Raw genomic sequence first — 162,120 nt, 5'->3', positions numbered from 1 at the left:
AACAACCCCACGCGTATTCAAAACGCTGTAGTACAGCTCAAACTCTACCGGGTGCGGAGTCATGCGAACGCGGTCATTTTCAGACTTACGCAGTTCGATGTACGCGTCGATAGCGTCGTCAGTGAACACGCCACCACGGGTCAGGAACTCGCGGTCTTCGTTCAGGCAGTTCAGCGCTTCTTCCAGTGAACCCGCCACTTTTGGAATCTCAGCCTCTTCTTCCGGCGGCAGGTCATACAGGTTTTTGTCCATCGCATCACCAGGGTGGATCTTGTTGATGATGCCGTCGAGGCCAGCCATCAGCAGTGCGGTGAATGCCAGGTACGGGTTAGCAGCCGGGTCCGGGAAGCGCGCTTCGATACGACGAGCTTTCGGGCTGGCAACAACCGGGATACGGATTGAAGCAGAACGGTTACGGGCAGAGTAAGCCAGCATTACCGGTGCTTCGTAGCCTGGGACCAGACGCTTATAAGAGTTGGTGGTCGGGTTAGCCAGGGCGTTGATGGCTTTAGCGTGCTTGATGATACCGCCGATGTAGAACAGAGCAGTTTCAGACAGGCCGCCGTATTTGTCGCCAGAGAACAGGTTCACGCCGCCTTTAGACAGGGACATGTGGCAGTGCATACCTGAACCGTTGTCACCAAACATTGGCTTCGGCATGAAGGTTGCGGTTTTGCCGTAAGCGTGAGCAACGTTGTGAACAACATATTTGTAGATCTGAATTTCGTCAGCTTTTTTGGTCATGGTGTTGAAGCGGGTAGCCACTTCGTTCTGACCAGCAGTTGCTACTTCGTGGTGATGCGCTTCAACCACCAGACCCATCTGCTCCATGGTCAGACACATGGCAGAACGGATGTCCTGAGCTGAGTCAACCGGAGGAACCGGGAAGTAACCACCTTTGATACCCGGACGGTGACCTTTGTTACCGCCTTCGTATTCTTTACCGGTGTTCCATGCTGCTTCGATATCGTCGATAGCAACGTGTGAACCAGAAGTAGAAGAACCGAAACGGATGTCATCGAACAGGAAGAATTCCGGCTCAGGTCCAAACAGAACGGTATCAGCGATGCCAGAAGAGCGCAGGAAATCTTCAGCGCGCTTAGCAATAGAACGCGGGTCGCGATCGTAGCCCTGCATGGTGCCTGGCTCAAGGATGTCACAACGGATGATCAGCGTCGGGTCTTCGAAGAACGGATCCAGAACGGCAGTGGTTGCGTCCGGCATCAGCACCATGTCTGATTCGTTAATGCCTTTCCAGCCACCGATGGAGGAGCCATCGAACATTTTGCCTTCTTCGAAGAAGTCAGCGTTAACCTGGTGAGCAGGGATAGTAACGTGCTGTTCTTTACCTTTGGTATCGGTAAAACGCAGGTCAACAAACTTAACTTCGTGCTCGTTCATCATCGAGAGAACGTGTTCAGCGGACATACTCAACTCTCCTGGAAATTGTCATTGTCGTCGTGGTGAGAGAACTTCGTTGCCTGGAATGTGCCATGGCTTCTGACATCTCCTAACCAAAGATCTCGGCAAGCTCTTCAACCGTTGTGCAACTGTCGTTTTCGCTTGAAAATACTAAAGCGAATTCTGTGCCAACTTTTTTATTACAGGTAAAATCGTGCTGTGGTGCGCCCTTTAGTGAGTCGGCGGCTGCACCAGGATGGATTTGGTGCACTAAAACGGTGCTTTGCTGGCGAGTTTAAGCACCGTAATGGTGCAAAATGCCATCGCAGTGCAGATTAATGCACCGCAATTGGTGCTAAAAACCAGCACTTCAAGAAACTTTAGGCGAAATCTGTGATCATGTTCAGTCTTCCGCTTAATCCGTGTACAATACCGCGTTATTTCTATAATGCCTGAGGCAAAGCTGTGACCGAAAATTTGCGTAACATCGCCATCATCGCGCACGTCGACCATGGTAAGACCACCCTGGTTGATAAACTGCTGCAACAGTCCGGTACTTTCGACGCCCGTACCGAAGCGACTGAGCGTGTGATGGACTCCAACGATTTGGAGAAAGAGCGTGGAATTACCATCCTCGCAAAAAACACCGCCATCAAATGGAATGATTACCGTATCAACATCGTTGATACCCCGGGACACGCCGACTTCGGTGGTGAAGTTGAGCGCGTAATGTCCATGGTGGACTCGGTGCTGCTGGTTGTTGATGCGATGGATGGCCCGATGCCGCAAACTCGCTTCGTAACCAAAAAAGCATTCGCCCACGGCCTGAAGCCGATTGTTGTTATTAACAAAATCGACCGTCCTGGCGCACGTCCGGATTGGGTGGTGGATCAGGTATTTGACCTGTTCGTTAACCTTGATGCGACTGACGAACAGCTGGACTTCCCGATCATTTATGCTTCAGCGCTGAATGGTATCGCGGGTCTGGACCACAACGACATGGCTGACGACATGACCCCGCTGTATCAGGCGATCGTTGACCGTGTTTCTCCGCCGCAGGTTGAAGTTGAAGCGCCGCTGCAGATGCAGATCTCTCAGCTGGACTACAACAACTACCTGGGTGTTATCGGTATCGGCCGCATCAAACGCGGTAAAGTGAAGCCGAACCAGCAGGTTACGATCATCGATAGCGAAGGCAAAACCCGCAACGGTAAAGTCGGTAAAGTGCTGGGCCACCTCGGTCTGGAACGTATCGAAAGCGACCTTGCTGAAGCTGGCGATATCATCGCGATCACCGGTCTGGGTGAGCTGAACATTTCTGACACCATTTGTGATCCGCAGAATGTTGAAGCGCTGCCTGCTCTGAGCGTGGATGAGCCGACTGTGACCATGTTCTTTAACGTAAACACCTCACCGTTCTGCGGTAAAGAAGGTAAATACGTGACTTCGCGCCAGATTCTGGAGCGTCTGAACAAAGAGCTGGTACACAACGTGGCACTGCGTGTTGAAGAAACTGCTGATGCTGATGCATTCCGCGTTTCTGGTCGTGGTGAGCTGCACCTGTCAGTTCTGATCGAAAACATGCGTCGTGAAGGTTACGAACTGGCGGTATCCCGTCCGAAAGTTATCTTCCGTGAGCACGAAGGCCGTAAGCAGGAGCCGTTCGAGAACGTGACCCTGGACATCGAAGAAACCCACCAGGGTTCTGTGATGATGGCGATGGGTGAGCGTAAAGGCGACATGAAAAACATGGACCCGGATGGTAAAGGCCGTGTGCGTCTTGACTACGTGATCCCAAGCCGTGGTCTGATCGGCTTCCGTAACGAATTCATGACCATGACTTCAGGTACCGGTCTGCTGTACTCCACCTTCAGCCACTACGACGACGTTCGTCCGGGTGAAGTGGGCCAGCGCCAGAACGGCGTACTGATCTCCAACGGTCAGGGTAAAGCGGTAGCCTTCGCCCTGTTCGGTCTGCAGGATCGCGGTAAGCTGTTCCTGGGTCACGGTGCGGAAGTTTATGAAGGTCAGATCATCGGTATTCACAGCCGTTCTAATGACCTGACTGTAAACTGCCTGACCGGTAAAAAACTGACCAACATGCGTGCGTCAGGTACTGATGAAGCAACCACTCTGGTTCCGCCGGTCAAGATGACGCTGGAGCAGGCTATCGAGTTCATCGATGACGACGAACTGGTAGAAGTGACGCCGGTGTCAGTACGTATTCGTAAACGTCACCTGACCGAGAACGACCGTAAGCGTGCGTCTCGCGGCAGCAAAGACTAAGCGAAACGAACAGAAGAAGCCCCGCAATGCGGGGCTTTTTTTTGCCTGGATATCGGGCAATTGTCTGATAACGCGTGAGGCCATTTCTTAATGTAAGCCGCATCCGGCCTGCAAAGTGGAAGGGTGCGCCCGCTTCCAGATCGCGGATTTCACCGCCGTCCCGCCTGTTCAGTCCCCCTATTTGCCGCTAGAGTGAATGATCCAGGGAATATAAGGAGGCGTCATGCTCTACATCTTTGATTTAGGCAATGTGATTGTTGATATTGATTTCAACCGTGTGCTCGGTGTCTGGAGTGACCTGGGACGCGTTCCGCTGGCAATGCTACAAAGCCGCTTTCGGATGGATGAAGCTTTTGAACAACACGAACGGGGTGAGATCAGCGATCAGCATTTCGCCGCCCGGTTGTGCGACCAGCTGGATATTGCGCTCAGTTATGAACAATTCACCACCGGCTGGCAGGCGGTGTTTATTGACGTGCGCCCGGATACGCTGGCGGTGATGAATAAACTGCGTGCGAATGGGCATCGTGTGGTGATCCTCTCCAATACCAACCGGCTACATTATGAGTTCTGGCCGACGCAATATCCCGAGGTAAAACAGGCTGCCGACACTCTCTATATGTCGCAGGATGTCGGTATGCGCAAACCGGAAGCTCGCATCTATCATCATGTGCTGGAGAACGAAGGTTTCACAGCAGATCAGGCAGTGTTCTTCGATGATAACCATGCCAATATTGAGGCCGCGCGCGCGCTCGGCATTGATAGCGTGCTGGTTACCGACAGCAAGACCGTGCCCGCCTGGTTTGCAGGCCGTCTCTGAGTGATGTGGTTGCGACATCTGCGCCACTCCTCACACGCATTTTTCCTGTGGCTAAAACTGCTGTGGCGGCGCATTGATGAAGACAACATGACGACGCAGGCGGGCAATCTTGCCTACGTCTCTTTGCTGGCGCTGGTGCCTCTGGTGGCGGTGGTGTTTGCGTTATTTGCCGCTTTTCCGGTGTTCTCCGACATCAGCGAGCAGCTGAAAAACTTCATCTTCACCAACTTCGTGCCAGCGGCGGGCAACACCATCCAGCGCTATCTGGAACAGTTCGTCGCCAACGTGAATAAAATGACTGCGGTAGGAGCGGTAAGCCTGATCGTCACGGCGTTGCTATTGATGCATTCGGTCGACAGCGCCCTGAACGTCATCTGGCGCAGTGATAAAAAGCGGCCTGTGGTGTACTCGTTTGCCGTCTACTGGATGATTCTGACCCTTGGGCCGCTACTGGCGGGGGCCAGTCTGGCCATCAGCTCGTATCTGCTGTCGTTGCGCTGGGTGAACGTCTCGGGCGTCAACAGCCTGATAGAGCAGGTGCTGCGTATCTTCCCTTTACTCCTCTCGATTCTCGCCTTCTGGCTGTTGTACAGCATTGTGCCGACGCGCCGTGTCCCTGGACGCGATGCGCTGGTCGGTGCGGTGGTGGCTGGCCTGCTGTTTGAGCTGGGCAAAAAAGGCTTTGCGCTCTATGTTACGATGTTTCCCTCGTATCAGTTAATTTACGGGGTGCTGGCGGTAATCCCTATTCTGTTTCTATGGGTTTACTGGACCTGGTGTATTGTGTTGTTAGGTGCAGAAATCACCGTCACGCTGGATGACTATCGTCAGTTAAAACAGCGGGAACGAGAAAAAGAACGAGAGGAAACATGATTGCTTTGATTCAACGCGTCAGTCGCGCCAGTGTCAGCGTCGACAGCGCGATTGTGGGAGAGATTGGTGCCGGTTTGCTGGTGTTGCTGGGTGTTGAAAAGGGAGACGATGAAAAAAAAGCACAGCGATTGTGCGAGCGCGTTCTGGGTTACCGCATCTTCGGTGACGAGAACGACAAAATGAATCTCAATGTGCAGCAGGCGGGCGGCAGCGTGCTGGTGGTTTCACAATTTACGCTGGCCGCTGACACGCAAAAAGGCATGCGCCCCTCCTTCTCGGGTGGTGCTGAACCGGCGGAAGCCGAGCGCCTCTATGACTATTTCAGTGCGTGCTGCCGTGAGCAGGGCGTGACAACCGCTAATGGCCGCTTTGCTGCCGATATGCAGGTAGCGCTGGTTAACGATGGTCCGGTGACCTTTTGGTTGCAGGTGTGAGATTTTCAGCCGAGCGGCAAGGGATCAGCCACGTAAGCTCCGAACGAGAGAATCACTTTATGTATCATCTTCGCGTACCGCAAACCGCTGAAGAACTGGATATGTACTACCAGTTCCGCTGGGAAATGTTACGTAAACCGTTGCGCCAGCCGCAGGGTTCCGAACGGGATGCCTGGGATGCGCTGGCTCATCATCAGATGGTGGTGGATGAGCAGGGCAAGCCAGTGGCGGTCGGGCGGTTGTATATCAATGCTGAAAATGAAGCGGCTATCCGCTTCCTCGCTGTGCATCCGTCGGTGCAGGGTAAAGGCCTGGGAACGCTGGTGGCGATGACGCTGGAGTCAGTGGCGCGTCAGGAAGGGGCAAAACGCGTGACCTGTAGCGCACGCGAGGATGCCGTCGAATTCTTCGCCAAGCTCGGTTTCGTTAATCAGGGGGAAATTACGGCACCGCAAACCACGCCGGTACGCCATTTCCTGATGATCAAACCGGTGGTGACGCTGGATGATATTCTGCATCGTGCCGACTGGTGTGGGCAATTGCAGCAGGCCTGGTATGAGCATATCCCGCTGAGTGAAAAAATGGGGGTGCGTATCCTGCAATATACCGGACAGAAGTTTGCCACCACCATGCCGGAAACCGGTAACCAGAACCCGCACCACACCTTGTTTGCCGGTAGTCTGTTCTCGCTGGCCACGCTCACTGGCTGGGGATTGATCTGGTTGCTGCTGCGCGAACGACATCTGGGCGGCACCATCATTCTTGCCGATGCGCACATTCGTTATAGCAAACCGATCAGTGGACGTCCGGGCGCGATTGCTGATCTTGGCTCACTCAGTGGCGATCTCGATCGTCTGGCGCGTGGACGTAAAGCGCGGGTGCAGATGGAAGTTGAGCTGTTTGGTGATGAGGAGCTGGGTGCGGTGTTTGAAGGGGTATATATCGTGTTACCCGCCGATCCCCAGGGACCGCTGGAAGAGGGTGGTTCCGGCGCGCGTATTGATTAGTGAAGTCAGGGTAACGGCACGATCGCCGTTACCCCTCGAGTTACGGCTGAACCTGCCCGCCATGCATGGCCTGTTGCACTGACTGGGTATCGGTCGTCACCGACAGAGTACCGTTGACACTCGGGCGTAATGGCGACGTCGCACTCAGTGAACCGTTCACTTGCAGCAGTAAATTACTATTGCCATTCAACGACAGCGCTGGCCAGCCCCAGTTTTCCAGGACATTGGCCGGAACCGCCTGGCCCTTCAGATGCAATGTTAACGGACGCTGCGCCTGCTGGCCGACGGTAGCCGTGCCCTCCAGTAAGCCACTGCCGTTAAAGGCGCTCATCTCGCTGACCTGAATTTGCTGATCGTCCGCGTTAAAGCTAATCGATGGATGGCGTAAATCGGTGCGGTTAAAGGTGGCCTCGGCGGCGTTGAAACTGGCTTTGCCCGCCCAGATGCCCCATTGCTGCTGACGTGCCAGCAACAGGTTTTCGCCGCTGCCGTCGAGCGCCGTCATCTGGAACGGAAACGCCGGATTAATATCAATAATCAGGTTACGGTTGGCCGTTACGCGCTTCAGCAGCACGCTATCAAGCCAGGCCGGTAAACTCTGCTGCCAGCGATCGCGCCAGTTTTGCGGCAGGGTATATTCCAGTCCGGCCACCGCCAGTTCATCCAGGGTCAGGCGTTTATCGTTACGCGTCCAGTTACCGCTGGCACGTATCACACCATTGGCCCAGCGTGAACTGAACTGAGTCAGCGCAATGCCCTGCGGTGAAAAGTTGGCATTGACGATGGGATCATTCAGCTCAAAGGTACCGTTAATAAAGTTTCCGGCATTCATCGCCAGCGAGCCATCATCGCTCTGCCAGTCATTACCGCGCCAGGTCAGGTTTTTCAGGGTTAAATCGAGGTCAGTTACCGCCCAGTCTGGCCCCTGCAAGCGCGCGTCGGTCATATCGAGGCGATTAATCGTCACCGATGGCACATCGCTGATAGGGTTGAGGAAATCGAGCAGGTCTTTATGGGTTTGCAGGCGGATATCATTGAGGCGCAGTTGGTTAATTTTCCAGTTGCCCTGCGCATCGCGCTCAGCATCACCGGTCATTGAGCCGCGTGCCAGATCGGCACCGATATTACTCAGCACCAGGCGGCGCTGTGCCACATTCCCCTGCAACAGCACATTATTACCGCGTACGCCGTCCAGCGTCATTTCACCGGCACTCATCTGGAATTGTGCGTCGCTGCCGAGCATATCGCTGGCCGTTGGTTTCCACGGCACAACGCCACCGTTTACCTTGCGGGCAAACATTGGCAGGGCACTGCGTGGGCTGTCGATACGCATATTATTGAGTTGCAGGCGATCGGCTTGCACCGGCAACGCGTTATCCGGGGTCAGGTTCGCCAGGTTAACTTCACCATCACGCAATTCAATGCTACTAAAGTGTAGAGGATCGCTAAACTGCACCAGCGCCAGACCGAGATCGACGTGGCTGGCGACCAGCACCGCAGGCTGACCGTCGTGACCAAAGCTAAAGTCATCAAGGATGATGTGCGAAGGCGCAGAGAAGTTATGTTCGATTTTGCTGAGGGAAAGATGCCAGTCGGTTTTGTCGCTCACCCAACGGCTAAACCAGCCTGCACCCCACTGTGTTTGCAGCAACACATACAGGATGACAAAGGCCAGCAGAATTAGCAGCAGTAAGGTAAGGAAAAACTTTCCAAGAAATTTCATCGCATCCATCCCGATCTTTTATCCGGTAAGATGCTGTTATGCCTGAATTACCGTTGCAGCTCAACAGCCTGGATGTAAAAGCGGATAAATATCAGGCAGGCATCAGCCTGCCCGGAAGATTACTTTTCCTGTGGGAAGATAAGGTTAAGCACGATAGCGGTGATACCGCCAGCAGCAATACCCGAGGAAAGCAGGGTTTTCAGCCAGTCCGGTGCGAACTGCAGAATCAATGGCTGCTGCGAAACGCCCAGACCTACCGCCAGTGACAGCGCGATAATCATAATGGCGCGACGGTTCAGCGGTTCGCGGGAAACGATGCGCACACCTGATGCGGCAATCGTACCAAACATCACAATGGTCGCGCCGCCCAGTACCGGTTCAGGGATGTGTTGCACAAAGCCGCTGACCGCCGGGAACAGACCAAGCACAATCAACATCAGTGCGACCACAAAGCCAACATAACGGCTGGCAACACCAGTCAGCTGAATCACGCCATTGTTCTGGCCGAAGCAGGAGTTTGGAAACGTATTGAACAATGCCGATACAAAAGAGTTGAGGCCATTCGCCAGTACGCCGCCTTTCAGACGCTTCATGTACAGCGGGCCGCTCACCGGCTGTTCAGAAACATCGGAGGTGGCGGTGATATCGCCGATGGTTTCCAGTGAGGTCACCATAAATACCAGCATCAACGGAATCAGCAGATTCCAGTCGAAACCGAGTCCGTAGTAAAGCGGAGACGGCACCGAAACCAGCGCCTGATTGGCTGGCGTGGTATTTTCCGGCAGCATACCCAGTGCCCACGCCAGCAGGTAGCCTACCGCCATGGCAATCACCAGTGAAGCGACTCGCAGATACGGATTACGCTGGCGATTCAACAGAATAATCACCAACAGCACCACGCCTGCCAGCAACAGGTTTTTTGGTGCGCCGAAGCTATGGTCGTTCATCGCCGCAAAGCCACCGCCGATAGAGGTTAACCCCACCTGAATCAGCGACAGGCCGATGATCATCACCACAATGCCCGATACCAGTGGCGTAATAATGCGACGCGCCAGATGCAGCACGCGCGACAGTACCATCTCGGTACAGGAGGCCACCATCAGGGTACCGAACAGCGCGGCCATCATGGTGGGCACATCGGCTCCGCCATTTTTCAGCGCCATGCCACCCATAATCAGCGGGGTAACAAAGTTAAAACTGGTGCCCTGAATCGACAGCAGGCCCGATCCGACCGGTCCCCAGGTTTTGATTTGCAGCACTGACGCCACGCCAGAGGCGAACAGCGACATGCTGATAATGTGCTGCGTATCCTGCGCGGGCAAACCCAGCGCCTGGCAAATCAGCAAGGCAGGGGTAATCACCGCGACAAACATCGCCAGCAGATGCTGACAGGCAGCAAACAGCGTTTGCGGCAACGGTGGGCGGTCTTCAAGACGATAAATCAGTTCACTTTTTGCCGCGGTTGCGACACTGGCAGGCTGGCGGGATTCAGCGGTATTGACGGACATGGTGGACGTTCTCAATCACAACAAAGGGGCGATTTTAAACTGATGCAGAATGAAAGCAAACGTTTGCAATGCCCCTTTTCACTTCCCGATCGTCAGAGGGTAAATACCGTGCGGCAGCGGCTGTCATCTTCACGCCATGCGTCGTGCACTTCACTCAACGGGCGCATCTGGAATGGAATGGAGAAATCGCTCTGCGCGGCTGCGGCCAGCAACTCGCCGATACAGGCCACCAGTTCTGAGTCGGACACGCTGCCAAGGCCGCTCCCCATCAGAGTCAGCCCTGATGAACGCAGTAATTTGCTATGCAGTGGGATCTCCTGGCCGCTCAACGAGCCAATCTGCACAAAACGCACCACCTTCTCACCACCGGCAACGGCCGCCTGCATGATATCAAGTGCGCTCTGTCCCCACAGATAATCCAGCACCACATCAATGCCCTCTGCCATCAGTGCTGGCAATGCTGCTGGTAATGAATCCAGCGTCAGGGTGATATCCGCTCCCTGGGCGCGCAGCTGTTCCAGCACTTCACGGTTGCGTCCGGTGGCGATGATTTTTCCGGCTCCCAAATGACGAGCAATACGCACCGCCAGCCCGCCTGAGGTTCCTGTCGCCCCGTTGATCAGCACCGTCTCGCCCTGAGCAAGCTGCGCCCGACGCGTTAAGGCTGCCCAGGAAGACATACCCGGGTTGGCGAGAGCTGCGGCCAGCACCGGATCCAGGGTCCCCGGTAGCGGGATGATACTTCCGGCTGGCACCTGCGTTCTTTCTGCCATGCTGCCCCAGGGGGCATTAAACGCGAGAAAATAGACCGGGTCACCATTGCTGAGGTAACCGGTACCATCAATACCGGTGATAAAGGGATACTGCATGGCTGAGCTGTAGTGAGTTCCTGCGGCACGCGATTTGGCCAGCTGGCTGATCGCGGCGGCTTTGACTGTCACCACAACCTGGTTTTCATCAGCCTGAGGTTCAGGAAAATCACCGTATACCGGCAGTTCACCCGCCGCAGAAACAATGGCTGCTTTCATGTTTTCACCTTCAGTTAATCGGAATATATGTGTATTATGCACACATTATATCTGCTTCGGGATGACGTCAATGGAAAGTGTGCAAAATACACATAATAGTGCAGCCTTCGATGATCTGCATAATGCGCTGCTGACAATTGTTGGCACCTTCAATCGCCCGCAACGCGATGAATTATTAATAAAAGAATCCAATATTCAGTTGGATAGGGCGTTGTTCCCGTTACTGGTTCAGATTGGTCGCTTCGGTCCGATTGGTGTGGTGGAACTGGCTGATCGGGTTGGCCGTGACTACACCACGGTAAGCCGTCAGGTGGCGAAGCTTGAGGAGATCGGACTGGCACAGCGGCAGAAAAGCGCAAAAGACAAGCGTGTGAATGAAGCGGCCATCACGGCAGCAGGGAAAGCGATGACCGATAAAATCGATGCGGCGCGTGCGAAAATTTACGGTGATGTGTTTCAGGCATGGCAGGACGATGAACGTGCTGAACTGGCGCGATTGTTGAGCAAGTTCGTTGCCGATTTCACCACGCTGGACCGTGGCAAAAATGCGGGTTAAGCGTTGCTGTAGCGCTCGGTTTCCGGCAGCCAGCGTTCAATCAGTGCCTGAGCCTGCTCAGGATAATGCTGGTGGATATGACGTGCTACGCGCTGAACTTCGGGGATCATGCTTTGATCGCGCAGTAAGTCGGCCACTTTAAATTCGGCATTACCGGTTTGCCGTGTGCCGAGCAGTTCGCCGGGGCCGCGAATCTCCAGGTCATGCTGGGCGATCACGAAACCATCGTTGCTGTCACGCAGCACCTGCAAACGCTTCTGTGCCGTTTTGCTAAGCGGTGCTTTGTACAGCAGCACGCAATGGGAGGCGACAGCACCACGCCCGACACGTCCGCGTAGCTGGTGCAGCTGTGCCAGACCGAGGCGTTCCGGGTTTTCGATAATCATCAGGCTGGCATTAGGGACATCCACCCCAACTTCAATCACCGTTGTGGCCACCAGCAACTGGATCTCATTGGCTTTGAACGCCTGCATCACGGCCTGCTTCTCAGCCGGTTTCATGCGGCCATGAACCAGACCAACCTGCAAGCCTGGCAGCGCGACTTTCAGCTCCTGCCAGGTGGCTTCAGCAGCCTGCGCTTCCAGCAGATCGGACTCTTCAATCAGCGTACAAACCCAATACGCCTGTCGGCCTTCATGGCAGGCGCTCTGAACGCGTTCGATGATCTCACTACGACGGCTGTCCGGAATGGCAACAGTGGTGACCGGCGTACGGCCTGGTGGCAGTTCGTCAATCGTTGACGTGTCGAGATCGGCATAGGCTGTCATTGCGAGGGTGCGCGGAATGGGGGTGGCGGTCATGATCAACTGGTGCGGATGAAAACCCTGCTCCTCGCCTTTTTCCCACAGCGCCAGACGCTGGTGGACGCCAAAGCGGTGCTGTTCATCAATGATCACCAACGCCATGCCGCTGAACTGGACCTGCTCCTGAAACAGCGCATGTGTACCAACCACCATGGCTACCTGGCCGCTGGCAATCGCCTCCTGCTGCGCCTGTCGCGCCTTGCCTTTTTGCTTGCCCGCCAGCCAGCCCACTTCAATACCCAGTGGCGCAAACCACTGGCGGAAGTTATTGGCGTGTTGCTCAGCCAGCAACTCGGTGGGTGCCATCAGCGCCACCTGCTTGCCATAAGCGATCACATTCAGCGCTGCCAGTGCTGCGACCAGGGTTTTACCCGATCCAACATCGCCCTGTACCAGACGCATCATCGGGAAGTCGTGGGCCAGATCGCGTTCAATTTCTGCCACCACCCTCTGCTGCGCACCGGTTGGGGAGAAGGGAAGCGCGGCAAGCAGCTTGTTCACCAGTTGATGATTGGCGGGTAGCGGCAGCGCGTGATGACGTTGCGCGCCAGCGCGCACCGCCAGCATGCTGAGGTTATGCGCCAGCAATTCTTCCAAAATCAGACGACGTTGTGCAGGATGACGCCCCGTTTCCAGCTCGCTCAGACGCAAATCCGGCGGTGGGCGATGTAGCGTGCGCAAGGCATCTGGCAGGCTGATGAGTCCACCGCTGAGTTCCGGCGGCAGTAACTCGGCAATGGGGCAGCTTTCCAGCAACGTTAACGCCTGGTCGGTCAGATTGCGCAGTGTCGCCTGGCGAATGCCTTCGGTGGTGGGATAAACCGGCGTCAGGGTTTCCTGCAATTCCACGCCGCTGTGTTCACCCTGGATGCGATATTCGGGATGGATAATTTCCGCGCCGCGCTGACCCCGTTTGATCTCACCATAAGCCGTGACGCGGCGGCCCGGTGCCAGGCTATTTTTCATCCCGGCGTTGAAATTGAAGAAGCGCATGGTCAGCACGCCGCTGCCATCACTGATTTGGCACACCAGCATACGACGACGGCCAAAGGTGATCTCGCTGTGCAGCACTTCACCTTCCACCGTGGCCCAGATGCCCGGCAGCAGGTCATTAATGCGGTAGAGTTGGGTACGATCTTCGTAACGCAGAGGCAGGTGTAGCAACAGATCCTGGATGGTAAACAGGCCAATTTTGGCCAGTTTCGCCGCCTGGCTGGCGCCGACGCCGGTCAGGGTACTGAGCGGGATGGCATCCAGCAGACGGCCTTTCATTTTTTACCCGTCGCTTGCATGGTCGCCCACCACTCTGCATCGGCTTCGACTTCGCCTGCATCGTTGATATGCGGATAGGGCAATCTTTTTTGCTTTGCCACGCGCGCCAACACCGGATAGCCACCTTCAAACAGCAAACGCTGCTGTTCCTCTTCATCCAGCAAACTATAAGTACGCTGGTACATCCCAGCATTTTGCCGTTGACGCTGTGCTTCATACAGAATCAACGCTGAAGCCACCGATACGTTTAGCGACTGCACCATGCCGACCATCGGGATAATGATGTCCTGATCGGCCAGCGCCAGGGCTTCTGTGGTGATACCGGTTTTTTCCTGACCCATCAGAATACAGGTAGGTAGCGTGTAATCGATCTCGCGAAAATCTACCGCTTTGGCGGACAGATTGGTCGCCAGCACCTGCATTTTTTGTTCTTTAAGATGAGATACCGCTTCGGCGATGTTGCGGTGAGTTTTCACCTTCACCCAGCTGTTGCTGCCTGCGGAAGCTGACACCATGGTACGCATACGCACGCTGGGCCAGACCGCATGCACTTCATGGATACCCACGGCATCGGCGGTACGGATCACCGCCGAGACGTTGTGTGGCTTATGCACCTGTTCCATGCAGACGGTGAGATCGTGCTGGCGCAGGGCCAGCATCTCGCGAATACGAGCAAAACGTTGAGCGTTCATGCACTAATTACGGTTTCGGTGAACTTTAATCACATCCGGCATTACGCGGATTTTACGCATAATGTTAGCCAGATGGACGCGATCCTGCGCGGTCAGGCGGATAAAGGCGCTATACACGCGACCGTCTCGTTCTTCGGTATTGAGGCTTTGAATGTTGGAACCGGCAGTGTTGATCGCCGCAGTCAGGTTAGCCAGCGCGCCTTGATGGTTGAACATATCCACCTTAATTTCGGCGACAAATTCCTGGTCGGTCACTTTATCCCATTCAACCGGCATGAATTTCTCCGGTTCTTTCTGGTAACCGCGAATATTACGGCAGGATTCGTGATGCACCACCAGTCCTTTACCCGGACTGACGTGTGCGACGATCGGATCGCCAGGAATCGGGCGGCAGCATTTCGCGAAGGTGATCAGCACGCCGTCAGCGCCTTTAATCGGCAGCTTCTTACGTTTACTGTTGCTGACCGGTTCGGCACCCGATTGCAGCAGATTTTTCGCCACAACGACGCTCATGGCGTTACCGAGGCCAATTTCCGCCAGCAAATCATCGAAGCTGGTCAGCTTCATACGCTCCAGTTCCTGCTGAATATTCTCCGCAGGAATTTCGGCCAGTTTGCGGCTGCCCCCCAGCGCGTGGCTGAGCAGGCGGCGACCCAGGTTGACTGAATCCTCACGCTTGAGGTTTTTCAGCAACTGACGAATCTTGGCACGGGCTTTGGAGCTGACGACAAAATTGAGCCAGGCCGCATTAGGGCGAGCGCCTGGCGCAGTAATGATTTCGACAGTTTGGCCGCTGGTCAGCGCTTGTGACAGCGGGTATGGCTGACGGTCAACACGTGCGCCGACGCAGGCATGGCCGATATCGGTATGCACGGCATAGGCAAAGTCGACCGGTGTCGCACCTGCCGGCAATTCGACAATGCGACCTTCGGGCGTAAATACATAGATCTCATCCGGGAAGAGATCCGATTTCACGCTTTCAATAAATTCGAAGGAGCTTCCCGCGCTCTGTTGCAGCTCCAGCAAGCTTTGCAGCCAGCGCTGAGCACGCACCTGCGCGGTGGTGCCACTTTCACCGGCCTGTTTATAGGCCCAGTGTGCAGCAACCCCCATTTCCGCCATCTGATCCATATCTTCCGTACGGATTTGTACCTCAACCGGCACGCCGTGCGGGCCAATCATTGAAGTATGTAACGATTGATAGCCGTTAGCCTTGGGGATTGCGATGTAATCTTTGACGCGTCCAGGACGCGGTTTGTACAGACTGTGCATCTGACCGAGCACGCGATAACAGGTATCTAAATCTTTCACGATAACGCGGAAGGCGTAAATATCCATGATCGAGTGAAATCGCTGCTCTTTTAGGTGCATTTTGCGGTAAATCGAATAGAGATGTTTCTCACGACCACTGACGCGACAGGGAATTCCCGCCTCCTGCAGACGGCCATCGATTTCAGAAAGGATCTTCTGAATCATCTCTTTACGGTTACCACGCGCCGCTTTAACCACCTCTTTGATGACCCGATAGCGGTTCGGGTGCAACGCTTCAAAACCCAACTCCTCCAGCTCAGTTTTCAGATGATGAATACCGAGACGGTGAGCCAGTGGGCTATAAATTTCGAGGGTTTCCCGGGCAATACGACGGCGTTTATCCGGTCGCAGTGCGCCGAGCGTGCGCATATTGTGGGTGCGGTCAGCCAGTTTGATCAGAATGACGCGGATATCCTGCACCATTGCCATGATCATTTTGCGGAAGTTTTCAGCCTGGGCTTCTTTCTTGTCGCGGAACTTCAGCTTATCGAGTTTTGATACGCCTTCCACCAGCTCGGCAACGCTTTTGCCAAACAGCTGTTCCATATCCTGGTAAGTGGCGGGGGTATCTTCGATAACATCGTGCAGTAATGCCGCCATCAGCGTTTCGTGGTCGAGTTTCATCTCGGCCAGAATGCAGGCAACGGCAACAGGATGGGTGATATAAGGCTCACCGCTGGAACGAGTTTGTCCCTCGTGAGCATCACGTGCGACAAGATAAGCTTGCCTGAGGCGCTTGATCTGCTCCTCGGGCAAGTATTTTTCAATCAGTTGATTGAGGCTTTCAAACAGATACAAGGTTGACCTGCAGAGTGCTGTTAACGACGACCTTCAGCGATAGCGGTAACGGCTTGTAACTCAGCGGCTTCCTGCTCTTGCTGTTCCTGACGATCACGGACATCCAGAATCTGGTTAGTGATCAGGCCTTCTTCGATTTCGCGCAGGGCGATAACGGTGGATTTATCGTTCTCTTCCGGAACAAGCGGATCTTTGCCGCCTACCTGCATCTGACGTGCACGACGTGCAGCGACCAACACCAGGTCAAAACGGTTACCAATTTTCTCTACTGCGTCCTGAACGGTTACGCGTGCCATAGGTGTGCTACTCCACAGATGAAGAAATGACTGGGCATAATACTGAAAGTGAATTCAGACTGCCAATAGTTTGCTGATTAAAGCATCATGTCGCGATTTCTGGCGACTCATACGCAGACGTTCTGCGCGAATAATGGTTTTCAGATCGGACAGCGCCAGATCGAAATCATCATTCACAATTAAATAATCGTATTCGGCATAGTGGCTCATTTCAGCCACGGCCTGTGCCATACGGCGGGCAATAACCTCTTCGCTATCCTGGCCGCGGCCACGCAGGCGGCGATCCAGTTCCTCAGTCGAGGGGGGCAACACAAAAATGCTGCGTGCAGCAGGCATTTTCTTGCGGATTTGCTGTGCACCCTGCCAGTCGATATCGAGAAACACGTCAACACCGGTTGCCAGCACTCGCTCAATGGCGGCGCGTGAGGTGCCGTAATAGTTGCCAAATACTTCCGCATGCTCAAGGAAGGCATCCTCGGCAATCATGGCTTCAAATTCCGGTTTCGATACGAAAAAGTAATGTTCACCATGAGCTTCACCGGGACGCACGCCACGGGTGGTATGGGAAACAGACACTTGCGTATCGTACAACGGCTGTGTCTTTAACAGCGCCTGAATCAGGCTGGATTTACCCGCACCGCTGGGGGCGGAAACAATATAGAGCGTGCCTTGAGCCATGGTTATCTTGAATTGAGTAAAGAGCGGAGTCGATTTCCTGCACAGTATACACGGCTTACGCCTGCCACGCAGCGTTTGCCGCTGCGTCTGGCGCATTTCTTTTTTTGTGAGACGGCACCAGGACTATTGTTCATCGCTGTAAGCGGATAAAAAAACGGCGGAATGTCACCTCCATAATTCGTTTTCAGCGCTGGCAGGCAAACGCGCCATGCTCTCCAATGGCGAAAAAAGGAGAGCAAAAATGAAAGGATACAGCGTCTGGCTGTTGTGGCTATTCAGCGCGGGATTGTCGGCTCAGGCGGTTTGCCCCGGCTGGTCGCCGGTGCGTGCCGGGCAGGAGATGTCCCGGTTACAAACCCAATTGCGCCACTGGGATGATGCGTATTACCGGCAGGGACAAAATCTGGTCAGTGATGCCGATTACGACAGTTTGCAGCAACGATTACAGAGCTGGCAGCACTGTTTCACATCCTCTCAGGACGCTTATGTTGCCCACCCCACAACGGATGGCAGTACGCAGCATCAGGTGGCGCACACCGGCTTACGCAAACTGCGTGACAAGCGAGCCGTTGTTGACTGGATGCAGGGTAAGTCCGATCTGTGGGTGCAACCGAAGGTTGATGGTGTGGCTATCACCCTGGTTTATCGGCAGGGACAGTTGGTATCGATGGTGAGCCGGGGAGATGGCTGGCGAGGTGAAGACTGGCATGAGAAGGCCACACAGATTCCGGCCATTCCTCAACACATCAACACAACGCAGGAGGAGGTGGTGCTGCAGGGGGAATTGTTCCTGCAAATGAACGATCATCAACAGGCGCGTGACGGTGGCAGGAATGCCCGTGCGCAGGTTGCGGGCGCGATGATGCGTCGCGAAACAAGCCCGCTACTGGCTCAGCTGGATGTTTTTGTCTGGGCCTGGCCGGATGGCCCGGCAACCATGGAGGAACGGCTGACGCAATTATCGCGCTGGGGATTTGGTCTGTCGCAGCGCTGGAGCGAACCTGTCCATGATGAGGACGATGTCGAAAGCTGGCGTGATCGCTGGTTTCACGGGGCGTTGCCGTTCGTGACGGATGGTATTGTGATCCACCAGTCACCTGGCCGCAGGGGGCGAGACTGGCAACCTGGGATGGGGGACTGGTCTGCGGCGTGGAAGTATCAACCCGCAGAGGTCAGCAGTGAAGTCCGCTCCGTGGAGTTCAATGTCGGACGTACCGGGAAAATCGCGGTAGTGCTAAACCTTATCCCGGTACAGCTGGATGATAAAACCGTACGCCGGGTCAATCTCGGGTCGCTGCGACGCTGGCGTGAGCTGGATGTGATTGCAGGAGATCAGGTCACACTGACTCTCGCCGGGTTGGGTATTCCACGTATCGAACGGGTGATATGGCGCGTGGCGCAGCGTGAGTATCCGCCAGCGCCGCAAAGTGGGGAGTTTAACGAACTTACATGTCTGACATTCAATACATCCTGCCGTGCGCAATTCCTTTCGCGTCTGAGCTGGCTCGGCGAGAAATCTGTATTGAATATTCATGGTGTACATCGCAGCAGCTGGCAACGTCTGATGGACAGCGGAACTATCACGCATCTGTTTTCCTGGCTGGAACTCACGCCAGAACAAATCTCGCAGGTGGCGGGGATTTCAGCGGCACGCGCACAGCAAATCTGGCACCGCTTTAATCTGACGCGACATCAACCTCTGCGCAGATGGGTGATTGCATTGGGTTTACCGATACCCCGTGCGGCATTGCAGGCCATGCCCGACAGTCAGTGGCAGCAGTTACAGGCGCGAACGGCTGAGAGCTGGCAACAATTACCAGGTATAGGCAGCACTCTGGCACAGCGGCTGGTGGCGATGCTGCAGGATCAACACCTGCAGCAACTCATTACTTTCCTGCAGCAACAGGACATCCCCGCAGGTGCGTCAATGATCGGGGTGGGGGTAGTTGAAAATGGGCAAGCCGAGACGGAAACGCAGCGCCAGCAGGCGAGCGATAAAACCAAACAGCAGGGTGATGATCACCACCACCTCATTCGCCAGTGAGGTTTTCAGCAGCAGGATATAGAGCCAACCAGAAGCGAACGCGATACCGGCATACAGCTCTTTCTGGAACACCAGCGGAATGCGGTTGCAGAACATATCGCGCAGTACGCCGCCAAATACTCCGGTAATCACCGCGCTGATGGCGGCAATTACCGCGGCATGGCCGCCGTCCAGCGCCACCTGAGCACCAATGATGGAAAAGACTACCAGGCCCAGGGCATCCAGTACCAGAAAAGCTTTACGCAGGTGATTCATCAGCGGGGCCACCACCGTCGTCACCACGGCAGCAGCGGCCACAATCATGATGTATTCGGGATGCTTGACCCAACCCAGCGGATAATGGCCGAGCAGGATATCGCGTACTGAACCGCCACCGATGGCTGTGACGGAGGCGATAATTATGACACCAAACAGGTCCATTTTTCGCCTGCCCGCCGCCAGCGCGCCGGTCATCGCTTCGGCGGTGATACCAATAATGTAGAGAACGGTTAACAGCATAGAGCACTCCAGATGATTGGCGGCAAGGCTAAAGATTTCCCAGAGTGTAGACCACTGAGATTTTCTAAAACAGCCTCATCGGATTAGCTTATTTGATAATGGTAGCGTGATTGGGCTTATTTTTTGCGGTTAGATGAGTGGTGGTTTCATATTCGCATTATAAAAAATGATGCGAGTTTCGAACTCTGAAGCAGGGGGAATGGTGATTGTCGGCCTTTGCCTGAGTGGTTATGAGGAAAAGTGGTGGCAGAGAGAAAAGAAAAAAGCGTGCTGGCTAGCAGCACGCGAACGCATCTTCTCAGATGCCCAGAGCCCACCATACAGACTTGTTTTTATTATCCGTTTCTTGCTCGCACATCGGCGAAGCTTTTCAGGCTAAAACGGTACTCTGGCTGAAACCAGGAGCGGCCGTAGTAGCAGTAGACCAGCATGCGGATTGAAACCATCGCGAGGTAGCCCCAGATGGCGCACAGCACAGAGGGTGTCAGCCAGACGGTGAACAGCGTCACGCCCAAACCCACCAGCACCGATGATGTTTCCGTAAACGCAATCCGTGTGAATTGTTTTTCCCGTTGTAATATGGCGCGATAATGTTGCCCCTGGGGAATAATGATAAAAATTACCGAGATCATTTCCAGCATAACTGCCAACTCTGGTTGGTTCATCATGCGGCTAAAAATATCACTACCAATAAACAGTACGGCGAAAATTAACAATCCGAATAATACATTGCCCCAATATAATACGGAGAGATCGCTTTCGCTTAAATTCTGGTTTCTGATGGCTGAGTTACCAAATCCACGATCGGATAACGTATCAATAACCAATAAACAAGCGATAGCGATCGCAAGTAAATTTAATTCATTTGCCTGTAGTATTTGTGCCAGAAGGGACAGTTGTAATACACCAATACCGACAATTTTAATTGATGACAATATTGACCACTTGGTTGGGCCGGTCAGGCTTCTTTCTCGTATCGTCATAATCTGCTCGTTATGGTACATGTACCAGTGCAAATTGAGGGTCGCCCGGGCAGCAAGGCCAGAGCACAGATTTCATCAATGCAGCGAATCCTGGCGCAATCCTGAAATGCCTTTCAGCGATTGCCATGTAATGATGCATTCAATTAAATGATGTTCTGAACTTAAAAAGATGCCCCTGGTGTGTAATTGTTTTTGTGTCAGGGCAGTATCGCCTCCGGTCAGGAGGAAATCCGCCAGATCACAATAAAATCCTTTTTCATTATTATATTCTCCAACCAGAATCCGTCTGGCTATCTCAACGAATTCTTTTTCTGACAATAAAGGATAGGTTGAGCGGTCCATGTTATTACCCTGCTGTTGTTATTATTAAGTGCTGCTGTGTGTAAGGGAGTTATACCGTGTTTTATTTAAATTAACACCATAAGAAAACTCCTATAAATGAGACTCAGGAATAAATGGTTTCAGACTTTGCATCAGTATATATAAGCGCAGCGATGTATTATTTATTAGTCTTTTTTGTCATTGCTCTGACCGACTAAAAGCATCAATTTGCTCTGCTCAAAAAAACGATGAAAAATCAGCGAGGCTGGGCCAGGTCGCTGGCTTCCACACCAGGAATTTTCCTGGTATGGAACCGTTAGCCAGACTGGTGATTAGCAGGGAAGGCAGCCATAAAAAGTACGGAACTATTAAACGCTTTGCTGTAAAAAAATTGTTTAATCGTGCCGATTACGACCAACTTAAACCTAAGTGGGTGATCGTTTATAATTTATTGATTCTAATGGGTTAATAAGTGAAGTAGGTTACCCAGATCACGTTTAACCCAGGTCACATCCTGTGCAAACTTCTCATCAGACATCAGTGGCTGGCGATAAACCACCATCACCACCTCGGCACCCTGTTCATTAGCAATCACCCGCATAGGCATATAGATCTCTTTACCGATGCCGGTATCAATCCAGTGATCCATCACGCCAAAGGGGTTATACGGTGTAAAACGAATCTTCACCGTGCCTTCCGGTCCTTTGGCTTTCCAGACATTCCCTTCCTGCGTTAGCGTGCTGCTACTTAGCCCGCTCGCCCATTTTGCGAAAAACTCAGGTTTCCAGATGGTTTCATATAAATCTAACCAGTTACGTGGAATGGTCAGAGTCACAGTCTGAGATGGCAGCATGGGACCTCCTGTTGAGCGAACAAAGAGGCATTAAAGCATGTGAAAACCGGGCTGGAAACGGCCCGGTTCTGGAAGTGTGGTGCAGAAGGTGTTTCCGGAAAAAGCGCAGCGGTTAAATGAACTTGCCGCGTCCTTCTATATTCAGCACTTCAGCCTGGCCGTCAGCATGGCGCAACACAAAGCGGTCGGACTGCGCAACCACGGCGCAGCTATGGTTGGGGAAGATGCGTAATAGCGTGCCGGGTGACGGAGCCTGTTGGCCGAATTGCAGGAATCCATGTTCCTCCGACAGTTTCACCACCTCAAACTGGTTACCCTGTTCATCAACCGCGATACCGAAGCCGCTGGCATTGGTGCCATGCGGGCCTTTATCTGAACTGAGCATCTTGGACCCGGCATCAATAATGGCGTAATGCGGGTTTACCGCCACAACACGGGTGACCACGCTTAATGCCAGTGCATCCGGTGAACACAACCCTAAACGCCATGCCGTCAGATCGAGCAGCGCATAGTTTCCCGGACGGATTTCAGCCGTCCCTGGCGCCACCGGGGCTGCCAGAGCCGTAGGTGTAGAGCCGACGGAGACAGGACAGGGAGCAAACCCCGCAGCAATCAGACGTTGCTGAACATCACGCATCAGCGCGATTTCCTCCAGGGCGACCTCACCGATGGCAGCCGGATGACCGGCACCGTAGGCGTGGCCAGCGTGGGAAACCAGTCCGGCGAACGGCAGATGCGCATCGGTGATGGCTGCGGCCAGTGTCAGAGCGGCATCACTATGAGGATCAACCCCCACGCGATGCAATCCAACATCCACTTTGATGGCGATAGCCAGATCAGCAGACGGCTGCTGCTGGTGCGCCGCAGCAATTGCCGCCACGCCACTCAGGCTATCGGCAATGCAGATAATCCGTGCCTGATTCTCCGCCGCGACCTGCAGCAACTCTGTCAGGGTCTCGGCGTACACAATCGGGTAGGCCAGCAGCAGGTCACGCTCTCCGCCTAAAATAAAAGCCACCCCTTCGCTCGGTTTGGAAACCGTAATACCGCGAGCGCCAAGAGCGCGTTGTTGCCGGGCGATCCAGACACTTTTATGGGTTTTGATATGAGGCCGTAGCGCAACACCAGCCGCCTCGGCTTTTTGTTGCATCTGCTGGAGATTCTTTAGCAGTCGCGCTGCATCAATTTCCAGAAAGGGGGTAAGTCTGTCAGCAATAAGAGGCCGCAACCAGCCAGCCTCAGCATCGTGTTCCATCATGATTGTCCGCAGGTTAATCCACTGAGCGGACCATCATTCATCATCGCGCGGCAGAATGCCAGTCATGCGCTTAACTGTGTGGTGCAGTCTCGCTGTTCTGGAACCCGCCACCCAGCTCTTCTATCAACACCACCGCCAGATTGATCTGCTGAGCTTTCAGCGCAGCCAGCTTCTGGTCAGATTCGATTAACTGATTCTGAATGGTCAGCACGTCAAGATAAGGACGCAGGCCCGCCGCATATTCACGATTCAGGTCGTCCCAGGAACTGTGAATCAGCTGATCGGCGCTTTCCTGCTGGGCCAACTGGTCCTGAATGGACTGCAACTGGGTGATGGTATCGCTGACATTACCCAGTGAGCTGATCAACAACTTGTTGTACTGCGCGACAGCCAGATCCCAGTTGGCGTTGCTTTCAGCTAAATCAGCGCGGCGTTTACCGGCATCGAAAATCGGCAGTGACAGGCTGGGTCCGACATTAAAGAAGCGACTCGGTGCACCGAACAAGGCATCGCCCAGCAGCGAACGTGTCCCGGCTTCCGCCACCAGGTTGATGTTGGGATAGAACTCGGTTTTGGTCGCGGCAATGTCTTTCGCCGATGCTTCTACACGCCAGCGTGCAGCCACCACATCCGGGCGTCGGCCCAGCAAATCCGCGGGAATGCTACCCGGCAACAGGGCCGCAGTCGGGACATTCAGTTTAGCTGGTTTCAGGTTATGCCAGTAATCCGGACCTTTGCCGATCAGGATGGAAAGCTGTATGCCCGCATCAGTCACGTTCTGCTGCGCTTCAGTCAGGGTTGCTTCGGCGGTTTTTTGCTGTGACAGCGCCTGCTTGTATTGATAGTCCGACGTCAGTCCGGCAGCAACATATTGCCGCTGGATTTTAGCAATGCCGTTGGCACGATCGGCGGCCTGTTTTGCCAGGTCGGCATTGGTCCAGGCCAGATTGAGGTTGTTCCAGGCGCGCGTTACGTTAGCGGCCAGAGTTAGCTGACTGGCCTGACGATCCAGCTCGCTGGCGCGAGCCTGACCAAGTGCAGCTTCAGCGGCATCTTTCTTCCCGCCCCATAAATCAAAGGTGTAGCTCAGGCCAACATTGGCAGTGCGCAGTGTGCTATAGCTTTTGCCCTGCAGCAGTGGGTCGTCCACTTTTGCGATGCGTGAACGGGTGATACCGGCATTGAGGTCAACATCCGGATAACGTTCTGCGTTGGCGGCAATAACCTGCGCATTGGCTTTATCAGCCTGGGCGTTTACCACCTGCAAGTCCGGGCTGGAGGCCATCGCATCACCAATCAGGTGATTAAGCTGAGGATCGCCAAAGCTCTGCCACCACTGCGTTTTCGGCCAGTTGGCAGCGCTAAGATGCGCATTTTTCAATGTGTCTTGTGCCTGTAAGCTATTGGCATCAAGCATGTGGTTGCTGGTATGTAAGCCATGAGGATTAGCACAACCTGCCAGCAGCGCGCTGGCAACAGCAATTGCGAGCATTGCTCGCCGCGGTGAAGAAAAAAACAGAGTCATATGTTTGGTCAGGAAGAGGAAATGGTGACCATTACAAAAGGCTGTGCAAAATTTGACAAACCTGTTTTTCGTTAAGAATGGTTGTTAAATGTTTTTGGCAGGTAAATCAGCAGGCCGCAGCCTGCTGCATTCGATCAGACGTAGAGCGATGCTTCACCCGGTGGGCGGGTTTTGAAACGGCGATGCAGCCAGAGATATTGCTCCGGCGCACGCAGAATTTCGCGCTCGATCACTTTATTCATGTAGGCAGCGGCGGCGGACTCATCGTCATGCGGATAGTTTTCCAGTTCCGGCTGGATGATCAGCTGGTAGCCATTTTTCTGCGGATTACGAATCAGCACGATAGTTAGCATCGCCGGACGAGCCAAGCGCGACAGCACAAAGGTACCGTTAGTGGTGGCGGCTTTCTCTACAGCGAACAGAGGAGCAAACACGCTCCCCTTCGGACCGTAATCCTGATCCGGTGCGAACCATACCGCTTCGCCTTGTTTCAGCGCCTGCACCATGCCGCGCAGATCGCGACGATCAATCATGGCTTTATTAGAACGCATGCGGCCTTTGGTTTGCGCCCATTCCATTGCCTGATTGTTGTGTTTGCGGTACATCGCCATCATTGGCTGACACAACCCGGTGATGCGACCTCCCAGCTCCAGCGACATGAAATGCACGCCAATAACCATCACGCCACGTTTATGGTTCTGTGCCGTATGCAGGTTAGCCATGCCACTGACCTGGAACAACTGACGCACCCGGCGGTCGGACCAAAACCAGGCAATGCCGGTTTCCGCCAGCGCCATGCCCAGCGAGGCAAAGTTGCCCGCAATCATCAGCTCTTTTTCTTCTTCGCTGATGCGTGGGAAGCACAATTCAATGTTGCGACGGGTAATGCGCTCGCGGCGTTTCAGGAAGCGTCGTGACAGCTTGCCCGCGGTAGCGCCAAGACGAATCAGTATCGGATAAGGAAGCTGCACCAGCAGCCACAACACACCCAGCCCAAACCAGGTAAACCAGTAGCGTGGGTGGAGGAGTTTAGAGCAGAATTGCCCGGTTTTTTTCATAGCGCCTTCATGTGATAAGTGAATGTATCGCACAAAGAAGCAGGTCCATGAGTTCCCAAGGGCGGTACAGCAGTCTTACTTTTGACCGGAAGATTAGCAAATAGTGCCCCCAAAGAAACCTAAAGTCTGCAATCCAGATGATTGATCGGATTCATAGAACAGGGGATTTTCACGAATAATTCAGGTGAGGATATAAAAATTTATCTTAATTTACAGTGTATTATGCTTTATTCGGGTGATTCTTAGCGTAAGCGAAGCGGAGAAAAAATGTACCATAAGGACATGGATGGGTACGTATCTTTACGTATTATTTACGTTGCGCGATGAAAAAAAATCGACTAGCGAATAGAAACACGGCTGATTTCGCACAAAGGCCAGACAAAGCGTGGGGCGATGAGCACAGAAATGCGCGTTAGTGGATGGTATTCTTGAGTCCGGTCTACTATGAGGGATTATAGGAAATGAAAAAGGGTATGTTGATAGCTATGCTGCTGGTGCTTTCAGGCACGGGCCAGGCGGCGGAGAAAGTATTTACCGGGCCTGACTGTTCGAGGGATACGGATGCAAGAATAGTGGGCGGTATTACTGATAGCCTTAATGAAAAATCCGGAACATCGTTGACACTAAATAAATATTTTAAAGAACTTATTGGTAAGGGTGTCACCAGAAAAATCATCCGTCTCTCATCCGAAAAAATAAGTAAAGAAGAAGCTGAACGATTGATGTATCGACGGGCGAAAAGAGACGGTTTCTCATCAACTGATATTGAAAAAAGCGGCATGAAGGTTCAGTACCTGAAGATGGATTTATACAGACAATATTATCTTATTGAATCCAGTAAAGGGTTTAAGGCAATCGCTGAATATTACTCAGCGGTGGCCAAGGGTAATTGGCCTGAAGATGATAAAGAAGCTCAAGCCTGTGGGGTGGATTTGGAAAAAATATATGTAATTTCTGATACCATTGAAGGTCATACATATGACTTTTCTTCCCGATAAAGAATAAAAGGGGCGATGCCCCTTTTATTTGCTAAAGGTGTAGTATTTTTTTGATTCTGCGTAATGCCTGTTCCCGATGCTCCTTGCCATTATGACCACCGTTTACCCTATACGTTATAGTGTCAAAGTCATCCAGGTCAGCATAACTGTTTAACCCCTTCGAATCCCAAAATTCACAAGCGGTTCTGACTGCCAGTGAATAATCACTGGCAACCCTCTCAGGATATTCAACCAGATTTTCATCTAATTTTCGGCTTAATTTCTGGTAATTATCGCGTCCGGTCAGATGTAGTAACCCTCTGCCGATATACTTCGGACCATCGCCGGGATAGTGGTTGCCCACCCGCTGTCCGGCTCGTGTATCAGGTTCATATTCTTTACCGCCGCGTGCGGGGTACTCCGTCATAGCGGTAAAGTCAGCTGTTTCTACGCAGGATTGCGCCAAAAAATGCGCTACACGAAGTTTTGTTGTGATGCTATAAGCTGGAAACCAGCAGTTCATCGCCGGAGCAAGTCCCTGAATATTGGCGTTCTGGGCGTCCCGCTTTTGCAGGTTGCTCCTGTAGGGCTGAGCGATTCTGTGAAGCAATTCCGGGGTAATCTGGATGTTCATGTGCGTGAATCTCCTTTTCAGATCTCGCGGTTTTCCTTGATGTTCCAGCCCGTAGAGGTCTGCGGGCCTTTCCCGCCGTTGGCAGCCTGCTCCCAATAGGCATAATTGATTTTTGCTGCCTGAAAGCCGTAGCGCATAGCTATACCGTCTGGTCCCTGACTGCCGCTGAAATTAATATCGGTCATCAGCACATCCTCCAGCGTGATCAGGCAATATTCCATCTGCGTTCCACCTGCTTTACAGCTGACGACTTCCACTTTGCTGATATGTTTGCCACTGGCGCAATATTTCAATAGCGGAGGTGTGGCGCGATCAATGTAGGCCACCACGCTGAGATCTTTAAAACTCACTTTTCCAGTCCCTCCGCCTCCTCCGGTATGCATATTGCCAGGTTGGGATGCTCCCCAGGTAAAATACAGAATATCGGTCCAGCCCTGATGATCTGCATCCTGAGATTCGCCGCTGATACCATCGACGCGCATAAATAAGCTTGATGCCATGCTTAAACTCCTTTTTATTAATAAACGCGTTGAGACTAAATATGATGGACAGGTGAATATAAAAGTCACCTTCGGCCTGTGATGGTATTTCAGGTGTCAGACTCCAGCAAGGGTTATGAGATTGCTGATTTCCTTGATATTTGTCTGAATATGATGTGCGGTAAAATATTCGATTACTATCTGCGGAGCCTTGTTTCTGTGTTGTCAGGGTTTTTTCGTTAATTTTAATAATTAATTTTATTTTTTTTGGTTCATGAGTTTGTCATGAATTTATCAGTCGGGTATCACTTCTGGTTGAATGAAACATATGTCTGGTGTTGATTTTTTATTTTTCCTGGCAGGTAAGGTTACTCGTTTCATTTAAAATAAAAAACCCACTAAAAAGTGGGTTTGAGTTATCAATACTCTGTAATTTCTTATTCGATATTCTGAATCTGCTCACGCATCTGTTCGATCAACACTTTCAGCTCAATCGCGGACGCCGTGATATCAGCGTTAATTGATTTTGATGCCAGCGTATTCGATTCGCGGTTGAACTCCTGCATCATAAAATCGAGGCGACGGCCGACCGCTTCCTTCTTCTTCAGGATGTTGAACGTTTCTTTTACGTGTGCATCGAGGCGATCCAGTTCTTCAGCCACATCAATGCGCTGTGCCATCATCACCAGTTCCTGCTCCAGACGATTGTTTTCCAGCTGGACTTCGGCTTCTTCCAATTTGGTGACCAGACGCTCGCGCTGCCACTTCAGTACTTCCGGCATTTGCGTCCGCACTTTGCTAACTTCATGGCTTACGCCATCAAGACGTTGTTCGATCAACGTTTTCAGCGCAGCGCCTTCTGTTTCACGTGCGGTGATAAAGTCATCCAGCGCACCGTCCAGTGCCGCCAGCAGTTCAGCGTTGATGGCGTCGAGATCCTGCTCTTTGGCGGACATCACGCCCGGCCAGCGCAGGATATCCAGCGGATTGATTGCACCTTCATCACTCTGCAATTTGACCCAGTTAGCCGCCTGAACCAGCTGTTTTGCCAGCGATTCGTTCAGAATCAGTTCGCCTTGTGAACCTGGATCAGCATCGAAACGCAGGTTGCACTCGATCTTGCCGCGCGTCAGCCGATTGCGGATGCGCTCGCGAATCACTGGCTCCAGGCTACGGAACTGCTCCGGCAGGCGGATGTAGGTTTCAAGGTAGCGCTGGTTAACGGAACGTAGCTCCCAGGCGGCGCTGCCCCAGTGGCCTTTGGCTTCGCGACGTGCATAAGCGGTCATACTACGGATCATAAGCGATACTCGTGTGAAGAAAATTTAGTGAATTATAGCGAGGTACGCTTTGGCATGACAGGTAAAAGCCTGCAATACAGGCGCTAAGCACTGGCCTTTTCGTACCAGAGACCTATGATAGCGACGGGCATTCAGTTCAGGGAAATCTGTATGGCAACAAAATTTATCACATCTTTTGCATTGGCATTGCTGCTGGCAGGCTGCCAGACGCATCCCACCACAATAACGCAATCGGCACCGACCAGTACGCCAATGCCGGTTTGTGCCGGTGGTGACATGATGATGCAGACCACATTGTGGTTCGGCATGAGTAAGCCACAGGGGGGGACGGTGAGTGAGCAGGAGTGGCAACACTTTGTCGATAGTGATGTGACGCCGCGTTTCAAAGATGGGCTCTCAGTCTATAACGCGAAAGGGCAGTGGCTGGGGGAGAATGGCAAGCTGGCGCGTGAAAACAGCAAAGCGCTGATGCTGATTCATACGCCAGATCGCGCCAGCTCAGACAACATCAACGCATTGCGCGATATCTACAAAAAACGCTTCAGTCAGGAATCGGTGATGCGTGTTGATGGCCTGGTTTGCGTTGGCTTCTAAGAAAATGGCGACTCAGGGTCGCCATTATTTATCAGATAAACAATCCGGCAAAGGCCGCCGAAAGCAAACTGACCAGCGTTGAACCGTATACCAGTTTCCAGCCAAACCGCGATACAACATTACCCTGCGCTTCGTTCAGCCCTTTAATCGCACCGGCAACGATGCCGATTGAGGCGAAGTTGGCGAACGACACCAGGAACACCGACAAAATCCCCAGACCGCGTGGCGTCATCTCTGCAGCTACTTTCTTCAACTCGACCATAGCCACAAATTCATTCGCCACCAATTTGGTCGCCATGATGCTGGCTGCCTGCAAGGCATCGGCCGATGGAATGCCGATCAACCAGGCAAACGGATAAAACACATAACCGAGTAACTGCTGGAAGCTGTAGCCAAATACGACGGCGAACAGCGCGTTCACGGCAGCAATCAGGGCAATAAAGCCAATCAGCATCGCCAGAATAATCATCGCCACTTTGAAACCGGCGAGAATGTATTCGCCCAACATTTCAAAAAAGCTCTGATCTTCATGCAGCTTATCCAGCGCGATATGTTCTTCGTCCTGTGCTCGCATCGGATTGATGATCGACAGGATAATAAAAGTGCTGAACATATTCAGCAGCAGCGCGGCAACCACATATTTCGCTTCAATCATCGTCATATACGCGCCAACGATGGAGAGCGACACGGTAGACATTGCCGTTGCTGCCATGGTGTAGAGGCGGGGTGCGGAAATATCACCCAGGATGCCTTTATAGGCGATGAAGTTTTCTGACTGACCAAGAATCAATGTGCTGACGGCATTGAAAGATTCCAGCTTGCCCATGCCGTTGACCTTCGACAGCAGGGTGCCCACCAGGCGAATTAGCAGCGGCAGAATGCGCCAGTGTTGCAGAATGCCGATCAGCGCAGAAATAAACACAATCGGGCAAAGTACGCCGAGGAAAATAAATGCGAGGCCCTGTTTGCTCATGCCACCAAACACGAAATCGCTGCCCTGTGCGGCGAACGTCAGCAGGGTTTCGAAGAAGCCACCGACGGAGCTAACCACCGCCAGGCCACTGGCGGAGTGCAGGAAAAACCAGCCCAGCGCTGCTTCCACCAGCAGCAATTGAATAATAAAACGCGGACGAATTTGTTTGCGGTCATGACTGACCAGCAGCGCGAGGGCAAAGATCACCACCAGCGCCAGCAGGAAATGGAGTATCGCTGTCATCATTTATCTTTTTTTAAGAGGGAAAGCGCGCATTTAGCCACAGTGCGGGCAGAATTTCATCTGTGATTGTGCCGCCGCAGGACAGGACAGCCGCGGAGGAAGTCCGTATAATGCGCAGCCAAACCTAAGTAAGCCGGAGAGAAACCATGCGTCCAGCAGGCCGACACGTCAACCAGGTGCGTCCCGTCACCCTCACTCGTCACTACACCAAACATGCCGAAGGCTCGGTTCTCGTTGAGTTCGGCGAAACCAAAGTGCTGTGCACTGCCACCGTTGACGAAGGCGTACCGCGTTTCCTCAAAGGTCAGGGGCAGGGCTGGGTAACAGCCGAATACGGTATGCTGCCGCGTTCTACTCACAGCCGTATGGCGCGTGAAGCGGCCAAAGGTAAGCAGGGTGGTCGCACGCTGGAGATTCAGCGTCTGATCGCCCGCTCACTGCGTGCTGCAGTGGATTTGCAGGCGCTGGGCGAATACACCATCACGCTGGATTGTGACGTGATTCAGGCTGACGGTGGCACGCGCACCGCGTCCATTACCGGTGCCTGTGTGGCATTGGCTGATGCGCTGAATAAGCTGGTGGCCGATGGCAAACTGAAAGCCAGCCCGTTAAAAGGCATGGTTGCCGCCATTTCTGTTGGCATCGTTGAAGGCGAAGCCCGTTGCGATCTTGAGTACGTGGAAGACTCCGCCGCTGAGACCGATATGAACGTGGTGATGCTGGAAGATGGCCGCATGATTGAAGTGCAGGGCACCGCAGAAGGCGAGCCATTCAGTCATGAAGAGTTGCTGGAGTTGCTGGCGCTGGCGCGCGGCGGGATTGAGCAGCTGATTCAGACGCAGAAAGCGGCGTTAGCAGATTGATGTAACAGGCGACCACAGAGTCGCCTTTTCTTTATTTGAGGAGTGAGAAATGAAAGCCTGGCAGCGTCAGTTTATTGAGTTCGCCCTGAACAAAGGGGTATTGAAGTTTGGTGAGTTCACCCTGAAATCGGGGCGCAAAAGTCCTTATTTCTTCAATGCCGGTCTGTTTAATACCGGGCGCGATTTGGCGTTATTAGGCCGTTTTTACGCTCAGGCGCTGGTGGACGGTGGGGTTGATTTTGACCTGCTGTTTGGCCCGGCCTACAAAGGCATCCCGATTGCCACGACCACGGCCGTCGCGCTGGCCGATCACCATGACCGCGATGTGCCTTACTGCTTTAACCGCAAAGAGGCGAAAGATCACGGCGAAGGTGGTTTGTTGGTTGGTAGCCCGTTGCAGGGGAAAGTGATGCTGGTGGATGACGTTATCACCGCCGGTACCGCGATTCGTGAATCCATGGATATCATCAATGCTCACAACGCCACCCTGGCTGGCGTGCTGATTTCCCTTGATCGCCAGGAGCGAGGCCGCAGCGATATCTCCGCGATTCAGGAAGTGGAACGCGATTATGGCTGTAAGGTGACGGCGATTATTACTCTGGCCGAGTTAATTGATTATCTGGAAGAGAAACCGGAGATGGCGGACCACCTGGCGAAGGTGCGTGCGTATCGTAAAGAGTATGGGATTTAATGACTAACGGCGCGATTTATCGCGCCGTTACAATATAAGCCCGGTTATACCAGTTGCGCCGCCAGCAACGGCCAGCGGATATCAAAATCCGCCGTGGGACGATAGCGAAATTCAGAGCGAACATAGCGCGACAGCAACCCTTCGCAAAAGGCCAGTAGCTGGCTGGCAAGCAGGGTTTCATCGGTCTGGAAGCCCTCGCCATCACGCATCTTCTTCTCTTTCATCACCTGACGCAGCTGCACTTCAATACGTTCGAACAGCTGATTGATGCGCCCCTGCAGGCGATCCTGTTCGAACATCAGCGCATGGCCCGTCAGAATACGCGTCAGCCCTGGATTACGCTCACCAAATCCCAGAATCAGTTGCACGATTAAACGCAGGCGTGCTTCTGTTTCTTTTTCATCTTTCAGGATCAGATTGATGCGCGTAATCAGGCTGTCTTCAATAAACTCGATCAGGCTGTCAAACATACGCGTTTTGCTGGGAAAGTGACGATAAAGCGCCGCTTCAGAAACGCCTACATTCGCCGCCAGTTTCGCGGTGGTGATACGCTGGCTGCCATCGCTTGACTCCAGCATTTGCGCCAGTGCCTGCAAAATTTCTTCGCGTCGGTTCCGTTTCGCGACCTTTTTTTCTGCCATGACCTTCAAGACCCCTGAAATTCACCAAAAACAGGCAACACTCACACTTCTGCCCGGTGTCCAGTGCACACAGAGCGGAAAAGAAAAAGGGCAGAGGCGTGAGCGAAAAGCGCGTGTTACTGACGGCCAGAGTGACCGAAGCCGCCCGCGCCACGCACGCTGGCGTCAAAATCTTCCACCAGATTGAATTCAGCCTGAACCACGGGCACGAATACCAGCTGGGCCAGACGGTCGCCCGGCTGGAGAGTGAAGCTTTCCTGACCACGGTTCCATACCGAAACCATCAGTTGCCCCTGGTAATCTGAGTCGATCAGACCGACCAGGTTACCCAGCACGATGCCATGCTTATGACCGAGGCCGGAGCGCGGCAGAATCACTGCGGCAAGGCTGGGATCGCCAATATGGATGGCGAGGCCGGTTGGCACCAGCACGGTGCTGCCTGGGGTGATTTCCAGCGCTTCATCCAGACAGGCGCGTAAATCCAGTCCGGCTGAACCCGAGGTTGCATAAGTTGGCAGTGGAAACTCGGTTCCCACACGCGCATCAAGAATCTTAACGTCGATTTTTTTCATCATAACGGCTGACAATCTCGTCTAATAATTGTTGGCCAAGGAGCGTCTTATCACTGAGCGGTAAGACTTTCTCTCCTTCCTGCCAAAAAAGGTGAAGAGCATTGGTGTCGCTATTGAACCCCTGGCCCGCTTTTGCCACATCGTTGGCGCAAATCAGGTCGAGATTTTTTCGTACCCGTTTTTGCCGCGCGTATTCTTCCACATTACGGGTTTCGGCGGCAAACCCGACGACATAAGGTCGCCCTGTTTTGAGTGCTGCCACACCGGCCACGATGTCGGGGTTCTTCACCAGTTGCAGCGTGACGTTATCATCGCCACCCTGTTTTTTGATTTTCTCCGCGGCAATATTTGCCGCCCGGTAGTCTGCCACGGCTGCGCTGGCAATGAAAATATGTTGTTGGCTGATTTGCGCCATCACCGCCGCTTCCATCTCCTGAGCGGTGGTGACATCAACACGTTGCACCCATGCCGGCGTCGGCAGCGTAACCGGTCCGGCCACCAGCGTCACTTTCGCGCCACGTTTTGCCGCTGCGGCAGCAATGGCAAAACCCATTTTGCCCGAGCTGTGATTGGTGATGTAGCGTACCGGATCCAGCGCCTCACGGGTCGGGCCGGCGGTGATCATAATGTTGAGATGTTGCAGATCGTTGACGGGCGACGCCCATTCCAGCGCATGTGCCACAATGGCCAACGGGTCGAGCATGCGACCAGGGCCGATATCGCCACAAGCCTGGCTGCCGCTGTCTGGCCCCCAAATCAGTACGCCACGCGCATGCAGACGTTGCAGATTCTCCTGAGTCACGGCAGCGCGATACATTTGCTGGTTCATGGCGGGTACCACCGCGATGGGGGCCGCCGTCGCCAGACAGGTGGTGGTGACCAGGTCATTAGCCATGCCTGCGGTAACGCGGGCAATCAGATCGGCGGTGGCGGGGGCCAGCACAATCAGGTCTGCCCATTTTGCCAGCTCGATATGGCCCATCGCGGCCTCAGCCGCCGGGTCGAGCAGATCGTCAAACACCGGATAACCGGACACCGCTTGCAGGCTGAGTGGCGTGATAAAGGCTTTGGCCGCCTCCGTCATCATCACACGCACATCGGCACCGCGATCGCGCAAGCGTCGCACCAATTCCGGCGCTTTATAAGCGGCGATGCCGCCACTGACCCCCAGCAGAATTTTCTTTCCAGCTAATCCCGTCATTTTAATCGCCTCAACTCAAAGCAGGTTGCCGTGGCCCGGCACGACAGATGCAGCAACTTTACCACAAAATCGCCAGGTCCCCTTTTCCACTGCCTGCGGCCTTTGCGAGGCGGCTCTGAAAACGTCTTTAACTCTCTGGTTTTCATTGTGCCAGGCAAGCAGGATAGTCGCTATGCAGGGGAGAGGAGGTGAAAATGGAACTGGCACCACGAGAGAAGCTGGCGTTACATGGGGCTGAAGCATTAGATGATGAGGAACTGCTGGCGATTTTTTTGCGTACCGGTTCATGTGGCGTCAGCGTGATGCTGCTGGCGCGGCAGATGCTGAATGAATTTGGCTCTTTGTACGGCATAATGAGTGCCAGCAAAGAGGAGATAGCAGGTGTTAAGGGTGTTGGTATGGCCAAGATGGCGCAGCTTCAGGCAGTGGCTGAGACGGCCAGGCGTTTTTTTGCCAGCCAGCTGGCGCGTGAAAATGTGATGGATAATCCTCAGGTCACGCATCACTATCTGCAAAGTGTGCTGGCACATCAGGAACGAGAAATCTTTATGGTACTTTTTCTCGATAATCAGCACCGTGTATTGCAGGCGCAGAAAATGTTTTCCGGTTCGATAAGCAGCGTTGAAGTCCATCCTCGCGAAATTGTACGTGAGGCGCTAAAACTCAACGCGGCTGCGGTGATTCTGGCGCATAATCACCCCTCAGGTTCTGCCGAACCCAGCCGGGCTGACCGTGAAATTACCGAAAGAATCACCAGAGCGTGTTCGTTGCTGAATATCCGATTGCTTGATCATCTGGTGATCGGTCACGGCGAGTTTATCTCTTTTGCTGAGCGTGGCTGGCTGTAATTTTGGGCGCTAAACTTGAAGAAACGGTGTGTTTTTACCCGATCCAGAGGGATCTTTATTTGTTCGGGACTTGAGCACCAGCGCTGACCGGCGTATACTACGCCACCTTTGAGAATCTCGGGTTTGGCGTTTGGGCCAGCTTAGCGGGTTCACATGGAACTCGCCTGGGCGGGCTAAGGCCTGACGAGGCGGCCAAAACCTATGTTTTTAAAGCTCGAGCTGATTTGATTTTTGGAGAATAGACATGTCACGAGTCTGCCAGGTAACTGGAAAGCGTCCGGTGACCGGTAACAACCGTTCCCACGCATTGAACGCGACGAAACGCCGTTTCCTGCCGAACCTGCACTCACACCGTTTCTGGGTTGAGAGCGAGAAGCGCTTCGTTACTCTGCGTGTATCTGCTAAAGGTATGCGTGTTATTGATAAGAAGGGCATCGATACGGTTCTGGCCGAAATCCGCGCCCGTGGTGAGAAGTACTAAGGAACTGAATCATGGCTAAAGGTATTCGTGAGAAGATCAAGCTGGTTTCCTCTGCTGGTACAGGTCACTTCTATACCACCACGAAGAACAAACGTACTAAACCTGAGAAACTGGAACTGAAAAAGTTCGATCCGGTTGTACGTCAGCACGTGATCTACAAAGAAGCTAAAATTAAGTAATTTTAGTGTTCTGCGAAAAACCCGGCTTCGGCCGGGTTTTTTGTTTCTGCGGTTCGTTGAGGAGATGAGATGCCTGAATTACCAGAGGTAGAAACCAGCCGACGCGGTATCGAGCCCCACATGGTGGGCGAAACCATTCTGCACGCCGTCGTACGCAATTCCCGTCTGCGCTGGCCGGTTTCCAGTGAAATCCATGCGCTGAGCGACCAGCCGGTTCTGAGCGTGCAGCGTCGCGCGAAATATCTGCTGCTGGAGTTGCCCACAGGCTGGATCATCATTCACCTCGGCATGTCCGGTAGCCTGCGTATGTTGCCTGGCGAAATGCCCGCAGCGAAACATGACCACGTTGATTTGGTGATGAGCAACGGCAAAGTGCTGCGCTACACCGATCCACGCCGTTTTGGTGCCTGGCTGTGGAGTAACGACTTAGCGGGCAGCAGTGTACTAGCGCATCTCGGTCCTGAACCGCTGAGCGATGATTTTGATGGCGACTATCTGTTTGAAAAATCGCGCGGCAAACGCACGGTGATTAAGCAGTGGCTGATGGATAACAAAGTAGTGGTGGGCGTCGGTAATATTTACGCCAGCGAATCGTTGTTCACTGCCGGGATCATTCCCGATCGTCCGGCCATGAGTCTGAGCAAAGAAGAAGCCATGCTGCTGGCAAATACCATTAAGGCTGTGCTGCTGCGTTCGATTGAACAGGGCGGCACCACGCTGCGTGATTTTCTGCAAACCGACGGTAAGCCCGGTTATTTTGCTCAGGAATTACAGGTATATGGTCGGGCTGGCGAGCCATGCCGTGTCTGTGGCACGCCAATCGTCAGTGGGAAGCATGGGCAACGCAGCACCTTCTGGTGTCCGCGCTGCCAGCATTAAGGCTGCGCCAGCTTGCTGAGCAGCGCCTGATGGACCACGGCAGGCAGAAATGCCTGCACATCCCCCTGGTGACGCGCCACTTCTTTGACCAGCGAAGAAGAGACAAACGAGAACCCTTCCGACGGCATCAAAAACACGCTTTCGAGGGTGGGGAGCAGATGGCGATTCATTTGCGCCAGCTGTAGCTCATATTCGAAATCAGACACCGCTCGCAGACCACGTACCAGCACGTTAGCCTGCTGCGCTTTGGCAAAGTTTGCCATCAGGTCGCTGAAACCAATCACCTCAACATTACCCAGATGAGCCGTGACCTGGCGTGCCATATCAACACGCTCATCAAGGCTGAACAGCGGTTTTTTACTCGGGCTGGCGGCAATCGCGACCACGATGTGGTCAAACATCTGTGCTGCGCGCGTGACAATATCCATATGGCCGAGAGTAAAGGGATCGAAAGTGCCGGGGTAAATCGCTTTGGTGCTCATACGCGGCCTTGTGTTGAGGTGTGATGCAGCGCCCAGAGCGCCGAATATTTGTTGAAGGTGTACTGTGCGTTGACCACCGCCAGAATCCAGCCTTGTTTACCATCAAGGAAACCTGCACGCAGCAGCAGGGTTTTCAGGAAGGCGCCCAATGTATGGCTAAAGATGGAGAACAGCCCGCACCGTTTACCACGCTGAAAACGCTCCTGCGCCCAGGCTTCGGCATAATTCAGCTGCTTACGCTGGAACGCCACCAAATCGCGGCAGGTGAGATGCTGTAAATCACCCGGCAGGACGACCACGGGTGCGCCCTGGGTTTCCAGCGACTCATGCACCAGATTGTCGTTGTAGCTCAGATGGCGTGGATAGAGACGCATCACGCGATCCGGATACCAGCCGCTATGGCGCATAAAACGCCCAAGAAACAGGTTGCTGCGGCTCAGGCTATAAACGGTGTTTGCCGGAGGTTGTTGCAGAACCTGCTCGATAGCACTGCGCAGCGGCGCGGTGACACGCTCATCGGCATCGATCATCAGAATCATATCGCCGCTGGCTTTCGCCTGTGCACGCTGACGTTGTTTGCCAAACCCGGCCCAGGCTTCGGCCTGATAAACCTGCGCACCGTGCTGGCGGGCGACGTCTGGGGTCGCATCATGGCTACCGGAATCCAGCACAATGATCTCATCCGCCCAGCTAACGGAGGCCAATGCCTCCGGCAGCAATGCAGCTTCATTTTTAGCGATCATTACCACGGAGAGGCGTTGGCGTTGCGACATTAGTGGGCTCGCGGCGGTAAATGGGGTTCGAGTAACTGTAGCAGACGCTGTAATGCGCCCTGGTTTTGGTGCAGCACTTCCACCGCGTGGCGGCCATAATAACGGCGGTAGTCATCATCCTGTAGCAGGTTGGCGACCTCTTTCTCCAGCGACACGACATCAGTAACCGTAATCAGCCCCTCGGCCTGTTGCAGCCTGGCGCAGATATCTTTGAAGTTCCAGATGTGCGGACCCATCAGGACCGGAATAGCGTGAGCAGCGGGTTCGAGTGGATTATGCCCGCCACGTTCCACCAGGCTGCCGCCAACAAAGGCCAGATCGGCAATGCCATACAACAGCATCAGTTCACCCATGGTATCGCCAATCACCACCTGGGTAGCGCTGGATGGGATTTCGCCGCTGCTGCGCAACGTAAAGCTGAAACCGCGTTTTTGCGTCAGTTCACAGGCATCTTTAAAACGTTCCGGATGACGTGGCACCAGAATCAGTAGCAAATCAGGGAACTGCGCCAGCAGACGGCGATGTGCATCAAGCACAATCGCTTCTTCACCATCGTGGGTGCTGGTGGCGATCCACACCGGACGACGCGGTGCCCACTGACGACGCAGTGTGACAGCTTTGGCAGCCAGTTCTGGTGTGACGGAAATATCAAACTTTAGGCTACCGGTCACCGCGAGATGCGAGCGCTTCAACCCAAGGCTGAGAAAACGGTCACCATCTTCTTCATTCTGCGCAGCAATCAGCGTGATACTTTGCAGCAGGTCGCGCATAAAGCCACCCAGCTTCTTGTAGCCTTTGGCGGAACGTTCGGACAGACGTGCGTTGGCAATCACCAGCGGAATCTGGCGCTGATGCAGAATACGAATAATGTTCGGCCACAGCTCGGTTTCCATGATGATCACCAGCCGTGGGTTGATCGTATCAAGGAAGCGATTGATGGCACCCGGCAGGTCGTACGGCAGGTAGACGTGATGCACGTCTTTACCAAATGCCGATTGTGCGCGCTCTGAACCCGTCGGGGTCATGGTGGTGACGGTGATCGGCAGGGTCGGATAGCGGTGACGCAGCGCACGCACCAGCGGAACGGCGGCGAGGGTTTCTCCCACCGAGACGGAATGCAGCACAATACCGTTCGGCTCGACCTTGCCACTGCAATAGCCATAGCGTTCCGCCCAGCGCTTACGATAGGCCGGGGCTTTTCGACCGCGCAGCCACAGGCGCAGCCAGATAAAAGGCTGGATCAGATAGAGCAGGGCTGTGTATAGAGTCGTCATAGTTATCGTTACGACAGGTTCGCGTCAAAAAGCATAAGAAATCAAGATGGCGGCATGTTATCAGAAACCGGGTGCCTGCTCATACCACTTCATCAAACCGGCTGTAACACTTGCTGATAAAGCGAGGTCAACGCCTGTGCCAGACGTTTTGGACCATAAGGTTCAATTCTGCGGCGTGCGGCCTCACCCAGCGCGGAATTCTGCGAAAGGGAAGGTATCGCCAGCACCGCCTCATTTAATGCCTTGATATCCAAAGCATCACAGACGAAGCCTTCCTGACCTGCTTGGATAAATTCGGCACCACCGCAGCCGGTGCTGGTAATCACCGCCAGGCCACAGGCCATCGCTTCCAGCACCACATTCGGAAAAGGGTCATAGAGCGTTGGCAACAACAGCGCATCGGCGGCATGGTAAAACGGCTGCACATCCTGCTGCACACCAACAAAACGCAAACGATCGAGACAGTTCAGCTGATTCGCCAGCTGTTGATACCGCGTCAGCTGTTTGTCCTGGCCGACCACAATCAGGTAGCGATCGCTACGTGCGACAGCCTCAATCGCTGCCTTTAACCCTTTGCGTTCAAAACCGGAGCCGACGTAAATCATCACCGTGGCATCTTGCGGCAGATTCAGCTGCTGGCGTGATGCGTGACGTTGCGCTTCGGTCGCGGGCTGAAAGCGCTGGCTATCAATCGCGTTGTGAATGACATGAATCTTGCGGGCATCCAGCGTGAAGCAACGCAAAATGTCCTGCTTCACCATCTCCGAGTTACAAATCACCGCCTTTAGCGACGGTGCATTGAACATCTCACTTTCCGCCTGTAACACATAACGATGATAGGGGCTTAACGTGGCGCTCAGCCGCTGCCAGCCTGAGACGATGCGCGCCCGCTGCTCCAGCCAGACACGGTGTACGCCATCCCCGGCGCGAAAGATATCGCATCCGGCAATGCGCTCATGGCTTTGCACAATATCAAACTTTTCCCGCTCCCAGCAGGCTCGTGCCGCCCGGGCAAAGCCCCGCTCGCGTGAAATCCGCCCGAATTTTGCCGGATTACAAATATGCAGATGCCATGCCGGATTGGGCGTACCTTGCCAGCTGCGGGTGATGATATTCAGATCGAGTTGTTCACTGTCGAGGGCTTCCAGCGCGCGTGAGATAAAACGCTCGGCACCGCCATCCGGACGATACTTCTGGCGGACAATCGCCAGGCGTAACTTAGTCATGCAAAAAGCTCCTTGCGGCGGCGACGACATCAGCAACCGGGATCGCCGACAAATAGCGCTGGTCGGTTTTGGTATTGATCGAGTCAGGGTCAGGCAGGGGGCCATAATCACCGGCCCAGATGACGCGATTGTTATTACCCCAGGGACGCCAGAACTGCAATTTCGTCGGACCAAACAGCGCCAGGCAGGGCGTCTGTAGCGCCGCAGCCATATGCATTGGCGCAGAATCGACGCCAATAAACAGCCGGGCACCCGCGATTAACGCAGCCAGCTGAGGTAAAGAGAACTGGCCAGCCAGCGACACGATGTTGTCGTTCTGACACAGCGACTGAATACGTTCAATCATCGCCAGCTCTTTTTTATCCGGTGCAGCGGTTAGCACGATGGTGTGGCCGTCAGCAGCCAGCGTGTCGACCATCTGAGCGACTTTCTCATCATCCCAGCATTTGAATTCCCAGCGAGAAGTGGGCTGTACCACCACATAAGACGCGCTGACCTGATGCTGAGCCAGCATCTGCTGCACTTTTTGCTGGTCGGCGGCGCTGAAATGCATCGAGGCTGTAGCGCCTGCGGAATTGATGCCGAGCGGAGCCAGCGCCGACATATTCTGTTCTACGGTGTGTAATGTGCCGTGGTCGGCGGTGCTGACCAGCTGGTTATGGCACCAGCGCCAGAATGCATTATCGCGTTTGTTAAAGGCGAAACCGATGCGTACCGGAGCGCCGGAAAAAGCGGTGATGATGGCACTGCGCCACTGATCGGCGAGATTGATCACCAGGTCATAATGACAGGTCCGTACCGCTGAAATCAGCGCCATCTCATGGCGTAACTTCTGCCATCCGCCCTCTTTTTTCCAGTTACGATCGATAATATGCAGCTGACGTATGGCGGGGTGCGCTTCCAGCATCGGGCGCGTTTCTTTGTAGAGCAGAACGTCGATGTTGGCCTGCGGATAACGCTGCCGGAGAGCATTAATCGCAGGGGTGGTCAGCAGCATATCACCATGATGGCGCAGCTTAATTAGCAGAATGTTTTGGGGTGCAAAGTGGTCTGGAATCGGGCTTGCCATACTCAAATGATCTCAGAATTCAGTGAGCTGATTGTAGGGCAAACCCCCCAGGGGTGAAAGTCAGGCGCGGCGCTTATTTCTCTCGCCAGCGATAAATACGGCTCAGCCACAACAACAGTTGATACCATTGTTTTATGCCGCGCGCATTGCGCAACATCCGTTTGTGCGTTTGGGTGGCGAAGAGGTCATGAATAATTGCCTGACGTGCACTCGCTTCTGGCTCGCGCCTGATGCTATGGCAGACGCTCAGTGCTTCATGGGTGATCTGATAATGAAACGCCGGGTAGATTCTCACCTTATGCTGGTAACGCGCATTGATCTCCTCCAGCATCCTGGCAATTTTCAGGTAGTGACGTTGATAAGCCACATTGCGTTCACCGGTACGTTTACGATTGCTGATTGAGGCATCGTGCATGTAATAGCGGTACAACACCTGGTCGGTGTAGCGCACCCGCTGGGCGTTCAGCATAAATTCGGTGGTCCAGGGAATGTCCTGATGATGCAGGCCAGGTTCAAAAGTAAGCTGTTGTTGTTCGATTATTGCGCGGCGATAGATACCCAACCACACCACATGCAAATAACGATGGGTGTTCAGCGCCTTGCTGAGCCACTCCGGGCCGCTGAGTACCCCGGTGCTGGTCAGGCGGTCAAGCGGAATCAGTGGTTTGGTTTTCTGGCTGGTCTGAAAAAAACGTACGGCGTTACATTGGGCAGCATCAAGATTATCCTGTTCCGCCATCTCCACTAATGTCTGATACATCGTCGGATCCATGGTGTCATCAGCATCGGGAAAGGTGACATATTTACCGCGTGCAATAGCCAGCCCGGCATTACGGGCGCGTGATACGCCACCATTAGGTTGATGAATCACGCTGATATGCGGGTGCTGCTGTGCATAAGTCTCTGCACGCTCCCCGGAACCATCAGTCGAACCATCGTTGACAATAATGATCTCCAGACTGGTCAGAGTCTGGGCCAGCAGCGATTGTATAAACGTTTCCAGCATCTCACCGGCGTTATACATCGGGGTGATGATGGAAAGGACAGGGTTGTTTAGCGACATTGTTCGGTATTGTTTTAATGAATTATTAACGAAATCCTGACATTAATTATTACCAGGCAATTCAGAACTTATTGCACATTAATGGTCAAAAAGAGTTGGTCCCGAGGGTTTTCAGCATTTTGCGATCATTTCAGGGCCAATTTTCCGGGCGAAAGCAAGTTAACTCTGGGCAGTAACATGAAGAATATTTTAGTTATCAGGCGTGACAACATTGGCGACATGGTGTGCACAACGCCATTGCTGGAGGGTCTGAAGCAGGCCTTTCCCGACGCTAAACTGACCTTGCTGGTGAATAAAATCGCCGAGGATGTGGTGGACCATAATCCCAACGTTGACCGGTTATTTGTGTATAAAAAGGCGAAACATCGCGGCAAAAACGAAACGACGCTGGGCGTATACTGGCAACGCGTCAAAATCATGCTCGCCTTGCGTAAAACCCGTTTCGACGCCACGATCCTGGCAAACCCGGTGCCCTGCAAATACAGCCTGCGGCTGGCTAAAATGGCCGGTGCGCACAATATTATCGGTGCCGCCCAGGCGGATGCCGTGCTGGATCATCCTTTCCAGAAACAGGACTTTCATGGTACTCACCAGGTGGAACACACCTATTCCTACCTTTCCGCGTTAACCCAGGACGCGCCTGAAGTGCCACAGGTGAACCTTTATCTTTCTGATGCGGAACGCGCACAGGCAAGCGCGCGGGTGGCGCAATTGCTGCCTGGTGCGGGCAAAACCTACGGCGTGCACATCAGCAGTCGTAGCCCGAAACGACGCTGGCCTGTCGCTGCCTACGCAACCTTTATTCGTCAGTTGCTGGAAGATGAGCAGGCACGCGTGCTGCTGTTCTGGTCCCCGCAGGGGGCGCTGGATCCCAACGATAAAGGTGATGCTGCACGGGCTGATGAGCTGATGCAAATGGTGGATTCCCCGCGACTGGCACGTTATGCCACGGCTTCGATTCGTGAATTGATCGCTGGGTTTGATGGTTGTGAGCAAATTTTATGCAGCGATGGCGGCCAGATGCACATCGCGGCTGGATTGCATAAAAAGCAGGTGGTGTTTTTTGGCGATACCAACGCACAAATCTGGCATCCGTGGTCGGGTGAGTATGAAATCATGCAGACCGCTTCGGGCGAATGCAGTGATATCTCGCCGGAAACGGTCTGGCAGGCCTGGCAGCGCCTCGCGCTGCGTTAACGGGCGGCTAGATCGACATACTGACGGCTGATGGCCGTCACGTCGTACAGGCTGAGTGCCTGTTCATTAATTGCCGGTAAATGGTCGTAAACCTCGACCATTTTACTGGCCAGTGCCTGAGCATCGATCGGCGTCAGCATATCCGCCATCCCCGCTTTCACCAGAATCTCTTCCGGGCCACCCGGGCAGCGCGTACTGATCACCGGTGTGCCGCAAATCAGCGATTCAACAATCACGTTGCCAAAGCCTTCGCTGTCAGAACTCATCACCATCAGACGCGCATGTTTGATGTACGGGAAAGGGTTGGACTGAAAACCAAGGAACAGTACGCGATCGGCGATATTCAGTTTCTGCGCCAGTTGTTTGGCGGCGGCAATACGTTCTTCCGTACCGGTGCCCAGCAGCACCAGTTTTGCCCGGTCAGCAAGGCCTGATTGGGCAAAGGCTTCCAGCAGACGGTCCTGACGTTTTTGCGGGTGAATACGCGCTACGTTGATCAGATAGTCAGTACCTGCCAGATCACAGGGTTCATCCGCGCGCTGGCGCAGTGCCTGTAAATCGAAGGGGTTGTTAATCACTGCGGTTTTTGCGGTGCGTACCCCCATCACATCCACCAGGTCGTCCAGCACGGCCTGGGAAACGGCGGTGATATTGCGGCCATGGTAAATGCTCGCCATCTTCTGTTTTTTGAACCAGTAATTCAGCCCCTTACGATGGCCGAGATAGGTTGATGACAACACACCATGAATGCAGAACCATAAACGTGAACGATCGATGGCCTGGCTACGCGCCACAATGCGGTCGGTTTTATGCAGGTTGGAGATGATCAGGTCATATTTGCCGTTTTGCGCTTCATCCTGGCGTAAAACGTCATCCAGTTTTCTGGCGCGGCGTGACAACTCAGTCAGCTTACGCCACGGGGCTTTGCTGTGCTGGGTGACGACGCGGTACTCGACACCTTCCGGCAGGGCATAGGCGCAGGTTTCAGCCAGCGAGTAGAGGGTGACATGATGCCCCATTTTATGAATCGATTCGCTAAGGGTCAGCACCACTTTCTCTGCGCCGCCGCCCGGTAAACCATCAATAATCATTAAAATGCGCATGTCACATCCAGACTGAATTGCTAAGTGAAGCGCCCTTTATACCGTTTAGGACGGCAGGGCGCTATCGCTGGTGATAATTAATCCCAGCTCAGTATCACTTTGCCTGAGTGGCCGGAACGCATCTCATCAAAGCCCTGCTGGAAGTCGTCAATAGGGAAACGATGAGTGATGATGGGTGTCAGATCGAGGCCGGATTGGATCAGTGCTGCCATTTTGTACCAGGTTTCAAACATCTCACGACCGTAGATCCCTTTGATAAACAGCCCCTTGAAAATCACCAGGTTCCAGTCAATCGCCATCTCCCCCGGCGGGATACCGAGCAGCGCGATACGGCCACCGTGGTTCATTACGTCCAGCAGACTGCGAAAGGCAGGTGGTGCGCCAGACATCTCCAGCCCGACATCGAAGCCTTCGGTCATCCCCAGTGAGGCCATCACTTCATGCAGATTCTCCTGTGCCACATTTACTGCGCGCGTCACGCCCATGTTACGCGCCAGGCCGAGGCGATATTCGTTGATGTCGGTGATCACCACATTGCGTGCGCCGACATGCTTACACACGGCGGCAGCCATGATGCCTATCGGACCCGCACCGGAAATCAGCACATCTTCGCCCACCAGATCAAACGACAGTGCGGTATGCACCGCATTGCCGAAGGGATCGAAAATGGCCGCCAGCTCGTCGGAGATGTTGTCCGGGATTTTAAAGGCATTGAAGGCCGGAATGACCAGATACTCGGCGAAGCATCCCTGACGATTAACACCCACGCCGACGGTATTGCGGCACAGATGGGTGCGTCCGGCACGGCAGTTACGGCAGTGACCGCAGGTGATATGACCTTCGCCCGAGACGCGGTCGCCGATGGAGAAACCTTTCACTTCCTGCCCGATGGCCACCACTTCGCCAACGTATTCGTGGCCTGTGATCATCGGTACCGGGATGGTTTTCCGTGACCAGTCATCCCAGTTGTAGATATGGATATCGGTACCGCAAATCGCGGTTTTGCGGATTTTTATCAGCAGGTCGTTATGGCCAGGTTCCGGAATCGGCGCATCGGTCACCATCCAGATGCCTTCTTCCGCTTTTAATTTCGCGAGTGCTTTCATTCCCGGCTCCTCAGGCGATCACGCCCAGCTGCTGACCAATACGGGTAAAGGCCGCTACCGCATGCTCCAGCTGTGCCTGGGTATGGCCGGCAGAAATCTGGGTACGAATACGTGCCTGGCCTTTGGGTACGACCGGATAGAAGAAGCCAGTCACGTAAATGCCTTCGCGTTGCAACAGGCTGGCAAACTCCTGTGCCACCTTCGCATCGCCAAGCATCACCGGAATGATGGCGTGATCGGCACCCGCCAGGGTAAACCCGGCGGCGGTCATTTGTTCGCGGAAATAGCGCGCGTTTTCCCACAGACGCTGGCGCAGGCCATCGCCTTCACTCAGCATTTCCAGCACCCGCAGCGAAGCTGCCACTATCGCCGGGGCCAATGAGTTAGAGAACAGATAAGGGCGTGAACGCTGACGCAGCCACTCCACCACCTCTTGTTTCGCGGCGACATAACCGCCTGATGCGCCGCCCAGTGCTTTGCCCAAGGTGCCGGTCAGAATGTCGATGCGATCCATCACGTGGCAATACTCATGGGTGCCACGCCCACAGGCACCGACAAAACCGACGGCGTGTGAATCATCGACCATTACCAGCGCATCAAACTCATCCGCCAGGTCGCAAATCCCCTGCAGGTTGGCAATCACGCCATCCATTGAAAACACGCCATCGGTGGCGATCAGGATATGGCGTGCGCCCTTGTCCCGCGCTTCCTGCAGGCGTGCACGTAATTCGTTCATATCATTGTTGGCATAGCGATAACGCTGCGCTTTGCACAGGCGAACGCCATCAATGATCGACGCGTGATTGAGCGCATCGGAGATGATGGCATCTTCCGCGCCGAGCAGCGTCTCAAACAGGCCACCGTTGGCATCAAAACAGGAGGAGAACAGGATGGCGTCTTCCATACCAAGGAAATCGGCCAGTTTGCGTTCCAGCTGCTGGTGGATATCCTGGGTACCACAGATAAAGCGCACTGAGGCCATGCCGAAACCGTGGGAATCCATCCCTTCTTTAGCCGCCTGAACCAGCGTCGGATGGTTCGCCAGACCAAGATAGTTATTGGCGCAAAAATTGATGACCGTCTGACCCTGAGCAACGCTGATTTCCGCCTGCTGTGGCGAGGTAATGGTTCGTTCCTGTTTGAACAATCCTTCCTGGCGTGTTGTCTCAAGTTGCTGCTGGATTTGCGAATAGAATTGATCGGACATGATTCTGCTCCTCAGATAGCAAAACTTTGGCACATATTACTGATCGAAAAGCGGTTTAACGACGTTTCAGCCAATGAAATCTCCGTTTTGCAGCATAGTTCACGCTGCGGGTGGGAAATATGCCGGGCTTACGGAGTCATCTGGCTGTCTGGTGCGGGCTGAAATGTTATGATGATAGATATCCGTGGGTGAAACCTCCTGTTTCCCCCAACTGTTTAAAGGCAAAGCACATGATTATCGTAACGGGTGGCGCTGGCATGATTGGCAGCAACATCGTCAAGGCGTTGAACGATCGCGGTCATACCGACATTCTGGTAGTGGATAATCTGAAGGATGGCACCAAGTTCGTGAATCTGGCGGATCTGGACATCTCTGATTACATGGATAAAGAGGAATTCCTCAGCTACATCATGTCCGGTGAAGATCTGGGGCCGATCGAAGCGGTATTCCATGAAGGTGCCTGCTCGTCCACCACCGAGTGGGATGGCAAATACATGATGGATAACAACTATCAGTATTCCAAAGATCTGCTGCACTTCTGCCTCGATCGTGAAATTCCGTTCCTGTATGCCTCTTCCGCAGCCACCTACGGCGGCCGCAATGACAACTTCATCGAAGAACGTCAGTACGAGCAGCCACTGAATGTTTATGGCTACTCCAAAATGTTGTTCGACCATTATGTGCGCCAGATTCTGCCGGAAGCGGACTCACCGGTATGTGGTTTCCGTTACTTTAACGTCTACGGTCCACGTGAAGGCCATAAAGGCAGCATGGCGAGCGTGGCTTTCCATCTCAACACGCAAATCAGCAATGGCGAAAACCCTAAGCTGTTTGAAGGCAGTGACGATTTCCGTCGCGACTTTATCCACGTTGATGACGTTGCCGCCGTGAATCTGTGGTGCTGGGAAAACGGTATCTCCGGCATTTACAACTGCGGTACCGGTCGTGCGGAATCTTTCCAGGAAGTGGCTGATGCGGTGCTGAAATTCCATCAGCAAGGTGAGATTGAATACATCCCGTTCCCGGACAAGCTGAAAGGCCGTTACCAGGCATATACCCAGGCGGATCTGACTAAACTGCGTGCCGCAGGTTATGACAAACCGTTCAAAACCGTGGCCGTTGGTGTTGCGGAATATATGGCCTGGCTGAACCGTAACGCATAAGGAAATCGGCAGCAGCGATGAAAATTCTGGTTATTGGCCCGTCCTGGGTCGGCGATATGATGATGTCGCAAAGTCTCTATCGCACGCTCAAGGCTGAGCACCCTGAGGCTGTTATTGATGTCATGGCACCCGCCTGGTGCCGTCCGCTGCTGTCACGTATGCCGGAAGTGAATCAGGCACTGGCGATGCCGCTCGGTCATGGCGCACTGGCGCTGGGTGAGCGTCGCCGTCTGGGCAAAACCTTGCAGGCCAGCGGTTACGATCGCGCCTATGTGCTGCCGAACTCCTTCAAATCGGCGCTGGTACCGTTTTTTGCCGGTATTAAACGCCGTATTGGCTGGCGTGGGGAGATGCGCTACGGTGTGCTGAATGATGTGCGTGTGCTGGATAAAGCCGCGTTTCCGCTGATGGTTGAGCGCTACGTGGCGCTTGGCTACGATAAACCCGTTGCTGCGGCGCAGCAGTTGCCGCAACCCTTGTTGTGGCCGCAGCTCCGGGTGGAGGAAGAAGAGAAGCACATGACGGCTGCACAGTTTGCGCTCTCTGCCGACCGTCCAGCGATTGGCTTCTGCCCGGGTGCGGAGTTCGGTCCGGCAAAACGCTGGCCGCATTATCATTATGCCGCGCTGGCAGAACAGCTGATCGGTGAAGGTTATCAGGTGGTGCTGTTTGGTTCGGCCAAAGATCGCGAGACTGGCGATACCATTATTCAGACTCTGCCCGAGGTGGCACGTACGCACTGTAAAAACCTGGCGGGTGAAACGCAGCTGGAGCAGGCGGTCATTCTGCTGGCGAACTGTGCTGCGGTGGTCAGCAATGACTCCGGTCTGATGCATATTGCGGCCGCACTTAACCGCCCGCTGGTGGCATTGTATGGCCCCAGCAGCCCCGATTTCACCCCGCCACTGTCGCATCAGGCTCGCGTTATTCGCCTGATCACTGGTTATCACAAAGTCCGCAAAGGCGATGCCGAACAGGGCTATCATCAAAGCCTGATCGACATTCAGCCCACGCGCGTGCATCAGGAATTAAGCGCTTTGCTCAACGCGGCGCAGGAGTAAACATGCACGTCCTGATTGTTAAAACTTCTTCTATGGGCGATGTCCTGCACTCACTGCCTGCGTTGACCGATGCAATGCAGGCGATTCCTGGCATTCGTTTTGATTGGGTTGTGGAAGAAAATTTTGCCCAAATCCCGGCGTGGCATCCGGCAGTAGATAAAGTGCTGCCAGTGGGGATTCGTCGCTGGCGTAAGCATTGGTTCGGTAGCCAGCAACGCGAAGAACGCGTGTTGTTTAAGCGTGAGTTACAGGCGCGCGAGTATGACGTGGTGATTGACGCACAGGGGCTGATTAAAAGCGCTGCGCTGGTCACCCGTCTGGCTAAAGGGGTGAAACACGGGCAGGATAGCCGCAGTGCTCGTGAACCCTTTGCCAGTTGGTGGTACGACAAACGCCATGAAATCAACAAGCAGCAACATGCGGTAGAACGTACGCGTGAATTGTTCGCGAAAAGCCTCGGCTATGAAAAACCTGCTACTCAGGGGGATTATGCAATTGCAGGGCATTTTCTCACGGAGCTTCCGGCAGATGCTGGGCAGTATCTGGTGTTTTTGCATGCAACAACGCGTGACAACAAACATTGGCCGGAAACTCACTGGCGTGAGCTGATTGAATTAGTGCAGCCAACCGGGCTACGCGTGAAGTTACCCTGGGGGGCTGAGCATGAACATCAACGCGCTCTGCGCCTTGCTGAAGGCTTTGACCATGTTGAGGTGCTGCCGCGCCTGACGCTGGAACAGGTTGCCCGTCAACTGGCTGGTGCGCGTGCTGTAGTGTCAGTGGACACGGGATTGAGCCACCTGACGGCAGCGCTGGATCGTCCAAATATTACGTTGTACGGTCCGACAGATCCGGGGCTGATTGGTGGATATGGGAAAAATCAGTTTAGTTTGAAAGCTGAGGATAATAATTTGTCTTCCGTTTCATCTGCTGTGGTATATGCCAGACTAAGCGAACTTCTCCAGTCATAAGTCAGTCAGCATCAATTCCAGCTCATTAATTTTTTATGGGCTGGAATCTATTTAACGGATCTTCAACTTAAGAATAAGATATTTTTTCTTTATGCTTAATCTGACGCTTGAGCTAAGGAAGAATTTCGAGGCTGATGTTTGACGCAGAATATCGTACATCGCATTCTGCGATGCTTCTGATAACTGTTTTTTATGTTTATATAATAACTGAACCACATGAATAGCGGTCAGATGACGCCAGTGACTGCCAAATTCAGCATCCATCATTAATAATGCTTGCGCCTTTAACTCAAGTTTCTCTGCCGATAATGCACTGGAAAGACTATGAGATTGCTTAATGTAAATATAAAAAGCTCGCTGGCAGAAATAGACATTGGCTGCTTTTTTCAATATCTCAGGAATTAGCGCGATATCTTCATAACAAAAAAAATCCGGGAAACATGAATTCCTGAATAAAGACTTATTGACTATTTTTCCGATAAAATGACCCTGGAATTTCTTGTGAATAAGAAATTCTTCAATGGCATTATCCTGGGTGATCTTCTTCGGGACTTTCCATTGCCAGTTGTCGAGCAGTGGAATCTCACCTTTGATTTCATAAAGGGGAGAAATAAGAATGTCTATGTCGTTGTTCTCGAGGAAATCTATTATGTTAGCTAGCGATTTTTCATAAACCAGATCATCACCATCGACCATGGTAATGTATTCACCCTGGCATTTATCAATGGCAAAGTTTCTGACTTTTCCGATATTTTTAAATTCTGTGCGATAATAAAACGTGTTCTCATTTTTATCCGAAAATTCACGCAGAATATTGCTGGTTCCATCGACTGAAGCATCATCAATAAGTATCAACTCACAAGAAGATACTTTGTTGCCAACCGCCAGAAGTATACTTTCCAGAGTTTTCTTAATATGCCCTTCCAGATTATGGGCTGTGACAACAATTGATAAAACCTTACTGTTCATAAAACATACCAGAACCTGTCGATGTTTATTACTTCTTCGAATTCGTAACTGAACTGAAGATGCCGTCATTCCATGAACATCTCTGAGCGATTTCTTTTTCCTCGTCGAAGTATAGCTAATATCATCGAGCCTGGAAAAAAAATTCGTATGATTCAGAGAACAATCTTACCCGTGAGATTGTTTCATTAGTTGAATTTCTGGGCGAAATTTTCTGAGAATTCGTTCAACCTGCTCTGTAACTCTCTCAGGTTTAATGACATCCATGAGATGGGCCAGATGATCCTGTGATTTCTGACGACCAATATAAATCATATGATGCAACTCTGGGTTTTGTAAGGCACCAGTAGCATAAGGGTTAGCGGTGACGAATAACCCCAGAGTTGGTGTTTTTACAGCCACGGCAATGTGCAGGGGGCCGGTATCTCCTGTCACCAACAGATCAAAATCATTAATCAGTGCGCACAATTCGGGCAGGGAAGTATCACCGACCCGATTAACTATACGATCATGATATTGTTCAGGGATCAGATTGAGAAAAGCTTCTGCTCTTCCTTTATCTCCTGGACCACCAATCAACACAAAAGATAAATGCGGAGAATGATCAAGTAGCTGTAGAGTCATGGCTGCAAAATTTTCGGGTGCCCAACAGCGTTCCGGCGTAGAAGCCCCAAGCTGCAAACCCACCGTAGGTGAAGGGAAAACCTTTTTTTCCGCGATCCGGAAGGGGAGCTTCATTTCTATATCAGTTATGTCACAGCCCAGAGCCTGAACTAATTGCAGTTTACGTTCAATAATATGGCCTTTGAATGCAATGATATAATCAATCAGCCATTTGTCACGCAGTGGCACATTATCCTTATAGTTATCCTTGATAATGTACTTTGCACCAGCCATGATCGCGGACAAATAATCATAAGGCTCATGCGAATGTAGCAATAATGCCAGCTCGGCCTTGGGGTGGGATTTTAATTGCTTCAGCAAGCCGGGGATGGTGATGGCTTTATTATTCCAGAATACCAGGTTATCCCAGTCATCACCCTCCTGGAGAAACTCAGCGAATTTCTGATGGGCGATAAGTGTAATGATTGCATCAGGATAACGATTGCGAACAGCGCGAATCGCCGGAGTGTTAAAAAGAAAGTCGCCGAGTGCGGTGGTCGAGAAAATTAAAATGTGCGCAGGACGCAATGCTGAAAAATCGACGGATGTTTCAACCTGATGGCGTTTCACGAAATTGTGAATAACAATAGCCTTATCTAACAGCTTGGTTTTCCAGATCTTACGCATTGACTGACTCGTTTTTCATGCACTGATTATAATGAAACTTATTTGACCGGTTGATCTGGGTTAAGTTTCATTGCCGGCGATGCTGTTTGGGTATCGTTTAACCGCATTGACGATGCAATGCGGTCAGAAGAAAATTCTCCATTATCTGCGCGGCAATGGGAAGCCGCTCAGAACAAATTTGTCAGATTCCGGATAAAGGGACTTTGCTGAATGCTCTCTGCGAGCAGAGATACTGCCCGACTCTGTGGCACGGGTGGCAGCGGTTTGCTGGCCTTACAGACACCAGGTGCACGGAAATGAGGTACAGGAGTGGGCTGCGGTTTAGCTGGCCCGGACCCCTGATGTAACGGCTCATTCAGCAACTGGCTGGGACGCACCAGCGTGATATCCGCAGGCAATGTTGGCAGCATTTGCTGCAATACCCGCACGGTATTGGGATGAGGATGCCCGATGGCAATGGCATAGCCATCGCGCTGCGCCAGTTTCACCGCGCGGTTAAATTGTTCGCGAATCGCTGCATCATTCTGGCTGTCATCGAGAAAAACCCTACGCTTCAGTACTTTAACATGCGTTCCTTCAGCGGCCGGGATTGACTGGCTGTTGCCGATAGTCATGCTGTCGAGAAAGTAGAAATTGTACTGATTCAGTACCTGCATCACCTTCTGCATCCCCGGCAGGCTGGATGTCATTTTGCTGCCCATGTGGTTATTCAGCCCCACCGCATACGGCACTTTGCCAACCGCATCGTGGATAATGCGTGCAATTTCCGCACTGGACATCTCTGGCGTGAGCGTATCTTTCTCCAATGGCTGCTTGCTGAGAGGAGCCATTGGCAGATGGATAAGGACTTCATGACCACTCTGATGCGCTTTGGTCGCCATTTGTCGGGCAAAGGTGGCGTTTGGTAAGACGGCAACCGAGATGGCTGCGGGCATCTGCAACACTTTGTTCTCTTCAACCGGGCGATAGCCGAAGTCGTCAATCACAATGGAAAGTTTGCCCGCATGGGCGGAAAGTGACAAAAACAGGCCACACAACGCAGCCGGGAGTTTATGAGGTTGAAACAAAGCTTATCTTCCTAACCACGGTAGTGGGTTGACGGCTTGTCCCTGACGCCGGATTTCAAAATAGAGCGAAGGCGTGCCGCGGCCGCCGCTGGTACCCACCAAAGCGATAGGCTGTCCTGCCTTCACCTGGGCACCGACACTCACCAGCGCACTTTGGTTGTAGCCGTAAAGACTCATATCGCCTTTACCGTGTTCCAGTACCACAACCAGACCGTAGCCCTGCAGCCAGTCGGCCATCAGTACGCGTCCATCGGCGATGGCTTTCACTTCGGTTCCTTCTGGTGCGTCAATCACCAGACCTTTCCAGCGCAGTTCGCCTTGCATGGTTTCCCCAAAGCGATGCTCAACACGCCCGTGGACTGGCCAGACGGCCTGACCTCCGGGCCGACCCAGACCCCCGGTACGGGCCATCAGCTCACGCTCACTTTGCGTTGGCTGATAACTCGATCCTTTGGCTTTGGCCTGTGCCTGACGCTGACGTACTTTCTCCGCTTCACGCGCTTCACGCTCGGCTCTCTCTCGGGCCTCACGCTCCGCCTTGGCGATTTTGTCCTGCAGACGGCTCTCGTTTTCGCGCATTTCTACGAGGTCAGCCTGGTCTTTTTCCAGCGCACTTTCCAGTGCCGTCAGGGTTTTCTTGCGGGCAACGCTTGCAGATTCAAGTTTGGTTTGCTGCGTTTGCTGCTGTGCTAACAGACTTTTTTGCTGCTGCTGTTTGTCCTGCAACGACTGACGCTGTTCCGCGAGCTGTTGCTGCGTCTGTTTCAGGTCATCGATGTTCTTCTGACGTGCAGCATTAAGATAGCCAAAATAGGCCAGAATACGTTCGCTGCGTTGTGCCTCTTCGCCGCCCAGTAGCAGCTGTAAACCGTTGTGCTGACCCTGACGAAAGGCGGCATCAAGCTGCTGGGCCAGTAATTTTTCCTGCTGTGCCTGCTGTTTTTCCAGACGGACAATGGAGGCGTTGAGTTGGGCAATATCGTTGTCGAGGGCGCTGAGGCTATTGCGGGTTTCGCGCAGCTGGCGGCTAGCCTGAGCAATAACCTTCTCCTGGCTTTGCAGCTGGTCCAGCAGCTTACTGCGCTGCAATTTTTGCGCTTTCACGCTTTTCTCTTTTTCGGCGATATTTTGCTGTATGGATTTCAGCTGCGTTTTGCTGTCATCATCACTGTGGGCAATGGGCGGCAATAGCAGAGCGCCCGCGCAGAGCAGGCTGAGGGAGAATGTGGACCAGCGTGTTAACAACGGATGCGCTGGGCCGTTGTGACAGGTCCTTGTTGGTAAAACAATCGCTTTTCCCTTCATAGTCGCTAATTATTCCACGATGAACAGCCGCTTACCAGTTTCCCGGGCCGGGTTTTGCTTTTCCAAACATGTCTTCCCCAGCTTACAGGCAGAAACTTTGTCTTAATTTTGCGATTAGAACACTTTTTTTGGAAAATGACGCACAAATCGTAACTCTGACCCCTTAGCGACTGTACATGCTAGGTGGCGCAGGTATACTCAGAACCCTTGTTTTAGCTTATTAGCCCGGTCTGGAGTCGTTACCCCTCATGCAAGAAATTATGCAGTTTGCAAGCAATCACCCCATCCTCAGTCTGGCATGGGTTGTCTTACTCGTTCTGGTGATTGTAACCACCGTTAAAGGAATGTTCTCGAAGGTAAAAACCATCAGTCGCGGTGAAGCAACCCGCCTGATTAACAAAGAGGACGCGGTGGTGGTAGACGTTCGTTCGCGTGACGACTATCGCAAAGGACACATTTCTGGGGCGCTGAATGTAGCGGCGGCAGACATCAAAAAAGGTAGCTTTGGCGAACTGGAAAAGCATAAGTCTCAGCCCATAATTGTGGTATGTGCCACCGGGCAGAGCGCTGGCGAACCAGCAGCACAGCTGAGTGCCGCTGGGTTCACGCAGGTTTCGGTTCTGAAAGATGGCGTGAGCGGCTGGAGCGGTGAAAACCTGCCGCTGGTGCGCGGTAAATAATTCGCAAAGGTAACTGCATGGCTAATGTCGAGATTTACACCAAAACGACCTGTCCTTATTGCCACCGGGCGAAGGCGCTGCTTAATCAGAAAGGTGTGACGTTTCAGGAGATCCCTATTGATGGGGACGCGGTGAAACGTGAAGAGATGATTCAGCGTAGCGGCAGAACGACCGTTCCACAGATATTTATCGATGCGCAGCATATTGGCGGCTGCGATGATCTCTTTGCGCTGGATGGGCGCCAGGGACTTGATCCCTTATTACAGGCATAACTTAACGGCCACACAATTCTAACTAACAGGATTTAGTAACATGTCAGAACATAGCACCAACGAAATGCAGTTCCAGATTCAACGTGTTTACACCAAAGACGTCTCTTTCGAAGCGCCGAACGCGCCGCAGGTTTTCCAGAAAGAGTGGGAACCGGAAGTGAAGCTGGATCTGGACACCGCGTCCTCTCAACTGGCCGATGAAGTCTATGAAGTGGTGCTGCGTGTTACCGTAACGGCCAGCGTCGGTGAAGAAACCGCGTTCCTGTGTGAAGTTCAGCAGGCCGGTATTTTCACTATCAGCGGTATCGAAGGCACTCAGATGGCACATTGCCTTGGTGCGTACTGCCCGAACATCCTGTTCCCGTATGCGCGCGAATGCATTACCAGCCTGGTGTCTCGCGGTACTTTCCCGCAGCTTAACCTGGCACCGGTCAACTTTGATGCGCTGTTCATGAACTATCTGCAACAGCAGCAGGGTGAAGGCGACGCGCCACATCAGGATGCCTGATGACTACACTCAACGCTTCGATTAGCGTCATCGGTGCCGGCTCGTACGGCACCGCATTGGCCATCACGCTGGCCCGCAATGGTCACCCGGTTTTACTCTGGGGCCACAACCCGCAAAGCGTAGCGCAACTCCAGTCTGACCGCTGCAACACCGCTTTTCTGCCCGATGTTCCTTTTCCCGATAACCTCGTTCCTGAAACCGATTTAGCACAGGTGGTCAATGCCAGCCGTGATCTGCTGGTGGTGGTTCCGAGCCATGTGTTCGGTGATGTCCTGCTGCAGCTGAAGCCGCATTTACGTAGCGATTCGCGTATCGTTTGGGCGACGAAAGGTCTGGAAAAAGAAACCGGGCGATTGCTGCAGGATGTGGCACGTGAAATCCTCGGCGATACCATCCCGTTAGCCGTGATCTCTGGGCCAACTTTCGCTAAAGAGCTGGCTGCGGGTATGCCAACGGCGATTGCGCTGGCGTCAACGGATGCGCAGTTTGCTGACGATCTCCAGCAGAAGCTGCACTGTGGGAAAAGTTTCCGTGTGTATAACAACCCGGACTTTATTGGCGTGCAGCTGGGTGGTGCGGTGAAAAACGTGATTGCGATCGGCGCCGGAATCTCTGATGGCATCGGTTTTGGCGCGAATGCGCGCACCGCACTGATTACCCGTGGTCTGGCTGAAATGAGCCGTCTCGGCGCAGCGTTGGGGGCTGATCCTACCACCTTTATGGGGATGGCAGGCCTGGGCGATCTGGTGCTGACGTGTACCGATAATCAGTCTCGTAATCGTCGTTTTGGCATGATGCTGGGTCAGGGCGAGAACGTAGATGAGGCGCAACGCATTATCGGACAAGTTGTAGAAGGTTACAGAAACACCAAAGAAGTCAGAGCGTTAGCTTCCCGCGTTGGTGTGGAAATGCCAATAACCGAGCAAATTTATCAGGTATTATATTGCGAAAAATCAGCGCGAGAGGCAGCATTGAGCTTACTCGGCCGTGCAAGGAAGGACGAAAACAGCCAAAGCTGAAGCAGGATGCCCAGCGTCATCACCTGGAGCGCCCCATCAGGCGCTTTTTTTATCGGGAGAACACAGCAATGTCGTCTGAAGAGTTAGAACTGGTCTGGAACAATATTAAAGCGGAAGCCAGGGCACTGGCCGACTGCGAGCCGATGCTGGCCAGTTTCTTCCATGCGACATTGCTTAAGCACGAGAACCTGGGCAGCGCACTTAGCTACATGCTGGCAAACAAATTGGCTAACCCGATTATGCCTGCCATCGCTATTCGCGAAATCGTTGAAGAAGCCTATCGTGAAGACCCTTCGATGATCGTTTCTGCTGCCTATGATATTCAGGCGGTGCGTCAGCGTGACCCAGCCGTTGATAAATATTCTACGCCTCTGCTGTATCTGAAAGGTTTCCATGCCCTACAGGCGTATCGTATTGGTCACTGGCTGTGGAAGGAAGGTCGCCGTGCGCTGGCGGTTTACCTGCAAAACGAAATCTCGGTCTCATTTGCTGTAGATATTCACCCGGCTGCAAACATTGGTCATGGCATCATGCTCGACCATGCCACCGGCATCGTGATCGGCGAAACGGCCATCGTAGAAAATGATGTTTCCATCCTGCAAAACGTCACCCTGGGCGGTACCGGTAAAACCAGTGGCGATCGTCATCCGAAGATTCGTGAAGGGGTGATGATTGGCGCGGGTTCAAAAATACTTGGCAATATCGAAGTGGGGCGCGGTGCCAAAATTGGTGCCGGTTCCGTGGTTCTTCAGCCGGTACCACCACATACCACGGCAGCAGGCGTACCGGCACGCATTGTCGGTAAACCTGCCAGCGATAAACCCTCAATGGACATGGATCAGCACTTTAATGGTACCGTTCCAGGTTTTGAGTTCGGTGACGGCATCTAGCTCTTGATCAGCGCGCCAGCATAATCAAGCTGGCGCCACGCTTCATATACTACGACTGAAACCGCATTCGACAGGTTCATACTGCGACTTTCGGGCATCATCGGAATACGAATTTTTTGCTCGGGTGGCAGCGCGTTAAGAATCTCTGCGGGTAGCCCCCGACTTTCCGGACCAAACACCAGATAATCGCCAGCCTGATAACGCACGGCACTATGCGCCGGGGTGCCTTTGGTGGTGAGTGCAAACAACCGCTGGGGCGCTTCAGCCGCAATAAATGCCGCATAGTTAGCGTGATGCCTGATGGCGGTGAATTCGTGGTAATCCAGCCCGGCACGTCGCAGCCGCTTATCATCCCAGGCAAAACCCAGAGGTTCAATCAGGTGCAACTGAAAGCCAGTATTGGCGCAGAGACGGATGATATTGCCGGTATTAGGCGGAATTTCAGGTTCAAATAAAACGATATTTAGCATAAGGCCCCCGGAAACGAGGGCCGAAGCATAACAAATTATTGGCGGGCGGAGTACAACGGCAGCCAGAGGGTCAGGCGCAGGCCGCCGAGCGGGCTGTCATCAGCTTTCACCCAACCGCGATGTTGCTGAACTGCCGTTTCGACAATCGCCAGCCCCAGGCCGGTGCCGCCTGATTCGCGATCGCGTGCCTCATCGGTACGATAGAACGGGCGGAAAATCTGCTCACGATCTTCCGGGCTGACGCCGGGACCATCATCATCCACATGTACGGTAATGCCCTCGATATCCACCGAGAAGCTAACGCTGATATGCGTATGCGAATAACGCAGCGCATTGCGTACGATGTTTTCCAGCGCACTCTCCAGCGCGTGTGGGTTGCCATATAACGGCCACGGACCCGGTGGATAAGGAACGTCCATACGTTTACCCATCTGCTCTGCTTCGAATTTGGCATCTTCCAGTACACCATTCCACAGATGGTTGGCCTTCATCGCTTCGCTGACCAGCGCATTTTTATGCTGGGTGCGTGACAGTACCAGCAAGTCGTTGATCATTCCGTCCAGTCGCTGGGCTTCCGTTTCAATACGTTCCAGTTCTTTGCCTTCACCCTGACGACGACGCAGTAGAGCGGTGGCTAACTGTAAACGGGTGAGGGGAGTGCGTAACTCATGGCTGATATCTGACAGCAGGCGTTGTTGTGCCGTCATCATGCGTTCGAGTGCGCTCACCATTTGGTTGAAACTTGAGCCAGCGGCGAGGAACTCTTGTGGTCCTGATTCCAGTTCCGGATGCTGCCGCAAATTGCCGCTCGCTACCTCATCGGCGGCATGTTTAAGCTTACGTGCCGGACGTGCCAGGCTCCATGCCAGCCACAGTAACAGCGGGGAGCTGATCAGCATGGTGACGATGAGTAATAGCAACGGGCGGTCAAACAGCAGATTGACGAAATCCAGTTGCGAGCTGGTGGCGGGGCGGATCAGATAAAGCTGGTAGTTATCTTCGCCATCGCGTACGGCAAAGGGGCCAACCATTTCTACCCGACCATATTTTTTCTTCTGCGGGTGATCGGCATTGTCGGACTGACCAATAAAGTTGCGGATAACCTGCATTTCGTTGTGCTGGGCGCCAATGACGCGCCCCTCACTGGTCACCAGCAATAGTCGCTGGCCTGGCGGAGCCCATTTCTCAATGGCGCGAAATAACCGACGCCACCACATCAAATCGTTGGGTGGGTCTTGCGCCAGTTCGGCTTCAACATGCTGCTCGATCATGATGCCCTGCCGCTGTTCACTTTCCAGCAACGAGGTCATCTGTCGAGAATCGAGTTTTGGCACCATCAACACCAGCATCAACACCAACGCCAGGGTAAGCCAGAAGATGGCGAAGATGCGGGTGGTCAAACTTCCAATCATGATGCCGAAACCATCAGGTAGCCACGTCCGCGCAGAGTTTTAAACCACGGATGACCATCACGACGTTCCGGTAATTTACGACGCAGGTTAGAGATATGCATATCGATGGCGCGGTCAAACGGCGTCAGACGCTTACCCAGCACTTCCTGGCTGAGATGTTCGCGTGATACCACCTGGCCAAGATGCTGTGCCAGCAGATAAAGCAGGGTGAATTCCGTGCCGGTCAGGTCCAGCGTTTCATTATCGAAGCTGGCTTCCTGGCGACCTGGGTTAAGTCGTAAACAATCGACTTCCAGCGTGGGTGAACTGTTGTCGTGCTGCTGCTGTTGCTCGCTCCAGTTGGAACGACGCAGAATGGCGCGAATACGCGCAACCAGCTCGCGATCGTTAAAAGGTTTAGGTAGATAGTCATCCGCGCCCAATTCAAGACCAAGGACGCGATCCAGTTCGCTGCCGCGTGCAGTCAACATGATCACCGGTGTCTGGTGTTGCTGACGTAACTCTTTCAGTGTGTCAATGCCGTTCTTTTTCGGCATCATGACATCCAGCAGTAACAGGTCTACGGTGTTGTCCAGTAGGTTGAGTGCCTGCTCGCCATCGCTGGCGACAATCACTTCAAAACCTTCCATCTCAAGCAGTTCTTTAAGCAGCGAAGTCAATTCGCGGTCATCATCAACCAACAGGATCTTATTCATTTTTTATTGCCCTCCGCAGGCAAAATACCGTGTTCCCATATCGTCAATCCAACGCTTTACGTAGTTTTACACCCCCTGACGGATGTTTGCAGCTGCCGCCGTACACTAGTCCTCGTTGAATCGCAAAACGGAACGAACTGGGAGTAAACGATGCGCAACTTAACCGCCGTCGTCATTGCCTCAGCGATGGTTCTCAGTCACGCCAGCGCAGGAGCAGCAGACACGACGACGATTGACGAGATGCATCATAACGGCGGATTGACGACAGGCAGTATGACGCAAAATCCGCAAAGCCACATGTTTGATGGCATTGAACTTACTGAGCAACAGCGGCAACAAATGCGAGACCTGATGCAACAAGCGCGACTCGAACGTCCCGCCGTCAGCGTTCAGGATATAGAAACTATGCATGACCTGGTCATTGCAGACAAATTTAACGAATCAGCCATCCGCCTGCAGGCAGAAAAAATTGCTCAGGCGCAAGTCGAACAAAACGTTGTGATGGCTCGGGTTCGTAATCAGATGTACCACCTGCTAACGCCTGCACAGCAAGCGACATTGCAGAAGAATTATGAGCGGCGCCTCAATGAAATGCGCAGGCTCTCAGAATTGCAGCCATCATCACCGCTGCAAGCAGTGAGTAGTACCAGCAGTAACCAGTAACATAGTATCCCTGTTTTCCTTGCCATAGACACCATCCCTGTCTTCCCCGCCATGACGGCGGGGTTTTTTTTGTCAAAAAATCACAAAAAAAATCAGCTGATGAGCTTTAGCCATCCACCCATGCGGGCTGGGCAGAAGCAACCGGAAAAGGGTTTTGCAGTGGATACTTCTGCGTGCAGGTACCATGCTTTACCTGTTGGAATCTTGATCTGTAACGTTGCAAAGTGGTGTGAATCTTACGGAGTGTACGAAATTCGAAAGTTTTTGCATAAAAACATAAGGACAATGCTTTCAGATAGCAGACAATTCTCTCTTTCCCATGCGCATTGATGACAAAAAGGAAGGATATGCCAATAAATATACCTAAATCACATTCTCCCTGGCCTACACAATCTACCCAGTCATCATCTTCAGTAGAGTTATTGGCCAAAAATCAGGTGGAAAAACTGGCTGAAGTTATAGATTTATGTAAAAAAGATAATATAGGGATAGTGCCAAATCATCTCGTTAAACTACAACGTTTGTCTCATGAGAAGAATACTATAATCGGTATTCGTCCGGTTGATATGATGGCAACGGATCTCATCGCAAGTGGATATCCGACAAAAGGATTCCACATAAAGGGAAAAAGTGCTGACTGGGGCCCGCAAACATCTTTTATCTGTGTTAAGCAGGAGCTAAGCAAGCTTGCCGATCGGCCAGATAAACAAGAGGGATTTAATAAGGAAGTGCAAGATTGCATGAGCAAAGGTTATGCTAATAAAGTTGTATTGGAAATAACAAAGGCGAGGCTGGATTTACTCGTCGAGAATAATTATATCAAAAATATAAAATATGGTGTAAACCGTCAACCTCTTGAGTTAGAGGCCTGTACGCCAAAAGGCGTCATGCATAAGTTTGAGTTGGTACCCGGATCAGATAAAGGATCCTGGCAGGTTATCTACAATGGCGAACCCGTTGAAGTTTTAGCCCCGGCTGGGTCGGGTCAAAAACCTCTTACCGCCGATTACGACCTTTTTATGATCGCACCGGCATTTGAGGATTATGGTGTTGAAGATAAATTATCTGTGCATGATGTGTCTCATCATATATTTAAAGAGAGAATGGATAGTTATACAACGCCTCATGAAAAACTACCTGGTAACTTAAAAAGTTCATATTTAAGTGAAGTTGAATTTTATGCGAAGGTAGATAAGAGTGTTGGTAATGTGTCGGTGCGCATTCGCAATATGATATCCAGTATTAATGAATGTCTGGTTGGCAACGGTGAACCGGTTGTGCATCATAGCACAGACACCTGTAATCCTTGGACAGATATTGAAGCAAACTTCCCAGCGGTCTTTACGCTGCCTAAATCCTTTGGCGATTTTGGCGAAATATGTGTGGTCAGGAATGTGGAAGAATTAAAATCTTTCGCGCAAAAGGCTAAAGACGAAGGTTATTATGTGCCATTAAATCCAGTTTGGGACAAAGAAATAACCGATATTCGGTCTTCGCGATTTATGGATGCGAAAAATTTCGCTATCCGGCATTGGAAACACAGATAACCATTAAGCCTCAGGCTATTAGCCAGATCTTTCCTGTCATCACGTCTGTTCAACCGCACGATACGAAAAATGGCGACTTTTATTGTCGCTGCAACACCATCCAGGCAGCGTTTACCTGCTAATGATAAACTTGAGCCATTCTGAGATTAAACGGGCGCACCATTGAACGTTGCCCGAAGAGGCCAAGGCATGGAACACTCCTACGCAAAGCTGGTGAGCCGTGCAGCGTTGTCTGCCACGGTGCTGGCATCGTTGTTGTTAATTGTTAAAATTTTTGCCTGGTGGTACACCGGTTCGGTCAGTGTGCTGGCGGGGTTGGTGGATTCACTGGTGGATATCGCTGCTTCGCTGACCAATTTGCTGGTGGTACGGTACGCCTTACAGCCTGCGGATGCCGACCATACTTTTGGCCATGGTAAGGCTGAATCCCTGGCGGCACTGGCGCAAAGTATGTTTATTTCCGGATCGGCGTTATTCCTGTTTCTTACCGGTATTCAGCATCTTGCCTCTCCCGAAATCCTGCGAGCTCCACTGGTCGGTATTGTGGTCACGGTGATTGCACTCTGTTCAACGCTGGTGCTGGTCACTTTTCAGCGCTGGGTGGTGCGGCACACCCGTAGCCAGGCGATTCGCGCTGATATGCTGCACTACCAATCCGATGTCATTATGAACGGTGCTATTCTCATAGCGCTCGGCTTAAGCAGCTATGGTTTTTCCCGGGCCGATGCATTATTCGCCTTAGGGATTGGCGTTTATATTCTGTATAACGCGCTGCGTATGGGGTATGAAGCGGTACAGTCACTGCTGGACCGTGCTTTACCGGAAGAGGAACGCCAGGCGATTATTGATTTGATCGCCAACTGGCCGGGCGTACGTGGTGCGCATGACTTACGTACCCGACAGTCTGGCCCGACGCGCTTTATTCAGTTGCATCTGGAAATGGACGACCATCTGCCGCTGGTGCAGGCACATAAGGTGGCCGATCAAATTGAACAGGCATTGCGTAGCAAGTTTCCTGGCTCCGACGTCATCATCCATCAGGATCCCTGCTCAGTTGTACCGGAAAATCAACAGGGTTTTTTCCAGTTTTAATAGTTTTAAATCATCGTGTTGCGGGATAAAAATGACGGAACGCTAACAACTCTGTAAAAAAATAGCGAAAACTTGTCTGACCTGAATCAATTCAGCAATCAGCCTTTGATATACTATCTCTCAACTATAAGGCCGTGCGATCGCGAGCTGGTCTCCGCAGGGGCACTGGCGGGAATAATCCTTAGTTTTGAACAATCCAGAGGTTGTCATGATCAAAAAAATCGGAGTACTGACCAGCGGCGGCGACGCCCCAGGCATGAACGCAGCCATTCGCGGAGTTGTACGTTCCGCGCTGAGTGAAGGACTTGAAGTTTTTGGCATCTACGACGGCTATCTGGGGCTCTATGAAGACCGTATGGTCAATCTCGATCGCTACAGCGTTTCGGATATGATCAATCGTGGCGGTACTTTCCTGGGTTCTGCTCGTTTCCCGGAATTCCGTAACGAAGAAGTTCGTCAGGTTGCCATCGAAAATATGAAAAAGCGCGGCATCGATGCGCTGGTGGTGATTGGTGGTGACGGCTCTTACATGGGTGCTAAACGCCTGACGGAAATGGGTTTCCCGTGCATTGGCTTACCGGGCACCATCGACAACGATGTCGCCGGTACTGACTACACCATCGGTTATTTCACCGCGCTTGAAACGGTAGTGGAGGCGATTGACCGCTTGCGTGACACTTCTTCTTCACATCAGCGTATTTCCATCGTTGAAGTGATGGGCCGCTACTGCGGCGATCTGACACTGGCGGCAGCAATTGCTGGTGGCTGTGAATTTATCGTGCTGCCGGAAATTCCTTATACCCGTGAAGAACTGGTCGCTGAAATCAAAGCCGGTATCGCCAAAGGTAAAAAACACGCCATCGTGGCTATCACTGAGCACATCTGTGATATCGACGATCTGGCGCATTACATTGAAGCTGAAACCAAACGCGAAACCCGTGCCACGGTTCTGGGCCACATTCAGCGTGGTGGTGCGCCTTGTGCTTATGACCGCATCCTGGCTTCACGTATGGGTGCGTACTCCATTGAACTGCTGCTGCAGGGTTACGGTGGACGTTGCGTAGGTATTCAGAACGAGAAGATGGTGCACCACGACATTATCGATGCCATCGAAAATATGAAACGTCCGTTCAAACGCGACTGGCTGGATACCGCGAAAAAACTCTACTAAATCTGCAAAATCAAGGCGCGTCAGGGAACGCGCCTTTTTTGTGCCTGCTCATATTCTCTCCAGTTATAACAGCTTATTTTTAATTCTTTAATCTGTGGATTAGTTTGTGTCAGTCTTGTTCTATAACGACTTCGGAGAGCAAGCAATGAACAAGTGGACTATTGGTGTCACCCTGTTACTGGCTTCAACCAGTGTTTTGGCAAAGGATATTCAGCTGTTAAACGTGTCTTACGATCCGACGCGTGAACTTTACGAGCAGTACAACAAAGCGTTCAGCGCCCATTACAAGCAGGAAACCGGTGATAACGTGGTGATCCGCCAGTCGCACGGTGGTTCAGGTAAGCAGGCTACCTCGGTGATCAATGGCATCCGTGCGGATGTGGTGACGCTGGCGTTGCAGTCTGACGTTGATGCCATCGCTGAGCGTGGTCGTATTGATAAAAACTGGATCAAACGTCTGCCTGATAACTCCGCGCCTTACACCTCGACCATTGTATTCCTCGTGCGTAAAGGCAATCCGAAGGGCATCCACGACTGGGCTGATCTGATTAAACCGGGTGTATCGGTGATTACGCCAAATCCGAAGACATCAGGCGGTGCGCGCTGGAACTATCTGGCTGCCTGGGGCTGGGCCCTGGATCAAAATCACGGCGATCAGGCCAAAGCAGAAGCATACGTCAAAGCGCTGTTTAAGAATGTTGAAGTGCAGGATTCTGGTGCGCGTGGCGCTACCAACACCTTTGTTGAACGCGGTATTGGTGATGTGCTGATTGCCTGGGAAAACGAAGCGTATCTGGCGGTCAACAAACTGGGTAAAGACAAATTTGAAATCATCACACCGAGCGAATCGATCCTTGCCGAGCCGACGGTGGCAGTGGTTGATAAAGTGGTCGATGAACGTGGCACCCGTAAAGTGGCAGAGGATTACCTGAAGTACCTCTACTCCCCGGAAGGACAGACCATCGCCGCGGAAAATTTCTATCGCCCGCGTGATGAAGCGGTGGCGAAGAAATTTGCCAGCACCTTTGCACCGGTAAAACTGTTCACTATCGATAGCAAATTTGGCGGCTGGGAGCAGGCGCAGAAAACCCACTTTGCCGATGGCGGCACTTACGATCAGGTTATGAAACCGTAATCGTTCTGCCAGTAAAGTATCACGGCCAGCCTTTGCTGGCCGTTTTGCTTTGGCGCGCGGCAAAAGTCCGTGACATTCATCATCTGCCAGGCGAGGATGCTGGCAGATGATGAACCGAGGGACCACGCTATGCAGGGCAGCCGTCGTACCCTGAATCTGATTACCTTGTTGCTTGCACTGTTGATTATCGGCTTAGTCCTGGCTGCGGTGCACTTCCAGAAAAACTCCAATGCCTTGTGGCAAATTATCAGCGAGAAATGCCTGCCTGGTATGACGCAACGCGGTGATCCTGCTCCCTGCCAGCAGGTGGATGTGGCAAAAGGCTACGTTACGCTGAAAGATCTCAACGGTCCGTTGCAGTATTTGCTGATGCCCATCGAAAAAATCACCGGTATGGAAAGCCCGATTCTGCTGAATCCGGCAACACCGAATTTGTTTGCGGATGCCTGGCAGGAGCGGAGTTTACTGGCGCAGCGCCGTGGTAAACCGATTGCCGACAGTGCGCTATCGCTGGCGATTAACTCACAATATGCTCGTTCACAAAATCAGCTGCATATTCATATTTCCTGTCTGCGGCCGGATGTGCGTCAGCGGCTGGATGCATTGGCTCCGCTACTCAGCGAGCAATGGCAAAGTGAAACGCTGCAAAAACATCGTTATCAGATACGCACCCTGACAGAGGCGCAGCTGGCGCAGCAAAGCGTTTTTATTCGTCTGGCATTAGAAGTCCCTGACGCACGTAGCGAGATGGGGAAATACGGCATGGCGCTGGCAGCGTTGCCGGATGGTCGCCTGGCGCTGATGGCGATTGAACGCAACTGGGTCAAACTGGAAAGTGGTTCGGCAGAAGAATTGCAGGATCATCGTTGCCAGATTCTGCAATAAAAAAGGCGGCTGTTAAGCCGCCTCGTCATGCATCAGAACGATTACGCGTTTTTCGCTGCGGCGGCAGCTTTCACAATCACCGCAAAGGCATCAGCTTTCAGTGACGCACCACCAACCAGCGCACCATCGATGTCAGGCTGAGTGAACAGTTCTGCGGCGTTTTTGTCATTAACAGAACCGCCGTACTGGATGATGACCTGGGCAGCCACTGCGGCATCTTTCTTCGCGATATGATCACGAATGAATTTATGCACGGCCTGAGCCTGCGCAGGCGTTGCTGATTTACCAGTACCAATCGCCCATACCGGTTCGTAGGCAATGACGACACCCTGGAAGGCTTCTGCGCCCTGAGTTTCCAGCACTGCGTCGATCTGACGTGCGCAGACTTCTTCAGTTTTGCCCGCTTCGTTTTCTGATTCGGTTTCACCAATACAAAGAACCGGTACCAGGCCAGCAGCTTTCAGCACAGCGAATTTCTTCGCGATAAATTCGTCGCTTTCTTTGTGATAAGTACGACGCTCAGAGTGACCGATGATGATGTATTTGGCGCCGATATCTTTCAGCATGTCAGCTGAAGTTTCGCCGGTGAAAGCGCCAGACAGATTGACGTCGACGTTCTGAGCACCCAGTGCAATGTGGCTACCGGAAATGGCATGTTTTGCCTGAGCAAGATAGAGTGCCGGCGGAGCAATCGCCACACCGCAGCCTTCAACACCAGACAGTTCTTTGCGCAAACCTGCGATCAGCTCGTCAGTCATATGCTTGCTGCCGTTCAGTTTCCAGTTACCCATAACCAGTGGATGTCGCATTCTTTCCTCCGCATAACGCGATTCATGAAATAGCACTGCTCTAAGGCAGCGATGTCTGCCAGACAGTATAGAGATCAAATATGTCGCTGGCTTTGCTTTTCGTCATTTTTGCCGGGGGTGATCAGGGTGTGGCAAGCGCCAGTTTGATCGGCTCTACAGCAAAGGTCAGGCCCTTATCACCGTTGTCCGCGACCACAAAACGCAGCGCCCCTTCATTACGGGAAAAATAGCGTGAACCTTTACCTGCGCTGAGCAGGGAATCGAGCTTTTTACGTCCGTCTTCAGGCGATAACCCGGGGGAGAAAAAGCGCAGCAGGGCGGTCATGTAAGCCATGGCCTTTTCCTGGGCATTCTTCTCATCCGGCCCTGGCACCGGCAGCCAGGTTACCTGTAGCGTTTTGATTTTACCGGTGCCTTGCTCCAGCGCCGTAGAGGCATACAGGGTTTCGCTGATTTTGCTGGCAGCCCGCGTCAGGTTGCTTTTATCGTCCTGATTATCGATGGAACGATATTCCATCAACGGCAGGTCAGGATTGGCGGCATTGTACTTTTCACGAAACTGCGCAATAGTCATATCAAAGGTGGGCGCACCAGGCAGTAAATAAGGGGCCGCAGGCAGATGGTCGCTGCGATCCTGCGGGGGTGCGTCTTCCGCCCAGACGGGAAATGTCAGTGCGAGGCTGAGTAGCAACGCGCCTGGCAGATTCTTCATTGCTTCGGTCCTAACCAATAACGTAGCCAACGATTAGAACGGTTTTTACCAGCGAAAGTCAAAACCCCGGCCTGGAAAAAACTCACATTATGCCGCCCATCAGTTACCAGTAATGTTCGCTGCTCATATGCCCGGGTTTGCGTTTGAAATGCTTGCGCATGCCGCGGTTATCTTTCAGCAATTGCTGGGTATCGCGCACCATTTGTGGGTTGCCGCACAACATGATGTGGCTGGTATCCGCATCCATCGGCAACCCTACTGCCTGTTCCAGTGCGCCGCTTTCAATCAGTGCAGGGACACGACCATGCAGTGAGCCAGACATCTCTTCACGGCTGATCACGGTCTGGATATGCAGCTTCCCCTGATAACGCTGCTGTAATTGCTGCATCAGTGGCAGGAAGCTGAGATCGGCGGCATAGCGCGCGGCATGGACCAGCACGATATTCTCGAAACGCTCCAGCCCTGCGCCCTGTTGCAGAATAGACAAATACGGGCCAATGGCGGTGCCAGTGGCCAGCATCCACAGTGTCTGGCAATCAGGAATCTCGTCCAGCACAAAAAAGCCTGACGCTTCTTTCGTCACCATCACCTGATCGCCCGGACGCAGCGCCTGTAACCTCGGGCTAAGCTTACCTTCTGGTACCGTGACCAGATAGAACTCGAGCAGCGCGTCATGTGGTGCATTGACGTAGGAATAAGCACGCTGCACGCGTTCACCGTCGATTTCCAGCGCCAGCTTGGCAAATTGTCCGGCGATAAAGGGATCGATGGGTGCCTGCACGCGCAGGCTGAACAGGGCATCGGTCCAGTTTTTGACTTCTTTCACTTCGGCATTGACCCACTCAGCCATGTTCACTCCTTATTGTTGATTTTTCAGACATGTCACTATCTTCGTCAGCCGCCGGGAAGATTTCCAGTCCCTGGCTGGGTAAATGGCTCTCAGCGACAAATGCAGCGCACTTAGCTTCAACTGTAGCGGGTGCTTTACAGGCTGGTGTCACAGCTTGACGAAGTCAGGCTAATTGCTTTGGTCTCCCCCCTCGCTTTGTCATCGAATCCTGATATTTTTGCCGCCATTCATAACAGGCAGCCTTTTTTACTGCTGTCTTTACTTTATTTCTCAGACAGACATTTTGTTCCATGTTGATATCTAAAACGGAAAATCGCCGCTTACTGTTGATGTTGATCGTGCTGGTGGCCGTCGGGCAGATGGCGCAAACCATCTATGTACCCGCGATGGCGGCCATGGCTGATGCTTTTAATGTGCACAGCGGGGCTATACAGCAGGTCATGGCAGGCTATCTGATCACTTACGGCGGATCACAGCTGATCTATGGCCCACTCTCCGATAGCATCGGGCGGCGGCCGGTGATCCTTGCTGGAATGACGATCTTTGCCTGCGGTGCCCTGATCGCGCTATTTGCTCCTTCGCTGCACATTCTGATATTAGGTAGTGCTGTCCAGGGGCTGGGTACGGGCGTGGCTGGGGTGATGGCCCGAACCATGCCGCGCGATCTTCACCAGGGGACGGCGTTGCGTCAGGCCAATAGCCTGTTAAATATGGGCATTCTGGTTAGCCCGTTGCTGGCGCCGGTTATCGGAGCCTTACTGACACAGCTGTTTGGCTGGCATGCCTGTTTTGCCTTTTTGCTGCTGCTGTGTCTTGGCGTGACAGCGGCAATGGCGCGCTGGTTGCCAGAAACCAGACCCGCCGAAACAGCGGCGACGCCCTTTCTGCGGCGCTATGCCACCTTACTCAGCGATGGCCACTTTGTCCGTTATTTGCTACTGCTGATTGGCGCGCTGGCGGGCATTGCGGTATTTGAAGCCAGCTGTGGCGTGCTGCTGGGTGGCGTGCTGGGACTGGATGGTTTGACGGTCAGCATCCTGTTTATCCTGCCGATTCCGGCCGCCTTTTTCGGTGCCTGGTTTGCCGGACGCGAACAAAAATCCTGGCACACGTTGATGTGGTACGGCGTGAACAGCTGCCTGCTGGCGGGATTGATGATGTGGGTACCGGCGTGGTTTGGTGTGATGAATATCTGGACGCTTCTGGTGCCTGCGGCGCTGTTTTTCTTCGGTGCGGGGATGTTGTTTCCGCTGGCGACGTCCGGTGCGATGGAGCCCTACGCGTGGCTGGCAGGTAGCGCCGGAGCGCTGATTGGCGGCTTACAGAATCTGGGTTCTGGCCTGGTGGCGTGGCTTTCGGCGATGATGCCGCAGCGTGATCAGTTCAGCCTCGGCATGTTGATGTTTGCCACCGCGCTAGTGATGCTGCTGTGCTGGTGGCCGCTCTCACGCCATCCCGAGAGCGGCAGGCAGACGGTTACAGGATAAACGGGTGCAGTGCCGCATCTTTACGATCCAGATAGTGGATCGACTGAATGCGGCGAATGGTGCGCGATTTACCGCGAATCAGCAGCGTTTCGCTGGTCGCGATATTCCCTTTACGCGTGATGCCTTTAAGTAAGTCGCCGGTGGTGATGCCAGTGGCAGCAAAAATTACGTTATCGTTGCGCGCCATCTGCTCCAGCGTCAGCACCTTACCTGCTTCAATCCCCATTTCGGCACAGCGTTGTAATTCCTGTTCGCCAAGGCGGCGATTTTCTTCGCTGTCACCTTTCACCTGGTGACGCGGCAGCAGGCGTGCCTGCATGTCGCCATCCAGCGCGCGAATCACCGCCGCAGAGACCACCCCTTCCGGCGCACCGCCAATTCCGTACAGCACATCCACTTCACTGTCGGGCATGCAGGTGAGAATGGATGCCGCGACATCACCATCCGGAAAGGTAAAGACCCGCACACCGAGTTGTTGTAGTTGCGCAATCACCGCATCGTGACGCGGCTTTGCCAGAATGGACACCGTCAGCTGGCTGAGTGATTTGCCCAAGGCTGTCGCGATGTTTGTCAGGTTGGTTTCCAGTGGCAGATTGAGGTCGATAGCGCCATGCGCGCCTGGACCAACAATCAATTTTTCCATGTACATATCAGGTGCGTGCAGGAAACTGCCTTTATCGCCCACCGCCAACACCGCCAGCGCATTGGCCTGGCCTAACGCAGTCATGCGCGTGCCTTCAATCGGATCAACGGCGATATCGACCGCATCGCCCTGGCCGGTCCCCACCTTTTCACCAATGTAGAGCATCGGCGCTTCGTCGATTTCTCCTTCACCGATCACGATCTGACCATTGATATTGATGGTGTTCAGCATAATACGCATGGCGTTGACGGCAGCGCCGTCGGCAGCATTCTTGTCGCCGCGTCCTAACCAGTGATAGCCCGCCAGCGCGGCGGCTTCGGTAACGCGGGAAAATTCAATCGCGAGTTCTCGTTTCATGGTCTGCACCTGACAAAAAACAGGCGGGCAGTGTAGCACAGCGGGGTAAAGCGGCGGGAAAAACCCGCGGCAGGATGCCGCGGGTTGCAGAGGGATTACTCGTCGTGTTCTTCCCAGGCCTGAGCGCGAGCGACAGCTTTTTTCCAGCCCGCATAGCGGACGTTACGCTCGGTGGTTTCAATGCTTGGGCGGAATTCGCGTTCAATTACCGCTTTGGAGCGGACCTCTTCCAGATCATTCCAGAAACCGACAGCCAGGCCGGCCAGATATGCTGCACCCAGCGCGGTGACTTCGCGCACTTCCGGGCGTTCAACACGGGTGCCCAGAATGTCGGACTGGAACTGCATCAGGAAGTTGTTAGCCACGGCACCACCATCCACACGCAGAGATTGCAGGCGGGTGTTGGCATCATTTTGCATCGCTTCCAGCACATCACGCGTCTGGAAGGCAATCGACTCCAGCGTGGCGCGAATCAGATGGTTGCCGTTAACACCACGCGTCAGGCCAAAGATCGCACCACGTGCATACGGGTCCCAATACGGGGCACCGAGGCCGGTGAAGGCGGGCACCATATACACGCCGTTGCTGTCTTTCACTTTCTGCGCGAAGTATTCAGAGTCAGCAGCATCGCTGAACAGCTTCATCTCGTCACGCAGCCACTGAATGGCCGCACCACCGATGAACACCGCACCTTCCAGTGCATAGTTCACCTCACCACGTGGGCCGCAGGCGATGGTGGTCAGCAGACCATGAGTGGAGGTCACAGCTTCGGTACCGGTGTTCATCAGCATAAAGCAGCCAGTACCATAGGTGTTTTTCGCCATACCCGGCTGCACACACAGCTGGCCATAAAGCGCTGCCTGCTGGTCACCAGCAATCCCGGCAATCGGAATACGCGTACCGCCTTTACCACCAATGTTGGTCTGGCCGTAGATTTCAGACGAACCTTTCACTTCCGGCAACATTTCACGCGGAATGTCGAGGATTTCGAGCATACGCTCATCCCACTTCAGCTCGTGAATGTTATACATCATGGTACGTGAGGCGTTGGTGTGGTCGGTGATATGCACACGGCCCTGGGTCATTTTCCAAACCAGCCAGGTATCCACGGTGCCGAACAGCAGCTCGCCACGTTTGGCACGTTCGCGCGCACCTTCGACGTTATCGAGGATCCACTTCACTTTGGTGCCGGAGAAGTACGGGTTAATCACCAGACCGGTGGTGTGCTGGATATACTCTTCGAGGCCTTCTTTCTTCAGCTTGTTACAGTAATCCGCAGTACGCGGGTCCTGCCAGACGATGGCGTTATAAACCGGGTTGCCAGTCTCTTTATCCCAGACGATGGCGGTTTCACGCTGGTTAGTGATACCAATCGCGGCGATTTCGTCAGAACGGATGTTGGCATGGGCCAGCACTTCAACCAGCGTCGAACTTTGTGACGCCCAAATGTCCATTGGGTCATGTTCAACCCAGCCCGCTTTCGGGTAGATCTGGGTGAATTCACGCTGCGAGACAGCGACGATATTGGCGTCATGGTCCAGAATCACAGCACGAGAACTGGTTGTGCCCTGGTCGAGCGCGACGATGTATTTTTTATCTGTCGTAGTCATATGATTTTCCTGATGATCTAAAAGTGAAACTTACGCTTTACGCTGCTCAGCGCGCGCGACCTGATTTTCTGTCTTGCTGGTTACTGCGACGTTAACTGGCAGGTGACGGCCAATCAGTGCGCGGTAACCGAAAGCTCCGAGGCAGGCACCAACCAGCGGGCCAAAAATCGGAACCAGGAAGTAAGGGATATCTTTGCCACCGGTGAAGGCGACGTTGCCCCAGCCTGCCAGCCATGCGAACACCTTCGGACCGAAGTCACGAGCCGGGTTCAGGGCGAAGCCAGTCAGCGGACCCATAGAGCCACCGATCACCGCCACCAGCAGACCAATCAACAGCGGTGCCAGCGGACCACGCGGCACACCGTTGCCATCATCGGTCAGCGCCATGATGAGAGACATCAATACCGCCGTAATCACCATTTCAACCAGGAATGCCTGACCTACACTGATATGGGGATTCGGATAGGTAGAGAAGATACCTGCCAGCTGGAGGCTATCCACGCTGCCGCGTACCATCTGATGACTTTGTTCGAAATCGAAGAACAAATTGTAGTAAAGGCCGTAGACCAGCGCCGCCGCACAGAACGCACCTGCAACCTGCGCCACAATGTAAGGCAGCACTTTACGACCTTCAAAGTTGGCAAACAGGCAAAGCGCCACGGTTACCGCCGGATTGAGATGAGCGCCTGAAACGCCAGCACTCAGATAAACCGCCATGGAGACAGCTAAACCCCAGATAATACAAATTTCCCATTGGCCGAAGCTGGCTCCGGCAAGTTTCAGTGCAGCAACACAGCCCGCGCCGAAAAAGATAATCAAACCGGTACCAAGAAACTCGGCGATGCACTGACCTGTTAGTGTGTTCGTTGTCTGGCTCATAATGGCATTCCTGAAGCGAGGTTAAATTTTATCAGTTGTTGTTCTCAATCCGTTGAGTCACCCAGCGCTCTTGTAGGGCTGCTGTAAATTTATCGTTAACGAGCATAAACGAGAAATAGCGAAATTGAATTCTGTGTGGTCTGTCATAAAAATGCGCGTTTTCGCGTCTTTTGCGTTTTTTTAAGCGCTATTGCCCCCGGTTGTGAATCAGAAATTTCTCGCCAATATGGATAAATACGCTCAATGGGACGTAATTTTTTAGGCATTGACTGAAAAGTGTTACAGACTCCCTTTGCAGGCCTTGCGCCGCTGGACTTGCCGGGGCGCGCTACATACAATCGGGACATCGTTGCTGGCCGCGTCATGGACGGGCGCGCGTTGCGTCGGGTCGGCACCATCAACGCCTTGCAAGATTTAGGAGAGGTCAGAAAGATGTCATTTGAAGTGTTCGAAAAACTGGAAGCGAAAGTACAGCAGGCGATTGATACCATCACCCTGCTGCAGATGGAAATCGAAGAGCTGAAAGAGCAGAACAATACGCTGAAGAATGAAGTTCAGCAGTCTTCCGGTAACCAGGATGCGCTGGTGCGTGAAAACCAACAGCTGAAAGAAGAACAGCATGTGTGGCAGGATCGGCTGCGCGCCCTGCTGGGAAAAATGGAAGAAGTCTAAGCGTACTTTGAACGCTGACAACAACGGGTGCCGCGGCACCCGTTTTCGTCTCTGGGATTACTCGATATCGAGTGCGTCTTCCGACAGGATGATCCCGGTATTGTCAGCGTAGAGATGGTCGCCGGAAAAGAAGGTCACGCCACCAAAATTGACGCGCACATCGCTCTCACCAATCCCTTCCCCGGCAGCACCGGCTGGAATGGCTGCAATCGCCTGAATGCCAAGCTCCAGCTCCTCCAGTTCGTCAACCTGACGTACCGATCCGTACACCACAATGCCTTCCCACTCGTTTTGCACCGCCAGACGTGCCAGCTGCGCATCCACCAGTGCACGGCGCACAGAACCACCGCCATCAACCAGTAAAACACGACCCCGGCCATTTTCTTCCAGCAGGTCGTAAAGCAGGCCGTTGTCTTCAAAACATTTCACTGTGGTTATCTGACCACCGAATGAGGTGCGTCCACCAAAGTTCGAAAAAAGCGGTTCAACAACATTCACTTCTTCATGGTAGATGTCGCAGAGTTCAGATGTATCGTATTTCATAGGGATGTCGTCTGTTTGCCACAGGAGCGGTAAGTATATCGCTATCTGGCAAGTGTTGGCAAAATCATCACCCTATAAAAAAAGCGCTGCATCAATATCCTGCGCAAAAAAATGCCCGGCACAGTGGCCGGGCATTGTTGTTGTGGCAGTGGCTTACAGGATAAAGCGGCTGAGGTCTTCGTCGGCCACCAACTGATCCAGATGCTTGCCGACATACTCCGCGTCGATGATGATCGATTCACCATCAAGATCGCTGGCGGCGTAGGAGATATCTTCCATCAGACGTTCCAGCACCGTATGCAAACGACGTGCACCGATATTCTCAGTGGTTTCGTTCACCTGCCATGCCGCTTCGGCAATGCGGCGAATACCGTCTTCAGTGAAATCAACGTTCACGCCTTCGGTTGCCATCAGCGCCTTGTACTGCACGGTGACAGAGGCATTTGGCTCAGTCAGGATGCGCTCAAAGTCGTTCACAGTCAGCGCCTGAAGTTCCACACGAATCGGCAGACGACCCTGCAATTCCGGAATCAGGTCCGACGGGCTGGCGACCTGGAACGCACCGGAAGCGATAAACAGGATGTGATCGGTTTTCACCATGCCGTGTTTGGTGGAGACGGTACAACCTTCCACCAGCGGCAGCAGGTCGCGCTGTACGCCTTCACGCGAGACATCCGGGCCGGATGACTGGCCGCGTTTACAGATTTTGTCGATCTCATCGATAAACACGATGCCATGTTGTTCAACCGCTTCGATGGCGTCCTGCTTCAGTTCTTCCGGGTTCACCAGCTTGGCGGCTTCTTCTTCAATCAGCAGCTTCATGGCGTCTTTGATTTTCAGCTTGCGCGGCTTCTGCTTCTGTCCACCCAGATTCTGGAACATAGACTGCAGCTGGCTGGTCATCTCTTCCATGCCCGGCGGGGCCATGATTTCCACGCCCATCGGTGCGGCAGCCAGATCGATTTCGATCTCTTTGTCGTCCAGCTGACCTTCACGCAGTTTTTTGCGGAAAGACTGGCGAGCGGCAGAAGGCTCGGCGGTATGCTCTGGCTGGCCCCAGTTATTTTTTGCTGGCGGGATGAGTGCATCGAGAATGCGGTCTTCTGCCATCTCTTCAGCACGGTATTTATTTTTCTCAATCGCCTGAATACGCACCATTTTCACGGCAGCGTCGGTCAGATCGCGAATGATGGAGTCCACTTCTTTGCCGACGTAACCGACTTCGGTGAATTTGGTGGCTTCCACTTTGATGAACGGCGCATGCGCCAGTTTTGCCAGACGACGGGCAATCTCGGTTTTACCGACACCGGTCGGACCGATCATCAGGATGTTTTTCGGGGTGACTTCATGGCGCAGCTCTTCGTCAAGCTGCATGCGACGCCAGCGGTTACGCAGCGCAATGGCCACAGCACGTTTCGCACCATCCTGGCCAATGATAAAGCGATTCAGTTCGCTGACAATCTCGCGGGGAGTCATCTCAGACATGATTCAGATCCTTACGCCTTAGAGGGTAATTCTTCAAAGTTAACATTATGGTTGGTGTAGATGCAGATATCGCCAGCGATATTCAGCGCTTTAGCCACGATATCTTTCGCACCTAAATCAGTATTTTCCAGCAGGGCGCGTGCCGCTGCCTGGGCGTAAGGTCCACCCGAACCGATAGCAATCAGATCGTTTTCCGGCTGGATAACGTCACCGTTGCCGCTGATGATCAGTGAAGCGGATTCGTCCGCCACCGCCAGCAGGGCTTCGAGGCGACGTAGCATACGATCGGTACGCCAGTCTTTAGCCAGCTCGACGGCAGCTTTCACCAAATGCCCCTGGTGCATTTCCAGCTTGCGCTCGAACAGTTCGAAGAGGGTGAAGGCATCTGCAGTGCCGCCAGCGAAACCGGCGATGACTTTGTCGTTATAAAGACGACGCACTTTTTTAACGTTGCCTTTCATTACGGTATTGCCGAGAGTAGCCTGGCCATCACCGCCAATCACTACCTGGCCGTTGCGTCGTACACTTACTATTGTTGTCACGGGCAGACCCCTTGTTGCAGTAGAAAAGGACTCCGCGCACCTGGCGCGGAGTATCATGCAAACTGATATGGGGTAGTAATCAGGAGTTTCAACCCCGATTCACCCGTCATATTACGGGGCTCGGGGGAACTCAGATTATTCAGGGGATAGCGAGGGGAATACAGCTTCCGTGGCCGGAACTGTGCAGGCGTTTCACCGTGCTGTCAGCGCTGCTGCGATCCTTGAAGGGGCCAATGACTACACGATTCCAGCCGCCACCGGTGGTAATTCGGCTTTCAAAGCCTTCGAAGGCAAGTGCCGCTCGTGCGGACTCCGCCTGGTCAGTTCCCTTAAACGAACCACACTGCACCATCCAGCGCTGCGACGATGCCTTCTCTACTGGCTTCGCTTTCACGGTTTCCTGTGGCCGGGTCTGCTGCTCAGGCTCACGCGTAATGGGAGCTGGCTGCTGCTGTGGCTGACGGGTGACCGGTTGCTGTTGCATCTGCTGATGTTGTGGCTGCTGTTGCTGGACCTGCTGTTGGCGCTGCACCTGCTGTTGTTGCACCTGCTGCTGGCGCTGCAATTGTTGCTGCTGACGTTGCAGGGTTTGCTGGCGCTGTGCCGGAGTTTGTTCATTCCACGGCACTTCATTCAGCTGAGTAGGCTGCTGGCGCATATCCGCCTGCATCTGTTCCAGTAGCTGGCGTTGCTCATCGGTCAGCTGCGTTTGCGACTGAATGCCGCCACCGGCAGAAGGTTCCGTGGGTGTGGGCACGGTCAGCTGGCGGTTTTCCAGTTCTTTGATGTACTTCCAGCGCTCTTCCGGTTTCGGCGGCAGCCCATTACCCGCCGCTTTGTGATCCGGCATCACTGGCGTCTCTTCTTTCTTATGATGGGAGATGAACCATAAGCCACCGGCAAAGGTGACCAGTACGGCCGCAGCCAGTACGATCATCAGTTTGGAGGTGCCAGAACCGCCTTTGCTTTTCTTGCTGCGGCCTGTGCTTTTTTTGCGACGCGTCCCTGTTGAACGCCCGCGGCCTACGTAATCTCTTTGTGCCACTCTCGTTCTGATACCCTTCAAAAAAATGCGGGCCTGTAAATATGCTGTTAATAGCCCGGCAAGGAATTCGCCATGTTACTCAAGGGCCGGAAGTTTGACCAGCGGAGTCTGCCTTCAGAATCCGCTGAAAATGCGGTGTAAAGGTGGTCATTTTTCACGTTTTGCAGCGGGGGCCGTGCTTCCACGCACGCGTAGTTCCGCATCCAGCAGGCGTGAACCGTTATTGACGCGTTTCCCCTGCAACTCATCCAGCAGCAGTAGCATCGCCTCTCGACCGATATCAAACCGTGGCTGGGCGACGGTGGTCAGCGGCGGATCGTAATATTGCGCCAGTTCGATGTCGTCGAAACCTACCACCGAAAGATCCTGTGGAATCCGCATACCCAGTTTGCGTGCCTGATTCATGGCACCCAGCGCCATCAGGTCGCTATGACAAAACAGCGCTTTCGGTGGATTGGGCAGGCTCATTAGTTGCTTTAACGCGTTGGCTCCGGCTTCGAAGGTGAAATCGCCATGCACAATCAGCGTGGGATCGACCGGCAGGCTGCTACGGCGCAGCGCCTGAATGTAGCCCTGCAAACGATACTGGCACAGCGGGATATGTTCGGGGCCGGTAATACAGGCGATCTGACGGTGACCGAGTTGCAGCAAATGGTTCACCGCTTCAAATGCGGCAGTCAGGTTATCGATGTGTACTGTGGGTAACGCCATCTCCGGCGCGAATTCATTCCCCATCACCATCGGTGGCAGGTTGCGCTGATCCTCTACACCGGCCTCAAAGGGCAGCTGTGAACCGAGCAACACCATGCCGTCGATCTGGCGTGTCAGCATCAGATTGAGAAAGGTTTTTTCCTGCTGATTCTGATGCGCGCAATCGCCAATCAACACCAGATAACCTTCCTGGGCGGCAGTCACTTCTATGCCGCGGATGATTTCGCTGAAAAAAGGGTCACAGATGTCGGGCACAATCACCAGAATGGTTTGCGTCTCGCCACGTTTGGCATTACGTGCCAGGCCGTGTGGTGAGTAACCGACGGCAATCACTGCCTGTTCCACTTTCTGCCGGGTGGCAGCCGAGACTTTTTCCGGATTCATCAGCGCACGAGAAACCGTGGCAGTCGAAACACCGGCTTTCTCTGCCACATCTTTCATCGTGGCGGCGGATGAGGATTGCTTCTGGTCCAACGTTTTACTCCTGACGCAGTTCGGCGCATTGAAAGTCTGTCGAAAGCCGGGCATCTACCGGGTCGGGCACTATTGTTAACCGAACCCCGGTTGGTGTTGTTACTTAATTTGCATAAAAATTGTGACTTGTGCGACTTTTTTCGATCCGGCTCGCAGATGTGGTGCACGTTAGCTCTCGGTCGGGTCGATATCCAGCGTCCATTTGACCTTACGTGCAGCGGGTAGTGTGGTAACCAGAGGTAGCGAGCTGCTCAGCAATTGTTGCAGACGTTTACGTGATGGATGTTGCAGCAGCAGCTGCCAACGCCAGCGTCCGCTGCGCTTGGGTTGCAGCGCCGGAACAGGCCCCATCAGCCATAGCGCCTGATCTTTCAGCGGACTGGCTTCCAGTAAGTTTCTTAACTGGCTGAGAAATTCGGCTGCCTGCTGATTATCCATATCTTCCGCGCGAAACAGCGCGTGACTGGTCCAGGGCGGCAGATGGACCGACTGACGCTCCAGCAACGCCTGCTCGGCAAACGCGAAATAACCGCGATGCAACAGGGTTTGCAGTAGCGGATGCTCGGGATGGTGCGTCTGCAACAACACTTCGCCTTGTTTGCCCGCACGGCCCGCACGGCCGGCGACCTGAGTATAGAGCTGGGCGAAACGCTCGGCGGCACGGAAATCAGCCGAAAACAGCGCGCCATCGACATCTAATAATGAAACCAATGTGACATCGGGGAAATGGTGACCTTTTGCCAGCATCTGTGTTCCCACCAGAATGCGCGCTCCGCCGCGATGCACATCCGCCAGATGCTGCTCCAGCGCGCCTTTACGGCTGGTGGTATCGCGGTCGATACGTGAGACCGGCACCCCGGGGAAGAGGGTGCCGAGCTGTTGCTCCAGTTGCTCCGTGCCGACACCGACCGGCATCAGGTGGGTAGAACCACACTGCGGACACTGATGGGGCAAGGGGCGCTGGCTATCGCAATGATGGCAGCGTAGCTGACGGTGATGCTGATGCAGGGTGTAATAACGATCGCAGCGCTGGCACTCGGCCAGCCAGCCGCAGTCATGGCACATCAGGGCTGGCGAAAAACCGCGTCGGTTAAGGAACAGCAGTACCTGATTATTCGCCTGTAAATGCTGACGCATCTTGCCCAGCAGCGCGGGTGCCAGGCCGCCTTTCAACTGCTGCCCCTTGAGATCGATTAATTGCTGTAGCGCCGGTTTGGCGTTACCGGCGCGTTTGGTGAGATTGAGCTGGCGATATTTGCCATTGCGCACATTGTGCAGCGTTTCCAGTGCCGGAGTGGCGGAACCCATGACAATCGGAATATCTTCCTCATGGGCGCGAAACACCGCCAGATCGCGCGCCTGATAACGCCAGCCTTCCTGCTGTTTGTAGGAGCTGTCGTGTTCTTCATCAATAATGATCACCCCGGGACGCGCCAGCGGGGTAAACAGCGCCGAACGGGTACCAATCACAATCGCGGTTTCGCCACTGCGTGCGCGCAGCCAGACGGCGAGGCGCTCGCTGTCATTGAGCGCCGAGTGCAGCACATCTATCGGTGCATGGAAGCGTTCACGAAAGCGGGCAATGGTTTGTGGCGTCAGACCGATTTCCGGCACCAGTACCAGCGCCTGTTTTCCTCGCGCCAGCACATTTTCCAGCACGCTGAGATAGACCTCGGTTTTGCCCGAACCGGTGATACCGGCCAGCAGCCAGGCGGCGTAGCGATCGTCTTCGCTGCGAATGGCACCCACCGCCATCGCCTGATCGGTATTAAGGCGTAGTCTCTCACCTTTAACGGCGAAAGTGTCGCGCCAGTCATGTACCTGCGCAGCGTGTTCACGCAAATCACACAAGCCTTTGGCGCGTAACGCCTGCAAAGCGGCATCGGTGAGATCATGGTCGCTGACCTGATGACGATAAAGTGGCTGTTGCCGCAATGCGGCCAGCGCCTGCTGCTGCTTGCGCGCGCGCTTCAGGCTCTCTAACGCCACTTCGCGCCCGGCATCATTAATTACCCATTGCCATAGCGGTGCTTCCTGGGCGGGTTTGCCCTGACGCAACAATACCGGTATGGCATGGTTCAGCACTTCACCCAGCGGTGAATGATAATACTGAGCCGCCCACTGTAAAATGCGCCATAGCGCGGGAGAATAAAGGCTGCTGCTATCGAGTATCTCATCGATCTGCTTCAGCTGTGCCAGCGGCAAATCGCTGGTTTCACGCACGCCGACGACGATGCCCACCATTTTGCGGTTACCAAACGGCACGCTGACGCGCACGCCTGTGACCGGCTGCGGCGCATCGGCAGGCAGCAGATAGTCAAACAGGCGAGGAAGCGGGACGGGCAGGGCAACCTGAACAACGGGCATGACAATCTCTATCCGGTTCTGTAATAAGGAGAAGTAGTGTACACGCTGGCGCGGCAAGCGGATATCTTGCCAAAAGCGGTCATTTTCTGTATACTGCGCGCCGCCTTTGATGAGAAACGCTCGTCAAAGCATACACATATTGTTCAACCGCGTGTGGTGCTGTGCAGGTTTAACCTGGCACGGAGAGCGACACGGCCTTTTATGAGGTTCTCCCATGAAACAAGGTATTCACCCGAAATACGAAGCAGTGACCATCACTTGCTCTTGCGGTAACGTGATCCACACTCGCTCTACCATGAGCCACGACCTGAACCTGGACGTGTGCGGCAACTGCCACCCGTTCTACACTGGTAAGCAGCGTGTTGTTGACACCGGTGGCCGTGTTGATCGCTTCAACAAGCGTTTCAGCCTGCCGACCAGCAAGAAATAAGATTATTTGTCGTCGGCTCTTACGAGAGTCGGCTACAAGAAAAAACCCAGCTTCGGCTGGGTTTTTTTGTTTCTGGCTTCAGTATTCCCAGGTATCGGGATTGATGCCCATCTCACGCATGATCTTCTTCGCTTCTTCCGGGATCTCATCACTACGTTCTTTACGCAGATCAACGTCGTCCGGCAGAGGCTGACCGGTGAAAGCATGCAGGAAGGCTTCGCACAGCAGCTCACTGTTAGTGGCATGACGCAGGTTGTTCACCTGACGGCGGGTACGCTCGTCCGTTAAAATCTTCAGCACTTTCAGCGGAATAGAAACCGTAATCTTTTTGACCTGCTCGCTCTTCTTACCGTGCTCAGCGTAAGGGCTGATATATTCGCCGTTCCATTCAGCCATGGGTTACCTTAATCAATAAAAGTGGAAAGTGGGGAAATCCGTTGATTATGCCCGATTTTTTGGTGCCTGACCCCTGAAAATGCAGGTTTTATGCTTAAACATCACTTTCCTGAAGAAAGCGCGTTTTGAACACCAGGCGATGACGCGTAATTTTAGCGGGTATTGATGCTTTGCTCAATCTATACGCAAAGACATTTAGATGTCCAGATGTATTGACGTCCATTCTTGGAATGCTATCCTGTGGCCTCTTCTTTTTACTCTTCAGGAACAGTAAGCACCATGACGCGTAAACAGGCAACCATCGCAGTGCGCAGCGGTTTGAATGATGACGAGCAATATGGCTGCGTTGTCCCACCGATTCACCTCTCCAGCACCTATAACTTTCTCGACTTCAATGAGCCTCGCGCGCACGACTACTCTCGTCGCGGTAACCCTACGCGTGATGTGGTGCAGCGTGCGCTGGCCGAGCTGGAAGGTGGCGCAGGCGCGGTATTAACCAATACCGGCATGTCCGCGATTCATCTGGTGACCACGGTGTTCCTGAAGCCGGGCGATTTGCTGGTGGCTCCGCATGACTGCTACGGCGGCAGCTATCGTCTGTTCGACAGCCTGAGCAAACGCGGCGCGTACCGGGTGAAATTTGTCGATCAGGGTGATAAAGCGGCATTGCAGGCTGCACTGGCGGAGAAGCCGAAACTGGTACTGGTCGAAAGCCCGAGCAATCCTTTATTACGCGTGGTGGATATTGCCGCGATTTGCCAGGTCGCGCGTGAGGCTGGTGCTATCAGTGTGGTGGATAACACCTTCCTCAGCCCAGCGCTGCAAAACCCTCTGGCGTTGGGCGCTGATCTGGTGCTGCACTCCTGCACCAAATACCTCAATGGTCACTCCGATGTGGTAGCGGGTGTGGTCATTGCGAAAGATCCGGCACTGGTGACCGAGCTGGCCTGGTGGGCCAATAATATCGGCGTGACCGGTGCCGCTTTTGATAGTTACCTGCTGCTGCGTGGCCTGCGTACCCTGGCACCGCGTATGGCGGCGGCACAGCGTAATGCACTGGCGATTGTTGATTACCTAAAGCAACAACCGCTGGTAAAAAAACTGTATCATCCCTCCCTGCCGGAAAATGCCGGTCACGAGTATGCGGTACGTCAACAGCGCGGTTTTGGTGCCATGTTAAGTTTCGAGCTGGACGCCGACGAAAACCGGTTGCGCCGTTTTCTGAAAGCGTTACAGCTGTTTACGCTGGCTGAGTCGCTGGGCGGTGTTGAAAGCCTGATTTCGCATACCGCCACCATGACGCATGCCGGCATGTCTGCCGAAGCGCGCGCAGCAGCGGGAATTTCTGAAACGTTGCTCCGCATTTCTGTCGGAATTGAAGATCACGAAGATTTAATCGCCGATCTGGATAATGCATTCAGGATCGCAGCCGAGGGGTAACCATGACGATTTCAGCAGGCGCGGGAACGCCGACCAGTAAGCAGTTGCACAAATTTGGTGGCAGTAGCCTGGCCGATGCGCGTTGCTATCAGCGCGTAGCCACTATTATGGCGGATTACAGCCAGCCGGGCGATATGATGGTGGTCTCTGCCGCAGGCAGTACCACTAACCAGCTGATTAGCTGGCTCAAGCTGAGCCAAAGTGATCGGTTGTCTGCGCATCAGGTGCAACAGGCGTTACGGCGTTACCACAGTGAGCTGATCGCTGCGCTGCTGCCTGCTGAAACCGCAGAAACCCTCACCACCACCTTTATCCGCGATCTGGAAAAACTGGCAGCGCTGCTGGATGGCACCATTACCGATGCGGTTTACGCCGAAGTGGTCGGGCATGGCGAAATCTGGTCGGCGCGGCTGATGGCGGCGGTGCTGAGCCAGCGTGATATTGAAGCGGTCTGGCTCGATGCACGCGATTTCCTGCGCGCCGAACGCGCTGCTCAGCCACAGGTTGATGAAGGAAAATCCTGGCCACTGTTGCAGGCGCTGTTGACGCAGCATCCGCATAAGCGTCTGGTGGTGACCGGATTTATCAGCCGTAACGAGGCGGGTGAAACCGTTTTGCTGGGCCGTAACGGTTCGGACTATTCGGCCACACAGATTGGCGCGCTGGCCGGTGTCGGGCGCGTGACCATCTGGAGTGACGTTGCCGGGGTTTACAGTGCAGATCCGCGCAAAGTTTCCGATGCCTGTCTGCTGCCGTTACTGCGTCTGGATGAAGCCAGCGAGCTGGCTCGTCTTGCGGCGCCGGTGCTGCATACTCGCACTCTGCAACCGGTGTCGAACAGCGATATCGACCTGCAACTACGCTGCAGTTATCAGCCGGAACAGGGGTCTACGCGTATTGAGCGCGTACTGGCTTCGGGCACCGGGGCGCGTATTGTCACCAGCCACGATGATGTCTGCCTGATTGAGATTCAAATCCCTGACAACCACGACTTCGCCATTCTGAACAAAGAGATTGACCTGCTGCTCAAGCGCGCGCAGTTGCGGCCGCTGGCAATGGGAACGCACCCGGATCGCCAGCTTTTGCAGCTGTGCTACACCTCAGAAGTCGTGAATAGCGCCTTTAACCTGTTGCAGGACGCCGCATTGCCGGGTCATCTGCAACTGCGTGATGGTTTAGCACTGGTGGCGTTGGTGGGGGCGGGTGTGACGCGCAACCCATTACACAGCCACCGTTTCTGGCAGCAAATTAAAGACCAGCCGGTCGAGTTTGTCTGGCAGTCAGATGAACATATCAGCATCGTGGCGGTGCTGCGTGTCGGTCCGACCCAGCATTTGATTCAGGGGCTGCATCAGTCACTGTTTCGTGCAGAAAAGCGTATTGGCCTGATGCTGTTCGGTAAAGGCAACATCGGTTCACGCTGGCTGGAGCTGTTTGCACGCGAGCAGGAGATATTGTCGGCGCGCACCGGGTTTGAGTTCGTGCTGGCAGGTGTGGCAGACAGCCGCCGTAGCCTGCTGAGCTATGACGGGCTTGAGGCGAGTCGGGCACTGGCGTTCTTTGATGATGAAGCCGAGGAGCGCGATGAAGAGTCGCTGTTCCTGTGGATGCGTGCGCACCCGTTTGATGATTTGGTGGTGCTGGATGTCACCGCCAGCGAGCCGCTGGCGCAGCAGTATCTGGATTTCGCCAGCCACGGTTTTCACGTTATCAGCGCCAACAAGGTTGCCGGTGCATCGAATAGCCAGAGCTGGCGACAGATCCGCGATGCCTTTGCCAAAACCGGTCGCCATTGGTTATATAACGCCACCGTGGGTGCGGGTCTGCCGGTAAACCATACGGTGCGTGATTTGCGTGAGAGTGGGGATGCGATTCTGGCCATCAGCGGTATTTTCTCGGGCACGCTCTCCTGGCTGTTCCTGCAATTTGATGGCACCGTGCCCTTCACCGAATTGGTGGATCAGGCGTGGCAGCAGGGGCTGACGGAGCCCGATCCGCGCGTTGACCTTTCGGGCCTGGACGTGATGCGCAAGCTGGTGATTCTGGCGCGTGAAGCGGGTTACAACATCGAGCCGGATCAGGTACGGGTGGAGTCGCTGGTGCCCGCCAGCTGTGAAGGAGAATCGATCGATCACTTCTTTGAGAACGCGGACGAACTGAATGATCAGATGCTCCAGCGTCTGGAAGCGGCACAGGAGATGGGGCTGGTACTGCGTTATGTGGCGCGCTTCGATGCCAATGGCAAAGCACGTGTAGGGGTTGAGGCGGTGCGCCCTGAGCATCCGCTGGCGGCGCTGCTGCCGTGTGACAACGTGTTTGCTATCGAAAGCCGCTGGTATCGCGACAACCCGCTGGTGATTCGTGGACCAGGTGCCGGACGTGACGTCACCGCCGGGGCCATTCAGTCGGATATCAACCGCCTCGCGCAACTGCTGTAATTTGCCTTCCTCCAGCAGACGACTCCCTGTCGTCTGCTTTATTCATTTTCCCCGCTTCGATCATGAAACTCTTTCATGTTGGTTGAATTTTTGTCACGCCTGTTTATTAATTTTCAGTTGACGCTACGCTGCGGATCGTTCATTTTGTGCATCTGGACGTCTAAACGTATGGATGTTCGCAGACCGCAAATAATCGATGTGTGAAGATGAGGTAACAGGATGAGTTTCTTTCATGCCAATCAGCGCGAAGCGCTGAATCAAAGCCTGGCTGAGTTGAACGGGCAAATTAATGTCTCCTTTGAGTTTTTCCCGCCCGGGACCCCCGAAATGGAAGAAACCCTGTGGAACTCTATCGATCGCCTCAGCAGCCTGAAGCCGAAATTTGTCTCGGTCACCTATGGCGCGAATTCCGGCGAGCGTGACCGTACCCATAGCATCATCAAAGGCATTAAAGAGCGTACCGGCCTGGAAGCAGCTCCACATCTGACCTGCATTGATGCGACCCGCGATGAACTGCGCACTATCGCTCGCGATTACTGGGATAGTGGCATTCGTCATATTGTGGCGCTGCGTGGCGATTTACCGCCGGGTGCGGGCAAGCCGGAGATGTACGGTTCTGACCTGGTTGAGCTGCTGAAAGAAGTGGGCGATTTTGATATCTCCGTGGCGGCTTACCCGGAAGTCCACCCGGAAGCCAAAAGCGCGCAGGCAGACCTGATCAACCTGAAGCGTAAGATTGATGCCGGTGCTAACCGCGCCATTACCCAGTTCTTCTTTGATGTCGAAAGCTACCTGCGCTTCCGCGATCGTTGTGTGGCGACCGGTATTGATGTGGAAATCGTGCCGGGTATTCTGCCGGTGTCTAACTTCAAACAGTTGCAGCGCTTTGCCACCATGACCAACGTACGTGTTCCCGGCTGGATGAATGCAATGTTTGCTGGTCTGGATGATGATCCGGAAACCCGCAAGATGGTGGGGGCCAATATCGCGATGGATATGGTGAAGATTCTGTCGCGGGAAGGGGTGAAAGATTTTCACTTCTATACGCTGAACCGTGCCGAAATGAGTTACGCGATTTGTCATACGCTGGGTGTGCGTCCGGGTATTGCGGTCTGATATAACATATTGTATGAAAGAAAGGGCTACGGCCCTTTTTTATATGGATAAAATCCGTTATCCACCTTTTATCATTGATGCCGGACTGATGAAAAATCAGGTGAATACTTATTTTATTAAGATAATCACCCTGCGCCTCACGTAATTACTCTTCAGAAACATTCTTAATCTCTCATTAAAAATAAGCCATAAAATTCATCTGACATAATTCATTTGATGATTAATTTATGATTTCATTTTTATCCCCCTTCATTGTTGAAAATTGAACACTTATTGTACATGGTGGTTAATTAAAAATCAGGAGGAGATAGCCTGGAAATAAATGGCGATAGCTGTGTTAATTATAAATTATTAAAAATAAATGATAATTGTTAGTGAGGAATTAATTTTGAATTTGACAAGAATTCCAACTTGCACTTGCGTACCAAACCTACACCTTAACGATATTGATCATACTAAAAGCCGGTCAATATTTATTAAAAACATCAATCAGAGGAAAAACACGTCAATCACGATAGAGTCAAATATAAAAATAACTAAACAGAGAAATAAAACCCCGCCTCAGACCCCCAAAGAACACCGGATGCAGCAATTTCCAGGTTATTTCCTTATATCTAGTGGCAAAGAGCTGTATCACATAGTTAACGGCGGAATGCATATTGCTGATTTACAGACCGCAAAAACCATGAATAACCTCATCCAGGAAGGAAAACATCTTCAGGATTTTCCAGTTGAAAATAAAGCGATTTCTGATGAGATTAATAAAATAAAAGATCTCTTAATGCAGGTCGCTGACGATGAGCTGCGCACGTTGACCCAACCTCTCTCGTTACAGATAACTAACAACAATGTCAGCCTGAATACATCACAGGAGATGTCTGAAAAACAATGGCTGGAGCAGCATGACAAACCGGGGAATTACCTGGTGTTAAACGGTAATAATGATGAAACCTATGTCTCTTTTATCGCTCAGCGGGTTAAAAATAGTGCATATCTGAAAATTATCACCAGTGGTTTTGGTGGGCATGGCACAACTGATCGCCATACTATCTCTACTAATCAAACTGAAGCGGACAGGTTCAAAGATATTCTGATGAGCAATGGCGTTGCTGAGGAAAAAATACTCGTTGATCCCTGGTCCACTAATAGTGGTCAGAATGCCATCAACGTGGCGGGGATTCTGAATGATCAAATTCAGGCTGAAGATAAAGTGACAATTATTATCGCCGGAACACCGGCAGCGGTTTTTCGTCAGACTTATACGTATGCAAAGCAACTGGATATCGCAGCAGATAGTTATCAAATCGAGTCATTCCCCTTTAGCGAAAAAGGTGCATATATCACCCTACCTGATAAATTGGCTATTTTACGCGAGTTCTCGACCACACTGCATTATCTTATGAATACCGATTATTTGCCTGCTGATGCACAGCTCTATCCTGACTCGTTCTTTGATAGCGCGGTAGATACTATCCAGACAATGGCAAAAGGATTAAAGAAAAAAGATACAGAGGTGATTGAAAAGTATCAAAGCGTCATTGATGCCATGGAGTCCATATCTGCGGAGATGATTTCTCGCCTGAAAAACAATAATCACACCACGGAAGATAAAAATAATATCAGGATGGTAGACCAGTTTTTTCGTGGGTTGTTTAACCCGCTGGAGATGACGTTTGCAAGGGGGAGTGTATAAAAATTAACGCGTTGAAATAAAAACGATATTCAAATGTCATGCGCGGCGAGCGTTTTGCAACACTTGCCGCGCATTTTTTGTCCTCAACAGGACATGAGGACTTAACCGGTATTACGCATTCCCGCCGCAACACCCGCGATGGTGACCATCAGCGCCTGTTCCACGCGCGCATCCGGTTCATCACCGCGCTCTTCCTGCGCGCGTGAACGGTGCAGCAGTTCCGCCTGCAGCACGTTAAGCGGGTCAGTGTAGACGTTACGCAAGGCGATGGATTCAGCAATCCACGGTTGATCTGCCATCAGATGCGCATCGTTAGCGATAGTCAGCACCGCTTTGATATCCGCATCCAGCTGGTCGCGCAGTTGCTGGCCCAGCGGCCACAGGGATTTGTCGACCAGGCGCTGATCGTAGTATTCCGCCAGCCACAGGTCGGCTTTCGAGAACACCATCTCCAGCATGCCGAGACGGGTAGAGAAGAATGGCCAGTCGCGGCACATCGTCTCCAGCTGATCCTGGTGGCCTTGTTCCATCGCTTTCTGAATCGCGGCACCTGCACCCAGCCAGGCGGGCAGCATCAAACGGTTCTGCGTCCAGGCAAAAATCCATGGGATGGCACGCAGTGATTCCACACCACCGCTGGCACGGCGTTTCGCCGGACGTGAGCCGAGCGGCAGTTTACCCAGTTCCTGCTCCGGCGTAGCTGAGCGGAAATAGGGTACGAAATCAGGATTCTCACGCACATAGCCACGGTACATCGCACAGGAGTGGGCTGACAGACCATCCATGATGTCGCACCATTCGCTTTTCGGCTCCGGTGGCGGCATCAGGTTGGCTTCGAGAATCGCCCCGGTGTACAACGACAGGCTGGCAATTGTCACTTCCGGCAGGCCGTATTTGAAGCGAATCATCTCACCCTGCTCGGTGACGCGCAGGCCGCCTTTCAGGCTACCCGGTGGCTGTGACAGCAACGCTGCGTGCGCCGGTGCACCGCCACGCCCGATGGAGCCGCCACGTCCGTGGAACAGCGTCAGGGCGATACCGGCTTTCTCGCAGGTCTTGATCAGGGCATCCTGCGCCTGGTACTGCGCCCAGCTGGCAGCCATCACGCCGGCATCCTTCGCCGAGTCAGAGTAGCCAATCATCACCATCTGCTTGCCCTGAATAAAGCCGCGATACCAGTCGATGCTCAGTAGCTGGCTCATCACGTCATCAGCGTTATTCAGGTCATCAAGGGTTTCGAACAGCGGGGCCACCGGCATCGCGTAAGAAATCCCGGCTTCTTTCAGCAGCAGATGCACTGCCAGCACGTCCGACGGGGTTTTCGCCATCGAAATCACGTAAGCGGCAATTGAGCCTTGTGGCACTTCGGCAGCGACCTTGCAGGTATCCAGCACTTCGCGGGTGTTATCGCTTGGCTGCCACTGGCGTGGCAGCAGGGGACGTTTTGAATTCAGTTCGCGGATCAGGAATGCCTGCTTATCGGCTTCTGACCAGCTTTCATAATCACCGAGGCCGAGATAGCGCGTCACCTCAGCAATGGCTTCCGTATGACGGGTGCTCTCCTGACGCAGGTCGATACGTACCAACGGCACACCAAAACATTTCACGCGGCGCAGCGTATCCAGCAGCTGTCCATTGGCAATGATGCCCATGTCGCACTGTTGCAGTGACTGATAGATGGCATACAGCGGCTGCCACAGTTGATCGTTGGAAACCAGTAAATCGGCCGGACGCGGCAGTCGCTCGCCCTTCAGACGGCGCTCCAGATAGGCTTGTGTGGACATCAGCTGGCTGCGGATGCGCTTCAGAATAACGCGGTACGGCTCCAGCGCTTCCGGGTCGCCACACAGTTCACGCACTTCGTCACTGCATTCGGACATCGACAGCTCAGAAATCAGCACGCCGACATCGCGCAGGAACAGGTCGGCGGCTTTCCAGCGGCCCAGTTGCATCGCCTGGCGCGTGATGCTGGCGGTGACGTTCGGATTGCCATCGCGGTCGCCGCCCATCCAGGAGGTAAATTGCACCGGGACAAAATCCACCGGCAGCTGCATACCAAAGGTTTCTTCCACCTGCTCATTCAGCTCACGCAGAAACGCCGGTACGCCTTCCCACAGGCTATTTTCCACCACGGCAAAGCCCCATTTGGCTTCATCGACCGGGGTCGGACGGTATTTACGGATTTCGTCAGTGTGCCAGGCCTGAGCAACCAGCTGGCGCAGACGGCGCATCACCTGGTTGTACTCATACTCGGTGATATCACTGTGGTCGAGTTGTTGCAGGCAGCTGTTCACTTCAACCAGTTTATGGATCAGTGTACGGCGGGTAATTTCGGTCGGGTGCGCAGTGAGTACCAGCTCCAGCGAGAGTGATTCAATGGCGGCACGGATATCGCTTTCGTTGAGGTCTTTCTGTTGTTTCAGGCGATCAAAGGTGGTTTTCAGTAGCTCAGGGTGATTAGCACCCTCGCCGCTGCGGGCAATGGTCTGATACTGTTCAGCCACGTTGGTTAGATTCAGGAACTGACTAAATGCGCGAGCCACTGGCAAGAGCTCGTCATTGGAGAGGTTTTGCAGTGTGGACAGCAGTTCCTTACGATGAGTGTCATTTCCTGCACGAGATGACTTAGAGAGCTTGCGGATGGTCTCCACCCGATCGAGGATGTTCTCTCCCAGTGCATCCTTTATCGTATCCCCGAGCAGTTTGCCGAGCATACTGACATTACTTCGCATTGCGGAATATTGTTCGTTCATGTGACCCTGACACCCTTATCGTCTTTTTAATCTATATACCCAACGGGCATAACTTCGTCTTTTATCTAGCCACGTATCGCTCTGTTCGTCAATTGCCTTAAACTGACGAAATTTCGCTGCTAAATGATGGAAATTCAAAGAATTTAACGAGAGTGAAGCGAGATAAGTTATTCTTATTATCAAATCCCGAACATTGACGGGGCATTTTGCTGATTAAACAGTGAAATGCCCCGCCGATTGTTCATCAGTGACAAAAATGATGCACAACCTGCGTGATAAGCGCATGGGTCGGTTTAATAAATGCCGTATCAATAAATTCATCCGGCTGATGAGCCTGGTTGATGGAACCTGGGCCTAACACCAGGGTTGGGCACAATTGCTGAATAAACGGCGCTTCGGTGCAATAGTTCACCACTTCGGTTGGTGTGCCCAGCAATTTCTCCACCACTTTCACCAGCTCATGATCCACCGGACATTCATAACCCGGAATCGGCGGATGCAGCTCACCCACGGTCAGACGGCCTGGCCAGCGTTCGCTCACCGGGGCCAGCGCTTCATTCAGCAGACCATCCAGATCGCTCAGGGTCAGGCCCGGCAGCGGACGAATATCCATATGCAGTTCACAGCAGGCGCAAATGCGGTTGGCGGCATCGCCACCATGAATATGACCGAAGTTCATGGTTGGGTAGGGGATGGCAAAACCATCATGGTTATAACGCGTTTTCAGCGTATTACGCAGCTGCATCAGCTGGGTGATGGATTCATGCATCAATTCAATCGCGTTCACACCGCGTGATGGGTCACTGGAGTGGCCCGATTGCCCCTGAATACGAATCACATTCGAGAGATGACCTTTGTGCGCGCGCACCGGCTTCAGTGACGTCGGTTCGCCGATGATGGCGCAATCCGGACGCAGCTGGGTGGATTCAGCAAAATACTTCGCGCCTGCCATGGTGGTTTCTTCATCGGCGGTCGCAAGAATGTAGAGCGGTTTGCTCAGTTTGGTCACGTCAACGTCACGCAGTGCATCCAGAATAAAGGCAAAGAAGCCTTTCATGTCTGCGGTGCCTAAACCGTACAACTTGTTGTCGTGCTCAGTCAGGGTAAAAGGATCACGCGTCCAGCGGCCATCATCGAACGGAACGGTATCGGTGTGACCCGCCAGTAACAAGCCACCCGCGCCCGATCCCGTCTTCGCCAGCAGGTTAAATTTATGCCGCGTACCCGGTACCGGTTGCACCTCGGTACTGAAACCAAGATCGCGAAACCAGCCTGCCAGCAAATTGATTAAAGTTTCATTGCTCTGATCGAGTGCGGCGTCAGTGGCACTGATCGACGGTGTGGCAATCAGCTGGCGGTAGAGTTCGATAAAAGGTGGTAATTTTGTCTTCACTGTTGACGGTCCTTGGGTTAGGATGTATCAATATTCATGCATTAATAGTGAATAAAAATACATTAACGTCGTCTGCATGTGAACAGTAAATTTTCTGCAAACGGCATCGTGGGCAACGGGGCAAGGCCGCGACCCGGAACGTGTGACTGTAATAAGGTATACAGCCTGATGTTGAATACGCTGATCGTTGGTGCCAGTGGTTATGCTGGCGTAGAGCTTGCCACCTACCTGAATCGCCATCCGCATATGAACATAACCGCTTTAGCGGTTTCAGCGCAAAGCCCGGATGCCGGAAAATTACTGTCCGATCTGCATCCTCAGCTGAAAGGGATTATCGACCTGCCGTTGCAGCCGCTGAGTGATGCGGCTGAATGGGCGGATAAAGTCGATGTGGTTTTCCTCGCCACGGCGCATGAAGTCAGCCACGATCTGGCACCGGAATTCCTGAAAGCGGGTTGCGTGGTTTTCGATCTCTCCGGTGCGTTCCGCGTTAACGACGATGCTTTCTATACCCAATATTACGGTTTCACCCATCAGCACGGCGACTGGCTGGATAAAGCGGTTTACGGCCTGGCTGAATGGCAGCACGAAAAAATTAAAGAAGCACAGCTGGTGGCGGTGCCGGGCTGCTATCCGACCGCCTCACAGCTGGCGCTGAAACCATTGGTGGAAGCAGGCCTGCTCAATGAAGCGCAGTGGCCAGTGATCAATGCCACCAGTGGCGTGAGCGGTGCCGGACGCAAAGCCAGTGTCACCACCAGCTTCTGCGAAGTCAGCCTGCAACCGTATGGCATCTTCAATCATCGTCATCATCCGGAAATTGTTGCCCACCTTGGCACGCCGGTGATCTTTACGCCGCATCTGGGCAATTTCCCGCGCGGCATTCTCGCCACCATTACCTGCCGCCTGAAGCCTGGCGTGAGTGAACAGGATGTGGCGGAAGCCTTCCACAACGCCTACCATGACAAACCGCTGGTGCGTCTCTATAAGAAAGGTGTTCCGGCGTTGAAAGGCGTGGTCGGCCTGCCATTCTGCGATATCGGTTTTGCCGTGCAGGGTGAGCACCTGATTGTGGTTGCCGCTGAAGACAACCTGCTGAAAGGTGCCTCTTCCCAGGCGGTGCAGTGTCTGAATATCCGTTTCGGCTTCCCCGAAACGCTGTCTCTGATTTAACGGGCGAGTAAGTAAACCATGACCAATCCTCTGATTATTAAACTGGGTGGCGTCCTGCTGGACAGCGAAGAAGCGCTGGCCCGTCTGTTTGATGCACTGCTGGCGTACCGCACCGAATATCAGCGTCCGCTGATCATCGTGCATGGCGGCGGCTGCCTGGTGGATGAGCTGATGAAGAAGCTCGCACTACCGGTGAAAAAGAAGAACGGTTTGCGCGTGACGCCAGCCGATCAGATTGACATTATTACCGGTGCCCTGGCAGGCACGGCCAACAAAACTCTGCTGGCCTGGGCGAAGAAATATGGCATCAATGCAGTAGGTTTATGCCTGGGTGATGCTGGCCTGGTCAATGTTGCGCAGTTCGACGAAGAACTGGGCCATGTGGGTAACGCGACGCCAGGTAACCCGATGCTGGTCAATACGCTGCTGGGCGCAGGCTATATGCCGGTGATCAGCTCCATCGGTATCACCGACGCGGGTGAACTGATGAACGTCAACGCGGACCAGGCGGCGACCGCGCTGGCAGCAACCATTGGTGCGGATCTGGTACTGTTGTCTGACGTCAGCGGCATTCTGGATGGCAAAGGTCAGCGCATTGCGGAAATGACCGCAGCAAAAGCCGAGCAGCTGATTGCTCAGGGCATCATTACCGATGGCATGATCGTTAAAGTTAACGCTGCGCTGGATGCGGCACGTACCCTGGGTCGCCCGGTGGATATTGCCAGCTGGCGTCATGCTGAACAGCTGCCAACCCTTTTCAACGGCGTGTCGATTGGCACCCGGATTCTCGCTTAACGATACTGATTCAAGGATTACGAAATGCAAACGCAAGGCATTAAAAAAATTGTTCTGGCTTACTCCGGCGGCCTTGATACGTCTGCCATCATTCCATGGCTGAAAGAGAACTACGGCGGCTGTGAAGTGGTAGCCTTCGTGGCGAATATCGGTCAGGACCCTGCCGATCTGGATGGCGTTGAGAAGAAAGCACTGCAATCAGGTGCCTCTGAGTGCCACGTGGTTGACCTGCGTGAAGAGTTCATCAGTGAATATGTTTACCCGGTACTGCAGACCGGTGCGCTGTACGAAGGCACCTACCTGCTGGGTACTTCCATGGCGCGTCCGATTATCGCTAAAGCACAGGTTGAGCTGGCGCTGAAAGTGGGTGCCGATGCCCTGTGCCACGGCGCGACCGGTAAAGGTAACGACCAGGTGCGTTTTGAGACCACCTATACCGCGCTGGCACCGCAGCTGAAAGTGGTGGCTCCATGGCGTGAATGGAACCTGCGTTCACGTGAAGCGCTGCTCGACTACCTGAAAGAGCGCAACATCCCGACCACCGCGTCGCTGGAAAAAATCTACAGCCGTGACGAGAACGCATGGCACATCTCCACCGAAGGTGGCGTGCTGGAAAGCCCGTGGAACGCACCGAACAAAGATTGCTGGGTGTGGACCGTCGATCCGCTGGAAGCGCCGGATCAGCCGGAAAACGTCACTGTGACCGTAGAAAAAGGTCGCGTGGTGGCGGTGAATGGCGAGAAGCTCAGCCCGTTCGCCTGTCTGGAAAAACTGAATGTGCTGGGTGCGAAGCACGGCGTAGGCCGTATCGACATCGTGGAAAACCGTCTGGTGGGGATCAAATCCCGTGGTTGCTATGAAACCCCAGGGGGCACCATCATGGTCAACGCCCTGCGTGCGGTTGAGCAGCTGGTTCTGGATCGTGACAGCTTCAAATGGCGTGAGCAGCTGGGTCAGGAAATGTCATACGTGGTGTATGACGGTCGCTGGTTTGCGCCGCTGCGCCAGTCTATTCAGGCAGCTGCCGAGTCGCTGGCGGAGCTGGTTAACGGCGAAGTGGTACTGCAGCTGTACAAAGGCCAGGCTACCGCGATTCAGAAGAAATCCGCTAACAGCCTGTACTCAGAAGAGTTTGCGACCTTCGGCGAAGACGAAGTGTACGATCACCGTCACGCGGGCGGCTTTATCCGTCTGTTCTCGCTCTCTTCACGCATCCGTGCGCTGAACGAGCAGAAAAAGTAATTCCGCGCGAACGACACATTCACAAGGGCGGCTTCGGGCCGCCCTTTGTTTAACAGCATTCAGGAGTATTCAGATGGCACTTTGGGGTGGACGCTTTACCCAGGCAGCAGACCAACGGTTCAAACAATTCAATGACTCGCTGCGTTTCGACTATCGCCTGGCGGAGCAGGACATCATCGGTTCTGTCGCCTGGTCAAAAGCGCTGGTCACGGTCAATGTCCTGAGCAGCGACGAACAGCAGCAGCTGGAGGCGGCGTTACAGGCGCTGCTGGCCGAAGTGCGCGCCAATCCGCAGCAGATTCTGCAAAGCGATGCCGAAGATATCCACAGCTGGGTGGAAGGCAAACTGATTGATAAAGTCGGGGCGCTGGGTAAAAAGCTGCACACTGGCCGTAGTCGTAATGACCAGGTCGCGACTGATTTGAAACTGTGGTGCAAAGAGCAGGTTGCGGTGCTGCTGGACGCAACGCGTGAGCTGCAAAAAGCGCTGGTGGTAACGGCAGAGGCGAATCAGGACGCGGTGATGCCGGGCTATACCCACCTGCAACGCGCTCAGCCAGTAACTTTTGCCCACTGGTGCCTTGCCTATGTTGAAATGCTGGCGCGTGATGAAAGTCGTTTACAGGACACCCTGAAGCGTCTTGACGTCAGCCCGCTGGGCTGCGGGGCACTGGCCGGTACTGCTTACGAAATCGATCGTCAGCAGCTGGCAGGTTGGTTAGGTTTTGCTTCTGCCACCCGCAACAGCCTCGATACCGTTTCTGACCGCGACCACGTGCTGGAGCTGCTGTCTGATGCATCCATCGGTATGGTGCATTTGTCGCGCTTTGCTGAAGACATGATTTTCTTCAACACCGGCGAAGCGGGTTTTGTGGAGCTGTCGGACAAAGTGACTTCCGGTTCTTCACTGATGCCGCAGAAGAAAAACCCGGATGCGCTGGAACTGATTCGCGGCAAATGTGGCCGTGTGCAGGGCGCGCTGACTGGCATGATGATGACGCTGAAAGGCCTGCCGCTGGCCTACAACAAAGATATGCAGGAAGACAAAGAAGGCCTGTTCGATGCGCTCGACACCTGGCTGGACTGCCTGCATATGTCGGTGCTGGTGCTGGACGGTATTCAGGTAAAACGTCCGCGTTGCCAGGAAGCGGCGGAGCAGGGCTATGCGAACTCCACCGAGCTGGCGGATTATCTGGTCGCTAAAGGCGTGCCCTTCCGTGAAGCGCACCATATCGTTGGCGAAGCGGTGGTAGAAGCGATTAAACAGGGCGTGGCGCTGGAAGCGTTAAGCCTGGCGCAACTGAAGCAGTTTAGTGCGGTGATTGAAGAGGATGTTTATCCGATTCTGTCGCTGCAATCCTGCCTGGATAAGCGTAACGCGCGTGGTGGCGTGGCACCACAGCAGGTGGCGCTGGCGATTCAGGAAGCGCAGCAACGCCTGAGCTAAGGCAAAAAAAAAGCGGGCTATGGATAGCCCGCCAACCTCTAGCTTCGGAATTTCATTATTTTATTGGCACATCATCAAAGAGCAGGCACTCCGGCCAACTCAGTGATTTATCTGACTGATTGCAGGTGTTGCTCCGTCTTCTCAGCCTTTTTTCATCATTGCTTCAGATGGCACGTATTATTCCTGTCAGTGGCTTGATAGGGCTAATCGTTCATTGCTATTCTATCTATCGCCACGGGCTATCGTGGTTCGGAGGATATCAATGAACATTCGTGATCTGGAGTATCTGGTTTCGCTTGCGGAGCACCGTCACTTCCGCCGTGCAGCGGATGCCTGCCATGTCAGCCAGCCTACGCTGAGCGGACAAATTCGTAAGCTGGAAGATGAACTGGGCGTCATGCTGCTGGAGCGCACCAGCCGTAAGGTATTGTTTACCCAGGCTGGGCTGTTGCTGGTGGATCAGGCGCGCACCGTGCTGCGTGAAGTAAAGGTGCTGAAGGAGATGGCCAGCCAGCAGGGCGAAACTATGTCCGGGCCGTTGCACATTGGGCTTATCCCCACCACCGGGCCTTATCTGTTGCCGCAAATCATCCCGATGCTGCATCAGACTTTTCCCAAGCTTGAAATGTATCTGCACGAAGCGCAGACGCAGCAGCTATTGTCACAACTCGATAGCGGCAAACTCGACTGTGCAATTCTGGCGCTGGTAAAAGAAAGCGAAGCCTTTATCGAGGTGCCGCTGTTTGACGAGCCGATGAAACTGGCGATCTACGAGGATCACCCGTGGCACGATCGCGATCGTGTACCCATGTCGGATCTGGCCGGTGAAAAGCTGCTGATGCTGGAAGATGGTCACTGCTTGCGCGATCAGGCGATGGGTTTCTGCTTTGAAGCAGGCGCTGATGAAGACACCCATTTCCGTGCTACCAGCCTGGAAACGCTGCGCAATATGGTCGCTGCCGGAAGTGGCATCACGTTATTGCCTGCACTGGCGGTGCCGAACGAGCGCGTGCGTGATGGCGTATGTTATCTGCCGTGTTATAAGCCAGTGCCGCAGCGCACCATCGCGCTGGTCTATCGTCCCGGCTCGCCTCTGCGCAGCCGCTATGAGCAGCTGGCAGAAGCGATCAAAGCCCACATGCAGAGCTATCTCGATAACACGTTAAAACAGGCGGTTTAAGCCATTTAACGCGGCAACGCGATAGGCTTCGGCCATCGTGGGATAGTTAAAGGTGGTATTCACGAAGTATTCAATCGTGTTACCGCCATTTTTCTGCTCCATGATGGCCTGGCCGATATGAATGATTTCCGCCGCACGTTCACCAAAGCAATGAATGCCGAGAATTTCTTTGGTTTCACGGTGGAACAGGATCTTCAGGCTACCGACATTCATCCCGACAATCTGCGCACGCGCCAGGTGTTTGAACTGCGCACGTCCCACCTCATATGGCACTTTCATGGCGGTCAGCTGCTGTTCTGTTTTCCCAACTGAACTGATTTCCGGAATGGTGTAAATCCCGGTGGGGATATCTTCGATCAGATGTGCGGTGGCTTCGCCTTTGATAATGGCCTGAGCAGCGATGCGCCCCTGATCATAGGCAGCTGAAGCCAGGCTCGGATAACCGATCACGTCACCGACCGCATAAATATGCGGCTGTGCCGTCTGGTACATGCTGTTGACCTTTAGCAGACCACGACCATCTGCCTCCAGACCGACATTTTCCAGCGCCAGTGAATCGGTATTACCGGTACGGCCGTTGGCGTACAGCAGGCAATCTGCTTTCACCTTCTTACCGGATTTGAGGTGAATGATGACGCCATCGTCCACGCCTTCAATCTTCTCAAACTCTTCGTTGTGACGAATCACCACGCCGCTGTTCCAGAAGTGATAAGACAGCGAATCCGACATCTCCTGGTCGAGAAACGCCAGCAGACGATCGCGGGTGTTGATCAGGTCAACCTTCACGTTCAAGCCACGGAAAATGGAGGCATATTCACAGCCGATCACCCCGGCACCATAGATAATGACGTGGCCCGGTTCATGGTGCAGATTGAGGATCGAATCGGAGTCATAAATACGTGGATGGGTGAAATCGACATCATTCGGATGATAAGGGCGCGATCCGCAGGCAATGACAAATTTTTCTGCGGTTAAGCGTTCGCGGGTGCCATCCGGTTGTTCCACTTCGATGGTGTTGGCATCAACAAAATGCGCATCGCCCTGATAGAGCTCACACCGGTTACGCTCGTAAAAACCCTGCCGCATCGAAGTTTGCTGGCTGATGACGTTTTCGGTGTGGTTAAGGATATCTGCAAAGGAGGAGCGCAGAAGTCGGGTGTGGTCACTATAAAGGGGATTTTGATTGAACTCGATAATACGGCTGACAGCATGACGCAACGCTTTGGAAGGGATGGTGCCCCAGTGAGTACAACCGCCGCCGATGTTATGGTAGCGTTCGATCACTGCGATGCGCGCTCCCTGCTTCACCAGCCCCATGGCCGCACCTTCACCGCCCGGACCGGAGCCAATCACAATGGCATCGTAATCGTAAGACTTTTGCATACCAGTACGTCCTATGTTTCTATACATTTTTACAACGAGATTCTAACATCTCGCCGCGCACTTCTGAATTCTAACAGCGATTTTTGCCTGATTTTGACAAAGCGTGAGGTTCACAGGCGTTCACAAACTTTGCGGCACTGGCGGCGGCAAAGTTTGTTATAGTGCCTGCCTGATTACTCACAGGGCAGAGAGAATGGGCGTCAGAGCGCAACAAAAAGAACGTACAAGGCGTTCTTTGATTGAAGCCGCCTTCAGTCAGTTAAGTGCAGAACGGAGTTTCGCCAGCCTGAGCCTGAGAGAGGTCGCTCGCGAAGCTGGCATTGCGCCCACCTCGTTTTACCGTCATTTCCGGGATGTGGATGAACTGGGTCTTACCATGGTTGACGAAAGTGGCCTGATGTTGCGTCAGCTGATGCGTCAGGCACGCCAGCGTATTGCCAAGGGCGGCAGCATTATTAAGACCTCCGTCGCAACTTTTATGGAATTTATCGGGAACAATCCCAACGCTTTTCGTCTCTTACTACGCGAGCGTTCCGGAACCTCTGCTGCGTTTCGTGCTGCAGTTGCGCGTGAAATTCAACACTTCATTGCCGAACTGGCGGATTACCTGGAGCTGGAGAACCGCATGCCGCGCAGCTTTACCGAAGCGCAGGCGGAAGCGATGGTCACCATCGTGTTCAGTGCCGGTGCGGAAGCGCTGGATGTGGATATTGAGCAACGCCGCAAGCTGGAAGACCGTCTGGTGCTGCAGCTGCGTATGATTGCCAAAGGTGCGTATTACTGGTATCGCCGGGAGCAGGAGCGCCTGTCGGTAACACTGGAAAAACCCGAAGAGTAATGTGATAAGGATAATGAAATGATTGAGCAAAACCCCCGCGATAAAGGAACGCTTTTACTGGCTTTTATCACCGGTTTAGCCATCAACGGCTCCTTTTCGGTGCTGTTCAGTGCGTTTGTGCCGTTTTCGATTTTCCCGCTGATCGCCCTGGGCCTGGCGGCCTGGTGTCTGCATCAGCGTTACCTGAACCGCAATATGCCGGAAGGTATGCCATCGCTGGCCGCAGCGTTTTTTCTGCTGGGGATTCTGGTCTACAGCGCACTGGTTCGCGCCGAGTATCCTGACATCGGCTCCAACTTTATTCCTACCATCCTGATGGTAGCGCTGGTGTTCTGGATTGCGACACGCTTTAAGCGACCGAAGAACAAGAATTAAAAAAACGGGACCCTGAGGGTCCCGTTTTTTATTCAGGCTTTGCGCGTCAGCAACACACCACACTCCATATGATGGGTGTAGGGGAACTGATCGAACAACGCCAGCCGTGCAACCTCATGGGTTTCCGCCAGCGTGGCGAGATTGTCGCACAGCGTCTGCGGGTTGCAGGAGATATAAAGGATGCGTGGGTAGGCTTGCACCATCCGGACTGTTTCGGCGTCCAGCCCACTCCGCGGTGGATCGACAAAAATGGTCTCACACTGATAACTTTGCAGGTCGATACCTTCCAGGCGGTTAAAGCTGCGCACGCCGTTCATGGCCTGGGTAAACTCTTCCGCCGCCATGCGGATGATCTGCACGTTATCAATTTGATTGGCAGCAATGTTGTACTGCGCTGCCGCCACGGAAGGTTTGGCAATTTCGGTGGCTAATACGCGACGGAAATTCCGTGCCAGCGCCAGTGAAAAGTTACCATTACCGCAATACAGCTCCAGCAGATCGCCGCGCGCGTTTTGTGTCACATCCAGCGCCCACTCCAGCATCTGAATATTCATCGCCGCATTGGGCTGGGTGAAGCTGTTCTCTACCTGACGATAAATCAATTCTTTGCCCGCGACCGGCAGGCGCTCATCAATGTAATCACGATCGAGACAGATTTTGGTTTTGGTGGCGCGACCAATCAGCTGCACATCAAACCCTGCGGCGCGCAGATCATCGCGCAACGCCGTCGCCGCCTGCTGCCAGTCCGCTTCCAGCTTACGGTGATAGAGTAGGGAAATGACGATTTGGTTGCTCAGTGTTGACAGATAATCGATCTGGAACAATTTATGGCGCAGGACGCGGTTATCACGGGCAGCATCGATCATTTTTGGCATCAGCTGGTTGATCAATTCACTGGCGGCGGGGAATTGATCAACCCGGATGCGTTGTTTGGTCTGCTGATCAAAGATGATGTGGTACAGATCGTCACCATCGTGCCAGATGCGGAATTCGGCACGCATGCGGTAGTGACTGACCGGTGAACGAAACACCTCCACCTCTGGCGCAGCAAATGGTGTCATCATCGCCTGCAAACGGCTGACTTTTTCCGCCAGTTGCGCGTCGTATTGTTCAATCGGGAGTTGTTCGGGTGTCATCTTTAATCCTGGTAATAAGCCTGCTTGCCGGGCGATTGTAGGCATTCACCTGCTGATGTCCAGCCCTGCGCGAAAGAAGATGGCTGGAAGTCTGGATTTCTGGCCTTCTTATCCGTAGACTGCGGCAGCCGGCCTCCTTGAGTTAAAAGGGAATCCAGTGTGAATCTGGAGCTGACGCGCAGCGGTAATGAATGTCGTGGTGATTGCTGATGCAGACACTGTCCTGCGGGATGGGAAGTCTTCACCATTAATGATTCTCAGCCCGAAGACCTGCCGGTGTGACGTCGCAATTCGTACGGTCATCGCGTGCTATCGATCGTATGCCTGCGGCATCCTGCTTCGTCTTTTGGATGCTATAACAATGAAAAAAACACATGCTTCGCTGTTTGCCTTCAGTGCAACGGCGGTGTCCCTCTGGGCGCAATATGGCTATGCCCAGGATGATGATACGCAAATCGTTACCGCCAACCGTTTTGCTCAGCCGGTTTCTTCCGTGCTGGCACCCACCACAGTCGTTACCCGGGAAGATATTGATCGCTGGCAGGCAAAAAGCCTCACGGATGTGATGCGTCGCCTGCCGGGGGTGGATATTGCGCAAAATGGCGGCCTCGGCCAGCAGAGTTCGATGTTCATCCGCGGCACTAATTCCAGCCATGTGCTGATTCTGATCGACGGAGTTCGTCTGAATCAGGCGGGTATCTCCGGTTCGTCCGATCTCAGCCAGATTCCGATCTCGCTGGTACAACGCATCGAATATATCCGTGGTGCGCGCTCGGCGGTGTATGGGTCGGATGCTATCGGCGGCGTGGTGAACATCATCACCGGTCGTGATAAACCCGGGACTACGCTGACGGCGGGTGTCGGGTCAAAAGGTTATCAAAGCTACGATGGCTCGACGCAGCAGCAACTGGGTGATGCGACCAAACTGACGCTGGCCGGTAACTATACTTACACCAAAGGCTATGATGTGGTGGCGAACCTGCCAGACATCTATGGCGATCCGGCGCAAAAAGACCGTGACGGATTCATGAGCAAGACCCTTTATGGTTCACTGGAACATCAGTTCAGCGACCAGTTCAGCGGCTTCGTGCGGGGCTATGGCTTTGATAACCGTACCGCTTATGACGGCTACCCGACCTATGTTGAACCCAACACCTTCGTTGATACCCGTCAGCTTTACAGCCAGACATGGGACACCGGGCTGCGCTTTAATCAGGGCATCTATTCTTCTCAGCTAATTGCCAGCTACAGCCACACCAAAGATTACAACTACAGTCCGCAGCTGGGTAAATATGATGCCACCGCTTCGCTGGATGATGTTCAGCAATACAACCTGCAGTGGGGCAACACGGTGCAGGTGGGGCATGGGGCTGTTAGCGGCGGCGTTGACTGGCAGAAACAAACGTCAGAACCCGGCACCAATTCCACGGTGGATGGCCAGGAACAGCGTAATACCGGCATTTACGCCACGGCTCAACAGCAGTTTGGCAGCGTAACGCTGGAAGGCGCGGTACGCGGTGATGACAACAATGCCTTTGGCTGGCACAGCACCTGGCAGAGCAGCGCCGCCTGGGAATTTGTTGATGGTTATCGTGTCTTCGCTTCTTACGCCACAGCCTATAAGGCTCCGAATCTGGCTCAGCTTTATAGCCAGACCTACGGCAACCCGAACCTGAAGCCGGAAGAAAGCAAACAGTGGGAGAGTGGCTTTGAAGGGTTAAGCGGGCCGGTGAACTGGCGCGTGTCGGGCTATCGCAATGACATCGATAACCTGATTGATAGCGATCCGAGTACCTACGTTTACTACAATATCGACAAAGCGCGCATTAAAGGTGTTGAAGCCACCGCGTCTTTCGATACCGGTCCGCTGAGCCATACCATTTCTTATGATTATGTCGATGCGCGTGATGCAGAAACCAATCAGCAATTGTTGCGCCGTGCTAAGCAGCAGGTGAAATACCAGCTCGACTGGACGGTGTTCGATTTTGACTGGTCCATCACCTATCATTACCTTGGTGAGCGCTATGACAATGATTACAACCACTCCTATACTGCGCAGCGCGTTAAACTGGGCGGTGTGAGTTTATGGGATCTGGCGGTGTCGTATCCGGTCACCTCTCAGCTCACCGTTCGTGGTAGAATTGCCAACCTGTTCGATAAAGACTACGAGACAGTGTATGGCTATCAAACTCCAGGAACGGAGTATTACCTCAGCGCCAGCTACAGCTTCTGATCTGCGTCCCACCGTGCTGGTGTTTGACTCCGGCGTCGGTGGGCTCTCCGTCTATGAAGAGATTCGGCAACTCCTGCCGGATCTCCACTATCTCTACGCCTTCGATAATGAAGGTTTTCCCTACGGCGAAAAAACCGAAACCTATATCGTCGAACGCGTTATGGCGGTGGTTGAGTCCATTACGCGGCGGTTTCCACTGGCGCTGGTAGTCATTGCCTGTAACTCGGCCAGCACGGTTTCTTTACCCGCATTGCGCGAAAAGTTCTCCTTCCCGGTGGTAGGTGTGGTGCCAGCCATTAAACCGGCAGCGCGCTTAACGCGTAATGGTGTTGTAGGGTTACTGGCGACGCGGGGCACAGTGAAACGCCCGTATACCCATGAGTTGGTGGCGCAGTTTGCTCGCGAATGCCAAATCAAAATGTTGGGTTCTTCAGAGCTGGTTGAACTGGCTGAAGCGAAGCTGCACGGAGAAGAAGTGCTGCTGGATGATGTGCGTCGCGTGGTACAGCCCTGGCTGCGCATGAAGGAGCCGCCGGATACGGTGGTGCTGGGTTGTACTCACTTCCCTTTACTGCGTGATGAGTTGCAGCTGGTACTGCCGGAAGGGACGCGCCTGGTGGATTCCGGTGCGGCGATTGCGCGTCGTACCGCCTGGTTACTGCAACAGGCAGAACCTACTGCACTCTCTTCTGCATCCAATATGGCATTTTGTACCCAAATGGATGAGGAAGTGCTGCAATTATCAGCAGTATTGCAGCGTTATGGCTTCCCATTGTTGGAAAAACTGGCGCTTTAGTGGCTTTTCGTCGAAAAAAACAACACTCAGAAATTAAATTGCATTTAGCACTTGTCAGCCTCAAAGAACTCCCTATAATGCGCCTCCACTGACACGGCACAACGGCTTACGAAGCGCTGGGTTAAGTAGGTAGCCTTAAGTGGCAACCTTCAGAAAAGCAAAAATAAATGCTTGACTGAAAACGCGGAAAGCGTAACATACGCAACCCGCGCCACACGAGAAATGTGGCACTGCTCTTTAACAATTTATCAGACAATCTGTGTGGGCACTCGCAGGATTGATATCAAAAGTCTACGGACTTAAAAAATATCAAGTCTCAAGAGTGAACACGTAATTCATTACGAAGTTTAATTCTTTGAGCATCAAACTTTAAATTGAAGAGTTTGATCATGGCTCAGATTGAACGCTGGCGGCAGGCCTAACACATGCAAGTCGAACGGTAGCACAGAGGAGCTTGCTCCTTGGGTGACGAGTGGCGGACGGGTGAGTAATGTCTGGGGATCTGCCCGATGGAGGGGGATAACTACTGGAAACGGTAGCTAATACCGCATAACGTCGCAAGACCAAAGTGGGGGACCTTCGGGCCTCACACCATCGGATGAACCCAGATGGGATTAGCTAGTAGGTGGGGTAACGGCTCACCTAGGCGACGATCCCTAGCTGGTCTGAGAGGATGACCAGCCACACTGGAACTGAGACACGGTCCAGACTCCTACGGGAGGCAGCAGTGGGGAATATTGCACAATGGGCGCAAGCCTGATGCAGCCATGCCGCGTGTATGAAGAAGGCCTTCGGGTTGTAAAGTACTTTCAGCGGGGAGGAAGGGTGTGAAGTGAATAGCTTCATGCATTGACGTTACCCGCAGAAGAAGCACCGGCTAACTCCGTGCCAGCAGCCGCGGTAATACGGAGGGTGCAAGCGTTAATCGGAATTACTGGGCGTAAAGCGCACGCAGGCGGTCTGTCAAGTCGGATGTGAAATCCCCGGGCTTAACCTGGGAACTGCATTCGAAACTGGCAGGCTGGAGTCTCGTAGAGGGGGGTAGAATTCCAGGTGTAGCGGTGAAATGCGTAGAGATCTGGAGGAATACCGGTGGCGAAGGCGGCCCCCTGGACGAAGACTGACGCTCAGGTGCGAAAGCGTGGGGAGCAAACAGGATTAGATACCCTGGTAGTCCACGCCGTAAACGATGTCGACTTGGAGGTTGTGCCCTTGAGGCGTGGCTTCCGGAGCTAACGCGTTAAGTCGACCGCCTGGGGAGTACGGCCGCAAGGTTAAAACTCAAATGAATTGACGGGGGCCCGCACAAGCGGTGGAGCATGTGGTTTAATTCGATGCAACGCGAAGAACCTTACCTGGCCTTGACATCCACGGAATTCGGCAGAGATGCCTTAGTGCCTTCGGGAACCGTGAGACAGGTGCTGCATGGCTGTCGTCAGCTCGTGTTGTGAAATGTTGGGTTAAGTCCCGCAACGAGCGCAACCCTTATCCTTTGTTGCCAGCGATTCGGTCGGGAACTCAAAGGAGACTGCCGGTGATAAACCGGAGGAAGGTGGGGATGACGTCAAGTCATCATGGCCCTTACGGCCAGGGCTACACACGTGCTACAATGGCGCATACAAAGAGAAGCGACCTCGCGAGAGCAAGCGGACCTCATAAAGTGCGTCGTAGTCCGGATTGGAGTCTGCAACTCGACTCCATGAAGTCGGAATCGCTAGTAATCGTAGATCAGAATGCTACGGTGAATACGTTCCCGGGCCTTGTACACACCGCCCGTCACACCATGGGAGTGGGTTGCAAAAGAAGTAGGTAGCTTAACCTTCGGGAGGGCGCTTACCACTTTGTGATTCATGACTGGGGTGAAGTCGTAACAAGGTAACCGTAGGGGAACCTGCGGTTGGATCACCTCCTTACCTGAAGATACTTTCCCGCGAAGTGCTCACACAGATTGTCTGATAGAAAAGTAACGAGCAGAAAAACCTCTACAGGCTTGTAGCTCAGGTGGTTAGAGCGCACCCCTGATAAGGGTGAGGTCGGTGGTTCAAGTCCACTCAGGCCTACCAAATTTCTTCTCATGCTGCGTTATGCGCGCGGTCGTTTACCGACGTAAACTTCCCTTTCGCATGCCCTGCCTGAGCAGAAATTGCATTCTTCTTTTGTCTGAAGAATGTGAACTCGGTTGAGTGGTAGTAGTGGTCTCTGCAGTAACTGTATGGGGCTATAGCTCAGCTGGGAGAGCGCCTGCCTTGCACGCAGGAGGTCAGCGGTTCGATCCCGCTTAGCTCCACCATTACAGTACTTCAATACTTCAGAGCGTACCGGAAACGGTGTGCTGCGAAGTATTTGCTCTTTAACAATCCGGAACAAGCTGAAAATTTGAAACGACGCGTTGTTTCATTTCTCCGTAATAAGAAATGAAAGCGGCGCGTTCGAGTCTCTCAAAAGCTTGCGATTCATAAGCGTTGCAAAACGCCTGTGGGTTGTGAGGTTAAGCGACTAAGCGTACACGGTGGATGCCCTGGCAGTCAGAGGCGATGAAGGACGTGCTAATCTGCGAAAAGCGCCGGCAAGGTGATATGAACCGCAACAGCCGGCGATGTCCGAATGGGGAAACCCAGTGCACTTGTGCACTATCGTTAACTGAATACATAGGTTAACGAGGCGAACCGGGGGAACTGAAACATCTAAGTACCCCGAGGAAAAGAAATCAACCGAGATTCCCCCAGTAGCGGCGAGCGAACGGGGAACAGCCCAGGACCTGAATCAGTTTGTGTGTTAGTGGAAGCGTCTGGAAAGTCGCGCGATACAGGGTGACAGCCCCGTACACGAAAATGCACGGATTGTGAGTCCGACGAGTAGGGCGGGACACGTGGTATCCTGTCTGAATATGGGGGGACCATCCTCCAAGGCTAAATACTCCTGACTGACCGATAGTGAACCAGTACCGTGAGGGAAAGGCGAAAAGAACCCCGGCGAGGGGAGTGAAACAGAACCTGAAACCGTGTACGTACAAGCAGTGGGAGCACCCTTTGGGGTGTGACTGCGTACCTTTTGTATAATGGGTCAGCGACTTATATTCTGTAGCAAGGTTAACCGCATAGGGGAGCCGAAGGGAAACCGAGTCTTAACTGGGCGTTAAGTTGCAGGGTATAGACCCGAAACCCGGTGATCTAGCCATGGGCAGGTTGAAGGTTGGGTAACACTAACTGGAGGACCGAACCGACTAATGTTGAAAAATTAGCGGATGACCTGTGGCTGGGGGTGAAAGGCCAATCAAACCGGGAGATAGCTGGTTCTCCCCGAAAGCTATTTAGGTAGCGCCTCGTGAACTCATCTCCGGGGGTAGAGCACTGTTTCGGCTAGGGGGCCATCCCGGCTTACCAACCCGATGCAAACTGCGAATACCGGAGAATGTTATCACGGGAGACACACGGCGGGTGCTAACGTCCGTCGTGAAGAGGGAAACAACCCAGACCGCCAGCTAAGGTCCCAAAGTCATGGTTAAGTGGGAAACGATGTGGGAAGGCACAGACAGCCAGGATGTTGGCTTAGAAGCAGCCATCATTTAAAGAAAGCGTAATAGCTCACTGGTCGAGTCGGCCTGCGCGGAAGATGTAACGGGGCTAAACCATGCACCGAAGCTGCGGCAGCGACACAATGTGTTGTTGGGTAGGGGAGCGTTCTGTAAGCCGCTGAAGGTGGACTGTGAGGTCTGCTGGAGGTATCAGAAGTGCGAATGCTGACATAAGTAACGATAAAGCGGGTGAAAAGCCCGCTCGCCGGAAGACCAAGGGTTCCTGTCCAACGTTAATCGGGGCAGGGTGAGTCGACCCCTAAGGCGAGGCTGAAAAGCGTAGTCGATGGGAAACAGGTTAATATTCCTGTACTTGGTGTTACTGCGAAGGGGGGACGGAGAAGGCTAGGTTATCCGGGCGACGGTTGTCCCGGTTTAAGCGTGTAGGCTTGCATTCCAGGCAAATCCGGAATGCTTTAAGGCTGAGGCGTGATGACGAGCCACTACGGTGGTGAAGTAACTGATGCCCTGCTTCCAGGAAAAGCCTCTAAGCTCCAGGTAACACGAAATCGTACCCCAAACCGACACAGGTGGTCAGGTAGAGAATACCAAGGCGCTTGAGAGAACTCGGGTGAAGGAACTAGGCAAAATGGTGCCGTAACTTCGGGAGAAGGCACGCTGGCATTAGGTGAAGGGACTTGCTCCCGGAGCTGAAGCCAGTCGAAGATACCAGCTGGCTGCAACTGTTTATTAAAAACACAGCACTGTGCAAACACGAAAGTGGACGTATACGGTGTGACGCCTGCCCGGTGCCGGAAGGTTAATTGATGGGGTTATCCGTAAGGAGAAGCTCTTGATCGAAGCCCCGGTAAACGGCGGCCGTAACTATAACGGTCCTAAGGTAGCGAAATTCCTTGTCGGGTAAGTTCCGACCTGCACGAATGGCGTAATGATGGCCAGGCTGTCTCCACCCGAGACTCAGTGAAATTGAAATCGCTGTGAAGATGCAGTGTACCCGCGGCAAGACGGAAAGACCCCGTGAACCTTTACTATAGCTTGACACTGAACATTGAGCCTTGATGTGTAGGATAGGTGGGAGGCTTTGAAGCGTGGACGCCAGTCTGCGTGGAGCCGGCCTTGAAATACCACCCTTTAATGTTTGATGTTCTAACGTAGGCCCGTGATCCGGGCTGCGGACAGTGTCTGGTGGGTAGTTTGACTGGGGCGGTCTCCTCCCAAAGCGTAACGGAGGAGCACGAAGGTTGGCTAATCCTGGTCGGACATCAGGAGGTTAGTGCAATGGCATAAGCCAGCTTGACTGCGAGAGTGACGGCTCGAGCAGGTGCGAAAGCAGGTCATAGTGATCCGGTGGTTCTGAATGGAAGGGCCATCGCTCAACGGATAAAAGGTACTCCGGGGATAACAGGCTGATACCGCCCAAGAGTTCATATCGACGGCGGTGTTTGGCACCTCGATGTCGGCTCATCACATCCTGGGGCTGAAGTAGGTCCCAAGGGTACGGCTGTTCGCCGTTTAAAGTGGTACGCGAGCTGGGTTTAGAACGTCGTGAGACAGTTCGGTCCCTATCTGCCGTGGGCGCTGGAGAATTGAGGGGGGTTGCTCCTAGTACGAGAGGACCGGAGTGAACGCACCACTGGTGTTCGGGTTGTCATGCCAATGGCATTGCCCGGTAGCTAAGTGCGGAAAAGATAAGTGCTGAAAGCATCTAAGCACGAAACTTGCCCCGAGATGAGTTCTCCCTGACTCCTTGAGGGTCCTGAAGGGACGTTGAAGACGACGACGTTGATAGGCCGGATGTGTAAGTGCAGCGATGCATTGAGCTAACCGGTACTAATGACCCGTGAGGCTTAACCTTACAACGCCAGAGGCGTTTTGGTTGAGAGACCAGAGAAGATTTTCAGCTTGGTTCATCCGGATAGATTCGTGCGGCCTGAGAGGGCGGTACGGATAGACAGAATTTGCCTGGCGGCTGTAGCGCGGTGGTCCCACCTGACCCCATGCCGAACTCAGAAGTGAAACGCCGTAGCGCCGATGGTAGTGTGGGGCCTCCCCATGCGAGAGTAGGGAACTGCCAGGCATCAATTTAAGGTACTTACCTGAAAAGGTAACACCGGTTATCAGCGAGACCCCGCTGGTAATGCAGTATTCGGTGGTGCGGTAGTTCAGTCGGTTAGAATACCGGCCTGTCACGCCGGGGGTCGCGGGTTCGAGTCCCGTCCGCACCGCCACCCTCATTTAGGGGCGTAGTTCAATTGGTAGAGCACCGGTCTCCAAAACCGGGTGTTGGGGGTTCGAGTCCCTCCGCCCCTGCCAGAAAACAATCCTTTGCTTAGGCAAAGGATTTTTTTTGTTCTAAATTTAGTGGTGAAGAGAGTTGAGCTTCACCAATATCCACTCAAACCCTTCCCGTTTTATTACCTCAATGTGTCAATACCGGATATTTAAGCAGCTGCCGAATGTGCGCCTGCTGATCGCTATTCTGAAGCCATACCGCATATAACGGTCTGACAGCGACAGGTGTATCAGGAATAACCATCAGATCGCTATAAGTGCCATGCCAGAAATCAGGTAAAAATGCACAAGCACCCGTTGTATGCAGCAATTCTCGGGTAACATGCGCCGAAGTTGTTGTTAATACCGGAACGTCATCACTTGACAGATAATTTTCGTGTTGGTGAAAATCTGCTCCCCATTCCAGTTTAATGTAATCATATTTTTCACGTTTCTCAGTTTTACGTGCACGAAATAACGCGAGTGAAATGTGACCAATTTGCTGGCTGGTCAATTCATCCATCTTCGGTGCTTCCGTGGTGATCAAAAGATCAAGCTGTCGTTCATGTAGCTGCTTTACCAGCAAATGCCGTTGTGCGATTCGCGCCTCAAGATGCAGGCTTTCTCTGTTCTCATAAAGCGATTGTAGCCAGGGGGTTAGGTAGGCTTCCCAGAGTGAAGCACTGGCCCCGATAGAAAGCTCATGATGTTGCTGTGTATGCGAAACTTCCTTCTTAGCCATCAACCAGGTGCTCATCAGGCTTTCAGCGTAGGGCAATAAACGCTCACCTGCTGAAGTCAGCCGGATGTTATTACGATGGCGAGTAAAAAGGTTAACGCCCAGCTGATTTTCCAGTTGGCGAATGCGGAAACTAACGGCAGATTGCGTGAGGTAAAGCGCTTCAGCAGCGCGCCCGAAATGACGTGTTCTGCTCACTTCGAGGAAAGTTTTCAGTAATTCCGTATCCACAGCATTCTCCCAAAAAATGTTTGTCGTGTTGATTTAAATGTTTTGTTTTACACTCTGTCAAGCCTATCTAATACTCCGCGCCATAAATAGCACGGCCATATGAGAATCAGGAGCGTGTAAAATGGCGGACAGCTTCGCAACAACGAATCGTTTCTTTGATAACAAACATTACCCTCGTGGTTTTTCGCGTCATGGTGACTTCACCATTAAAGAAGCTACGCTTCTTGAGCGCCACGGTTATGCCTTTAATGAACTGGACCTGGCAAAGCGTGAGCCGGTGACGGAAGAAGAGCGTTTATTTCTTGAAGTATGTCGTGGTATTCGTGAGCCGCAAACGGAAGCTGAACGTGTATGGTCGAAATATACCGCACGTATCAAGCGTCCTAAGCGTTTTCACACGCTTTCCGGCGGCAAGCCGCAGATGGACAGTGTCGAAGACTACAGCGACAGCGAAGACTAAGATAACGGGGCAAATGCCCCGTTTTTTATTCCAGACTTTTGTGCAGAAAAATCATTAACCGGTCGATACTGCGATACCCCACCGCTTCCTGCAGGTGAAGACGGGTAATCTGCGTTTCTCCTGCCAGATCTGCGATAGTTCTTGCCACTTTCAGGATGCGTTGCCAGGCGCGCACTGATAACCCCAGTGAATTCAGTACTTCTTCAAGCCACTTCGCATCATCCTGAAGCAGTTCACACCAGCGCTGGATATCTGCATTAGATAAATGCGCATTTACTTTCCCGCTGCGATTGATTTGACGTTGCCGCGCCTCGAGAACACGTTGCAGCACATCGGCACTACTTTCGCTGCGCTGTTGCTTCTGGCTGAGCGTACCGTTGGGCAGAAGCGGTATTTCCAGTGACAGATCGAAGCGGTCGAGAAAGGGGCCAGAAAGACGGCTCAGATAGCGCAATATCTGCTGTGGCGTGCAGCGATTATGCGTTCCCTGATAATGGCCTGTGGGGCTCGGATTCATTGCTGCAATCAATTGAAAGCGGGCAGGATAGGTCACTTTTGCCCGGGTTCGGGATATCGCGATCTCTCCGGATTCAATCGGTTCCCGCAGGGAGTCCAGAACTTTGCGTTCGAACTCCGGCAGCTCATCCAGGAACAGTACGCCATTGTGCGCCAGAGAGATTTCTCCCGGACGCGGTAAAGAGCCGCCACCAATTAAGGCATACAGCGAAGCGCTATGATGTGGGGCGCGAAACGGGCGCTTACGCCACTGACGATGGATATTGCCGCTACTGACAAGACTGGCAATGGCCGCGCACTCCAGCGCTTCCTGGTCGCTCAGTGGCGGCATGATACCGGGTAAGCGGGTGGCCAACATGGTTTTCCCGGTACCAGGTGGACCGAGCAGCAGCAGGTTGTGCCCGCCAGCCGCAGTGATCTCTAGCGCGCGGCGTCCCTGTTCCTGACCAATGATATCGCTCAGGTCCTGTGTTTCTTTGTTGATCGCTTCAGGCTGGTAGTGGGCAACGGTTAACTCTGCCTGGTTATGGAGAAATGCGCAGATTTCAAGCAGATGCTTACCAACGAGAGTCACACCTTCGCGGATTAAACCCACATCCTGCTGATTTTGTTCAGAGAGAATCATTTGCCGGCCAGCATGCAGCGCTGCCATCGCTGCGGGAATGGCGGCCTGAACGCCACAGAGCGAGCCGTTTAGCGTTAATTCACCCAGGAATTCATATTGAGTGAGTTTGGCGTCTGGAAGCTGCTCTGAGGCAGCGAGAATCGCAATGGCGATTGGCAGGTCGTAGCGCCCACCCTCTTTGGGCAGATCAGCGGGGCCAAGATTGATCGTGACGCGCTTTGCCGGAAAGGTAAAACCGCTGTTGATGATGGCGCTGCGAACCCGTTCCCGCGCCTCTTTCACCGTTGTCTCTGGCAAACCGACCAGCGTTAAAGCGGGCAGGCCGTTACTGATATGCACTTCCACTGTCACCAGTGGTGCCTGAACGCCCAGTGCCGCGCGTGTTAAAACCCGGGATAAAGACATAACCTCTCCTTGTTAGCTCTATCCTGCGCGCCTCACAATGAGAGATCGAATCCAGATGATCATCACTGCGCGTTTGATTCCGTTATTTCACGGTTTTTTGCAGCACGTTAAGAGATTTTGGAAGCCGCTTGCCAAATCAGAATGAAAGATTACGTCGCGGTCGTAATGAATATTTATCACGAATGTAAATAACCCTTTACTTACAAAGTGATAACTGAGACTGAAGCGCAACGTCATAAAAATTCCTGATGAAAATTATTGTCAATGCACAGATAACTATGGTAACTCTGTAGGTATTACTTCGAACAATCGAAAAAACGAACAACACATGAAAGCCCTTCTACAAGTGATTAGCCTAGTCGTGATTAGCGTGGTGGTGATTATTATCCCACCGTGCGGGGCTACGCTTGGAGAAAGAAAGGCTTAAAAATCAAGCCTGGAATTCCAAAAACCCCCGCACCGAAAGGTCCGGGGGTTTTTTTTCGACCAGGCAAAATATCAGCGAATCATCGAGGAACAGATAATGAACAGTAGCATAAAATTCTGTTGTTCCCGCAGGGATACAGGAGAATAACCATGACAGGTGCACAGTGGGTAGTTCAAAGTTTACGCGCGCAGGGTGTTGAGACCGTGTTTGGATATCCTGGCGGTGCCATCATGCCAGTGTACGATGCGCTCTACGATGGCGGCGTGGAACACCTACTGTGTCGGCATGAGCAAGGTGCGGTGATGGCGGCGATTGGTTATGCGCGTGCCACAGGTAAAACCGGTGTCTGTATCGCCACCTCGGGCCCGGGGGCGACTAACCTGATCACCGGTTTAGCCGACGCGATGATGGACTCCATCCCGGTGGTGGCGATTACCGGACAGGTTGCCTCCCCATTTATCGGCACCGATGCATTCCAGGAAATCGATGTTCTCGGCTTGTCGCTGGCCTGCACCAAGCACAGTTTCCTCGTTGAATCCCTTGATGATTTACCTTCAGTGATGGCAGAAGCCTTTGCCATCGCCCAGTCAGGCCGTCCAGGCCCGGTTCTGGTTGATATCCCGAAAGATATTCAGGTTGCCAGAGGTGAACCGACACCGCGGCTGCTGCCAGTCGAAGAAGCGCCGATCCACTCGGCACAGCAAATCGCGGAAGCGCGCGCACTGATGGCCCAGGCGAAAAAACCCATGCTGTACATCGGTGGCGGCGTGGGTATGGCGCATGCCGTTCCGGCACTGCGTGCCATGGCGATCGATACCGGCATTCCGATGGTTGCCACCCTGAAAGGTCTGGGCAGTGCTGATGCCAGCAGCGAAGTCTACCTCGGCATGCTGGGCATGCATGGCACCAAGGCGGCAAACATTGCGGTGCAGGAGTGTGACTTACTGATCGCCGTTGGCGCGCGTTTCGACGACCGCGTCACCGGTAAGCTCGATACCTTCGCGCCGCACGCCAGCGTCATCCATCTCGATATTGATCCTGCCGAGCTGAACAAACTGCGCCGTGCTCACGTTTCATTGCAGGGCGACCTGAATCAGGTGCTGCCAGCACTGAGTATGCCGCTGCAAATCGACGCGTGGCGCACCGAAGTGAAAATGCTGAAGGCTGAATTTAGCTGGCGTTACGATCATCCTGGTGAAGCGATTTACGCGCCACTGCTGCTGAAGCAACTTTCCGATCGCAAAGCGGCCAGCGCCGTGGTTACCACCGACGTTGGGCAGCATCAGATGTGGGCTGCACAGCATATGTCGTTCAGCGCGCCGGAAAATTTTATTACTTCCAGCGGCCTCGGCACCATGGGCTTTGGCCTGCCAGCAGCGATAGGCGCTCAAGTCGCCCGCCCGGACGATACGGTGATCTGCGTATCCGGCGACGGCTCCATCATGATGAACATCCAGGAGCTGGGCACCATCAAGCGCGGCAAACTGCCGGTGAAAATCCTGCTGCTGGATAACCAACGGCTTGGTATGGTACGCCAGTGGCAACAGCTGTTCTTTGATGGTCGCTACAGCGAAACCATCCTGACTGATAACCCCGATTTCCTGACGCTGGCCAGCGCGTTTGATATCCCCGGCCAGCGTATTACCCGTAAAGATCAGGTCGACGCCGCCCTTGATGCTCTGCTGAACAGTGAAGGTCCTTACTTCCTGCATGTTTCGATTGATGAGCATGAAAACGTCTGGCCATTGGTGCCACCAGGTGCCAGCAACGCAAACATGATGGAGAAAACCGCATGAACCAGCATCAATTGTCTATCGAGGCCCGCTTCCGCCCTGAAATATTGGAACGCATTTTGCGTGTCGTGCGCCACCGTGGTTTCCAGGTGTGCGCCATGAACATGGCATCAGCCGCTAATACGGAAAACATTAATATTGAAATGACCGTTGCCAGCCAGCGCTCAGTCGATTTACTGTCTTCGCAGTTAAGTAAACTGATGGATGTCGCTTGCGTCCAAATCCAACAACAGACAACACAACAAATCCGTGCCTAGTCGCGAAAGGAAATAACAATGAGTACGAAGAAAGCAGACTTTATTTGGTTCAATGGGGAGATGGTTAAGTGGGAAGACGCTAAGGTTAGCGTCATGTCTCACGCGTTGCATTACGGTACTTCTGTGTTTGAGGGCGTGCGTTGCTACGACTCTCACAAAGGCCCGGTGGTGTTCCGTCATCGCGAACACATGCAGCGTCTGCACGACTCCGCCAAAATCTACCGCTTCCCGATCGAAGCCAGCGTAGATGAGCTGATGGAAGCCTGCCGCGAAGTGCTGCGCGTCAATAAACTGAAAAGCGCCTACATCCGTCCGCTGGCTTTCGTGGGCGACGTGGGCCTGGGTGTGAACCCGCCAGATGGCTACACCACCGATGTGATCATCGCCGCGTTCCCGTGGGGTGCTTACCTGGGTGCCGAAGCGCTGGAGCAGGGCATCGACGCGATGGTGTCTTCCTGGAACCGCGTGGCACCGAACACCCTGCCGACTGCGGCAAAAGCCGGTGGTAACTACCTGTCTTCTCTGCTGGTAGGTAGCGAAGCGCGCCGCCACGGTTATCAGGAAGGTATCGCTCTCGACACCAACGGCTATATTTCAGAAGGGGCCGGTGAAAACCTGTTCGAAGTGAAAGATGGCATCCTGTTCACGCCGCCGTTCACCTCTTCTGCGCTGCCTGGCATCACCCGTGACGCCATCATCAAACTGGCAAAAGACATGGGTATCGAAGTGCGCGAGCAGGTACTGTCACGCGAATCACTGTACCTGGCTGACGAAGTGTTCATGTCCGGTACTGCAGCGGAAATCACCCCGGTACGTAGCGTAGACGGTATCCAGGTTGGCGCAGGCAAATGCGGTCCGGTGACCAAACGCATTCAGCAGGCGTTCTTTGGCCTGTTCACCGGCGAAACTGAAGACAAATGGGGCTGGCTGGATCCGGTTAACGCATAACAAGACTTTGCGCGGGCGTTCAGGCGTCCGCGTGCCCTTTCTTACTGGAGTAAATAGAGCATGCCTAAGTACCGTTCCGCCACCACCACCCATGGCCGTAACATGGCGGGTGCCCGTGCCTTGTGGCGCGCGACAGGAATGACCGACGCCGATTTCGGTAAGCCGATTATCGCCGTGGTCAACTCATTCACCCAATTCGTGCCAGGCCACGTCCACCTGCGCGATCTCGGCAAACTGGTCGCTGAACAAATCGAAGCGGCTGGTGGTGTGGCTAAAGAGTTCAACACCATTGCAGTGGATGACGGTATCGCCATGGGTCATGGCGGCATGCTGTATTCACTGCCTTCGCGCGAGCTGATTGCTGACTCCGTCGAGTACATGGTTAACGCCCACTGTGCCGATGCGATGGTCTGCATCTCCAACTGCGACAAAATCACCCCCGGCATGCTGATGGCTTCACTGCGCCTCAACATCCCGGTGATCTTTGTTTCCGGCGGCCCGATGGAAGCGGGTAAAACCAAACTGTCTGACAAAATCATCAAGCTGGATTTGGTGGATGCGATGATTCAGGGTGCCAACCCGAACGTCAGCGACGCCGACAGCGAGCAAATCGAGCGCTCCGCCTGTCCAACCTGTGGTTCCTGTTCTGGTATGTTCACCGCCAACTCGATGAACTGCCTGACCGAAGCGCTGGGTCTGTCGCAGCCGGGTAACGGTTCGCTGCTGGCGACCCACGCCGACCGCAAAGATCTGTTTATCAATGCCGGTAAGCGCATCGTTAACCTGACCAAACAATATTACGAGCAGGATGATGAGCGCGTACTGCCGCGCAACATCGCCAGCAAAGCGGCATTTGAAAACGCCATGACGCTGGATATCGCCATGGGCGGTTCCACCAACACCGTACTGCACCTGCTGGCCGCAGCGCAGGAAGGCGAGATCGATTTCAACATCTCCGATATTGACCGTCTGTCGCGCAAAGTGCCGCATCTGTGCAAAGTGGCACCGAGCACCCAGAAATATCACATGGAAGACGTACACCGTGCGGGTGGCGTTATCGGTATCCTCGGCGAGCTGGATCGTGCCGGTCTGCTGCACACCGACGTGCGCAACGTACTGGGTCTGAACCTGCGCGAGACGCTGGACCAGTACGACATCATGCTGACCAAAGACGAAGCGGTGAAAAAGATGTTCCGCGCCGGCCCGGCAGGTATCCGTACCACCCAGGCCTTCTCGCAGGATTGCCGTTGGGACACGCTGGATGACGATCGTCAGGAAGGTTGTATCCGTACCCGTGAATTCGCCTTCTCGCAGGACGGCGGTCTGGCCGTGCTGTACGGCAACCTGGCGGAAGACGGTTGTATCGTGAAAACCGCAGGCGTGGATAAAGAAATCCTCACCTTCAAAGGTCCGGCCAAAGTATACGAAAGCCAGGATGATGCGGTGGAAGCCATCCTCGGCGGTAAAGTTGTCGCTGGCGATGTGGTCGTCATTCGCTACGAAGGGCCGAAAGGCGGGCCGGGCATGCAGGAAATGCTGTATCCGACCACCTACCTGAAATCGATGGGTCTCGGCAAAAGCTGTGCACTGATCACCGATGGTCGTTTCTCTGGCGGTACTTCAGGTCTGTCCATTGGTCACGCTTCACCGGAAGCTGGTAGCGGCGGCACCATCGCGCTGGTGAAAGATGGCGACATCATCGAAATCGACATCCCGAACCGTGGCATCAAGCTGGCGGTGCCGGACAACGAACTGCACGCCCGTCGTGAAGAGGAAGAAGCGCGTGGCGATGAGGCGTATACGCCGCATGGCCGTGAGCGTCAGGTTTCCTTCGCGCTGCGTGCTTACGCATCACTCGCGACCAGCGCTGACAAAGGCGCGGTGCGCGATAAGTCCAAGCTGGGAGGCTAACAGATGGCTGAGTCTCAACCGCTACCCGCGGCGCCCTGCGGCGCGGAGTATTTGCGCGCGGTATTGCGTTCACCGGTGTATGAAATCGCCCAGGTGACGCCGTTACAGAAAATGGAAAAAATTTCATCGCGTCTTGGCAACACCATTCTGGTGAAGCGTGAAGATCGTCAGCCGGTGCACAGCTTTAAGCTGCGTGGGGCTTACGCGATGATTGCCGGGCTAAACGAAGAGCAAAAAGCGCGCGGCGTGGTGACGGCATCGGCCGGTAACCATGCGCAGGGCGTGGCGCTCTCGGCCAGCCGGCTTGGCATCAAATCACTGATTGTGATGCCGCTGGCCACGGCAGATATCAAGGTTGATGCAGTGCGCGCATTTGGCGGTGAGGCTTACCTCTATGGAGCCAACTTCGACGAGGCGAAAGCCAAGGCGATTGAACTGGCGGAGCAGCAGGGTTACACCTTCGTGCCACCGTTTGACCATCCGGCGGTGATCGCCGGACAGGGGACGCTGGCGATGGAACTGCTGCAACAGGATGCGCATCTTGATCGCGTGTTCGTGCCAGTGGGCGGCGGCGGTCTGGCGGCGGGTGTGGCGGTGTTGATCAAGCAGCTGATGCCGCAGATCAAAGTGATCGCCGTCGAGTCCGAAGATTCTGCCTGCCTGAAAGCGGCGCTGGATGCCGGTCATCCGGTCGATCTGGCGCGTGTGGGCTTGTTTGCTGAAGGCGTGGCGGTGAAGCGTATCGGCGACGAAACCTTCCGTCTGTGCCAGGAATATATCGACGACATCATCACCGTGGATAGCGATGCCATCTGCGCGGCGGTCAAGGATTTGTTTGAGGATGTGCGTGCGGTGGCGGAGCCTTCCGGGGCACTGGCGCTGGCCGGGATGAAGAAATACATCCAGCAGCACGACATCAAAGGCGAACGTCTGGCGCATGTCCTCTCCGGGGCGAACGTGAATTTCCACGGTCTGCGCTACGTCTCCGAGCGTTGCGAACTGGGCGAGCAGCGTGAAGCGCTGCTGGCGGTAACCATTCCTGAGCAGCAGGGCAGCTTCCTGAAGTTTTGCCAGACGCTGGGTGGTCGGTCAGTGACCGAGTTCAACTATCGTTACGCGGATGCCGACAACGCCTGCATCTTCGTCGGCGTGCGTTTAACGCGCGGGCTGGAGGAGCGCAGTGAAATCATCAGCCAGCTGACGCAGGGTGGCTATAACGTGGTGGATTTGTCCGACGATGAGATGGCCAAGCTGCACGTGCGCTACATGGTGGGTGGCCGTCCCTCCAAACCGCTGCGTGAACGTCTGTTCAGCTTTGAATTCCCGGAAGCACCCGGCGCGTTGCTGAAGTTCCTGCAAACGCTGGGTACGCACTGGAATATCTCGCTGTTCCACTATCGCAGCCACGGTACGGATTACGGTCGGGTGCTGGCGGCGTTTGAGCTGGGTGAGGATGAGCCGCGCTTTGAGGAGCATCTCATGGCGCTGGGTTATGACTTCCACGATGAAGTCAATAACCCGGCGTTCCGCTTCTTCCTCGCGGGTCAGTAATTACAGCAGGTTCCAGAAAGCATTGATAAGCGGCTCCCCGAGCCGCTTTTTTTGTACGCACACGCCCAGTTCGAGTGGCGCAACCGACTCGACATTCTCCAGCACCAGCACGCGATTACGCACCGGCTCCGGGCTGTTTTCCAGCACCACATCCGGCAGCAGCGCAATGCCACAGCCCAGCGCCACCATCGACACAATCGCTTCATGGCCCGATACCGTGGCATAAATCAGCGGATTGGGGATACGGCGGCGGCGGAACCACAAATCAATGCCACGTCGCGCAGGCCCTTGTTCCGGCAGGATAAACGGAATCAGGGACCAGTCAGGCTCGTCCTGTGTCGCCTGGCTGCGGACCGGACAAGGTAGCGCCGGGGCAATCAGCACCAGCGGAATCAGCCCAAGTGGCGTAAAATCTATGCTGGCAGGCAGCGATTCAGGACGACCGGCAATCGCCAGGTCGGCCTCACCGGACTGCACCATCTCGATCGCATCAGCGGCATCGCCGGTCGTCAGTTTAATTTCCACCTGCGGATGTTCGGCACGAAAGCGATCGAGAATCGGTGGCAGATGGCTGTAGGCCGCCGTCACCGAACAGAACAGGCGCAGCTCGCCACTGAGAGACGGACCGTTCAGGTCCATCACATGACGCAGTTGCTGATATTGCAGCAGGGTTTGCTGAGCAAACTGACGTAGCCGTTCACCGGCTTCGGTCAGCGTCACAGTGCGATTATCACGCAGAAACAGCGCGTGGCCGACATCCTCTTCCAGCCGCTGGATCTGGCGCGACAAGGTGGACGGACTCACATGCATGGCACGCGCCGTGCGGCCAAAGTGGCAACTTTCGGCCAGATGGAGGAAGAGTTTCAGGTCTCGTAAATCCATGCGCGGGTAACCTCAAAGTAATATTGCAAATCCTGCAATGTGGCGTTGTTAATATATCAATTTAAGCAACAGATTTCCTGTCATATGATGGGGTCATTCGCGGCGCTACTGATGACGTCGTTACTGAACAAAGCAAACACAACATCTAACCGGAGTACCCATGGCTAACTACTTCAACACATTGAATCTGCGCAACCAGTTAGCGCAGTTAGGCAAATGTCGTTTCATGGCTCGCGATGAATTCGCGGATGGCGCAAGCTTCCTGAAAGGGAAAAAAGTGGTCATCGTTGGCTGTGGCGCTCAGGGCCTGAACCAGGGTCTGAACATGCGTGACTCTGGCCTGGATGTGTCTTACGCGCTGCGTGCTGAAGCGATTGCTGAGAAACGTGCCTCTTTCCGCAAAGCGACCGATAACGGCTTCAAAGTGGGTACTTATGAAGAGCTGATCCCGCAGGCGGACCTGGTCGTTAACCTGACGCCGGACAAACAGCACTCTGCAGTCGTTCAGGCAGTACAGCCGATGATGAAAGACGGTGCAGCGCTGGGCTACTCACACGGTTTCAACATCGTTGAAGTGGGCGAAACTATCCGTAAAGACATCACTGTAGTGATGGTTGCACCGAAGTGCCCAGGTACTGAAGTTCGTGAAGAATATAAGCGTGGTTTCGGCGTGCCGACTCTGATCGCGGTTCACCCGGAAAACGATCCGAAAGGCGAAGGTATGGCGATTGCGAAAGCCTGGGCTTCTGCCACCGGTGGTGACCGTGCGGGCGTGCTGGAATCTTCTTTCGTTGCAGAAGTGAAATCTGACCTGATGGGTGAGCAGACCATTCTGTGCGGCATGCTGCAGGCAGGTTCTCTGCTGTGCTTCGACAAGCTGGTGGCGGAAGGTCACGATGCGGCTTATGTTGAGAAACTGATTCAGTTCGGCTGGGAAACCATCACCGAATCACTGAAGTTCGGCGGCATCACCCTGATGATGGATCGCCTGTCTAACCCGGCTAAAATCCGTGCTTATGCGCTGTCTGAGCAGCTGAAAGGCATCATGGCTCCGCTGTTCCAGAAGCACATGGATGACATCATCTCCGGTGAATTCTCTTCTGGCATGATGGCTGACTGGGCTAACGACGACAAAAACCTGCTGACCTGGCGTGAAGAGACCGGTAAAACCGCGTTCGAAACTGCAGCACAGTTCGAAGGTAAAATCGAAGAGCAGGAATACTACGACAAAGGCGTTCTGATGGTTGCGATGGTTAAAGCGGGCGTTGAGCTGGCGTTTGAAACCATGATTGACGCGGGCATCATCGAAGAGTCAGCTTACTACGAATCACTGCATGAGCTGCCGCTGATCGCTAACACCATCGCACGTAAGCGTCTGTATGAAATGAATGTGGTGATCTCTGATACCGCAGAATACGGCAACTACCTGTTCTCCTTCGCGGCAGTTCCGCTGCTGAAAGAGTTCATGGCCACTCTGCAACCGGGCGACCTGGGTAAAGCAGTGGAAGGCACTCAGGTAGACAACGCGCAGCTGCGTGATGTTAACGAAGCGATTCGTCAGCATCCGATCGAAGCAGTTGGCCGCAAACTGCGTGGCTACATGACCGATATGAAACGTATCGCGGTTGCCGGTTAATCGGTACGCGACACAGTTTTCAGCAACGAAAAACCCCGGCTCGCCGGGGTTTTTTTATATCTCATCACCTGTAGGCGCGATTTATCGCGCGGTTTTAGGCAATAAAAAACCCGGCCAGAGCCGGGTTTCGCATTTACCCTATCAACCGCATCAAACCGCTTCGTACAGTGTCTGCCTGCTGGTCTCTTTACAGGCAATCAGCGCAATCAGTGTCAATGCCGCCATCGAAGCCAGATAGAAACCGACCGCCTGCAAACCATAGTTAGCGTTCAGCCAGGTGGCGATATAAGGCGCAACGGAGGCACCCAGAATCGACGACAGGTTATACGAGAAGGAAGCACCGGTATAACGCACTTCGGTCGGGAACAGTTCCGGCAGCAGCGCACCCATCGGGCCAAATGTCAGGCCCATAATACTCAGGCCGAGCAGCAGGAAGCCCATCACCAGCACCTGAGAACCAGAACCAAGCAGTGCCGGGAACATAAAGGCAAAGGCGATAATCATCAGGGTAATGGTGATCATGGTTTTGCGACGACCAAAACGGTCTGCCAGCAGGCCAGCAATCGGCACCATCACACCAAAACCAATCACCGCCACCATCAGCATCCACAGGAAGCTGTTGCGTGAATAACCGAGGCCCACCGGCGCAGGTGCGGTGCCGTAGCTCATGGAGTACACGGTCATGATATAGAACAGCGTATAAGTGGCGAGCATGATAAAGGTGCCGAGAATGGTGGCAAGCCAATGCTTGCTCAGCAGCGTGCCAATCGGTACACGTACCTGTTTTTTCTCTTTCTTAACTTTGGCAAACACCGGGCTTTCGTTCAGCGAGACACGCACATACAGGCCAATAATCACCAGCACCGCAGAGAGAATGAAGGGTACGCGCCAGCCCCACTGCATGAACTGTTCGTCTGTCAGCAACCAGGAGAGCAGCAGGAAAGTCCCGTTAGCGAAGAAGAAGCCGATCGGTGCACCCAGCTGTGGGAACGAACCGTAAAGGGCACGTTTTTTTGCCGGGGCATTTTCGGTCGCCAGCAACGCTGCGCCACCCCATTCACCACCCAGGCCCAGACCCTGACCAAAACGCGCCAGTGCCAGCAGCAGCGGTGCGGCCACGCCAATGGTCTGATAACCTGGCAGCAGGCCGATCACCACGGTAGAAACCCCCATGGTCAGCAGTGAAGCCACCAGGGTTGCCTTACGGCCCACACGGTCACCAAAGTGGCCAAACACGGCAGAACCGATCGGACGCGCCACAAACGCGATGGCGAAGGTTGCCAGCGACTGGAGCGTTGCGACTGTGGCATCACCCTGTGGGAAGAAAATATGGGGAAAAACAATAACCGCCGCAGTGGCGTAAATATAAAAATCGAAAAATTCGATGGCGGTGCCGACAAGAGACGCAACGACCACTTTGCCGCGAGAATTGACCGGCGTGTCGTCTTGTTTTTTGTCGATTGATTCGGTGATGGAGGCTTGCATAACTGTTTCTTAATTGTAAATAGAAACAAAGAATCTTACGCACCTGTATTGCGTCATTCAATGGCGAAAAACCGCGTCATAACAGGCTTTTTCGGCGAAAAAGAGGATAATTTCTGAGTTCACGCCATCGGCGGCGAATGGAAAGGGTTACAGCCGGTTTTTTGGCGGGAATCTCTGCAAAAGGGCCAAATAAAAGTGACCCTTTAGCGATTCCTGCTGTCTTTTGCCGTAAAAACAGTCTGCGGGAAACATTTTTTGCTGTTGCGGCAAATGTAACGAACTGCGGCAGCTTACTGTTGCTGATGGGGCTGCGGCATTTCTTTATCGTCTTTGTATCGGGCGGTAGCGATCCAGGCTGCGCAGAACAGCGTCAGACGCGCAAAGAAGTAGAAAAAGGCCATCAGACCCAACACCGAACCGAAAGCTGCACCAGACGGGGATGTCGCCAGCTTCGGCAGGGTAATTGTCATGACAAACTTAATCACCTCAAAACCAATGGCGGCCAGCAGCGTGCCGCGGAACAACGCTTTCTTGCGTGGCTTGTGGCGCGGCAGGATCCAGAAAATCCACAGAAACAGCAGATAGTTAGCAAAAATGGAGATGGCCAGTGCAATGACGGTCATCGCCGGACGCAGCCACTCAATATGATCCAGCCCCAGCGCGTGCACAATCGCTGCCTGGGCGGCCCCGGCAACCGACGTCAGCGACAGCGTGATCACCAGCGCCAGCATCAGGCCGGTGAGCGAGATAAAGTCGCGAATGTATTTCTTCCAGAATTTCTCCTGATCGTCCGGTTTACGCTCCCACACATCGCGGGACTGCGCGCGAATCGCCTCGCGCAGGTTCCCCATCCAGTTAATCCCGGAATACAGCGCTAATAACAGCCCGGTCAGGCCGACGGTGGCGCGTTGCTGAATCGCCGTGTTGACGGTGCTTTTCAGGGTATTGGCCAGATTAGGATCGCTGATACTGTTAACGATTTTGTTGATCAACTCCGTGAGTAAATCCTGATTCGACGCCAGCACAAAGCCAACCGCCGCAAAGGAGACCATCAAAATCGGTATCAATGAGAGAAACGAAAAATAGGTAATGGCGGCACCGAACTGGCTGCCGAGGCGATCGTTGAATCGCTCCAGCGCACGCAAAAAATGTGCCACCGCCGGGATGGCCTGAAACCAGGTGGCGAACCGCGAGACGCGTACAATCGAGCGGTCCACGTGTTGATTACCGGTTTTGAGATCGATCAGCGGCTTTTGTCCAGCCGCCTGCTGCTGATTATCTTTGTCTGTCATAGACATTCATCATCCTGTTCACTGCGAAATGTTAATTATAGCCCGTCAGGTCACGTACTCCTGCAGAACCTGGCTCAGCCACTCCATAAACACCCGTACGCGTCGTGCCACATTGCGCCGGTGTGGATAGAGCAGGGAGATTGGCATCGGTTTGGCCGGGAAGTGATGCAGTACCTCCACCAGTTGCCCGGATTCCAGCAACGGCTGCACGCCAATGGCCGGAACCTGAATAATGCCCAGCCCGGCGATACAGGCGGCGCGATAGGTTTCGGTGCTGTTCACCGTCACTACACCGCCGGTCTGAATGAAATGGCTTTGTTTGCCATCGAAATATTCAAAGCCTGGTGATGGCTGCCCCAGTTGCTGGGTGTAATGCACCATCGCGTGTTGCGACAAATCTTCCAGCCGTACCGGCCTGCCGAAGCGGGAAAGGTAATGGGGACTGGCGCAGTTAATCAAGGCATGAGTTCCGATTTTACGGGCGATCAGGCCGGAATCTTTCAGTTCACCGACGCGGATAACGCAGTCAAATCCCTCGCGGATCACATCCACCTGGCGATCGCTGCTGCTAAGCTCAATCTCGATGCCGGGGTAGTGCTGCAAAAACTCCGGCAGGCGCGGCAGGATAAAACCGGTGGCCATCGCGACCGACATATCCACGCGCAGTTTGCCGCTGAGTGTCGCCGGATCATGCTGAAACAGGCTGTCCATATCATCCAGCATCGACAGCAAATCGAGGCAGCGATCGTAATAAACCAGCCCATCCTGAGTGAGGTGGACACGACGCGTGGTGCGATGCAGCAGCCGTGTACCCATTTGATTTTCCAGCGCCTGCAACTGACGCGATACGCTGCCTTTCGGCAAACCGAGACTTTCTGCTGCACGGGTAAAACTGCCCATTTCTGCCACCCGCACAAAAACTTGCATTGCGTGAATTTTATCCATGTTGTTCACCGATTGTTGTTGTTAGTGAAACAGTGCAGCGCATTACAACGAGTTTATAGATCAGACTTCAGAGAATATCCTTTAAACGTGTTCAATTTTGCAACAGGAGCGAATCATGAGTCACAAAATTGCGTTGATTACCGGTGGCAACCGCGGTTTAGGTAAGAATGCCGCACTAAAACTGGCGGCGAAAGGCACGGATATCATTTTCACGTATCGGAGCCATCAGGAAGAAGCGCAGGCGGTGGTGAAGGAAATTGAAGCGCTGGGTGCCCGTGCCGCCGCGCTGTTGCTGGATGTCGGTGATACCCACCAGTTTGAGGGGTTCAAAGATCAGGTGAAAGAGACGCTGCAAAAGCTGTGGCAGCGTGACAACTTTGATTATTTAGTGAACAACGCCGGTCACGGTCATTACAAACTGTTCAGTGAGACGACTGAGGATGAGTTTGATGCACTGGTCAACGTGCATTTTAAAGGTCCGTACTTCCTGACGCAGAAGCTGCTGCCGTTGATTATCGATGGAGGCCGCATTCTGAATATCTCCAGCGGCCTGACGCGCCTCACCTATCCGGGTTCCGGCACCTATGCCTCAATGAAAGGGGCGATGGAAGTGCTGACGCGCTACCAGGCGAAGGAACTGGGCGAACGTCGTATCCGCGTCAATATCCTGGCACCGGGAGCGATTGAAACTGACTTCGGCGGTGGCCGTGTGCGCGACACCAAAGAAATCAACGACACCATCGCCTCGCTCACCGCGCTGGGACGCGTAGGCCTGCCGGATGATATCGGCGATGCCGTCAGTGCGATTCTGAGCGATGAAACTGGCTGGATCACCGCCCAGCGTATCGAAGCCTCAGGCGGCCAGGCGCTGTAAAATCAAAACCCGCGCAATAAATTGCGTCGCAACAAACCGTAGCGGCGCGATTTATCGCGCAATTTACATCGGTGCCTTAGAGTTCAATGGTACCTGCGATCACCGTCACCGTCTGACCCCCAATCCAGATGGCCTCTGGCGTGAAGCGCACCTGAATACGTCCGTCGCGCTGAATCACGCTACCCTGGCGGGCGCGGTAGTCAGCGGTATGCCCCTGCGCGGCAAAATAGCGTGCCAGACAGGCGTTGGCGCTGCCGGTTACCGGATCTTCCACCAGGATACCGTTTTCGATAAACAGGGCGCGGATTTCATACTGCTCGCCTTCTCCCTGCGGTAAAGGTCCGAACGGGGCGATGCCATTCACCTTCGCATGTTTTTGCAGACGTTGCAGATCGCTGGGATTAGCTCGAATCTCCCGCACCGCCTGGGCACTGGTCATCGGCAGCAGCAGCCAGCGAATCCCCATATCCACCACCGTCGGAGAGTGTACGGTATCCAGCGCATCGCTATTGATGGCGCTGCCGATCAGGGCATCCTCGAACGGCGTGAGGGTAGCAGCCGGAGCGGCAAACGCCAGAGCGCCATCGGTACTGATGTTGACCTCAACCAGCCCGACCCCGCATTCCTGCACGATTTTACCCGGTGTTTTCAGCGGCCAGCCCGCTTCCAGCAGCGCATGGGCCGTGCCGAGCGTGGGATGTCCGGCAAACGGCAGTTCACCGCCAGGGGTGAAGATACGCACGCGATAATCCGCCGCGGCATCTTCGGGCGGCAGTACAAAGGTGGTTTCCGACAAATTGGTCCAGCGTGCAATGGCGGCCAGCTGCACATCACTGAGTCCCTGCGCATCCATGATCACCGCCAGCGGGTTGCCGCGAAAGGCTGATGAGGTAAAGACATCCACTTGTTTAAATGCGACCTTCATTGTCACTCCTTCCTCATTGAGGTTGTCTTGAAATCCGGATTTACATGATGTTGATTGCTAAAGGTAATCAATAGGGCTATGAATAGATTAACAATTATGCAACCGGAGTTCGCTATGTTAAAAATTCTTGGCCGCACATCGTCAATTAACGTGCGTAAAGTTCTGTGGCTGTGTGCAGAGCTGGATATTCCTTACGAGCATGAAGTCTGGGGTGATGAAAACAAATCGCTGCACTCGCCAGAATTTATGGCGCTCAACCCCAATGCTATGATCCCGGTGATTATCGAAGACGATTTTGTCCTGTGGGAATCCAATGCCATCCTGCGTTACCTGGCTACCAGTTACGGCGGCGAATGGCTCTATCCGGAAAATCCCCGCGCCCGCGCCCCGATCGATCAATGGACGGACTGGCAGGCTACTGAACTTAACACTTCATGGCGCTACGCGTTTATGTCTCTGGTGCGCAATTCACCGGCACATCAGGATGAACGCCTGCTGGCCGCTGCCTGCAAAGGCTGGAACCACACCATGGGCATTCTCAACCAGCAGCTGGAAAAAACCGGGCGCTACGTCGCAGGGCGCAACTTCACGCTGGCGGATATTCCCATTGGTCTGGCGGTGAACCGCTGGTTTGAAACCCCACTCGAACATGCCGATTTACCGGCGGTACGCACCTATTACGAACGTCTCACTGAGCGCGAAGGCTACACCACCTGGGGCCGCAACGGCACGCCCTGATCCTGGCCCGGCGGCAGGCCGCTTAATTCACAGGCCAGCGCGCCGGTACGTTCCAGCGCCCAGGTATAACGCGCATCGAACGGATAGCAGCAGGAGAGGCGCAGTGCATGGGTGTAGCGTTCGCTCAGTGAATAAAGCGCACCCGGCGTGAGACAAATTTGTTCCTGCAACAGCCGCTGAAACATCTCCACGGTATCGACTTTGCCCGGCAGTTCGACCCAAAACACAAAGCCGCCGCGTGGCAGGGTAGCGCGGGTGCCCTGGGGAAAATGTCGGGCGATAATGCCGCGCGCTGCATCCAGATTGGCGGCATAACGGCGACGCAGCGTGCGCAGATGGTGATCGTAACCGCCACTGGCAAGAAATTCCGCCAGCACCTCGCTCAGCAGACGCGACTCCGACATCGACGATACCGCCTTCAGTCGGGCAATTTTTTCGTGAAAACGCCCGGCAGCGGTCCAGCCCACACGGAAATCCGGTGCCACGGTTTTGGTAAAGCTGGTGCAATAAATCACCCAGCCCTCGTTGTCGAACGCCTTAACCGGCGGCGATAGCGGCCAGTCAAACTGCAATTCATCGTACAAACCATCTTCGATCAGTGGAAGATGGTAAGTGTTCACCAACTTCGCCAGACGCTTCTTATTTGCCAGCGGCATCACGTAGCCAAGCGGATTCTGTGCCCCGGGCATGGCGATTAGCGCCTGAATCCGTTGTTCCTGTAGCAGCATCTCCAGCGCGTCCAGCGATAATCCCTGCTGCGGGTCGGTGGGGATCTCCAGCGCCTTCAGGCCCAGCGAAGCCAGCAGCGGGAAGAGAAAGAAGTAGGTGGGCGATTCCAGCCCGACGCAGTCGCCCGGTTTGGTGACTGCCCGCAGCGCCAGTTGCAACGCTTCCATACAGCCGTGGGTGAGGGTGATGTCATCTACCGTCAGATTGATGCCAACATGCAGGCTGCGGCGGGCAATCTCCTCCCGTAAGCGCTTACTACCGGGCGGAAGCACGTAGCGCCCGATAAGGTCCGGATCGCGCCGCAGCAGTGAAGCAGTAATGCGGCTCAGTCGGGCGGCGGGAAACAGTTCGCTATCCTGCGGGCACGCCAGCGAGATATTGGTGTAATCCGGGTTATTCTGCGCGGCGAACACCTGCTCAATCAGTTCCAGCTTTTGAGCGCTGGGATCATCCTCTTTCGCCCGCAGTTTCTGTACCGGGCGCGTCACCGCAGGCAATACGGTGCGCACGTAATATCCGGACTGCGGTCGTGCTTCAATCAGGCCGCGATCTTCCAGGATTTGCCAGGCATTCAGCACGGTATTGATACTGACCTGATGCGATTGCGCCACGCGGCGAATCGCAGGCAGGCGTTTACCGGGCTTAAGGGTGCCCTGATGGATGGACTCGGCAAAGCTATCGGCCAGCTGCTGATACAGCGTCTGGCCGGTCGAAAGAGGAAGGGACACAAAAGCCTCCACACATGATGGGTACAATTGATTTTCTGATAAACTGTAACCATAACAATAGTCATTTTGTGTCTCTGTTTCCATTGTTCCGTCACGATTAGCATGAAGCCATGTTGACCAATCAGGAACCGCATCATGCTCGATCCCTCTTTTTTCAGTTATGTCACCGTTATGTCGATCACACCGGGCCCGAATAACCTGCTGCTCGCCACCTCCGGGGTCAATTTTGGCCTGAAGCGCACCCTGCCGATGGTGTTCGGCATTCTGCTGGGGTGTGCGGTACAGGTGGTACTGGCGGGGATGGCGCTGGAGGTGTTACTGAACTGGATGAGCGCGGTGCGCCTGCCGTTGACGCTGGTGGGATGTGGCTATCTGCTGTGGCTGTCGTGGAAGATCTTTCGTGCGGGGGCACCGCAGGCGCGGGAAAGCGTCCAGCCGATGACCGTCTTCGCCGGAGCCTGCTTCCAGGCGGTCAACCCTAAAGCCTGGCTGATGGCGACCAACGTGGCGCTGATGTATGCCAACAGCAACGGGGTGATGGCGGTGGTACTGGGGTTCGCGCTGCTTAACCTGCCCTGTATTTTGATTTGGGCGGCGCTGGGGGATCAGTTGCGTAGCCATTTACAGGTGGCGTGGAAACGCCAGGCGTTTAATAGTTTGATGGCATTGTCGCTGGTGGCGACAACAGGATGGATGTTGGTTGACGCGATTTCGCTCGCTGCGGCGTGATTTCGTTTGCTATAACGCGGTTTCGTTCGCTACATGCACCGGCAGTTGCAGTTCGCCGGTGCGGCGACCGAGCAAAGGGGACCTGGCCGTCCCCTTTGCATTCCCCGGCCCCGCGCCGCCTGCCTCGCCGCTTCGCGGTCCCTTCGCTTACTCACGCTTCCGACGGACCGGCGTCGATTCGCTCCTGCTCAACGCCGCCTTTCGCCGCATCCATGCTGCTCATCCTGGAATCGTTCCCGCGCTCAGCGAGTCCGGATGGCGCTCACCCCACCGCTGCAACAGCAATGACTTTCCGGGGTTTTTCTGTTGTTGTTTGTTTTTTTTATTAAATGGTCCTGCAGGCGGGGGTGTGGGCGGCATTCGCAGCGCCGAGTGCAGAGTGAAGGCCAGGACGAGCCGCATGGATGCGGCGAGAGGGCGGCATGAGCCATGGATGGCGAATCCGCGCGGTCCGTTGGCCTGAGTGATAAGCGAGGGAATAGCGCGAAGCGCTGCGCGAGGACGCCGCAGGGCGCGGATTGCAAAGGTCCGCGCCCTCGGACCTTTGCCCGTCCGCCTGCACATAGGTCCTGAAACTCGGCTATGCCTGGCGGGCGGAACCTTCTCAGAGCCAGCCCGCCGTTAAGACCTTACTTCCCCACGACGTGGGCCGTTTCTCGTCCTTCGTCGTTCGCCGCCATCGGCGTCACCGGCGCATAATCAAGTTGCAGCACGCGGCTGGTGTCACTCAGCACTTTCTCGGTCAGCGCTACATCACCATTCAGCTTACGACCCCATGATGGCAGTACCGCGCGGATTTTGGTCTGCCACTCTGGCGAACGCATTTGCTCCGGGAAGGCTTTGGCCATCAGCTCCAGCATAATAGGAGCCGCCGTTGATGCTCCCGGAGACGCACCCAGCAGCGCAGAAATCGTACCATCCTCAGACGTGACCACTTCGGTGCCAAGACGCAGTACGCCGCCGTCTTTCTCATCATTTTTAATGATCTGCACGCGCTGGCCTGCCGTCACCAGACGCCAGTCCTCCTGCTTCGCCTGCGGCACATAGGCACGCAGGGCTTCCATACGGTCGCTGTCGCTTTGCAGCACCTGATCAACCAGATACTTCACCAGATCGAAGTTTTTCAGGCCAACCTGCATCATCGGCATCAGGTTGCTGCCGTTCATCGCGCCGAACATATCCAGCAGCGAGCCTTGTTTGAGGAATTTGGTGGAGAAGGTGGCAAACGGGCCAAACAGCAGCACTTGCTTACCATCCAGCACGCGGGTGTCCACATGCGGCACTGACATCGGCGGTGCGCCGACCGAGGCTTTGCCATAGACCTTCGCCATATGCTGCTGCACCACTTCCGGGTTCTCCGTTACCAGGAAAGAACCGCCCACCGGGAAACCGGCGTAGCCTTTCACTTCCGGGATACCGGATTTCTGCAACAGCGGCAGAGCCGCGCCGCCCGCGCCGATAAACAGCTGGCGAGTAGTGAGCAGACGGCTTTCACCGCTGACCAGATTGAACAGGCTAACCTGCCAGCGGCCATCGCTCAGGCGCTTAATATCACGCACTTCCTGCTGCATCCGCAGACGGAAATTGGCCTTCTTCTCCAGCGAAGCAATCAGCTGACGCGTGACTTCACCGAAGTTCACGTCAGTGCCCATTTCAGTCCAGGTGGCGGCCACTTTCTGCTTTTTGTCGCGGCCATTCATCACCAGCGGGATCCACTGAGAAATCTGTTCGCGTTCTTCCGAGTATTCCATGCCCCGGAACAGGGTGCTTTTCTGCAACGCGTGGAAACGTTTGCGCAAAAATTCAACGTTGTCGTCGCCCCAGACGAAACTCATGTGCGGCGTACTGTGGATAAAGCTTTTCGGATTGCGAAGGTTGCCTTTCTGCACGTGATACGCCCAGAACTGGCGGGAAATCTGGAACGATTCGTTGATTGCCACCGCTTTAGCAATATCGATGCTGCCATCTGCCTTCTGCGGCGTATAGTTCAGCTCTGCCAACGCAGCATGGCCGGTACCGGCATTGTTCCAGCCATTGGAAGACTCTTCCGCCACCGTTGCCAGGCGTTCGACCATCTCAATTGACCAGTCCGGCTCCAGATCCTGCAACCAGGTGCCTAAGGTAGCACTCATCACGCCAGCGCCAATCAACAGCACATCGACGTCTTTTCGTTCCTGAAGGCTAGCGCTATCCATGCCAGCGGCGCTTACTGCCAGCGCCAGATTTACCGCAGTTTTGCTCATGAGGCGACATCTCCTCTCTCTGTTGACCTGAAGTTCAACAGGTTCGCAGGCGAAACAGTCACGCTTCTTTCGAGCGCGTCGTACTGTTTCTCAAAGGTTAAGACTCAGGTTAAGTCGTGGGGGTGCTAACGGTTAACTGCACGTTATGCATAGTCATTCGAATATAACATTCTCGTATCGGAATTAAACGTTTGTTTATTTTTTAAATGCAGAAATGATTCAGCATAAGAATTAATCAGTTCAACCTGCTTGTCATAAGGGATTTTTATCCCCTAATCAGACGGTTACGAGAGGAGGTATGTTGCGATATTGTGATGGGCTTGTGGGGGTCAGAAAGGTCGTAACACCAATGAGTTAATTTTAACTTAATGAAAATATTAACTTTAACAAAATTTGATTTTTTATGCGGTTTTTATGTTGCGCAATGTTTCACCATGTTGTGTAAAAATAATGTTACATTTATGTGATGGCGAATTTGGGTGCGCGCTGACGCACCCGTCAGAAGAATTTTCAATCACGCGGTGCACTATCGGGTAACTTTTTCAGACTGATCGCCAGCCGGTTATAGGTGTTCATCAGGCCGATCGCCACGTTGAGATCGACGATTTCCTTATCGCTAAATACCGCTTTGACCTGGGCAAACAGCGCATCCGGCGCGCCCCGGCTAGCAATCAGCGTCAGACTTTCAGCCCACGCCAGTGCCGCCTGCTCCCGTGCATCAAACAACGCGCCCGATTCATGCCATACCTGGGTTAACACGATTTTATGCCACGGCATGTCTGCTTTATGCAGCGCCTGAGTATGCATGTCGATGCAGTAGGCGCAGCCGTTGATCTGCGAAACCCGCAGAAAAACCAGCTCCAGCAGGCTATGCGACAGGTCAGTCTGCGACAGATAACTATAAACGCCACCCAGGGCTTTCATCGCGCCGGGTGCGGTACTGTAAAAATCGATACGCTGGCTCATTTTCCTCACCTCAATCAGTTATGGTTGACAGGTGCATTGTTCATCGCCTTATGGAGCAGCAAAAGTGCCAAAAAATGACAAAAACAGTGGCCCATTGGCGCTGACGCTGGACCGCGCCGATACGCGTGGTTTGAGTGAACAGCTGCGTCAGGTCATCAGCAGCGCGATTGATGATGGGCAGCTGGCAGCAGGGGCCAGGCTGCCTTCCTGTCGCGACCTGGCGGCGCAGCTGGGGGTGGCACGCGGTACGGTGCGTCGCGCCTATGACATGCTGGTTGATAGCCAGCTGCTGGTGGCGAAAGGCGCAGCGGGCACCTTTGTGGCAGCGGCGGCGGTGACCCAGCCACCACGCGCGTCGGTAATGGCAGCGGGATCGCCGCTGCTGGATATGGTCTATGACTTTGACACCCCGCCACTCACTTTTCAGATGGGCGTTCCCGCCAGCGACGCCTTCCCCGCTAAGGTCTGGACGCGTGTACTGCAACGCCAGGCGCGACAGCAGGCCAGCCAGTCGCGCGGTTATCCCGATCCGCGCGGCAGCCTGGCACTGCGGCAGGCGCTGGTGGGCTATCTGGCGGTGGCGCGCGGTATTCAATGCCAGTCGAGTCAAATCTTCATCACCAACGGCTATGCGGGCGCGCTTGGCCTGATTGCGCTGGCGCTCGGCGTGCACGGCCAGCAGGCATGGATGGAAGAACCCGGTTTTATGCTGGCACGGGCCGCGTTGCAGCAGATGCATGTGACGCCGGTGGGCATTCCGGTTGATGACGAAGGGTTACAGGTGGCAGAGGGTGTGGCACGCGCTCCTGATGCGGCGTTTGCGCTGGTCACGGCAGGTCAGCAGGCTCCGCTGGGCATCACGCTGTCGCTGCCGCGCCGTCAGGCGTTAATGGCCTGGGCCAGCAGCCAGCAACGCTGGATTATTGAAGATGATTATCTGGGGGAGTTACAGCTGGGCAGCCGTGCCGCTCCGGCGCTGGCGGCGATCGATAGCGAAGGGCGGGTGATCCATGTCGGCACCTTCAGCAAAACCCTCAGCCCCAGCCTGCGCCTCGGTTTTGTCGTGGTACCTGGGCGGCTTGCGGCGCGCTTTGCCGATACCTGCGCCTTACTGGCTCCGGCGTCCTCAGCGTTGCTGCATGATGCGGTGGCGGAGTTTCTGCGTGAGGGCCATTTCCTGCGCCATCTGCGGCGTATGAAGCGGGTCTACCATGAAAGGCTGGAGGGGATTGTTGCCGCGTTACGCCCGCATTTTCCTGATGTGCAGCGTGCCGGGCTGGCGGTGATTATCCGCTTAGCAGCAGGCACGCCAGACCAGCAAATCGCGCGTGAGGCGCTGGCTTATGGCCTGGCACCGTCGCCGTTATCGATCTGGTATCAGCATGAATCCGGGCGGCAATACGGTTTCCTGCTGGGGGTCACTCAGCTACCGCGTGAAGGTTTCGCGCGCTGCGCCGAGCGGCTGAAATGGCTGGTAGATGCGCATCAGCGACGAATGGACCAGTAAAAAACTGCATTCTTGACCCTTTTTCTGGTCCATTCTGAGGATTAAGGTACGCCTCATTGTTATCAGTGAGGAACCTTAGCCATGAAATTGTTACATGTCGATGTGAGCCCGAAAGGCGCCAAATCCAACTCACGTGCGCTGAGCCGCTATTTTGTTGAGCGTTTGCAGGCGGAATCCCCGGATTTGCAGGTGGACTATCTTGATCTGGATTTGCATCCGGTGAGCCATGTCACGGGAGAGTTTGCGCAGGCGACTTACACGCCCGAAGAGCAGCGCACGCCACGTATGAAAGCTGTGCTGGCGGATTCGGATCGCTTATGCGAGCAACTGCTCAACGCCGATGCCTTATTGTTTGCCATGCCGATGTACAACTGGAGTATGCCATCCGCTTTTAAAGCCTATATTGATGCCATCATCCGCACCAATCTGACTTATCACTTTGATGAACAACAAAATGTGATTGGCAATCTCACGCGCCAGAAAGCGCTGTTTATCACCACGCGCGGGGCCAGCCTGCAACCGGGTTCACCCTATGCAGAGATGGATGCCTTGACGCCAGCCCTGCGTGCCGCCTTTGGTTTTATCGGCATCCAGCATCCGCAATTTGTTAACGCGGAACCGCTGGCATTTGCCGACCAGGCTGCGCGCGAAGCCGGTTTAGCTCAGGCTTACCGCGATCTGGATGGGGTGGTGGCGCAATGGGCCGGGTCCGTGGTTATTGCCTGAACCAGCGACGCCAGACGAAGCGAATAACAAAAAACTCAATCGCGCCCAGCAGCAGAAACCACAGGCAAAACACAATGGTGTAAAGCTGATTAAGATCCTGCAAATGGAACCGGGTTTGCAGGCTCTTTGCCATCGCCAGGCTAAATGCCGGAGCGGGCAGCAGCAGCGCAGAGAGAAAGCCCAGCAGCAGAATACCACCAGGGATAATCAGGGTTTCTAACGGATTTTTCATCGCAAAATTCCACAGCAAATCGCGCGGGCATTAGCGCACAAAGCCCGGCGGGGTGCAATCCCCGGGGTTGTCAGCCCAATAATTTTCTTCTATTCCATTCACTTAGCGACATATTTAGCGATAGTTAAGAGTTATAGCCTTTGCTATACTTAAATCCATGATTTTACTGTCTTTTTTTTAGTGAATTTGCGTGTTAGACTGCGCGCACTTTTTCATTACTGAACAAAAAATGCAGATAAACCTCAGGCTTTCCGGCCTTTTGGTCTGCGTTGACTGAAAAATCATGACATTTATCGCAACCCTGATTCTGGCCTTTGGTATGTCGATGGACGCCTTCGCCGCAGCACTTGGCAAAGGCGCATCCCTGCATCGCCCGGATTTCAAAGAGGCGCTGCGCACCGGTCTGATTTTCGGTGTGATTGAAATGCTCACCCCGCTGATTGGTTGGGCAATTGGCCTGGCAGCCAGCCGCTATGTGATGGCCTGGGACCACTGGCTGGCATTCGGCCTGCTGACGTTACTCGGTGGCCGCATGATGATGGCTGGCTTCAGCCAGACCGCCGGTGAACCTTGTGAGCCACCGCAGCGCCACGGCTTTATGGTGCTGGCATTAACCGCTGTGGCCACCAGCCTCGATGCATTGGCGGTGGGTGTGGGTCTGGCATTTTTACAGGTCAATATCGTGCTGACCGCCCTGACCATCGGCGCTGCCACCACCATTATGGCGACCACAGGCGTGCTGGTTGGCCGCTTTATCGGCCCGGTAATGGGCAAATGGGCGGAAGTGCTGGGGGGCGTTGTCCTAATTTGTATCGGTTGCACCATTCTGGTGGAACATATGGGTTGGTTCAGTTAAGGTTTTAGTCATTAGCGGATTGTGCAGTTGCTTAAAACCTTCGTTTTTGTGATCTGCTTCAAAGTTTCTTGCTTAGAAAACAGGCTGGGCTATACTTTTTTTAGTATTTCTCAACTTATTTTTAATCAGGTGCTTTATGAAACGGTTCTTCAAATACGTGTTTCGTGCTTATGTTGAAACTTACAAACACGTACCGCCGGGTGCTTTAAACTAAGTCCCCCGCACGCAACCCTCGATAATCGCGGTCAGGGATCGACCGGTGATTATCAATGATTTTCTTATATCTCCCGCCCGTTATCTCCCCATTTTCCCTCTGAAATCGCCGCTTTACGCCTTCAGTCATCGGATTTTGATCTGACTATAGCCTCAGGTTATACCCTATAACTAAACAAGCATTCGTCACCCCTTCGCGCTGCATGAAATAGTCAGCCCAGGTCCTATTCACCTGTCTGACACGAGAACATCATGCTGATCCCTCAACCTTATTTACTTTTTCTTGGCGACGTTACCGATCCACTGGCAGCAAAAACCGCACGCGGCATCCAGGTCTGGCGACCGGAGCAGTGCGTGGGCGAAATCAAATTGCCGGGCTGTAGCGTTAGCCTCGGTCTGGAAGAACTCGACATTGCCACCGCCAAAGCGCGCGGGGCGAAAACCCTGGTGCTCGGCACCGCCAACGCCGGTGGTTATCTGCCGCAGCACTGGCTGGCAACCGTGTGTAACGCCATCAAAGCCGGTATGAACGTTGCCAGCGGTCTGCACCATCGTCTGGTGGATGAGCCGGAGTTGGTGGCGCTGGCGCAGGAATATGGCGTCGAGCTGTTCGATATCCGTCATATGCGTCCGAAACTGGATGTCGGCAGCGGCAAGAAACGCAGCGGTAAGCGTGTACTTACTGTCGGCACCGACTGCTCCGTCGGCAAGATGTACACCTCGCTGGCGCTGGAAGCAGCAATGCGCGACATCGGTATGAAAGCCGATTTCCGCGCCACCGGTCAGACCGGTATCCTGGTTGCGGGTGAAGGTATCGCTATCGATGCCGTCATCGCTGACTTCATCGCCGGTGCGGCAGAAGCCCTGTCTCCGGCTAACGAAGATGACCACTGGGATATCGTTGAAGGCCAGGGTTCGTTGTTCCACCCATCCTATGCCGGTGTTTCTATGGGTCTGATCCACGGTGCGCAGCCACACTGGCTGGTGATGTGCCACGAAATGGGTCGCCCGCATATGCGTCATCTGCCGCATCAGCCGATGGTGAGTCTGAAAGATTGCGTAGACGCTAACTTCCGTGCGGCGGCCGTCACCAGCGATTCGGTACAGCTGGCAGGTTTTGCCATCAACACCTCGAACTACAGCGAAGAAGAAGCGCGTGCTTACTGCGCCGCAGTCAGCGCCGAATTTGGCGTGCCCGCCACCGACCCAGTGCGTTTTGGTATCGCTGATATCGCTGCGTTGCTGAAGGAGCGTGGCTAAGATGCGGCGCATGCAGATTGAAGTGCTGAAGCTGCCGCTGGCGCGTCCGTTTGCCATCTCGCGTGGCACACGCACCGCAGTGACGGTGATCCGCGTCACCCTGGAGCAGAACGGCTTTATTGGTCGCGGCGAATGCACCCCCACGCCGCGCTACGACGAAACGCCGGAAAGCGTTAACGCTGAACTGGAAGCGTTGCGCGCCGACATTGAAGCGGGCCTTAGCCGTGTCGATCTGCAAACCCGTCTGCATGCCGGTTCAGCGCGTAATGCGCTGGACTGCGCGCTGTGGCGGCTCGACGCTGCGCTGGCGAAGCAATCCTTCTGGCATCTGACGCAGCAGGAGCAGCCGATTTCGGTGATCACCGCCGAAACCCTTAGCCTCGACACAGTCGCCAATATGGCCGCCGCCGCTGAAGATGCGGTGTCACGCGGCGCGATCCTGCTGAAAATTAAACTGAATCGTGAAGAAATCCTCGAAAAAGTGGCGGCTATTCGCGCGGCAGCCCCCCATGCCACGCTGATTATTGATGCTAACGAAGCCTGGTCCGGGGTGGATTTGCACAGCCTGCTCAACGCGCTGTTGCCCTACAACATCGCGATGGTCGAGCAACCGTTACCGGCGGGTCAGGATCAGGATTTACAACGATTCACCCATCCGATTCCGGTGTGCGCCGACGAAAGTTGCCACACGCGGGAGGATATTGCGCAGCTGCGCAATCGCTACGAGATGATCAACATCAAGCTGGATAAATGCGGCGGATTAACCGAGGCACTGGCGATGGTGGAAGAAGCGCAGAAGCTGGATATGCGCCTGATGGTGGGCTGCATGTTGGGTTCATCGCTGGCGATGGAAGCGGCGCTACCAGTGGCGATTGCCGCTGAGCATATCGATCTTGATGGCCCGATCTGGCTGGCGGCCGACAGCTCGCCGTTCCTCTCCTATTCCCAGGGCCGAATCTGGCTATAACCCGCACGCGGAGCAACGATGACGGACACTTCACTTATTCACAACGCCGCCAGCGTTGCCGGTTCCGCGACGGCGGCGGTCCTCGCTATTCAGGATCTCAGCGTCAGCTTTCGTGGCCGTAGCGGCGTCAGCCAGGCGCTGAAAGGTATCAATTTTGCGATACACAAAGGGGAAATCGTGGCGGTGGTCGGCGAAAGCGGATCGGGCAAATCGGTGACCTCGCTGGCGGTAATGGGGCTGCTGGCGGCCTCGGGCCGTATTGATCGCGGCTCCATCCAGTTTCGTGACCGCAAAGGTCAGTTGCATCAGCTGGAAAAACTCAATGAAAACCAGCGTCGCGCGTTGCGTGGCCGTGAGATGTCGATGATTTTTCAGGAGCCGATGACCTCGCTGAACCCGGTGTTACGCGTTGGCGACCAGCTGACCGAAGCGCTACGTGATCAGCAGATTTGCGGTAAAGCCGAGGCAGACGCGCGCGCCCGTGAACTGCTGCGGCAGGTACGCATTGCCGATGTCGATCGCGTGATGAAAAGCTACCCGCACTCGTTGTCAGGTGGGATGCGACAGCGCGTGATGATTGCTCAGGCGCTGGCCTGCGATCCGCAGTTGCTGATCGCTGATGAACCCACCACTGCGCTTGATGTCACGGTGCAGGCACGCATTCTGCACATCCTGCGCGACCTGCAACGTGCCAAAGAAATGGCGGTGCTGTTTATCACCCACGACATGGGGGTGGTGGCGGAAGTAGCCGATCGCGTCGTGGTGATGTATCGCGGCGACGTGGTGGAACAGGGAACGGTGGCGGAAATCTTTAACGCGCCGCAGCACCCTTACACCAAAGCCTTGCTGGCTGCGGTGCCAAAACTCGGTGATATGCGTGAACACGCGTGGCCGCAGCGTTTTCCGCTGCTCGGCGCGCAACCGACCGATAACGCTGAACAGCGCACCGCGCGTTACGACGATAAACCGCTGCTCGATGTACGTGGCCTGAAAGTCTATTACCCGATTCGCAGCGGCATTTTTTCGGCACTGACCCATCAGGTACACGCGGTGGAGCAGATCGATTTTACCCTGTGGCCGGGAGAAACTCTGGCGATTGTCGGCGAGAGCGGCTGTGGCAAGTCCACCACCGGCCGGGCGCTGATGCGTTTAATTCACAGCGACGCCGACAGCATCCATTTTCAGGGCAATGAAATCGCCAACCTGAAAGAAGCCCAGTTTCAGCCGCTGCGCCGTGAAATCCAGATGGTGTTTCAGGACCCCTACGCCTCGCTTAACCCACGTCTGACCGTGGGCTTTACCATTGCCGAGCCATTGCTGCTGCATGGAGTGGTGAAGTCGCTGGAGGAAGCGACGCCGCAGGTGGAAGAACTGCTGAAAAGCGTTGGCCTGTTGCCGGAACATGCGCGCCGTTATCCGCATGAATTTTCCGGCGGCCAGCGTCAACGCATCGCCATTGCCCGCGCGATGGCGTTGAAACCGAAGGTGATTATCGCCGACGAAGCGGTATCGGCGCTGGATGTGTCGATTCAGGCGCAGGTGGTAAACCTGATGATGGATCTGCAACAGCAAACCGGTGTGTCGTGGATTTTTATTTCGCACGATATGGCAGTGGTCGAGCGTATCGCCAACCGCGTGGCGGTGATGTACCTCGGACAGATTGTCGAGCTGGGACCACGTCAGTCGGTATTCAATGACCCGCAGCATCCCTATACCCAACGGTTGCTGGCCTCGGTGCCAGTGGCTGACCCACAGAACCGTCCATTACGCACCTTCGACGACAGCGAGATTCCTTCGCCGTTACGCAAGGTGGGAGAAACGGTCATTAAACCCCGTTATCGCCAGGTTGCGCCGCAGCACTGGGTCGCTGACGGCATTGTTTCGCGCTAACCCAATACCAGGAGATTTTATGAACCCGTTTTTCCGTCGCACCTCGCTCGCACTCGGACTTACCCTCTCCCTGGCGGCTGCCGCACAGGCGCAGGATCTGCATATTTCGATGTATGCCGATATCACCGGCCTCGACCCGCACGACACCTCTGACAACGTCAGCTATTCAGTGCAGAGCGGTATCTTTGAACGCCTGTTCCAGTTTGATGCGCAGATGAAGCTGCAACCCTGGCTGGCCACCAGCTACACCAGCAACGACAGCGCCACCGAATTCACCCTGACGCTGCGTAAAGGCGTCACCTTCCAGGATGGCACGCCGTTCGATGCGGAAGCGGTGAAAGCCAACCTTGATCGTCTGGCCGATCAAACCAAAGGTCTGAAGCGCAACAGCCTCTACAAGATGATCCAGAAAGTCACGGTGCTGGCACCGGATCAGGTCAAAGTTGAGCTGAACCAATCCTTTGGTGCCTTTATCAACACCCTGGCACACCCGTCGGCAGTGATGTGGAGCCCGGCGATTCTGAAACAGTACCCGGATGAAGCGCAGCTGCGTTTACATCCGGTCGGCACCGGTCCGTTTAAGTTTGTGGACTGGCAGCCAGGTAAAGCCGTCACCCTGACCAAATACGATGGTTACTGGCAGAAAGGCTGGCCGAAAGTGGATAACGTCACCTTCTCGCCCAGCCCGGAAGATGCGACTCGCGTCGCAGCGCTTAAGTCGGGTCAGGTGGATGCGATCTGGCCACTGCCGTCCGATCTGATCAGCACCGTACAGAATGACAGCAAGCTGGCGATCCAGCGCGATCCGAGTATTTATCTCTACTACATGGCGATCAACACCCAGCATAAGCCGCTGGCGGATCTGCGCGTGCGTCAGGCGATCAACTATGCCATCGACCGCAACCTGTGGCTGAAAGTGGCGTTCGCCGGGATGGGCAAACCGGCCACCTCGGCTATCCCGGAAGGGGTGCAGTTTTATCAGAAGCAAAGCGACCCGAACTACCGCTATGCGCCGGATGAAGCCAAAGCGCTGCTGAAAGCGGCGGGTTATCCGAACGGCCTGGATCTGAAACTGTGGACCACCAATGCCACTGCCAGCGTGCGTGCGGCGCAGTTCCTGAAAGCGCAGCTGGCGACGGTGGGTATCCGCGTTACCGTCACCCCGATGGACTCCGGCACCCGTAACGCCAAATTGTGGGGCGTGAAGGATCCGAAGCAGGCCGAGTTCGACCTCTACTACGGTGGCTGGTCAACCTCAACCGGTGATGCTGACTGGGCGCTGCGTCCGCTGTACGCCACGGAGTCCTGGGTTCCGACCTCGTACAACGTGTCCTACTACAGCAACCCGGCGGTGGATAAAGCGATTGCCGGGGGGCTGGCAACGGCTGACCCGGCAAAACGCGGCGTGGCCTATGCCGAAGCGCAGAAACTGCTGTGGAAAGATGCGCCTGTCGCCTTCCTCGGTACGCCGGATAACCTGGTCGGCAAGCGCAGCAACCTGACCGGCGTCTCCATGCTGGCGGATGGCAACTTCCTGTATACCCAGGCTGCATTTAAATAAGCACAAACCGTAGCGGCGCGATTTATCGCACCGCTACGCCTGAAGGAATCGCATGTTCGCATACATTATTCGTCGCCTGCTGGAGATGATCCCGGTACTGCTGGTGGTCTCGCTGCTGGTGTTCGGCTTCATCAAACTGCTACCGGGCGACCCGGCGCGTATCTACGCCGGACCGGATGCACCGCTGGCAGCGGTGGAAGCGGCGCGTCAGCACCTCGGTCTTAACGATCCGCTGCCGCAACAATATCTGCACTGGCTCGGTGGCCTGTTCCGTGGCGATCTTGGCGTGACCTATCGCACGCAGCAACCGGTGCTGGACGTGATCAAAAAAGGCTTTATGCCGACCATGTGGCTGGCGCTGGCAGGCTTTGCCTGGTCGGTAATCCTCGGTCTGTTTCTCGGCGTGCTGGCGGCGCTGAAACGCGGCAAATGGCAGGACTGGACGCTGATGAGCGTTGCGGTAGGGGGGATCTCAATGCCGACCTTCTGGCTCGGCCTGCTGCTGATTCAGTTCGTCGCCATGCCGTTTGGTTTGTTCTCGGTCAGCGGCTTCAATAAACCCACCGATATCATCCTGCCTGCCATCACCCTTGGCTCCTCGGTGGCGGCGGTGATGGCCCGTTTTACCCGCTCAGCCTTCCTGGAAGTGGCGCAGGAGGATTATGTGCGCACCGCCAAAGCGAAAGGGCTGCGTAATCGCCTCGTCACCTGGAAACACGTGATGCGCAATGCGCTGATCCCGGTGATCACCATGCTCGGTTTGCAGTTTGGTTTTCTGCTGGGTGGATCGATCGTGGTGGAAAGCGTGTTCAACTGGCCGGGTCTCGGCTGGCTGTTGATCGAATCGATCAAAGCCCAGGATCAGCCGGTGATTCAGGCACTGGTGATGCTGTTCGTGTTTGAATTTATTGTGATTAACCTGCTGGTAGACCTGCTATATGCGGTAGTTAACCCGGCGATTCGCCTGCGACAGGAGCCATGATGAGTCTGCAATCTCTGCCTGCCACAACGCAGGAGACTATCCGTTCGCCGTGGCGCGATTTCCTGCACGCCTTTGTGCGCAATCCGCTGGCGCTGGTCTCGGGCGGTTTTGTGCTGCTGCTGGTGCTGGTGGCGATTTTCGCCCCGTGGCTGGCCCCGTGGGACCCGATGGCGCCGGACTGGATGGCGCTGTCGTCACCGCCGTCTGCCGCGCACTGGATGGGCACTGACGATCTGGGTCGTGACCTGCTCAGCCGTATTATTTATGGCGCGCGTATCTCGCTGTATGTCGGCGTTGTGTCGGTGACGCTCGGCATGGTGGTGGGTGTGCTACTTGGCTTGTTGGCGGGCTACTATGGCCGCTGGATCGACATGTTGATTATGCGTGGTTCCGATGTGCTGTTCGCCTTCCCCGGCATGCTGCTGGCGATTGCGGTGGTGGCGATTCTCGGCCCGGGTTTGAATAACGTGATCATCGCCGTGGCGGTATTCAGCGTGCCGGTGTTCGCCCGCATCGTGCGTGCCTCAACGTTATCGCTGAAGCAGGCTGCCTATGTGGAAGCGGTGCGCTGCGCGGGTGCGCCAGACCGGGTGATCCTGCTGCGTCATATCCTGCCGGGTACGCTGTCGAACGTGATTGTCTACTTCACCATGCGCATCGGCACCAGTATCCTCACCGCAGCCGGACTGAGTTTTATCGGTCTTGGCCCGGAGCCGGACGTCCCGGAGTGGGGCAACATCCTCGCGATGAGCCGCAATATGATGATGGCGGGCATGTGGCACATCAGCGTGTTCCCCGGTCTGGCCATTTTTATCACGGTGCTGGCGTTTAACCTGCTGGGCGATGCCCTGCGCGATACGCTGGATCCCAAACTGAAGAGCTAAGCATGGATTTTCAACAGATGCAGCGCGACCTGCTGCTGCAACGCTGGCGCGAAACGCGTCAGCTCGGTCAGCCACGCAGCGCCTGTGGCCCGACCAACCTGATCAGCGATGTGTCCGGCGTGCGCGTTGGTCACGCCACGCTGGATGCCGGGGAAATCCAGACCGGCGTCACGGCGATTGTGCCGCCGGGCGATAACCTGTTTCAGCAGCCGCTGCCCTGTGCGGCGGCGGTATTTAACGGTTTTGCCAAACCGGTGGGGTTGGTGCAGGTGGAGGAGCTGGGTGTGTTGCAGACGCCGATCCTGCTCAGCAACACGCTGGCAATCGGAACGCTGTTTACCACGCTGGTGCGCGATGCCATCAGCCGCAATCCGGAGCTGGGCCGCAGCCTGCCGACGGTCAATCCCGTGGCGCTGGAGTGCAACGATGGCTGGCTGAACGACATTCAGGCGCTGGCGGTAACGGAAGCGCTGGCGCAGCAGGCGTTAAACGCTGCGCAGACGGATTTTGCCCGTGGCAGCGTCGGTGCCGGGCGTGGTATGAGCTGCTTCAGCCTGAAAGGCGGCATCGGCAGCGCCTCGCGTCTGATCCCGGCGTTGGATGCCACGCTGGGGGTGCTGGTGCTGGCAAACTTTGGCGCGCTGACCGCGTTAACGCTGGACGGTGTGCGGCTCGGTGAAATGATAGAGCCGCTGCTGCCGGAACTGACGCCACAGCGTGATGCGGGTTCGATCATCATCATCATGGCGACGGATGCGCCGCTGGATGCACGTCAACTGAAGCGCGTGGCAAAACGCGCCGGGGCGGGCCTCGGGCGGCTCGGCAGTTACTGGGGGCACGGTTCGGGTGATATCGCGCTGGCCTTCTCCACCCTGGCCCAGCCGCAACCGCCGCAGGATGCCGCGCTTGAACCGCTGCTGGCCGCTGCTGCCGATGCCACTGAACACGCGGTGTTGGATGCGTTGCTCGCGGCTACCGCCGTCACCGGTTTTCGCGGCCACCACCGTCCTGCATTAACGGATGTTTTAGACAGGTTATCTCAATGAAAATCTTTATCTCCGCCGATATCGAAGGCATCGCGGGCGTCATGCGCCCGGAACAATGTTCACCGGGCCACGCAGAATATCAGCTGGCGCGTGGATTGATGGAGCAGGAAGTGAACGCCGCCATTGATGGGGCATTTGCCGGAGGGGCTACCGAGGTGGTGGTGGCCGATAGTCATGCGCAAATGACCAATCTGCGTGCGGAAAACATCGATCCGCGCGCCCGGCTGGTGCAGGGCAAACCGCGTGGATTGTCGATGGTGGAAGGGCTGGAACAACAACCGTTCGATGGCCTGTTTTTTATCGGTTATCACAGCGCGGCGGGAGAGCCGGGCGTGCTGGCGCACACCATCAATGGCCGCGCCTTCTGGCGCATTCACATCAACGGCAAAGTGATGGGCGAAAGCGATATCTATGCCGCTGCTGCGGCCGAGCAGGGTACACCGCTGTGGCTGGTGAGTGGCGACGATCAGCTTCAGGGCTGGATGGCGGAGCATTATCCATCGGTTGATTACGTTTGTGTCAAACGCGCCATCTCTCATACCTGCGCGGAATCCATCAGCCCGCAGGCGGCGCAAAGCGCCATCCGTGCTGCCGCCACCGCTGCGGTACAACGTGCGCGCCAGGTCGAAACCACCCGCCTCCGCGCCCCGTATGAGATGCAACTCCAGGCAAGCAAGCCGGTGCTGGCCGATCTGTTTAGCCTGATCCCCGGCGTCACGCGCATTGATGCAGTAACGGTGGGCTATCGTGCCGAGCAGATGGGCACGCTGATTAGCTTGCTGAGCGCCTTCTCTTATCTGGCGAGTACGCAAAATTAAATTGCGCCGCTACACGGGCAGATGCGGTTTGTAGCGGCGCGATTTATCGCGCGGGTTTTAGCGCGTAAAGCACACCACGCGGCTGCGATTTAACAGCAGCCGCACGCGATCCCCCGATTGCGCGAGCACAAAGCGTTTTTCCCACGGGCCATCCAGCGCGGTGGCCAGTACCCGGTCGCCGCCCAGCGATTGCAGCGTGGCGCGAATCGCCGCCGGGCCAATCCCCATGGTTAGCGTCTCGCCCTCAATCACCATTTCGCTGCGCCACGGTGCGGCAAACCAGCGCCCCTGTAAGTTATCCAGGCTGGCACGGTCCGGCTGAACCGGCTCAAAGCGGCGTGCCGCATGGCCGATTTCACCGACAATTGCCTCACCATCATGACGTAACTGCATTGGAAAGGTGCTGGAAAGCGACACCGCATCGCCATGACGTTCATCGCGCCACAGTGTTTCACCCGCGCCCAGCCAGGTGGCAGTGACGCCTTTGATCTCCAGCCAATCGGCTGCGGTGGGGGCCACATATAAACCCGGTGTCAGATCGTGACCTTTTTCCGGCAGCGTTCGATTCAGCGCCGCTGCCAGAATGCGCAGGGCACTTTCCGAGGTGGTGACGTCCTCGCGGTTCGCCACCAGCGCCACACCGATTTTGAGTTCCGGGTGCAGCAGGAAATAGCTTTTGTATCCGGCATGGGAACCGCCGTGACCAAACAAGGTCTGGCTGCCGAGGGTGGAGCTGGTGAGGCCGAGGCCGTAGCCACTGGTACGCCCATCGCTCAGGTTGCGCGGCGCACTCAGCCGTTGCAGTACCCCTGCGCCCGGCCCGCTATCCGCCAGCAGGCTTTGCAGCCAGCGCGTCAGATGGCGCAGACTGCCGGTGACACTGCCGGAAGCCGACAGATGCAAGCCAGCGCTGGACAGCTGCCATTGCTCGCCATTGTTCCAGTAACCCGGTACCAGGCCGGGCACGATATCGAACCAGCTTTCAGGCGCAGTCAGATTGATATCCAGCGGCTCACAAACGTATTGTTGCAGCAGATCGTTGAACAGCACCCCTTTGGCTTTCAGCGCTTCTTCCACCAGCCGGTAACCGGTGTTGGTGTAAGAAATCTCACTGCCCGGCGGGTAACTGAGGTCGCCCTCACGCGCCAGAAAATCGAGCAAATCGGCGGCGGTGGTGGCGTTGTACACCGACAATCCCAGCAGCGACAGGGTTTCGCGCACATCCGGCAGCCCGCTACTCATATCCAGCGCCTGGCCGACGGTGACGGCACCATTGGCTCCGGTCAGCTGTGGCAGATGCTGGTCGAGCCGGTCATCCAGTTGCAGGTAACGTCGGCCAGGGCCGGTGACCAGCGCCGCGAACAGATGTTTGGTGATGGAAGCAAAGCGCACCACGCTATCAATGCTGAACGGCGTTTGCTGGGCCAGATCCGCCAGCCCGGCGCAATGCGCGGAGTGAATATGGTGGGCATCGAACAGTACGATAGCACCGCCCGGCGCACCGGGTTGTTGCCAGCTTTGAACGATCGATTCTGCAATATCTGCGGCCTGTTGCCAGTGGGCTGTCATGCCGGTTCCTCCAGCGTCATGCTGAGATCAAAAAGTTGCGCGGTGTGCGGATGCTGGATGCGCCGGGCGCGCAGGTCATCCGCGCTCAGCTGCTCCACCATCTCGCCATGCTGCATCACGCCAATACGCTGACACAGGTGCGTCACCACCGCGAGATTGTGTGTCACCATAATGTAGGTCAGTTTGCGTTCACTGCGAAGATCGCTAAGTAAATTAAGGATTTCCGCCTGTACCGAAACATCCAGCGCTGAGGTCGGTTCATCCAGCAGCAGCACTTCAGGCTCGGCAATCAACGCGCGGGCAATCGCCACACGCTGGCGCTGCCCGCCAGAAAGCTGGTGGGGGTAACGAAAACGCACCGCCGCAGGCAGGCCAACTTCGCTCAGCGCCTGGCTGATGCGCTGCTCGGCGCGATCAATCTGATGCACCAGCAAGGGTTCGTGCAGGATACGGTCAATGGTCTGGCGCGGATGCAGCGAACCGAATGGGTCCTGAAACACCATCTGCACCTGGCGATAAAAAGCGCGGCTGCGTTTGGCGCTGAGTGCCTGACCACCGAAGGTCATGCTGCCCTGCCAGTCTTCATTCAGCCCGGCGAGGGCGCGCAGAATGGTGGATTTACCAGAACCGCTTTCACCCACCAGACCAAAGCTCTCGCCGTTACCGACCGCAAAGCTGACGTCTTTCACCACGGTGTGCGCACCAAAAGCGATGCGCAGATTATCGATTTGAATCATGTGTTTTGCTCGTACAAATACGTTATTAATCCCGCCACGCCGCGTCACGCTGCAACACCGGCAACCGCTCACGCGGATGACGCAGCGACGGCAGGCAAGCCAGCAGGCCGCGGGTATAGGGATGCTGCGCCTGTTGCAGCTGCCCGGCATCCAGTAGCTCGACGATACGTCCGGCGTACATCACCGCCACGCGATCGCAGAAATGCGACACCAGCGGCAGATCGTGGCTGATCAGGATTAACCCCATGCCGCGTGCTGAAACCAGATCGTCAATCAGCCGCAGGATCTCCGCCTGTACCGTGGCATCCAGCGCGCTGGTGGGTTCATCGGCGATCAGCAATTCCGGGTCCGGTGCCAGCATCATGGCAATCATCACGCGCTGGCCCATGCCGCCGGATACTTCGTGCGGGTAGCGCTTCGCTACCAGGGCGGGATCGCGGATTTTCACCTGTTCCAGCAAGCCAATCGCCGCCTGCATCGCCGCTTTTTTGCTGCCGCCTTTATGCTCACGCCAGGCTTCGGCAATCTGCTGGCCGATGGTCATCACCGGATTGAGCGAATATTTCGGGTCCTGCAAAATAAAACCGACGCGCTTGCCGCGAATCTGCCGCAGCACTTTCTCGCTGGCACCGCGCAGGTCGATGCCGTCAAAGCGCAGCACATCCGCCGTCACCTCAGCATTGCCCGGCAGCAGCTGCATCAGGCTGCGCGCCGTCAGTGACTTGCCGGAACCGCTTTCGCCAACGATGGCGAACTTCTCGCGTCCCACGCTAAAGCTGACGCCACGCACTGCTTCAAAGGTTTCTGTACGATTGCGAAAGGCAATGCGCAGGTTGTCAATTTCCACCAGCATTTAGCGCTCCTTCGGGTCCAGCACGTCGCGCAGACCGTCGCCAAGAAAGTTAAACGCCAGCGACGTCAGGAAAATCGCGATGCAGGGCATCAGCGGCACCCACCATTGACTGAACAGAAAACGGCGGGCGGTGGCGATCATCGTGCCCCATTCCGGCGAGGGTGGCTGCGCCCCCATGCCGAGAAAGCCGAGGCTGGCGGCAGTGATGATGATGGCGCTCATGTCGAGGGTGACGCGCACAATCAGGCTGGGCACGCACAACGGCATGATATGACGCAGGATAATGCGCAGCGGTGACGCACCGGTCAGGCGGCTGGCGGCGATAAAATCGCTGTGGCGAAATTGCAGGGTCTCGGCACGCGCCAGACGCGCATACGGCGGCCAGGCGGTGAGGGCGATCGCCAGCACCGCGCTCTCCACACCGGGCTTCAGGGCGGCAACAAACGCCAGCGCCAGAATCAAACGCGGGAAGGCAAGGAAGATGTCGGTCAGACGCATCAGCGCCTTATCGACAATCCCTCCGGCATAACCGGCGATACAGCCAATCAGCAGCCCCAACGGGGCCGTCAGCAGCACCACGGCAATCACCATGCCGAGCGTGGTGCGTCCGCCATAGATAATCCGCGTCCAGACATCGCGTCCCAGCTCATCGGTACCGAGCCAGTGCGTCAGCGATGGCAGGGCCAGACGATTATCGAGATGCTGGGTGCCGGGATCGAATGGCGTCAGCAGCGGAGCAAATAGCGCCAGCAGCAGCATCAGTAAAATCACCAGCAGACCCGCCATCGCCAGCGTGTTGCTGCGCAGGCTAAGCCACAGGCGATAACGACGGCCCCACACCGCCTGACGGCGGTTGGCGGGGGTGTCATCAAGCAGCCAGTCACGAGAGAAAAAGATCATTTTACGCGTGGGTCCCAAAGTCGATAGAGAATGTCAGCCAGCTGGTTGAGCAGCACATACACGGTGCCCACCAGCAGGGTCGAGCCGACCACCGGGTTCATATCGGCGTTCATCAGCGAGGTGGTGAGATACTGCCCAAGGCCCGGCCAGGCAAAGACGTTTTCCGTTACCACCGCGCCTTCCAGCAGTCCGGCGTAGGTCAACGCCAGCACCGTCACCAGCTGCACCGCCACGGTGGGAAACGCATGTCGCCAAATCACGCGGCGTGAAGACAGACCTTTGGCGCGCGCGGTGATGACAAACTCGCCGCTCAGGGCGTTGAGCATAAAGGTTCGTGTCATACGCGTGATGTAAGCCATGCTGAAATAAGCGAGGATTAACACCGGCTGCACCATGTGGGCCAGCGCATCGCGGAAGGCGTCATATTCTCCCGCCAGCAGGGAATCGATGGTGAGAAAGCCGGTGACCTGCGGCACCATATCCTGCCAGATGATGTCCTGCCGCCCCGGCCCCGGCGCAATACCCAGCACTGCGTAGAACACCAGCAGGCTCAGGAGCGCCAGCACGAACACCGGCAGCGAATGACCGGCGAGGCAAATCACACGGATGGTTTGATCCACCCAGGTGCTCTGGCGTACCGCCGCCCACACGCCAAGCGGGATGCCTGCCAGCGCGGCGATAATAATCGCGGCGGTCGCCAGCTCCATGGTGGCAGGGAAGAAACGGGCGATATCGGTGGTGACCGGGTTGGAGGTCAGAATCGATTTGCCGAGATCGCCATGTAACAGCTGATTGAGGTAATGACCAAACTGGATGTAAAGGGGCTGATCCAGCCCCATCTCCGCACGCACGCGCTCTACCACCGACTGGGGCGCGTTATCACCGACCGCTGCCAGCACCGGATCGGTGGGCATCACGCGGCCAATGAAAAAGGTCAAAACCGACAGGCCAAACAGCGTCAGCACCAGGCTGCTCAGGGTGCTGACGATTTTCTTCAGTAACGGCATCAGGCTTTTTTCACCTGCTCATACGGCCACTGCTCCAGTACCGTCATGTGGACATCACTGATATTTTTGCCACAGACCGTGTTGCGTGTTCTCTGCATCATGTAGATAAACGGACTCTTCTCACGCCCCAGTTGCTGAATCTGGTGATACAGGGCGATACGTTTGGCCGCATCCGGTTCGTGCAGTGCCTGCTCGGTCAGCTTGTTGAACTCATCGTCAGACCAGCTGCAACGCCAGGCCAGCGTACGGTTGCGCGCGTTGTCGCTGTTGTCGGTGTTGACGCAGAAGGCTTCGGTGTTGGAGTTAGGATCGAAATAATCCGCGCCCCACACGGTAAGGGCCAGCTGATGCTGACGGGCGCGCATTTTGGTCAGCACCTGACGGTTTTCGGCGGCAATCAGTGACACCTTGATGCCAATCGCGCCCAGCTGAGTCTGAATCGCCTGCGCGATATCCGGGTACGGCTGCATCGAGTAGTGATCAAGGGTGATTTCGAAGCCATCCGGATAACCCGCTTCCGCCAGTAGCGCTTTGGCTTTGCTGAGATCTTTGTGGAACGGCGTATCGTCCAGCGCTGCCGGGAAGCCGCTCGGCAGGAAACTTTGGTGAGTGGTAAAACTCATCGACAGAATGTTTTTCTGGATGCTGTCATAATCCAGCGCCCATTTCAGTGCCTGCCATACCTGCGGTTTTTTCAGGTACGGGTTATTGGTGTTGCACGACATCAGCATAATGGCGGAGAGCGACTGATTCACCAGCGACAGTTTCGGGTCGTCTTTCACCTGCAACAATTGTTCGGTGGTCAGGTCATAGGCCACATCCACGTCACCTTTTTGCACCATCAGCGCCTGTGCTGCCGGGTCGGCGATGTGTTTCAGGATCACACGTTTGATTTTGCTCTCGCCGCTAAACTGCGGGCTGAGTTCCAGAATCACCGTTTCGCTGGCGTTCCAGGTGCGCAGGGTAAAGGCACCAGAACCGGCGCTGTGCTGTTTCAGCCAGCCGTTGCCGAAATCGTTGTTTTGCTGGTTCGCCAGACAGGCTTTCTTCGACACGATGCTGCCGACAGTGGCTGACAGGCAATACAACAGGAACGTCTCGGCGGCCGGTGCGCCCAGTTTCATCTCCACCGTGTGGGTATCTTTCGCCGTCACCAGCTGGGTGACGTTGTCTTTGGTGAAGCCAAACTGGTTGATAATAAATGCCGGGCTTTTATCCAGTTTTACGATACGTTCGATGGAGAAAGCCACATCTTCGGCGGTCACCGGTGAGCCATCGGCAAATTTTGCCGCCGGATCGAGATGGAAGGTGTAAACGCTATTGTCGCTGCTGGCATCCCAGCTTTTGGCCAGTGCGCCAATCACTTTGTCGGCCTGCTGCGGATCGGGCATCACCAGCTTCTGGTAAAGGTTGCCGCAGATCTGGCCGCCGATAGCTTCAAAACTTTCGTGCGGATCGAGGCTGGTGATGTTGTCCAACTGCATCGCCATCACCAGCATGCTGGGCGGGGTGGCACCGAAGGCAGAATTAAGGCTGAGATACGAAAGGAACGGTACGGCGGTGCATCCTGCAAGAAAACGTCTTCTGGTAACCATGTAAACTCCCAACTTATTGATTATTAAAATAAAATATTTTATTTTTGCTGTTTTTTGTCTTGACTTTCCTGCGGTGCAGGGGGATTAATAACAGGCATTAAGCCTTTTGTTTCACGCTCAGGCGCTTGCCTCATTTTGGTGCGTTTTGCTCCGCCAGCTGGCAGCGCTTGCGCTTTCTCCTGCACATGAAATGGGTACAACATGTCTGACTTGCGTAACGCCAACCGGCTTTCCATCCCGGTTTTTGATGGTCATAACGATGTCCTGAACAAACTGTGGCAGCACCATCAGCCTGACGCGGTAAATGCTTTCCTGAATGGCACCGAATCGGGGCAGATGGACTTTCCCCGCATCCGCCAGGGAAATATGGTAGGTGGGATTTTTGCCACCTGGGTGCCATCACACCCGCTAGTTGCAAGAAGTGCGCCAGACCTCTCAGAATTTCCTGAAGAAATTGTTGGCACTGCACGCGATGCCACCTTTTCCATGCTGGCTTTGCTGTTGCGTATTGAGCAGGCGTCGCAGGGGCAGGTGAAGATTTGTCGCAGCGTGCGGGAGATTCGTCAGTGCATGGCCAACAACGTGCTGGCCGTGGTGATGCATATTGAAGGAGCGGAAGCGCTGGATACTCACGGCGAGCTGCTGGATATCCTCTACGCCAGCGGTTTACGCACCCTCGGGCCGTTGTGGAGCCGTCCTAATCAGTTTGGTGATGGCGTGCCGTTCCGTTACCCCTCTTCACCAGATATTGGCAACGGCCTGACGCCGGCGGGCAAGCAGCTGGTGCGCGACTGTAATCAGCGCCGCATCATGGTTGACCTGTCGCACATGGATGAAAAAGGGTTCTGGCATACCGCCGACATCAGCGATGCGCCGTTGGTGGCGAGCCACTCCAATGCTCATGTGTTAAGCGCCCAGTCACGTAACCTCACCGATCGTCAGCTGGCAGCGATTGCCGAAACCCAGGGGTTTGTGGGGGTTAACTTTGCGGTGCCGTTCCTGCGTGAAGATGGCGATCGCCATGCTCCGACCACGGTCGATGCCATCGTGCGTCACGTGGAGTACCTGATGGAAAAAGTGGGTGAGGACGGAGTCGGTTTTGGTTCCGACCTCGATGGTGCGACCATGCCGGGCGACATGAAAGATGTGGCTGGTTTCCCGCTACTGGTGGCTGCCCTGGCAGCGCGTGGCTATTCGCAGGCGTTGCTGGAGAAGATTTGTTATGGCAACTGGCTGCGCGTGCTCGAAGCGACCTGGGGCGAATAATCATGCGATTGCGACATATTGAGGTGTTTCAGGCGATAGTGCAGAGCGGCAGCATCAGCGGTGCCGCGCGCCTGCTCAATGTCTCGCAGCCGAATGTCAGCCGGGTGCTGAATCACGCCGAGCAACAGCTCGGTTTTGCGCTGTTTGAGCGGCGGGCGCAGGGGATGATCGTCACGGCGGAAGGTCGGCGTTTGCTGCCGGAAGTGGAGGAGCTGTATCAAAGGTTGCAGGCGATTACGCAACTGACGGAGCAGCTGCGACGTGGCGAAGGGCAGACGGTACGCGTGGGGGCCGCCCATGCGTTTGGTCAGATGGTGCTGGCTCCGGCGCTGGTGACCTGGCGACAGCAGGCCGCATCGGTCAGCGTAGAACTGGTCACCGAACATTTCAGCACCCTGTGCCGCAGCATTCTCGAAAATCAGCTCGATTTCGCGCTGGTGTTTGGTCAGCAGGTTGATGCTAACCTGCTGGCCGAGCCGCTGTTTCAATCCTCGATGGTAGCCTTGCTGCCACGGGATCACACCCACAACGAACCGGTCACGCTCGAATGGCTGTGTGCCAATAATCTGCTGATGATGCAAAGTCAGGACCCTCTAGGTCGGGTGCTGCACCGGGCGCTGCGCGATAAAGGGCTGACACCGGCGGTATCGCTGTCGATTAAAACCTATTCCGTGATTGCCGATATGGTGCTGGCGGGCGGCGGCGTGGGGGTGGTGGATCTGTTCACCGCTTGTCGCTATGCCGATCAGCTCAAGCTGCTGCCGGTGGCGCAGCCGCTGCCGTTTGAGGTGATGCTGATTAGCCGCCGCGATCGGCCGCAGTCGCAATCGACTTTGCAGCTGAAGCAGGTGATTAGAAATAAGTTGTGGGAGATTGCACGGCAGTGTGAGTCGAGGTTTTTTACGGTGAATCCGTAGCGCCTCGGTGTAATTTCGTTCGCTACTGACTTAGGTAGTTTCAGTTCGCCAGTGCGGCGACCGAGCAAAGGGTACCTGGCCGTCCCCTTTGCATTCCCCAGCCTTGCGCTGCCTGCCTCGCCGCTTCGCGGTCCCTTCGCTTACTCACGCTTCCGACGGACCGGCGTCGATTCGCTCCTGCTCAACGCCGCCTTTCGCCGCATCCATGCGGCTCACCCTGAAATCGTTCCCGCGCTCAGCGAGTTCGGATGGCGCTCACACCCCCGCTGCCCCAGCCATGCCGGTCTATGTTTTTTTCTTTTGCTGTTGGTTTTTATTCGATGGTCTTGCAGGCGGGGGTGTTGGCGGCATTCGCAGCGCCGAGCGCAGAGGGAAGGCCAGGACGAGCCGCATGGATGCGGCGAGAGGGCGGCATGAGCCATGGATGGCGAATCCGCGCGGTCCGTCAGGCCTGAGTGATAAGCGAGGGAACAGCGCGAAGCGCTGCGCGAGGACGCCGCAGGGCGCGGATTGCAAAGGTCCGCGCCCTCGGACCTTTGCCCGTCCGCCTGCACAGGCGGCCCTGAAACTGCCTAAAGCCTGGCGGGCGGAACCCCTGCGGAGCCAAACCGCTGCTGGCGGAACCATCAAACCCCATCGGTAATCGGCTTCCGCACCAGCAGCAGATAGGCCAGTGCTCCCACCACCGTCACACCGGCACAAATCATCAGCGCCAGGCTGAAAGATTTCGTGGTATCCAGTACCCAGCCGGTGATCACCGGAGCGAACGACGCAAACACAAAGCTGGCAAAGTTTTGAATACTGCCGACCGAAGCGGTCATGCGAGCGGTAACGTTCGCGTGAATCAACCCCCAGCAGGATGTACCGGCAAAATGGATACAAAACAGCGCCATCCCGATTAACGTCACCGCGCTGGTGGTGTCGGTGGCGCGGGTTACGAAGGCAGTGAACGCCGCAGACAGCAACATGCCGCTGACGATACTCACTTTACGCACCTTCACCGCGTCCATACCGCGACGGACCAGCGCATCCACCACATAACCGTTCAGCAGCATACCCGCCGCACCAAACAGGAACGGAATCGCTGCCAGCAAACCGGTGCTTTTCAGGTCGAGGTTATAGGTAGATTGCAGGTAACCCGGCAGCCAGGCGATATACAACCACGCGGTGTAGTTGATGCCGCTGAAACCAATCATCATGCCCCACATGGTGCGTTGCTTAAACAGCCCGCGCCACTCGGCAAAGCTAATCGGTTCTTTACGTGACGCGACACTGCCCGCCTGCAAATAGTGAATCTCTTCTGCGCTCAGCTTGCTGTTATCACGGTTGCGATAAGCCAGATACCAGCCGATAGCGAGGAACATACCCAGCACGCCGATGGTAACAAACATGCCACGCCAGCCCAGTACCAGCATCATCGCCGCCAGAATCGGCGGGGCGATAGACAGGCCAATCATCGAAGCGGCGTTAAACATCCCCATTGGCATGCCGCGATCTTTAATGTTGAACCAGTCGTTAATTACCTTCACGCCGCACGGGTTCATCGGCGCTTCGCCAATGCCGAGGCCGATGCGCACCAGGATAAACTGGGTAAAGTTATGCACCATCCCCGCTGCCGCCTGGAACAGCGACCAGAAGAACATCCCCAGTGCCAGCATGATGCGTGGACCTTTGCGATCCAGCAGCGCTCCACATGGCAGCTGCGCCAGACCGTAAGCCAGCGAAAACGCCGACAGCAGTACACCAATCTCGGTGGCGGACAGACCCAGCTCACCGCGAATGGTCATATTGGCCACCGACAGTGAACTGCGGTCGAGATAGTTAATGATGGCGGCAAACAGCAACAACAACATCGCTGTCATCTGAATCTTTTTGATGCGCGGTGAGCGCACCACATCGCCGCGGGCGGGGACGAAATCACGTCCATCTGCGGCTGGGGCTGGCGCTGTCTCGCGACCACGAGCTGATGTATTTTCCATTGCAACCTCCCGGAGCTGGGTACTTATCGTTATCAGTCAGTGTGGGATTCTGTGGTCGCCAACAGATGCGACCTCAACAGATGGCTCGAGACTAGAAGCAAAGGTGACAGGATGTTGCAAAGATGTTTCTGATTCGTGCGGGAGCTAATGATTTGTGGTTTTTAATCGGTTTTTAATTGTACTGACGAATTGAGCGGATCATTGAGCTCTTAGCAGTACCAAGATGGGTGTGCAGGGCGCACAGGGCTTCCACATCCTGGCGGCTAATCAGCGCGGTGAGAATCGCCATATGCTCCTCCAGCGCCACAATATTTCGCTGCTTCAAATCACTCTCATCCCATTGATAATGTGAATGAAAAATCACCGAGATGATCTCCAGCGACTGATTGAAAAACGGGTTATTGGCAGCGGAAAGGATCAGTGAATGCATCTCCTTATCCAGTGCGGCGAAGTGGCGATAATCGCTGGCGATGGTGTCACGCATCGCGCGATGGCGGTCAAGCAAATCACGCGCCTGAATCCAGCGCTCGTCATGCGAGGGAAGATTGAGAAAACGGTTCAGCGCATGGGTTTCTAACATTTCACGCAGTTCAAACAGCTTCTCCGCGTAATCCTGATCGAACTTCTTCATGCGCCACTGGCCGCGTTTTACCGGTTCCAGCAGGTTGTAGCGCATAAACCGCAGCAGAAATTCCCGCACCACCACCGGACTGACCTTCACCCGCTG

At 54.5% G+C, this 162,120-nt stretch carries 147 protein-coding genes, 4 tRNA genes, 3 rRNA genes and 1 riboswitch (1 of these 155 running past the window's edge); of the genes, 78 read left to right on the top strand and 76 right to left on the bottom strand.

What is annotated here, in order from left to right; genetic code table 11:
* A partial coding sequence (glnA, locus tag PW844_RS05245) for a glutamate--ammonia ligase (RefSeq protein WP_299449136.1) occupies positions 1–1,428 on the bottom strand: 1,428 nt, incomplete at its 3' end.
* 438 nt (positions 1,429–1,866) lie between these two features.
* Here glnA and typA point away from each other — a divergent pair.
* The 5 genes from typA (at position 1,867) to fabY (ending at position 6,821) form a co-directional block, all read left to right on the top strand.
* A complete protein-coding gene (gene typA / locus PW844_RS05240) occupies positions 1,867–3,687 on the top strand; it encodes a ribosome-dependent GTPase TypA (protein WP_299449134.1) in 1,821 nt (606 codons plus the stop codon).
* 223 nt (positions 3,688–3,910) lie between these two features.
* Positions 3,911–4,507, top strand: coding sequence for a glucose-1-phosphatase (gene yihX, locus PW844_RS05235; protein WP_299449132.1), 597 nt, complete (start codon positions 3,911–3,913; stop codon positions 4,505–4,507).
* A gap of 3 nt (positions 4,508–4,510) precedes the next feature.
* Positions 4,511–5,380, top strand: coding sequence for a virulence factor BrkB family protein (locus PW844_RS05230; RefSeq protein WP_299449157.1), 870 nt, complete (start codon positions 4,511–4,513; stop codon positions 5,378–5,380).
* Positions 5,377–5,814, top strand: a complete 438-nt coding sequence (dtd, locus tag PW844_RS05225) for a D-aminoacyl-tRNA deacylase (protein ID WP_084878032.1) — start codon at positions 5,377–5,379, stop codon at positions 5,812–5,814. Before PW844_RS05230 ends, dtd begins: the two co-directional genes overlap by 4 nt.
* 59 nt (positions 5,815–5,873) lie before the next feature.
* Positions 5,874–6,821: a fatty acid biosynthesis protein FabY gene (gene fabY / locus PW844_RS05220; RefSeq protein ID WP_084878029.1), complete on the top strand. Its 948-nt coding sequence runs from the start codon at positions 5,874–5,876 to the stop codon at positions 6,819–6,821.
* Positions 6,822–6,861: 40 nt separating this feature from the next.
* On the opposite strand, the gene PW844_RS05215 is transcribed toward fabY, so the two are convergent.
* The 3 genes from PW844_RS05215 to PW844_RS05205 all read right to left on the bottom strand — a co-directional run bounded on the left by PW844_RS05215 (position 6,862) and on the right by PW844_RS05205 (position 11,080).
* Positions 6,862–8,544: an AsmA family protein gene (locus PW844_RS05215; protein ID WP_299449126.1), complete on the bottom strand. Its 1,683-nt coding sequence runs from the start codon at positions 8,542–8,544 to the stop codon at positions 6,862–6,864.
* A gap of 119 nt (positions 8,545–8,663) precedes the next feature.
* Complete coding sequence (locus PW844_RS05210; RefSeq protein ID WP_299449124.1) at positions 8,664–10,052, bottom strand: NCS2 family protein; 1,389 nt, start codon at positions 10,050–10,052, stop codon at positions 8,664–8,666.
* Between the two features lie 92 nt (positions 10,053–10,144).
* Positions 10,145–11,080 (bottom strand): zinc-binding alcohol dehydrogenase family protein, encoded by a 936-nt coding sequence (locus PW844_RS05205; RefSeq protein WP_299449122.1) that lies wholly within the window; start codon positions 11,078–11,080, stop codon positions 10,145–10,147.
* Between the two features lie 70 nt (positions 11,081–11,150).
* On the opposite strand from PW844_RS05205, the gene PW844_RS05200 reads away from it, so the two are divergent.
* Entirely contained in the window at positions 11,151–11,636 is a 486-nt protein-coding gene (locus PW844_RS05200) for a MarR family transcriptional regulator (RefSeq protein WP_299449120.1), read from the top strand.
* On the opposite strand, the gene recG is transcribed toward PW844_RS05200, so the two are convergent.
* From recG to gmk, 5 genes are read right to left on the bottom strand one after another with little or no spacing between them, the layout of a single operon-like run.
* A complete protein-coding gene (recG, locus tag PW844_RS05195; protein ID WP_299449118.1) occupies positions 11,633–13,711 on the bottom strand; it encodes an ATP-dependent DNA helicase RecG in 2,079 nt (692 codons plus the stop codon). The genes PW844_RS05200 and recG overlap by 4 nt on opposite strands.
* Positions 13,708–14,403 (bottom strand): tRNA (guanosine(18)-2'-O)-methyltransferase TrmH, encoded by a 696-nt coding sequence (trmH, locus tag PW844_RS05190; protein WP_299449116.1) that lies wholly within the window; start codon positions 14,401–14,403, stop codon positions 13,708–13,710. Before trmH ends, recG begins: the two co-directional genes overlap by 4 nt.
* A gap of 3 nt (positions 14,404–14,406) precedes the next feature.
* Positions 14,407–16,512: a bifunctional GTP diphosphokinase/guanosine-3',5'-bis pyrophosphate 3'-pyrophosphohydrolase gene (gene spoT, locus PW844_RS05185; protein ID WP_299449114.1), complete on the bottom strand. Its 2,106-nt coding sequence runs from the start codon at positions 16,510–16,512 to the stop codon at positions 14,407–14,409.
* Between the two features lie 20 nt (positions 16,513–16,532).
* Entirely contained in the window at positions 16,533–16,808 is a 276-nt protein-coding gene (rpoZ, locus tag PW844_RS05180) for a DNA-directed RNA polymerase subunit omega (protein ID WP_016191359.1), read from the bottom strand.
* 54 nt (positions 16,809–16,862) lie between these two features.
* The gene (gene gmk / locus PW844_RS05175; RefSeq protein ID WP_084878013.1) at positions 16,863–17,486 is read right to left on the bottom strand and encodes a guanylate kinase; all 624 of its coding nucleotides are present in this window, start codon (positions 17,484–17,486) and stop codon (positions 16,863–16,865) included.
* A 241-nt stretch (positions 17,487–17,727) separates the two neighbouring features.
* On the opposite strand from gmk, the gene ligB reads away from it, so the two are divergent.
* Positions 17,728–19,530: an NAD-dependent DNA ligase LigB gene (gene ligB / locus PW844_RS05170; protein WP_299449107.1), complete on the top strand. Its 1,803-nt coding sequence runs from the start codon at positions 17,728–17,730 to the stop codon at positions 19,528–19,530.
* Here ligB and PW844_RS05165 read toward each other — a convergent pair.
* From PW844_RS05165 to PW844_RS05155, 3 genes are all read right to left on the bottom strand, one after another.
* The gene (locus tag PW844_RS05165) at positions 19,411–20,028 is read right to left on the bottom strand and encodes a trimeric intracellular cation channel family protein (RefSeq protein WP_208716941.1); all 618 of its coding nucleotides are present in this window, start codon (positions 20,026–20,028) and stop codon (positions 19,411–19,413) included. The two genes, ligB and PW844_RS05165, sit on opposite strands and share 120 nt — an antisense overlap.
* A 335-nt stretch (positions 20,029–20,363) precedes the next feature.
* Positions 20,364–21,011, bottom strand: coding sequence for an oligosaccharide flippase family protein (locus PW844_RS05160; RefSeq protein WP_299449104.1), 648 nt, complete (start codon positions 21,009–21,011; stop codon positions 20,364–20,366).
* 75 nt (positions 21,012–21,086) lie between these two features.
* Positions 21,087–21,353: a hypothetical protein gene (locus PW844_RS05155; RefSeq protein ID WP_299449102.1), complete on the bottom strand. Its 267-nt coding sequence runs from the start codon at positions 21,351–21,353 to the stop codon at positions 21,087–21,089.
* A gap of 286 nt (positions 21,354–21,639) precedes the next feature.
* Here PW844_RS05155 and PW844_RS05150 point away from each other — a divergent pair, with 286 nt between their 5' ends.
* Entirely contained in the window at positions 21,640–21,801 is a 162-nt protein-coding gene (locus tag PW844_RS05150) for a hypothetical protein (RefSeq protein WP_299449100.1), read from the top strand.
* On the opposite strand, the gene PW844_RS05145 is transcribed toward PW844_RS05150, so the two are convergent.
* The 4 genes from PW844_RS05145 to lpxP all read right to left on the bottom strand — a co-directional run bounded on the left by PW844_RS05145 (position 21,790) and on the right by lpxP (position 26,026).
* Complete coding sequence (locus tag PW844_RS05145; RefSeq protein WP_299449098.1) at positions 21,790–22,185, bottom strand: polyketide cyclase; 396 nt, start codon at positions 22,183–22,185, stop codon at positions 21,790–21,792. The two genes, PW844_RS05150 and PW844_RS05145, sit on opposite strands and share 12 nt — an antisense overlap.
* A gap of 112 nt (positions 22,186–22,297) precedes the next feature.
* Positions 22,298–23,440, bottom strand: a complete 1,143-nt coding sequence (locus tag PW844_RS05140; RefSeq protein WP_299449155.1) for an alanine racemase — start codon at positions 23,438–23,440, stop codon at positions 22,298–22,300.
* Between the two features lie 73 nt (positions 23,441–23,513).
* Complete coding sequence (locus tag PW844_RS05135; RefSeq protein ID WP_299449095.1) at positions 23,514–24,935, bottom strand: efflux transporter outer membrane subunit; 1,422 nt, start codon at positions 24,933–24,935, stop codon at positions 23,514–23,516.
* Positions 24,936–25,102: 167 nt separating this feature from the next.
* Positions 25,103–26,026 (bottom strand): kdo(2)-lipid IV(A) palmitoleoyltransferase, encoded by a 924-nt coding sequence (lpxP, locus tag PW844_RS05130; RefSeq protein WP_299449093.1) that lies wholly within the window; start codon positions 26,024–26,026, stop codon positions 25,103–25,105.
* Between the two features lie 461 nt (positions 26,027–26,487).
* Here lpxP and PW844_RS05125 point away from each other — a divergent pair, with 461 nt between their 5' ends.
* Positions 26,488–27,024, top strand: coding sequence for a hypothetical protein (locus PW844_RS05125; protein WP_299449091.1), 537 nt, complete (start codon positions 26,488–26,490; stop codon positions 27,022–27,024).
* A 31-nt stretch (positions 27,025–27,055) separates the two neighbouring features.
* On the opposite strand, the gene PW844_RS05120 is transcribed toward PW844_RS05125, so the two are convergent.
* From PW844_RS05120 to PW844_RS05110, 3 genes are all read right to left on the bottom strand, one after another.
* Positions 27,056–27,637 (bottom strand): glycoside hydrolase family 19 protein, encoded by a 582-nt coding sequence (locus PW844_RS05120; RefSeq protein ID WP_299449088.1) that lies wholly within the window; start codon positions 27,635–27,637, stop codon positions 27,056–27,058.
* 17 nt (positions 27,638–27,654) lie between these two features.
* A complete protein-coding gene (locus PW844_RS05115; RefSeq protein WP_299449085.1) occupies positions 27,655–28,137 on the bottom strand; it encodes a type VI secretion system tube protein Hcp in 483 nt (160 codons plus the stop codon).
* A 416-nt stretch (positions 28,138–28,553) separates the two neighbouring features.
* The gene (locus PW844_RS05110; RefSeq protein ID WP_299449083.1) at positions 28,554–29,417 is read right to left on the bottom strand and encodes a YicC/YloC family endoribonuclease; all 864 of its coding nucleotides are present in this window, start codon (positions 29,415–29,417) and stop codon (positions 28,554–28,556) included.
* Between the two features lie 150 nt (positions 29,418–29,567).
* Here PW844_RS05110 and PW844_RS05105 point away from each other — a divergent pair, with 150 nt between their 5' ends.
* Entirely contained in the window at positions 29,568–30,011 is a 444-nt protein-coding gene (locus PW844_RS05105) for a DUF3574 domain-containing protein (protein ID WP_299449081.1), read from the top strand.
* A gap of 31 nt (positions 30,012–30,042) precedes the next feature.
* Here the strand turns inward: PW844_RS05105 and PW844_RS05100 are convergent, their stop codons facing one another.
* Positions 30,043–31,227, bottom strand: coding sequence for a nucleoside transporter C-terminal domain-containing protein (locus PW844_RS05100; RefSeq protein WP_299449153.1), 1,185 nt, complete (start codon positions 31,225–31,227; stop codon positions 30,043–30,045).
* Between the two features lie 146 nt (positions 31,228–31,373).
* On the opposite strand from PW844_RS05100, the gene rph reads away from it, so the two are divergent.
* The gene (gene rph, locus PW844_RS05095) at positions 31,374–32,090 is read left to right on the top strand and encodes a ribonuclease PH (protein WP_084877981.1); all 717 of its coding nucleotides are present in this window, start codon (positions 31,374–31,376) and stop codon (positions 32,088–32,090) included.
* 49 nt (positions 32,091–32,139) lie between these two features.
* Positions 32,140–32,781: an orotate phosphoribosyltransferase gene (pyrE, locus tag PW844_RS05090; protein WP_084877978.1), complete on the top strand. Its 642-nt coding sequence runs from the start codon at positions 32,140–32,142 to the stop codon at positions 32,779–32,781.
* A 44-nt stretch (positions 32,782–32,825) separates the two neighbouring features.
* Here the strand turns inward: pyrE and slmA are convergent, their stop codons facing one another.
* The 3 genes from slmA to coaBC form a co-directional block, all read right to left on the bottom strand.
* Entirely contained in the window at positions 32,826–33,422 is a 597-nt protein-coding gene (slmA, locus tag PW844_RS05085) for a nucleoid occlusion factor SlmA (protein WP_299449075.1), read from the bottom strand.
* A gap of 116 nt (positions 33,423–33,538) precedes the next feature.
* Positions 33,539–33,997 (bottom strand): dUTP diphosphatase, encoded by a 459-nt coding sequence (gene dut, locus PW844_RS05080; RefSeq protein WP_299449072.1) that lies wholly within the window; start codon positions 33,995–33,997, stop codon positions 33,539–33,541.
* Positions 33,975–35,195 carry a bifunctional phosphopantothenoylcysteine decarboxylase/phosphopantothenate--cysteine ligase CoaBC gene (gene coaBC, locus PW844_RS05075; protein WP_299449069.1) on the bottom strand — a complete coding sequence of 407 codons (1,221 nt, stop codon included), beginning with the start codon at positions 35,193–35,195 and terminating at the stop codon, positions 33,975–33,977. Before coaBC ends, dut begins: the two co-directional genes overlap by 23 nt.
* A 194-nt stretch (positions 35,196–35,389) precedes the next feature.
* Between coaBC and radC the strand changes: the two genes are divergently transcribed.
* From radC to mutM, 4 genes are all read left to right on the top strand, one after another.
* On the top strand, positions 35,390–36,043 hold the full coding sequence (radC, locus tag PW844_RS05070) for a DNA repair protein RadC (protein ID WP_299449066.1): 654 nt from the start codon (positions 35,390–35,392) through the stop codon (positions 36,041–36,043).
* Between the two features lie 244 nt (positions 36,044–36,287).
* On the top strand, positions 36,288–36,524 hold the full coding sequence (rpmB, locus tag PW844_RS05065; RefSeq protein WP_013511031.1) for a 50S ribosomal protein L28: 237 nt from the start codon (positions 36,288–36,290) through the stop codon (positions 36,522–36,524).
* Positions 36,525–36,535: 11 nt separating this feature from the next.
* Positions 36,536–36,703 carry a 50S ribosomal protein L33 gene (rpmG, locus tag PW844_RS05060; protein WP_001051798.1) on the top strand — a complete coding sequence of 56 codons (168 nt, stop codon included), beginning with the start codon at positions 36,536–36,538 and terminating at the stop codon, positions 36,701–36,703.
* Positions 36,704–36,772: 69 nt separating this feature from the next.
* Complete coding sequence (mutM, locus tag PW844_RS05055; protein ID WP_299448556.1) at positions 36,773–37,582, top strand: bifunctional DNA-formamidopyrimidine glycosylase/DNA-(apurinic or apyrimidinic site) lyase; 810 nt, start codon at positions 36,773–36,775, stop codon at positions 37,580–37,582.
* Here mutM and coaD read toward each other — a convergent pair.
* The 6 genes from coaD to PW844_RS05025 form a co-directional block, all read right to left on the bottom strand.
* A complete protein-coding gene (gene coaD, locus PW844_RS05050; protein WP_299448554.1) occupies positions 37,579–38,064 on the bottom strand; it encodes a pantetheine-phosphate adenylyltransferase in 486 nt (161 codons plus the stop codon). The genes mutM and coaD overlap by 4 nt on opposite strands.
* Positions 38,061–38,837 carry a glycosyltransferase family 2 protein gene (locus tag PW844_RS05045; RefSeq protein WP_299448552.1) on the bottom strand — a complete coding sequence of 259 codons (777 nt, stop codon included), beginning with the start codon at positions 38,835–38,837 and terminating at the stop codon, positions 38,061–38,063. The genes coaD and PW844_RS05045 overlap by 4 nt, the downstream gene beginning before the upstream one ends.
* Entirely contained in the window at positions 38,837–40,111 is a 1,275-nt protein-coding gene (gene waaA / locus PW844_RS05040) for a lipid IV(A) 3-deoxy-D-manno-octulosonic acid transferase (RefSeq protein WP_299448550.1), read from the bottom strand. Before waaA ends, PW844_RS05045 begins: the two co-directional genes overlap by 1 nt.
* A gap of 92 nt (positions 40,112–40,203) precedes the next feature.
* A complete protein-coding gene (locus tag PW844_RS05035; RefSeq protein ID WP_299448548.1) occupies positions 40,204–41,337 on the bottom strand; it encodes a glycosyltransferase family 4 protein in 1,134 nt (377 codons plus the stop codon).
* A complete protein-coding gene (gene rfaQ, locus PW844_RS05030) occupies positions 41,330–42,406 on the bottom strand; it encodes a putative lipopolysaccharide heptosyltransferase III (protein ID WP_299448546.1) in 1,077 nt (358 codons plus the stop codon). The genes PW844_RS05035 and rfaQ overlap by 8 nt, the downstream gene beginning before the upstream one ends.
* A 73-nt stretch (positions 42,407–42,479) precedes the next feature.
* Positions 42,480–43,469, bottom strand: a complete 990-nt coding sequence (locus tag PW844_RS05025; RefSeq protein WP_299448544.1) for a glycosyltransferase — start codon at positions 43,467–43,469, stop codon at positions 42,480–42,482.
* Between the two features lie 177 nt (positions 43,470–43,646).
* Between PW844_RS05025 and PW844_RS05020 the strand changes: the two genes are divergently transcribed.
* Entirely contained in the window at positions 43,647–44,666 is a 1,020-nt protein-coding gene (locus tag PW844_RS05020) for a glycosyltransferase family 9 protein (RefSeq protein ID WP_299448542.1), read from the top strand.
* Here the strand turns inward: PW844_RS05020 and PW844_RS05015 are convergent.
* The 3 genes from PW844_RS05015 to PW844_RS05005 form a co-directional block, all read right to left on the bottom strand.
* Complete coding sequence (locus PW844_RS05015; RefSeq protein WP_299448540.1) at positions 44,663–45,769, bottom strand: glycosyltransferase; 1,107 nt, start codon at positions 45,767–45,769, stop codon at positions 44,663–44,665. The genes PW844_RS05020 and PW844_RS05015 overlap by 4 nt on opposite strands.
* A gap of 77 nt (positions 45,770–45,846) precedes the next feature.
* Complete coding sequence (gene tdh, locus PW844_RS05010) at positions 45,847–46,875, bottom strand: L-threonine 3-dehydrogenase (RefSeq protein WP_299448538.1); 1,029 nt, start codon at positions 46,873–46,875, stop codon at positions 45,847–45,849.
* Between the two features lie 10 nt (positions 46,876–46,885).
* Positions 46,886–48,082, bottom strand: a complete 1,197-nt coding sequence (locus PW844_RS05005; RefSeq protein WP_299448536.1) for a glycine C-acetyltransferase — start codon at positions 48,080–48,082, stop codon at positions 46,886–46,888.
* A gap of 230 nt (positions 48,083–48,312) precedes the next feature.
* Here PW844_RS05005 and rfaD point away from each other — a divergent pair, with 230 nt between their 5' ends.
* Genes rfaD through rfaC form a run of 3 tightly spaced genes read left to right on the top strand, consistent with a single transcriptional unit; the run spans position 48,313 to position 51,277 of the window.
* The gene (gene rfaD, locus PW844_RS05000; protein WP_299448534.1) at positions 48,313–49,245 is read left to right on the top strand and encodes an ADP-glyceromanno-heptose 6-epimerase; all 933 of its coding nucleotides are present in this window, start codon (positions 48,313–48,315) and stop codon (positions 49,243–49,245) included.
* A gap of 17 nt (positions 49,246–49,262) precedes the next feature.
* A complete protein-coding gene (gene rfaF, locus PW844_RS04995; RefSeq protein ID WP_299448532.1) occupies positions 49,263–50,306 on the top strand; it encodes an ADP-heptose--LPS heptosyltransferase RfaF in 1,044 nt (347 codons plus the stop codon).
* 2 nt (positions 50,307–50,308) lie between these two features.
* Positions 50,309–51,277: a lipopolysaccharide heptosyltransferase RfaC gene (gene rfaC / locus PW844_RS04990; protein ID WP_299448530.1), complete on the top strand. Its 969-nt coding sequence runs from the start codon at positions 50,309–50,311 to the stop codon at positions 51,275–51,277.
* Positions 51,278–51,328: 51 nt separating this feature from the next.
* Here the strand turns inward: rfaC and PW844_RS04985 are convergent, their stop codons facing one another.
* The 4 genes from PW844_RS04985 to envC form a co-directional block, all read right to left on the bottom strand.
* Positions 51,329–52,246 (bottom strand): glycosyltransferase family 2 protein, encoded by a 918-nt coding sequence (locus PW844_RS04985; protein ID WP_299448528.1) that lies wholly within the window; start codon positions 52,244–52,246, stop codon positions 51,329–51,331.
* Between the two features lie 165 nt (positions 52,247–52,411).
* Positions 52,412–53,533 carry a glycosyltransferase family 9 protein gene (locus PW844_RS04980; protein ID WP_299448526.1) on the bottom strand — a complete coding sequence of 374 codons (1,122 nt, stop codon included), beginning with the start codon at positions 53,531–53,533 and terminating at the stop codon, positions 52,412–52,414.
* A gap of 167 nt (positions 53,534–53,700) precedes the next feature.
* A complete protein-coding gene (locus tag PW844_RS04975) occupies positions 53,701–54,600 on the bottom strand; it encodes a divergent polysaccharide deacetylase family protein (RefSeq protein ID WP_299448524.1) in 900 nt (299 codons plus the stop codon).
* Between the two features lie 3 nt (positions 54,601–54,603).
* Positions 54,604–55,905 (bottom strand): murein hydrolase activator EnvC, encoded by a 1,302-nt coding sequence (gene envC, locus PW844_RS04970; RefSeq protein ID WP_299448522.1) that lies wholly within the window; start codon positions 55,903–55,905, stop codon positions 54,604–54,606.
* Positions 55,906–56,153: 248 nt separating this feature from the next.
* On the opposite strand from envC, the gene PW844_RS04965 reads away from it, so the two are divergent.
* The 5 genes from PW844_RS04965 (at position 56,154) to cysE (ending at position 59,274) form a co-directional block, all read left to right on the top strand.
* Complete coding sequence (locus PW844_RS04965; RefSeq protein WP_013511012.1) at positions 56,154–56,585, top strand: rhodanese-like domain-containing protein; 432 nt, start codon at positions 56,154–56,156, stop codon at positions 56,583–56,585.
* Between the two features lie 17 nt (positions 56,586–56,602).
* A complete protein-coding gene (gene grxC, locus PW844_RS04960) occupies positions 56,603–56,857 on the top strand; it encodes a glutaredoxin 3 (protein WP_208716910.1) in 255 nt (84 codons plus the stop codon).
* A 40-nt stretch (positions 56,858–56,897) separates the two neighbouring features.
* The gene (secB, locus tag PW844_RS04955; protein WP_013511010.1) at positions 56,898–57,365 is read left to right on the top strand and encodes a protein-export chaperone SecB; all 468 of its coding nucleotides are present in this window, start codon (positions 56,898–56,900) and stop codon (positions 57,363–57,365) included.
* Positions 57,365–58,384 (top strand): NAD(P)H-dependent glycerol-3-phosphate dehydrogenase, encoded by a 1,020-nt coding sequence (gene gpsA, locus PW844_RS04950; RefSeq protein WP_299448516.1) that lies wholly within the window; start codon positions 57,365–57,367, stop codon positions 58,382–58,384. Before secB ends, gpsA begins: the two co-directional genes overlap by 1 nt.
* A gap of 68 nt (positions 58,385–58,452) precedes the next feature.
* Positions 58,453–59,274 (top strand): serine O-acetyltransferase, encoded by an 822-nt coding sequence (gene cysE / locus PW844_RS04945; RefSeq protein WP_084877917.1) that lies wholly within the window; start codon positions 58,453–58,455, stop codon positions 59,272–59,274.
* On the opposite strand, the gene trmL is transcribed toward cysE, so the two are convergent.
* From trmL to cpxR, 3 genes are read right to left on the bottom strand one after another with little or no spacing between them, the layout of a single operon-like run.
* Positions 59,271–59,744: a tRNA (uridine(34)/cytosine(34)/5-carboxymethylaminomethyluridine(34)-2'-O)-methyltransferase TrmL gene (trmL, locus tag PW844_RS04940; RefSeq protein WP_208716908.1), complete on the bottom strand. Its 474-nt coding sequence runs from the start codon at positions 59,742–59,744 to the stop codon at positions 59,271–59,273. The two genes, cysE and trmL, sit on opposite strands and share 4 nt — an antisense overlap.
* A gap of 35 nt (positions 59,745–59,779) precedes the next feature.
* Entirely contained in the window at positions 59,780–61,156 is a 1,377-nt protein-coding gene (gene cpxA / locus PW844_RS04935) for an envelope stress sensor histidine kinase CpxA (protein ID WP_084877911.1), read from the bottom strand.
* The gene (cpxR, locus tag PW844_RS04930; RefSeq protein WP_084877909.1) at positions 61,153–61,851 is read right to left on the bottom strand and encodes an envelope stress response regulator transcription factor CpxR; all 699 of its coding nucleotides are present in this window, start codon (positions 61,849–61,851) and stop codon (positions 61,153–61,155) included. The genes cpxA and cpxR overlap by 4 nt, the downstream gene beginning before the upstream one ends.
* Before the next feature lie 150 nt (positions 61,852–62,001).
* Between cpxR and cpxP the strand changes: the two genes are divergently transcribed.
* The 6 genes from cpxP (at position 62,002) to PW844_RS04900 (ending at position 68,344) form a co-directional block, all read left to right on the top strand.
* The gene (cpxP, locus tag PW844_RS04925; RefSeq protein WP_084877906.1) at positions 62,002–62,514 is read left to right on the top strand and encodes a cell-envelope stress modulator CpxP; all 513 of its coding nucleotides are present in this window, start codon (positions 62,002–62,004) and stop codon (positions 62,512–62,514) included.
* A gap of 347 nt (positions 62,515–62,861) precedes the next feature.
* Positions 62,862–64,061, top strand: a complete 1,200-nt coding sequence (locus PW844_RS04920; RefSeq protein WP_299448505.1) for an anthrax toxin-like adenylyl cyclase domain-containing protein — start codon at positions 62,862–62,864, stop codon at positions 64,059–64,061.
* Between the two features lie 189 nt (positions 64,062–64,250).
* Positions 64,251–65,153 carry a CDF family cation-efflux transporter FieF gene (fieF, locus tag PW844_RS04915; RefSeq protein ID WP_299448503.1) on the top strand — a complete coding sequence of 301 codons (903 nt, stop codon included), beginning with the start codon at positions 64,251–64,253 and terminating at the stop codon, positions 65,151–65,153.
* Positions 65,154–65,361: 208 nt separating this feature from the next.
* Positions 65,362–66,324 carry a 6-phosphofructokinase gene (gene pfkA, locus PW844_RS04910; protein WP_299448501.1) on the top strand — a complete coding sequence of 321 codons (963 nt, stop codon included), beginning with the start codon at positions 65,362–65,364 and terminating at the stop codon, positions 66,322–66,324.
* Positions 66,325–66,469: 145 nt separating this feature from the next.
* Positions 66,470–67,459 carry a sulfate ABC transporter substrate-binding protein gene (locus PW844_RS04905; protein WP_299448499.1) on the top strand — a complete coding sequence of 330 codons (990 nt, stop codon included), beginning with the start codon at positions 66,470–66,472 and terminating at the stop codon, positions 67,457–67,459.
* 129 nt (positions 67,460–67,588) lie between these two features.
* Positions 67,589–68,344 carry a CDP-diacylglycerol diphosphatase gene (locus tag PW844_RS04900; RefSeq protein ID WP_299449151.1) on the top strand — a complete coding sequence of 252 codons (756 nt, stop codon included), beginning with the start codon at positions 67,589–67,591 and terminating at the stop codon, positions 68,342–68,344.
* Between the two features lie 41 nt (positions 68,345–68,385).
* Here the strand turns inward: PW844_RS04900 and tpiA are convergent, their stop codons facing one another.
* From tpiA to fpr, 3 genes are all read right to left on the bottom strand, one after another.
* Complete coding sequence (gene tpiA / locus PW844_RS04895) at positions 68,386–69,153, bottom strand: triose-phosphate isomerase (RefSeq protein ID WP_084877893.1); 768 nt, start codon at positions 69,151–69,153, stop codon at positions 68,386–68,388.
* A gap of 121 nt (positions 69,154–69,274) precedes the next feature.
* Complete coding sequence (locus PW844_RS04890; RefSeq protein ID WP_299448496.1) at positions 69,275–69,865, bottom strand: YiiQ family protein; 591 nt, start codon at positions 69,863–69,865, stop codon at positions 69,275–69,277.
* A 103-nt stretch (positions 69,866–69,968) separates the two neighbouring features.
* Positions 69,969–70,715 (bottom strand): ferredoxin--NADP(+) reductase, encoded by a 747-nt coding sequence (gene fpr / locus PW844_RS04885; RefSeq protein WP_299448494.1) that lies wholly within the window; start codon positions 70,713–70,715, stop codon positions 69,969–69,971.
* A 290-nt stretch (positions 70,716–71,005) separates the two neighbouring features.
* Here fpr and emrD point away from each other — a divergent pair, with 290 nt between their 5' ends.
* Positions 71,006–72,202: a multidrug efflux MFS transporter EmrD gene (gene emrD, locus PW844_RS04880; RefSeq protein ID WP_299448492.1), complete on the top strand. Its 1,197-nt coding sequence runs from the start codon at positions 71,006–71,008 to the stop codon at positions 72,200–72,202.
* Here the strand turns inward: emrD and glpX are convergent.
* From glpX to PW844_RS04865, 3 genes are all read right to left on the bottom strand, one after another.
* Positions 72,192–73,202 (bottom strand): class II fructose-bisphosphatase, encoded by a 1,011-nt coding sequence (glpX, locus tag PW844_RS04875; RefSeq protein WP_299448490.1) that lies wholly within the window; start codon positions 73,200–73,202, stop codon positions 72,192–72,194. The genes emrD and glpX overlap by 11 nt on opposite strands.
* 95 nt (positions 73,203–73,297) lie before the next feature.
* A complete protein-coding gene (gene glpK / locus PW844_RS04870; RefSeq protein WP_299448488.1) occupies positions 73,298–74,812 on the bottom strand; it encodes a glycerol kinase GlpK in 1,515 nt (504 codons plus the stop codon).
* Positions 74,813–74,842: 30 nt separating this feature from the next.
* Positions 74,843–75,691, bottom strand: a complete 849-nt coding sequence (locus tag PW844_RS04865; protein ID WP_299448486.1) for an MIP/aquaporin family protein — start codon at positions 75,689–75,691, stop codon at positions 74,843–74,845.
* 432 nt (positions 75,692–76,123) lie between these two features.
* Here PW844_RS04865 and zapB point away from each other — a divergent pair, with 432 nt between their 5' ends.
* The gene (gene zapB, locus PW844_RS04860; RefSeq protein ID WP_208716896.1) at positions 76,124–76,363 is read left to right on the top strand and encodes a cell division protein ZapB; all 240 of its coding nucleotides are present in this window, start codon (positions 76,124–76,126) and stop codon (positions 76,361–76,363) included.
* A gap of 57 nt (positions 76,364–76,420) precedes the next feature.
* Here the strand turns inward: zapB and rraA are convergent, their stop codons facing one another.
* From rraA to priA, 6 genes are all read right to left on the bottom strand, one after another.
* Complete coding sequence (rraA, locus tag PW844_RS04855; RefSeq protein WP_084877871.1) at positions 76,421–76,906, bottom strand: ribonuclease E activity regulator RraA; 486 nt, start codon at positions 76,904–76,906, stop codon at positions 76,421–76,423.
* 153 nt (positions 76,907–77,059) lie between these two features.
* Positions 77,060–78,391, bottom strand: coding sequence for an HslU--HslV peptidase ATPase subunit (hslU, locus tag PW844_RS04850; protein WP_299448479.1), 1,332 nt, complete (start codon positions 78,389–78,391; stop codon positions 77,060–77,062).
* 11 nt (positions 78,392–78,402) lie between these two features.
* Positions 78,403–78,933 carry an ATP-dependent protease subunit HslV gene (gene hslV / locus PW844_RS04845; protein WP_084877866.1) on the bottom strand — a complete coding sequence of 177 codons (531 nt, stop codon included), beginning with the start codon at positions 78,931–78,933 and terminating at the stop codon, positions 78,403–78,405.
* A 139-nt stretch (positions 78,934–79,072) separates the two neighbouring features.
* Positions 79,073–79,978 (bottom strand): cell division protein FtsN, encoded by a 906-nt coding sequence (gene ftsN / locus PW844_RS04840; protein ID WP_299448477.1) that lies wholly within the window; start codon positions 79,976–79,978, stop codon positions 79,073–79,075.
* A gap of 147 nt (positions 79,979–80,125) precedes the next feature.
* Positions 80,126–81,163 (bottom strand): DNA-binding transcriptional regulator CytR, encoded by a 1,038-nt coding sequence (gene cytR, locus PW844_RS04835; protein ID WP_299448475.1) that lies wholly within the window; start codon positions 81,161–81,163, stop codon positions 80,126–80,128.
* A 168-nt stretch (positions 81,164–81,331) separates the two neighbouring features.
* Complete coding sequence (gene priA, locus PW844_RS04830; protein WP_299448473.1) at positions 81,332–83,530, bottom strand: primosomal protein N'; 2,199 nt, start codon at positions 83,528–83,530, stop codon at positions 81,332–81,334.
* A 214-nt stretch (positions 83,531–83,744) separates the two neighbouring features.
* On the opposite strand from priA, the gene rpmE reads away from it, so the two are divergent.
* Positions 83,745–83,960, top strand: a complete 216-nt coding sequence (rpmE, locus tag PW844_RS04825) for a 50S ribosomal protein L31 (protein WP_084877857.1) — start codon at positions 83,745–83,747, stop codon at positions 83,958–83,960.
* Positions 83,961–84,038: 78 nt separating this feature from the next.
* Here rpmE and metJ read toward each other — a convergent pair whose 3' ends face one another.
* Positions 84,039–84,356, bottom strand: a complete 318-nt coding sequence (metJ, locus tag PW844_RS04820; RefSeq protein WP_013510984.1) for a met regulon transcriptional regulator MetJ — start codon at positions 84,354–84,356, stop codon at positions 84,039–84,041.
* A 279-nt stretch (positions 84,357–84,635) separates the two neighbouring features.
* Here metJ and metB point away from each other — a divergent pair, with 279 nt between their 5' ends.
* The 4 genes from metB (at position 84,636) to PW844_RS04800 (ending at position 91,043) form a co-directional block, all read left to right on the top strand.
* Positions 84,636–85,796, top strand: a complete 1,161-nt coding sequence (gene metB, locus PW844_RS04815; RefSeq protein ID WP_299448467.1) for a cystathionine gamma-synthase — start codon at positions 84,636–84,638, stop codon at positions 85,794–85,796.
* Positions 85,797–85,798: 2 nt separating this feature from the next.
* Positions 85,799–88,234, top strand: coding sequence for a bifunctional aspartate kinase/homoserine dehydrogenase II (locus tag PW844_RS04810; protein WP_299448465.1), 2,436 nt, complete (start codon positions 85,799–85,801; stop codon positions 88,232–88,234).
* A gap of 219 nt (positions 88,235–88,453) precedes the next feature.
* Positions 88,454–89,350 carry a methylenetetrahydrofolate reductase gene (metF, locus tag PW844_RS04805; RefSeq protein ID WP_084877850.1) on the top strand — a complete coding sequence of 299 codons (897 nt, stop codon included), beginning with the start codon at positions 88,454–88,456 and terminating at the stop codon, positions 89,348–89,350.
* A 583-nt stretch (positions 89,351–89,933) separates the two neighbouring features.
* On the top strand, positions 89,934–91,043 hold the full coding sequence (locus PW844_RS04800; RefSeq protein ID WP_299448462.1) for a YdcF family protein: 1,110 nt from the start codon (positions 89,934–89,936) through the stop codon (positions 91,041–91,043).
* 101 nt (positions 91,044–91,144) lie between these two features.
* Here the strand turns inward: PW844_RS04800 and ppc are convergent, their stop codons facing one another.
* Entirely contained in the window at positions 91,145–93,796 is a 2,652-nt protein-coding gene (gene ppc, locus PW844_RS04795; RefSeq protein WP_299448460.1) for a phosphoenolpyruvate carboxylase, read from the bottom strand.
* Between the two features lie 244 nt (positions 93,797–94,040).
* Positions 94,041–95,189: an acetylornithine deacetylase gene (gene argE / locus PW844_RS04790; RefSeq protein ID WP_299448458.1), complete on the bottom strand. Its 1,149-nt coding sequence runs from the start codon at positions 95,187–95,189 to the stop codon at positions 94,041–94,043.
* A gap of 168 nt (positions 95,190–95,357) precedes the next feature.
* On the opposite strand from argE, the gene argC reads away from it, so the two are divergent.
* The 5 genes from argC (at position 95,358) to oxyR (ending at position 101,026) form a co-directional block, all read left to right on the top strand.
* Complete coding sequence (gene argC / locus PW844_RS04785) at positions 95,358–96,362, top strand: N-acetyl-gamma-glutamyl-phosphate reductase (RefSeq protein WP_299448456.1); 1,005 nt, start codon at positions 95,358–95,360, stop codon at positions 96,360–96,362.
* A gap of 18 nt (positions 96,363–96,380) precedes the next feature.
* Positions 96,381–97,157: an acetylglutamate kinase gene (gene argB, locus PW844_RS04780; protein WP_084877838.1), complete on the top strand. Its 777-nt coding sequence runs from the start codon at positions 96,381–96,383 to the stop codon at positions 97,155–97,157.
* 24 nt (positions 97,158–97,181) lie between these two features.
* Positions 97,182–98,399 carry an argininosuccinate synthase gene (locus tag PW844_RS04775; RefSeq protein WP_084877836.1) on the top strand — a complete coding sequence of 406 codons (1,218 nt, stop codon included), beginning with the start codon at positions 97,182–97,184 and terminating at the stop codon, positions 98,397–98,399.
* Positions 98,400–98,472: 73 nt separating this feature from the next.
* A complete protein-coding gene (gene argH / locus PW844_RS04770; protein WP_299448452.1) occupies positions 98,473–99,846 on the top strand; it encodes an argininosuccinate lyase in 1,374 nt (457 codons plus the stop codon).
* A gap of 262 nt (positions 99,847–100,108) precedes the next feature.
* Positions 100,109–101,026 (top strand): DNA-binding transcriptional regulator OxyR, encoded by a 918-nt coding sequence (gene oxyR / locus PW844_RS04765; RefSeq protein ID WP_299448450.1) that lies wholly within the window; start codon positions 100,109–100,111, stop codon positions 101,024–101,026.
* Here oxyR and sthA read toward each other — a convergent pair.
* A complete protein-coding gene (gene sthA / locus PW844_RS04760; RefSeq protein ID WP_084877828.1) occupies positions 101,009–102,409 on the bottom strand; it encodes a Si-specific NAD(P)(+) transhydrogenase in 1,401 nt (466 codons plus the stop codon). The two genes, oxyR and sthA, sit on opposite strands and share 18 nt — an antisense overlap.
* Positions 102,410–102,602: 193 nt before the next feature.
* Between sthA and fabR the strand changes: the two genes are divergently transcribed.
* Together fabR and PW844_RS04750 are read left to right on the top strand one after the other, a co-directional pair.
* Complete coding sequence (gene fabR, locus PW844_RS04755; RefSeq protein WP_084877826.1) at positions 102,603–103,247, top strand: HTH-type transcriptional repressor FabR; 645 nt, start codon at positions 102,603–102,605, stop codon at positions 103,245–103,247.
* Positions 103,248–103,265: 18 nt separating this feature from the next.
* Positions 103,266–103,622 carry a YijD family membrane protein gene (locus tag PW844_RS04750; protein WP_013510971.1) on the top strand — a complete coding sequence of 119 codons (357 nt, stop codon included), beginning with the start codon at positions 103,266–103,268 and terminating at the stop codon, positions 103,620–103,622.
* A 32-nt stretch (positions 103,623–103,654) separates the two neighbouring features.
* On the opposite strand, the gene trmA is transcribed toward PW844_RS04750, so the two are convergent.
* Entirely contained in the window at positions 103,655–104,758 is a 1,104-nt protein-coding gene (gene trmA / locus PW844_RS04745) for a tRNA (uridine(54)-C5)-methyltransferase TrmA (RefSeq protein WP_299448441.1), read from the bottom strand.
* Positions 104,759–104,870: 112 nt separating this feature from the next.
* Positions 104,871–105,051, top strand: a riboswitch (cobalamin riboswitch).
* A gap of 68 nt (positions 105,052–105,119) precedes the next feature.
* Between trmA and btuB the strand changes: the two genes are divergently transcribed.
* The 9 genes from btuB (at position 105,120) to PW844_RS04700 (ending at position 113,635) form a co-directional block, all read left to right on the top strand.
* Positions 105,120–106,991 (top strand): TonB-dependent vitamin B12 receptor BtuB, encoded by a 1,872-nt coding sequence (gene btuB / locus PW844_RS04740; RefSeq protein WP_299448439.1) that lies wholly within the window; start codon positions 105,120–105,122, stop codon positions 106,989–106,991.
* Complete coding sequence (gene murI / locus PW844_RS04735; RefSeq protein ID WP_299448437.1) at positions 106,936–107,787, top strand: glutamate racemase; 852 nt, start codon at positions 106,936–106,938, stop codon at positions 107,785–107,787. The genes btuB and murI overlap by 56 nt, the downstream gene beginning before the upstream one ends.
* Before the next feature lie 371 nt (positions 107,788–108,158).
* Positions 108,159–109,700, top strand: a 16S ribosomal RNA gene (locus PW844_RS04730).
* Between the two features lie 73 nt (positions 109,701–109,773).
* Positions 109,774–109,850, top strand: a tRNA-Ile gene (locus PW844_RS04725).
* Positions 109,851–110,001: 151 nt separating this feature from the next.
* A tRNA-Ala gene (locus PW844_RS04720) sits at positions 110,002–110,077 on the top strand.
* Positions 110,078–110,273: 196 nt separating this feature from the next.
* Positions 110,274–113,177 (top strand): 23S ribosomal RNA (locus tag PW844_RS04715).
* 106 nt (positions 113,178–113,283) lie between these two features.
* A 5S ribosomal RNA gene (gene rrf, locus PW844_RS04710) occupies positions 113,284–113,399 on the top strand.
* Together the 16S, 23S and 5S rRNA genes with 4 tRNA genes alongside form the textbook arrangement of a ribosomal RNA operon.
* Positions 113,400–113,473: 74 nt before the next feature.
* Positions 113,474–113,550 (top strand) — tRNA-Asp (locus tag PW844_RS04705).
* 9 nt (positions 113,551–113,559) lie between these two features.
* Positions 113,560–113,635: transfer RNA gene (locus tag PW844_RS04700), tRNA-Trp, on the top strand.
* A gap of 106 nt (positions 113,636–113,741) precedes the next feature.
* Here PW844_RS04700 and hdfR read toward each other — a convergent pair.
* On the bottom strand, positions 113,742–114,563 hold the full coding sequence (gene hdfR, locus PW844_RS04695; protein ID WP_299448435.1) for an HTH-type transcriptional regulator HdfR: 822 nt from the start codon (positions 114,561–114,563) through the stop codon (positions 113,742–113,744).
* A 121-nt stretch (positions 114,564–114,684) separates the two neighbouring features.
* Here hdfR and PW844_RS04690 point away from each other — a divergent pair, with 121 nt between their 5' ends.
* Positions 114,685–115,023: a DUF413 domain-containing protein gene (locus PW844_RS04690; RefSeq protein ID WP_084877814.1), complete on the top strand. Its 339-nt coding sequence runs from the start codon at positions 114,685–114,687 to the stop codon at positions 115,021–115,023.
* A 25-nt stretch (positions 115,024–115,048) separates the two neighbouring features.
* Here the strand turns inward: PW844_RS04690 and PW844_RS04685 are convergent, their stop codons facing one another.
* A complete protein-coding gene (locus PW844_RS04685) occupies positions 115,049–116,569 on the bottom strand; it encodes a YifB family Mg chelatase-like AAA ATPase (RefSeq protein WP_299448431.1) in 1,521 nt (506 codons plus the stop codon).
* Positions 116,570–116,897: 328 nt separating this feature from the next.
* Between PW844_RS04685 and ilvL the strand changes: the two genes are divergently transcribed.
* The 6 genes from ilvL (at position 116,898) to ilvA (ending at position 123,456) form a co-directional block, all read left to right on the top strand.
* Entirely contained in the window at positions 116,898–116,996 is a 99-nt protein-coding gene (ilvL, locus tag PW844_RS04680) for an ilv operon leader peptide (protein WP_071783595.1), read from the top strand.
* A gap of 149 nt (positions 116,997–117,145) precedes the next feature.
* Positions 117,146–118,792 (top strand): acetolactate synthase 2 catalytic subunit, encoded by a 1,647-nt coding sequence (gene ilvG / locus PW844_RS04675; RefSeq protein ID WP_299448427.1) that lies wholly within the window; start codon positions 117,146–117,148, stop codon positions 118,790–118,792.
* On the top strand, positions 118,789–119,046 hold the full coding sequence (ilvM, locus tag PW844_RS04670) for an acetolactate synthase 2 small subunit (RefSeq protein ID WP_208716873.1): 258 nt from the start codon (positions 118,789–118,791) through the stop codon (positions 119,044–119,046). Before ilvG ends, ilvM begins: the two co-directional genes overlap by 4 nt.
* 18 nt (positions 119,047–119,064) lie before the next feature.
* Positions 119,065–119,994, top strand: coding sequence for a branched-chain-amino-acid transaminase (ilvE, locus tag PW844_RS04665; protein ID WP_299448424.1), 930 nt, complete (start codon positions 119,065–119,067; stop codon positions 119,992–119,994).
* Between the two features lie 60 nt (positions 119,995–120,054).
* Positions 120,055–121,905, top strand: coding sequence for a dihydroxy-acid dehydratase (gene ilvD, locus PW844_RS04660; RefSeq protein ID WP_299448422.1), 1,851 nt, complete (start codon positions 120,055–120,057; stop codon positions 121,903–121,905).
* Between the two features lie 3 nt (positions 121,906–121,908).
* A complete protein-coding gene (gene ilvA / locus PW844_RS04655) occupies positions 121,909–123,456 on the top strand; it encodes a threonine ammonia-lyase, biosynthetic (RefSeq protein ID WP_299448420.1) in 1,548 nt (515 codons plus the stop codon).
* Here ilvA and ilvY read toward each other — a convergent pair whose 3' ends face one another.
* On the bottom strand, positions 123,457–124,338 hold the full coding sequence (ilvY, locus tag PW844_RS04650; RefSeq protein WP_084877799.1) for an HTH-type transcriptional activator IlvY: 882 nt from the start codon (positions 124,336–124,338) through the stop codon (positions 123,457–123,459).
* A 160-nt stretch (positions 124,339–124,498) separates the two neighbouring features.
* On the opposite strand from ilvY, the gene ilvC reads away from it, so the two are divergent.
* Positions 124,499–125,974 carry a ketol-acid reductoisomerase gene (gene ilvC, locus PW844_RS04645; RefSeq protein WP_299448417.1) on the top strand — a complete coding sequence of 492 codons (1,476 nt, stop codon included), beginning with the start codon at positions 124,499–124,501 and terminating at the stop codon, positions 125,972–125,974.
* A 150-nt stretch (positions 125,975–126,124) separates the two neighbouring features.
* On the opposite strand, the gene PW844_RS04640 is transcribed toward ilvC, so the two are convergent.
* From PW844_RS04640 to PW844_RS04630, 3 genes are all read right to left on the bottom strand, one after another.
* On the bottom strand, positions 126,125–127,459 hold the full coding sequence (locus PW844_RS04640; RefSeq protein WP_299448415.1) for an MFS transporter: 1,335 nt from the start codon (positions 127,457–127,459) through the stop codon (positions 126,125–126,127).
* Between the two features lie 290 nt (positions 127,460–127,749).
* Complete coding sequence (yhjD, locus tag PW844_RS04635) at positions 127,750–128,757, bottom strand: inner membrane protein YhjD (RefSeq protein WP_299448413.1); 1,008 nt, start codon at positions 128,755–128,757, stop codon at positions 127,750–127,752.
* A 39-nt stretch (positions 128,758–128,796) separates the two neighbouring features.
* Complete coding sequence (locus PW844_RS04630) at positions 128,797–129,696, bottom strand: LysR family transcriptional regulator (RefSeq protein WP_299448411.1); 900 nt, start codon at positions 129,694–129,696, stop codon at positions 128,797–128,799.
* 115 nt (positions 129,697–129,811) lie between these two features.
* Between PW844_RS04630 and PW844_RS04625 the strand changes: the two genes are divergently transcribed.
* Positions 129,812–130,570 carry an SDR family oxidoreductase gene (locus PW844_RS04625; protein WP_299448409.1) on the top strand — a complete coding sequence of 253 codons (759 nt, stop codon included), beginning with the start codon at positions 129,812–129,814 and terminating at the stop codon, positions 130,568–130,570.
* Between the two features lie 76 nt (positions 130,571–130,646).
* Here PW844_RS04625 and PW844_RS04620 read toward each other — a convergent pair whose 3' ends face one another.
* Positions 130,647–131,495, bottom strand: a complete 849-nt coding sequence (locus PW844_RS04620; RefSeq protein ID WP_299448407.1) for a PhzF family phenazine biosynthesis protein — start codon at positions 131,493–131,495, stop codon at positions 130,647–130,649.
* A 114-nt stretch (positions 131,496–131,609) separates the two neighbouring features.
* On the opposite strand from PW844_RS04620, the gene PW844_RS04615 reads away from it, so the two are divergent.
* Positions 131,610–132,233, top strand: a complete 624-nt coding sequence (locus PW844_RS04615; protein WP_208716864.1) for a glutathione S-transferase family protein — start codon at positions 131,610–131,612, stop codon at positions 132,231–132,233.
* On the opposite strand, the gene PW844_RS04610 is transcribed toward PW844_RS04615, so the two are convergent.
* Positions 132,200–133,690, bottom strand: coding sequence for a PLP-dependent aminotransferase family protein (locus PW844_RS04610; protein WP_299448404.1), 1,491 nt, complete (start codon positions 133,688–133,690; stop codon positions 132,200–132,202). The genes PW844_RS04615 and PW844_RS04610 overlap by 34 nt on opposite strands.
* Before the next feature lie 135 nt (positions 133,691–133,825).
* Here PW844_RS04610 and PW844_RS04605 point away from each other — a divergent pair, with 135 nt between their 5' ends.
* Complete coding sequence (locus PW844_RS04605; protein ID WP_299448402.1) at positions 133,826–134,419, top strand: LysE family translocator; 594 nt, start codon at positions 133,826–133,828, stop codon at positions 134,417–134,419.
* A gap of 629 nt (positions 134,420–135,048) precedes the next feature.
* Here PW844_RS04605 and mqo read toward each other — a convergent pair.
* Both mqo and PW844_RS04595 read right to left on the bottom strand, forming a co-directional pair.
* On the bottom strand, positions 135,049–136,662 hold the full coding sequence (gene mqo, locus PW844_RS04600; RefSeq protein ID WP_299448400.1) for a malate dehydrogenase (quinone): 1,614 nt from the start codon (positions 136,660–136,662) through the stop codon (positions 135,049–135,051).
* A gap of 510 nt (positions 136,663–137,172) precedes the next feature.
* Positions 137,173–137,628, bottom strand: a complete 456-nt coding sequence (locus PW844_RS04595; RefSeq protein WP_299448398.1) for a carboxymuconolactone decarboxylase family protein — start codon at positions 137,626–137,628, stop codon at positions 137,173–137,175.
* A 64-nt stretch (positions 137,629–137,692) separates the two neighbouring features.
* Between PW844_RS04595 and PW844_RS04590 the strand changes: the two genes are divergently transcribed.
* Together PW844_RS04590 and PW844_RS04585 are read left to right on the top strand one after the other, a co-directional pair.
* Positions 137,693–139,135, top strand: coding sequence for a PLP-dependent aminotransferase family protein (locus PW844_RS04590; protein WP_299448396.1), 1,443 nt, complete (start codon positions 137,693–137,695; stop codon positions 139,133–139,135).
* Positions 139,136–139,216: 81 nt separating this feature from the next.
* Positions 139,217–139,861: an NAD(P)H-dependent oxidoreductase gene (locus PW844_RS04585; RefSeq protein ID WP_299448394.1), complete on the top strand. Its 645-nt coding sequence runs from the start codon at positions 139,217–139,219 to the stop codon at positions 139,859–139,861.
* Here the strand turns inward: PW844_RS04585 and PW844_RS04580 are convergent.
* Positions 139,851–140,093: a DUF1158 domain-containing protein gene (locus tag PW844_RS04580; RefSeq protein ID WP_084877774.1), complete on the bottom strand. Its 243-nt coding sequence runs from the start codon at positions 140,091–140,093 to the stop codon at positions 139,851–139,853. The genes PW844_RS04585 and PW844_RS04580 overlap by 11 nt on opposite strands.
* Positions 140,094–140,376: 283 nt before the next feature.
* Here PW844_RS04580 and mntP point away from each other — a divergent pair, with 283 nt between their 5' ends.
* From mntP to PW844_RS04535, 9 genes are all read left to right on the top strand, one after another.
* The gene (gene mntP / locus PW844_RS04575) at positions 140,377–140,949 is read left to right on the top strand and encodes a manganese efflux pump MntP (RefSeq protein ID WP_084877771.1); all 573 of its coding nucleotides are present in this window, start codon (positions 140,377–140,379) and stop codon (positions 140,947–140,949) included.
* Between the two features lie 465 nt (positions 140,950–141,414).
* Positions 141,415–142,422: an N-acetyltransferase DgcN gene (gene dgcN, locus PW844_RS04570; protein ID WP_299448389.1), complete on the top strand. Its 1,008-nt coding sequence runs from the start codon at positions 141,415–141,417 to the stop codon at positions 142,420–142,422.
* A gap of 1 nt (position 142,423) precedes the next feature.
* The gene (dgcA, locus tag PW844_RS04565) at positions 142,424–143,389 is read left to right on the top strand and encodes an N-acetyl-D-Glu racemase DgcA (protein WP_299448387.1); all 966 of its coding nucleotides are present in this window, start codon (positions 142,424–142,426) and stop codon (positions 143,387–143,389) included.
* Positions 143,390–143,407: 18 nt separating this feature from the next.
* Entirely contained in the window at positions 143,408–145,279 is a 1,872-nt protein-coding gene (locus tag PW844_RS04560) for an ABC transporter ATP-binding protein (protein WP_299448385.1), read from the top strand.
* A gap of 19 nt (positions 145,280–145,298) precedes the next feature.
* Positions 145,299–146,840, top strand: coding sequence for a glutathione ABC transporter substrate-binding protein (locus PW844_RS04555; RefSeq protein WP_299448383.1), 1,542 nt, complete (start codon positions 145,299–145,301; stop codon positions 146,838–146,840).
* A 52-nt stretch (positions 146,841–146,892) separates the two neighbouring features.
* Entirely contained in the window at positions 146,893–147,822 is a 930-nt protein-coding gene (locus tag PW844_RS04550) for an ABC transporter permease (protein WP_013510939.1), read from the top strand.
* The gene (locus tag PW844_RS04545; protein WP_299448380.1) at positions 147,822–148,706 is read left to right on the top strand and encodes an ABC transporter permease subunit; all 885 of its coding nucleotides are present in this window, start codon (positions 147,822–147,824) and stop codon (positions 148,704–148,706) included. The genes PW844_RS04550 and PW844_RS04545 overlap by 1 nt, the downstream gene beginning before the upstream one ends.
* Positions 148,707–148,708: 2 nt before the next feature.
* Entirely contained in the window at positions 148,709–149,752 is a 1,044-nt protein-coding gene (locus PW844_RS04540; protein WP_299448378.1) for a P1 family peptidase, read from the top strand.
* Complete coding sequence (locus tag PW844_RS04535) at positions 149,749–150,570, top strand: M55 family metallopeptidase (RefSeq protein WP_299448376.1); 822 nt, start codon at positions 149,749–149,751, stop codon at positions 150,568–150,570. The genes PW844_RS04540 and PW844_RS04535 overlap by 4 nt, the downstream gene beginning before the upstream one ends.
* A 57-nt stretch (positions 150,571–150,627) precedes the next feature.
* On the opposite strand, the gene PW844_RS04530 is transcribed toward PW844_RS04535, so the two are convergent.
* From PW844_RS04530 to PW844_RS04500, 7 genes are read right to left on the bottom strand one after another with little or no spacing between them, the layout of a single operon-like run.
* Positions 150,628–152,139: a serine hydrolase gene (locus PW844_RS04530; protein ID WP_299448374.1), complete on the bottom strand. Its 1,512-nt coding sequence runs from the start codon at positions 152,137–152,139 to the stop codon at positions 150,628–150,630.
* Entirely contained in the window at positions 152,136–152,876 is a 741-nt protein-coding gene (locus PW844_RS04525; RefSeq protein ID WP_299448372.1) for an ABC transporter ATP-binding protein, read from the bottom strand. Before PW844_RS04525 ends, PW844_RS04530 begins: the two co-directional genes overlap by 4 nt.
* Positions 152,877–152,901: 25 nt before the next feature.
* Positions 152,902–153,729 (bottom strand): ABC transporter ATP-binding protein, encoded by an 828-nt coding sequence (locus PW844_RS04520; protein ID WP_299448370.1) that lies wholly within the window; start codon positions 153,727–153,729, stop codon positions 152,902–152,904.
* Positions 153,730–154,629: an ABC transporter permease gene (locus PW844_RS04515; RefSeq protein ID WP_299448368.1), complete on the bottom strand. Its 900-nt coding sequence runs from the start codon at positions 154,627–154,629 to the stop codon at positions 153,730–153,732. It lies immediately after the preceding gene.
* Positions 154,626–155,636, bottom strand: a complete 1,011-nt coding sequence (locus PW844_RS04510) for an ABC transporter permease (protein WP_299448366.1) — start codon at positions 155,634–155,636, stop codon at positions 154,626–154,628. The genes PW844_RS04515 and PW844_RS04510 overlap by 4 nt, the downstream gene beginning before the upstream one ends.
* Entirely contained in the window at positions 155,636–157,231 is a 1,596-nt protein-coding gene (locus PW844_RS04505) for an ABC transporter substrate-binding protein (protein ID WP_299448363.1), read from the bottom strand. Before PW844_RS04505 ends, PW844_RS04510 begins: the two co-directional genes overlap by 1 nt.
* Before the next feature lie 38 nt (positions 157,232–157,269).
* Positions 157,270–157,434: a hypothetical protein gene (locus tag PW844_RS04500; protein ID WP_299448361.1), complete on the bottom strand. Its 165-nt coding sequence runs from the start codon at positions 157,432–157,434 to the stop codon at positions 157,270–157,272.
* Here PW844_RS04500 and PW844_RS04495 point away from each other — a divergent pair.
* Positions 157,433–158,497 carry a dipeptidase gene (locus tag PW844_RS04495; RefSeq protein WP_299448359.1) on the top strand — a complete coding sequence of 355 codons (1,065 nt, stop codon included), beginning with the start codon at positions 157,433–157,435 and terminating at the stop codon, positions 158,495–158,497. The two genes, PW844_RS04500 and PW844_RS04495, sit on opposite strands and share 2 nt — an antisense overlap.
* A 2-nt stretch (positions 158,498–158,499) precedes the next feature.
* Entirely contained in the window at positions 158,500–159,414 is a 915-nt protein-coding gene (locus PW844_RS04490; RefSeq protein ID WP_084877729.1) for a LysR family transcriptional regulator, read from the top strand.
* Between the two features lie 626 nt (positions 159,415–160,040).
* Here the strand turns inward: PW844_RS04490 and PW844_RS04485 are convergent.
* Both PW844_RS04485 and PW844_RS04480 read right to left on the bottom strand, forming a co-directional pair.
* Complete coding sequence (locus PW844_RS04485; protein WP_299448355.1) at positions 160,041–161,393, bottom strand: MFS transporter; 1,353 nt, start codon at positions 161,391–161,393, stop codon at positions 160,041–160,043.
* Between the two features lie 172 nt (positions 161,394–161,565).
* Positions 161,566–162,120 carry the 3' portion of a GntR family transcriptional regulator gene (locus tag PW844_RS04480; protein WP_299448353.1) on the bottom strand. It continues 348 nt past the right edge of the window, so 555 of the gene's 903 nt are visible here — the last part of the coding sequence; its start codon lies beyond the right edge, outside the window — the gene reads right to left on this strand; it ends in the stop codon at positions 161,566–161,568.

It is taken from the genome of Pantoea sp. (assembly GCF_028283705.1).
Lineage (GTDB): Bacteria > Pseudomonadota > Gammaproteobacteria > Enterobacterales > Enterobacteriaceae > Pantoea.
This window is presented reverse-complemented; position numbering and strand designations above follow the sequence as displayed.

Bases quoted from the DNA above. Each gene is read 5' to 3' on its own strand.
- PW844_RS04580 (WP_084877774.1), bottom strand. From the start codon at position 140,093: ATGAAAAATCCGTTAGAAACCCTGATTATCCCTGGTGGTATTCTGCTG.
- fabY (WP_084878029.1), top strand. From the start codon at position 5,874: ATGTATCATCTTCGCGTACCGCAAACCGCTGAAGAACTGGATATGTAC.
- secB (WP_013511010.1), top strand. From the start codon at position 56,898: ATGTCAGAACATAGCACCAACGAAATGCAGTTCCAGATTCAACGTGTT.
- trmL (WP_208716908.1), bottom strand. From the start codon at position 59,744: ATGCTAAATATCGTTTTATTTGAACCTGAAATTCCGCCTAATACCGGC.
- cpxR (WP_084877909.1), bottom strand. From the start codon at position 61,851: ATGAATAAGATCCTGTTGGTTGATGATGACCGCGAATTGACTTCGCTG.
- rpmB (WP_013511031.1), top strand. From the start codon at position 36,288: ATGTCACGAGTCTGCCAGGTAACTGGAAAGCGTCCGGTGACCGGTAAC.
- rpmG (WP_001051798.1), top strand. From the start codon at position 36,536: ATGGCTAAAGGTATTCGTGAGAAGATCAAGCTGGTTTCCTCTGCTGGT.
- tpiA (WP_084877893.1), bottom strand. From the start codon at position 69,153: ATGCGACATCCACTGGTTATGGGTAACTGGAAACTGAACGGCAGCAAG.
- cpxP (WP_084877906.1), top strand. From the start codon at position 62,002: ATGCGCAACTTAACCGCCGTCGTCATTGCCTCAGCGATGGTTCTCAGT.
- dgcN (WP_299448389.1), top strand. From the start codon at position 141,415: ATGCTGATCCCTCAACCTTATTTACTTTTTCTTGGCGACGTTACCGAT.
- slmA (WP_299449075.1), bottom strand. From the start codon at position 33,422: ATGGCAGAAAAAAAGGTCGCGAAACGGAACCGACGCGAAGAAATTTTG.
- radC (WP_299449066.1), top strand. From the start codon at position 35,390: ATGGAACTGGCACCACGAGAGAAGCTGGCGTTACATGGGGCTGAAGCA.
- PW844_RS05100 (WP_299449153.1), bottom strand. From the start codon at position 31,227: ATGACAGCGATACTCCATTTCCTGCTGGCGCTGGTGGTGATCTTTGCC.
- grxC (WP_208716910.1), top strand. From the start codon at position 56,603: ATGGCTAATGTCGAGATTTACACCAAAACGACCTGTCCTTATTGCCAC.
- zapB (WP_208716896.1), top strand. From the start codon at position 76,124: ATGTCATTTGAAGTGTTCGAAAAACTGGAAGCGAAAGTACAGCAGGCG.
- PW844_RS05205 (WP_299449122.1), bottom strand. From the start codon at position 11,080: ATGAAAGCAGCCATTGTTTCTGCGGCGGGTGAACTGCCGGTATACGGT.
- pyrE (WP_084877978.1), top strand. From the start codon at position 32,140: ATGAAAGCCTGGCAGCGTCAGTTTATTGAGTTCGCCCTGAACAAAGGG.
- rfaF (WP_299448532.1), top strand. From the start codon at position 49,263: ATGAAAATTCTGGTTATTGGCCCGTCCTGGGTCGGCGATATGATGATG.
- coaBC (WP_299449069.1), bottom strand. From the start codon at position 35,195: ATGACGGGATTAGCTGGAAAGAAAATTCTGCTGGGGGTCAGTGGCGGC.
- pfkA (WP_299448501.1), top strand. From the start codon at position 65,362: ATGATCAAAAAAATCGGAGTACTGACCAGCGGCGGCGACGCCCCAGGC.
- PW844_RS04510 (WP_299448366.1), bottom strand. From the start codon at position 155,636: ATGCCGTTACTGAAGAAAATCGTCAGCACCCTGAGCAGCCTGGTGCTG.
- PW844_RS04800 (WP_299448462.1), top strand. From the start codon at position 89,934: ATGCAGCAATTTCCAGGTTATTTCCTTATATCTAGTGGCAAAGAGCTG.
- emrD (WP_299448492.1), top strand. From the start codon at position 71,006: ATGTTGATATCTAAAACGGAAAATCGCCGCTTACTGTTGATGTTGATC.
- gpsA (WP_299448516.1), top strand. From the start codon at position 57,365: ATGACTACACTCAACGCTTCGATTAGCGTCATCGGTGCCGGCTCGTAC.
- PW844_RS04550 (WP_013510939.1), top strand. From the start codon at position 146,893: ATGTTCGCATACATTATTCGTCGCCTGCTGGAGATGATCCCGGTACTG.
- ilvG (WP_299448427.1), top strand. From the start codon at position 117,146: ATGACAGGTGCACAGTGGGTAGTTCAAAGTTTACGCGCGCAGGGTGTT.
- PW844_RS04615 (WP_208716864.1), top strand. From the start codon at position 131,610: ATGTTAAAAATTCTTGGCCGCACATCGTCAATTAACGTGCGTAAAGTT.
- hslU (WP_299448479.1), bottom strand. From the start codon at position 78,391: ATGTCTGAGATGACTCCCCGCGAGATTGTCAGCGAACTGAATCGCTTT.
- yhjD (WP_299448413.1), bottom strand. From the start codon at position 128,757: ATGTCTATGACAGACAAAGATAATCAGCAGCAGGCGGCTGGACAAAAG.
- PW844_RS05020 (WP_299448542.1), top strand. From the start codon at position 43,647: ATGAAGAATATTTTAGTTATCAGGCGTGACAACATTGGCGACATGGTG.
- PW844_RS04625 (WP_299448409.1), top strand. From the start codon at position 129,812: ATGAGTCACAAAATTGCGTTGATTACCGGTGGCAACCGCGGTTTAGGT.
- PW844_RS04520 (WP_299448370.1), bottom strand. From the start codon at position 153,729: ATGCTGGTGGAAATTGACAACCTGCGCATTGCCTTTCGCAATCGTACA.
- PW844_RS05120 (WP_299449088.1), bottom strand. From the start codon at position 27,637: ATGAACATCCAGATTACCCCGGAATTGCTTCACAGAATCGCTCAGCCC.
- PW844_RS05210 (WP_299449124.1), bottom strand. From the start codon at position 10,052: ATGTCCGTCAATACCGCTGAATCCCGCCAGCCTGCCAGTGTCGCAACC.
- PW844_RS04985 (WP_299448528.1), bottom strand. From the start codon at position 52,246: ATGAACAGTAAGGTTTTATCAATTGTTGTCACAGCCCATAATCTGGAA.
- PW844_RS05200 (WP_299449120.1), top strand. From the start codon at position 11,151: ATGGAAAGTGTGCAAAATACACATAATAGTGCAGCCTTCGATGATCTG.
- PW844_RS05125 (WP_299449091.1), top strand. From the start codon at position 26,488: ATGAAAAAGGGTATGTTGATAGCTATGCTGCTGGTGCTTTCAGGCACG.
- priA (WP_299448473.1), bottom strand. From the start codon at position 83,530: ATGCCCGTTGTTCAGGTTGCCCTGCCCGTCCCGCTTCCTCGCCTGTTT.
- mutM (WP_299448556.1), top strand. From the start codon at position 36,773: ATGCCTGAATTACCAGAGGTAGAAACCAGCCGACGCGGTATCGAGCCC.
- PW844_RS04535 (WP_299448376.1), top strand. From the start codon at position 149,749: ATGAAAATCTTTATCTCCGCCGATATCGAAGGCATCGCGGGCGTCATG.
- trmH (WP_299449116.1), bottom strand. From the start codon at position 14,403: ATGAACGCTCAACGTTTTGCTCGTATTCGCGAGATGCTGGCCCTGCGC.
- PW844_RS04605 (WP_299448402.1), top strand. From the start codon at position 133,826: ATGCTCGATCCCTCTTTTTTCAGTTATGTCACCGTTATGTCGATCACA.
- tdh (WP_299448538.1), bottom strand. From the start codon at position 46,875: ATGAAAGCACTCGCGAAATTAAAAGCGGAAGAAGGCATCTGGATGGTG.
- metF (WP_084877850.1), top strand. From the start codon at position 88,454: ATGAGTTTCTTTCATGCCAATCAGCGCGAAGCGCTGAATCAAAGCCTG.
- trmA (WP_299448441.1), bottom strand. From the start codon at position 104,758: ATGACACCCGAACAACTCCCGATTGAACAATACGACGCGCAACTGGCG.
- PW844_RS04640 (WP_299448415.1), bottom strand. From the start codon at position 127,459: ATGCAAGCCTCCATCACCGAATCAATCGACAAAAAACAAGACGACACG.
- PW844_RS04505 (WP_299448363.1), bottom strand. From the start codon at position 157,231: ATGGTTACCAGAAGACGTTTTCTTGCAGGATGCACCGCCGTACCGTTC.
- PW844_RS04905 (WP_299448499.1), top strand. From the start codon at position 66,470: ATGAACAAGTGGACTATTGGTGTCACCCTGTTACTGGCTTCAACCAGT.
- ilvY (WP_084877799.1), bottom strand. From the start codon at position 124,338: ATGGATTTACGAGACCTGAAACTCTTCCTCCATCTGGCCGAAAGTTGC.
- PW844_RS04555 (WP_299448383.1), top strand. From the start codon at position 145,299: ATGAACCCGTTTTTCCGTCGCACCTCGCTCGCACTCGGACTTACCCTC.
- PW844_RS04545 (WP_299448380.1), top strand. From the start codon at position 147,822: ATGAGTCTGCAATCTCTGCCTGCCACAACGCAGGAGACTATCCGTTCG.
- ligB (WP_299449107.1), top strand. From the start codon at position 17,728: ATGAAAGGATACAGCGTCTGGCTGTTGTGGCTATTCAGCGCGGGATTG.
- dut (WP_299449072.1), bottom strand. From the start codon at position 33,997: ATGATGAAAAAAATCGACGTTAAGATTCTTGATGCGCGTGTGGGAACC.
- rpmE (WP_084877857.1), top strand. From the start codon at position 83,745: ATGAAACAAGGTATTCACCCGAAATACGAAGCAGTGACCATCACTTGC.
- rpoZ (WP_016191359.1), bottom strand. From the start codon at position 16,808: ATGGCACGCGTAACCGTTCAGGACGCAGTAGAGAAAATTGGTAACCGT.
- gmk (WP_084878013.1), bottom strand. From the start codon at position 17,486: ATGGCTCAAGGCACGCTCTATATTGTTTCCGCCCCCAGCGGTGCGGGT.
- PW844_RS05140 (WP_299449155.1), bottom strand. From the start codon at position 23,440: ATGGAACACGATGCTGAGGCTGGCTGGTTGCGGCCTCTTATTGCTGAC.
- PW844_RS04775 (WP_084877836.1), top strand. From the start codon at position 97,182: ATGCAAACGCAAGGCATTAAAAAAATTGTTCTGGCTTACTCCGGCGGC.
- PW844_RS05160 (WP_299449104.1), bottom strand. From the start codon at position 21,011: ATGACGATACGAGAAAGAAGCCTGACCGGCCCAACCAAGTGGTCAATA.
- PW844_RS04530 (WP_299448374.1), bottom strand. From the start codon at position 152,139: ATGACAGCCCACTGGCAACAGGCCGCAGATATTGCAGAATCGATCGTT.
- PW844_RS05045 (WP_299448552.1), bottom strand. From the start codon at position 38,837: ATGTCGCAACGCCAACGCCTCTCCGTGGTAATGATCGCTAAAAATGAA.
- murI (WP_299448437.1), top strand. From the start codon at position 106,936: ATGGCTATCAAACTCCAGGAACGGAGTATTACCTCAGCGCCAGCTACA.
- PW844_RS04865 (WP_299448486.1), bottom strand. From the start codon at position 75,691: ATGAGCCAGACAACGAACACACTAACAGGTCAGTGCATCGCCGAGTTT.
- sthA (WP_084877828.1), bottom strand. From the start codon at position 102,409: ATGCAAAAGTCTTACGATTACGATGCCATTGTGATTGGCTCCGGTCCG.
- ilvE (WP_299448424.1), top strand. From the start codon at position 119,065: ATGAGTACGAAGAAAGCAGACTTTATTTGGTTCAATGGGGAGATGGTT.
- PW844_RS04595 (WP_299448398.1), bottom strand. From the start codon at position 137,628: ATGAGCCAGCGTATCGATTTTTACAGTACCGCACCCGGCGCGATGAAA.
- PW844_RS05150 (WP_299449100.1), top strand. From the start codon at position 21,640: ATGGAACCGTTAGCCAGACTGGTGATTAGCAGGGAAGGCAGCCATAAA.
- ilvM (WP_208716873.1), top strand. From the start codon at position 118,789: ATGAACCAGCATCAATTGTCTATCGAGGCCCGCTTCCGCCCTGAAATA.
- ilvC (WP_299448417.1), top strand. From the start codon at position 124,499: ATGGCTAACTACTTCAACACATTGAATCTGCGCAACCAGTTAGCGCAG.
- PW844_RS05035 (WP_299448548.1), bottom strand. From the start codon at position 41,337: ATGACTAAGTTACGCCTGGCGATTGTCCGCCAGAAGTATCGTCCGGAT.
- waaA (WP_299448550.1), bottom strand. From the start codon at position 40,111: ATGACGACTCTATACACAGCCCTGCTCTATCTGATCCAGCCTTTTATC.
- recG (WP_299449118.1), bottom strand. From the start codon at position 13,711: ATGAAAGGCCGTCTGCTGGATGCCATCCCGCTCAGTACCCTGACCGGC.
- ilvA (WP_299448420.1), top strand. From the start codon at position 121,909: ATGGCTGAGTCTCAACCGCTACCCGCGGCGCCCTGCGGCGCGGAGTAT.
- PW844_RS05145 (WP_299449098.1), bottom strand. From the start codon at position 22,185: ATGCTGCCATCTCAGACTGTGACTCTGACCATTCCACGTAACTGGTTA.
- PW844_RS04620 (WP_299448407.1), bottom strand. From the start codon at position 131,495: ATGAAGGTCGCATTTAAACAAGTGGATGTCTTTACCTCATCAGCCTTT.
- PW844_RS04630 (WP_299448411.1), bottom strand. From the start codon at position 129,696: ATGGATAAAATTCACGCAATGCAAGTTTTTGTGCGGGTGGCAGAAATG.
- PW844_RS04920 (WP_299448505.1), top strand. From the start codon at position 62,862: ATGCCAATAAATATACCTAAATCACATTCTCCCTGGCCTACACAATCT.
- ilvD (WP_299448422.1), top strand. From the start codon at position 120,055: ATGCCTAAGTACCGTTCCGCCACCACCACCCATGGCCGTAACATGGCG.
- PW844_RS05215 (WP_299449126.1), bottom strand. From the start codon at position 8,544: ATGAAATTTCTTGGAAAGTTTTTCCTTACCTTACTGCTGCTAATTCTG.
- rfaD (WP_299448534.1), top strand. From the start codon at position 48,313: ATGATTATCGTAACGGGTGGCGCTGGCATGATTGGCAGCAACATCGTC.
- PW844_RS04485 (WP_299448355.1), bottom strand. From the start codon at position 161,393: ATGGAAAATACATCAGCTCGTGGTCGCGAGACAGCGCCAGCCCCAGCC.
- mqo (WP_299448400.1), bottom strand. From the start codon at position 136,662: ATGAGCAAAACTGCGGTAAATCTGGCGCTGGCAGTAAGCGCCGCTGGC.
- btuB (WP_299448439.1), top strand. From the start codon at position 105,120: ATGAAAAAAACACATGCTTCGCTGTTTGCCTTCAGTGCAACGGCGGTG.
- PW844_RS04500 (WP_299448361.1), bottom strand. From the start codon at position 157,434: ATGTTGTACCCATTTCATGTGCAGGAGAAAGCGCAAGCGCTGCCAGCT.
- metJ (WP_013510984.1), bottom strand. From the start codon at position 84,356: ATGGCTGAATGGAACGGCGAATATATCAGCCCTTACGCTGAGCACGGT.
- PW844_RS05155 (WP_299449102.1), bottom strand. From the start codon at position 21,353: ATGGACCGCTCAACCTATCCTTTATTGTCAGAAAAAGAATTCGTTGAG.
- rraA (WP_084877871.1), bottom strand. From the start codon at position 76,906: ATGAAATACGATACATCTGAACTCTGCGACATCTACCATGAAGAAGTG.
- PW844_RS04965 (WP_013511012.1), top strand. From the start codon at position 56,154: ATGCAAGAAATTATGCAGTTTGCAAGCAATCACCCCATCCTCAGTCTG.
- PW844_RS04525 (WP_299448372.1), bottom strand. From the start codon at position 152,876: ATGATTCAAATCGATAATCTGCGCATCGCTTTTGGTGCGCACACCGTG.
- ppc (WP_299448460.1), bottom strand. From the start codon at position 93,796: ATGAACGAACAATATTCCGCAATGCGAAGTAATGTCAGTATGCTCGGC.
- oxyR (WP_299448450.1), top strand. From the start codon at position 100,109: ATGAACATTCGTGATCTGGAGTATCTGGTTTCGCTTGCGGAGCACCGT.
- cysE (WP_084877917.1), top strand. From the start codon at position 58,453: ATGTCGTCTGAAGAGTTAGAACTGGTCTGGAACAATATTAAAGCGGAA.
- PW844_RS05135 (WP_299449095.1), bottom strand. From the start codon at position 24,935: ATGCTCGCAATTGCTGTTGCCAGCGCGCTGCTGGCAGGTTGTGCTAAT.
- PW844_RS05015 (WP_299448540.1), bottom strand. From the start codon at position 45,769: ATGCGCATTTTAATGATTATTGATGGTTTACCGGGCGGCGGCGCAGAG.
- PW844_RS04560 (WP_299448385.1), top strand. From the start codon at position 143,408: ATGACGGACACTTCACTTATTCACAACGCCGCCAGCGTTGCCGGTTCC.
- glpX (WP_299448490.1), bottom strand. From the start codon at position 73,202: ATGAAACGAGAACTCGCGATTGAATTTTCCCGCGTTACCGAAGCCGCC.
- rph (WP_084877981.1), top strand. From the start codon at position 31,374: ATGCGTCCAGCAGGCCGACACGTCAACCAGGTGCGTCCCGTCACCCTC.
- argC (WP_299448456.1), top strand. From the start codon at position 95,358: ATGTTGAATACGCTGATCGTTGGTGCCAGTGGTTATGCTGGCGTAGAG.
- PW844_RS05165 (WP_208716941.1), bottom strand. From the start codon at position 20,028: ATGCTGTTAACCGTTCTCTACATTATTGGTATCACCGCCGAAGCGATG.
- PW844_RS04900 (WP_299449151.1), top strand. From the start codon at position 67,589: ATGCAGGGCAGCCGTCGTACCCTGAATCTGATTACCTTGTTGCTTGCA.
- PW844_RS05230 (WP_299449157.1), top strand. From the start codon at position 4,511: ATGTGGTTGCGACATCTGCGCCACTCCTCACACGCATTTTTCCTGTGG.
- argH (WP_299448452.1), top strand. From the start codon at position 98,473: ATGGCACTTTGGGGTGGACGCTTTACCCAGGCAGCAGACCAACGGTTC.
- PW844_RS04515 (WP_299448368.1), bottom strand. From the start codon at position 154,629: ATGATCTTTTTCTCTCGTGACTGGCTGCTTGATGACACCCCCGCCAAC.
- PW844_RS04585 (WP_299448394.1), top strand. From the start codon at position 139,217: ATGAAATTGTTACATGTCGATGTGAGCCCGAAAGGCGCCAAATCCAAC.
- envC (WP_299448522.1), bottom strand. From the start codon at position 55,905: ATGAAGGGAAAAGCGATTGTTTTACCAACAAGGACCTGTCACAACGGC.
- glpK (WP_299448488.1), bottom strand. From the start codon at position 74,812: ATGACTACGACAGATAAAAAATACATCGTCGCGCTCGACCAGGGCACA.
- PW844_RS04495 (WP_299448359.1), top strand. From the start codon at position 157,433: ATGTCTGACTTGCGTAACGCCAACCGGCTTTCCATCCCGGTTTTTGAT.
- metB (WP_299448467.1), top strand. From the start codon at position 84,636: ATGACGCGTAAACAGGCAACCATCGCAGTGCGCAGCGGTTTGAATGAT.
- PW844_RS04890 (WP_299448496.1), bottom strand. From the start codon at position 69,865: ATGAAGAATCTGCCAGGCGCGTTGCTACTCAGCCTCGCACTGACATTT.
- PW844_RS05110 (WP_299449083.1), bottom strand. From the start codon at position 29,417: ATGATCCGTAGTATGACCGCTTATGCACGTCGCGAAGCCAAAGGCCAC.
- dtd (WP_084878032.1), top strand. From the start codon at position 5,377: ATGATTGCTTTGATTCAACGCGTCAGTCGCGCCAGTGTCAGCGTCGAC.
- fpr (WP_299448494.1), bottom strand. From the start codon at position 70,715: ATGGCTGAGTGGGTCAATGCCGAAGTGAAAGAAGTCAAAAACTGGACC.
- dgcA (WP_299448387.1), top strand. From the start codon at position 142,424: ATGCGGCGCATGCAGATTGAAGTGCTGAAGCTGCCGCTGGCGCGTCCG.
- PW844_RS05025 (WP_299448544.1), bottom strand. From the start codon at position 43,469: ATGTCGCTAAACAACCCTGTCCTTTCCATCATCACCCCGATGTATAAC.
- yihX (WP_299449132.1), top strand. From the start codon at position 3,911: ATGCTCTACATCTTTGATTTAGGCAATGTGATTGTTGATATTGATTTC.
- cpxA (WP_084877911.1), bottom strand. From the start codon at position 61,156: ATGATTGGAAGTTTGACCACCCGCATCTTCGCCATCTTCTGGCTTACC.
- PW844_RS05005 (WP_299448536.1), bottom strand. From the start codon at position 48,082: ATGTCCGATCAATTCTATTCGCAAATCCAGCAGCAACTTGAGACAACA.
- fabR (WP_084877826.1), top strand. From the start codon at position 102,603: ATGGGCGTCAGAGCGCAACAAAAAGAACGTACAAGGCGTTCTTTGATT.
- PW844_RS04540 (WP_299448378.1), top strand. From the start codon at position 148,709: ATGGATTTTCAACAGATGCAGCGCGACCTGCTGCTGCAACGCTGGCGC.
- PW844_RS04690 (WP_084877814.1), top strand. From the start codon at position 114,685: ATGGCGGACAGCTTCGCAACAACGAATCGTTTCTTTGATAACAAACAT.
- argB (WP_084877838.1), top strand. From the start codon at position 96,381: ATGACCAATCCTCTGATTATTAAACTGGGTGGCGTCCTGCTGGACAGC.
- PW844_RS04750 (WP_013510971.1), top strand. From the start codon at position 103,266: ATGATTGAGCAAAACCCCCGCGATAAAGGAACGCTTTTACTGGCTTTT.
- PW844_RS04490 (WP_084877729.1), top strand. From the start codon at position 158,500: ATGCGATTGCGACATATTGAGGTGTTTCAGGCGATAGTGCAGAGCGGC.
- PW844_RS04685 (WP_299448431.1), bottom strand. From the start codon at position 116,569: ATGTCTTTATCCCGGGTTTTAACACGCGCGGCACTGGGCGTTCAGGCA.
- PW844_RS04980 (WP_299448526.1), bottom strand. From the start codon at position 53,533: ATGCGTAAGATCTGGAAAACCAAGCTGTTAGATAAGGCTATTGTTATT.
- rfaC (WP_299448530.1), top strand. From the start codon at position 50,309: ATGCACGTCCTGATTGTTAAAACTTCTTCTATGGGCGATGTCCTGCAC.
- lpxP (WP_299449093.1), bottom strand. From the start codon at position 26,026: ATGAAAAAAACCGGGCAATTCTGCTCTAAACTCCTCCACCCACGCTAC.
- mntP (WP_084877771.1), top strand. From the start codon at position 140,377: ATGACATTTATCGCAACCCTGATTCTGGCCTTTGGTATGTCGATGGAC.
- ilvL (WP_071783595.1), top strand. From the start codon at position 116,898: ATGAAAGCCCTTCTACAAGTGATTAGCCTAGTCGTGATTAGCGTGGTG.
- PW844_RS05105 (WP_299449081.1), top strand. From the start codon at position 29,568: ATGGCAACAAAATTTATCACATCTTTTGCATTGGCATTGCTGCTGGCA.
- PW844_RS05115 (WP_299449085.1), bottom strand. From the start codon at position 28,137: ATGGCATCAAGCTTATTTATGCGCGTCGATGGTATCAGCGGCGAATCT.
- coaD (WP_299448554.1), bottom strand. From the start codon at position 38,064: ATGAGCACCAAAGCGATTTACCCCGGCACTTTCGATCCCTTTACTCTC.
- fieF (WP_299448503.1), top strand. From the start codon at position 64,251: ATGGAACACTCCTACGCAAAGCTGGTGAGCCGTGCAGCGTTGTCTGCC.
- rfaQ (WP_299448546.1), bottom strand. From the start codon at position 42,406: ATGGCAAGCCCGATTCCAGACCACTTTGCACCCCAAAACATTCTGCTA.
- PW844_RS04810 (WP_299448465.1), top strand. From the start codon at position 85,799: ATGACGATTTCAGCAGGCGCGGGAACGCCGACCAGTAAGCAGTTGCAC.